Source organism: bacterium, from assembly GCA_035419245.1.
In the GTDB taxonomy this organism is placed as follows: domain Bacteria; phylum Zhuqueibacterota; class Zhuqueibacteria; order Residuimicrobiales; family Residuimicrobiaceae; genus JAKPUX01.
The window spans coordinates 467,473-698,158 of the sequence record DAOLSP010000001.1 but is presented as its reverse complement, the minus strand read 5'-3'; the positions used below and the strand labels follow the sequence as shown (position 1 = coordinate 698,158).

At 58.8% G+C, this 230,686-nt stretch carries 183 protein-coding genes, 10 tRNA genes and 1 other RNA gene (1 of these 194 cut by a window edge); 50 read left to right on the top strand and 144 right to left on the bottom strand.

Annotated features, from left to right (window positions below):
- From gnd to hypA, 8 genes are all read left to right on the top strand, one after another.
- A protein-coding gene (gnd, locus tag PLH32_02825) for a decarboxylating NADP(+)-dependent phosphogluconate dehydrogenase (protein ID HQJ63519.1) crosses the window boundary here: on the top strand, positions 1-836 show its 3' portion. It extends 577 nt beyond the left edge of the window; the window shows 836 of its 1,413 coding nt (coding positions 578-1,413); the start codon falls outside the window, past its left edge; the stop codon is at positions 834-836.
- Positions 837-882: 46 nt separating this feature from the next.
- Positions 883-1,962: a sugar kinase gene (locus tag PLH32_02820; GenBank protein HQJ63518.1), complete on the top strand. Its 1,080-nt coding sequence runs from the start codon at positions 883-885 to the stop codon at positions 1,960-1,962.
- A gap of 214 nt (positions 1,963-2,176) precedes the next feature.
- Complete coding sequence (locus tag PLH32_02815) at positions 2,177-2,377, top strand: cold-shock protein (GenBank protein ID HQJ63517.1); 201 nt, start codon at positions 2,177-2,179, stop codon at positions 2,375-2,377.
- Positions 2,378-2,689: 312 nt separating this feature from the next.
- On the top strand, positions 2,690-3,310 hold the full coding sequence (locus PLH32_02810) for a hypothetical protein (GenBank protein ID HQJ63516.1): 621 nt from the start codon (positions 2,690-2,692) through the stop codon (positions 3,308-3,310).
- 146 nt (positions 3,311-3,456) lie between these two features.
- Positions 3,457-5,457, top strand: a complete 2,001-nt coding sequence (locus PLH32_02805) for a glycoside hydrolase family 127 protein (protein HQJ63515.1) — start codon at positions 3,457-3,459, stop codon at positions 5,455-5,457.
- A gap of 37 nt (positions 5,458-5,494) precedes the next feature.
- Entirely contained in the window at positions 5,495-6,961 is a 1,467-nt protein-coding gene (locus PLH32_02800; GenBank protein ID HQJ63514.1) for a M64 family metallopeptidase, read from the top strand.
- 141 nt (positions 6,962-7,102) lie between these two features.
- Positions 7,103-7,771: an OmpA family protein gene (locus PLH32_02795; protein HQJ63513.1), complete on the top strand. Its 669-nt coding sequence runs from the start codon at positions 7,103-7,105 to the stop codon at positions 7,769-7,771.
- Between the two features lie 192 nt (positions 7,772-7,963).
- Positions 7,964-8,320, top strand: a complete 357-nt coding sequence (hypA, locus tag PLH32_02790) for a hydrogenase maturation nickel metallochaperone HypA (protein HQJ63512.1) — start codon at positions 7,964-7,966, stop codon at positions 8,318-8,320.
- On the opposite strand, the gene PLH32_02785 is transcribed toward hypA, so the two are convergent.
- Genes PLH32_02785 through PLH32_02775 form a run of 3 tightly spaced genes read right to left on the bottom strand, consistent with a single transcriptional unit; the run spans position 8,317 to position 13,964 of the window.
- The gene (locus PLH32_02785) at positions 8,317-11,397 is read right to left on the bottom strand and encodes an efflux RND transporter permease subunit (protein ID HQJ63511.1); all 3,081 of its coding nucleotides are present in this window, start codon (positions 11,395-11,397) and stop codon (positions 8,317-8,319) included. The two genes, hypA and PLH32_02785, sit on opposite strands and share 4 nt — an antisense overlap.
- On the bottom strand, positions 11,394-12,509 hold the full coding sequence (locus tag PLH32_02780) for an efflux RND transporter periplasmic adaptor subunit (GenBank protein ID HQJ63510.1): 1,116 nt from the start codon (positions 12,507-12,509) through the stop codon (positions 11,394-11,396). Before PLH32_02780 ends, PLH32_02785 begins: the two co-directional genes overlap by 4 nt.
- A 3-nt stretch (positions 12,510-12,512) precedes the next feature.
- Positions 12,513-13,964, bottom strand: coding sequence for a TolC family protein (locus PLH32_02775; GenBank protein HQJ63509.1), 1,452 nt, complete (start codon positions 13,962-13,964; stop codon positions 12,513-12,515).
- A 214-nt stretch (positions 13,965-14,178) separates the two neighbouring features.
- Here PLH32_02775 and PLH32_02770 point away from each other — a divergent pair, with 214 nt between their 5' ends.
- Positions 14,179-14,874 (top strand): NAD-dependent deacylase, encoded by a 696-nt coding sequence (locus tag PLH32_02770; GenBank protein ID HQJ63508.1) that lies wholly within the window; start codon positions 14,179-14,181, stop codon positions 14,872-14,874.
- Between the two features lie 51 nt (positions 14,875-14,925).
- Here PLH32_02770 and PLH32_02765 read toward each other — a convergent pair whose 3' ends face one another.
- The 3 genes from PLH32_02765 to PLH32_02755 all read right to left on the bottom strand — a co-directional run bounded on the left by PLH32_02765 (position 14,926) and on the right by PLH32_02755 (position 17,541).
- Positions 14,926-15,801 (bottom strand): nitroreductase family protein, encoded by an 876-nt coding sequence (locus PLH32_02765; protein HQJ63507.1) that lies wholly within the window; start codon positions 15,799-15,801, stop codon positions 14,926-14,928.
- A 98-nt stretch (positions 15,802-15,899) separates the two neighbouring features.
- Positions 15,900-16,538, bottom strand: a complete 639-nt coding sequence (locus tag PLH32_02760) for a DUF6498-containing protein (protein HQJ63506.1) — start codon at positions 16,536-16,538, stop codon at positions 15,900-15,902.
- Positions 16,539-16,551: 13 nt separating this feature from the next.
- Positions 16,552-17,541, bottom strand: coding sequence for an aldo/keto reductase (locus PLH32_02755; protein HQJ63505.1), 990 nt, complete (start codon positions 17,539-17,541; stop codon positions 16,552-16,554).
- Between the two features lie 185 nt (positions 17,542-17,726).
- Between PLH32_02755 and PLH32_02750 the strand changes: the two genes are divergently transcribed.
- Both PLH32_02750 and PLH32_02745 read left to right on the top strand, forming a co-directional pair.
- Entirely contained in the window at positions 17,727-19,979 is a 2,253-nt protein-coding gene (locus tag PLH32_02750) for a VIT and VWA domain-containing protein (protein ID HQJ63504.1), read from the top strand.
- A gap of 30 nt (positions 19,980-20,009) precedes the next feature.
- Complete coding sequence (locus PLH32_02745) at positions 20,010-21,140, top strand: VWA domain-containing protein (GenBank protein HQJ63503.1); 1,131 nt, start codon at positions 20,010-20,012, stop codon at positions 21,138-21,140.
- A gap of 46 nt (positions 21,141-21,186) precedes the next feature.
- Here the strand turns inward: PLH32_02745 and PLH32_02740 are convergent, their stop codons facing one another.
- From PLH32_02740 to bshA, 8 genes are all read right to left on the bottom strand, one after another.
- Positions 21,187-22,158 carry a superoxide dismutase gene (locus PLH32_02740; protein ID HQJ63502.1) on the bottom strand — a complete coding sequence of 324 codons (972 nt, stop codon included), beginning with the start codon at positions 22,156-22,158 and terminating at the stop codon, positions 21,187-21,189.
- Positions 22,159-23,025: 867 nt separating this feature from the next.
- Positions 23,026-23,098 (bottom strand) — tRNA-Phe (locus PLH32_02735).
- Positions 23,099-23,275: 177 nt separating this feature from the next.
- A complete protein-coding gene (locus PLH32_02730) occupies positions 23,276-24,277 on the bottom strand; it encodes a phosphatase PAP2 family protein (GenBank protein HQJ63501.1) in 1,002 nt (333 codons plus the stop codon).
- A 239-nt stretch (positions 24,278-24,516) separates the two neighbouring features.
- On the bottom strand, positions 24,517-25,578 hold the full coding sequence (locus PLH32_02725) for a hypothetical protein (GenBank protein ID HQJ63500.1): 1,062 nt from the start codon (positions 25,576-25,578) through the stop codon (positions 24,517-24,519).
- On the bottom strand, positions 25,579-26,595 hold the full coding sequence (locus PLH32_02720) for a hypothetical protein (GenBank protein HQJ63499.1): 1,017 nt from the start codon (positions 26,593-26,595) through the stop codon (positions 25,579-25,581).
- A gap of 14 nt (positions 26,596-26,609) precedes the next feature.
- Complete coding sequence (locus tag PLH32_02715) at positions 26,610-28,025, bottom strand: sigma-54 dependent transcriptional regulator (protein ID HQJ63498.1); 1,416 nt, start codon at positions 28,023-28,025, stop codon at positions 26,610-26,612.
- Positions 28,022-29,434 (bottom strand): ATP-binding protein, encoded by a 1,413-nt coding sequence (locus PLH32_02710; protein ID HQJ63497.1) that lies wholly within the window; start codon positions 29,432-29,434, stop codon positions 28,022-28,024. Before PLH32_02710 ends, PLH32_02715 begins: the two co-directional genes overlap by 4 nt.
- Positions 29,435-29,571: 137 nt before the next feature.
- A complete protein-coding gene (bshA, locus tag PLH32_02705; GenBank protein HQJ63496.1) occupies positions 29,572-30,708 on the bottom strand; it encodes an N-acetyl-alpha-D-glucosaminyl L-malate synthase BshA in 1,137 nt (378 codons plus the stop codon).
- A gap of 199 nt (positions 30,709-30,907) precedes the next feature.
- Between bshA and lepA the strand changes: the two genes are divergently transcribed.
- The 5 genes from lepA to hemW all read left to right on the top strand — a co-directional run bounded on the left by lepA (position 30,908) and on the right by hemW (position 37,074).
- The gene (gene lepA, locus PLH32_02700; protein HQJ63495.1) at positions 30,908-32,701 is read left to right on the top strand and encodes a translation elongation factor 4; all 1,794 of its coding nucleotides are present in this window, start codon (positions 30,908-30,910) and stop codon (positions 32,699-32,701) included.
- Positions 32,702-32,766: 65 nt separating this feature from the next.
- Positions 32,767-33,525, top strand: a complete 759-nt coding sequence (locus PLH32_02695) for an ABC transporter ATP-binding protein (GenBank protein HQJ63494.1) — start codon at positions 32,767-32,769, stop codon at positions 33,523-33,525.
- A 4-nt stretch (positions 33,526-33,529) separates the two neighbouring features.
- Entirely contained in the window at positions 33,530-35,140 is a 1,611-nt protein-coding gene (locus tag PLH32_02690; GenBank protein HQJ63493.1) for a hypothetical protein, read from the top strand.
- A 32-nt stretch (positions 35,141-35,172) separates the two neighbouring features.
- A complete protein-coding gene (gene lepB, locus PLH32_02685; protein ID HQJ63492.1) occupies positions 35,173-35,883 on the top strand; it encodes a signal peptidase I in 711 nt (236 codons plus the stop codon).
- Positions 35,884-35,886: 3 nt separating this feature from the next.
- Positions 35,887-37,074 carry a radical SAM family heme chaperone HemW gene (gene hemW, locus PLH32_02680; GenBank protein ID HQJ63491.1) on the top strand — a complete coding sequence of 396 codons (1,188 nt, stop codon included), beginning with the start codon at positions 35,887-35,889 and terminating at the stop codon, positions 37,072-37,074.
- Here the strand turns inward: hemW and PLH32_02675 are convergent.
- Positions 37,067-37,648: a sigma-70 family RNA polymerase sigma factor gene (locus PLH32_02675; GenBank protein ID HQJ63490.1), complete on the bottom strand. Its 582-nt coding sequence runs from the start codon at positions 37,646-37,648 to the stop codon at positions 37,067-37,069. The genes hemW and PLH32_02675 overlap by 8 nt on opposite strands.
- A 163-nt stretch (positions 37,649-37,811) precedes the next feature.
- Here PLH32_02675 and acpS point away from each other — a divergent pair, with 163 nt between their 5' ends.
- The 4 genes from acpS to PLH32_02655 all read left to right on the top strand — a co-directional run bounded on the left by acpS (position 37,812) and on the right by PLH32_02655 (position 40,498).
- On the top strand, positions 37,812-38,213 hold the full coding sequence (acpS, locus tag PLH32_02670) for a holo-ACP synthase (protein ID HQJ63489.1): 402 nt from the start codon (positions 37,812-37,814) through the stop codon (positions 38,211-38,213).
- A 40-nt stretch (positions 38,214-38,253) separates the two neighbouring features.
- Positions 38,254-39,798, top strand: a complete 1,545-nt coding sequence (locus PLH32_02665; GenBank protein HQJ63488.1) for an NAD(P)H-hydrate dehydratase — start codon at positions 38,254-38,256, stop codon at positions 39,796-39,798.
- A complete protein-coding gene (locus PLH32_02660) occupies positions 39,792-40,226 on the top strand; it encodes a VanZ family protein (GenBank protein ID HQJ63487.1) in 435 nt (144 codons plus the stop codon). The genes PLH32_02665 and PLH32_02660 overlap by 7 nt, the downstream gene beginning before the upstream one ends.
- Before the next feature lie 119 nt (positions 40,227-40,345).
- Positions 40,346-40,498: a DUF5679 domain-containing protein gene (locus PLH32_02655; GenBank protein HQJ63486.1), complete on the top strand. Its 153-nt coding sequence runs from the start codon at positions 40,346-40,348 to the stop codon at positions 40,496-40,498.
- 73 nt (positions 40,499-40,571) lie between these two features.
- Here the strand turns inward: PLH32_02655 and PLH32_02650 are convergent, their stop codons facing one another.
- On the bottom strand, positions 40,572-42,776 hold the full coding sequence (locus PLH32_02650) for a glutamine synthetase III (GenBank protein ID HQJ63485.1): 2,205 nt from the start codon (positions 42,774-42,776) through the stop codon (positions 40,572-40,574).
- A gap of 381 nt (positions 42,777-43,157) precedes the next feature.
- Between PLH32_02650 and PLH32_02645 the strand changes: the two genes are divergently transcribed.
- Positions 43,158-44,711, top strand: a complete 1,554-nt coding sequence (locus tag PLH32_02645; protein HQJ63484.1) for a sigma 54-interacting transcriptional regulator — start codon at positions 43,158-43,160, stop codon at positions 44,709-44,711.
- A 102-nt stretch (positions 44,712-44,813) separates the two neighbouring features.
- A complete protein-coding gene (locus tag PLH32_02640) occupies positions 44,814-46,016 on the top strand; it encodes a hypothetical protein (protein HQJ63483.1) in 1,203 nt (400 codons plus the stop codon).
- Positions 46,017-46,086: 70 nt separating this feature from the next.
- Here the strand turns inward: PLH32_02640 and serS are convergent, their stop codons facing one another.
- From serS to PLH32_02600, 8 genes are all read right to left on the bottom strand, one after another.
- Positions 46,087-47,352 (bottom strand): serine--tRNA ligase, encoded by a 1,266-nt coding sequence (gene serS / locus PLH32_02635; GenBank protein HQJ63482.1) that lies wholly within the window; start codon positions 47,350-47,352, stop codon positions 46,087-46,089.
- A gap of 29 nt (positions 47,353-47,381) precedes the next feature.
- Positions 47,382-48,782: a sugar transferase gene (locus PLH32_02630; protein ID HQJ63481.1), complete on the bottom strand. Its 1,401-nt coding sequence runs from the start codon at positions 48,780-48,782 to the stop codon at positions 47,382-47,384.
- 25 nt (positions 48,783-48,807) lie between these two features.
- Positions 48,808-49,812, bottom strand: a complete 1,005-nt coding sequence (locus PLH32_02625; protein HQJ63480.1) for a glycosyltransferase family 2 protein — start codon at positions 49,810-49,812, stop codon at positions 48,808-48,810.
- A 5-nt stretch (positions 49,813-49,817) separates the two neighbouring features.
- The gene (locus PLH32_02620; GenBank protein ID HQJ63479.1) at positions 49,818-51,020 is read right to left on the bottom strand and encodes a glycosyltransferase family 4 protein; all 1,203 of its coding nucleotides are present in this window, start codon (positions 51,018-51,020) and stop codon (positions 49,818-49,820) included.
- 4 nt (positions 51,021-51,024) lie between these two features.
- Entirely contained in the window at positions 51,025-52,035 is a 1,011-nt protein-coding gene (locus tag PLH32_02615) for a polysaccharide deacetylase family protein (GenBank protein HQJ63478.1), read from the bottom strand.
- A gap of 123 nt (positions 52,036-52,158) precedes the next feature.
- Complete coding sequence (locus tag PLH32_02610; protein ID HQJ63477.1) at positions 52,159-53,265, bottom strand: DegT/DnrJ/EryC1/StrS family aminotransferase; 1,107 nt, start codon at positions 53,263-53,265, stop codon at positions 52,159-52,161.
- A 101-nt stretch (positions 53,266-53,366) separates the two neighbouring features.
- Positions 53,367-54,833 carry a flippase gene (locus PLH32_02605; GenBank protein ID HQJ63476.1) on the bottom strand — a complete coding sequence of 489 codons (1,467 nt, stop codon included), beginning with the start codon at positions 54,831-54,833 and terminating at the stop codon, positions 53,367-53,369.
- Positions 54,817-55,722 carry an O-antigen ligase family protein gene (locus PLH32_02600; protein ID HQJ63475.1) on the bottom strand — a complete coding sequence of 302 codons (906 nt, stop codon included), beginning with the start codon at positions 55,720-55,722 and terminating at the stop codon, positions 54,817-54,819. The genes PLH32_02605 and PLH32_02600 overlap by 17 nt, the downstream gene beginning before the upstream one ends.
- Before the next feature lie 168 nt (positions 55,723-55,890).
- Here PLH32_02600 and PLH32_02595 point away from each other — a divergent pair, with 168 nt between their 5' ends.
- Positions 55,891-56,229 (top strand): hypothetical protein, encoded by a 339-nt coding sequence (locus PLH32_02595; GenBank protein ID HQJ63474.1) that lies wholly within the window; start codon positions 55,891-55,893, stop codon positions 56,227-56,229.
- Positions 56,230-56,247: 18 nt separating this feature from the next.
- Here the strand turns inward: PLH32_02595 and PLH32_02590 are convergent, their stop codons facing one another.
- The 3 genes from PLH32_02590 to PLH32_02580 all read right to left on the bottom strand — a co-directional run bounded on the left by PLH32_02590 (position 56,248) and on the right by PLH32_02580 (position 62,048).
- Positions 56,248-57,510 (bottom strand): GNVR domain-containing protein, encoded by a 1,263-nt coding sequence (locus PLH32_02590; GenBank protein HQJ63473.1) that lies wholly within the window; start codon positions 57,508-57,510, stop codon positions 56,248-56,250.
- A gap of 141 nt (positions 57,511-57,651) precedes the next feature.
- A complete protein-coding gene (locus tag PLH32_02585) occupies positions 57,652-59,277 on the bottom strand; it encodes a right-handed parallel beta-helix repeat-containing protein (GenBank protein HQJ63472.1) in 1,626 nt (541 codons plus the stop codon).
- Positions 59,278-59,852: 575 nt separating this feature from the next.
- Positions 59,853-62,048 (bottom strand): two-component regulator propeller domain-containing protein, encoded by a 2,196-nt coding sequence (locus tag PLH32_02580; GenBank protein HQJ63471.1) that lies wholly within the window; start codon positions 62,046-62,048, stop codon positions 59,853-59,855.
- A 211-nt stretch (positions 62,049-62,259) separates the two neighbouring features.
- Here PLH32_02580 and PLH32_02575 point away from each other — a divergent pair, with 211 nt between their 5' ends.
- Complete coding sequence (locus PLH32_02575) at positions 62,260-62,694, top strand: transposase (GenBank protein ID HQJ63470.1); 435 nt, start codon at positions 62,260-62,262, stop codon at positions 62,692-62,694.
- Between the two features lie 289 nt (positions 62,695-62,983).
- Complete coding sequence (locus tag PLH32_02570) at positions 62,984-63,253, top strand: hypothetical protein (GenBank protein HQJ63469.1); 270 nt, start codon at positions 62,984-62,986, stop codon at positions 63,251-63,253.
- A 302-nt stretch (positions 63,254-63,555) separates the two neighbouring features.
- Here PLH32_02570 and PLH32_02565 read toward each other — a convergent pair whose 3' ends face one another.
- A complete protein-coding gene (locus PLH32_02565; protein HQJ63468.1) occupies positions 63,556-63,765 on the bottom strand; it encodes a hypothetical protein in 210 nt (69 codons plus the stop codon).
- Between the two features lie 310 nt (positions 63,766-64,075).
- Here PLH32_02565 and PLH32_02560 point away from each other — a divergent pair, with 310 nt between their 5' ends.
- The 9 genes from PLH32_02560 to PLH32_02520 all read left to right on the top strand — a co-directional run bounded on the left by PLH32_02560 (position 64,076) and on the right by PLH32_02520 (position 75,251).
- On the top strand, positions 64,076-65,242 hold the full coding sequence (locus tag PLH32_02560; GenBank protein ID HQJ63467.1) for an ATP-binding protein: 1,167 nt from the start codon (positions 64,076-64,078) through the stop codon (positions 65,240-65,242).
- Between the two features lie 211 nt (positions 65,243-65,453).
- On the top strand, positions 65,454-66,134 hold the full coding sequence (locus PLH32_02555; GenBank protein HQJ63466.1) for a YggS family pyridoxal phosphate-dependent enzyme: 681 nt from the start codon (positions 65,454-65,456) through the stop codon (positions 66,132-66,134).
- Positions 66,135-66,149: 15 nt separating this feature from the next.
- Positions 66,150-67,073: a DivIVA domain-containing protein gene (locus PLH32_02550; protein ID HQJ63465.1), complete on the top strand. Its 924-nt coding sequence runs from the start codon at positions 66,150-66,152 to the stop codon at positions 67,071-67,073.
- A gap of 27 nt (positions 67,074-67,100) precedes the next feature.
- Entirely contained in the window at positions 67,101-67,919 is an 819-nt protein-coding gene (locus tag PLH32_02545; GenBank protein ID HQJ63464.1) for a purine-nucleoside phosphorylase, read from the top strand.
- A gap of 13 nt (positions 67,920-67,932) precedes the next feature.
- A complete protein-coding gene (gene mtnP, locus PLH32_02540; protein ID HQJ63463.1) occupies positions 67,933-68,796 on the top strand; it encodes an S-methyl-5'-thioadenosine phosphorylase in 864 nt (287 codons plus the stop codon).
- 50 nt (positions 68,797-68,846) lie between these two features.
- The gene (ileS, locus tag PLH32_02535) at positions 68,847-71,990 is read left to right on the top strand and encodes an isoleucine--tRNA ligase (protein ID HQJ63462.1); all 3,144 of its coding nucleotides are present in this window, start codon (positions 68,847-68,849) and stop codon (positions 71,988-71,990) included.
- A gap of 29 nt (positions 71,991-72,019) precedes the next feature.
- On the top strand, positions 72,020-72,397 hold the full coding sequence (locus tag PLH32_02530) for a TraR/DksA C4-type zinc finger protein (protein HQJ63461.1): 378 nt from the start codon (positions 72,020-72,022) through the stop codon (positions 72,395-72,397).
- 2 nt (positions 72,398-72,399) lie between these two features.
- Positions 72,400-72,960, top strand: coding sequence for a signal peptidase II (lspA, locus tag PLH32_02525; protein HQJ63460.1), 561 nt, complete (start codon positions 72,400-72,402; stop codon positions 72,958-72,960).
- Between the two features lie 26 nt (positions 72,961-72,986).
- Complete coding sequence (locus PLH32_02520) at positions 72,987-75,251, top strand: PAS domain S-box protein (protein HQJ63459.1); 2,265 nt, start codon at positions 72,987-72,989, stop codon at positions 75,249-75,251.
- Between the two features lie 25 nt (positions 75,252-75,276).
- Here PLH32_02520 and porU read toward each other — a convergent pair whose 3' ends face one another.
- From porU to pbpC, 3 genes are all read right to left on the bottom strand, one after another.
- Entirely contained in the window at positions 75,277-79,257 is a 3,981-nt protein-coding gene (porU, locus tag PLH32_02515) for a type IX secretion system sortase PorU (protein ID HQJ63458.1), read from the bottom strand.
- 7 nt (positions 79,258-79,264) lie between these two features.
- Positions 79,265-79,582, bottom strand: coding sequence for a SoxR reducing system RseC family protein (locus PLH32_02510; protein HQJ63457.1), 318 nt, complete (start codon positions 79,580-79,582; stop codon positions 79,265-79,267).
- A 65-nt stretch (positions 79,583-79,647) separates the two neighbouring features.
- Positions 79,648-82,008 (bottom strand): penicillin-binding protein 1C, encoded by a 2,361-nt coding sequence (gene pbpC, locus PLH32_02505; GenBank protein ID HQJ63456.1) that lies wholly within the window; start codon positions 82,006-82,008, stop codon positions 79,648-79,650.
- A 267-nt stretch (positions 82,009-82,275) separates the two neighbouring features.
- Between pbpC and PLH32_02500 the strand changes: the two genes are divergently transcribed.
- From PLH32_02500 to PLH32_02490, 3 genes are all read left to right on the top strand, one after another.
- Complete coding sequence (locus tag PLH32_02500) at positions 82,276-83,460, top strand: PLP-dependent aminotransferase family protein (protein HQJ63455.1); 1,185 nt, start codon at positions 82,276-82,278, stop codon at positions 83,458-83,460.
- Between the two features lie 58 nt (positions 83,461-83,518).
- Complete coding sequence (locus PLH32_02495) at positions 83,519-85,135, top strand: C69 family dipeptidase (protein HQJ63454.1); 1,617 nt, start codon at positions 83,519-83,521, stop codon at positions 85,133-85,135.
- 84 nt (positions 85,136-85,219) lie between these two features.
- Positions 85,220-85,780 (top strand): DUF5698 domain-containing protein, encoded by a 561-nt coding sequence (locus PLH32_02490; protein HQJ63453.1) that lies wholly within the window; start codon positions 85,220-85,222, stop codon positions 85,778-85,780.
- Between the two features lie 118 nt (positions 85,781-85,898).
- On the opposite strand, the gene PLH32_02485 is transcribed toward PLH32_02490, so the two are convergent.
- The 4 genes from PLH32_02485 to PLH32_02470 all read right to left on the bottom strand — a co-directional run bounded on the left by PLH32_02485 (position 85,899) and on the right by PLH32_02470 (position 92,122).
- Positions 85,899-86,690, bottom strand: coding sequence for a FlgD immunoglobulin-like domain containing protein (locus PLH32_02485; GenBank protein HQJ63452.1), 792 nt, complete (start codon positions 86,688-86,690; stop codon positions 85,899-85,901).
- A gap of 40 nt (positions 86,691-86,730) precedes the next feature.
- Positions 86,731-88,815 carry a dockerin type I domain-containing protein gene (locus PLH32_02480; GenBank protein ID HQJ63451.1) on the bottom strand — a complete coding sequence of 695 codons (2,085 nt, stop codon included), beginning with the start codon at positions 88,813-88,815 and terminating at the stop codon, positions 86,731-86,733.
- A 73-nt stretch (positions 88,816-88,888) separates the two neighbouring features.
- On the bottom strand, positions 88,889-90,667 hold the full coding sequence (locus PLH32_02475) for a hypothetical protein (GenBank protein ID HQJ63450.1): 1,779 nt from the start codon (positions 90,665-90,667) through the stop codon (positions 88,889-88,891).
- Positions 90,668-90,715: 48 nt separating this feature from the next.
- Positions 90,716-92,122, bottom strand: a complete 1,407-nt coding sequence (locus tag PLH32_02470) for a FlgD immunoglobulin-like domain containing protein (protein ID HQJ63449.1) — start codon at positions 92,120-92,122, stop codon at positions 90,716-90,718.
- 436 nt (positions 92,123-92,558) lie between these two features.
- On the opposite strand from PLH32_02470, the gene glgP reads away from it, so the two are divergent.
- Positions 92,559-95,129 carry an alpha-glucan family phosphorylase gene (gene glgP, locus PLH32_02465; GenBank protein HQJ63448.1) on the top strand — a complete coding sequence of 857 codons (2,571 nt, stop codon included), beginning with the start codon at positions 92,559-92,561 and terminating at the stop codon, positions 95,127-95,129.
- 89 nt (positions 95,130-95,218) lie between these two features.
- Here glgP and fabL read toward each other — a convergent pair whose 3' ends face one another.
- From fabL to PLH32_02425, 8 genes are all read right to left on the bottom strand, one after another.
- The gene (gene fabL / locus PLH32_02460; protein ID HQJ63447.1) at positions 95,219-95,968 is read right to left on the bottom strand and encodes an enoyl-[acyl-carrier-protein] reductase FabL; all 750 of its coding nucleotides are present in this window, start codon (positions 95,966-95,968) and stop codon (positions 95,219-95,221) included.
- Between the two features lie 46 nt (positions 95,969-96,014).
- The gene (locus PLH32_02455) at positions 96,015-96,218 is read right to left on the bottom strand and encodes a hypothetical protein (GenBank protein ID HQJ63446.1); all 204 of its coding nucleotides are present in this window, start codon (positions 96,216-96,218) and stop codon (positions 96,015-96,017) included.
- 80 nt (positions 96,219-96,298) lie between these two features.
- Entirely contained in the window at positions 96,299-96,841 is a 543-nt protein-coding gene (locus tag PLH32_02450; GenBank protein HQJ63445.1) for an RNA methyltransferase, read from the bottom strand.
- A gap of 123 nt (positions 96,842-96,964) precedes the next feature.
- Positions 96,965-97,258: a hypothetical protein gene (locus PLH32_02445; GenBank protein ID HQJ63444.1), complete on the bottom strand. Its 294-nt coding sequence runs from the start codon at positions 97,256-97,258 to the stop codon at positions 96,965-96,967.
- Between the two features lie 23 nt (positions 97,259-97,281).
- A complete protein-coding gene (locus tag PLH32_02440) occupies positions 97,282-97,758 on the bottom strand; it encodes a periplasmic heavy metal sensor (GenBank protein HQJ63443.1) in 477 nt (158 codons plus the stop codon).
- Positions 97,755-98,249 carry a zf-HC2 domain-containing protein gene (locus tag PLH32_02435; GenBank protein ID HQJ63442.1) on the bottom strand — a complete coding sequence of 165 codons (495 nt, stop codon included), beginning with the start codon at positions 98,247-98,249 and terminating at the stop codon, positions 97,755-97,757. Before PLH32_02435 ends, PLH32_02440 begins: the two co-directional genes overlap by 4 nt.
- 29 nt (positions 98,250-98,278) lie before the next feature.
- A complete protein-coding gene (locus PLH32_02430; protein ID HQJ63441.1) occupies positions 98,279-98,842 on the bottom strand; it encodes an RNA polymerase sigma factor in 564 nt (187 codons plus the stop codon).
- Between the two features lie 76 nt (positions 98,843-98,918).
- Entirely contained in the window at positions 98,919-99,434 is a 516-nt protein-coding gene (locus PLH32_02425; GenBank protein HQJ63440.1) for a hypothetical protein, read from the bottom strand.
- Positions 99,435-99,599: 165 nt separating this feature from the next.
- Here PLH32_02425 and pepT point away from each other — a divergent pair, with 165 nt between their 5' ends.
- Complete coding sequence (pepT, locus tag PLH32_02420) at positions 99,600-100,841, top strand: peptidase T (protein ID HQJ63439.1); 1,242 nt, start codon at positions 99,600-99,602, stop codon at positions 100,839-100,841.
- A gap of 106 nt (positions 100,842-100,947) precedes the next feature.
- On the opposite strand, the gene PLH32_02415 is transcribed toward pepT, so the two are convergent.
- From PLH32_02415 to PLH32_02405, 3 genes are all read right to left on the bottom strand, one after another.
- A complete protein-coding gene (locus PLH32_02415; GenBank protein HQJ63438.1) occupies positions 100,948-101,412 on the bottom strand; it encodes a PTS sugar transporter subunit IIA in 465 nt (154 codons plus the stop codon).
- 160 nt (positions 101,413-101,572) lie between these two features.
- A complete protein-coding gene (gene pyk / locus PLH32_02410; GenBank protein HQJ63437.1) occupies positions 101,573-102,991 on the bottom strand; it encodes a pyruvate kinase in 1,419 nt (472 codons plus the stop codon).
- Positions 102,988-103,620, bottom strand: a complete 633-nt coding sequence (locus PLH32_02405; GenBank protein HQJ63436.1) for a histidine phosphatase family protein — start codon at positions 103,618-103,620, stop codon at positions 102,988-102,990. The genes pyk and PLH32_02405 overlap by 4 nt, the downstream gene beginning before the upstream one ends.
- Positions 103,621-103,833: 213 nt before the next feature.
- On the opposite strand from PLH32_02405, the gene PLH32_02400 reads away from it, so the two are divergent.
- Complete coding sequence (locus PLH32_02400; protein ID HQJ63435.1) at positions 103,834-104,844, top strand: peptidylprolyl isomerase; 1,011 nt, start codon at positions 103,834-103,836, stop codon at positions 104,842-104,844.
- Between the two features lie 99 nt (positions 104,845-104,943).
- Positions 104,944-105,447: a GNAT family N-acetyltransferase gene (locus PLH32_02395; protein HQJ63434.1), complete on the top strand. Its 504-nt coding sequence runs from the start codon at positions 104,944-104,946 to the stop codon at positions 105,445-105,447.
- On the opposite strand, the gene PLH32_02390 is transcribed toward PLH32_02395, so the two are convergent.
- From PLH32_02390 to PLH32_02380, 3 genes are read right to left on the bottom strand one after another with little or no spacing between them, the layout of a single operon-like run.
- Positions 105,444-106,652 (bottom strand): aminoacetone oxidase family FAD-binding enzyme, encoded by a 1,209-nt coding sequence (locus PLH32_02390; GenBank protein ID HQJ63433.1) that lies wholly within the window; start codon positions 106,650-106,652, stop codon positions 105,444-105,446. The genes PLH32_02395 and PLH32_02390 overlap by 4 nt on opposite strands.
- 15 nt (positions 106,653-106,667) lie before the next feature.
- Complete coding sequence (locus PLH32_02385) at positions 106,668-106,865, bottom strand: Arc family DNA binding domain-containing protein (protein HQJ63432.1); 198 nt, start codon at positions 106,863-106,865, stop codon at positions 106,668-106,670.
- A gap of 11 nt (positions 106,866-106,876) precedes the next feature.
- Positions 106,877-107,752, bottom strand: a complete 876-nt coding sequence (locus PLH32_02380) for an SPFH domain-containing protein (GenBank protein ID HQJ63431.1) — start codon at positions 107,750-107,752, stop codon at positions 106,877-106,879.
- A gap of 293 nt (positions 107,753-108,045) precedes the next feature.
- Here PLH32_02380 and PLH32_02375 point away from each other — a divergent pair, with 293 nt between their 5' ends.
- Positions 108,046-108,246, top strand: a complete 201-nt coding sequence (locus PLH32_02375; protein HQJ63430.1) for a cold-shock protein — start codon at positions 108,046-108,048, stop codon at positions 108,244-108,246.
- A 54-nt stretch (positions 108,247-108,300) separates the two neighbouring features.
- Here the strand turns inward: PLH32_02375 and PLH32_02370 are convergent, their stop codons facing one another.
- The 49 genes from PLH32_02370 to PLH32_02130 form a co-directional block, all read right to left on the bottom strand.
- Positions 108,301-109,332: an inorganic phosphate transporter gene (locus PLH32_02370; protein HQJ63429.1), complete on the bottom strand. Its 1,032-nt coding sequence runs from the start codon at positions 109,330-109,332 to the stop codon at positions 108,301-108,303.
- 32 nt (positions 109,333-109,364) lie between these two features.
- The gene (locus PLH32_02365) at positions 109,365-109,988 is read right to left on the bottom strand and encodes a DUF47 family protein (GenBank protein HQJ63428.1); all 624 of its coding nucleotides are present in this window, start codon (positions 109,986-109,988) and stop codon (positions 109,365-109,367) included.
- Between the two features lie 62 nt (positions 109,989-110,050).
- Complete coding sequence (locus PLH32_02360; GenBank protein HQJ63427.1) at positions 110,051-110,773, bottom strand: lysophospholipid acyltransferase family protein; 723 nt, start codon at positions 110,771-110,773, stop codon at positions 110,051-110,053.
- Entirely contained in the window at positions 110,770-112,035 is a 1,266-nt protein-coding gene (locus PLH32_02355; GenBank protein HQJ63426.1) for a hypothetical protein, read from the bottom strand. The genes PLH32_02360 and PLH32_02355 overlap by 4 nt, the downstream gene beginning before the upstream one ends.
- Positions 112,036-115,086 (bottom strand): acyl-CoA dehydratase activase, encoded by a 3,051-nt coding sequence (locus tag PLH32_02350; protein HQJ63425.1) that lies wholly within the window; start codon positions 115,084-115,086, stop codon positions 112,036-112,038.
- A 198-nt stretch (positions 115,087-115,284) separates the two neighbouring features.
- Entirely contained in the window at positions 115,285-116,058 is a 774-nt protein-coding gene (locus tag PLH32_02345; protein ID HQJ63424.1) for a phosphate ABC transporter ATP-binding protein, read from the bottom strand.
- Positions 116,055-116,819 (bottom strand): phosphate ABC transporter ATP-binding protein, encoded by a 765-nt coding sequence (locus tag PLH32_02340; protein HQJ63423.1) that lies wholly within the window; start codon positions 116,817-116,819, stop codon positions 116,055-116,057. The genes PLH32_02345 and PLH32_02340 overlap by 4 nt, the downstream gene beginning before the upstream one ends.
- Complete coding sequence (gene pstA, locus PLH32_02335) at positions 116,813-117,646, bottom strand: phosphate ABC transporter permease PstA (protein HQJ63422.1); 834 nt, start codon at positions 117,644-117,646, stop codon at positions 116,813-116,815. The genes PLH32_02340 and pstA overlap by 7 nt, the downstream gene beginning before the upstream one ends.
- A gap of 63 nt (positions 117,647-117,709) precedes the next feature.
- Positions 117,710-118,609: a phosphate ABC transporter permease subunit PstC gene (pstC, locus tag PLH32_02330; GenBank protein HQJ63421.1), complete on the bottom strand. Its 900-nt coding sequence runs from the start codon at positions 118,607-118,609 to the stop codon at positions 117,710-117,712.
- A complete protein-coding gene (locus PLH32_02325) occupies positions 118,606-119,658 on the bottom strand; it encodes a phosphate ABC transporter substrate-binding protein (protein ID HQJ63420.1) in 1,053 nt (350 codons plus the stop codon). The genes pstC and PLH32_02325 overlap by 4 nt, the downstream gene beginning before the upstream one ends.
- Positions 119,624-120,763: a phosphate signaling complex protein PhoU gene (gene phoU / locus PLH32_02320; protein HQJ63419.1), complete on the bottom strand. Its 1,140-nt coding sequence runs from the start codon at positions 120,761-120,763 to the stop codon at positions 119,624-119,626. Before phoU ends, PLH32_02325 begins: the two co-directional genes overlap by 35 nt.
- A gap of 121 nt (positions 120,764-120,884) precedes the next feature.
- Positions 120,885-122,261 (bottom strand): S8 family serine peptidase, encoded by a 1,377-nt coding sequence (locus PLH32_02315; protein HQJ63418.1) that lies wholly within the window; start codon positions 122,259-122,261, stop codon positions 120,885-120,887.
- An 84-nt stretch (positions 122,262-122,345) separates the two neighbouring features.
- The gene (locus PLH32_02310; GenBank protein HQJ63417.1) at positions 122,346-123,059 is read right to left on the bottom strand and encodes an FAD-dependent oxidoreductase; all 714 of its coding nucleotides are present in this window, start codon (positions 123,057-123,059) and stop codon (positions 122,346-122,348) included.
- Between the two features lie 18 nt (positions 123,060-123,077).
- Positions 123,078-125,303 carry a ribonuclease R gene (rnr, locus tag PLH32_02305; GenBank protein HQJ63416.1) on the bottom strand — a complete coding sequence of 742 codons (2,226 nt, stop codon included), beginning with the start codon at positions 125,301-125,303 and terminating at the stop codon, positions 123,078-123,080.
- 90 nt (positions 125,304-125,393) lie between these two features.
- Positions 125,394-126,773: a phosphomannomutase/phosphoglucomutase gene (locus tag PLH32_02300; GenBank protein ID HQJ63415.1), complete on the bottom strand. Its 1,380-nt coding sequence runs from the start codon at positions 126,771-126,773 to the stop codon at positions 125,394-125,396.
- The gene (gene prmC, locus PLH32_02295) at positions 126,766-127,638 is read right to left on the bottom strand and encodes a peptide chain release factor N(5)-glutamine methyltransferase (protein HQJ63414.1); all 873 of its coding nucleotides are present in this window, start codon (positions 127,636-127,638) and stop codon (positions 126,766-126,768) included. The genes PLH32_02300 and prmC overlap by 8 nt, the downstream gene beginning before the upstream one ends.
- Positions 127,639-127,679: 41 nt before the next feature.
- Positions 127,680-128,747: a peptide chain release factor 1 gene (prfA, locus tag PLH32_02290; GenBank protein HQJ63413.1), complete on the bottom strand. Its 1,068-nt coding sequence runs from the start codon at positions 128,745-128,747 to the stop codon at positions 127,680-127,682.
- 14 nt (positions 128,748-128,761) lie between these two features.
- Entirely contained in the window at positions 128,762-129,688 is a 927-nt protein-coding gene (locus PLH32_02285) for a DUF1385 domain-containing protein (GenBank protein ID HQJ63412.1), read from the bottom strand.
- A gap of 93 nt (positions 129,689-129,781) precedes the next feature.
- Entirely contained in the window at positions 129,782-129,994 is a 213-nt protein-coding gene (gene rpmE / locus PLH32_02280) for a 50S ribosomal protein L31 (GenBank protein ID HQJ63411.1), read from the bottom strand.
- 87 nt (positions 129,995-130,081) lie between these two features.
- Positions 130,082-131,329 (bottom strand): transcription termination factor Rho, encoded by a 1,248-nt coding sequence (gene rho / locus PLH32_02275; protein HQJ63410.1) that lies wholly within the window; start codon positions 131,327-131,329, stop codon positions 130,082-130,084.
- A 222-nt stretch (positions 131,330-131,551) separates the two neighbouring features.
- Positions 131,552-132,652, bottom strand: coding sequence for a sn-glycerol-3-phosphate ABC transporter ATP-binding protein UgpC (gene ugpC / locus PLH32_02270; protein HQJ63409.1), 1,101 nt, complete (start codon positions 132,650-132,652; stop codon positions 131,552-131,554).
- Positions 132,653-132,799: 147 nt separating this feature from the next.
- Complete coding sequence (locus PLH32_02265) at positions 132,800-134,089, bottom strand: folylpolyglutamate synthase/dihydrofolate synthase family protein (GenBank protein ID HQJ63408.1); 1,290 nt, start codon at positions 134,087-134,089, stop codon at positions 132,800-132,802.
- A gap of 2 nt (positions 134,090-134,091) precedes the next feature.
- Complete coding sequence (locus PLH32_02260) at positions 134,092-135,777, bottom strand: hypothetical protein (GenBank protein ID HQJ63407.1); 1,686 nt, start codon at positions 135,775-135,777, stop codon at positions 134,092-134,094.
- On the bottom strand, positions 135,761-137,077 hold the full coding sequence (gene hflX / locus PLH32_02255; GenBank protein ID HQJ63406.1) for a GTPase HflX: 1,317 nt from the start codon (positions 137,075-137,077) through the stop codon (positions 135,761-135,763). Before hflX ends, PLH32_02260 begins: the two co-directional genes overlap by 17 nt.
- Positions 137,078-139,144 (bottom strand): BatA domain-containing protein, encoded by a 2,067-nt coding sequence (locus tag PLH32_02250; GenBank protein ID HQJ63405.1) that lies wholly within the window; start codon positions 139,142-139,144, stop codon positions 137,078-137,080.
- A gap of 18 nt (positions 139,145-139,162) precedes the next feature.
- The gene (gene gmhA, locus PLH32_02245; GenBank protein ID HQJ63404.1) at positions 139,163-139,747 is read right to left on the bottom strand and encodes a D-sedoheptulose 7-phosphate isomerase; all 585 of its coding nucleotides are present in this window, start codon (positions 139,745-139,747) and stop codon (positions 139,163-139,165) included.
- A 5-nt stretch (positions 139,748-139,752) separates the two neighbouring features.
- The gene (locus tag PLH32_02240) at positions 139,753-140,547 is read right to left on the bottom strand and encodes a hypothetical protein (GenBank protein HQJ63403.1); all 795 of its coding nucleotides are present in this window, start codon (positions 140,545-140,547) and stop codon (positions 139,753-139,755) included.
- Positions 140,548-140,570: 23 nt separating this feature from the next.
- Positions 140,571-141,314 carry a geranylgeranylglyceryl/heptaprenylglyceryl phosphate synthase gene (locus PLH32_02235; GenBank protein HQJ63402.1) on the bottom strand — a complete coding sequence of 248 codons (744 nt, stop codon included), beginning with the start codon at positions 141,312-141,314 and terminating at the stop codon, positions 140,571-140,573.
- A gap of 21 nt (positions 141,315-141,335) precedes the next feature.
- On the bottom strand, positions 141,336-143,987 hold the full coding sequence (gene alaS / locus PLH32_02230; GenBank protein HQJ63401.1) for an alanine--tRNA ligase: 2,652 nt from the start codon (positions 143,985-143,987) through the stop codon (positions 141,336-141,338).
- A 110-nt stretch (positions 143,988-144,097) separates the two neighbouring features.
- The gene (locus PLH32_02225; protein ID HQJ63400.1) at positions 144,098-144,736 is read right to left on the bottom strand and encodes a RecX family transcriptional regulator; all 639 of its coding nucleotides are present in this window, start codon (positions 144,734-144,736) and stop codon (positions 144,098-144,100) included.
- A gap of 26 nt (positions 144,737-144,762) precedes the next feature.
- On the bottom strand, positions 144,763-145,791 hold the full coding sequence (gene recA / locus PLH32_02220; GenBank protein ID HQJ63399.1) for a recombinase RecA: 1,029 nt from the start codon (positions 145,789-145,791) through the stop codon (positions 144,763-144,765).
- Between the two features lie 15 nt (positions 145,792-145,806).
- Positions 145,807-146,367 (bottom strand): RNA 2',3'-cyclic phosphodiesterase, encoded by a 561-nt coding sequence (gene thpR, locus PLH32_02215; protein HQJ63398.1) that lies wholly within the window; start codon positions 146,365-146,367, stop codon positions 145,807-145,809.
- Positions 146,367-147,617, bottom strand: coding sequence for a competence/damage-inducible protein A (locus PLH32_02210; protein ID HQJ63397.1), 1,251 nt, complete (start codon positions 147,615-147,617; stop codon positions 146,367-146,369). The genes thpR and PLH32_02210 overlap by 1 nt, the downstream gene beginning before the upstream one ends.
- 1 nt (position 147,618) lies before the next feature.
- A complete protein-coding gene (locus tag PLH32_02205) occupies positions 147,619-148,095 on the bottom strand; it encodes a phosphatidylglycerophosphatase A (protein HQJ63396.1) in 477 nt (158 codons plus the stop codon).
- 129 nt (positions 148,096-148,224) lie between these two features.
- Complete coding sequence (gene recR, locus PLH32_02200) at positions 148,225-148,821, bottom strand: recombination mediator RecR (GenBank protein HQJ63395.1); 597 nt, start codon at positions 148,819-148,821, stop codon at positions 148,225-148,227.
- Between the two features lie 23 nt (positions 148,822-148,844).
- The gene (locus PLH32_02195; protein ID HQJ63394.1) at positions 148,845-149,186 is read right to left on the bottom strand and encodes a YbaB/EbfC family nucleoid-associated protein; all 342 of its coding nucleotides are present in this window, start codon (positions 149,184-149,186) and stop codon (positions 148,845-148,847) included.
- Between the two features lie 15 nt (positions 149,187-149,201).
- Positions 149,202-150,908 carry a DNA polymerase III subunit gamma/tau gene (dnaX, locus tag PLH32_02190; GenBank protein HQJ63393.1) on the bottom strand — a complete coding sequence of 569 codons (1,707 nt, stop codon included), beginning with the start codon at positions 150,906-150,908 and terminating at the stop codon, positions 149,202-149,204.
- 34 nt (positions 150,909-150,942) lie between these two features.
- Positions 150,943-151,210: signal recognition particle sRNA large type (ffs, locus tag PLH32_02185), an RNA gene on the bottom strand.
- Between the two features lie 10 nt (positions 151,211-151,220).
- Positions 151,221-151,293, bottom strand: a tRNA-Ala gene (locus PLH32_02180).
- Positions 151,294-151,352: 59 nt separating this feature from the next.
- Positions 151,353-151,441, bottom strand: a tRNA-Ser gene (locus PLH32_02175).
- Between the two features lie 24 nt (positions 151,442-151,465).
- Positions 151,466-151,552 (bottom strand) — tRNA-Ser (locus PLH32_02170).
- 46 nt (positions 151,553-151,598) lie between these two features.
- On the bottom strand, positions 151,599-152,048 hold the full coding sequence (gene tadA, locus PLH32_02165; protein HQJ63392.1) for a tRNA adenosine(34) deaminase TadA: 450 nt from the start codon (positions 152,046-152,048) through the stop codon (positions 151,599-151,601).
- A 20-nt stretch (positions 152,049-152,068) separates the two neighbouring features.
- Positions 152,069-152,145, bottom strand: a tRNA-Arg gene (locus PLH32_02160).
- A gap of 39 nt (positions 152,146-152,184) precedes the next feature.
- Positions 152,185-152,257, bottom strand: a tRNA-Glu gene (locus tag PLH32_02155).
- A 52-nt stretch (positions 152,258-152,309) separates the two neighbouring features.
- A complete protein-coding gene (locus tag PLH32_02150; GenBank protein HQJ63391.1) occupies positions 152,310-153,212 on the bottom strand; it encodes a purine-nucleoside phosphorylase in 903 nt (300 codons plus the stop codon).
- Positions 153,209-153,796, bottom strand: a complete 588-nt coding sequence (locus tag PLH32_02145; GenBank protein ID HQJ63390.1) for a thymidine kinase — start codon at positions 153,794-153,796, stop codon at positions 153,209-153,211. The genes PLH32_02150 and PLH32_02145 overlap by 4 nt, the downstream gene beginning before the upstream one ends.
- Positions 153,797-153,881: 85 nt before the next feature.
- Complete coding sequence (gene udk / locus PLH32_02140) at positions 153,882-155,093, bottom strand: uridine kinase (GenBank protein HQJ63389.1); 1,212 nt, start codon at positions 155,091-155,093, stop codon at positions 153,882-153,884.
- Positions 155,086-155,499 carry a cytidine deaminase gene (gene cdd, locus PLH32_02135; GenBank protein HQJ63388.1) on the bottom strand — a complete coding sequence of 138 codons (414 nt, stop codon included), beginning with the start codon at positions 155,497-155,499 and terminating at the stop codon, positions 155,086-155,088. The genes udk and cdd overlap by 8 nt, the downstream gene beginning before the upstream one ends.
- Before the next feature lie 131 nt (positions 155,500-155,630).
- Complete coding sequence (locus tag PLH32_02130; GenBank protein HQJ63387.1) at positions 155,631-156,080, bottom strand: single-stranded DNA-binding protein; 450 nt, start codon at positions 156,078-156,080, stop codon at positions 155,631-155,633.
- 177 nt (positions 156,081-156,257) lie between these two features.
- On the opposite strand from PLH32_02130, the gene PLH32_02125 reads away from it, so the two are divergent.
- From PLH32_02125 to PLH32_02115, 3 genes are all read left to right on the top strand, one after another.
- Complete coding sequence (locus tag PLH32_02125; protein HQJ63386.1) at positions 156,258-157,241, top strand: ParB N-terminal domain-containing protein; 984 nt, start codon at positions 156,258-156,260, stop codon at positions 157,239-157,241.
- The gene (locus PLH32_02120) at positions 157,238-158,332 is read left to right on the top strand and encodes a DNA photolyase (GenBank protein HQJ63385.1); all 1,095 of its coding nucleotides are present in this window, start codon (positions 157,238-157,240) and stop codon (positions 158,330-158,332) included. Before PLH32_02125 ends, PLH32_02120 begins: the two co-directional genes overlap by 4 nt.
- 62 nt (positions 158,333-158,394) lie before the next feature.
- Positions 158,395-159,015 carry a DedA family protein gene (locus tag PLH32_02115; GenBank protein HQJ63384.1) on the top strand — a complete coding sequence of 207 codons (621 nt, stop codon included), beginning with the start codon at positions 158,395-158,397 and terminating at the stop codon, positions 159,013-159,015.
- A 52-nt stretch (positions 159,016-159,067) separates the two neighbouring features.
- Here PLH32_02115 and PLH32_02110 read toward each other — a convergent pair whose 3' ends face one another.
- Genes PLH32_02110 through PLH32_02095 form a run of 4 tightly spaced genes read right to left on the bottom strand, consistent with a single transcriptional unit; the run spans position 159,068 to position 164,379 of the window.
- Positions 159,068-160,312: a M20 family metallo-hydrolase gene (locus PLH32_02110; protein ID HQJ63383.1), complete on the bottom strand. Its 1,245-nt coding sequence runs from the start codon at positions 160,310-160,312 to the stop codon at positions 159,068-159,070.
- 31 nt (positions 160,313-160,343) lie between these two features.
- Positions 160,344-161,051, bottom strand: a complete 708-nt coding sequence (locus PLH32_02105; GenBank protein HQJ63382.1) for a WbqC family protein — start codon at positions 161,049-161,051, stop codon at positions 160,344-160,346.
- Positions 161,048-162,217, bottom strand: coding sequence for a glycosyltransferase family 4 protein (locus PLH32_02100; GenBank protein HQJ63381.1), 1,170 nt, complete (start codon positions 162,215-162,217; stop codon positions 161,048-161,050). The genes PLH32_02105 and PLH32_02100 overlap by 4 nt, the downstream gene beginning before the upstream one ends.
- Positions 162,214-164,379, bottom strand: a complete 2,166-nt coding sequence (locus tag PLH32_02095) for a Tex family protein (GenBank protein HQJ63380.1) — start codon at positions 164,377-164,379, stop codon at positions 162,214-162,216. The genes PLH32_02100 and PLH32_02095 overlap by 4 nt, the downstream gene beginning before the upstream one ends.
- 323 nt (positions 164,380-164,702) lie before the next feature.
- Here PLH32_02095 and PLH32_02090 point away from each other — a divergent pair, with 323 nt between their 5' ends.
- The 5 genes from PLH32_02090 (at position 164,703) to PLH32_02070 (ending at position 172,045) form a co-directional block, all read left to right on the top strand.
- On the top strand, positions 164,703-165,143 hold the full coding sequence (locus PLH32_02090; protein ID HQJ63379.1) for a YtxH domain-containing protein: 441 nt from the start codon (positions 164,703-164,705) through the stop codon (positions 165,141-165,143).
- A 28-nt stretch (positions 165,144-165,171) separates the two neighbouring features.
- Positions 165,172-165,570, top strand: a complete 399-nt coding sequence (locus PLH32_02085) for a DUF948 domain-containing protein (protein HQJ63378.1) — start codon at positions 165,172-165,174, stop codon at positions 165,568-165,570.
- Positions 165,571-165,687: 117 nt separating this feature from the next.
- Positions 165,688-168,951 (top strand): PDZ domain-containing protein, encoded by a 3,264-nt coding sequence (locus tag PLH32_02080; GenBank protein ID HQJ63377.1) that lies wholly within the window; start codon positions 165,688-165,690, stop codon positions 168,949-168,951.
- 170 nt (positions 168,952-169,121) lie between these two features.
- A complete protein-coding gene (fusA, locus tag PLH32_02075; GenBank protein ID HQJ63376.1) occupies positions 169,122-171,203 on the top strand; it encodes an elongation factor G in 2,082 nt (693 codons plus the stop codon).
- 131 nt (positions 171,204-171,334) lie between these two features.
- Positions 171,335-172,045, top strand: a complete 711-nt coding sequence (locus PLH32_02070; protein ID HQJ63375.1) for a hypothetical protein — start codon at positions 171,335-171,337, stop codon at positions 172,043-172,045.
- A 56-nt stretch (positions 172,046-172,101) separates the two neighbouring features.
- Here PLH32_02070 and PLH32_02065 read toward each other — a convergent pair.
- The 42 genes from PLH32_02065 to yidD all read right to left on the bottom strand — a co-directional run bounded on the left by PLH32_02065 (position 172,102) and on the right by yidD (position 230,512).
- Positions 172,102-172,175, bottom strand: a tRNA-Arg gene (locus PLH32_02065).
- Positions 172,176-172,363: 188 nt separating this feature from the next.
- The gene (locus PLH32_02060) at positions 172,364-173,536 is read right to left on the bottom strand and encodes a hypothetical protein (protein HQJ63374.1); all 1,173 of its coding nucleotides are present in this window, start codon (positions 173,534-173,536) and stop codon (positions 172,364-172,366) included.
- 254 nt (positions 173,537-173,790) lie between these two features.
- Positions 173,791-173,861: transfer RNA gene (locus PLH32_02055), tRNA-Gln, on the bottom strand.
- 120 nt (positions 173,862-173,981) lie between these two features.
- A complete protein-coding gene (locus PLH32_02050; GenBank protein ID HQJ63373.1) occupies positions 173,982-175,691 on the bottom strand; it encodes a glutamine--tRNA ligase/YqeY domain fusion protein in 1,710 nt (569 codons plus the stop codon).
- On the bottom strand, positions 175,688-177,247 hold the full coding sequence (gltX, locus tag PLH32_02045; GenBank protein HQJ63372.1) for a glutamate--tRNA ligase: 1,560 nt from the start codon (positions 177,245-177,247) through the stop codon (positions 175,688-175,690). Before gltX ends, PLH32_02050 begins: the two co-directional genes overlap by 4 nt.
- Before the next feature lie 65 nt (positions 177,248-177,312).
- Positions 177,313-177,401: transfer RNA gene (locus PLH32_02040), tRNA-Ser, on the bottom strand.
- Positions 177,402-177,437: 36 nt separating this feature from the next.
- A tRNA-Ser gene (locus PLH32_02035) sits at positions 177,438-177,521 on the bottom strand.
- Positions 177,522-177,591: 70 nt separating this feature from the next.
- Entirely contained in the window at positions 177,592-178,683 is a 1,092-nt protein-coding gene (gene dprA, locus PLH32_02030; GenBank protein ID HQJ63371.1) for a DNA-processing protein DprA, read from the bottom strand.
- A gap of 21 nt (positions 178,684-178,704) precedes the next feature.
- Positions 178,705-179,697, bottom strand: coding sequence for a GTPase ObgE (obgE, locus tag PLH32_02025; protein HQJ63370.1), 993 nt, complete (start codon positions 179,695-179,697; stop codon positions 178,705-178,707).
- A 98-nt stretch (positions 179,698-179,795) separates the two neighbouring features.
- Positions 179,796-180,455 carry an STAS domain-containing protein gene (locus tag PLH32_02020; protein ID HQJ63369.1) on the bottom strand — a complete coding sequence of 220 codons (660 nt, stop codon included), beginning with the start codon at positions 180,453-180,455 and terminating at the stop codon, positions 179,796-179,798.
- 189 nt (positions 180,456-180,644) lie between these two features.
- Entirely contained in the window at positions 180,645-184,607 is a 3,963-nt protein-coding gene (locus PLH32_02015; protein ID HQJ63368.1) for a SpoIIE family protein phosphatase, read from the bottom strand.
- A gap of 76 nt (positions 184,608-184,683) precedes the next feature.
- Positions 184,684-186,672: a PorV/PorQ family protein gene (locus PLH32_02010; GenBank protein ID HQJ63367.1), complete on the bottom strand. Its 1,989-nt coding sequence runs from the start codon at positions 186,670-186,672 to the stop codon at positions 184,684-184,686.
- Positions 186,673-186,694: 22 nt separating this feature from the next.
- A complete protein-coding gene (locus PLH32_02005) occupies positions 186,695-197,386 on the bottom strand; it encodes a hypothetical protein (GenBank protein ID HQJ63366.1) in 10,692 nt (3,563 codons plus the stop codon).
- Positions 197,387-197,417: 31 nt separating this feature from the next.
- Positions 197,418-197,867: a hypothetical protein gene (locus PLH32_02000; GenBank protein ID HQJ63365.1), complete on the bottom strand. Its 450-nt coding sequence runs from the start codon at positions 197,865-197,867 to the stop codon at positions 197,418-197,420.
- A 314-nt stretch (positions 197,868-198,181) separates the two neighbouring features.
- On the bottom strand, positions 198,182-199,318 hold the full coding sequence (locus PLH32_01995) for a tetratricopeptide repeat protein (GenBank protein HQJ63364.1): 1,137 nt from the start codon (positions 199,316-199,318) through the stop codon (positions 198,182-198,184).
- Positions 199,311-199,586, bottom strand: coding sequence for a zinc ribbon domain-containing protein (locus tag PLH32_01990; protein ID HQJ63363.1), 276 nt, complete (start codon positions 199,584-199,586; stop codon positions 199,311-199,313). The genes PLH32_01995 and PLH32_01990 overlap by 8 nt, the downstream gene beginning before the upstream one ends.
- 14 nt (positions 199,587-199,600) lie before the next feature.
- On the bottom strand, positions 199,601-200,791 hold the full coding sequence (locus PLH32_01985; GenBank protein HQJ63362.1) for a pyridoxal phosphate-dependent aminotransferase: 1,191 nt from the start codon (positions 200,789-200,791) through the stop codon (positions 199,601-199,603).
- A 12-nt stretch (positions 200,792-200,803) separates the two neighbouring features.
- Positions 200,804-201,790, bottom strand: a complete 987-nt coding sequence (gene pta, locus PLH32_01980) for a phosphate acetyltransferase (GenBank protein ID HQJ63361.1) — start codon at positions 201,788-201,790, stop codon at positions 200,804-200,806.
- A complete protein-coding gene (gene coaD, locus PLH32_01975; GenBank protein ID HQJ63360.1) occupies positions 201,787-202,275 on the bottom strand; it encodes a pantetheine-phosphate adenylyltransferase in 489 nt (162 codons plus the stop codon). Before coaD ends, pta begins: the two co-directional genes overlap by 4 nt.
- Positions 202,238-202,816 carry a 16S rRNA (guanine(966)-N(2))-methyltransferase RsmD gene (rsmD, locus tag PLH32_01970; GenBank protein ID HQJ63359.1) on the bottom strand — a complete coding sequence of 193 codons (579 nt, stop codon included), beginning with the start codon at positions 202,814-202,816 and terminating at the stop codon, positions 202,238-202,240. Before rsmD ends, coaD begins: the two co-directional genes overlap by 38 nt.
- A gap of 4 nt (positions 202,817-202,820) precedes the next feature.
- The gene (locus PLH32_01965; GenBank protein ID HQJ63358.1) at positions 202,821-203,843 is read right to left on the bottom strand and encodes a hypothetical protein; all 1,023 of its coding nucleotides are present in this window, start codon (positions 203,841-203,843) and stop codon (positions 202,821-202,823) included.
- A 43-nt stretch (positions 203,844-203,886) separates the two neighbouring features.
- On the bottom strand, positions 203,887-204,828 hold the full coding sequence (pilM, locus tag PLH32_01960) for a pilus assembly protein PilM (GenBank protein ID HQJ63357.1): 942 nt from the start codon (positions 204,826-204,828) through the stop codon (positions 203,887-203,889).
- 69 nt (positions 204,829-204,897) lie between these two features.
- Positions 204,898-205,335, bottom strand: a complete 438-nt coding sequence (locus PLH32_01955; GenBank protein HQJ63356.1) for a helix-hairpin-helix domain-containing protein — start codon at positions 205,333-205,335, stop codon at positions 204,898-204,900.
- A gap of 3 nt (positions 205,336-205,338) precedes the next feature.
- The gene (gene dnaJ / locus PLH32_01950; GenBank protein HQJ63355.1) at positions 205,339-206,460 is read right to left on the bottom strand and encodes a molecular chaperone DnaJ; all 1,122 of its coding nucleotides are present in this window, start codon (positions 206,458-206,460) and stop codon (positions 205,339-205,341) included.
- Positions 206,461-206,483: 23 nt separating this feature from the next.
- Entirely contained in the window at positions 206,484-207,065 is a 582-nt protein-coding gene (locus tag PLH32_01945) for a nucleotide exchange factor GrpE (protein HQJ63354.1), read from the bottom strand.
- Between the two features lie 13 nt (positions 207,066-207,078).
- Entirely contained in the window at positions 207,079-208,122 is a 1,044-nt protein-coding gene (gene hrcA, locus PLH32_01940) for a heat-inducible transcriptional repressor HrcA (protein ID HQJ63353.1), read from the bottom strand.
- Positions 208,123-208,235: 113 nt separating this feature from the next.
- The gene (locus tag PLH32_01935) at positions 208,236-209,084 is read right to left on the bottom strand and encodes a permease-like cell division protein FtsX (GenBank protein HQJ63352.1); all 849 of its coding nucleotides are present in this window, start codon (positions 209,082-209,084) and stop codon (positions 208,236-208,238) included.
- Between the two features lie 18 nt (positions 209,085-209,102).
- A complete protein-coding gene (gene ftsE, locus PLH32_01930; protein HQJ63351.1) occupies positions 209,103-209,753 on the bottom strand; it encodes a cell division ATP-binding protein FtsE in 651 nt (216 codons plus the stop codon).
- A complete protein-coding gene (locus tag PLH32_01925) occupies positions 209,747-210,565 on the bottom strand; it encodes a class I SAM-dependent methyltransferase (GenBank protein ID HQJ63350.1) in 819 nt (272 codons plus the stop codon). Before PLH32_01925 ends, ftsE begins: the two co-directional genes overlap by 7 nt.
- A 71-nt stretch (positions 210,566-210,636) precedes the next feature.
- Positions 210,637-211,893 carry an asparagine synthetase B gene (locus PLH32_01920; protein HQJ63349.1) on the bottom strand — a complete coding sequence of 419 codons (1,257 nt, stop codon included), beginning with the start codon at positions 211,891-211,893 and terminating at the stop codon, positions 210,637-210,639.
- Positions 211,894-211,905: 12 nt separating this feature from the next.
- Positions 211,906-213,747 carry a tetratricopeptide repeat protein gene (locus tag PLH32_01915; GenBank protein HQJ63348.1) on the bottom strand — a complete coding sequence of 614 codons (1,842 nt, stop codon included), beginning with the start codon at positions 213,745-213,747 and terminating at the stop codon, positions 211,906-211,908.
- Positions 213,731-217,087, bottom strand: coding sequence for a hypothetical protein (locus PLH32_01910; protein HQJ63347.1), 3,357 nt, complete (start codon positions 217,085-217,087; stop codon positions 213,731-213,733). The genes PLH32_01915 and PLH32_01910 overlap by 17 nt, the downstream gene beginning before the upstream one ends.
- A 21-nt stretch (positions 217,088-217,108) precedes the next feature.
- Entirely contained in the window at positions 217,109-217,786 is a 678-nt protein-coding gene (locus PLH32_01905; protein HQJ63346.1) for a DUF4159 domain-containing protein, read from the bottom strand.
- 75 nt (positions 217,787-217,861) lie between these two features.
- Entirely contained in the window at positions 217,862-219,190 is a 1,329-nt protein-coding gene (locus PLH32_01900) for a peptidylprolyl isomerase (protein HQJ63345.1), read from the bottom strand.
- Between the two features lies 1 nt (position 219,191).
- On the bottom strand, positions 219,192-220,031 hold the full coding sequence (locus tag PLH32_01895) for a peptidyl-prolyl cis-trans isomerase (GenBank protein HQJ63344.1): 840 nt from the start codon (positions 220,029-220,031) through the stop codon (positions 219,192-219,194).
- Positions 220,032-220,077: 46 nt separating this feature from the next.
- Positions 220,078-223,452 (bottom strand): transcription-repair coupling factor, encoded by a 3,375-nt coding sequence (gene mfd / locus PLH32_01890; GenBank protein ID HQJ63343.1) that lies wholly within the window; start codon positions 223,450-223,452, stop codon positions 220,078-220,080.
- Between the two features lie 65 nt (positions 223,453-223,517).
- Positions 223,518-224,438 carry an N-acetylmuramic acid 6-phosphate etherase gene (gene murQ, locus PLH32_01885; protein ID HQJ63342.1) on the bottom strand — a complete coding sequence of 307 codons (921 nt, stop codon included), beginning with the start codon at positions 224,436-224,438 and terminating at the stop codon, positions 223,518-223,520.
- Between the two features lie 17 nt (positions 224,439-224,455).
- Positions 224,456-225,109, bottom strand: a complete 654-nt coding sequence (rsmG, locus tag PLH32_01880) for a 16S rRNA (guanine(527)-N(7))-methyltransferase RsmG (protein HQJ63341.1) — start codon at positions 225,107-225,109, stop codon at positions 224,456-224,458.
- Positions 225,093-227,033, bottom strand: a complete 1,941-nt coding sequence (gene mnmG, locus PLH32_01875) for a tRNA uridine-5-carboxymethylaminomethyl(34) synthesis enzyme MnmG (GenBank protein HQJ63340.1) — start codon at positions 227,031-227,033, stop codon at positions 225,093-225,095. Before mnmG ends, rsmG begins: the two co-directional genes overlap by 17 nt.
- A 47-nt stretch (positions 227,034-227,080) precedes the next feature.
- Complete coding sequence (gene mnmE, locus PLH32_01870) at positions 227,081-228,472, bottom strand: tRNA uridine-5-carboxymethylaminomethyl(34) synthesis GTPase MnmE (GenBank protein ID HQJ63339.1); 1,392 nt, start codon at positions 228,470-228,472, stop codon at positions 227,081-227,083.
- Between the two features lie 79 nt (positions 228,473-228,551).
- Complete coding sequence (gene yidC, locus PLH32_01865; protein ID HQJ63338.1) at positions 228,552-230,288, bottom strand: membrane protein insertase YidC; 1,737 nt, start codon at positions 230,286-230,288, stop codon at positions 228,552-228,554.
- 8 nt (positions 230,289-230,296) lie between these two features.
- Positions 230,297-230,512 (bottom strand): membrane protein insertion efficiency factor YidD, encoded by a 216-nt coding sequence (yidD, locus tag PLH32_01860; GenBank protein HQJ63337.1) that lies wholly within the window; start codon positions 230,510-230,512, stop codon positions 230,297-230,299.
- Positions 230,513-230,686 lie beyond the last annotated feature (174 nt).

The window sequence follows — 230,686 nt, the reverse complement described above, 5'->3', positions numbered from 1 at the left end:
ATATGCAGATGATCTGCGAGGCCTATTTTCTCATGGAGCAGCTGCTCGGGCTGAGCGCAGCGGAGATGCATACGGTCTTTGCAGAGTGGAATCGGGGCGAGCTCAACAGCTACCTGATCGAGATCACCGCCGCCATCATGACCAAAATCGACGCACGCACCGGCCGGCCGATCATCGACGTCATCCTCGACACCGCCGGGCAGAAGGGGACCGGCAAATGGACCAGCCAGGTCGCCCTCGATCTCGGCGTTCCGGCACCGACCATTGCCGAGGCGGTCTTCGCCCGCACCCTCAGCGCTATCAAGGAAGAGCGCATCGCCGCCGCGAAAGTGCTGCCCGGACCGGAGCAGCCGTTCGCCGGTGACCGGCAAGCCTTCGTCGAGCAGATCCGCCAGGCGCTCTACGCCGCCAAAATCTGCTCCTACGCCCAGGGCTTTCAGCTCATGGCCGCCGCCTCCAAAGAGTTCCATTATGGCCTCAATTTCGGCCAGATCGCCCTGCTCTGGCGCGGCGGCTGTATCATCCGCGCCCAGTTCCTCGACAAAATCAAAGAGGCCTTCGACGAGCAACCCGACTTACCCAACCTCCTCCTCGCTCCCTATTTCCGCCAGGTGTTGGCCAGCCATCACCAGGCCTGGCGCACGGTGGTCAGCAGGGCGGTCGAAGCCGGCCTCTCCATCCCCGCGTTCTCCAGCGCCCTGGCTTACTACGACGGCTACCGCAGCAGCCGGCTGCCCGCCAATCTGCTCCAGGCGCAGCGCGACTATTTCGGCGCCCATACCTATGAGCGCAGCGACGCGCCGCGGGGCGAATTCTTCCACACGGAATGGCTTTAATCACGGCCGGATCGCCGTATCATTTTATCCGGCAAAAGGAGAACCTATGCAAAAACTCGATATCCGCCAGGACGCCTGCGGCCTCGATTTCCTTTCGGTCGGTGCGCTGGTCCACCGTCTCGATCCCGGGGTGATCCCCTTCCGCAAGGCGCACAGCTTTACCGTTCATGTTTCGGGCGGCGAATACAACGTCGCCGCCAACCTCTCCGACTGCTTCGGTCTCACCACCGGCATCGCCACCGCCATGGTCCGATACCCCATCGGCGAGATGATTCAGGCGCGAGTGCGCGAAATGGGTGTCCGTCCCTTTTACAAATGGTTCGAGCACGACGGCGTGCGCGGCCCCAATATGGCGACCGTCTATAGCGACCTCGGCATGGGGGTGCGGCCGCCGGTGGTCTTTTATAACCGCGCCAACGAGGCCGGCGCCCTGCTCAAGCCGGGCGACATCGACTGGAAGTCCATTTTCGCCGGCGGCGTCCGCTGGTTCCATTCCGGCGGCATCTTTGCGGCCCTCTCCACAACCACCTCGAAACTGATCCTCGAGGGGATGCGCGCCGCGCGCCAGGCGGGGGCGATCAACTCCTTCGACCTCAACTACCGCGCCAAGCTCTGGGCCCCCATCGGCGGACTCCAGAAAGCCCAGCAGGTGCTGCGCAGCATCGCCTCCGAGATCGATGTCCTGATCGGCAATGAGGAGGACATGCAACTCGGCCTCGGCATCGCCGGACCAGACGCGGCCCGGTCGGAGATCAAGAGCGAGTCCTTTTTCGCGATGATCGAGAAGGTGGTCAAGGAATTTCCCAACGTCAAGGCGGTGGCCACCACCCTGCGCGAGGTGCGTTCGAGCAACCGCCACGACTGGGGGGCGGTGCTCTGGCTCAAGGGGGATCAATACGTGTCGCCCGTGTGCACCCTCGACGTTCTCGATCGTATCGGCGGCGGCGACGGTTTTGCGGCCGGGCTGATCTACGGCCTTATCGCCGGCCGTGACCCCGAGGAGGCGCTGCGCCTTGGCTGGGCCCACGGCGCCCTGCTGACCACCTTCCCGGGCGACGTCACCATGGCCCGGCTCCCGGAAGTCGAGGCCTTCGCCCGGGGGGGGTCCGCCCGCGTGCAGCGCTGAAATCTCCCGTCTCCGGCGGAGGCGCCGGAGCGGAAAGCCGAACAAAAAATGCACATTTTGCTTGCTTTTTTATTTAATTTATTGTAAAATAAAAGATAAATAAAGTACGCTTTTTTAAACGCCCTTCTGTGTCAGCCCGGTAAGATGGACGGCCGGGAGCAAGCGTCAAAAGTGGTACGAGGTTTCAGTTACTTTTTTGGCAGGGGTTTCAAAGATGGAAAAAGGTACCGTCAAGTGGTTCAACGCCTCCAAGGGCTATGGCTTCATCACCAGAGAACAGGGCGGCGACGTCTTTGTGCATTTCAATGCCATCCAGGGCACCGGCTACAAGTCACTGGATGAGGGTGATCAAGTCGAGTTCGAAGTCACCCAGGGCCAGAAGGGCCTCCAAGCCAGCAACGTCACCAAACTCTAGGCTTGACAACGACGAACTTGAACCCCGCTCCCCGAGGAGCGGGGTTTTTTTATGCCGGCCCGCCCAGGCCATGAGGAAAATTTATCCTTGCATCAGAAGGTGTTTCTCATTAAGTTTTAACAAGCTGTTCTGTCTAGCCGGCGAGTGGCGGCCGGCTTCAGGTTATGGATTTAAAACAGCATGTGGCAGGGAGTTCGGATGCGGAATCTTCATTTTCGCCCCAACGGCAAGCCCCTTCACCATCCCTCCTTTTTTCTTGCTTCCTTTTTATTGCTCCTCTTGGTTTTTTGCGGTCCCGGCTGTGGGCCCTTTTTGGGAAACGAATCCCATGACGTCCTGACAAAAACACTCGTCGATCGTTACCGGCTCAAGGATGCCGATCTCACCCAGCTGCAGTTCTACCTCTCCGAGGATCTGACGCTCCAAGCCGAATATACCGAATGGGATAAAGAGATCCGCGAGGGCGAACACACCCTCCGTACCTATGAAACCAACTTTCAGGAGGTTCTGCATATCAGGAAGAACCTGCCGGGCAAGTGCATCGAGATCATCCCCGAACATAAAATCTATGCCCTGCTGCCCAAATTCCAGTCGAAAAAATTCAATCTCAACTGGGAGCCGATACGGCTGCACATCAGTTTTGATGCGGACTATCTCAATTATCTGGTTTTTACGCCCGATCCTGGCAGCGGCAAGTTCGTCCTCGAGTATGACCGGAAAAAAAATGCAGTCCAGTACGGAGGCATCGGTTACAAGTGCCTGGGCGGCTGTGGCGAACGCATGCTGCTCTTTGACGAGATCCATGAAGTCACCCCGGTCAATCAGGAGAGAACCCTCTCCGGAAATCAGTTTGGTCATGGCAATCGCTTTCCCTGGGAATTGGTGGCCGCTGCTTTGGGATTATTTCTCATCGTCAACATCACAAAACAGTGACCCGAATGTACCCGGCTGTGGCCAACCCCCGGCGCTTAAAGGACGCTCATACTGCCGCGCCAAGGCGAACGAGGCCGCCGCACGGTGGCGCACTCGCATTACAATCCTAAAAACCGTCCATCCTGCTGAACTTTCTGGAGATTCCGATGCGAAATAGTTACTTCTTGCTGTTTTTCGGTCCCCTTCTGCTGCTCACCTGTGCGCAGCGGAAGGCCCGGGATTATCCCATCCAGCCGGTGCCCTTCACCCGCGTTCATCTCGAGGACTCGTTCTGGGCGCCGCGGATCGAGATCAACCGCACGATCACCATCCCCCACGCCTTCGCCGAATCCGAAAAGACCGGACGCATCGCCAACTTCGCCTTGGCCGGCGGCTTGATCAAGGGTCAGCAGCAGGGCGCATACCCCTTCGACGACAGTGACGTCTACAAGATCATCGAAGGCGCCTCCTATACCCTGGCGGTGCAAAAGGACCCGAAACTTGAGGCCTACCTCGACAGCCTGATCACGCTGATCGCCGCCGCCCAGGAAAAGGACGGTTACCTCTATACGGCGCGCACCAACAAGGCCCCCTACCTGGAGGAGTGGAGCGGCAAAACCCGCTGGTCCCATGAGTTCATGAGTCATGAACTCTATAACGCCGGGCATCTCTTCGAGGCAGCGGCCGCGCACTATCAGGCGACCGGCAAGCGCAACCTCTTCGATGTCGCCTTGAAATATGCCGACCTTATTTGCACCACCTTCGGCCCAGGCAAGGTCGAGATCCCCCCCGGCCATCAGGTCATCGAAATAGGCCTGGTCAAACTCTACCGCATCACCCGCAATGACCGCTATCTGCAGACCGCCCGCTATTTCCTCGACATCCGCGGCAAGGCGACCGGCGGCCGCGAGCTCTATGGCCCCTACAGCCAGGACCACATCCCGATCGTTCAGCAGAGAGAAGCCGTCGGCCATGCTGTGCGCGCCGGCTATATGTATGCGGGGATCGCCGATGTCGCCGCCCTCACCGGCGATCAGGCTTACCTCCAGGCGATTGACCTCATCTGGCAGAATGTAACGAGGAAAAAAATCCATCTGACCGGCGGAATCGGCGCTACCAGCGAAGGCGAGGCCTTTGGCAAAAATTACGAGTTGCCCAACCTGACCGCCTATAATGAGACCTGCGCCTCTATAGCCAATGTCTACTGGAACTATCGTCTCTTCCTGCTGCACGGCCAGTCAATGTATCTCGACGTTCTCGAGCGCACCCTCTACAACGGATTGCTCTCCGGGGTCGCCCTCGACGGCACCCACTTTTTCTACCCCAATCCCCTCGAGTCCGCCGGCCAGCATGAGCGCAAGGAGTGGTTCGGCTGCGCCTGCTGCCCTGGCAACATCACCCGCTTCCTCGCCTCCATCCCCGGTTATCTCTATGCCCTCCGCGACGATCAGCTCTATGTCAATCTCTATGCGGAGAGCAGCGCGGAATTCGAGCTGAAAGGGCAGCCGCTGCAGATCAAGCAGGTGAGCGCCTATCCTTGGGATGGCCAGATCCAGCTTCTCATTAGTCCGCCACCGCGCGGCACCCGGTTCACCCTTCATCTGCGGATTCCCGGATGGGCCCAGGGCCGGCCTATCCCGGGGGATCTCTACCGATATGTCGATCCTGCGCCGGCTCCGCTCCACCTCGAGATCAACGGCCAATCCTTTCCACTTGAGATGCAGGAAGGCTTTGCCCGCATCGAGCGCACCTGGAAGCCCGGTGACTGGGTCGAGCTGACCCTGCCAATGCCGGTCCGCCGCGTCGTCGCCCACGACAGTGTCGCCGCCGACCGCGGCCGGGTTGCCCTGGAACGCGGTCCCCTGGTCTACTGCTTCGAATGGCCGGATGTGACCACCGGCCATGTCCGCAATTTGCTGCTCCCGGATGCTGCCCCGGTGACCAGTTTGTGGAGAGACGATCTGCTCAACGGCCTCGAGGTGCTGCAGACTACCGTCAAAAGCTACAGCCAGAAGGATACCGGCCCGGTACAGGTCAGCGATGTGCCCGCCATGGCCATTCCCTATTATGCCTGGGCGCATCGCGGACGCGGCGAAATGGCCGTGTGGCTGGCGCGTGAAGAAGACGCGGTCCATCCCTTTGGCGCGCCCGAAGCCAAACCACTCTGAGCACCATCCAACCCATTCCATCAACTGGAGATCACTGATGCATCTACGCCTGCTATTCCTCTTTACCCTCTTGGCCGCTGCAGCGGTCGCCGGGACTATACCGGATTTTGACCTCTATTTCGACGACGCAGCCCTGCGCCTCGAACTCTTCCAGACCGGCGATGCCCGCGAGGAGATCATCTCCGCCGGCCCGATCCTGCGCGAACCGCTCTGGCCTGGAAGCCGCACCAGCCTGATTGATCCCTTCAACAATGGCCGCTATCAGATCAAACTCTATGATATCGCCACCAATGCCCTGATCTATTCGAGCGGTTTTGATTGCATGTACGGCGAATACCGCACAACGAGCCCGGCTCTCGACGGGATCAAACGCACCTTCAGGCGGGCCGTGCGCTTTCCGGCGCCCAAACATCCCGTCCAGTTCGTCCTGGAGAAACGGGACGCGAACAATCTGCCCGCTCCTTTCTTCGTCCTCAGGATCGATCCGGCCGACTACCATATCAATACGGAAAGCGGCCCGGCGGCAGAAATCTATGAATCCCATATCAGTGGCGCCCCAGCGGTCAAAGTGGATCTGCTCTTCGTCGCCGAGGGCTACACCGCCGACGAGCAGGCCAAATTTCATGCGGATATCGATAAGATGCGCGACTTTCTCTTCACCGTTGAGCCCTATAAAGGGCTGCAGGACCGAATCAACATCCGCGGTCTTTTCATTGCTTCTCTCGAAAAGGGCATGGATGAGCCCCGCCAGGGTTCCTGGAAGAACACCCTGCTCAACGCCTCCTTCAATTCCTTTGATCTCGATCGCTACATGCTGATCGAGGATGGTCATCGGTTGCGTCGCGTCGCCAGCCGGGCACCTTACGATGCCATTGTGGTTCTGGTCAACAGCAGCCGCTACGGCGGCGGCGGGATCTATAACGATTACTGCTGCACCACCGTCGATCACGCTCTGAGCAGGCGGGTCTTCGTCCATGAGTTCGGCCATGCCTTCGCGGGACTCGCAGACGAATACTATACCTCGGAGGTTGCCTATAACGATTTTTATCCCAAGGGAGTCGAACCGCTCGAACCCAATATCACCGCTCTCCTCAATCGCGGCCGTATCAAATGGCAGGCCCTGCTCTCTCCGGAGATCACTCTGCCGACCGAGTATGGCAAATCCGCGCGCGATAGCCTGCAGAATCTCCTCTTAGAGAACGGCCGGGCCATGGAAAAAGCACAAAAGGAGGCGCAAGCACGCGGCGCAGGGGAGAAGGAACTCGACAAGGTGAAAAAGCCGTTCCTCGATCAGGGCAAAAAGCTGGGCGATCAGCTCGCCGCCGTGAGAAAAAAGTACGCTGCCATCGAAGACAAGGTGGGGGCATTCGAGGGAGCCGGTTACGCCTCCCATGGGCTCTACCGGCCGATGGTCGACTGCTTGATGATCAGCAATACCCGCGATCGTTTTTGCCGCGTCTGCGAAGCGGCGATCGCGCACATGGTGGATTTCTATGCCCACTGATGGGCATATTTTTCTTGCATTATTCGGAACATTCTTGTATGTTATCTCGTTATTGCAATGCGCGAACGCCATATCGTGGGGATATCTTGACACGATCCTTAGTCAATCCGTCGCGCAAATCATCTTTTCGTGGAGGTTATCATGCGTAAAATAGTGACCTATCTATTGATTGCTTTGCTCTCTTTCAGCATTATTGCCTGTTCCAGCATGAACAAGACGACCAAGGGCGCTGCAGTGGGAACCGCCGGTGGCGGCGCAGTTGGCGCGGTCATAGGCAACCAGTTCGGCAACTCCGTCCTCGGCGCTATCATCGGCGCCGCGGTGGGTGGTGCTGCCGGCGCTTACATCGGCAACAAGATGGACAAGCAGGCCGCTGAGATCGAGCAGCAGCTCGCCGATGCCAAGGTCGAACGTGTCGGTGAAGGCATCCAGGTCACCCTCAAGTCCGGCCTCCTCTTCGATTCGGGCAAGTCGGTGCTCAAACCTGCCGCCCAGACCGATCTGGCGGAGTTGGCCACGACCCTGAACAAGTACAGCGATACCGTCCTGCTCATCGAGGGCCATGCCGATTCCCAGGGCGACGAGGCCTACAATCAGAAGCTCTCCGAGGCCCGCGCCCACGCAGTCGCCTCCTTCCTGGCCAAGAATAACGTCGACATCAGCCGCTTCACCATCATCGGCTACGGCGAGAGCCAGCCGGTGGCGAGCAATGACACCCCCGAAGGCCGCGCCCAGAACCGCCGCGTCGAGATCGCCATCACCGCCGGCGAAGCCATGAAAGCGGAAGCCAGGGCTGCGACTTCTAAGTAAACTGTGATCTACAGGGCGGAATCCACTCCCGCCGGGTCCGGTTGCAGCGGCGATCCGCCTGCCAGATAATCATAAAGGGTGGCTGAGAAACTCAGCCACCCTTTTCATTTTCCCATCGAACCGCTGCAATCGCAGCCGGACGCACTGCCGCCTCCATAATACAGCGGCACTGCAAGCGCGGAAACCTGACCTATGCACGAACTCTCCATCGCCCAGGCGCTCAGCCGCGCCGTCATCCGCCAGATGCAGGAGCGCGGCATCGCGCACATCTCCCGTATCGTCATCCGCGTCGGCCCATGGAGCGGAGTTATGGCGGAAGCCCTGCGGTTCCATTACGAACTGATCCGCGCCGGCACGCTGTTGGAATCCGTCGACCTGGTCATCGAGGAGTCCCCCTTGACCGCCCTCTGCCAGGCCTGTGGCGGCCGTTACACCCTTGATCTGCTCACCACCCGCTGCCCGGATTGCGGTTCGGAGCGCCTGACGCTCCAGGGCGGCGAGGACCTCGAGATCCTCCGCCTCGAGATCGATCCGCCATCACCACCTTAAGAGGCCTTTTCTTTGCCGGCGAAGAGACTGCCCAGCCGGTTCTGCAGCTTTTCAAGATAGATGTAAAAGACCGGGGTCACGTAGAGGGTGATCAGCTGCGAGAAAAGCAGTCCGCCCACCACGCACAAGCCCAGCGGCCGGCGCGACTCCGAGCCCGCCCCGAGTCCGAGGGCGATCGGCAGGGTCGCCATCAGCGCCGCTACGGTGGTCATCATGATCGGCCGGAAACGGATGCTGCAAGCCTGCAGGATGGCATCCCTGGCGCTGAGACCCTCATTGCGCGCCGAGATGGCGAAATCAATCATCATGATCGCATTTTTCTTCACCACGCCGATCAGCATGATCAGGCCGACAAAGCTGTAGAGATTGAGATCCATCCTGAAAATCATCAATGTAATCAACGCCCCGAATCCGGCGAAGGGCAGCCCGCTGAGAATGGTAAGGGGATGAATAAAACTCTCATAGAGGATGCCCAGAATCATATAGATCACCAGAATGGCCAGCAGTAGCAGACCGAGCAGGCTGCTCTGCGAGGATTGAAAGGCCTGGGCCGTCCCGGAAAAACTGGTGGCGATCGAGGCGGGCAGGACCTCGCGCGCCGCCGCATGGACCGCGGCCACCCCCTCGCTCAGTGCGACGCCGTCATCCAGATTGAAGGAGATCGTCACCGAGGGAAGTTGGCCGGAGTGGTTGACTGTCAGCGGACCGGCCGTAGGCTTGATCCCCGCCAGGGTGGCCAGCGGCACCAGTTTGTCCGTCAAGGGCGAACGGATATAGAGATACTGAAAGGCCGAAGCATCCCGCTGATACTCAGGATTGAGTTCGAGCATGACATAGTACTGGTTATTAGGGGCCAAGATGGTGGAAACCTGCCGCGTGCCATAAGCCGAATAAAGAGCTTCCTCTATTGTCTGCGGCGAGATGCCCAGCGAGGCGGCGCGGTCGCGGTCGAGGGTGAGGGTCACCTCGGGATTGCTGATGCGCAGATCGCTGTTGACATCGCGGAACATCGGGTCGGCCTTGAGGCGCTGTTCGAGCTGCGGCGCGGCGGCATAAAGCCCCTTGATGTCCGAGGATTGCATGGTGAACTGATAGAGGCCCGAGGCAAAGCGGCCGCCGATATTGATCACCGGCGGATTGATGATGAACGCACGCACACCGGGGACCCCCGCCAGCTTGCGGCGGAGGTTATTGGTCACCTCATCGGCGGTCAGCTTGCGTTCGCCGCGCGGTTTGAGGCGGATGAACATGCGCCCGGAGTTGGAACCACCTCCGCCCCCACCGCCGATGCTGACGGTGAAGCGCTCGATATTGTCATCGGCTGCGAGAATGCTGGTCACCTGCGCGCGGCTGTCGAGCATCCCTTCAAACGATGTCCCCTCGGCGCCCTCCAGGGTCCCATTGAGCAGACCGGTATCCTCGCTCGGCAAAAAGCCCTTGGGCACGATCACGAAGAGAAAAATGGTGATGGCAAAGACTCCCAGAGAGAAGAGCAGCGTCGCCCGCCGCCGCTCCACCACCCATGCCAGTGTACGTTGATAAAATCGCAGTGCCTTGTTCCAGAAGGATTCGATCGCATTGTAGAGACGGCCGTGGCGCTTCTCCTGCTCATGGCGCAGAAAGCGGCTCCCCATCATCGGCGTCAGTGAGAGCGAAACAAATCCGGAGATCAGAATCGCCACCATGATCGTCACCGCGAATTCCCGAAAGAGACGGCCCATGATTCCACCCATGAAAAGCACCGGGATGAAGACCGCCGCCAGCGACAACGTCATCGAGACGATGGTGAAGCTCACCTCTTTGGCCCCGTCCACAGCGGCTTGGAAGGGACTCTTGCCCATCTCCATATGACGGAAGATGTTCTCGAGCATGACGATGGCATCATCGACGACAAAGCCCACCGCCAGGGTCAGCGCCATCAGTGAAAGGTTGTCGAGATTGAAGTGGAGCAGCTTCATCACCGCAAAGGTGCCGACGACCGAGAGCGGCAAAGCAAGGCTGGGGATAACTGTCGCCGAGACATTGCGCAAAAAGATGAAAATGACCAGTACGACCAGAAAGAGGGTCAAAAGCAGGGTCATCTTGACATCGTTGACGGACTCTTGGATCGGCTCGGATTTGTCGAAAAGGATGTGCACTTGCGCCGAGGCGGGCAACTGCTCCTGGATCTTGGGGAGCAAGCGGCGGACATTGCGCACCACCTCGACGGTGTTGGTGCCGGGCTGGCGCTGGATGGCCAGCAGGATGCAGCGGTCGTTGTTGAACCAGGCGGCAACACGGTTGTTCTGCACCCCGTCATAGACGCTGGCGAGATCCTGCAGCCGCACCGGCGCGCCGTTGCGGTAAGAGACCACCACCCGACGAAACATCGCGGCATTGTCGAGCTGGCCAGTCGCCTTGACGGTGAAGGCCTTCTCTGTCCCCCAGAGGATGCCGGTCGGCAGATTGACGTTGTTGGTGGTGATGGCGCTGACCACCTCATCGATGCCGATGCTGCGCGCCGCCAGCTCGCGCGGATCGACCTGTACCCGCACCGCATATTTTTGCGCTCCGAAGACCATCACCTGGGCGATGCCGCTCACCATCGAGATGCGCTGCGCCAGCTGAATGTCGGCCAGCTCATTGATGGTGTAGAGCGGCAAGGTCGGCGAAGTGAGGACGATGAAGAGGATCGGCTGGTCAGCGGGATTAACCTTCTGGTAGGAGGGCGGCGCCGGCATGTCTCGCGGCAGCTGCCGCGAGACCGCCGAGATCGCCGATTGCACATCAGCTGCAGCCGCATCGATGTCCCGGTCGAGATTGAACTGGATCGTAATATTGGTGCTGCTCAGGCTCGACGAGCTGGTCATGTTGTCGATGCCGGCGATGGTGGTGAACTGTTTCTCGAGGGGCGTCGCCACCGCGGCAGCCATGGTTTCCGGACTCGCGCCCGGCAGGCTGGCGTTGACCGAGATCGTCGGAAAATCGACCGTCGGCAAGTCGCTCACCGGCAGCTGTCGGTAACCGATGATCCCCGCGATAATGATGGCCAGCATGACCAGCGTGGTCATAACCGGACGGTCGATAAAGATCCTCATTGCGGCCTCCCCTGTTCCGCCGCTCCGCCTCGCACCGTGACCCGGGCCCCCGGCATCAGCTTGACCTGACCGTCGGTCACCACCATCTCGCCCGGTTTGATCCCGTCATCAAGAACGGCCTGTTCGCCCAGGGTGCGGTTGACCTTCACCGGCCGCTTCTCGGCCTTGCCCTCCGCGGTGATGACATAAATAAAAGTCCCATCCTGGCCGGTCACCACCGCGGCGGCCGGCACCGTAAGGGCCTCCTTTTCAATGGTCAGAACCAACTCGGCATCGACGAACTGCCCGGGCCAGAGCTTCTCCTCCGCATTGGCGAACTCGGCCTTGAGCGTCACGGTGCCGGTGGCGGCATCCACGGTGTTGTCGAGAAAGTTCAACTTGCCCTTGAGTTGATCTGCTTCGCCGCTATTGCGTGCAGGACTGACATGCACCTCGAGGCCGCCCCGGGCCGCCCAGTACTGAACCCGCGGCAGATCGGTGCCAGGGATGGTGAAACTGACGCGGATGGGATTCATCTGGTTTATCACCACCAGGCTGGAACCGTTGGCGCTGACGACGTTGCCGCGTTTGACGAGGAGGGCACCACTTCGTCCCGAGATCGGCGCCGTCACCGTGGTATAGCCGAGATTGAGCCGCGCCTGTTCAATGGCCGCCTGATCGACCCGCATCGCATACCGGAGCATTTCGGCCTGGGTTTTCGCCTGCTCGTACTGATCGCGCGTGACAAAATCCTTAGCGCTGAGATCCTCGTACCGCCGCGCCTGCATCGCCGCAAAGACCGCCTGCGAGCTGTCGCGGGCGAGCTGGGCCTGGGCGGCATGCAGGGCTGCCTGATAAGGCCGTGGATCAATAGTGAAAAGCGGCTGCCCGGCGCGAACGGACTGGCCTTCGCTGAAATGGACCCGGGTGATCACGCCGCCGGCCTGCGGTCTGACCGCTACGGATTCGATGGGCTCGACCACACCAACAGCTTTCAGGGAGAGGGGCTGCGCCTGTACGACCGCCGCCGCGGCACTCACCGTCGTCGGCGGCATCTGCCGCGCCTTTTCCTTGGCGCAGCCAGCGAGAAGGAGCAGTGCTGTCATGAGGCGGATCAAGTGTCTCGGTTTCATGGATTACCTCGATGGTGTGGATGTTGGAGTGAAGGGATTTTCGCCGCCGACGCCCAGGACGCCGACATCGCGCGCCAGCTGAGCTAGGGCAATATGCCAGGCCAAGCGGGCATTGATCTGCTGGGCGCGCGCCAGGGCAAGAGCGCGCTGGGCGGTGAGCAGATCGAGAATGCTTCCGACTCCCTCTCTGTATCGGCCCAGCGCGACCTGCTCGGACTGCCGGGCGCTGGCGAGCAAGTCCTCTGCCGTCGCGACGCGGGCCCGCGCGGTGAGAAAGTCGCTGTGGCTGGAATAGACCTGAAAGGAGATCTCCTGTTCGGCGGCGCGCACACCCTCTTTGGCGGCGTCCGCTTCGGCCTTGGCCCGCGCGAGCTGGTACTGACGCGAGAATCCGGCCCACAGAGGCACCTCGAGACGCAGACCGCCGCTGAGATGATCGGTCTTCCGATCGATGCCGTGGATCCAGCTGCGGTCGGTGGCGGCGGATCCGGAGAGGGCAGGCAACAGCGCGGCGCGGGCCTGGCGCACCGAAGCCAGAGCGGCACGGGCACGGGCGCGGCCAGCCTGCAAATCGGGACGGCTGGCCAGGGCCTTTTCGATCAGGTCATCCACCGGCTGCAAGAGCGAATCGGGCGGGACTTCGGGAATAGCCGCCTCGAATGCTCCTACGCTCTGGGCGGGATAGCCCATAGCCAGGGCCAGCCTGCCGCGGCTGACGCGCCACTCTCCTTCGACGCTCTGGAGGTCCAGCAGCGCCTGCGAATAGGCGGTCTGCGCCTGCAGGAGATCGGCGCTGGTGGCCAGGCCGACGCCGCGCTTCTCTTCGGCGGCTTTCAATGCGATGGCCGCGCTGGCCAGTGCCGCGGAGTCGGCCTGAACCATGGCCCGGGCACCGGCGCAGGTGTAATAGGCGCTCACCGTTTGCAGTACAGTATTCTGGATGACCGCATTGTGGGTCCAGTCCATGGCCAGCAGGGCCTGGCGGCTGGCGTCGATGGCCGCGGTCCGGCTGCCAAAATCGAAGAGCAGCCAGCTGAGGCTGGCGCCATAACCGTAGACTGTGAAGGGATTATAGTCATCGGGCCGGTCCGGGGCACTCTCCTGGCGCGAACGGAGGAGGGAGCCCTCGGCACTGAGGGCGGGAAGCCAGACGCTGCGCGCCGCGCCGTATGCGGCCGCGGCGGCGCGGGCGTTGGCCCAGGCCATGCGAGTGTCGGGATTGTTCTGCAAGGCGAGGGCAATCGCTTCCGCCAGGCTGAGATCCGGCCAACGGTCGCGTACCTGCGCCTCCGGTACGGTTGCCTCGGGAAGCTTGAGGGCTTGCGCAGCGCTCCGGGACGGCGTCCAGGGTACGGCCGGTCCGGGCGAGCTGCCCGCAACCTCCTGCACATGCGGTAGGCGGGAAGCACAGCCGGCAAGGAGCAGAACCGCAATCCCCGATAGGAAGGGTTTCATGGGTATACCTCTGATCGTGGCTGGATAGAATCTCTATAATATGCAAATTAATACTGGAATTCCAACTATAAATAAAATTAAGACGTATCACATACAGAAAAGTTCGGGCGTTTTCTCGTCCGCGTGCCTCTTTCCCGCCCGTCCGCGCATAATCCGCTTGCGAACGGCCCAAAAAAGGTTAGATTATACTGGATGCAAACAGGAAGGGAGAGCCATGGGAAAAATCGATCTGCAGGCCTACAGACATATCGTCTTCTTCACCGGTGCCGGCATGTCCGCCGAGAGCGGAATCGCCACCTTCCGCGGCGCAGGCGGGCGCTGGAAAGAGTACAACTGGCAGGAGGTCGCCTGTCAACGTGCCTTTGACCGCGATCCGGAGAGGGTGTTAGATTTTCATCGGCTGCGCCGCCAGGAGGCGATCCGCTGTGAGCCGCATGCGGGGCACAAGGTGATCGCCGGCCTCGAGACTGCTCGCTCTGGCGTCACCGTGGTGACGCAGAACATCGACGGTATGCATCAGCGCGCCGGCACGAAGAAGATCTTTGAGCTGCACGGCAGCCTCTGGCGCGTCCGCTGCCCGCAGCATGGGGTTTGGGAGGATCGGGATCCCGAGTTTGCCACCCGCCACTGTTCCCAATGCGGCAGCTGGCTTCGGCCCGATATCGTCTGGTTCGAGGATATGCTGGAGGACAAGGTGGTAGCCGGGGCGACCCGGGCGATCCTGGCTTGCGACCTGCTCATCAGCATCGGCACCTCGGCGGTGGTATGGCCGGCGGCCGGTTATCCCGAACTGGCGAAAAGGAATGGTGCCTATTGTGTCGAGATCAATCCGGAGCCCTCGGAGATCAGCGGCCTCTATGATCGCGTCATCCGCGGCAAGGCCGGCGAGGTCCTGCCGGAGCTGTTTTAGCCCGAATCTCGTGAGATCAGGGAGGGGCGGAAGATTCTCCCCCTTGCAGACTCAGATATTTTCGTGCCAGCTGGCAATATACTCCCGCATTTCATCCGCTGCCGGGATACTCTCCTCATGCAGCTCCCATCTCCCCTTCATCCCCACCTCTTCGGCCGTCAACTGAAAGTGGCACAGGGCGATGCCCAGGTCGACGTGTTGAAGATCGGCGATGGTAAAAGAGATCAGCGGTTTTCGGCCGGACTTGTGCCTTGCGTTACGCTGCAGAAAAAAATGACAGCAGCCTCCTTTCAGCAGGACCCGCCAGGGCTGGCCGTTGCTGGCTGAAGGCGCCAGTCGCAGCATGGCCAGAGGGACCTGGTAAGCGCCGGCCTCATCCTCACGCAGGGGCATGCTGAAATCGTCGCGGAAGAAGAGCGTCTCCCACGGCTTTCGGGTATCAGCCTTGATCTGAGTTCGCATCATCCGGCGCAGCGGGGTCTCCTCGGCCGCATAACCGATAGCGGCCACGGCGGGGACGATCTCCGCCGCTTCCGCACGGATGCGGCCGGCAAAGCGGCTTTTGGCAAAACTGCCGCCAAGCCAGCAGCTCCCAAGCCCGAGACCGGTCGCATAGAGCAGGATGGCCTCCAGACCCCAGCCGAAATCCTCAAGGTTCTTTTCGCCTGGCGAGGCGGCGCCGATGATGAATCCGGCCGGCTCCTTGATGAAGCCATAGGTACCCAGGCCCTTCAGCGCGCCCGGATCATCCCCGGCCGCAGCGGCCAGCTCAAAGCGCAGGGGAGTGCCGAAGGGGCCGCTGGTGATCGATGCGCTGAAGGCAGCCAGCCGCGCGGCCGTCTCCGCGGCGATCGCTCTTTTTTTATAGGTGCGGCAGGAACGCCGCTGTTTGATCAACTCTATTACGGGGGTGTCGAATGGAAGCATGGGTTTTCTCAGCTCTTTCGTATCGTGTCTGGTAGTGTTTTTTTTCAATTCTCACCGGCAATAACAGCCTGGCATTCGCTGTGCGGTTGTCTCATCGGTCAAACTTTGACGATCCGCGCCGCCCAGACGCCGAAGAACTCGCCCAGCGTCTTGAGGACGATGACCGCAATCAGCCCCGCCATTGGATTGGGGCTCTTGTCGGCGATGAAGGGGGCGGTCATGACCAGAAAAAAGAGCAGCAGCATCCAACCGCCGCCGCTAAAATAGAGCGTCTGGCCCTTGCCAGAGCGGAAAAGTCCTGCCTGCAGCAGCTCCTCTCCAGTGCGCAGCAAGCGCCCGGAGAGAATCCCCAGCACCGGCCAGAGGGGCAATGCCCGCGCCGAACCAAAAGCGCTGCGGGTGGTCTCGATCAGATCCATGGCCGCTTCATCACGCCCGAAGATCAGGATGGCGAAAAATCCAAAAAAGGTGATGAAAACGAATTCGAAAAAGAGGATCTTTTTCTTCTCTTTCACCTTCACCCAGGGGCGCTTGACCAGATCCATCAAAAAGACGATCGCCCCCTCGATGATGAAGAGCAGGATCAGGATGAAGCTGCTCCAGCCCAGCCGCCATACCCCATAGAGCGGGATCAGATTGGTCAGGAGGACCATGCAGGAGCGATAGATCAGCGCGGGCATGGAGAGCGGTGCTGCAAGGCGTGGCTCCTGATCCGGATGCTTTTCGGGCTTGTTCATAAAGAATCCCTCCTTATAATCCCGTGGCCCGCTCGAGTGCCTCGGGGTAGCGCGCTCCATGCACCGGGATCTGCGCCGCTGCACGGCCGATCTCGCGGAGATCGTCCGGAGTGAGTTCGAGAGCGGCTGCACCCAGGTTTTCCTCCAGGCGGCTCAGCTTTGTCGTTCCCGGGATGGGTACGATCCACGACCGCTGCGCCAGCAGCCACGCCAGAGCGATTTGTGCGGGCGTCGCCCTCAGGCGCGCGCCGAAGCGGACTAGCAGATCGACCAGCGCCTGATTGGCTTTACGATTCTCAGCCGTGAAACGGGGAATGATGGCACGAAAGTCACCGGGATCAATGACCGTCTTTTCATTAATCGTGCCGGTTAGAAAACCACGACCGAGCGGGCTGAACGGCACGAAGCCTATTCCGAGTTCCTCGAGCACGGGCAGGATCTCTTCTTCCGGCTTGCGCCACCAGAGGGAGTACTCACTCTGGAGCGCGGTGACCGGCTGCACGGCATGAGCGCGGCGGATGGTTCGGGCACCCGCCTCCGAGAGCCCGAAATGGCGCACCTTGCCCGCGCGGATCAGATCCTGGACCGCGCCGGCCACTTCCTCGATCGGCACCTCCGGATCGACGCGGTGTTGATACAACAGGTCAATCACCCCGGTCCGCAGCCGCCGCAATGAAGCTTCCACCACCTCGCGGATGTGCTCCGGCCGGCTGTCCACGCCCGTCTGCTTGCCATCCGCTGCGATCCTGAAGCCGAATTTGGTGGCGATCACCACCCGATCGCGTACCGGCGCCAGGGCTTCGCCTACCAACTCCTCATTGGTATAAGGGCCGTACACCTCTGCGGTATCGAAGAGGGTAACCCCGCGATCAACCGCTGCCCAAATCAGAGAAATCATCTCCTTGCGGTCGCGGGGAGGGCCATAGGCATGGCTCATCCCCATGCATCCGAGTCCAAGGGCAGAGACCTCCAGACCGCTGCGGCCAAGTGTGCGTTTTTCCACGGTGCCTCCCTCATTGATTTCAGTCATCCACGAACAAGAAAGTATCATTTGCCGGCCAAATTTAAAAGAAAAATCACGCGCCTGGCGATCTTTTTACCTGCGATTTATCGATTTTTCCCCGAACTTTTCGCCATTCATGTCGTTGCATACATAGAAGCTTAACCGACACGAAAGGGGAGATCACCATGCGGCGATCAGGGGCTCTGTTTTTTTTCATCCTCATTCCGGTGCTCGCGCACGCCGACGGCATGATCATCATCCCGCAGCCGCCGCACCTTCCCTTGCTGCCACATTTTCCGCCAGCCATGACTCCACTCGAGGTGCGCTACCACCATGTGGAGGTCAAAATAACCGACCAGGTTGCCGTCACCGCGGTCGATCAGCTCTTTATTAATCCTTATCCCGTTCAGCTCGAGGGCACCTACCTCTTCCCGGTCCCGCGCGGCGGCCAGCTCGACCGGTTCTCCATGGAGATCGACGGCCGCCCCGTCGAGGCCGAACTCCTCGATGCGGCCAAGGCGCGCGACCTGTACGAGGAGATCGTCCGCAAACAACGCGACCCGGCCCTGCTCGAATACTTCGGACAGGAGCTTTATCGGCTGCGCATCTTCCCCATCTTGCCGCACGGCGAGAAACACATCCGGCTGCGCTATACCCAGCTGCTGGCCAGCCAGGATGGCCTGGTCGAATATCGCTATCCGCTTAACACTGAAAAATTCTCGGCCGCGCCGCTCAAGAGCGTCGCGATCAAGGTGGAGATCGAGTGGGACGCGCCGTTGGGGCCGGTTTACTCCCCCAGCCACGAGGTGGAGATCCGCCGCAGTGACAGCCGCCACGCCGTGATCGGCTATGAAGAAAAATCCGTCAAGCCGGACACCGATTTCCAGCTCTTTTTCGCGCCCGCCGGCGGCGAGCCGGTAAACGGCCGGCTGCTCGCCTTCAACGACGGCCGCGAGCCCGGAAGTTTTCTGCTCATGCTCGCCCCGCGCGCCGACCTCGCTGCCGACCGCATTCTGCCTAAGGACCTGGTCTTCATCCTCGATACCTCCGGCTCAATGGCGGAAAAGGCCAAGCTGGCACAGGCGAAAAAAGCCCTGCACTTATGTCTCGCCCAACTCGATAGCCGCGACCACTTCGAGATTGTCCGCTTCTCCACCGAGGCGGAAGCCCTATTCAACGGATTGCGGCCGGCTACCCTTGCGGCGATCCGTCAGGCCGATGCCTTCGTCGATGGATTCATGCCCATCGGCGGCACCGCCCTCGCCGAAGCCCTCGATCTCGCCCTGCGCCCGGCGCGCGAACGGACCACCTCCGACCGCCCCTATATGGTCGTGCTGATCACCGACGGCAAACCGACTGTCGGCGAGACCGGCGAGGAGGCCATCCTCGACCAGGTTAATAAAGCCTCGGGCGATGCGACCATCCGTATCTTCAGCCTCGGCGTTGGCAGCGACCTCAACACCCATCTCCTCGACCGGCTGACCACAAAAACCCGCGCCGCCAGCGTGTATGTCCAGCCTGATGAGGAGATCGAGGTCAAAATCTCCGCCTTTTACAACAAGATCGCCCAACCCGTGCTCGCCTCACCCCGGCTGGAAACCAGCGGCCCGATTCACATCAGCAAGATGACCCCCAATTTTCTCCCCGATCTCTTCAAGGGTGAACAGCTCCTCATCCTCGGCCGCTACGAGGGCAGCGGCCCAGCCCAGATCACCCTGCACGGGACCGTCAACGGCCGGTCCGAATCATGGACCTATTTAGTCCGATTTCCGGACGATGCGCGGGAGTACGAATTCATCCCGCGCCTCTGGGCTTCACGCCGTATCGGCTACCTCCTCGACCAGATCCGTCTCAATGGCGAGGCGCAGGAGCTCAAGCAGGAGGTCATCGCCTTGGCACGCCGCTATGGCATCGTCACCCCCTATACCGCCTTTCTCATCCTCGAGGATGAAGCGCAGCGCAATGTGCCTCTGAGCCGGCGCACGCTCCAGACCGCCGCTAACCCCGAGTTCCTTGAAATCTCCGAAGGAATGCTCAATCAGGTCTATGCCGGCAAAAGCGGTGATGCGGCAGTCGGCGCCGCCCGCTCCCTCGACGCCTTGAAAAATGCCGAGGATGCCGGCGCGCTGAGCCGGGCCAATTTGCGCTTCCAGCAGGGTCAAACCGGCAGCGCTGCTCCGGCGGCCTTACGGGTGCAGCAGGCTCTGAGCAATCAGCAGATCCGGACCATCGCCAATCGCACCTTTTACCAGAACGGCCATGAATGGGTGGATGCCGAGGCGCAGGGCTACTCTGGCCGTGAGCCCATCCGCGTCCGTTTCAATTCCGACGCCTGGCTCGCCCTGCTCAAGCTGGATCCCAACGCCCCGCAGTGGCTCTCGGCCGGGACCAACCTGCGCGTGGTCCTGGCGGGAAAACTCTATGAAATCCGGGAGTAATCGCCTCACAACATGGAAAGGATAGGGAATATGAAAATAACCCGCGCGCTTTTACTACTGGCACTGATCCTCCTTGCCGTGATTGTCTTTTGCCCGCGCAAGGCGGTCTCGGCCGAAAAACCGCAAGTGCAATTGGCCCTGCTGCTGGATACCAGCAACTCGATGGATGGCCTGATCGACCAGGCCCGGACCCAGCTCTGGAAAATCGTCAACGAGTTCATTTCTGCCAGGGTTGACGGCCAGCGCCCTGAGATCGCAGTCGCGCTCTATCATTACGGCACCCCCTCGCTGGGCGAGCGCACCGGTTACATCCGCCAGCTCTCCCCGCTCACCAACGACCTGGACAAAATCTCTGAGGCCCTCTTCAGCCTTACGACCAACGGCGGCGATGAATACTGCGGAGCGGTCATCGGCCGGGCCGTCGATGAACTGGCTTGGAGCAGCGGCAAGCAGGACTATCGTGCGATCTTCATCGCCGGCAATGAGCCCTTCACCCAGGGGGACGTTGATTTCCGCACCACCTGCAAAAAAGCGATCACCAAGGGAATCCTGGTCAATACCATCTTTTGCGGCAGCCGACAGGAAGGCATTGACACGCAGTGGCAGGCCGGCGCGGATCTGGCCGACGGCAGCTACTTCAACATCGACCAGAATGCGAAGAGCTTCGAACCGCCCACTCCCTTCGATCAGGAACTGGCCGATCTCGGCACCGGGCTGAACCGGACCTACATCGCCTACGGCCGTGAGGGCGCTGTCGGGGCTGCCAATCAGGCGTGCCAGGATATTAATGCCGCGATGGCCTCTCCTGTCGCGGTGGTGCAGCGCGCGATCACCAAATCCCAGGCGATATACAGCAACGCCGGATGGGACCTGGTCGATGCGGTGCAGCAGAAGCAGGTCAGATTGGAGGAATTGGAAAAGGAGGATCTGCCCGAGGAGATGCGCAGCATGACGCCGGCCGAACGCCAGAAATATCTCGATCGGAAATTTGCGGAGCGGAAGGCCATCCAGGAAAAGATCGAGGTGCTGCGGGTTAAGCGTGCAGCCTACATCTCGGAGGAGGAAAAAAAGTCGGCGGCTGGCGGCGAGGTCAATACCCTGGACAAGGCGATGAGCAAGGTGCTGCGAAGCCAGGCACAAAAAGCCAACTTTACCTTTTGACGAAAAAAAAGCCCGGGACTTGCATCCCGGGCTTTTTGGGTTCACCCTACCTCTGCTGGGCAGCCGCAAAGCGCTGCGCCACATCATCCCAGTTGATCACGTTGAAAAAAGCGGTGACATAGTCCGCCCGCCGGTTCTGGTATTTCAGATAGTAGGCGTGCTCCCAGACATCGAGCACCAGCAGCGGCACGAGACCCGCCACGAAGAGGTTCTGGTGCTTTTCAACCTGCAGCACCAGCAGCTTCTTGCCATAGGGATCGTAGCCGAGCACGCCCCAGCCGCTCCCCTCGACCTTGGCCGATGCGGCGGAAAAGTGCGCCTTGAAGGCAGCATAGGAGCCGAAATCGCGCTCGATGGCCCTGGCCAGCTCGCCTTTGGGCTCGCCGCCGGCGTTGGGGGCCATATTCTTCCAGAAGATGGCATGCATCAGATGGCCGGAGCCGTGAAAAGAGCTCTGGGTGGAGTAGTAGGAGACCAGATCGAAATTATTGGTCTCGCGCGCCTGCGCCAGGGCCTTGAGGGCGGCATTCAGTCCGTTGACATAGGCCAAGTGATGCTTGTCGTGATGCAGCCGCATGGTCGCTTCATCAATATGCGGCTCAAGGGCGGCGTAATCGTAGGGCAGCGGTGGAAGGAGATAATTGCCGGCCTCGTCGCGGACCAGATCGGAGCTGGCGGCCGGCTGAGAGAAAGCGGCCTCGCCACTGAGGGCAGCGCCGGCGGCAGCAGCCGTACCGGCCTTGATGAATTCACGTCGTGTCGTCATATGTTCACCTGTTGTATAGTTCGTATAGTTGAAGGATTTGTATCCGTTGTAACAACGAATGTCCACCGGCAATTCCCCGGCACGACAGCAGCGCCTCCCCCTAAAAAAGGCCCGACGCAACCGCTTGCACGAGGCCCGTTTCCTGGCCGTCCCGTAAAGACGGCCGCCAGGGTAGAGATTGAGGAGCGTGGCGAAGACTGTATAGGTTCCCGAGCCTGTCAGGGTGAAGGCATACCGGGTGGTACTATTCATGGCAAGTTGGGAGAAGACAACCTCTATGTTCGCGCTGACAAGGGAAGGGCTTTAAAAAAGTACTAATCCCGAGCACAAGATCCTGGAAAGACAAGCAGGGGGCTTTTCTTCGAATGTTGGCAATGCCATTCCGTTCTTCCCTCTGCCTAAAAATATCCTTGACATCTCCCCGGGACAAGCGCCGGTTGCACTTTCTGCCCGAATTATCGATCCTCGCTTGTCTCCCATGAAACCTGTCTTCAACCACTTGTCGACAAATGAATTATCTCCCCCTAATCCTCTCTGGGTCCAGGCACTCCAGTCCGGCCTCGTCCAGATTGGCTTGACGGTTATTGCCGGCATGACCTGCATTTGGCGCAAGTCCAGGGCCGGCAAAATCAGCTTACATCTTGGCCATATCCAACTATCATGGCCTCCCATGCTGCATCCCGCTATCGGATAGGGCCGATTCCGGCCGATGGTCTATACTGTAACCGCCGGACTTGTCATTTATCTCGTTGTCAGTGAGCCCTACCTTTGGACCGTCACCCTCCTGGCGGCTCTGGCTGTCCTATCGGGAGCACCCTCGTCTTATCGTGCCATCACGGCTGGAGAGCATGGCTGAATCACGATCTGCTGTTTCTGCCCTGGAGAGAGGTTTCCGGATGGAGGCTGCAGAGCCCGATGAAGACCATCCATCCGGCCTGCGGGGAATCTCCGCACCGCATCATTTCCCTCAGTGTCCCGCTATCAAATCAGGAACCGCTTCTTCGCGTCCTGAGAACCGAGGTTCCAGCGATGGAACGATAAACCGACTCGCTTTTTTCAATTCCTTGCCGGAGAATAAAAAAAAGCCCTGAGAACTAAAGCTTTCAGGGCTTTTTCGGGTGGCGCCTCCCAGAATCGAACTGGGGACACACGGATTTTCAGTCCGTTGCTCTACCGGCTGAGCTAAAGCGCCGCCAAACATGCCTATAAAGTATTTATTTTTGTGTAAAAAGTCAAGCGAAAAGACAGAGGATATACCCCCTAAATCTGGCTCCCCTCTGACACCGCGCATCACGTATCCCAATTACTCCATTATCTTTCCAGCATGCTTGCGCCTTGAAAAGGGGGGCGCCGAGTATTGACGCGAGAATCAGGCGATGGCCTCCTTCTTATGCAGCGGCGCCCAGCTTATAAAACGCGAAAAAACCTGGGGGATCAGGATCCGGTCGGTGATCAGATAGGCGATGATCAGGTAGATCGCCCCGATGATGAGATCGATGATATAATGCTGGTTGAGATAAACCGCCGAGAACCAGACGCCAGCCGGATAGAGCGCCAGCAACAGAGGATATCGTCTGAATTTTTTATACATAAAAAGGGCAAAAGCCACAGGATAAGCGCCGTGCAGCGATGGAATCGCAGCAAAATGGTTGGGATTGAATCCGCCCCATAGCGTCTGGAAAAAATTCATGCCGATCATCCGGTCCACATTGATCAAGGCCCCGGCGCCCAGTCCCCAGTGACTGGCTGCCGCTGGCTGGCCGAATCCATAACTGTAAACATACCACGGCGGTGCCGCCGGATAGAGGAAAAATGTCGCCAAAGCTGAAAAATTAAGCAGAGTCATCGTCCAGACGAACCGGTAAAAAGACTTGCGGTCATCAGTGGTATGCCAGAAGAGCCAGCCGACGATGAGCGGCACGCCAAAATGGAGGGTGTAAAACAGCCCGCCGCTGGCATCAAGCAGACTCTTAAGGGCCGTCCCTTGCAAGGTCTGCTGCAAATCCTGCAAATAATAACAAGGAATCACTCCGTGAAAAAACCGGCCAAACAAGGCGAGTTCGGTTTTATACGGCCAGACAACATTGATGGCGCCACGCCAGTTATCCACGATGCCTCGCATCATATCATAGCATATCCAGAAAACGATCCAGGGCGCCCAATCCGTGACAAAATATTTCACGCGACCTCGGCCCAGGGTCAGGGCGAGGAGCGCCAGGGCGATGAAGACATGATCAGGACGGACCCGGATGAGCTGGTTGATCAGGATCAAATAGATCACCACACCCACGAGAACATAGCCCCGCCAGCTTTGCGAACGCAGGTGGGCGAGAAACCCCTGCATACGCTGCGATTCTTTTTCGCTGATCATCCTTGCTTTCTCATTCCATTACTGGGTAGCGGCCGTCCTGCACCATGGTTCAGCAGGTCCCATTTCCGGGAGTCAATATACATATAATTTTATTCAAGAAAAAGAAAATCTCAGACCACCACAGGAAGCGGGTAGATACGAGAGGAAGGGGTGGGTTCGAGCGGGCGCAGCCCGGGTAGGTGCGAGAGGCTGGCGCGGGAGGCGGGTGGCGGCAAGGGCAAGCACCGCGCAGGAAAGGCTCAAAACTGATATTCAAGATTCAGGCTCAACAGCCGCTTGCTGTAAAAGAGCGCTGCCCAGGGCGATTCATTTCGGTACCAGGCAGCACGAAGGATCATCTCGATCCGCGTCATCAGCGGCCGCGACAAATCGATCACCAGAACATTGCTCTCCTCCAGCTCCGCATCCGGCTGCAACGGCCAGAAGGGATAGAGATCATCCCGGTAGCGCTTCTGCTGCAGGGTGAGCAGCCCCCGGAGATACCATCCGTATAGCTGCTGCACCATCGAAACCTCAATGACATCGCGGCTGTAATCGTAGCCGGGGGAATTCGAACGGCTCTCCTCACGGCGGTAGCCGATCTGCCCTAAAAAACCGCACCAGTTGACATCCACCCGGAGGCCCCACATCGCGAGATCGTCCTCCTGATGGGCATCCTGCGAGGGATAGGCCTCGTTACGCGAGACCAGCCGGTAAAGAACCCTTCGGTAGTGCAGCGTCAGCAGGCTGGCCCGCCCGGTCACCGCAATGTGGTTGCTGATAGGACGGTGCAGTTGGCAAAATAGACCGGGAGCGGCATAATCGTAAAATCCGGCAGTGGAATAATCGAGACCCTCGCCGCTGAAGCCGCCCTTGATGGTGAAGCGGGCGGGCAAGCGGAGAGCCAGGTAGAGCTGGGCGCGGCCGAAGGCATAATCCTCGTCCCTCTGGAGAAAAAGCTTGAGACGCCCATAACCCGATCCGCCAAGAGCCAGCGCCGGGGTGAGCGCGCACTCGCCGCCCGCCTCGATCTCCTGGATCAACTTGTTTTCGCGTGCCTTGTCCGGGTAAAACTGGCCTCCGCTGCGATATCCGAACTGGTACCTTCCTGCAACGCGGCTTGCCGCCGCCTTGATTTCGTAGAGCAGGCGTAAATCCTGGCCAGCGTGAGGGTCGTTGAGGGCTTCAAAGACATTGCTGTCGCATTCCCAGCCGACCTGAAGGCGATGGTGCAGCCGCCAGGTTGTGTGCGGAGGAAAGGCATCACCGGCAGCGGCCAGGCTGGCGAAAGCGCAGAACATGTAAAAGAGCGTTCGCTGCATTCAACGCGTTTGCTTTAATTGGGTCCGCAGCCGCTCCGCCTCCGCGTCGAAATGCAGTGCCCGCACAGCGAGACTGTCCGCACGCATCAGCAGCATCCGCCGCTGGCTTTCGAGCTCGTGCAGGAGTACATCCGCGTCTTCGGTGGAGAGGCTGCGCAGGTCAAGGCGTAGCAGTTGTTCTGCCGGTGAGGCTGGCTCCATTACGGTCCCGGGTTCGCCCCGGATGCTGACATTTCCCTTGTTGGTCGCTGTGCTGATCTCGGATTCCGGGCTGCGGTTCGTCCGCTGTGTCATTTCATCGCGCTGTTCGAAGAGGCTGACATCGCTCACGAGGTCGGCCATTTTTTTGCGCAGCGCACCCTCCTGTTTGATCTGACCCGCGCGCCGCGCGAGCGATTGCGCCTGCGCGCGCAGCTGACCCTCGCGGGCCCGCAGCAGGTCGGCTTTGACGGTGATCTCTTCCGGCAGATCGTTGGGATTGATACGGACCGATCCAACCAAGTCCAAGCCGCCCGTTCCGGAAGACAAGACCCCTTGCAGAGCCGTACGGCGGCTGCGGAGATCCTCCACCTTCTGACGCTGCGAGCCCTGCAGTGGGCCGGCCGTTTTTAATAGCGAATCGATCGCTGCGGCATAGCAGCTGTCGAGAGCAGCCGCGCGATGCGCCAGCTCCATTTGCAGGCCGGACTGAAGCCGCAGGTTTTCCTCGCGCCGGCGCGCCAGCTCCTGCGCGCTGCGCAAGGCGCGTTCGAGCCTGCGCCGCGCGAAAAGATTGAGCGGCTCCCCCTCCTTCTGCCGCTGGATTTCCACGGCCAGAGAATCACTGGCTGCCGTGAGCGCTGCATTCTGCTGCTGCAGAACCCGGAGCCGCTGCTGCAGTTCATCATAGCCTTGCGCCAACTTGGATTGCCCCAAACCGGCAGCGCTTCCGTAAATAAGCACCACCAGGAGCAGGGGAAAGATCCGACGGCCCCGACGCGGACATCGGCTTGCTAGGAGAAGGTTATACAGCACCATGCAACTTATCCAGGTTATAACGTTTTGGGATCGGACCCGGCTCCCCCCGGGGGTTCCTCATCTCGCATCAATCCATATTTTTCGAGTTTGTAGTAGAGGGCGCTGGCCTTGATGCCGAGGCGGCGCGCCGCCTCCATCTTGACCCCGTTGGCCGCGGCCATTGCCCGCTCAATCGTCTGCTTTTCGATCCGATCGAGCATCTGGTCCAGGGTTTCCGGTTCGCCGCCGCCGGAAGGTCCGGGCGTTCCGGCCGCCGTCAGCGGCAGATCCCGGGCGTCCAGGGTTGCGCCGTCGGCCAGGACGACGGCGCGCTCGAGGACGTTCTCCAGTTCGCGCACGTTACCTGGCCAGGGATAGTACCGTAATGCCGCTTCGGCGGCCGGCGTCAGCGGCAGCAGCGGCCGGCCCATCTCGGTGCAGATGCGCTGGAGAAAATGACGGGCCAGAAGCAGTATATCCTCGCCACGCTCCCGCAGAGGCGGCAATTGGATCGGGATGATGTGCAGCCGGTAGTAAAGATCACGGCGGAATTTGCCTTGATCCACCAATCCGAGCAGGTCGCGGTGGGTGGCAGCGATGACACGCACATCGACGGTCAGCGTTTGCTCGCCGCCGACCCGTTCGAACTCGCGCTCCTGGAGGACACGCAGCAGCTTGATTTGTGTCCCCGGTGTGATGTCGCCGATTTCATCGAGAAACAGCGTGCCGGTATGGGCCAGCTCGAACCGCCCGCGTTTGCGCCGAACCGCTCCGGTGAAAGCGCCCTTCTCATGACCGAAAAGCTCCGACTCGAGCACCCCTTCCGCCAGGGCACCGCAGTGTACCCGGATGAAAGGGTGTTGCGCCCGCTCGCTGTTTTTGTGGATGGCATGGGCGACCAGCTCCTTACCGGTGCCGCTTTCGCCATAGAGGATGACGGTGGCATCGGTCCTGGCCACTTTGCTGATCGCACGATAGAGCTCCTGCATCTGCGGCGATTCGCCGATGAGCTGGCCGAATTTGCAGGCCTCTTCCAACTCCTGACGCAAATAGCTGTTCTCGTCATGCAGCCGACTCAGCTTTTCCTCCCGGGCGATCCGGTCGAGGATGCGGCCGATGCGCAGCCGGAACTCTTCGTGCGAAAAGGGTTTGGCGATAAAGTCGGCGGCACCCAGCTGCATCGCCCGGACGGCCAGCTCAATGCTGCCATAGGCGGTGATGAGCAGCACCTCGGTGGCGGGCGCCAGTTTCTTCACCTCCTGGAGCAACTCGAGTCCGTCCATCCCCGCCATGCGGTAATCGGTGACGACGATGGCGGCGGCATCCCGGGCGAGGAACTGCAGCGCCGTCTCGCCGTCGGGGGCTTGAACCACCTGCAGGCTCATCTTCTCCAGCACCTGCGCCATGCCTTCGCGCAGGGTTTCATTATCTTCCACAATCAGAATCTTCAAGGCTTCTCCTTCCCGGCGTCCGGTGCGGCCGGCAGGAGCAGCCGGAAACAGCTGCCCGCCGGGGAACTCTGCACCAGATCCACGCGGGCGCGGTTGGCGGCGGCGAGATTGCGGACCATGGCCAGCCCCAAACCCATGCCCTTCTCTTTGCGGCTGAAAAAGGGTTCAAAGATCGATTTCTGGTCCGCAGCGGCAATGCCCCGTCCTTGATCGCTGATCTCGAGTGCGACCACCCCATCGCGCAGCGTCACGACTCCCGTAATCCGGCCTCCCTTTTCCATACTCTGGGCGGCGTTGAGCAGAAGGTTGAGGAGCATCTGTTTGAAATGCACCGGATCGACCCAGGCATAGCCGTCGCCGTGCAGTACCAGGCTGAGAGGGCTCGTGGCGATGTCGGCGCTGATCAGCTCGCCACATTCCTGCCAGAAATCACGGATGCGGCAGCGTTGCGGCCGGGCCTGCAGGGGACGGGCGTAATCGAGGAAATCATTGATCAGCCGTTTCAGGTTTCCGGTCTCGCGCAGAATGCGCTCCGCCTGCTGGCGCAGGGTGGCCGTTGCGGCGTCATCGCGGATCAGGCCGGCGAAGAGCTCGATACCGCCGAGGGGATTGCGGATCTCGTGGGCCAGTCCGACGAGCATGGCCTTTTGCTGCTCGTTCCGGGCGATGAGCGAGCTGCGCATCTCCTCCATGGTCCGGCCGAGGAAAGCGAGCTCATCCCTGCCGGTGGCCGGAACAGCCTGAGTGAGATCGCCACGGCCGATGCGCTCGGCGGCCTGTTGCAGCCGGGCGACCGGCCGGGTCAGGCGCCGCGAAAGCACCCAGGCGAGCAGCAGCGCAGTGACCGCGGCGATCAGGCCAATCTGCAACAACACGCGCTGCGAATCACGCACCGCCTGCAGCGATTCGGCGCTGCCTTCGACGACAACCACCCCGATCCGCCTGCCTTCGCTCTGCAGCGGGGCATAGGCCGACTTGTAAAGGCGTCCGTCGCTTCCAGTGAAGAGCGTCGAACTGGCCGGCTGCCCTTGCAAGGCCTGTTCGATCACATCCCGGTCAAAATGTAGACGCACATAGGGCGAAGCGATCGGTGCTAATCCCTCACTGTCCAGCCAGACGCCCTGTTCGGGAGAGAACAACATCACCCGCCGCAGTCCCACCGCCGCGGCAAAAGCGTGCAGCCGTTCGCGCAGGGCGGAATAAAGACGGTTCGATTCATCGCCCGGCCGCAGCATCGCGATCAGACCGGAATCCATATCCTGCCCGGCCGCTAGGGCCAGCGATTCCAGCTTGCTGCCCAGCTCCCGTTCGAGCAAGTCGCGGAAATGGTACTGCAGGTAAATGCCCGCGGCGAGCAGCACACCCAGAAGCGGGGCTAATATGCTCATCAGGAGACGGCGACGGATCACGTAAGGATTCCTACAACTTGCATGCCAGAAAAGGCCCGCTGCGTCCGGCGGACCCGGCCTTTTGAAGTGAATTATGGGCTCTAAAGATGTCTTTTATCCTGCCGGGCGTCGCAGCCGCCGGTTTTTCAAGGGAAGCATCAGATTCCTGAGGATGACCGGTTCAGGATTTCCTCATAAAAGGCCTCATACTCCGGCACCAGGATCTCGATGCGGAAGCACTTTTCGGCCTTGGCTCGCGCCGCCGTCCGCATTTGCGCCATTTTCTGCGGATCGCGCAATACCGTGAGGGCCGCAGCGGCCATGGCATCGACATCGCCCACCGGGAACAGAAAGCCCTCAAGGCCGTGCTCCACCACCTCCGGAAGACCGCCGATGCGGGTGGCAATCACCGGAGTGCCGCAGCTCATCGCCTCCAGCGCCGCGAGTCCAAAGCTCTCCTCGCTGCTGGGCAGGAGAAAGAGGTCCGCGCAACCGAGCAGCCGCTCGATGGCATCCTGGGTGCCGAGGTAGAGTACATGGTCGTGCAGTCCCAGTTTATCGGCCAGGGCGTGGGATTCCTGCCGGTCCGGTCCCTCGCCGACCAGCAGAAGCTTGGCGGGCCACTGCTGCCGCACGCGCGCCAGGATTTCAATCGTATCGGTGAGGCGCTTGACCGGACGGAAATTGGAGGCGTGCATCAGGATGGCTTCCCCGTTCGGAGCAAAGCGGCTGCGAATGCAGTTCTCGACCCGGGGCGAGAAGCGCTCGGTGTCGACAAAATTATAGATCACCCGGATCTCGCGGTCGATGGCAAAGGCCGCGCGGGTCTGTTCGGCGAGGTAGTTCGAAACCGCGGTGACGCCATCCGACTCCTCGATCCCGAATTTCACCGCCGCCCGGAATGAGGCATCCTTGCCCACCAGGGTGATATCAGTGCCGTGCAGGGTGGTGACCACCTTGGGGCCCTTGCCGCGCATCATTTGCCGGGCGAGGTAGGCGCTGATCGCGTGAGGGATGGCATAGTGGGCATGAACGATATCCAGACTGTGCTCATCAGCCACCTCCATGATCTGCGCCGCCAGGCTGAGATCGTAGGGAGGATATTTGAAGAGCGGATAGGCGGAGACATCCACTTCATGATAAAAGACATTCTCCTGAAATCCGCGTAGGCGGAAGGGGGTGCTGTAACTGATGAAATGGACCTCATGGCCCCGCTGGGCTAGGCACATGCCCAGTTCGGTCGCCACAACACCGCTGCCGCCATGGGTCGGATAACAAACCATTGCAATTTTCATGCTGGCTCCATTCAGGTTTGGAAGTGCTGTAATATACCGATTCCGTCAGCCTTTGTCAACGGTCAAGGCAGACCGGCCCCCACACCGGCGACTGCACTTGCCGATCGGCCCGCGCGCCTCCGCTTTTTCAATTGATTTATTTATAGATTTTTACTAACTTTCATGTCATATTATGATGCCTCAACCTTGCAGCGGATACATGACAAAAAACCCCATTCGAAATTTTTGCATCATCGCCCATATCGATCACGGCAAGTCGACCCTCGCCGACCGCCTGCTCGAGGCCACCGGTACCCTGAGCAGCTATGAGATGAAGGACCAGGTGCTCGACAGCATGGATCTGGAGCGCGAACGCGGCATCACCATCAAGATGCATCCCGTGACCATGGAGTACACCCGGCCCAACGGCGAGGTCTACACCCTCAATCTCATCGACACGCCGGGGCATGTCGATTTTACCTACGAGGTTTCCCGCAGCCTCGCCGCCTGCGAAGGCGCCTTGCTGGTGGTCGATGCCGCCCAGGGCGTGGAGGCCCAGACGGTCAGCAATCTCTATCTCGCCATCGAGAACGATCTCGAGATCATCCCGGTGATCAACAAGATCGACCTACCCAATATCGACATCGACGCCATTAAGCACCAGATCATCGACCTGCTCGGCTGCAAGGAGTCGGAAATCATCCTTGCCAGCGCCAAGGCGGGCACCGGGATCCCCGATATCCTCGAAGCAGTGGTCGAACGCATCCCGGCGCCCACACCAGCCACGGACAAGCCGACGCGCGCCCTGATCTTCGATTCGGTCTTTAATGCCTACCGTGGAGCGATCGCCTACGTGCGCGTGGTGGAGGGATCGATCACTGCGGGACAAAAGATCAAGTTCTTCTCCACCGGCAAGGTCTTCGAGGCCCAGGAGGTCGGGATCCTGCGCATGAAGCAGATCCGCCAGGATGTGCTCCACGCCGGCGAGGTCGGCTATGTCATCGCCGGCGCCAAGGACGTCAAGGACACCAAGGTGGGCGACACCATCACCACCGAGGACCATCCCGCGCTCGAGCCGTTGCCCGGCTACCGCGAGGTCCTGCCCATGGTCTTTTCAGGGCTCTTTCCCTCGATCGCCGAGAACTATGAAGAGCTGCGCGCAGCGCTGGAGAAATTAAAGCTGAACGATTCGGCCCTCTGGTACGAGCCCGAAACCTCGCTCGCCCTCGGCTTCGGATTCCGCTGCGGTTTCCTCGGTCTCCTCCACATGGAGATCGTCCAGGAGCGTCTCGAGCGCGAATATGACCTCGACCTGGTGACCACCGTCCCGAACGTAGAGTACCACGTCTTCACCAATAAGGGCACCCAACTGGTGATGGATAATCCGGCCAACCTGCCCTCCCCAAACGATATCGACCATGTCGAGGAACCCTATATCAAGGCCAGCATCGTCACACCCGCCGAATACATCGGCGCGATCATGTCGCTGGCGATGGAGCGACGCGGCACTTATATCAATACCGAATACGTCGATAAAAGCCGCGTCAACATGCACTACGAATTTCCGTTGAGCGAGGTCATTTTCGATTTCTACGACAAACTCAAATCGGTGACGCGCGGGTATGCCTCCTTCGATTACGAGTTCACCGGCTTTCGCGAGGGCCCGGTGGTCAAGCTCGACATCCTCCTCAACGGCGAGTCGGTTGATGCGCTCTCGACCATCGTCCACCGGGACAAGGCCTACGAGTGGGGCCGCCGTGTCTGCGAAAAACTGAGCGAACTCATCCCGCGTCAGCAATTCGAGGTGGCGATCCAAGCCGCCATCGGCAGCAAGGTCATTGCCCGCGAAACCGTCCGCGCTGTGCGTAAAAACGTCACTGCCAAGTGCTACGGCGGCGATATCACCCGCAAGCGCAAGCTGCTCGAAAAACAGAAAGAGGGCAAGAAACGGATGAAACAGCTGGGCCGCGTCGAAGTGCCCCAGGAAGCCTTTCTGGCCATCCTCAAATCCTGATACCGCTTATCCACTTTCCGGGAAGTACAGCATGGAGATCAACAATACGGGGGAAGTCTCCTCTTATGCTTGAGGTCGAAAAACTGCACAAATCGTTCGGGGAGCGGGTCGCGGTTGAAGAGCTCTCATTGCGGATCGAAAATGAGCTCTTCGTCTTCCTCGGCCCTAACGGCGCCGGCAAAACCACCTCGATCAAGATGATGACCGGGCTGCTCCATCCGGACCGGGGACGCGTGCTCATTGACGGCATCGACATGGCCGCGGATCCACTTGGGGCCAAACGGCTCTTCGGCCTAGTGCAGGAATCGCCGGTCCTCTATGAAAAACTAACCGCGCGCGAGTTCGTCCACTTCATGGCCCGTCTCTATCGCGTGCCCGAACCCGACGCCGCACGGCGGGTGCAGCAGCTCTTTGATATTTTCGAGATCAACGATCGCGCCGACGAGCTGATCGAAGAGTTCTCGCACGGGATGAAGCAGAAAGTGGCCCTCGCCGGCGCCCTGGTCCATGAACCCCGCGTCCTCTTCCTTGATGAACCCACTGTCGGCCTTGATCCCAAGGCGGCGCGCAGTCTCAAGGACCTGCTGCGCGGCCTGGTTGACCACGGCGCCACGATCTTCATGTCCACCCATATACTCGAGGTAGCCGAGCGTATGTGCGACCGCGCCGGCATCATCCACGAGGGCCGGCTGATCGCCCTCGGCACCATGGAGGAGCTGCGGCAGCAAACCGCCACGGGAAAAGCCTCTCTCGAGGAGATCTTTTTGCAGCTGACCGGTTCCACTAACGGCGACGATGTCAGCCGCTTCCTGGAGGAGCAATAAACCGATGCTGGGAGTGCTGCTGAAAACCCGCCTCCGCGCCCTCCTCAACAGCATGCGCCGCGGCGGAAAAAAATCCCGCCGCCGGCTGCTGGGCTATATCGGCCTGATCATCCTGCCCCTGCTGGTCCTCGTCAATATCCACGCCATGATGACGGTGATGATGCAAAACCCGGAGCTGGGGAGTCCCGCGGTTCAGCTGCTGCTGCGCAACATCTTGCTTGGCGTCTTCATCATGCTGCTCTTCAGCGGCCTGGCCCTGGTGCTCCACATCCTCTTTCTCTCCAGGGATCTCCCCCTGCTGCTGAGTTCCCCGATCCCGCACACGACCATCCTGCAGTTCAAGTTCCTTGAGGCCACCTTCGCCAACTCCACTCTCTATTTTGGCATCGGATTGCCGGTGCTGATCTCCGCAGGCATCGTCATCGGCGCGCCGCTTCTTTTTTGGATCCTGCTGCCGCCCATGAGCCTGATATTTCTGACCATCCCCACCGGATTGGGTGCCTTCCTGGCAATGGGGCTGGTGAGCGTCATGCCAGCCCGCAAGGCCAAAAACGTCGCTGCCATGCTCCTCAGCCTAATTTCGATCGCCGTTTGGCTCGGCTTTCAGGTGATGCGTCCGGAACGCCTCCCTGCTGCGGCCTCCACCCTGCCCGGTCAGCGGTACCTCGACGCCGGGGCACGGCTGGCCGCCTGGCTGCCCTCGGATGGACTCATCCGCTGCCTCATGTCCATCCATGACCATCGCTTCGCCGCTGCAGCGGGCAGCGGCTTGTTGCTGCTGGCGACCAGCCTGCTGCTGTACGGACTCACCTCAGCGTTGCTGCGCGGGGCCCTGCGCCGCGACATCTTCAGCGGTCTGGAGATGACCACCCACCGCAGGCAGAGGACCGGGAAAACCCGTCCCTCCAGCTTCAGCCGGGATGGCAGTCTCTTCGTCCAGATCATCCGGCGCGACTTCCTGATCATCCGCCGCGACACCCAGCAGCTGATGCAGATCCTCCTCTTCACCCTGATGATGATCCTGCTACCCTTTCTCAACCAGAGCGCGGCGGAGACCGGCCGTTTCGCCGTCTATATGCCCTTCCTCTTTCTCTTCATCTTTAGCATGCTCATGGGCAGCACCCTGTCCACGCGCATGGTGCCGATGGAACGCACCGCCTTCGGCCTCTTCAAATTGGCGCCCGTCCGGCTACGTTGGGTCTGGTTGGCCAAGATGACCCTCAGCTTCCTCTTCATCCTGTGCAGCGGGATCTTCGCTGCGGGCATCATCGCTCTGATCTACCCTACCTCCGCCGCCGCCCTTGTTCGTATTCTTGCCGTACTGGCAGTACTGGATGCCGGAGCGACCCTGTGCGGTGGCCTATTCGGGGTGTACTTTTCCAATTTCGCATGGGATCATCCCAAACGGATGATCAGCGCCGGCAGCAGCTTTTTTCTCTCTCTGGTACTCTTTGGCTGCATGGGGCTCGTCGGCGGCCTGATCGCCCTCAGCCTCGTATTCCTGCACTCCCCGGATCCAGGCATCCTCATTTCCGCCCTGTTCGTCGTGGCCGCGCTTTACCAGGGAACCGTCATGGCGGAGAATAAGTTAGATAAAATGGAATGGACCTATTAAGCCAGCCCAGCCGAATGGCGAAAGGATCATGAATGAGCGGTAAAGGACGTCAGATTTTCAAGGAGTATTTCGAGGCATTGACCGTTGCGCTGATCGCCGCCCTGATCTTGCGCATACTGGTCATCCAGGCTTTTCGCATTCCCACCGGATCGATGAAGGACACCCTCCTGGTCGGTGATTTTCTCCTGGTCAACAAATTTGTCTATGGCGCCAACACCCCGGACCGCATCATCGGGACCGACATCAAACTGCCCTCCCTGCACATGCCAGCCATCCATCAGCCCAAACGTGGGGATATCATCGTCTTCAAGTACCCCCTCGATGAAAAACTTGACTATATTAAGCGCTGCATCGGTGTACCGGGCGACACCGTATCGATGCGCAAGGGTCTGGTCTATATCAACAGCAGGCCCGAGGGCGAGATCCGCTTCCTTGAACGTCGCTTCGATGACTCGGAGGGGCGCTGGATCAACTACTACCGGGTACGCATCCCCGAGGGCCGCGAGTATACCATCCGCCGCTATGAAGGATTCGCTTACGATTTTGGACCGGTGGTGGTACCGCCCCACCATCTCTTCATGATGGGCGACAACCGCGACAACAGCCAGGATAGCCGCTACTGGGGTTTCATGCCGATGGCGAATATCCGCGGCCAGGCCATGGTCATCTATTTCTCCTATGACCACGCCGAATCGCTTCTCCACCGCGTGCGGTGGTCGCGCATTTTCGGCATCATCCGCTGAGCCATGGACCCGCTGGCCCTCTATATCCATATCCCCTTTTGCCAGCACAAGTGCATCTACTGCGACTTTTACTCCACGACCCGCACCCACCTGCTGCCGCGCTACCTCGCGGCGCTGCAGCAGGAGATCGCCTTTTACCGGCGCTCCCCCCTTTTCGCGGACCGCTTCCTCGCCAGCCTCTATTGGGGCGGCGGAACCCCATCCCTGATCCCGCCTGATGTCCTCGAGCCGCTCCTCGAAACCCTTACCGTCGCCTGGCCGCCCGGGCCCGATACCGAGATCACCCTCGAAGCCAACCCCGGCGCCCTTGACATCCGCCATCTCGCCGGGTACCGCCGCGCCGGCATCAACCGCCTCTCCCTTGGCATCCAGTCTTTCGACGACCGCGAACTGCAGCTGCTGACCCGCATCCACTCGGCCGCCGCAGCGCATTCCGCTATCACAGCCGCCCGGGAGGCGGGCTTTTCCAATCTCAGCCTGGACCTCATTTTCGGACTGCCCGGCCAATCCGTCACTACGTACGCCGCGTCGGTCACCGCTGCCCTCGAGTACCACCCCGAACATCTCTCGCTCTACAGTCTGACCGTGGAACCCGTCACCCCACTGGCCGGAGCGTTCGCACGCGGCGAACTGCAGCGCTGCGATGAAGAACACGAGCGGGAGATGTTTCTCACCGGCAAGACACTGCTGGAATGCGCCGGCTACCGTCACTACGAGATCTCCAATTACAGCCGGCCGGGGTGCGAAGCCCGGCACAATCAGGGGTACTGGGGCGGTTCGGATTACCTGGGGGTGGGACCGGCCGCCCACTCTTACGCTGCGGGGAAGCGCTGGTGGAACGTCCGGGATCTTGAGGCCTACCTCGAGAGCTGGGAGAGGGGAGAACCGGCGGTGGCTGGCGAAGAAACACTCGGGATGGAGGAGAAGCGGACCGAGACCGTTTTGCTGGGCCTGCGCCGCAGCGCCGGCATCGATCTTGAGCTCTGGCAGCAGCGCTTCGGCGAAGACCTTCTCAAGCGAGGCGCCCGCGTCCTGAAACGGCTGGGCGGTGTGGCGCTGGGGTCGCCCCCCTTCGCCGCTGCGGAGGGAGAGGCGCTCCTGACCCTGAACGGCGCACGGCTGGCACTGACGCGAAACGGGGTGCTGCTCTATGATCTGGTCTGCCGGGAGTTGTGCGCCGGGATCAGCTGAAAAGGCTCTTGCGCTGGTCGCGCAGCTTTTTCTTCAACATTTCGCGCGCCCGGAAGATGCGCACCTTGACGGTGCCGATGGGGATCCCGAGCCCCAGAGCGATCTCTTCGTAGGATTTATCCTGGGCATGGCGCAAGACGATGGCCTGGCGGTATTTTTCCGGCAGCGAGGCGATGGCCTCCTCGATCGTGAGGCGGCGTTCTTTTTCCATCAATCCGGCATCGGGGCCGGCCTCCTGGTCGGGAAACTCGCGCTGCAGCTCGCCATCCTTCGCCGTGATGGGATTGTCGATCGGAAAGGTCTTGAGGCGTTTTTTACGGAAATGGTCGATGCAGTTGTTGACGGCGATCTTGTAAAGCCAGGTGCTGAAGGCATATTCGGCATTGAAACTGGCCAGGGCATTGAAGGCCTTGATAAAGGTCTCCTGGGTCAGATCCTCCGCCTCTTCGCGCCGCCGCACCATCCGCAGAATAAGGTTGTAGATCTGGTTGCGGTAACGGTGGACGATCTCGGCATAGGCCTTCTGATCCCCGGCGATGGCATCGCGTATGAGTTGAGGTGATATGGGATCCATGAGCGCTGTATGACAATCCGCAATGTACTTTTTGTCCTTATTCATAAAAGTACATGAAAAAAGATAGACAAGCAAGCAAAAGTTATTGATTTATACGGCCATATGTGTTAATTTTTAAATAGTTCCGTTGTTTCGGCCTTGCACCAGCTGGAGGTAGTGCCGGATGGTCCGCGCCATCGGTGCCGATATCGTCGATCTCAGCCGTTTCGCCGCCGCCGTCAACCGGTGGGGTGACCAATTCCTCCAACGCATCCTCACCGCCGAGGAGATCGCTTACTGCCGCCGCAAGGCTTCAGGCATCGATTCCATGGCCGCCCGCTTCGCCGCCAAGGAGGCCTTCATCAAATGCCTGAACGAAGCGGAATACCGCCACTTCCGCTGGCATGACCTCCGCGTCGAGAACGCCGCCAACGGCCGGCCCGAGATCAAGCTGCAGGGGGGGCTGGCGCAGCTCTTCCCGACGCAGCAGATCTTGCTGACCCTCAGCCACAGCCGTCTTGCCGCCATTGCGGTGGTGGTGATCCAGGAGCGGTCTGAAGAAGCACAAGTCCCGGGGGAAAACTGACGGGCAGCCGCGCGAATCGCCGGTTATTCAGGAGAAAATCATGCAGATCGTCGTCACAGCGGCAGAAATGGCCGCACTCGATCAAGCGTGCCAGGAGCAGCTCCGCATCCCTTCTTTGCTGCTCATGGAGAATGCCGGGCGCGGCGCCGCCGACATCGCCCGCTCCCTGCTCGGCGATCCGGCAGGCAAGCGGGTCCTGATCGTCTGCGGCCCGGGCAACAACGGCGGTGACGGCTTGGTCATCGCCCGCCATCTGGCCAATACCGGATCTCTTGTAACCCTTTGGGTCGTTGCGCCGCGGCACAAAATCACCGGCGACGCCCTCGTCAATCTGGTCATCTGGGAAAAGATGGGCGGCACCGTGACCTTTCTGGAGGCCCTGCCGCCCGCGCCTTGCCCGGCGCCACACTTGATCATTGACGCCATGCTCGGGACCGGCGCAACGATGCCGCTACGCGGCCTCATCGCGGCCATGGCCGATCTGCTCAACGCGCTCGAGGCACCGCTGCTCGCCGTCGATCTGCCGACCGGCATCGATGCCGACACCGGGGCGATCCAAGGCGCCGCCATCCGCGCCAGCGCCACCGCAATCATGGGCCACCTCAAGCGGGGGCTGCTGCTCTCGCCGGGACGTGAACAGGCGGGCGCGCTCCACCTCATCGATATCGGCATACCTCTGGCCCGGACACCGGAAAACGGCCCTCCGGTTCGCCGTCTCGAAGCGGCCGATATCACCGCCCGATTGCCGCAGCGCGCTCTCACCGCCCATAAAAACAGCCTCGGCAGCGTCGGCGTCATCGCCGGCTCCCTCGGTTTCACCGGCGCGGCCGTGCTCACCGCCACCGCCACTCTGCGCGCCGGCTGTGGTCTCTGTTACCTCGCAGCCGCCCACAGCCTGCTGCCGCTCGTGGCGCCAAAACTCACCGAGGTCATCACTTGGCCCTTCACCGAGGAGACGCCCGGAATCCTCAGCGAGGCCGCCTGGCCGGCGTGGTCCGCAGCGGCCGCCGCGCGCACCGCCCTGGCCGTGGGCCCGGGACTGGGGCAGCACCCCAGCACCGCCGCCCTGGTCCATCGCCTCCTCCGCGAGATGCGCCAACCCATGGTCCTTGACGCCGACGGGCTCACCCTCTGCGCCGATACCCCCGAGCTCCTGCAAACCTATGCCGGAGCGCTGATCCTGACGCCGCACCCCGGCGAACTCTCCCGGCTTACCGGCCTGGCAATCTCCGCCATTCTTGCCGATCCCCTCGCCGCCGCCGGCGCGTGGGCCAAAAAATTCGGCCACATCCTTGTCCTCAAGGGAAACCCGACGATCATCGCCGCGCCGGATGGCGCCCTCTTTCTCAATGCCACCGGCAACCCCGGTATGGCCACGGCCGGCTCCGGGGACGTGCTCACCGGCGTGATCGCCGGCCTGCTGGCCCAGGGCCTCTCGCCCCTCGACGCCGCCCTCTGTGGGGTCTGGCTCCATGGCGCCGCAGGCGACCTCGCCCGTGACCGCAAGGGCGAGATGGGGATGATCGCCGGCGACCTGCTCGAGACGCTGCCCACCGCCATCCAGATGCTGCGGCCACCATGCTGAAGAACCTCCAGGAAAAATTCTACTGGCAGCTCCCGGCATGGATCTGCGCGGGCTTCATCCTCACCCTAACCTCCCTGCCTGACCTCAAGCCGCCTTCGCTCGGCCTCAGGCTGGAAGACAAGATTTACCATCTCCTGGTCTATGGTATCCTGGGGGTGCTCATCGTGCGCGCCCGGGTGCGCGGCCGGCCCGCCTTCGAAGGCGCCGACCTCCGCGCCCTTTTCCGGATCGGCATCCCCCTCGCCTGTCTCGATGAGCTGCATCAGGCCTTCATCCCCGGCCGCTTTTGCGACGGCTTCGATGCCCTCGCGGATTTGCTCGGACTGCTGCTGGCAGCGCTCGTTTGGCGGATCTTCGGTGAGACCCTGAGCCGCGCAGATCGTTCAATTTATTGTAATTTAATCAAATGTGACGCATCGCCGCCCTGAGCGGCACCTCGCTTTTTTTTCCCTGAGGGGCAACTTTTAATTGACTTTTGCCCGCGAATGCCTTATTTTAAGTTAAAATTAGCGCTTTGTGGGGATTAACTTAACGGGAGGATACCAAGGTGGCCGATACAGCATATTGCGTCAAATGCAAAGCCAAAACCGAAGTCAAGGACGGCAAAAAGGTGACGATGAAAAACGGCCGCGCGGCCCTCAAAGGCACCTGCGCCAAATGCGGCACCGGCGTATACAAAATACTCGGCAAGGCCAAATGATCTGAACCCATGATAAAAAAGGCGATGCGGATCTCCGCATCGCCTTTTTTTTTTCCTATACGCTCGCCGCGGTTTAAACCAGAAAAAGCATCTCGGAATAGCGCGGCAGGGGCCAGACTTCATCGTCGGTGAGAAGCTCGAGCTCGTCGACCGGCTTGCGCAGTTCCTCCATGATCGGCCGCAGATGGTCGGCCATGAATTTGGCGCATTTGGACAAATCCTCCAGCCCCTCCGACTTGGCCAGGGCCACCCCCAGCTCCTTCCGCTTCATCCCGATCTGGTCGATCAGCTGGGTCACCTTTCTCAACAATTCCACCTCCGTGCTGAAGGAGAGATCACCCAGGAGCGGCTCCAGCTCCTTCATCCCCTTGACTGTCGCGATCAGGCGCTGCTGAAAGCTGATGGCAGCCGGCACGACCAAAACGCTCACCATGTTCAACAGGGTTTCGGCCTCGATCTGCAGCTGCTTGATGTATTGCTCCAGTTTGGTCTGATAGCGGGCCTCCAACTCAGGCTGCGTGAAGGCGCGCTGACGCACCAGCATCTCGATATTTTTGGAGGCCACCAGGGCATCCAGGGCATAGGCGGTGTTCTTGATATTGGGGAGATTGCGGCGCGCCGCCTCCTGCTCCCATTCCTTGCTGTAGTTGTTTCCATTGAAACGGATCAGCTCCGTCTCTTTGATATGCTTGCGCAGCACCGTCAGGGAGGCCGCCTTAAGGTCGATTCCCTTACCCAACTCCTTTTCGATTCCGGCCACGAGAATGTCAAGTGAATCGGCGACCGCAGCGTTGAGTACGGTATTGGCTAGACTGACCGAAGCGGAGGAGCCGATCGCCCTGAACTCGAACTTGTTGCCGGTGAAGGCAAAGGGCGAGGTGCGATTGCGGTCGGTATAGTCGCGCAACACCTTGGGCAGCTGCCCGATTCCAAGGTCGATGATGCTCTCGTTGGTCGCCTTGGCCGCCTTGCCCGCCTTGATCGCGTCGAGAATGGCTGTAAGCTGGTCGCCGAGGAAGACCGACATGATCGCCGGAGGGGCTTCATTGGCACCGAGCCGGTGATCGTTGCCCGCCGAGGCGATGGAGGCGCGGAGCAGGTCGCCGAAATAATAGACGGCACGCACGACGGCAACCAGAAAAACCAGAAATTGCAGGTTTGCTTCTGGGGTCTTGCCGGGCTCCAGCAGGTTATTGCCATCCGAATCGGACATGGACCAGTTGTTGTGCTTGCCGCTGCCGTTGATGCCGGCAAAGGGCTTTTCGTGTAGCAGCAGGGCCAGGCCATGACGGTTGGCGACGCGGCGCAGGATCTCCATGATCAGGTGGTTGCGATCGGCCCCGACATTGGCCTCCGCATAGATCGGCGCAATCTCAAACTGGTGCGGTGCCACCTCGTTGTGACGGGTCTTGGCAGGAACCCCCACCTTGTAAAGTTCCATCTCCGCATCCTGCATGAAACCGAGAATGCGCTCCTTGATCGCGCCGAAATAATGATCCTCGAGCTGCTGCCCCTTGGGCGGACGGGCGCCGATCAGAGTACGGCCGGTGATGCGCAGATCGGGTCGCAGGTTGAAAAAACCTTTGTCGATAAGGAAATATTCCTGCTCGGTGCCGATGGTCGTGATCACCCGCTGGACGCTGTGGTTGCCGAAGAGCTTGAGCAACCGCAGGGCGGAACGGTTGATGGACTCCATCGAGCGCAGCAGCGGAGTCTTTTTATCGAGGGCCTCGCCGGTGTAGCTGATGAACACCGAGGGGATGCAAAGAATGCCGCCGCGCGGCCCCTCCATGATGAAGGCGGGACTCGAGGGATCCCACATGGTATATCCGCGCGCCTCGAAGGTCGAACGCATGCCGCCACTGGGAAAAGAGGAGGCGTCGGGCTCGCCCTGGACGAGCTGCTCGCCACGGAAGCGTTCGATCACCGAGCCATCCTCCTCGACCTCGATGAAGGCATCGTGTTTCTCCGCCGTCGAACCGGTCTGGGGCTGGAACCAGTGGGTGAAATGGGTTACGCCCTTGCTCAGGGCCCACTCTTTCATCGCATGCGCGACGGCGTCGGCGATGGTCATGTCCAGTTTTACGCCGTTGCGGATGGTCGCGCGCAGTTTCTTGTAGACCTCTTTGGGCAGCCGCTCGCGCATCACCTTGTCGTTAAAGCTGTTGCTGCCGTAATAGTGCGCCGCCGGTTCGCCCGGCAGGTATTCGATCCGGTGGTTACTGCCCACCTGGATCAAAATTGCTTTGCGGATTGTGGAAGGGGATTCTGCCGCCATCGTGCCACTCCATGGAATAAAAATTACTGCGTTTTCGCTTCCTATGGCAAAGCGAGTGCCAAAGAAACCGTCCGGACCCGGTTTTTTGTGGCAGCACGACAAATGTGTAATTAACTGTTTATACTTGTCTTTTGCTTATCGTCCCGCGGTGCGAAATAAAAGAGTGGCGTTTTAAAGAATTATTTACTACATTTTTGTTGTATATTACTATTTTACAACTTTTTTGTGTCTTTATTGCCGAATATGGAGGGATGGCGCACGCTTTCCTCTCAAAGAGACCGGACTTGGGGCGCGCAATCCGGATGTACCTCAGGATCATTACCTGCAATTATGTTGCTATTTGTAAATTTATGACATATTTGTCGCTTTCAGGAGTCTCGTATGGAGCATCTCACCCTTCCCAGCCGCGGCGCCATCGCCGCCCCCAAACTCGCCCTGCTGCTCGAAATCAATCAGGCCTTGAGCCGTAGCCTCAGCCTCCAAGAATGCTTCAACGCGACTCTGCAGATCCTGCAGACCAGCTATCGCCTCCTCTCCGGAGCGATCCTCCTCTGCGACGCGGAAGCCAAAACCCTCCATCTCGCCGCCGCCATCGGCCTGACCGCCCATTCCGCCCGCGATGTCTACCGCTACAGCGAAGGCGTGAGTGGCCGCATCGCCGAAACCGGCAAACCCGTGGTCGTCCCCAGGGTGAGCAAGGAACCCCTTTTCCTCAACCGCCTCGGCAGTTGGGAGGGCGGTGGTCGCTCCGAGCAAAGCTTCCTTGGTGTGCCCATTTCCCTGGATTACCGCACCCTTGGCGTCCTCTTCATCAATCTGCCCTACCTCGCCAAGCGTGACTATGAGAGCATCCTCACTATCCTCCTCCTGGTTGCCTCCACTCTGGTCCAGCGCCTCCACATCCGGCAGCTTATCGAGGCCGAACAGCAAAAACTGCTGACCGAAAATGTCATCCTCAAGCAGCAACTGCGCCAGGAGAACCGCCTGCAGAACATCATCGGCAACAGCCGCGAGATGCGCGAGGTCTACGAAAAAGTGGCTCAGGTGGCCCACGCCGCGACCACCGTGCTGCTGCGCGGCGAATCGGGCACGGGAAAGGAGCTGGTGGCCCAGGCGATCCACTATAACTCGCCGCGCAGCGAGGCGCCCTTCATCCGCGTCAATTGCGCGGCCATCCCCGAAACCCTCATCGAGTCGGAGTTTTTCGGCTACGAGAAGGGCGCCTTCACCGGGGCGGTGGCGCGCAAGAAGGGGCGCTTCGAGCTCGCCGACGGCGGCACGATCTTTCTCGACGAGGTCGGCGACCTCTCGCCGATGACCCAGGTCAAGCTGCTCCGGGTTCTCCAGGAGCACGAATTCGAACGCATCGGCGGGCTCGAAACCCTCAAGGTCGATGTGCGCATCATCGCCGCCACCAATGCCGATCTCGAGGAGCTAATGGCGCGCGGGGTCTTTCGCGAAGACCTCTATTACCGTCTCAACGTCTTCGCCATCTATCTGCCGCCGCTGCGCGAGCGCAAGAGCGACATCCTCCTGCTCGCCGATCATTTCATGATCAAGTACGGACGTCAGCACGGCAAGTCGATCCAGCGAATCTCCACCCCGGCCATCGACATGCTGATGCGTTACCACTGGCCGGGAAACGTGCGCGAACTTGAGAACTGCATCGAGCGCGCGGTCTTGGTCTGTGAGGACCAGGTCATCCACAGCTACCATCTCCCGCCAACTCTGCAGACCGCCGAGAGCAGCGGTACCCCGCCCCGCTGGTCGCTGACCGAGGCCGTCGCAAGCTATGAAAAGGAGCTCATTCAGGACGCCCTCAAATCCGCGCGCGGCATCCGGGCCAAGGCGGCACGCATGCTCGGGATCACTGAGCGCATCATCTCCTACAAGATCGGCCTCTATCAGATCGATGCCCGGCGTTATCGCGCTTGAACCCCGGACGTGCTCCGGGTCAAGTTCGCCGGAAAAAGCAGTTGCTTCAGGCGCTGCAGTTTGATACATTAGACCATGCAAATTCATTCATCAGGCATCGCCATGAAAAAGTATCTTCCGTTCCTCCTCCTGCCCATCCTCCCCTTCGGCCTGCGCGCCGGCGAGGCCGACAGACTCCCGCTGCAGCAGATCCGGCCGGCCTACACCGTGCCCCAGGGCCACCTTTACCTCCAGCTCCCGGTGCGCTTTTTCTTTCAGGACCAGATCCAGGAACTCGCCCCCCATCTCCTGACGGGCGAGACCTACTGGGACATCCAGAACAGCCTCTCCCTTGTATACGGCCTGCGTGACCGCATCGATCTCTCGCTGCAGCAGGTCATTTACCAGGATAACCATAAGCCCGGCCGCGGCTATAATCTGCCCGATGATCTCTTCCTCCGCGCCCGCTTCGCCGGCTTCGGAGCGGTCGATGCGCCCCTGCGTTGGGGCGGCCAGATCGAGCTGCGCCTGCCGCTCGCCGAATATCACAATCTGCCGCTTGAACCCTACTCCGCCGGCCGGGCCTCTCTTGGGCTCACCCTTCTGCTTTCCCGCCTGGGCGACGTCGACCACCCCGGCGCCGGCCGGACCCTGAGCGCCAATCTCGGCTTCTGCTTCCATGACGATCACGGTCTCGTCCTGACCACAACGCCGGAAGATACTCTCACCTCGAGCCGTAACAGCTCCGAATTTCTCTTCGGCTGCGCGGCAACTCAGCGCTGGGGCCGCTTCGATCTCCTCGCCGAAATCCAGGGCCGCGCCTTTATGCGCCGGCCGGCCGCCACCGCCTATACCCGCGAAAATTTTATCTATCTCTCCCCCGGTTTCAGCTACACCCTGCCCTCGACTGTCCAGGTTCATTTCGCCGCCGACCTGCGGCTCACCGGCGATGTCGATAAAACCCGCTATCTCGGCGGCAGCGCCCAGCCCTGGCAGACATTGCCCAACGTGCCACAGTGGCGCGTCACCGCCGGACTCACCATTCCCCTGATCCCTTTCCCCGACCTCCATCCCGGCCGGGCCAAGAGCGCGCCAGGCGATGTTTCACAAGAGGAACTCGCGCAGGAGCTTTACCGGCAGCTGGCCGCGGAACGCCAGAAAGCAGAACAATCCGAACAGAACCTCGAGCGCATCCGGTCCGAACGGGAGCGAATCAGCAAACTGCTCGAGAACCTGCGCGGGACGCTGGAAAACCGCCGGCCCCTGCCTGCAGACAGCACCGCCGCCCCAGTGGCGTCACCACCGCCGTCAACGCCCCGTCCCTGACCGTCTCCGGCAACAATAAAAAAAAGCCGCTGCTGTTCAACAGCAGCGGCTTTTTTGGAGATTTCCATGCCTAACGGATCAGATCAACCCCCATATAAGGGCGCAGAACCTTGGGCACAACGACCGTGCCTTCGTCGGTCTGATAATTCTCGAGGATGGCGATGACCGTACGCGGCAGGGCCAGTCCCGAACCGTTGAGGGTATGGACAAATTCGGGTTTGGCACCCTTGAAAGGCCGGAAGCGGATGTTGGCGCGGCGGGCCTGAAAATCGGCAAAGTTGCTACAGCTCGAAACCTCGAGCCATTTTTCCATCCCCTGAGCCCAGACCTCGATGTCGTAACATTTGGCTGCGGCAAAGCTGAGATCGCCGGTCGCCAGGGCGAGAACCCGATAGGGCAGCTCAAGCAGCTGCAGCACCTCCTCGGCATCGGCCAGCAGCGTCTCCAGCTCATCGTATGAACTGTCCGGGGTCGTGAACTTGACCATCTCCACCTTGTCGAACTGGTGGATGCGCACCATGCCGCGAGTCTCCTTGCCATAGGTTCCCGCTTCGCGGCGGAAACAGGGCGTGTAGGCGGTGTAGCGCAACGGCAGGTCGCTGCCCTCGAGGATCTCCTCGCGATGCAGGTTGGTCACCGGCACCTCGGCGGTGGGGATCAGGAAAAGATCATCACCGGGGATATGGTACATGTCCTCCTCCAGTTTGGGCAGCTGGCCGGTACCGAACATCGCCTCGCGTTTGGTCACGAAGGGTGGCGAAACCTCGGTATAGCCGTGTTTCTCGATGTGGAGATCGAGCATAAAATTGATCAGGGCGCGTTCGAGTTTGGCCCCCAGGCCGCGATAGCTGACGAAAGAGGAGCCACTCAAGCGCGAAGCGCGTGCGAAATCGACCAGACCGAGCCTTTCGCCGATTTCGAAGTGCGGCTGGGGTTTGAAATCCATTTTGGGGGGCTCGCCCCATTGTTTCACGACCTGGTTGTGGCTGGCGTCGCCGACGGGGACGCTGGCGTGGGGTACATTGGGGATGCAGATCTGAATCTGATAGATCGCTTCCTCGGCCGTTTTCAGCTCTTCTTCAAATGCCTTGATCCGGTCGCCCAGAGCGCGCATCTCGTTGATCATGGCCGTCGTGTCCGCCCCGGCCTTTTTCATCTCGGCGATTTGCTGCGTGGCGCGGTTCTGCCCGGCGCGCGCGGACTCGACCGCGCCGATGATCTCCCGCCGCTTGACATCCAGCGCCAGCAGCCGGTCCAGGTCCGCCTTGTCCCCCTTGTCGTTGATCGCCTTGCGGACGATCTCCGGATGTTCCCGGATGAACTTAAGGTCGAGCATAACAGTTCCCTCATGGTTGTTGAAGTCGTTCACTGTCCCTTGAAACGCAGCATCACGGCGACGGTATAGAGCAGGATGCGTAGGTCCATGCGCAACGACATGTTCTCTATATAGTACAGATCGTAGGCCAGTTTTTCCCGGGCCTCCTCGATGCTGGTATCGTACTCGCCTTTCACCTGGGCCCAGCCGGTGATGCCCGGCTTGACCTTGAGGCGGCGCAGATAATAGGGATATTCGCGTTTGAGTTTTTCGACGAAATAGGGGCGCTCGGGACGGGGCCCGACCAAGCTCATCTCACCCGAGAGCACATTGATGAACTGGGGCAGTTCGTCGAGGCGCAGTTTGCGCATAATCCGGCCCAGGCGGGTGATGCGCGGATCCCTTTTTCCCGCCCAAACCGGCCCGGTATACCGTTCCGCATCCTTGATCATGGTGCGAAATTTCAGGATGGTAAAAGCAGCGCCGTTTTTGCCGACGCGTTTTTGTTTGAAAAAAACCGGACCGGGGGATTCCAGTTTGATGAGCAGCGCCAGCAGCAGGAAAAGGGGCGTGGCCAGGATCAGAAAACCGAGCGAGAAAAAGACATCCATCAGCCGCTTGACGGTCTTCTCCCAGGGCTGCATGATCTGCGGATTGATTTCAATCAGCGGAAAACCGTAGATCTGCTGCGTCCGTGCCTGCCCCATCACCAGCCCGTAAAGATCCGGCTCGATCTTGATGCTGACCGGCAATTGCTCGAGCAGGCCGATGACATGCATGACCCGCTTTTGCGGAAGATGGCCCAGGGAGAGGATCACCTCCTCCACCTTTCGCCGCAGCACCACCGCGCGCAATTTGCCAAGTCCACCCCAGACCGGTATTCGGCCGTATTTTTGGCCCTCCTCGTCACTCTTGAGGCTGAGAAAACCGATGACCCGATAACCGAGGGCAGGAAACTGCTGAATCTTGTCGGCCAGTTTCTGCGCCTGAGGATTGTAGCCGATGATCAGAGTCTTGCGCTGTCCCAAACCCGAACGCATCAGACGGCGCTGCACTGTATGCAAAATGAAACGGCCGCCTCCGACACAAATCAACATCAGCAATGAATAGCTGACAATCATGAAACGGCCGAAGGTCGGCGGATTGGCCAGATCGCGTTCGGGCTCTGAAGTCAGGACAAAGATAATAAAGGTGCCCAGCAAAATGGCCTTGAGCACCGAGATCAGCTCATCAAACCGGGATTTGGCATACCAGGACTGGTAAAGCCCGAGAAAGACAAAGAGGACCAGCCAGTACAGATAGACCAGAAAAAAAATCTGCACCTTGAGCATCAGCCCCTGCTCGACAAACAGGTCGAACGAGCTGCGCAGCTGCAACAGCCCCCAGAAGGCGAGATTGATGGTGATGAAATCGACCAGCAGGAGCACTATTTTTTCAAACGTCCGGGACATCAGAGATCCTCGCCGCAGTGCGGGCTCACTTGTAGGTCTTGAACAGGCCGGCCCAGAATCCCAAACCCCAGCCGATCTGCATGGTCATGAATACCGGTGGCAGCGCCGGCAGAGCGGCAAAGTGGTGTTCTTCCCGGCACGTGGTGATGGCGGCCACGAGCAGGTAAACCAGATAAAGGCCCCAGAGCAGCGCCAGCGCCCACGCTGCCGCTGGACGGAAAACCGCCAGCACGCCAAAGAGCAGGGTGGCGAGGACGAAGGCCGGCGGCACCAGATGGACCGCCTTGACGGCATCGGGGTGTTTCTTGATCACGTTGACGCGGAGGATCCCGTAATTGAAAAACTGCCGCCACAATCGGCGCAGCGTCGCCCGCGGGTAATAATAGGAGATGATCTCTGGGGTGAAATAGATCTGATGTCCGGCCTTGCGGATCCGCCAGTTCAGTTCCGCATCCTCGGAAATATGCAGCTCCTCGTCAAAATAGCCGACCTCGTCAAAGAGCTCCCGTGCATAGGCGGCATAGACCACGGTATCGACAAAACGCTTTCGCTTGTCATAGCGGTAGGGTGCGCTGGGGATCCCGAAACGGGAGCCCATGCCCAGGCCGATGGCCCGCTGCCAGTAGGTGTCGCCGGTGTTGATCTGCGTGCCGCCGGTGCACTTAACCCTCATCTCGCGCATATAGCGGATATTCAGGGCGACAAATTCCGGATCGATGCGCGTGTGCGCTCCGAGAATGATCACCACCTTGCCGCGGCTGTTGCGGACCCCGATATTGAGGCTGCGCGGTGTGCGCTTTTGCGGATTGTCCAATAGCCGGATATTGGCGTGCGCCGCCGCCAGGGCCTGGACCTCCTCGCGCGAGCCGTCCGTCGAGAGCCCGTCGACGACGAGGACCTCGATGCGGTCGCCGGGATAGCTTTGCGCTAAAATCGAATGGATGCAGCGCCCGATCGCCCCGGCCTCGTTGAGCATGGGTATGATGATCGAGACCAGCGGCAGTTCAGTTTGAGAGGATTCAGTCGGCAATAAAATCAATCCTTGTTCGTTTCTTCACCATCAAGACGGTCGTAGAGCGCGATCAGGGCCTGGGCCGAATGCGACCAGTTGTATTTCTCTTCCACTGCGTGCCGACCGTTGCGGCCGTAAGGAAAATCCGAATGGTAGATTTTGAGCACGGCTCGGGCAAAACCCTCCGCCGAGCGCGAGGGAAAAACCTCACCGCAGCGGCTGCCGGAGATAATCCGCACCAGCGCCTTGGCATCCGAACAGACGACCGGCTTTTCCAGCGCCATGTACTGGAAAATCTTGTGCGGAATGGTATTGTCGATGAAGGGATTGGAGGGCTGCGGCACAATGCAAATCTGGCAGGCCTCTATGTACGAGGCCGTCTGTGCGAACGGCACCCAGCCGGTGATCTCGACCAGCTCCGCCACCCCCTCTTCCCGGGCGCATTGCCGCAGCTCAGCGGTGTTCGGTCCATCCCCCACCAGCAGCAGGCGGATGTTGGGGATCTCCGCCCGGATGAACTTCAGGCCGCGAATGGCGGTCTCGAGATCGCGCTCGGGACCAAACTTGCCAAGATACTCCAGCACATACCAAGGACGATACCGCTCGACGATTTCCGGATCAATCGCCATCTGCAGGTAGGATTCATAGTCGACGGTGTTGCCGACAAAATGGAGCTTGTCTGCCGGCACCCCTTGCTGCAAAAAGAGCTCGAGGTGTTCCTCCGAAACGGTGATCACCGCATCAGCCGCGCGCAAACAGTGGCGCTCCAGTTTCTCCGAGAGCCAGGGATTGCGCAGGAGCCACCAGAACATGCCCTTGTGGCCCCAGATGCGCATCGCCTCGGGATAGTTCTCGTGCACATCAAAGACCACCGGTAGGCCAAACCATCGCCCCGCCCAGATGGCCGCCAAAGCCAGCGGCAGATCATGAACATGGATCGATTGAATGGCGTTTTTCCTGATCGCCTGCCGGATTCCCCACAACCAGACAGGATTAAAAAAGAGCGGGATATTTACAAGCGGGGTCCAGCGCGCACCCCAATGGCGCAGCCGCAGCACGGTGGCGCCATCCACCGCGGCGACGCGCGGGCTGCCTGCCTTGTTATTGCAAAGCAGAAATACCTGATACCCCTGCCCGGTCAGGGCGGCGATCTCCTTGGTCAGGCGGATATCCGGGGGGTAGTCCGCCTGCAGGATCATCAGGATGTGCTTGCGTCCCTCCGCCATCGGCTTACTGGTCTCTCTTGGCCATCAGCCGGATGATACCGCTCCGCGGGAGGTTGATCAGCACCACCTCGTCGGATATCCGTCGGACCGTTTGGGCGCTGCCATCCTCATTGACGGCAAACACCTTCTGCGCGCGCCAGTTTTGCGGCAATGTCAGCTTCACGGTCAGTGGCTCCGCAGTGGAGTAATAGCCTTGCAAACCTTCCAGTGCGAGTTCGACCACCGTGCTGTCAATTTGTTTGATTTGTAAGGTGGCATCGCGGCGCAGGCGCAGGTAAGCGGTGACTTCCCCCATGGTCGCAATCCACAGGCTGTCCTGGCGCCCCTGAACATAATCGAGATGCTGCAAGTAGCGGGCTATTGGTATGATCTCATTGGCCGAATCGCCCTTGGCGCTGACCGAATGAAAATAGACCATGATCCAGCCTCGCTCGGCGATCACCTTATCAACTGAACCAGCGATCACAGAGACGTCAAATGGCGGATATACACCCACCCCGTGCACCAGCGTCAGGTCTTCGTCGCTGAGATTGGCGCTGTTCACTCCCCAATAGCCGCGGGCAGAGGAGTGATAGTCGCGTACGACGCGGCGGATGCGATCGTCATAAAGCCCGTAGGGATAGGAAAAACTGGGGATGGTGGTGAGGCCGGTGATATGGGCACGGAGATCCGCGATCGCCCGTTCCAGCTCTTCGCGCTGCTGCGTCTCGGTCAATTCGGTCAATTTGGCATGTGAAAAGGTATGCGAGGCGATCTCATGGCCATGATCAAACAGGGTCTGATATCCACTCCAGTCGCTGATATTCCGGGTGTTCAGGAAAAAGGTGCCCTTCATTTGGCGTGCATCGAGCGCTGGCCCCGCAACCTGATAATGGCTGACCCGGGCATCGTCAAAAGAGATGGTATAGGCCGCTGCTTTGTCGTCGAGCCAGAGGCATTTTTCCGCTTTCGGAACATAGCCCGTCTCAATGGTGATAAATTCACTCTCCGGGACAGGGTCATCCGGTTTTATCACATCCGGGTCTCGTGAACATCCGATGAACAGAACCAAAGTAATCAGAGGCCAGGCATTTGTGATCCAATCCCGCATCAATCTCTCCATTCAATGACACCCAGGGCTTTGGCCCACACACAGCTCTCAGGCTGCAAAGAATTCTTTGATCGTTGCACTGACGAAGACGATTTGTTCTTCCGTCAACATCTCCGACATCGGCAAAGACAGCAACTGCCCGGCATATTGCTCGCTAACCGGAAAATCACCGCTCTTGTAGCCCAAGGACGCATAGGCTTTTTGCATATGGCAGGGAATGGGGTAGTGAATGCCGGTATAAATCTGTCTTTCGGCCAGATACTTGATCAATTCATCGCGACGCGGCACGCGCACGCAGAAAATATGATAGACATGCCGGGCGCCTGGCATTTCTTGCGGAACCGCCACCTCAGGAATGGCCGCGAGATATTTGCGATAGAGCCCGGCATTCTGGCGCCGGGTTTCGGTCCATTGAGGCAGGTGCTTCAGTTTGACATCGAGAATAGCGCCCTGAATCCCCTCAAGGCGGTAATTATGGCCGATCAGATCATGATGGTATTTCTGGGCAGAACCATGATCGCGCAGCATCATGATCTTTTTATAAAGCCCCTCATCATTCGTGATCACCGCGCCGCCTTCCCCATAGGCACCGAGGTTTTTGCCCGGGTAAAAACTGAAGCAGCCGCAGATGCCAAAGGTGCCAGTGGATCGGCCATTCAGAGATGCCAAATGCGACTGCGCACAATCCTCGATCAGCAGGAGGTGATGCTTTTCAGCCAGCGCCTTGATCTTGTCAAGCTGGGCTGGCTGGCCGTAGAGGTTAACGGCAATGATCGCCCGGGTCCGGGGCGTAATGGCTTTTTCAATTTTATGGGGATCGATATTAAAGTATTCCGGCTCATGATCGACAAACACGGGAGTTGCCCCTGCGAGGCTTACGGCCTCAGGCGTGGCAAAAAAGGTATTGGCCGGAACGATCACTTCATCTCCGCGCCCGATTTCAAGCGCCATCAACGCGATATGCAGGGCAGCGGTGCCAGAGTTCACGCCGGCGCAATAACGGGCCTGGTGGGCGATAGCGAAATGTTCTTCGAAGGATTTTACATAGGGTCCGGCGGCAAATGCGCATTTTTCCAGAACTTCCTGAATGGCACTGTCGATCTCGCTTTTGATGGAATGGTACTGGCCCTGCAAATCCAGAAAATTAACTTTCATAAAAGATTCTCCTGATTCCTGAAATAATGAGCTCATGCGCCAAGTGCATCGCAAGAGTGGCAAACCCGTATGCCGGGATACTGGTCATGCCGGGCTGCCGCCTAGTTCCTCCATCCTCTCCGCCATTTTGGCCTGTTACGTAACAAGTTAACAAAATATTCTTTTTCTTCACAAGTAAAAATTCCCAGAACCCACAATAACGCCATAAAGATAAGAAAAGAAAAGCATAAATAAAATATCAAGTTTAGCCCCTGCATCAGCCATAGTGACATCACCAGAGTAGCGGTCAGAAGGGCAAGACGGGGAAAATCCAGAAGATGGCGAATTTTAAGCTGAAAATGGAGTGCCGCAAGAAGTGCGAACGTAGCCACTCCTGCGCTCGCCAGCTTGGCGTATCCGGCGCCTAGAATGCCCATTTGCGGGATCAACCAGAGATTAAGCAGCACATTGACCAAAAACGAAAGCGCCATAACCGCAGTGACCATTTTCTGCCGGTGGGCCGAAATCAGAATGTCGATAAAATAGAAATTCAGAAAACTGAATCCCAGGGAGAGCAGCAAAACCCGGAAGGCGGGAATACAGGCGGCATAGGACGGCACATAGAGCGTGCGGATGATCTTTCCAGCAGCAAAAGCCATGACACCACTCACCAGAAGGGCGATAATACATACATAGCGGGTGCCCCGCCGCGCAATTTCAGCAAACTTGTCCGTGTTGTGCTCATAATATTTTGATAGCAGCGGAAAAAGTGATATAGTCAGCGAGGTCGATAGAAAGGAAAGGGGATAGACCAGACGGGTAGCAGCGGCATACTGACCCACCTCAGCCTCTGCCCGCATCCATGAAAGCATCAACACGTCGATTTTGGTCGTAAGAATGGAAAAGAAAAGATAGGCCGCCAGGGGGAGTGCTTCACGAAGCAGTTCTTTAATCAGCGGCCAATCGGGGCGCCACTCCACCTCGTTCATTTTCAAAAAACGCCTGATCAGCCAGAGCGTGCCGGGAATATTACAGACCGTATAAATGATCGCCATCCCGGTCAGACCGATCTGGAAAAAATGCGCACATAACAGTACCAGGGCGGCAAAAATCAGATTGTCGAGCATGTTGCACAGAATTGGAAAGGCCATGCGCAGCTGTGCTTGAAAAATGCTCTCAAAAACCGTGCGCGTCGAAGAAAGCTTGGAGGAGATGAGAAGGTTGATCGCAATGATCCAGACGATGGACATGGTTTCGGCAGGATAACCCATTAAAGGGAGCACCGCCAGAGCGGCCAGAACCGCCAGCAGGGTGATGATTACTTTTACGAACAAACCACTGCCCAGCAGCCGGCTGCGCAGCGACCGCTCCCCCGCAAGCTCCCGCACCAGGATCTGATTCAGGCCGAAATTGGCGATGATGTCAAAAGTGCCAACATAGGCGATGGCGATGGACAAACGGCCGAAGGCGTTTTCACCCAGGTAGTTAGCCAGAAAAACAAAGATAAAAAAATTGCAGGCCAGATTGACAACGCGTCCGGCATAAATAAAAAGCGAATTGCTGATGACGCGGTTACGCGTTGCTTCCATTATCCTTCACCGGAATCCTGTCCTTAATCACCTGCATCAGAGCCACAACCATACCGAGAAAGAACCATAAGCGCCGGTTATCATTAAGATCGCCGCTGAACTGCGCGTTGACAAAATTAAAAAAAGCCGCCATACAGAACGCATAAAAGAGCGTTCGGCTGCGATCAGTAAGGTTTTTGCGCAGGAAGCGCCGGATATCCCCCCAGATCGAACTTAAATGCCATACCAGCAGCCCCAGACCAGCCAATCCCAATTCGCAAAATACCTCCAGGAAAATATTATGCGGATACCAGCGAATATCCTGGCGGTAGATGACCTGGCTGAATCCGCCGTTGCCCACGCCAAAAAACACTGAATAAATATGGGCGGTCGCCATCTCAAGGGCTGCTTTCCAGCCGAACAGCCGGGTATTGATCGTGAAATAGGCATAATTCTGGCTTCCTTCCTCCTGGCTGATCAGATCCGTATACCGGCTGGTCAGCTGCTCCGGAAGGATGATGAGGGCTATGACGACAAAGAGGAGAACCACAAGAGCCAGTTGCACCAGTTTGCGTTTGGAGGTTTTGCGAAATCGAATTGCCCCGTACAAGACGAGGCTCAAGATAAAACTGATCATGGGGCCGCGGGAGTTGGCGGCAAAGAGGGCCAGGATCAGCAATCCCAATGCTGCAAAAGCGCCATAGCGATGCCAGCGCTTGCCGATGTTGGGAAGATAGGCGAACAGCAGGATGGCTATGGCCCCGATCCAATTCGCAAAACTGATCGGATTGACCCCCAGAAAAGAGGCCCGGTAAGAGTAGATAATGGAGCCGCTGAAGAGACTCTGCAGCAGGGTAACCAGGGTATAGGCAGTAGTAACCGTAGCCAACAGGACGAGAATGGTGATCATACGGCTGGCACTGCGCTCATTGCGGATTAATAATAGGGGAGAAAGAAAAAGCGCCCAATTGAAAAGGAAAAAACTGAAAGCTTTCGCACTGCCATATTTAAATGACGGCGTATAGGTGATCGAAAAAATCATCAGTGCTGTAAAAAGAATGAGCGGCAGCATGCTGGAATGCAGCTTGAACTCAAAGAGGTATCCCTTGCGCACGAGAAAGAAGAAGAGGGCGGTAGCGTTAAGCAGGAAAATCAGGAGAGTAAAATCAAACTGGGCAAAAAACGGGATATTAAGGAGAAGCCACTCCTTGATCAAAGCAGAAGAAAAAAAGAGCGCCAGGGTCCAATCGGGATTCGCGAAGAGAAAAGCAACTCCGGCCAGCGCGATCAGCAGATATACCATCTTGGCCAAAGAGAGCTGAAAAGCCGCCACGGCCAGCAAAATTCCCGTTCCGGCGATCACAACCACAACCGGAAGGGACTTTTTTTCAACCGGTATCCTTATTTCACTCCGTAATTTCACGTTACGGCCGGGCTAACGCTTCCAGAAACGCCAATCACTGCGCAGGCCTTTCCAGAAAGATTGCAGCTCACGATACCGCGGTGCATCGGCGGTTTGCAGGGCTTCCAGGCGGTCGGCGGTCAGGGCATAGACCGCGCTCAGAGCCAGGGCAAAAAAGGCGGCCAGCAGTACGATAAAGGCCCGCTTCGGGCGGGATTTTCTTTCCGGCAGCACCGCGCGGTCGAGAACCTGGACCGTCGGCGTATCCTTGGCCTCCTGAATCCGGGCCTGTTCATATTGCGGCAAAAGAAATTCCATGATTTTTTCTTGCAGGGTTACTTCACGATAGAGCCTGACATACCGCAGCCCCAGATCGGGAACCCGATCAACGGGGATGAAGAGATCCGTCTCTTTCTCATCGCCGGCGCCCGCCGCCAGGCTTTTTGTGCCGGCGCCGAACTTGAGCTCGCGATATTTACCGCGCAGAATCCGCAGTTCGTTTTCGATGCGGACATAATCCATATGGCCTTTGCCGAGATATTTGGCCATCAGTTCCGCCTCGATCTCTTTGGCGGTAATCTGTGCCTTGAGCTCCGCGGCTGCAGTTATGGTCGCCCGAGTCTGGTCAGGTATCGAGATCGCCTGATTGTCTTTTTGAAAGGCCTTGAGGGCTTCCTCGGCGGATTTGAGATCGCTCGAATTCTGGAGATAACGCTTTTCAATGAAAACACGGGTATTGCGGGCCTGTTCGGTTTTGATCTGCTTGTTGATGGCATCCAGTTCATCGACGATGGCATTGGTCATATCCCGGGCCATCCTTTTGGTTTCCATCACCTTGCCGCTATCGGGCCAAACGGGAGTCCTGGCTCTGGCGCTGATGGAGAGCGTGCCATCTTCGTTGACCATGATGGTTATGTTGTCCTGAAGCGCCTTTAGCGTCTCCTCCATGGTCCGGGTCTTGTAGCGTTTCTGCAGATCAAATTTTTCAACGATGGTGGATAACAAGGAACGGCTGTTCAAAATGGCCAGAAAAAGGTTGGTCTCCTGAGAGAGCGCACTCAGGCCGCCCATCCCAAATCCGCTCACGGGGAGATTGCTCAGAAGGGCTGAGATGCCCATGGCACTGGTGTCACCGGTGGGCGGCAAAATGGTCGCTTTGCCGGAATACCAACGCGGCAAGATCAGACTGACCAGCAAGGCGACCACACCGGTGATAAACACTGTACGGAGGATGAACTTTTTCCACCTGGAAAGGATCACTAACACGTCTACAAACTTGAGCTCATTCTGCGGCATGCCCGACCCTAATAAGACGAATGATGTATCCGGTTTAAATTATTAATTCTAATTTTACTACTTTTAGAGCAATATCGCAAATCAAATTTTAGTCTGCACCCCTTCGTCACCTCTGCCCGCTGCCGGTCACCTGAATGGAACTCAGGGTTTGGCCGACCACTGACAACTCCCCTGCACGTTGGGCTTGCGGCTGATGACAAGTGTGTACTCCTTGCCTTCTTCGAGCTTGGCTGTAATTTTTTCATCACTCTTCCCGCTGTTGCGGCTGACCGCCCTTTTTTGCAGCAGGCGGCTGCTCACCAAGGCATGATCTGCAAAAAACTGGAGTCCACCATCCTCATCCTCGAAATGGGCTTTTAATTTATCCAAACTCAAGGATTTGCTCGCCGGCAAGAGGCAAAGATCATAATCCGCCTGCAGGGCGCTCAGGGTGCAGGTGATAGATTGATCAGCACCTTTCAGGGGGACCAGCAGCGGACTAACTGCAACTCCCGTGAGCTGCCGTACGGGCACAAGCTCGCCGATGATATCCCCTTCCAGGGTCCGCACCCGCAGCGTGGTGGTGTAGCGACGCGGACGATTGGAGGTATCGTGAATGCGAACCTCCCGCAAATAGCTCTCCTTTCCACCCCAACGATTGGTGGTATCCGAGCTGATCAGCTCCAGCCTGGCGCCCTCGATCGAACCTTCGGGCTCGATCTGGGCCTGATAGATCGCGGCTTGGGTGAATCGCAGATATCCCGGCGTAGCATCGATTTCCTTTTTGCTCTCCACGCCCAGATCAGCGGCAACGGTGACAAGCCGGTTCTTGCTGACATCAGGCATATAATAAGCCCGAGTGGTGTCGCTCCAATCCTGGTTATGGTTGGGCCATTTATAGGTGGACCAATTCAGGGCCCTGACTTTGCGGATATATCCCGGTTTGGCATATCCGGCCGAGCGGACAGAGGGCCCCGTCCCCCTGGCCCCGGTTATGCGGTTGCCATGCGAGGGCAGTTCTGCGGGCTTGACATCGGTATTATACCACTCGCCATAGTAGGCCACTCCGCCGCAGCGAACAATGGTGTTATCATCAAAACTGTTATTATTGGAGTTGTTGCGGACCATGAAGGCTTCACCGCTGCAAAAGGTGATTGTATTTTCGCGGATTATATTGTGAGCACAGTTTTTATTCAAATAAATGGCATGCATATAAAGATCATCGCCAAGGGAATCAAACTGGCATTTTTCAATGAGGTTCGCCGAGGAGTTGTTGTAGAGCGAGATGGCTGCCTCGCTCTTGGGCCCAAAGAATTTGCTGAAGCGGCAGTTGCGGATGGTATTCTTCCCCTTGCCGCTTATTTCCAGGGCTACACGGCTCTCCGTGCGTGCCGGAAAATTACGGAATCCGATATTTTCCAAGGTGATGTAGCTGACCCAGGAGAGAACCAGCACAGGCTTGCCGTAGGTGTCACTCTTGATACGCTCGCCGCTCAAAAAAATCCGGCCCACGCCCTGAATGGTGATCGGCGCATCCTCCCGACCGGATTGAGTCCAAATCAGGGTCTTTTCGGGGTACTCAGAGCTGTAAAGCCGGATTGTGAGCGGACCCGCAAAGCTGCCAGACTTGCTTTGCAGCCAGTCGTGCACCGCCTGCAGTGAGTAGAAATCATATTGTGGCAGACCTGACCGGCCCACTGTGACGATTCTTGGCGTTCCCCCGACGGCAAGCCCTGCAGAAATCAGCACCAGAACCAAAACGGTCATGTTCAAAACTGAATATCTCATGATCAACCTCCCCTTTGCTGCTTAACTTAAAGAATCCGGGCTCTTTTAGCAAGGACTTTAGCGGGAGGAGGCCGGAAGCCCCGGCGACTTCATGATATCCACATCAATGCGGTCACATTCGGGAGCATTTTAGCAAAACGGCTAGACGATTGGCATGGGGGGGAGGGGGCCGGCATACAATTTGAGGTGGTGGTACACGTTTATGTGAAATGCCGGCAACTCGTTCAGCTTCTACCATCCTCTCTGGCAGTGGCTGGCTAAATAATCGAAATAGGTATACCGTGCTACCAATCGCTGATTGTAAATTTGAATACTACTATGGCATTAGCTTTCAAGGTATTTGAGAAACTGTAAGGCACAATCAGCTGTCACTTTTGATACAGAAATCCGGGGCATTTTTCGATGTGTTGCTCGCACTACAAATTGCAGAAATAGGTGCATTGTATCGCGATAAGCTTAGCGCCGCATGAGCCATTAATGGCACATTGAGCAAAATAAATGAAAAAGTTTTCACCAAACGCAATCCCGACTTTGGCATTGACCCATATTTATTCGAAGAAACAGGGCAATAATGCTCATTTCACCAAACTCATCTTCCTCATCAACACCATAGTCTCGCCCAACGCGTCGGTGAATTCGGTTTGATAGAGATAAACGCCCGCAGCAACTCGTTGTCCATTTTCATCCGTGGCGTTCCATTGTACCGAATGCCGTCCCGCGACTTTCTGCTCCTGCATCAGCGTGCACACCAGGCGGCCGGCGAGGTTGTAGATTTTTATGCTGACAAAACCGTCTTGGGGAATTTCAAAGGTGATGGTGGTGGACGGGTTGAAGGGATTAGGATAAGCCGCTCCCAATTGAAATGCCTCTGGAGTAGTCGATGGTTGTTGCGCGACGGAGGCAGCATTCTGGGCAAGTGTAAGGCAAGAGATGCCGCCGAGGGTTGAAATCCAGATTTTTCCATTCTGATCGATGGCAAGCCCCGTAGCATAATTGTTAACAAGACCCGAATTGCTGGTTTTATACTGCCGCCATTGCACACCATCATACATTCCAAGTCCGCCGCCATATGAGCCGCTTGAGTTAAAGCCGTACATCGTAAACCAGATTCTGCCTAGATCATCTATCTCCAAATCGCTGATATAAGATGCTGCGAGCCCCCATTTATCAATCGGCGCTCTCGTCCATTCATCATCTCGAAAATAATATAATCCACCTTGATTCTCCGTACCAAACGCAGCCCAAATTGTCCCATCGGCATGTCTTCGGAAAGCTTTCACATCAGATGGCGGTATGATGGTATGATCACGATCCCAATACGCTGTCGAAGAGTCCGATAAATTCAGCCTGATAATCCCACCACTTTCATCGAGTTTCATCCAAACAACGTTTTTAGTCTCATCTTCCAAAATCGCTGTGATTGATCGCGTCGGATATATGCTGATTTTATCGCCAAAATCTTGTCGTGCCTGAAAATCAGCACTTACCCGACAGAGCACGTGATTGTTTCCGCCAAACCACAAATAGCCGTCACTGTTTTCGCTCATGCTGCTGATATTATCGTTTCCGCTTGTAAAGCGCATCCAGGCGCTGCCCTTATTGTAATATGCCGAACCGTTGAGGATGGCCCAGATTCTGTTCTGCAAATCGACATGCAAACTATTAGGCATGCCCGTGACTGGCATTACATCAGAGTACGACCATGTGCCCGATCCAAAACGCCCCACATAAGACCAGTTTCCATCGACAAAGGTAAAGTATAAAGCTCCGTCCTGCCCAGCCTCAATATTCCTGATCCGGTTGCTTTTCAAGCCGCTGGCAAAGGAGTAGCTTTTAAGATTTTCGCCGGTCTTTTTATACAGTCCATTTTCAGTGCCGATCCACAGGGTTTTATCTGCATCTATTAAAAGATCATGCACGCTGCCTTGAATACTCAAAGGTGACACAATCCCCTTTTCGTATTTTATTAAACGGTTTGTGCTCTCTCGTTGAATAAGCCACAACTTATCGGTGCTTTCAAAGGCGATTTTTGCGATAGAATACCCGTCGCCCAATTTCCTTTCTATTTTACCATCACAAATTTGATAAAGTCCCGCGTCCGAACCGACCCAGTATGAATTACTTTGATCATCATAGGCGAGATCCATAATTTTTGGAGAGATGTCTGTTTTTAACCAGGAATCCGGCAAAATATAGTAAAGACCTTGAGTCGTACCGCAATAAAAGCCAATAGGAGGAGTCATTTCCAGGCAAAGGCCAATGGGATTATCATGCGTGCTGAATTCGTCAAATTGTGCAGCCAGCCAATTACCATTCCGATAACTGGCGTAAGTTGGGCCGGCGTAGAATGGATCAAGAATGCCGACGACCTGGCCGCCGGTGATCCAGACGTCTCCATCCCCGGCACCTTTTATATCACGAATACTCCTTATTGGCGCCGCGTTTATGCCAATAGATTCCCAATTTGTTCCATCGAATACAGCCAATCCCTGTTCTGTTCCTACCCACAACTGGTTTTTCGTAAAATCTTTGTACAGGCATTGCACGTTATGACTCGACAAGTCGCCAAAGCGTGTAAATTGTGTGGTGGTTTCATTGACCTTGTTAAAACGAAGCAGGCCGCCTGAGCTTCCGATCCAAAGATAATTATTATCATCCAGGAGAACACGGGCTTCCTGTTGACTGGTAAAGTTTTCCCAGGTCATATCCTGGGCGTTCAAGGCGGCATAGCAACCCATCACAACAAGAGTTTTCATTAACGGTGTTTTCATATCGATATTCCTTATTGACACAACCTGCCAATAGAAAATTTGCTGATAGGAATAATAAAAATGTCGTGGATCTAGGATAAAAAAGCCTAACCTTTGGCTTGAATTCAAACGGCTAAATTCGAGACAAGCCAGGGAGGATGCGCTCATGAAAAAAAGTAATCACCAAGAAGATACTAATCAAGAAAAAAGTCAAAGTAGTCATGCATCCTAACTGGAGGATTTTGTTCGTCAATGCGCGCAGAAGATGCTTCAATATGCCGTTGAAACTGAAGTAGAAAATTTCATCCAAAGCTGTCAAGACCGGAAAGACGAAAACGGTCATCGACTTGTGGTCAAGAACGGGCATTATGATGCCAGAGATATCCTGACCAGCATCGGCAAGATCCCCATCCAGCTACCCAGAGTGGATGATCACAAACAGCGACAGATCACCGGCGTGGAAGGTTTTCGCAGTGCCATCTTGCCCAAGTATATCCGCCATAGTCCAAGCCTGGATAATATGATTGCATTACTTTACCTCATGGGAATTTCAACAAAGGATTTCCCAACCGCGCTCTCTTCGATCCTGGGTGATCAAGCGCTGAACTTGTCATCGGCCACGGTTGTGCGCCTGAAAGAACAATGGATTAAAGAGTATGAAACCTAGAACCAACGCGACTTGTCTGCAAACAGTATATCTACATTTGTGGGGTTCCGATTGTATTAATGTGGCAAAAAACCATCGCCGAGGAAACGGTGCGGGATAAAGCTAAAGCCGCCATCGATACGGCGCACACGGTCGGCCATAGCAGGATGTTTCTGGACTTTCATGAAGCGATCTCCAATATGTTTAAAATCCTTCTTGCTATAATCTAGTCAGCGGCTCCAGAAATTGCAATCAAATCCATTTATGCAATTCGGAGGAGCGAGCTCAGTATCGTCTGTTTGCGGTTGCGGTGGAATTGCTGCTGACGGTTTTTCTTCACATAGGCTGGGTGGGCCAGACGGTATTATTTTTGGTAGCCATGCAAAGGCTTTTACTTGCGCCAGCGGCGCGGACAATCCTGCTGCTGTTGGCGATACAAATCAGCCCAGGCCATCTTCTGTTGTTGCCCGGCCTTCTTGCGAGCGCGTTGGCAGGCAATGGCGCTGCAGTATTCCTGCCCGGATTTAAAACGGATATTCCCCGTTTTTTCTTGATGGCAATTTTTACATACGAAAGTTGAGGCCAGATACCACTCTCGATTGGTACAACTCAGCCATTCTCTTTACCATTAAAACACCAGATCGTGGAAAAAATGGAAAGAAAAAGCGGGAATGAAACGAAGAAAATGGCAATCAAGAGGGAATCAGTAGGAATTGGCAAAAGAGGATAGTAAAAAATCAAACCGGTGAAAATGGTACAGAATTAGAACGGTGTTAATAGGTGGGTCAATGAGGGAGGAATATTTCGCTAGACGAGGTTACGACATCTGTTTAGCTATGCTTGAAAACTGTCCGAATCTTTAGTGAAACACTGTCTGAATTATTAGTGAAATCGTGTCCGAAAATTTATAAATTTACCATTCATCCGCGCCAACGAAAAGGGACACCGCGAAATAAACGAAACCAGCCGCATGCCCTCCTTCTCGTCGGCCTCGATCTGCACCGAGGCGTAGATACCGAATCCCGAGTGCAGCCAGCCCTGCATCGAGCGCACGACCTCCTCAGCCAGACGCATGCCCAGAAACAGTGCCACTTCTGATCGCACGAAGGACTACAGCAGCGTTGCCAGCAGGAAAACGCCACAAAAAATTCCTTGCCGCAATCCGGGCGCGGCGCCCGTGCGAATCCCTCCCGCAGGTCTCCGCACTTGGAATTTCTCTATGGCCGTGCGTATGACCGGCCGCCAGTAGCCATATCTCGGCGCAAAGCGCTCGGCGTACACGCTCTAGAACCCATTAGGATCGTACTAATTGGGAATTGTATTCCCAATTAGTACGATTATCTTGACTTTTTCTGTACTTTACACTACCTTTCAAAAGAATTCAATATAAAGGAGAATATTCATGATCGATAGAGAACTTGCCCCCATAATTTTATCGCTCTCCAGGCAGTTACCCGTCACGGTTATTACGGGTCCTCGCCAGTCTGGAAAAACCACCTTAGTAAAGGCTCTCTTTAATAGCTACGATTATGCCAACATGGAATTTCCAGACACGAGAGCGCGAGCCGTAGAGGATCCCAGACTCTTTCTAACCTCCCATCCACATGGACTGATTATCGATGAAGCCCAGCGAGTTCCCGAGTTATTCTCCTATATTCAGGGTTTGGTCGACGAAAGCCGTAAGCTGGGCTGTTATACCCTTACAGGCTCACAGAATTTTCAGCTAATCGAAAAGATATCTCAAAGCCTTGCCGGCCGTGCTGCAGTTTTTCACTTACTACCCTTTTCAATTGGGGAGATCGCCTCTGGATTCGCTATTTCGAAAAGTTTTACTTCCCTGGCGTTCAGAGGAACGTATCCCAGAATCTATGATCAAGAGTTACAGCCGGTGGATTGGTATCCTTCCTACATCAGTTCTTATATCGAAAGGGATGTCCGGCAAATCGAAAATATCAAAGATTTACATAAATTTCAAATTTTTTTAAAATTGTGTGCAGGGCGAGTCGGCCAAATATTTAATGCCACAGCGATGGGGAATGAGGTCGGTGTGGATCACAAAACCATTCAGGCATGGATGTCGGTATTGGAGGCTAGTTTCATTCTTTTCTTTGTGCCCCCCTATCATCACAGTTTTAACAAAAGATTGATAAAATCACCCAAAATCTATTTTTATGATCCTGGATTGATCTGCTCATTGCTCGGCATTCGGTCGGCAGATGAACTGGAGACCCATCCTCTCAGAGGCGAGATATTTGAATCTTTGATCATTTCAGAGTTAAGAAAACACATTAACAATACTGGCAACCATGGCGCTCTCTATTTTTGGCGTGATCTCACCGGGCATGAAATCGACTGCATCATTGAATCAGGATCAAAAACAATCGCCATAGAGATCAAGTCCAGCACTTCCATCAATCCTTCATTTTTCAAAGGCTTGCGCTATTTTCAAAACCTCAGTGGCCTCCCACCGAAATACTCCACTCTAATTTATGGCGGTTTTGAGTCTCAGGATTGGCCTTCAGCCCGGGTTCTTGGCTGGCAAAAGACCGGCAGCGTTTTTCTGGACTAGCTTGCTCCTCATCTTTTTAACACCACATACGAGTGATGCTTATCATGATCACTTTTACAGTACTGGCTATATAGCCAATTTACGTAAATTAACGACAGGATTCTTGTGACCTAAAACGGTGCGACTTGTTTTTCCGGTGGCTTTGAGTAATCTATTTTATTGCATTTCATGTAAAATAAATCTATATTTAACGTTAATAAAATTCGACCAGATGGCCATTTCTGACAACCTGAAATATGTGACCGAACGGATTCACTCCGCTTGCCTGCGCAGCGGCCAGCAGACCGGGCAGGTCTCCCTGCTCGCGGTGACCAAAACCGTATCCGCGGAACACATTCGTGCGGCGGCCGCTCTCGGCCTCACGCTCATTGGGGAAAACCGCGTCCAGGAAGCCTGGGCAAAAGTTCAGCTCCTCCCGGATCTGCCGCTCTCCTGGCACATGATCGGCCATCTCCAGAGCAATAAAGTCAAACGCGCGCTGCAGTTCGCCACCGTCATCGAATCGGTCGACTCCCCGCACATCGCCCGCGAGCTGGACCACGCGGCCGCAGCGCAAGATTCCATCATAGAGTGTTTCCTGGAGGTCAATACTTCCGGAGAAAGCCGGAAATTCGGCGTCGCACCGGATGCAACGGAGGCTCTGGCCAGCGAAATCGCCCGCCTGCCCCATCTGCACCTGACCGGCCTGATGACCATCGGCGCGCTTTCTCCCGACTCCCGGCGGATCCGTTCCTGCTTCCAGAGCCTCAAGACGCTGCAGGAGCGCCTGAATACTTCCGGATATGGCATCCGCCATCTCTCCATGGGCATGAGTGACGATTTTGAGATCGCCATCGAAGAAGGCGCCACCCTCATCCGCCTCGGCCGGGCACTGTTTGGAGAAAGAATCTAAACCTCGGAGACCACTGTGAAACTGACCCCATTGGACATCCGCAAGCAGGAATTCAAGAAAAGCATGCGCGGTTATGATCCGGAGGAAGTGGAAGCCTTTCTGATCATGGTCGCCGACGAACTCGAGCTCCTCCTGCGCGACAAGAACCTGCAGAGCGACGAGTTGATCAAACTGCGCACCCAGCTACGCGATTATCAGCAGGTCGAACATACCTTGCGCGAAACCCTGATGAAAGCCACCACCACCGTCGAGGAGTCGCGCTTCAACTCGCTCCGCGAAGCGGAACTGCGCATCCATGAGGCGGAGCTGCAGGCCGAAAAGATCATCGAACAGGCCAAGGAGGAACTGCAGGAGCTCCATTCGGAGATCAACCTGCTCCGCGCTCAGAAGGAGTCCTTCTCCCGCCGGCTGCGGCACCTGCTCGAATCCCAGATCGAACTGCTCGACGTGCTCGGCATCGACGACGCGATGATCAAACAGGGCGGCGAACAGACCGGCGCCGGACCCGCCCTGCGCGGACGGCTGCCGCGCCCGGTCCTGCCGGCCGAGCCGGAAGCGCCGGCGCCGCACACGGCGGCCCAGACGCCACCGCCGGCCCCGCCGCAGAGCGGCCCGCAAATTCCGCATCCGGCAGCCCCGACCGCAACATCGTACGCCGCCGCAGCGCCTGCTCCGGCTTTTGCGCCAGATCCGGCACAAGCTCCCCAGTCAGCCCCCCCGCTTGCGGCTCCGCTGCGCTGGCCGGCCGTTGAATCCCCGGCGGAACCCTTTCCGTTGCGCCCGGAAGGCCCGCGCATCGTCCGGGGGGAGCGCCGTTTCGACACCCCCACCGGGATGCGGATGGTCGAAGAGGACGGTGAAGATGAAAACCGCGACCGGGAGCAGAATCGCGAGCCGCGCGGCGGTGAGAATACCCTTTCGGACCAGATCGTGATCTAGGATTCCGGTGTTTTTTGGGAGTATCGTGTGGAACTGTTGGAACAGGTACGGACAGCAGCGGAGTGGATCCGCAAAGAGGATTCCAGACCTTTCGACCTGGGCATCATCCTGGGCACGGGACTGGGCGCCCTGGCCGATGAGATCAGCGCCGCCCGAATCATCCCTTACGGCGAGATTCCGCACTTTCCCGAGTCGACGGTGAAATTCCACGCCGGACGGCTCGTGCTGGGCGAACTCGAGGGCAAAATGGTGATGGCCATGCAGGGCCGGTTTCATGGCTATGAAGGCTACCCGCTGCGCCAGGTCACCCTGCCGGTCCGCGTTATGCATGCGCTTGGCATCCGCCGCCTCATCTTGACCAACGCAGCCGGCGGCATCCAGCCGCAACTGGTCCCGGGCAGCATTGCCCTGATCAAGGATCATATCAATTTGATGGGTGCCAGTCCGCTCATCGGCCCGTACGATCCCGCCCTTGGCGTGCGATTCCCGGACATGAGCGAACCCTACAGCGCCGCCCTGCGCCGGCTCGCCCGGCAGGCCGCAGCGGAACTCAAGATCGAGCTGCACGAGACCACCTTTGGCGCGGTCATGGGCCCCGCCTTCGAAACCGAGGCGGAGATCCGCATGCTGCAGATCCTCGGCATCGACACCGTTGGCATGTCGGTGGTACCGGAGGTCCTGGTCGCCCGCCAGCTCGAAATGGAACTCCTGGCGGTCACCGCCGTGACCGATCAATCTCTGCCAGGAGCGATGAACAGTGTGAGTCACGAGCAGGTCAACCACGTCGCCGCAGAACTGGGACCGCGCATGCGCGCCCTGTTGCGCGCGATCATCCGTGCCCTGTAAAAGGAGCTTGTCCATGCCGCGCATCGGCATTATCGGCGGGTCGGGTCTTTATCAGATCGAGGGACTGGAGCAGGTCCGGGAGATCCGCGTCGATACGCCCTTTGGCGATCCCTCCGACGTCCTGACCCTCGGCCGCCTCGATGGCCGCGAGGTGCTTTTCCTGCCGCGCCACGGCCGCGGGCACCGCATCCTGCCGGCGGAGGTCAACAACCGCGCCAACATCTGGGCGATGAAATCGCTCGATGTCGCCTGGATCATCTCGGTTTCTGCGGTGGGCTCGCTCCGGCCCGAACTCAAACCGCTCGATCTGGTGCTCATCGACCAGTTCGTCGACCGCACCAATCAAGCCCGGCCCAATACCTTTTTCGGGAGCGGCATCGTCGCTCACATCGCCTTCGCCCACCCGCTGTGCACCACCGTCGGCGAAATCCTGACCCGGGCCGCCTCCGGGCTGGGAATGAGCGTGCAACAGGGCGGGACCTATGTCAATATCGAAGGCCCGGCCTTCTCGACCCTGGCCGAATCCCGGCTCTATCGCTCCTGGGGCATGGATGTGGTCGGCATGACCCAGATGAACGAAGCGCGCCTGGCCCGCGAAGCGGAGATCTGCTATGCCACGCTGGCCATGGTCACCGATTTCGACTGCTGGTGGGAAGCCGAAACCGGCCACACCGTATCAGTGGAGCTGGTCGTGGAGAACCTGCGCCAGAGCAGCGTCGCCGCCAGGGAGGTGATCCGCCACAGCATCGCCGCTTTTCCGGAAACAGCAGCGTGCAGCTGCCAGAAGGCCCTGGCCGGAGCGATCATTACCGAACGCAGCGCCTGGCCGGAGGAGACCATCTCCCGCCTTGAGCCGCTGCTGCAAAAATATCTTTAAAACAGAAAGCATCATTCGCTACAATCGCCGAAGTAACGGAACTGGAATCCATGTACAAGCCTTTACCTGAAAAACTCAATTTTCCCGGGATCGAAAAAGCAATTCTGGCCTGGTGGGACGAGAACCATATTTTCGAGCGCAGCGTCTCCGAACGCGATGAAAACAAACCCTTCGTCTTTTTCGAAGGCCCCCCGACCGCCAATGGACGGCCCGGCATCCACCATGTCATCTCCCGCACCGTCAAGGACGCCGTCTGCCGCCTGCGCACCATGCAGGGCTACCGCGTCGAACGCAAGGCCGGTTGGGATACCCACGGTCTGCCGGTCGAGATCGAGGTCGAAAAACAGCTTGGCTTCGAGCGCAAGGATCAGGTCATCGCCTACGGCATCGACAAATTCAATGCCAAATGCCGTGAGAGCGTCTGGTCCTATCTGCAGGAATGGGATGAGATCACCCGCCGCATCGGCTTCTGGGTCGATCTCAAGAATCCCTATATCACCTATACCAACGAGTATATCGAATCGGTCTGGTGGATCCTCAAGGAGTTCTGGAAAAAGAATCTGATCTACCAGGGCCACAAGATTCAGCCCTATTGCCCGCATTGCGAAACCCCGCTATCGAGCCACGAGGTATCGCAAGGGTACGAAGAAGTGCGCGACCCCTCGGTTTATGTCCGCGCCCGGGTCAAGGGGGAAAAGGATACCTATTTCCTCGTCTGGACGACCACGCCCTGGACCCTGCTTTCCAACGTCGCCCTCGCGCTGCACCCCGAGATCGAATACGTCAAGGTGGCGCACCTGGGGCAGTTCCTGATTCTGGCCAAGGCCCGCCTCGAGGTGCTGGAGGGCACATACGACATCGTTGAAACCCGCACCGGCGCGGAACTGGCCGGACTGGAATATGAGCCAATCTATGACTTTGTCCGGCCCGACAAGCGCAGCCATTATACCGTGCTCGGCGATTTCGTCACCACCACCGACGGTACCGGCATCGTCCATATTGCCCCCGCCTTTGGCGAGGATGATTATCAGCTCGGGCTGAAATACGATCTGCCCGTCTTGCAGCCGGTCGACAAAAGCGGCCGTTTCACTCCTGAGGTCACGCCCTGGGCGGGCCTCTTCGTCAAGGAGGCGGACAAGTCCATCATCCAGGAGCTCAAGAGCCGCGGCGTCCTCTACCGCTCCGAGCCGATCACCCACAGCTATCCGCACTGCTGGCGCTGCCATTCACCGCTGCTCTACTATGCGCGCAAATCCTGGTATATCAGGACAACCGCCTTCAAGGAGCAGCTGATCGCCAACAACAACAAGATCGCCTGGTATCCGCGCGAGGTGGGCGAGGGACGCTTCGGCGAGTGGCTGGAGAACAACATCGACTGGGCCCTCTCCCGCGACCGGTTCTGGGGCACGCCGTTGCCGATCTGGCGCTGCGGCCAGTGCAAGGCCCAGGAGTGCATCGGCAGCATCGCCGAGCTGCGCGAAAAAGCCGCCAGCGCGGTGCCGCAGAATCTCGATCTGCACAAGCCGATGATGGATCAGATCGCCATCAACTGCCCCTCCTGCGGCGGTACCATGGAACGCGTCCCGGAGGTGATCGACTGCTGGTTCGATTCCGGCAGTATGCCCTATGCCCAGTGGCATTATCCCTTCGAGAACAAGGACAAGTTCGAAAAAAGCTTTCCCGCCGATTTCATCTCCGAGGGCGTGGATCAAACCCGCGGCTGGTTCTACTCCCTGCTGGTCATCGGCGCCTTTCTCTTCGACCAGCCGGCCTACAAGAGCTGCGTCTCGCTGGAACTGATTCTCGACAAGGATGGGCAAAAGATGTCCAAGACGCGCGGCAATGCTGTGGCGCCTCTCGATTTTCTCGATGCCCAGGGCGCGGATGCCTTGCGCTGGTATCTCCTGACCGCCAGCCCGCCCTGGCTGCCGACCCGTTTTGACCCGGAAGGGGTGCGCGACGTTACCCGCAAGTTTCTCGGCACGCTCGCCAACACCTACTCCTTTTTCGTGCTCTACGCCAACATCGACGGCTATCGCTATGATGCGGCGCAGCGCATCCCGGCCGCTGAACGCTCCGAGCTCGACCGCTGGCTCTGCTCATCAATGACCTCCCTGACCCGGCGCGTCAACGAGAACCTGGCCCGCTACGACCTGACCAAGGCCGCGCGCGCCATCGCCGATTTTGTTGTCGATGATCTCTCCAACTGGTATGTGCGGCGCTCACGCCGCCGCTTCTGGAAAGCAGAAATGGGCGCCGACAAGCAGGCCGCTTTCCAGACGCTGCATGAGTCCCTGGTCACGGTCAGCCGGCTGATGGCACCGATGGCCCCCTTCTTCGCCGAAGAGATCTATCGTAATCTCCGCGACGGCACCGACGGTCTGCCGGAGAGCGTTCACCTCGCCACTTACCCGCAGGCGGGCGAAGAACCCGTTGCCTATCGGGATGAACAGCTGGAGGCGCGGATGGATCTGGTCCGCCGCATCGTCTTCCTCGGCCGCTCCCTGCGCAACGAAGCCGGCGCCAAAGTACGTCAGCCCCTCGCCGCGATCACCATCGTCGCCCGCGACGAGAAGCACCGCCAAATGATCACCGGCATGTCCGGCCTCATCCTCGACGAGCTCAATGTCAAGTCCCTGCATTTTGCCGCCGACCCGACCGAGCTGGTGCAGCGTCACGCCGAGCCCCTTTTCAAGAATCTGGGACCCAAGTTCGGCAAGCACGTCAACCGCGCCGCCGAGGCCATCCGGGCCTTCAGCGAAGCTGATATCGATGCCTTGGTGAAAAATGGCAGCAAACAGATGGTGATCGAGGGGCATGAGGCCCGCATCACCACGGCGGATATCACCATCCAGACCGAGAACCGGCCCGGTCTGGTCGCCGCCAGCGAAGGCGACCTCACCGTCGCTCTCGATACCACCCTCACCGAGGCCCTCCGCTTCGAGGGCCTGGCGCGCGAGCTCGTCAATCGCCTGCAAAACATGCGCAAGGAGGCTGGATTCCAGGTCACCGACCGCATACAGATCTGGCTGCAGGCCTCCGACCCGGTGCAGCAGGCGATCGCAAGCCAATCCGAGTACATCCGCAATGAGACCCTGTGCGAAACCCTGAATCTAGGCGCCGCAGGCGGCGATGTTCAGAAAGAGTTAACGATCGAAGAGCAGATTCTGCGAGCAGGAATTTCGAAAAAATAGGCACGTTTATTCATATCAGGGAGGATGAGATGACCAAGGAACAACTGGCGTACCTCAAGAAGATCATAATGGAAAAACGCGACCGGCTGCTTTCGGAGCTGGAGCATATGAAATCGAGCGGCCTGAATACCTCCATGAAAGAGACCTCAGGCGACCATTCCGCCTACTCTTTCCATATGGCCGACCAGGGAACCGATACCATGGACCGCGAGCAGCAGTACTTTTTCGCAGCGCGCGACGGGAATCTGCTCTACCACCTCAATCTGGCGCTCGAACGCATCGACAAGGGCGAGTATGGCGCCTGCGTGCAGTGCGGCAAGGATATCAGCATGGAGCGTCTCGAGGCGGTCCCCCATGCCCGCCTTTGCATCGAATGCAAGTCCAAAGAGGAGCTGCTGAAACGGTAACCATGAAATCCTATCGCATCCTGTGGATATCCGCCCTGATCTTCGTGCTCGACCAGGCGGTCAAGTGGGTCGTCAAAACGAACATGCGGCTATACGAGTCGATTCCGGTATTCGGCGATTGGTTTCGTCTGACCTATGTCGAGAACCCGGGGATGGCTTTCGGGGTCCGCATCAGCGATAACGTGTTCTTCACCGTTTTTGCCGTCATCGCCAGCCTGATTCTGCTGCTCTATCTCTTCAAGCTGCAGGAGCGTCAGGAGTGGGCCCGGATCTCCATGACCATCATCCTCGGCGGCGCGCTCGGCAATCTTACTGATCGCATCCTGCGCGGCCAGGTGGTCGATTTTCTCGATTTTGATTTCCTCGACATCCATATCCCGGCCTTCCGGCTGGCCTCCTTCCAGTTCTCCGGGTACAGTTTGGATCGCTGGCCGGTATTCAATATCGCCGACATCGCCATCAGCGTCGGCATGGTCTTGCTCCTCATCTACATCCTCTTTTTCGACGAGGAGGCGCCCCAACCCGAGGCCGACGCGAACGATACCTCGGAAATGATCCGTTAACCGTATCAAGGGTGGATGAAACCGCTATGGAAACCGGCTTGCGCCTGCTCATCATTGAGGAAGATGCTCAACAGGCGGAGGTGATCGCCCGGGAGTTCAAGAACAGCGGCCTCGCCGGCGAGTTGATACGCGTTAACACGGCCAAGGGCTTCTCCCAGGCCCTGACACGGAAACCCGATCTCATCATCGCCAATTATTTTCTTCCCGCCTTCGATGCCCTGCGCGCCCTCGCACATCTCCAGGAAAACCACAGTGACATCCCCCTGATTGTTGTCTCGGCAAGCATCGACAGTGAAATCGCTGTGGCTTGCATGAAAGCCGGGGCGGCCGATGTCATCCAGACCGACCATCTATTTCGTCTGGCCGAGTCCGCACGCGAAGCGATCCAGAAACGGGAACTGGAACGGCGCACGCGCCGCATCAACAAAGCCCTACATTTCACCAAATTCGCCGTAGACCATGCGGCCATCGCCATCTACTGGCTCAGCCCGGCAGGACGCTTTTCCCTGGCCAACGCCGCGGGCCTCAAGCTGCTCGGCTGCACCATGTCGGAGCTTGGCGACCTGACGATTGCTGCGGTCGAGCCCAACATGGTCCCCGAAAAATGGCAGGCTTTGCTCAAAAAACTCGACGGCCAGGAAGCCGTTACCTATGAATGCCGCCTCAGTACCAAGGCGGGCCGCATCATCCCCGCTGAGCTCACCCTCAACCAGATCCAGATGGAGGAGCAGAAATATATCCTCTGCTTCGCACGCGATATCAGTGACCACCAGCGCTCCGAAGCGGAATACTCCCGCCTGGTGATCGCCATCGAGCAGGCGGCTGAAAGCATCATGATCACCGACGTCGAGAACCGCATCCTCTATGTCAACCCCGCCTTCGAGCGGGTGACCGGCTATACCAAGGAGGAGGTCCTCGGCCAAAATCCCCGTCTCCTCAGCAGCGGCAAACATGACGCCGCATTTTACCACGAAATCTGGACCGCCCTGATGAGCGGTAAAAGCTGGCATGGCCATTTCATCAACCAGCGCAAGGATGGCTCACTCTTTGAAGAGGAGGCGACCATCTCCCCGATCAAGGAGCGCAGCGGCCAGATCATCAGCTACGTCGCGGTCAAACGCGATGTCACCCATGAGATCGATCTGCAGAAGCAGGTCTACCATGCGGAAAAAATGGACGCCATCGGCCGCCTCGCCGGCGGCGTGGCGCACGACTTCAACAATCTGCTCACCATCATCAACGGTTACTCCGAACTGATGATCAAATCCATCCTGCCAAGCGATCCCCTTTACAGCCACGTTCAGCAGATCATCAAGGCCTGTTCCCGCGCCTCAACCCATACCAAACAGCTACTTGCGTTCAGCCGGCGCACCCCGATGGAACAAAAGGTAATCGACCTCAATGCCACCCTCATCGATATGGTTAGCGTGCTGAAACGCCTGATCAATGAGAATATCGAACTGGTCACCCGCTTCAAGGAGGGCGCCGGCAATATCAAGGCCGATCCGGCGGAAGTGGAACAGATCATCGTCAATCTGGTGGTCAACGCCCGCGACGCCATGCCCAAGGGCGGCAAGCTGGTGATCGAAACCGACCGCGTCACCCTGGACGAACAGTATTGCCGCGACCATATCGACGCTTCGCCTGGACGCTTTATGCTGCTCTCGGTGGAGGACAACGGGGAGGGTATGAGCGAGGAGACCCGGGCGCGCATCTTCGAGCCCTTCTTCACTACCAAGGAACAGGGCACCGGACTGGGGCTGCCAACAGTCTTCGGCATCGTCCGCCAGAACAAGGGACATATCGAGTGCTACAGTGAGAAGGGCAAGGGAACACTGTTCCGGCTCTTTTTGCCGCAAGTGGAGGAGGCCGCTGCCGAGACCGATCTGCGGAATGCCTATGACACGCTGCCGAGGGGAAAGGAGACCATTCTGCTGGTGGAGGACGAGGAGGATGTGCGCATACTGACTGCGCGGATGCTGCAACTGCAAGGATACAAGGTGATCGAGGCGGCCTTGGCCGGCGAAGCCGTGATCGCCAGCGAGCGTCATGGCGGCGCCATTGACCTGCTCCTCACCGATGTGGTGATGCCGCAAATGGGAGGCGCACAGTTGGCGGAGCGGTTGCGCACAACCCATCCCAATCTCAAGGTGCTCTATATGTCAGGCTACGCCAGTGATGTCCTGATGGCCTACGAAAATGTCGACCGCGAGAATGTCGCCTTCATTGCCAAACCCTTCACGCTCGAAAGCATCACCCGCAAGGTGCGCGACGTCCTCGATCAAAAGTAGCGTGCCGCCTCCATGAGATGAGCGCTCATCGTGCTACAATAACCTTACCGATGGCGTCCGTCTCCGCCGAATCCCCGCCTTTGCCATTCCGCGCCTGGACCCGATAGAGATAGACCCCGTTGGCAACCGGATCCCCTTCCGCATCCGTGCCATCCCAGAGTTCCGGATAGATATTGAAGCCCACCACCGCCTGCATCGCCGGAAATTTGCGCACCAGCCGACCCGAGACTGTATAGAGCTGGATGGTGACCTCCGCTTCCTGGCTCGCCTCGAACGTGAATTGCGTCCGGCTCGACATCGGATTCGGATAATTGAGCAGATTGTTCAAAGTCAATCCCGTCTCCGCCACGACGATGAACTCGACCTCCGCGGAAGTCGAATTATTGGAGTTGTCCCAGGCCTTGACCGACAGGGTATGACGCCCAGGAGTCAGCTGAACCAGCGGATAGGTGAGCTCGCCGGCGGTGTAACTGCCGGTATTATACTGGAACCTCTCGGTGATGTTTTTACCCTCTTCCTCATCCAGATGCATAATGATCTGATGACCGATATCGCCGGCGATGTTGACGCCGCTGAGGGTATCCTGAATCAGCACATGGAGGATCGGATTGGGCGTAGTATAGTCCCCTGAGGCGAACGAGGGGTTGCCGAAATGGATTTTGATCGCCGGCCCCTCACGATCGACCAAACCCAGGGCCGAGCCGTCTACCGTGAGATTGTTCAGATAGCCCGTGCCCTCACCTTCCTTGCTCCAGAGATAAAGACTGATCCGGCCGTCGCTGCCACCGTAGGAGATGTCCTTGGGTACGATGAACTGCGCAGCGAACCGGCCAGCAGCGCTGCCCGCAGTCCCGCGAAAAATGGTGTTGCCCGGCAGGATATAATCAACCGTTGTGCCGCCTTCGGTGACATGCGTCCGCGGCTTGCGCGCATCGAAGACCCGCAGCAACAGAGTCCCGCTGAAATCATTCCACAAGACGCCGCCTCTATCCATGCTTCCCGCGATCGTAAAATGCGTCAGCGCTTGCAGGCTCTTGCCGGGCGCCAGGGAGTCCACCGTGGCCCGGTAGCGCGGCGCCTCCAAGCGCATCGCCGGGTCGCCGAGCAGGACGAATTTTTCGTTGTTGAGTTGGCTGGCCGATGAGGTGCGTTTGGCGAACATGAAGGCATCGCCGATGCGGGCAACCTTGCCGGTCGATTCGTAGGAGCCAAAAAGCTGATTGAAAAGATTGTAATTGAGCGACGCATTCTCGCTGGAATAGACCAGCCGGCTCGAAGAGATCATGCCCACCGCGCCGCGCCCCGCCGCATTGACCAGATACTCGGCAAAACTCTGCTTCTGCGGCTGGTCCCAATAGGCAAATTCGCAGGTCGAGGCGACCCAGAGGGCATAGCGCTGGGCGTTTTGAACCTTTTCAAAATCGGTCGAGAGATTGAAAATATTCTCATGGGTCAGCAGCTCGTCGGCGCCATGGCCGATGAAGTTGATCAGCAGGCTCCCCTGGTTGATGCGGTTGATAAAAGCCTCGCTGGCCTGGGGTTTGGTCACCCCAGAAATGCTGGCCGTGCGCACCGCCGGATATTCCATCAAATAGATCTTTTCGACATTAAGGGCGGGCGGGACATAATGCTCGGCCAGCCATTCCGACTGGCGGGTATGCTCAACCTCTTCCCCCTTGCCGCCAGAGACCAGCTCGTCATCGCCGACAATCGTCACCGTCTTGCGCCACTCCTCGGCCGCAGATTTGGTCTCGTAGTCAATGAGCTTGGTAATCACTCCCTGCGCCTCGTCGACGGTCCGGACCGGCAGCCGGCCGATGGCCATCTGCGCACCGTTGCCGGATCCCTTCAGGTAGGTGAACCAGTCATCGCAGGTGCGCGACGAGATTTCCGAGGTCTCGGGGCTCTCATAGGGTGGGATCAGGTTGGGGGTGTTGTATTTATAAAGGTTGCGGTAATCGTAGTGACCATCACCGAGCAGAAGCACATACCCCGGATGTCCCCAGGCATTATAGACATAGGCGAGAAAATCCCGGATGGCGACGGGATCGGTCAGACCCCAGCTAAACTCATCATAGATGTCCGAGATCTTGACCACCTCTGTCTCGAGGCGGTCGCCGGAATTCCAGTCTTCACGCAGGCTTTCAAGCTGCATCGCCTGCTGGTAAAAATGGTCATGGGTGATGATGATATAATCGATATCGCGCGCCTGGCGCAGGTTCGAGCTGGCGTCGTGCTGAATGTCACTGACCGCCAGATAGGCGGCGGGAGTCACGGCCAGATAGCGGCGTGGCATGGTGCTGTTCACGGTATCGGCAAACCGTACCGTCGCCCCCTCAATCTGCGTCGCCTCAATCACGCTGACATCGGAAAACGATGTGACATCGTAAACCGCGATCTCGGAACGGTTGAAATTGCCCACCGCCCAAGCGGCCGTCCCGTCGCGCAGCGGCGCATTGAAAAGCAGCTGATCGCCCACCGCTTGAAAACGGCGCGGATACTCGACCTCGATCCAGTCCACATAGGCCTGACTGATATCCGATGTAGCGACATAGTCGATGCCCAAGGTATTGTTGCCATCGAGGAGGACCCCCGCGGCGTTGAACTCGGAGAGACGCACGGAATAGGCACTTAACTGTCCGGTGAGGCTGACCTGCCCGAGGGTGTTGCCGTTTACATTCATCTTGAAGAGATGCGAGCCCGAGGTGGTCGCCGCCACCTGAAAGCGGAAGGCGGCCAAGGCCTGGGGCACCGCACCCGGCAGAGCGAACACCTGGGAATAAGTCGCCTTGTCGCGGGCCAGTTCGAATCCAAGCCAGTCCGACCCGGATTTGTAGATGTTGGATTTCTCATCCTCGATGAAGGCGAGATCTTTGAAGGAGCTTTCAAGCTCACCGATAACCGGCAGAGAGGTGCGTCTTTGCATCCGTTTTCCCCGGGCCAAGCCGAAGGTGAGCCAGTAGACATTGTCGTAGCCGTAATGATTGATATAATGGAGATATTTGCCATCCGAGCGGCTGAAGTATTTGCCCTCCAGGGAGCGGCCATAAAAGAGGATATAATCCCCGCTGTCGAATTTGCCGTCGGATTCGCCGCTGACCAGGATCGCATTCTCGATAAGAGAGTCGGGCCTCGGAGTGGCAATGTTCTCCGCCAGCTCCCGGCCGCCATTGTTGAAGAGCTGCAGGGTGGTCGGGTCGATGCTGGCCAGGGGGACGCCGGCCTGGCTTAACGCGGCAGCGGTGATTTTGTAAAGACCTTCTTTGTTCCCCTTGCCGTCACCGTGGATGATGATCTTGTACCAGTTGTCTCCCGGGAAATTCGTCCGCGCCGGCTTGGCCAAGCGGGGCGGAACGGCGCTGCGCCAGGAGCGCGCCTGCTGGTAGTTGACCAGCAACTCCTTGTAGAGCCCCTCTTCCGCACCGGCGGCTGCTGCAACCGCCATCGTGGTGCCGGCACCGGAAAAGGTGAGTTCAACAACCACACGGCGATAGAGACGCAGCTGGTCCAATCCCGGTGCCGCCTGAACGGGATGGAAGGTGACGCGGACAGTCCGCTGGCCGCGGAATTCCTGCGGCTCGGAGAGCACTGCGACCTCGGGACCGAAGGTTTGACTCGAGGCCGCGGACCCGACGGCGTCATAGACCGTGCGGGAGAGGGTTCCATCCGGCACCAGCCGCCCCATCGGCATCACCGCGCCGCGGCGCATCTCGTACTCCGCCGTGACGACCCGCAGGGAGACACCGCCCTGTGGAGGAATGCCCGCGACTACTGTCCGGGCGGGAAGCATCGGCGCGCCGGGCGCACCGGTCATCTCGGCGCCCGCAAACTGAAAGGTCAGACGGGCGCGGCCGTCGACACGAACCGAATCGATCCGCCAGTTTTGCGGGATGAACTCGAGCACAAGCCCCGAGCTGGAGCTCGAGAGCGTCCGCACGCCCATTGTTCCTGCCGCGGCAGCTGCGGCCCAAAATCCGAGATACAACAAGACTGAATATCGACGCATGAGGTTCCTATCTGGTAGTTCCATGGATTGCTGCGGAGGAGGGACAACCCGAGAGCTTCGCACCGCCATCCCGCGGGTCCCGGCCGGCGAAGAACAGGGGCAGGAGAAAAGCGAGGGAAGAATGGCTGAGAAGCTGCTGCGCGGGAATTTCATATTCCACCCACTCGCCCATCGCCGCGCCAAAGTTATTCTCCGCCTCGATCAGACACTTGGAGGGGCCGGCCAGCTCGATGCAGCAGGAGCAGCCCGCACACCTCGCCGGACGCTCAACCCGCACCGGGGTCACCTTCCCCAGAATTTGAACGAAGATTCCGGCTTCCCGCATCGGTTTCATCCCGTCAAAAGAATGTATAGGTGTAACATCCACGGCAAGGGCTTTGTTCCGGTCCTTCACAACACCCGGATCGTCACGGGCGCGCTTTCAAGCCATCCCGCCCGGCCTTGCGCCCGGAGCCTGAAAGCGTGGAGCCCGGGCGATAGCGGCCAACGCCATTGAAACGGCGCCCGCACCCGGGCTAGGGTGCTGTCGCCGTGCAGCCACTCGACCTTCCGGACGCCTTCCGGCACGACCGCCTCGAGCAGTAGAGTTTGATATTCGCGGCGTAGGTCCGGATCGATCTTGAGGATATCCCCGTCCGCCGGTGCGACGATGGCCAGATGCGCCGCATTGGCCTCGGGGAGCGGGGAATAGGCCTCCGGCGGCAGCGGCAAATGTTGGGCGGCCATCCAGCCGCGAAACTCCGGCGGCCAGACCTCATAGAGACGTCTCTGGACTTCCGCGGGCGGCGTGGCCGCAGAGGCCAGCAAGCCATTGCGGCGGTCCACCGCAACCCGACAGTGCACCCGACATGCCCGCGCGGGTGCGGTCCCGGCGATGAACCACTCCTCAAGGCTGCCGGGGCACTCCGCCCCGGGAGCCTGGCCCGAAACTGGACAGATCGGGGCGTGCATCACCCCGGAAGGCTGCAGCAGCGTGGCCGGATCGTGATCGGCATGCAGCTCCAGCATGATGTCGCGAAAGAGCGGGGCAGCGCCGGTGATGCCGCTGATCTTCTCCATGGGCTGGCCATCAAAATTCCCGACCCATACCCCAACGGTATACTCGGTGGTAAACCCCACCGTCCAGTTATCGCGAAAATCCTTGGTAGTCCCGGTTTTGGCTGCACACCAGAAGGGCAGATGAAGCGGGGCACCGAGGCCGAAAGCGGGAGCGCGGGCGCGATGGTCGGCGAGAATGTCCGCGACGATGAAGGCCGCTTGCGGTGAAAAAACGAGCTCCCCGGTTGCAGCCAGCGTCTCCTGGCCCGGCGCTGCGGCACGGGCGGAATCGTCACGCAAAAAATGTACAGGCCGCATCACGCCGCCATTGGCTAAGGCCCGGTAGGCGTTGGTCAGCTCCAGCAGCGTCACCTCGCCGTTGCCCAGAGTCAACCCCGGCCCGTAATGAGAGGCCGGCTTCCGCAAACTGGTGAACCCGGCGCGCTGCAGTCGCTCGAGAAGCAAATCGACCCCGAGGGCATCTAGCAGCCGCACGGTGGCGACGTTGTAGGAACAGGCCAGTGCCGTGCGTAAACGCACCGGGCCATGGTACTTTTCATCATAGTTGTGAACGACTGGACGCCCTTCCCCTTCGTCGGCAAAGCTCTCAATGTCGGCCAGAATGGAGGCGGGTGTAAAGCCGTTCTCGAGCGCCAGCGCATAGGTGAAGGGCTTGATCGCCGAACCGGGCTGGCGCAGGCTGCGCACGCCATCCACCTGACCCTGATGCTGATCGTCAAAAAAATCTCGGGATCCCACCCAGGCCTTGACCGCTCCGCTGCGATTCTCGAGGACCAGCACCGCCGCATTGGTAACATGGTTCCTGGCAAGCTGCTCGAGGTGCCCATTGGCCAGTTGCTCCAGCCGCATCTGCAAGCGGCTGTCTAGCGTGGTCCGGATCTCGGGACCAACAGCCGCCCTGCTACGGCATAGCTCCAGCACCCTTTGGCAGAAATGCGGGGCTGCGAAAGTAACCTGCCGCGGCGCGATAATCAACGGCTGCTCGAGGGCGCTGCGCAGCCGCTCCCGGTTAATGCTCCCTTGCCGCAGCAGCGCGGCAAGAACGACAGCCTGGCGCCGGCGCGCCCGTTCCAGATGGGTATAGGGATTGAATCGGGCCGGCGATTGCGGCAGTCCCGCCAGGAAGGCCGCCTCGGCCAGGGAGAGCAGCCGAGCCGGCCGCTGAAAATAGGTGCGGCTGGCCGCCTCCACACCGAAAAGCTGGTTGCCGAAGGGCGCCCGGTTGAGATACTGCTCCAGAATCTCCGCCTTGCTCAGCCAGATCTCGAGGCGCAAAGCGAAGAGGGCTTCAAGGGGTTTGGCATACCACTGCCTCGGTAGGTGATAGATCTGACGCGCCAGCTGCATCGTCAGCGTCGATCCCCCCGAAAGCACCTCCCGCCGGCGCGTATTCAGCCAGGCGGCTCGCAGAATGGCCAGAGGATCGATCCCGGGATGGTGATAAAACCGTTTGTCCTCCACCGCAATAACCGCCGCGGGGAGATCCGGCCCCATTTGCTGCAGCGGGATCCAGGTGCTTCGTCCCTCTTCATCGGATAGCACCTCCCGCAGCAGGCCGCCCTGGTCATCATAGAGTTTCCACGAATGCATGGCGCGATGATCGAGGCGCAATGCGGCGGGCGGCGTCAGCAAAACAATCGCCAGCAAGAGCACCCCGCCTGCGGCAGCCCAATGTATGGTTCGAGAGTTCATGGCCCTTCATCGGATCGAATCAGAGTAATGTAGTAAAAATTGAGCAGCAAACAAAGAACTAATCCGCGCGCCCCGAATCGCCGCCGTTTTTGCTTGATAATCAGCGATTTTTTCCCTATGTTCAAAGGCCAAAATAAGGACCCGCGTCATGCCGCGCTTTTTTCTTGAGTCTATCCCGTGCCACCTGGTCTCCTTCCTCTCTGCACTGCAATCCAATCCCGCTGCTGGTATCCCAAGATGTTCATTATCGGATGAGGAGATGCTGTCATGAACTTTGAAACGCTGTTTGCTGATAGAACCCGGAACATGGGTGCCAATATCATTCGCGAAATCCTCAAAGTCGTCAGCCAACCCGGCATGATCTCGCTCGCCGGCGGCTATCCGGCGCCGGAGAGTTATCCCTTCGAGGTTATCCGCATCCTGGCCAACCGAGTTTTGGAAAAATATGGCACCCGCGCCCTGCAGTATGACATGACCGAAGGTTTCATCCCCCTGCGCGAAGCCCTGGTCCCCTACCTGGCCAAGAAGGGTATCCAGACTACTGCCGGCGGCATTTGCATCACCAGCGGCTCGCAGGGGCTCCTCGACGCCCTCGGCAAGGTGCTGATCACCCCGGGCGATATCGTCGCCGTCGAGGCCCCCACCTATCTGGGCGCCCTCTCCGCCTTCAATCCCTATGGCCCCCGCTACCAGTGCGCTGAAATGGATGACGAGGGGATCCTCCCCGAGGCCCTGGAAAAAATCCTTGCTTCGGGAACGGTCAAATTGGTCTACCTGGTGCCGACCTTTCAGAACCCTACGGGCCGCTGTCTCGGTCTAGCCCGGCGTCACCAGATCGCCGAGCTGATAACCCGCTATGACGTCCTGCTCTGCGAGGATGATCCCTACAGCGATCTCCGCTATCGCGGCGAAGCCTTGCCGACCCTCCATTCCCTCATCCCCGAGCGAACCATCTATACGACTACCCTCTCCAAGGTCTTCGCACCGGGGCTCCGCCTTGGCGTGTGCGTCGCGCCCGAACCGGTACGGCGCTGGCTGGTGCTCGCCAAACAGGGTGTCGATCTCAACACCAGCACCCTCAATCAAGCTATGGCGGCCGAGTACCTGCTCGGGGGCTACCTCGATCAACAGATCCCCAAGATCATCAGCCTCTATAAACCCAAGCAGGAGGCGATGCTCGCCGCCCTCGACCGCTTCTTCCCCGAGACCTGGCACTACTCCCGGCCAGAAGGCGGCATGTTCATCTGGGCGGAAGGCCCCCAGGGCACCGATACCGAAAAACTCTACTGGAAGTGCATCGACCGTAAGGCCGCCTTTGTGCCCGGCAAATTCTTCTTCCCCTGTGACGGAGACGGCCTGGAGACCATGCGCCTCAACTATACTATGTCCACGGAAGCGGAGATCCAGCACGGAATCCAGATCATCGGTGAAACCATCAAAGAAGGCTTTTAATCGTTCGTCTTGCCATACCCATCCCCTTGCATACCCCTTTACCCGGACCGGAGGTTAAATGAAACGTTTCCTGCTCCTGATCGGCACTGCCCTGGCGCTTCACATCGCAACCGCAGCGGCCTGCACCAATTTCCTCATCACCCGCGGCGCTGCTGTGGACAGCTCTACGATGATTACCTATTCGGCGGATTCCCACACCCTTTATGGCGAGCTGCTCTATCTTCCCGCCGGCAAACATATCGCAGGCACACTGATCCCCGTCTACGACTGGGACAGCGGCACCTATCTCGGCCAGATCAAACAGGTAGCCGAAACCTATGCCGTCGTGGGCAATATGAACGAGCACCAGCTCGCCCTCGGCGAGACCACCTTTGGGGGCCGCGCCGAGCTGCACGATCCCAAGGGCCGTGTCGATTATGGCAGTCTGATGTACCTCGCCTTGCAGCGCGCCAAAACCGCCCGCGAAGCGATCAAGGTGATGACCAGCCTCGCCGAAGAATACGGTTACTGCAGCGAGGGCGAGTCCTTCTCCATCTCCGACCCCCGCGAGGCCTGGATCATGGAGATGATCGGCAAGGGCGAAGGCCATACCGGGGCCCTCTGGGTCGCGCGGCGTGTGCCCGACGGCTATATCTGCGGCCACGCCAACCAAGCACGCATCCGCCAGTTTCCCCTCAATGATCCCCAGAATTGCCTCTATGCCCGGGATCTCATCCCGTTCGCCCGCCAGAAGGGCTATTTCTCCGGGCCCGACCGCGAGTTCAGCTTCGCCGATGCCTACGCTCCCCTCGATTTTAGCGCCCAGCGTTTTTGCGAAGCCCGTGTCTGGAGCGGCTTCCGCCGCGCCGCCCCCTCTCTCAACCTCCCGAGCGACTATGCCTGCGGCGTACCGGGCAGCGAACCCCTACCGCTCTGGATCAAGCCGGACCATAAACTGAGCGTCCGCGATGTGATGGAACTGATGCGCGACCATTACGAGGGGACGCCCCTCGACATGACCCTCGACGTCGGGGCCGGGCCCTACAAACTCCCTTACCGCTGGCGGCCGATGGAATGGCAGGTCGACAGCACCAATTACTTCCATGAACGCGCCATCTCGACCCAGCAGACCGGCTTTTCATTTGTCGCTCAGTCTCGCGCCAACTTGCCCGATCCCATCGGCGGCATCCTCTGGTTCGGCGTCGATGATACCTATTGCACGGTCTATGTGCCGATGTACTGCGGTATCAATCGCGTGCCGGCCAACTATGGCACCGGCGCCGGCTCCTTCGCCGCCTTTTCCTGGAACTCGGCCTTCTGGGTCTTCAATTTTGTCGCCAATTATACCTACTCTCGCTACAGCGATATGATCGTTGAGGTTCAGAAGGTTCAGCGTGAACTCGAGGGCCAGTTTTCGGCTGCGGTCCCACAAATCGATGCAGCGGCCCTGGCCCTTTATAAAAGCTCCGCGCAGCAAGCGCGGGACTATCTGACCGACTTTTCATGCCGCTCCGGGGATGAGACCGTAGCCCGTTGGAAAAAACTCGGAGAATTCCTGATCTGGAAGTTTCTCGATGGCAACCTGCGGGATGAACATGGCGGCGTGCAGCATCCCCTATATCCGGAGGCCTGGTATCGCACCATTGTCAACGCCACCGGCGACCGCTATAAAGAGATCCCCTGGCCGAAAAAATAGCGATTCACCCTCCTTCCGGCGCAGAACCGGCGCGGCGGCCCTCCGCCCGATCTGCGGCTGAGGACAACTAAAGGATGACTGCACGTGGACCTGACCACTTTTGTCACCGGCCTGATCGTCTTTTTCGCCCGCGTTACCGATGTTACCCTGGGTACCGTCCGTACCATCAGCATCGTCCACGGCCGCACGCGGATCGCCTTCGCCCTGGGCTTTGTGGAAGTCAGTGTCTGGCTGCTGGTAGTAGCCAAGGTGCTGCAGGAGGTCGCCCGGGAACCAGCCCTGATCATTTTTTATGCCCTCGGTTTTTCCACCGGCAACGTCGTCGGCATTCTGCTGGAGCGGCGCATCGCCTTTGGCAACACGGTACTGCGGGTGATCAGCGCGGAGCGCGGCGCCCAGATCGCGGAAATCCTGCGCGCAGCTGGCTATGCTGTGACCACTTTCCTCGGCGAAGGACTCAATGGCGTCGTCAGCATGCTGGTTGTGGTCTTCCCGCGCAAGGAGTTGGAAGATGTGCTCACTCTGGTGAAAAAGGTCTCTCCCGAGGCCTTTTATGTCACGGAACAGGCCAGCCAGGTCAGCCGGCTCTATCGTCCCAACCTGGGGAGCAGCAACGGCTGGAATACCATCCTTAAAAAGAAATGAGCAACCCCATCGCAAAAAAAAAGGCCGCGGGAGACTTCCCGCGGCTCACAGTAGCGGCGCGTTCCCTCACGCCGTCAACCCGTGAAGAAACCCGTGAACGCGCCTTGATTCGATCCGCTCAGCGCATCAAGACCATCCGTTTGCAGTCATGATAGGGACCGGCCTGAAGGCGGTAGAGATAGATCCCGCCGGCAGCCGGTTCACCCTGCTCCGTCAACCCATCCCATGTTGCCGCATGCCCGCCTGCCGCTAGTTCGCCCTCGACCAGCGTCCGGATCCGCTGTCCCAGGAGATTGTAAATCTCAAGCCTGGCTTGCTGCCGTTCCGGCAACTGAAAAGCAACCCGGGTCTCTGGATTGAAGGGATTGGGGAAATTTTGCGCCAGGAGGAAACGCCCTGGTTGCTGGCCGCTATGCTCGCCGACCGCGGTGTTGCCGACCATGAATTTCCCAGACAGCCCCACAGCCGGGATCTTTACCGAGCCTGGGGCCACCACTTTGGGCGTGGTAAAAAATACCAGATCGAGATCCTTGAATTGGTCCGCACCCGGCTGAACCGTATAGCTGATGTTGAGCACTGCACCGCTCCCCCGGGCAATGGAGGAAGTGGCATCCATGCTGAGTAGCAGAATGTGCAGGATGCTCAGCGAATCCTCTTTCCAAGCCACCGTGAATCCGCTGGTGCGCTCGGTCGTCCAGACCGAGTCCGGTCGGATGAAATCAGGCACATCGGCGACCTCCAGCTGCAGCGCAATCACAGTGGTGTCATTGGCCATAGTGACCTGGACCACGTTGTGCTGCGTTCCGACTTTGCCGCTGCCCGTGCCCAGCTGCAGCACCACCTCCGCGCCAAACGTGAGCGGGGTGAGACAGAGCAGCAATCCCACCCCCAGTCTCATTTCTGCTTTCATTCCTATTCCTTTACCTCCCAAATCCGATCGGCCCGGGCCATCAATAAATCACTTCCCAGATGGTTAGAAAATCGAGCAGATCGAAATCCCCATCGGCATCCATGTCGCCGCTGAGCAATTCACCGGGGGTCATCGGATCGCCGGTTTTGAGCAGAAGCTGAACAGCGCGATCGAGATCCAGTCCGGTGACGCTCCCGTCCTGATTGATATCACCCTTGACCACAAAGTAGAACTTGCCGTCGAGCAGCGCCGGTTCAACGGGCAGGCTGTTGGCATCGGCGACGGTCACCTCCGAAAGGATCAGATCGGCGTGGTCGCCCACCGGGGCGCTGCCGGAGACGTCATAACTGATGGTGACGATCGGACCGCTGCCGACCGTGATCAGGCTGCCGGCCATCGAGACCAGATAGATGATGACATTGGTGCCATTATCCACCTTGGTGACCGAGAAATTGAGGGCGCGGCCAGCTGGCGTGACATTCATGGCCGTGAGCATATTCGGTGAATCATTCACGCGGAAGGAAAGACCGCGGATATTGGTCTGATTGTTCAGGTGAATCGCAACCTTGTTGCCTGTCGACCCCGGCTGGCCGCTGCTATCCTTTACCTGCAGCAGCACCAGTGAGGTGATGGTGAATACGGCGTTGCTCTGGTCCTGCTTGGTTATGTCGGAGGCATCCTCGACCCGGATCAGCGCTTGGGTCGTCAACCTGTTCGGTACCGTCCAGATATAGGCGCCGTCATTTTTGGTGCCGGCGACGATGCTCTCCCAGTTGGTTCCATTATCGATCGAGTAATAGAGGTTGACAAACGGCATGGTGGTGGAATCCGGGCCCGTCCACTGGATCTCCTGAGCAGCTCCGAAAAGCCAGGTATCCCCGCCGTTCGGGCGGATGATCGCCAGGTCGGGTGGGGTGATGTGCAGCGTGAAATTGGCATTGCTCATATCGGTCGGCACACCCGTGGTGACCTCTGAAATGCGGACACGGCAGGTGGCCGAGTTCACCGCCGGCACACTCCAGTTGTAGGTACCGGAGTTGGGGGTCGAAGCAATGATCGTCGTGAAGGTACTGCCGCCGTTGGTAGAGTATTCAATCCTGACATTACCGCCGCTCAGGGTTGAGGTCCAACGGATGGCATAGATCGTTCCGGAGTAGAGGTCCTCGCCGCCATTGGGTGCGGTCACGGTCAGGGTATCCGGCGGTGTGGCGATGGTGAAATTGGCATCGCTGATATCGAGCGGCGCACTGTCGGTGGCATCAGAAACGCGGATGCGGCAGGTGGTCGAGGTCGTTCCGGGGAGCGTCCAGGTGTAGGTTCCGGTGTTGGCCACTGTCGCCAGGAGGCTGTACGAGGTGCCGCCGTTGGTCGAAAGCTCGATCTTGACGTTGTTGGTGAGGTTAGCCGAGTTCCAGGTGATCGCATGGCTGGAGCCGGTGTACCAGATTTCACCGCCGTTGGGTGAGGTTACCGCGATGGTCTCGATCGGGGTGAGCGGCGCCGTCCCCTTGACGGTAAAGTCGTCGATGTTGTTGTTGCGCTGGCCGTAGAGGGCAATGCCGCCGTAGAGTGTGGTGCCGTTGCCATAGAGCTTGGCGGCATCGGTCAAGGTGCCATCAAGCTTGTTGTTGATGTAGAGCTTGAAGTGGTGGCCGCCAGCATCGGTGGTAGCCACAATCTTCATCACATCCCCCGCCTTGGGATAGGCTTGCGCGGGGGAAACGCTGGCGATGGTGGTGGCGTTGCGCTGGATGATCCCGTTGACAATGGGATGAAGCGTCAGGTCGCCATATCGGCGCAGGATGAAATAGCCGCTTTTTGAGGCCAGGTCATAGCGGATAATCGCGCCCCCTGAGTTGGCGCCCTCCAGGTCACTGCCGGGCGCCCACGTCCAGGAGATCTCGGTCGGATTATAGAGGGCCAGATAGATGGCGTAATAGTCCCAGCTCGCGACCGTAAGCGTGTTATCGAGGGTGCCCGAGACGATCTGGTACCAGCTCGCATCAACAAGCCAGTCGGATCCCAGGTTGGCACGGTTGAAATTGTCGGTGTAGGTGGTCTGAGCCATAATCCGTGGAACCGTACACAACAGGGTTGTCACCAGTAAAAGATGCCATCTTTTCATATGCAATTCCCACGTTCGAATAGATGCGCAACCGGCGGAGGCAGGCAATGCGCGTCATCGCCCACCCCAGTGCTTAGTAAACGAGTTCCCAAAGGGTCATGAAGTCATAGAGATCGACATCACCGTCGTGATCCAGATCGCCGCCCATCATCTCGTTCTCGGTGATGGCCGGAGGTCTGCCGAGTACGAGATCGGCCGCGCGGTTGAGGTCGAGAAGATCGACTGCGCCGCTGTTATCGAGATCGCCCATCTTCACGAACCAGAATTTGCCCGGCAGCAGGTCCGGCAGAACGGCGCGGCTGCTGTCATCACTCACCACAACGCTGGAAAAATCAAGGCTCGAGAATTCACCGAGGGGGGCCGAACCCGAGACATCGTAGGAGATCTGGCAGATGGGGCCGCTGCCCGTCGGAATCGAGTTGGCGGCAATGCTCACCATCATGATCGTCACCGAAGCGCCGTTATCCGCTTTGGTGACGGTAAAATCGGCCGCACGCCCCATCGGCAGGACATTCATCGCCGTCAGAAAAGCCGGAGAATCGATCAGCTTGAACGAAAGCCCGCGGATGGGGGTGATATTGTCCAGACAGACCGAGACCAGATTCCCGGTCGAACCCGGCTGTCCGCTGGTGTCCCGGACATACAGCGTCGCCAGAGTCAGGATGGAAAACGTAGCATTGCTCTCGTCGACCGGCAGGCCATCCGTGGCATCGGTGATCCGGATGAGGCCACGAGTCGTGGTCACGCCCGGTGTGGTCCAGGTATAGGAGCCGTCATTGGGCGTGCTCGCCACGATCATGCTCCAGTTGGCGCCATTGTCTGCCGAATAAAAGAGTCGCACATTGGCGATCGCGCCGGTGGAGCTCCAGGTGATCGTCCGCGGCGCATTGACTTCCCAGTTCTCCCCACCGTTGGGCACGAGCACGGTCAGCGTTTCGGTCTGCGGCGTGATCGTAAAATTGGCATCGCTGGCATCCAGCGGATTGCTGTCGGTGGCATCGCGAACGCGCACCCTGGCCGCAGTCGAAGCGGTTCCGGGCAGGGTCCAGGTGTAGGAACCGGTGTTGGCCGCTGAAGCGCTGATCACCGTCCAGGTCGCGCCGCCATCCAGGGAGTAATCGATGGCGACATTGCTGCTGAAACCGCTCGCGGTCCAGGTGATCGCGTGCGAAGAGCCGGCTAGCCAGGATTCGCCGCCGTTGGGGGAGGTAACCGTGAGGCTCTGACCCCAGACGGTGAAATCATCAATATTGTTGTTCATATTGCCGTAGAGGCAGACCCCCGCATAATAGGTGGCGGGAATGGCCGCGTAACTGGCGCGCAAATAGCTCAGGGTGCCATCGAGCGTGCCATTGATATAATAATCGAAATAAGCCTTGGTCGCATCCGTGCGCAGAACGATCTTGACCACACTGCCCTTGGTGGGAGCCGGCTGGGTCGCCGCAGTCGACGCCACCACAACGGTGCGGTCGACATTGCCATTGACGATGGGATTGATCTCCAGGTTGGCATCACGGCGGAAGATCATCATGCCGTTGGCGGTGGTCGATGCGGCACTCAAAAGCATCGCAAAGCCTCCGGCGTTGATGCCGCTGGCATCCGCGCTCGAGGCCCAGGTGTATTGCACCTGATAGGGATTGGTCACCGCATTGTAGACCGCCAGATACGTCCAACCGGTCGTCGTTGCGGTGTTGTCCAAGGTATTGTTAACGATCTTGTATTCGGTGTCGGCAGTCCAATTCGTTCCCAGGCTGGTGCGGTTGAAATCATCTACAACCTGCGCCAGCCCTGGCGAAACCATCGTTGCCATGATCATCAAAGCCCAGAGGGCCGTCGCCCGGCAAGATTTCATCTCAAAATCCTCTCAATTAGCGTGATTCCCCGTAAAGGAGGTCTCCATTTACTTGGTGACGGCCAACTTTTTGGTGATGACGACGTTGTCGGCGGTCATTTTGTAAAAATAGACTCCGGAAGAGACGTAATTGCCGGCATTGTCCCGGCCATCCCAATCCACCGTGTATCTTCCAGCACTCCTTCTTTCATTTACCAGGGTTCTCACTTCCTGACCTTGGGCATTGTAGACCATCAGCTTGATGGGCGCCGATCCCTGTCGCAACGTGGGAACTTCATAGGTGATCCGGGTCGACATGTTGAAGGGATTGGGCGTGTTCTGCATCAGGGCGAAGGATTCCGGTGCGGCGCTGACGGCCTGGCTGAGACTGCCATACTCCATCTGCAACTCACCGCCTCCCACCGTTCCGGCCAGCGCCGAGGTGATCTCGAGATCCTCATTGTGCGCCAGCGGTTCGGCGATGGTCACCGGTATTTGTAGCACAGTGCCCTCGTTGAGCGGCAGGAGATCGCCCGTAAGGCTGTAGAGCATCACCGCCACTTCATCGCCACGCGGCTGAATTGCCACGCTCATGTTCCGGCTGAGCTCGGTCACCCTCGGCTGAGCGACCAGAAACCGCCGCGAATCGAGTTTGAACGAAAACTGCAATCCGCTCACCGGGGCGGAGGACTTGAGCTGCACCGGCACCGAGACCGGACCGGAAATATCCTTTGGCAGGGCGGAAATCGAGAGCTCGGCATGGCCCGAATAATCAGCAGGTAGATCGTTCGCAACCCGGGGTGTTGCGGCGACGGCAAGATCGATCAAAGAGGTGATGTCCGCCACATCGATGACCCCGTCTTTGTTGAGATCACTCGACCACTTTTCGTACTCATTCGCGGAGGGTGTGCGGCCCAGGACAATGTCGATCAGCCGCAGCACATCAAAAAGATTGATCAGCCCGTCGGCCTTGATATCGCCCTTGATGCCGTACCAGAAATAGCCGCTCTTGACGTAAACAGTCACCGCCTGTTGCGTAGCATTGGCGGCCTTGAGGCTGTCCGGAATGACAGTCGCCTTGGTTCCGCGCACCGCTGCCGGATTGACAGAAACCGTCAGATTCGCGATGGTACCGTTCCCGGCCGTGAGCAGCGGCGTGGTGCCATTGGTCGGGTACATCAAGATCTTGACTGTTCCGCCCACCGGCGTCCAGGCGACCTGGAAACCCGAGGCCCGTCCGGTCGATACGACATTGGTGACCACCAGGGAGTCGGGGAGATCCTTGATCTTGAAGAGCAGCCCTTTCAGCGTCGTGACATTACGCAGATTGACCGGGATGGTATAGCCGCTCATTCCAGGCAGCCCGGCACTGTTGCCCACCGAAAGGGTGTCGCCCGTCGCAGCCAGCAGGGTGGACGTCAGGACGAAGAAGGCCAGGACTACCAGCAGGATGGGATGCTGAGATGACGAATTCATCACTTCCTCCGTACATTGAAAGGTGCAACCTTATAGAGTCATACTCTTGAGAGCGGAAACCCGGGTGCCGAACAGGGATGCGGTATCCAAGCAGGGATCGCTGATTGTCTCTCTCTGATACGCTAACTCAGGGCAATACATCACCGGCGTTTCAAAATCTGGGTTCTGCAACCGATTCACCCCATCCACCCGACGACCCGTATCCTACTAATCTTTGTTTTTATATGACTAACCCTTACTTCTTGCCGACTGTTCCCGGGGCAGTACCCCGGTGGCTACGGGCTGGCCACTGTTCTGCCTTCTCTTTTGCAACAGTCGTGCCAGCCTCCACCCGCTCGGCCTTCGAAGCTCGCTCGCATTGGTGCATTTTTTCTTGATTGGAAGCGCTTTTTTCACTATCTTGAATGAAATGTTTTTCAACTTTTCGTTTTAAGGAATGCTCATGGCCATATCCATTCAAAAGTATAAAGTGGTGCCCTCCCTGCCTGTCGAGCTCTCCGCCCTGCGCGACCTCGCTTATAATCTTTACTGGACCTGGGACCACGATCTCCGTAACCTTTTTCGCCGTCTCGATCGTGATCTCTGGGAGAGCTCCGGTCACAATCCGGTGCGGCTGCTCGGCCGCATCGACCAGGCCCTCCTCGAAGCGCGTGCAAAGGACGACGGCTACCTCTCCCACCTGCAGCGAACCCGCGCCGCCCTCCAGAATTATCTTTCGCAAAAATCCTGGTTCCAGAAGAATTATCCGCAGCAGAAAAACTTCCGCATCGCCTATTTTTCGATGGAATACGGCCTCAACGAAGGGCTGCCCCTCTACTCCGGCGGCCTCGGCGTCCTCTCCGCCGATCACCTGAAATCGGCCAGCGATCTGGGCATTCCGCTGATCGGCGTCGGCCTGCTCTACCAAAAGGGCTATTTCCATCAATACCTCTCCAAGGATGGCTGGCAGCAGGAGAACTATCCGGAAAACGATTTTTACAATATGCCCATCAAGCTGGAGTGCGACGCCGAAGGCAAACCCATTACCATCACCGTTGAAATCCTGCAGCGTACCGTCCATGTCCGCATCTGGCGCGCCCAGGTCGGTCGTGTGCCCCTCTACCTCCTCGATACCAATGTGCCGGAGAATATCCAGGAGGATCAGGACATCACCGATGTGCTCTATGGCGGTGAAGAAGAGATGCGCATTAAACAGGAGATCGTCCTCGGCATTGGCGGCATCCGCGCCCTTGAAATCCTCGGCCTCCGCCCGGATATCTGCCATATGAACGAAGGCCATTCGGCTTTCATGGCCCTCGAACGCGTCCGACTGCTGATGCAGGAGTCCAACCTCTCGTTTCCTGAGGCGCAGGAAGCCAATCGCAACAGCACCATCTTCACCAGCCATACCCCGGTGCCCGCCGGCATCGATGAGTTCGATCTTGGTCTGATTGACCGCTACATCGGCAGCTATTACAGCGCCCTGCAAATCTCCGCGGAGCAATTGTATCGCCTCGGCGGCATCGGCCTGCCCGAGAGCAACGGCAAGTTCAACATGGCCATTTTCGCGATCTCCATGTCCGGTGCTTGCAATGGTGTCAGCAAATTGCATGGCGAGGTGGCGCGCAAAATGTGGCATTATCTCTGGCCGGAACTACCCGAGAATGAAGTCCCCATCGGCCATGTCACCAACGGCGTTCATCTGCCGACCTGGATCTCCGAGGATATGGCCGAACTCTTTCATCGCTACCTCGGACCGCGCTGGAGCAGCATCGCCGCCGAAGATTCCGTCTGGGACCGCATCCAGCAGATCCCTGATGAAGAGCTCTGGCGCACCCATGAACGCCGCCGCGAACGGCTCGTCGCCTTCACCCGCAAGCGGCTGCGCACCCAGCTGGAAAAGGCCGATGCCCGGCCCGAGGATATCGCTAAGGCCGACGAGGTGCTCGATCCCCAGGCTCTGACCATCGGCTTCGCCCGCCGTTTCGCCTCCTACAAACGCGCCAAGCTGATCTTCCAGGACCTCGAGCGTCTCAAGGCCATCCTCAACAACAAGGAACGGCCGGTGCAATTCATCTTCGCCGGCAAGGCCCACCCCCGCGACAATATCGGCAAGGGGATTATCCGCGACATCGTCAACATCATCCGCAACCAGGAGTTTCGCAGCCGGATCGTCTTCATCGAGGACTATGACATGGAGGTCGCTGCCAGCATGGTCCGCGGCGTCGATATCTGGCTTAATACCCCGATCCGGCCGCGCGAAGCCAGCGGCACCAGCGGCATGAAGGCCAGCCTCAATGGCGCCCTCAATGTCAGCATCCTCGATGGCTGGTGGGATGAAGCCTATACCAAATCTGTCGGCTGGGCTATCGGCCGCGGCGAAGAGTTCGAAAACGCCGAGGAACAAGACCTCTATGAAGTGGAATCCCTCTATTCGTTGCTGGAACAGGAGGTCGTTCCGCTCTTTTACCAGCGCAGCAGCAATAAGCTGCCACGCGAATGGATCGCCATGATGAAGAGCAGCATCCAGGTGCTCAGCCCCTTCTTCAACACCAACCGCATGGTCCGCGACTATTTCGAACGCTATTACCTGCCCGCCGAACTGCGCTGGCAAAAACTAAGCCGCAACAATATGGAACTGGCCAAGGAACTTGCCGCCTGGAAGGCGCGGGTGCAGAATCAATGGCCCAAGGTGCATGTCACCGGAGTCGTATCGGAGGAGGGCGACGAGGTCAGCGTCGGCGGCAAAATGCGCATCAGCGCCACCATCGACAGCGACGGCCTCAAACCCGAGGAACTACGCGTCGAGGTCTATTACGGCTTGCTCGATTCCGACGATGACATCATCGACGGCCAGAGTGTGGTGATGCAGCAGGTCGAACAGCTCAAGAAGAACATCAGCCGCTTTGAGGCGGTCATCCCTTGCGAAAAGACCGGACAGCACGGCTTCTCGGTACGGGTCATGCCTTATCATGCAGAACTCGCCACTCCCTTCGACACCGGCCTGATCTCCTGGTATCAGGAGTAATCCCGGCCCCCTCTGCAGACCCGTTCGCGGCAAAAAAAAGCGCGCCCCTTTCTACCACAGGGGCGCGCTTTTTTTAATAGATGGATCGATCAGCCCGTGATCGCGTAGCCGCCGTCGACGACGATGGTCTGACCATGAATCTGCTGGGCCAGCGGTGAACAAAGCAGCAGCACCACATCGGCGACATCCTCGGGGGTGGTCAGACGTCCGGAGGGCGTTTTTTGCCGGCTGGTCTCGAGCAGTTGGTCGCGATTCGGAAAGTGCTTCAGGGCATCGGTGTCCACGACTCCGGCGGAGACGGCGTTGACATGGATGTTGCGTACAGCGAGTTCCACGGCAAGGTGACGGATGAGCGACTCGAGAGCCGCCTTTGAGGCCCCCACGGCAGCGTAATTGGGAATGGCGCGCACCGAACCCAGGCTTGAGACGGCGATGATATGCCCTCCGCCTTGCTCCTCCATCAGCGGCAAACTGTACTGGGTCAGCGGCAGCAGGGTCCCGGCGTTGATATCCATGGTCCAGTGCCAGTGATGCTCATTCAACTCCAGCGCCGGCTTGAGCACTCCCGAGGCAGCATTGCTGACGAGGATATCCAGCCGGCCAAAATGCTGCTTGATCTCGCCGACCATCCTGGGGATGTTCTCAACCTCGCCCACATTGGCGCGGATCGCCAGAGCGCGCCGCCCCAGTTTCTCGGCCAGCGCAACCGTCTCGTCGGCGGCCGTGCGCTGCCGCAAATAGTTGATCGCCACATCTGCGCCGGCTTCCGCCAGACGCAAGGCGATGGCCCGGCCTATACCGCGCGATCCCCCGGTCACCAGCGCCACTTTGCCCCGCAAATCTATGCTAAAATTGCCCATCGTTTCTCCTTTTTCCAGGGATCGATCAGGAGCGGCGGCCAGCCAGAAAAAAAAGAAAATAAAGACCAATGCCAATGATCAAAATCCAGATTACCACTCCAAAGGGCTGCTGCCAGCCTACCCGAATCAGATACGCCGTCAGTCCGGCTACACCCGCCAGGGTGTAGAGAAGACCCCTCTTGCCGAGTCGCCCCAGCGCGTTGTACCATTCTTTCAGCGCGTTGATCATCGCTGCCTTTCCTTTAGGCCATGTCACTCCACTTCGCCTCTTACGGAGGCCTGTCTCCAGTCACGGCAATTAAAACATCTTCAACTCCGGATATCATCCCGGCGGCGCGAAATTTCATAGGCGGCGATGCCGAAAGCGACCGATACATTGAGCGAATGTTTACTGCCGGCCATCGGGATCTCCACCGCCAGATCCGCCAGTTCCACTAACTCGTCGCGCACGCCAGAATACTCGTGACCGATGATCAGGCAGAGAGGAAAGCGGTATGGCGCAGCGGCCACGTCGACGCCGGCGTCGGTCTGCTCCAGGACGACCATTTGAAAACCCTCCGCCTTGAGGTGTGCGGCCAGCGATAACGGATCCGGATGATAGCTCCAGGCCACGCTCTCCTCCGCGCCCAGGCTGGTCTTGCGGATCTCGTTGCGCGGCGGCGTACCAGTGATGCCGCAGAGATAGAGATGGGCGAATCCGGCGCCATCTGCGGTCCGGAAAATCGCCCCGACATTATGAAGGCTGCGGATATCATCCAGAAGCACGACAGCCGTGGAAGCGGGTGCCGGCGGCGTACTTGCCCGCAACCGCCGCCGCGCTTCCAGTTCGGGAAAACTCAGTTTTCTGGTCATCGCCTCTCCTTTGCGATCGCCTCGAGCCGGGATAATCTATCAAGAAAGGGTCGCCGATGCAACCTTTTTTGCATAAAAAAAGGGAAGACTGGATCGCCTTCCCTTCGTCGCAGGATCTCGGGATTACTTGCGTTCGCATTCAGCCTTGGCGGGGCAGCTGCCAGGGCAGGAACCGCTTTTAGGAGCACAAGCGGCTTGATCTTTCTGGGCCGGGCAGCAGCCCTCTTTCTTCTCTTTGCAGCATTCCTTGGTACACGCGGCTTTATCTTTGCATTCGGCCGCGCCTTTTTTGCAGCATTCCTCTTTCTGAATGGTGGTCGATTTAGCCTTGTCGTCGGTGATAACCACGGCATGAAGAGCGCCGGCGGTCAGGGCGATGACAAAAAGAAGAGCAACAAAAAGGACCAGCTTTTTCATGGAGGGTTCTCCTTGGTTAGAGTTTAATGGGTTGGTTGTTGTATACATGCAGATGGATTCATTGCACATCGGTTAAGCACCATGCCGAACAATTTTTTCTGTTGTTCCGGCGTGAGCCTCTTTTTTTGCGCCAGGAGATGATCGACGGTCGCACGCGAAAGTTCATGGTGGCGCTCACTGATTCGATGTAAAACGGCCGTAATGACCGCGCTATCCGGCTGGTCCTTCATCAACTCCTGGGTCAACTGGATCTGCTCCTGCTTCATTTCAGCCGCCACAACTTGAGCCGCAGCGGTGAAACAGGTATGGAGACTGTCCATCGCAATGGATTGTTCCGGTGTCAGATCGAGCTGCTTGCCGAGCACAGCCGCCGGAGCCTCCTGGCAGCAGACCGGCTTGCTGCAGTGTGCACACCAACGCCGCCAGGCGAGCGAAGAAAAGGCCGCCAGATTGAGCACCGTCAGCAGCAAGAGCGCAGCCAAAAACCAGTGTTTTTTCATTGCCCCTCCGCGGTGGAGGGTTGATAAAGCTGTTCCACCGCCTGATAATAGGAGTGAATATTAGCGACATCGAAAAGATCCGTGTAAAAGACCTCTTTCAGCTGCGTCCCCTGATCTGCAACAGGCGGAGCGGGTTCGGGAAGCGCACCGAGGAAAAGGCCGGCACCGATGGCCGCCAGCAGCAGCAAGGCAGCGGCCAGAGAACGTCGCAGTGGCAGCCTCCAGGGCGAACGCCGGAATGACCGGACCGGCGCCGGATGGGTGCCCGCCTGTGACGCCTGCCAGCGTGCTCGAACTTTTACATAAAGACCGCCGGGCACAGCAACGGGCGCATCGGTAGCCGGCGCGCCATAGACCCGGCTCAATCGAGCCAACAGCTGACGGCACGACTCGCATTGCTCAAGATGAGCGGAAACCACCGCGCGAAGAGGCGCGTCCAGCCCGCCCTCCTGATAGAGCAGCAGCCTCTTTTCAATTTCTGTGTGCCTCATCAATTCCTCTATAGGATTAGACACTCCTTTTAATCAAAACTTGTATCCTTGATGCGGCGCACCAGCATTTTTCCGAGGTTTTTTTTTGCCTGGAAGATGCGGCTCTCCACCGCTGCCACCGAACATCCGAGTATCTCGGCGATCTCTTGATAGCTCTTTTCCTCAAAACGGCAGAGGATCAAGGCGACCCGCTGCTTTTCAGGCAGGCGGTCGATGGCCGCAGTCAGCAAGGCCTCCTCCTCCTGGCGCTCCACACGGCGCTGGGCGCCCTCCTCCGCTGCAGCGGCTTCGGGCTGCGCTTCGAGCCATTCGAGCGAGAGCCAGCGCTTGACTTTTCTTTGACGCCGCAGATTCAGGCAGGTGTTCAGGGTGATCCGGAAGATCCATGAGGAGAGCCGCGCCTCTGCGCGAAATGTGGGGAGGGAGGCGATGATCTTGAGAAAAACCTCCTGGGCTGCATCCTCGGCCTCCTGCCGGTTTTGCAGCAAACGCAGACAGAGACGGTAGATTCCATCCGCATGGGTTTGATAGAGTTCACGAAAGGCCGCTTCATCCCCTGCTGCCAGCCGCTCCGCCCATTTCTTGTCTTGCACCTTGTATCCTGAATTAGTCTGCACCCTTCCGGCCGACGATCGCCCTACGCACCTTGCCGGAGCCGCTGAATCCGCCCTAGACGTTCAGACGCATCACCGCCTTGAATTCACCGCGGATTTCATAGAACTTGCCGTTCTCCTCATTGACCAGCTCTCCGCGAAACTGGCCCTCGACATACGAATCGTCGACGCGGGTGATGCGCGCCTCCCCTTTGGTGGTCAGTGGTGGGGTCAGAGCGGAAACCGTGAACGCAAGGAGCTCCACCGGCAGGTTCTTCCCGGTCCAGTTGCGGAGATCGCTCTCCCGGTTGTTAATACTGATCAGCAGACGCGGATATTTATCGGACTGGATATCATAATTGTAAATTTGCAGATTATCATCAGTAAAGAGGTCCCCGCGCGGCGTGAACTGGGCGACAACGAAGCGGTCGTGCATCGTCTTGCCCTCCACCGTGAAACGCAGTATCCCGCCGTTATCCGAACGGTCTCCCACCGCTGCAAGCGGCGCCTGCTTGCGCGGCTGCTCCTGCTTTCTCTCGCACCCAAGAACCAGCGCCAGCACGAGCAGGAGGAGGAAAATTTGTCTTGTCATCTCGATTCCTTTTAGTATATTGTAAGCTGGAAAATTAATTTACGGGATTGGGCGCGAAGTATCAAGGATTGTTTTCCCTAAAGCCGGATAGCCGCCGCATTTGCGGAACACCTTTATCAACCCCTCCCGGCCGGACACTTAACTTTTGCATGGAGTCTTGATCCTATGAACGCTAAAGAGGAGAGCTGCGCGGAACGGTTCCTGCGCTATACCACCTTCGATACCCAGTCTTCCGAGGAATCCACAAGCTACCCGAGCACAGAAAAACAAAAGCTGCTCGGCCAGCAGCTGGTCCGGGAGCTTCAGGAAATGGGGCTGGCAGATGCCACTATCGATGCGTGGGGCTATGTCACGGCCACGCTCCCAGCAAACGTCACCTATCCCGTGCCGGCCATTGGTTTGATCGCCCACATGGACACCTCGCCTGAAGTGAGCGGTGCCGGCGTCAAGGCGATGATCCATCATAATTATCAGGGCGGAGATATCCCGCTGCCCGCCGGCGTGGTCATCCGCGCCGCCGAAACCCCGGAACTCGCCCGCCAAATCGGTCACGACATCATCACCTCGGACGGCAGCACCCTGCTCGGCGCCGACAACAAGGCCGGTATCGCCGAAATCTTTTCCGCCGTCGACTACCTGCTCCGCCATCCGGAGGTCCCGCACGGCACCCTGCGCATCGCGGTCACCCCGGACGAGGAGGTGGGCCGGGGGACGGAGCACTTTGACGTCGCCGCCTTCGGCGCTGACTTTGCCTATACCATCGACGGAGAGACCCTTGGTGAGGTGGAGGATGAAACCTTCTGTGCCGACAGCGTAACCATCACCATCGCTGGGGTCAACCTCCACCCCGGCTACGCCAAAGGCAAGCTCATCAACGCTATCAAAATCGCCGCCCGCATCATCGAGCAGCTGCCCGTAGAGGCGCTCTCCCCGGAAACTACCTCCGGCCGCGAAGGATACCTCCATCCGCACCATATCAGCGGCGGCGTCGAAGAGGCCACGATCAAATTCCTCATCCGCGATTTCACCGTCGAAGGGCTGCAGCGCATCGAAGCCCTGCTGCAGCGGCAAGCGGAAAAGGTAATGGAGGACTATCCCAAGGCGCGGATGACCTTCAAGGTGGATGAGTCCTACCGCAACATGAAATACCAGATCGAAAAAGCACCGCACGTGGTTGATTACGCTCTCGAAGCGGTCCGCCGGGCGGGGATCCCCCCGCTCCGCAGCATCATCCGCGGCGGCACCGACGGCTCGCGCCTCTCCTATCAGGGCCTTCTGACGCCCAACATCTTCACCGGCGGCCACAATTTTCATTCCCGCCAGGAATGGATCTCCATTCAGGACATGGAGAAGGCCGTACAGGTGATCGTCAATCTGGCCCGGATCTGGGCGGAAAAGAGCCGCTGATCACACGCCCGATCCGGGGCGGCGACATTATGCAAAAAGCCGCAGCATTTTTCCTGCTGCGGCTTTAACTTTTTCCGCTGATCCGGCAAGTTGAACCCCAGCCGCCTCAGCTGGTCAGACCTTCGGCCTCTTGCAGCAGCTCCAGCACCTCTTCACCGGAATGCGCCTTGAGAAGTTTCTTGCGCAGGGCATCTTCTTTCAAGAGCCGCGAGAGTTTGGCGAGGATCTTGAGATAATCGCCCACAGTATCGACCGGGGTGCCCAACAAAAAGATCAGCCGCACCGGATCGTCATCCTCCGCGCCGAAATCCACTCCGCGCTTAAGCCGTGCAAAGGCGATGATCAGACGATTGACCGCGCGGGTGCGGGCGTGCGGGATGGCGATTCCTTTACCGATTCCGGTGCTTCCCAAACGCTCCCGTTCATAGACTTCTTTCTTGAACTCCTCCGCATTCTGAATCAAATGGGCCGCGGCCATATGATCCACGATCTCGGATATCACTTCCGTCTTGTCCTTGGCCTCTATGTCAAGAAAAATCGATTTGTTGCTCATGTATTCCAGTAATCGCAACGCACGCCTCCTCATTGCCCGCTACAGGTTTTGCCTTGAGCCGTTATACAGTGGCATAAAAAAGGCAGCTTGAAAATCAAGCTGCTAATAAATAACATTTTATGGCATTAATTTATCGCTTTAATTTGTAAAAGTCAAGCCTTTCCCGATGCCGGTCCTATCACAGGCTCTGAATTTTAAGAAGATTGGTGCTGGAGCCGGCCCCAAAGGGATGGCCGCCTACTACAATGACCTGTCCTGGACGGCCCTCGAGGTGACGCTGCAGGAAGGGCTGCGCCCGCTGCCAGAGTGTCTCCATGTCGGCCGCAAAGTCGATCATCTGCGGTCTGACGCCCCATAACAGATTCAATCGCCTCCAGGTGCGCGGGTCCGGTGTGAAGGCGAAGATAGAGGTGCGGGGCCGTTGCTGCGAGATCAGACGCGCGCTGTTGCCTGTCAGGGTAAAGACGCAGATGGCGGCGATGGGAAGCTGCCGGACGATCGTCGCCGCGGCAGCCGCGATCGCCTGGGGCGCACTCTGCGGCTGTGCTATGGTCCAGCGCCGCACAGCCCCGAGATCGCCATGGCGTTCACTCGCCTCCGCTACCTCCGCAATCCGGGACATCATCGCCACGGTCTCGACCGGATACTGGCCCACAGCCGTCTCGCCGCTGAGCATGACCGCATCGCTGCCGTCAATGATGGCGTTGGCCACATCCGTGGCCTCGGCGCGTGTCGGACGGGGATTGTTGATCATCGATTCCAGCATCTGGGTTGCGGTTATGACCGGCCGGCCCGCCGCATTGGCCGCTTCGATCAGCTGTTTCTGCAAAATGGGAACCTGCTCCGGCGGCATCTCGACTCCTAGATCCCCGCGTGCAACCATCACACAGTCGACAACGGCGAGGATCTCCGGCAACTCGTCGAGAGCTTCCGCGCGCTCAATTTTGGCCACCACCGGGGTCTCCTTGCCCGCGGCCGCGATCGTTGTCTTGATCTCGCGGATATCCGCGGCCCGCCGCACAAACGAGAGGGTCACCAGATCGACATCCAGTTCCAGACCGAAGGCGAGGTCCTCGCGGTCCTTGGGCGTCAGGGCCGGCGCACTCAGGGGTACACCCGGCAGATTGATACCCTGATGGGCACGCAGCATGCCGCCGGTCACCACCTCGGTCATCACCTCCCGGCCGGACACCTTGACGACCCGCACCTCCATCAGCCCGTCCGAAAGCAACACCCGGTCGCCTGGCCGCACGTCATCCGGCAGGGCTTCATAGCTGGTGCTGACCCGCCGGGCATCGCCGCTGCAGGCTTCGGTGGTGATGACCAGAGGGGCTCCCGGTTTCAGTTCGACGGCGTCCACTCCAGCCAGTGCCCCGGTGCGGATCTTGGGCCCTTGCAAGTCCTGCAAAATGGCTACCGGCCGTTCCATTTTCGCCGCCGCCTGGCGCACATCCGCGATCAGCGCCGCATGCTCGGCGTAGGTGCCATGGCTGAAGTTGATCCGAGCGACATCCATCCCAGCCTCGATCAAGCGTTCCAGCACCGCCGGCTCCCGTGACGCGGGCCCCAGGGTGGCAACGATTTTGGTGCTTCTCATCGATCTTCCTTTGCCGTCGCTAGATGATCCACCTCGCCCCAGGAGACCAGATACCAGGTCTCCTTGCTATAAAGAAACCGCTGGATGCCTCCATTATCGATGCTCACCCGGAAATGATGGCTCGGGCTGATGTGTAAGACATGACGCAGCATGGCAATCAGAATGCCGCCATGGGTGACGATCACCAGCCGCCGGCCGGGGTTGTCACGCACGACCTCCTCCATGAATTCCGCAATTTCGATCTGCTTCTGGGAACGACTCTGCCCGCCCGGCAGGGCGAATTCAGCATCGTGGATAAAAAACCGCTCCCAGGCTTCGGTGTGCTTTTCCCGAGCTTCTCCCTGGGTCATCCCCTGAAAGCTGCCCATGTGAATCTCGCGCAGCCGCACGTCGGTGAATAACGCGATCCCGCGGCGGCCACGGATCGTCTCCGCCGTCTCGAGCGCACGCTGCAGATCGCTGCTGTAGATCCGGTCAATGGATTCCGCCGCCAGATGCGCGGCTACCGCTCGGGCCTGCCGCCGCCCGGTTTCGTTCAAGGGTACATCCTCATGACCCTGCATGCGCCGGTCCATATTCCACGGGGTCTCCCCGTGCCGCACGACGATCAGTTCCGTCCTAGATTCCATCCTGCTCCTAGGTCTTTTAATTAAAAATATAAAGTAATATTTTTTTTCATGATTTGCAAACTCTGTTTCGCGCCCCATCCACCGCCGTAATTCGCGGGCCCAAACCGGCAGCCCGCGTGCAGCCGAAATAAATCACTATGATTTGCGAAAATAATTTTGTATACTGACTTCGATAACTATCCTATACATCCAAAAATCCGGAAGGAGTACCTCATGCGCCAAGTGTTTATTTCGAGCCTGCTGGCGGTTGCCCTGCTGATCAGCAGCTGCGGCGGTCAAAAAGGGATGAAGCTGGAAAAGGGAACACCCATCTATGACGTCGCCAAGGAGCTCGCGAAATCCTATCCTGCCGTCGATCCTGATGCCAATAAAACCCTGGTAAAATGCAAATATTTCACCATCACCCCCGGTAGTTTTTTCACCGAGATGCAAATGGCCATGGGCAAGAATATCGATCAGATCAAGACCTTGGATCCCAAACGCTTGCCCGATTTCCTTAAGGTGAACATCGAACGCATGGGTGAACGCAACCTGTTGCTGGAAGGCGCCAAAAGAGCCGGAATCCTCGTCGCCCCGACCGAAATCGACAGCACTCTGAAATTCATCTACGCCCAGAACGGCGGAGAAGAAGCCTTCCTCAAACGCCTCGGCGGCGAGGGAATCAGCATCGAGACCGTTAAAAAGGACGTCGAGCGCGAGATGGTGATGCGCAAGTACTTCGACAAGCTCTACGCCGAGGTCAAGGTGACCGATGCCGACCTCAAGGAGGCCTATGGCCAAGACAAGACCGCCTCGGTTCGTCACATCCTGCTTATGACTCAGGGCAAGGATGAAGCCGGGAAAGCCGAAGCCCGCAAAAAGATAGAAGGCCTGCTCAACCGCGCCAAGGCCGGTGAGGATTTTGCCACACTAGCCAAGGAGAATACCGAGGACCCGGGCTCCAAAGCCAACGGCGGTCTCTATGAGAATTTCCCGCACGGCCACATGGTCAAACCCTTCGAGGATGCTGCCTTCAGCGTTCCGGTTGGTGGGCTTTCCGATGTCATCGAGACCCAGTATGGCTATCATATCCTCCAGGTCATCGACCGTAAAAAAGAGACCCGCCCCTTCGAAGAAGTCAAGGGCGAACTCGAACAGCAGCTGCAGCGCAGCAAACGCCGCGAGCTGAACAGCTCGATCGTCGAAAAGCTGAAAAAAGAATCCGACTACGAAATCTTCGTCTAGGTCCGCCGGCACCATCCCTTCGCGACAGAGCCCAAGGCTCCGGTCAGATTCTCGACCGGAGCCTTCTTTTTGCCACCCTAACCCCGTGGAGAAAAGAACATGCCGAACGCCACCTCGCATATCATCCGCCCCGCAACCGCCGCTGACGCCACCGCCTTGCTGGAATTGATCCGCGGCATCGCCGAATATGAGCGGCTGACACACGCCGTGATCAACACCGAAGCGGCAATCCTTAAAAATGGATTCGGACCGGATCCCTATTTCCACGCGCTCCTGTGCGAAGCTCCCGGCCGGGAACGACCGGTCGGTTTCGCGCTTTACTTCTTCACCTACTCCACTTTCACCGGCAAACCGAGCCTCTATCTTGAGGATCTCTTCGTCCGTCCCGAGGAACGTGGCAGCGGCTTCGGGAAGGCGCTCTTTCTGGAATTGGTCCGGATTGCGCGGGAAAAGGAATGCGGTAGGATGGAGTGGTCGGTGCTGAACTGGAACCGCCCGGCCATCGACTTTTATCTGCGGATGGGTGCAAAACCCCTGGATGATTGGACGGTCTACCGTCTGGACGAAGCGGCCTTGGCCGCACTGGCAAAACCTCCAGCCTAAGAGGCGGCGGCCCGGCCAGCCAAAGCGCCGGTACTGAAGGCTAACTGCAGATTGTATCCCCCGCAAGGGCCGACTACATCAAGGACCTCGCCGGCCAGGAAAAGAGCCCGCGCCTTGCACGAGGCCATCGTCTCCGGAGAGACCTCGGCCGCCGGCACCCCCCCGGCGGAAACCTGGGCAAATTCCAGACCGCGTGTCCCGAGAACCTTCAGCCGGGTCCGCGTCAGCTGCTGCCAAAGCACCTCATGTTCCGCCTTCGCGAGATCCTTCACCCGGATCCCGGGATCCAGCCCTGCACTATGGACGATGAACCGGGCTACCTTGGGCGGCAGCAGCCCGGCAAGGAGCACCTTCAACGGCCATGCCGTGCCCGTGAAGCGCCGCAGCTGCAGACTCAGTTCGGCTTCGGCTCCCGCAACAAAATTGACCACCAGATCGAGCGCCTCCCCCGGTCGTGCGCTGATGAGATGGCTGAGATCCATCGCCGCGGGGCCGTTGAGCCCCCATTGCGTAAAGATGACATTGCCCGTCTCCTCCGCCAGGATGCTCTCCCCGCGGCAGAGCTGCAGGCCGACGTCCATCCGCACCCCCTGCAATTTGTGGAGGCGACGCATTTCAGCGGTGACCGGAGCCAGCGCCGGCCGCGACGGCCGCAGCGTATGCCCAAGCCGGGCAAGAATCGGGAAAAGCTCACCCCGGGATCCTAGATTCGGCTGAGCCGCACCGCCGGCGGCGACGATCAGCCGGCCGACAGGGTATTCTCGCCGGCCGCTTAGAATCCATCCCTCGCCGGCCGGCGTAAAATCATGCACCTTCTCGCCGGTGTGCACTTCGACACCGGCCAACTCCAGGGCAGCCGCAAAGGCCTCCACGACGGCAGTGGCCGAACCGGAGCGCGGGTAACACCAGCCGTCCGCCATGGCATACACGGGAACCGCGATGCCCTCCAGAAACTCAACCAGATGGGGTTGTCCAAAGCGCTCCAGAACCCGCGCCGCAAAAGCGCTGTCATCACACGCGTACCGATGCGGCTCGATATGGCTATTGGTGATATTGCAGCGGCCGCTGCCGGTCACCGCCAGCTTGCGCCCGACCACCGGGTTGGCGTCGAACAGCAGGACCCGCCCTCCAGCCCGCGCCGCTTGCAGCGCGGCCATCATCCCGGCCGGGCCTGCACCCACGATGCCAATAGTCGCTTTCTCCACCCTGTTCTGGTTCCTCTATTCGGCTCTATTCCCCGCACCGCCGTGCTGCACTTGCGGCACCTCCAGATCCTTGCGCCGGTGCCGGCGCACAGCCTCCCGCAGAATCCATTCCATCTGCCCGTTCAGACTGCGCAACTCGTCATCCGCCCAACGCTGCAACTCCTCCCATAATCGGGGATCGATACGCAGCAATATCGATTTCTTCTCGGCCATTCCCCGCAACCTTAATACAAGCTGCCGGTATTCAATACCGGCGTGGCCGCCCGCTCCGCACAGAGCACCACCATGAGATTGCTCACCATGTTGGCCTTGCGCTCCTCATCCAGAGCGAGTACGCCATCCTCTTTCAGCCGCGCCAAGGCCATCTGCACCATCCCCACCGCGCCATCCACGATCTTTTGCCGCGCCGCAATGATGGCTTCGGCCTGCTGGCGCTGCAGCATCGCGGAGGCGATCTCCGGGGCGTAAGCGAGATGGTTGATCCGCGCCTCCTCGATAATCACACCGGCCTTCTCCACCCGCGCCTGGATCTCCTTGCCGAGTGCATCCGAAATCTCATCCAGGGAAGCCCGCAGGCTCACTTCACCCGGCTCATGACTGTCGTAGGGATACTGTGTCGCCAGATGCCGTAACGCCGATTCCGACTGCATGCGCACATACTCATCATAGTGCTGCACCTCAAAGAGGGCCTGCGCGGTATCCCCAACCCGCCAGACTACAATCGCCGAAATCTCGATGGGATTGCCGCGGTTATCATTAACCTTGAGAATCTCACCGTCAAAGTTGCGCACCCGCAGCGAGAGATACTTGCGCGAGTAGAGGGGATTGGCATAGCGGAAACCACTGTTTTTCTCTGTGCCCACATACTTGCCCAGTAGCAGCAGGACCGCCGCTTCGTTCGGCTCGAGGGTGAAAAAACCATGGATCAGAAAACCCTCGAGACCGAGCAGGAGGGCACAAAGGATGATACGGACGGGAAAACCGTCGTCCTGCGCCTGCACGGCGGAAACGAAAAGCCAGCAGGTGAGAAAGATGGCGGCAACAACGAAGATCAGGACGATCCAGCCATTATACTGGGTTGACTTTCGTTCACGTATCATTGAACACTCCTTTATAGTTTAATGATATCATTTTGATATCTAATAAAAGATAATGAATAGCCGATGAAAAAGCAAGCAAAATCGCATTTCCCCCGCGCTCCCGGCCGGCCTTTTCCGGGAAAAATGTTTAAAATACTTGCATTTTGTGAACATTTGCTATAAATTTCAGCTAAGCTATGTACACCGTGGGATTCCCTTGACCATCTGCTGCACGGACCCTATCCGCACCAGCGACAAGTCAGCGCAAAAGGTGTACGTTACATGTACACATTTTTTCAGAAAGGGCGTTAGTTATGGAACGTGGAACGGTGAAGTGGTTCAATACCTCGAAGGGCTATGGCTTCATCACGCGTGAATCAGGTGGTGATATCTTTGTCCACTTTTCGGGCATTGTGGGTGACGGCTTCCGCTCCCTGAACGGAGGCGATGTGGTGGAATTTGAAGTGGAAGAGACGCAGAAGGGTCCCCAGGCAATTCAAGTCAAAAAGCTCTGATTGATCCCATAGAGGCTTCGAAGCCCTGGCAAGCAAACTTGCCAGGGCTTTTTTTTAAAAGGCGCCGTGGAAGGCCTGGATCACCCAAAAGCAGAGGGCTGCCGAAAGACCCGCAAAGGGGATAGTAATCAGCCAGGAAATGACGATCCGCATGGCGACACTCCACTTGATCCGCGAAGCATGGGTGGTCGAGCCGACGCCGACGATAGCCCCTGCAATCGTATGGGTGGTGGAGACCGGGATGCCCATGTGGGTTGCCAGAAATATCGTGAGCGCCCCAGAGGTCTCCGCACAAAATCCATGCACCGGTTTGAGTTGGGTCAGTTTCATACCCATAGTTTTAACAATGCGCCAACCTCCCAACGCGGTGCCGAGCGCCATCGCCGTCTGGCAGCTGAGGATGATCCAGGCGGTTTGTGAATTGAAAAGAGAGAGCCGGGTATCGGCATGGACGATGCCGGCCGCCACCAGCAGCGCCACGATAAGGCCCATGGTCTTTTGCGCGTCGTTGCCACCGTGCCCCAGTGAGTAGAGCGCTGCGGAAAAGAGTTGACCTTTACGAAAAATCTTGTCGACGTCATACGGACGCTGCCTGCGGAAGATCCAGTAGACCGCGATCATGATGACAAAACCCAGAAGCAGCCCGAGCAGCGGCGACAGCGGAATGAACTGCACCGTGGTCCAGATCTTTTCCCAGCGGATCACCTTTGTTCCGCGGAAGGCAAGGCCAGCCCCGGCAAATCCCCCTATCAGAGCATGCGAGGAACTGGTTGGCAGCCCCAGCCACCAGGTAAGCAGGTCCCACAGGATGGCACCGACCAAGCCCGAGAGCACGACATAGATGAAAGCTGGATCGCCAGGCTGAATGTAGATGATTTTGGAGACGGTCTCGGCTACGCGCGGCTGGAAGAGAAACATGGCAATAAAATTGAAAAAAGCCGCCCAAAGCACCGCGAAGCGGGGAGAAAGCACGCGGGTGGAGACCACCGTGGCGATGGAGTTTGCTGAATCATGAAATCCGTTGATCAGATCAAAGAACAGCGCCATGGCCACGGTGATCACAACAACAATCCAGGTTACATTCATTTCAATTCTTCCGCTAGGATCAGCGTGTCGGCTCAGCTCGCTGATATGACAATGCCCTCAATGATATTGGCCACATCATCCGCCCGGTCTATAGACTTTTCCAGCCGTTCAAAGACATCCTTCCACTTGATAATGGTGACAGGATCGCTCTCCTGGAAAAGCCGGCGCAACGCGGCCCGTTGGATCTCATCACCTCGCGTTTCAAGCTCATGAATGGTGCGGCATTGGGTACTGATCATCTCGCGATTCTTGAGATCACGCAGCGCCTTGACCGCCTCCTGGATTTCCACTGAACAGGAGATGAGAATCTCGGCCATGACGATGGACTCTTCACGCATCGTCTGGATATCATAAAGCCCCATACGGATCACCGCCGCATCGATGCAGTCAAGGACATCATCCATGGTTCGAATCAGGCGATGGATATCCGGCCGGTCAACCGGGGTGATGAAGGTGCGGTGCAGGGCATCAATGCATTCATGCGTCACCGCATCCGCCTGGTGTTCGATATTCTTGATCGTTTGAATGCCGGCGGAGATCTCCACTTCGCCGCGTGTGAGCCGCAGCAGGGCCTGGCATGCCGTATTCATCAGGGCGGCGTGCCTGGCAAAATTATCGAAGAAGGCATACTCCTTGGGCAGCAGATTTTTAAACATGGTCCTTTCTCCCTTGGTTGTTCACCTGTATTCTAAAGCAGGCGTGGCGCCCGGCCGACCAGTCAGGGAAACTCGATTAAACTCTCGATGCGCTCGCGCACCAGCGCGCTCAGTTCGACCAGGCTGAGATCCTTGAATTCTGTGTAGGAGATGGGTGTACCCACTTTGATCTTGAGGGGACCCGGCCGGATCATCCAGCCCCGCCGCGGCTTGAAACGGTAGAGGCCGGAGAGCCCGATGGGGACAATATCCACTCCGGCAACCTGAGCGAGGCGGAAGGGCAGCTTTTTAAAGGCGCTCAGCCGGCCGGTGATCGTGCGGGTTCCCTCCGGCATGATGATGATCGATTTGCCGCCGCGCATCTGTTCCGCGGCCTTCTCCAGACTACTCCAGGACGCATGGATGTTCGCGCGTTCGATGGGAATGTTGCCGATGCTACGCACGAACCAGCCGATGAGGGGCCAGCTGAAATGCTCCGCCGCTTCCACCCCGCGGGCATAATTGGGGATGTATCCACCCACCAGCGGGATATCGAAAAGGCTGACGTGATTAGGCATGAAAAGATAGGTTTTTCCCGGATCGAGCTGCTCCACCCCTTCCGCCGTAACCCGGCCGCCAAAAATCCAGACGATCAACCGGAGCAGGGCTCTCCCGGGCCGGTTATAAATTCGCACAGGCAGGGTGACCGCCATGAGAATAATCAGCATCAGAGCCGGCACCGCAACCGCGAGGCCGACTACCCAAATGACCATGGATCGGAGAACCGTCAGGATATGCCCCATCATTTCGCCTCACCCTCAGCCTGCTGTTTTTTCCTATAATTGTGCGCCAACTCCATAAAGATCTCCACATCGCTTTCGAAGCTGCTCTGCAATCCGTCAAAATAGAGCACCCGAACTGGGAATTGCTCAAAATCCTGGCTCAAACGGGGATAAACCGATTCACAGATGATGCCATTCATGCAGGTGAAGGGAGAGATATCGATGACTCCATGCGCTCCCTGTCGATGATACCAGACTGTGCGGGCCGTGCTGATCACCATTTCGCCGTGGGCGCCCTCCCGCGGCAGATAGCGTCGGCTGAGGGCCAGGAGTTGATCGGTACTGTGCGGCTCGGGATAATCCCAAAAATCCTGCCGGAACGGCCTGAGCATTCGGGCCTCATCACCATGCATCACCCGCTGACGGATCCTGCACTGCAGCATGGCGCGGGAGTACCGCTTGCCCTGCTTCAGTAAACGTTTCTCCTCCTCGTCATTGGTATACCAGACCCATTCCGCCACATCCGACATCCAGACCTCGCCGCCGAATTGTTCAATAAGCCGGACGAGATGGCGGTTGGAGTAGTCGTTGAGCCGGCAAAATATCTCGCCGACGACACCGATCAACGCCCGTGATCCCCGCGGATGCAGCGGGATGGTGCGAAAGGCGTCCCGAGCTGCGGTCAAGGCGATGAGGAGCTCGTACATTCTTTTCTTATGGGAAAGGCCCGGCAGGGAAAGGGCTTGACAAACCCGGTCGAGTGCCGCGGCGAAAATGCGGTCGCTCAGACCCTTTTCCTTCTCGTAGGGCCGGGTCTTGTAGAGCATCTTGCGCAGGATATCCGAGGCGATTACGGCACGCCAGGCGGTGCGGATAAAGCTTTGCGCACCCGCGCCGATACTTTTATACCCATCGTCACTCGTGGGGGAGAAAATCAGGACCTCCTCCTGACCGCGCTCCGCGAAGATTTTAGCGGCCAGGGGCGCATAGTGGCCGAAGCGGCAAGGACCATTCGAGGTCGGCATTAAAAAAGCGGCCTTCGCCGGATCGAAATCCGGCGCTTCCGCTACCTTGAGAAAGCTGCCGAGGGTGATCGCCTCGGGCAAACACTCGTCGCCCGACAGATACTTGCGGGCAAGGTCGTTGGTATGGGCGTCGCTCTCCGGCGCAGGTCGGGCATCGATACCAATCGATTGAAAAGCCGCAGCCATGCAGCGCGCTCCCTCAACCGACATCAGCGGAATGTATAACGTCCGTCCCTGCAGCATCTTTTTACTTTCGGTCATTCAGATCAACTCCTCGACAACGGCCCGCATGGGAACGCCCGCGTGCAAAAATCCCTTGCTTTGCAGATAGGCTTCGCAGCGTGTCATCATGCCGGCGTCGTTGCCGTGTTCATCAAACTGCAGGGTGAGATAGGGTGCACCCAGGGCGGTGTGGATCCAGTGTTTGATATAGGAATCGGGGCCGCATTTGAAATTGGTGATGTAGATCGCGTGCAGATGCCCCTGAAGGCCGGCCCACACGGCCGCCTGGAGGATACGGCGGCCGTAATTCCAGAACATATTGTCATGAACCGGCGAAATATCGATCGTCTCGAAAGAGAGAAAATCCATCGGGATGACATCGATACCGTAGGTATCGCGGAGCCTACCGGCCACATTGAGATTGAGTCCCGCGTCCATAACATTGTAGGGGCGGCCGAGCAGGAGCACCGCTTCACGTTGCGCTACCGAGAGAACCCGCAGCGCTTCAATTCCGGCGGCTTTGATATTCTGGATATAGTCCGCTTGCACAGCGAAGGCGGTGGCGACGGCGCGGCGGTTGCTTGCGGCATCGGCCCCGAGTCGCCTCGCCATCTCCTCGAGTTCCAGCGCCAGCTGCGGTGCCCCCTCACGGAAATGGAGCACCGGGGAAAGGATCCGCTCCGCCCAGGGTGAGTTATGAAGGGTATTCCGGATCACCAGCGGCAGCGTCTGACCCCAGGGGCAATACCAGGAGTAGGTGGCGGGGTAGGGCGTTTCGGCATTGATGGCATTGGGCAGAAAAATATAATCCACTCCGCGCGCCATTAAATCGGCGACATGGCCATGCGCCGCAAGGATGGGAAAACAGGGTTCGGCGATGCAGTACTCACGCCCCAGAGCGACGGTCTGGCGATTGGTCGGGTCGGAGAGCACCACCTCCGCGCCCAGAGCGGCAAAGTAAGCGCGCCAGAAGGGAAAGCGGTCAAAAAAGTACATCGCGCGCGGAATGCCGATCTTGACGCCCCGGCCGTCCGGTCCGGGAACCCCGCGTAGCAGCAGATCGCGATGACATTCGAAGAGGTCTGGAATCACCGCTTTGCGGGCGGTGCGGACGCGTTTGCGATAGCGTTCGGAGCACTTGTCGCCCCAATAGCTCTTTTCGCCGTCAACCGCGACCTCCTGCATGTCACATTGATTGGAGCAGGCTTTGCATGTGAAATGACGAACGGAGAACTGAATGGCATCGGGGTCGAAGCCATGAAAGCGGCTCGCCGACGACGATCCTGCCATCCGGTCGCGCGCCAGAAGCGCTGCGCCAATCGCCCCCATAACGCCGCAGTGGGGCGGAACGATGATGGTCTTGTCGAGGGTAGCGGCGAACGCCGCGGCAACGGCCTGGTTGTAAGCGGTGCCGCCCTGGAAAAAGATCACCTCGCCGATCTTGCGGCCGCGGACAACACGGTTGAGATAGTTCTGCACGACCGAGAAAGCCAGGCCGGCGGCGATCTCCTCTTTCGCCATCCCCTGCTGCAGCAGGGCCGAAACATCTTTCTCCATGAAGACCGTGCATCGTTCGCCCATGGCAGCAGACCGGCTGGCCTGCAGCGCGAGGTCGGCAAATTCATCCACAATCGAGATGCCCAGCTTGCCCGCCTGCTCTTCGAGAAAGGAACCGGTGCCGGCCGCGCAAGCTTCATTCATGGCAAAATCAACAACTACCCCCGATTCAAGCGAAATAAATTTGGAATCCTGTCCGCCGATCTCAAAGATCGTATCGACTGGGGCCATCCCCAGCTCTGTCGCAATAAAGGCCGCGCCGGTCTTGTGGGCGGTGATCTCGTCGTTGACGGTATCGGCCCCCACCAGCTCGGCGGTGATCTCGCGGCCTGATCCGGTCGTGCCTACGCCCATCACCTCCACGCGGCTCGCCCACTTTTCCCGCCATCGCTGCAGCTCGCGTCGCACCACCTGCACCGGCTTGCCTTCGGTCCGGGTATAGACCACATCGAGGACCCGGCCGCCGCGATCCAGCAGAGCCAGGTTGGTGCTGACCGACCCGACATCGATGCCGAGATAGGCCTCAATCCTTCCCTCGTTGCCTGGAGCACTCTGCTGCTTCTCCCCGACCCTGTAAACGTTTTGCAAAGTGAGCCGTCCGCTGCGGCTCTCGCCCGCAGGGCGCTGTTCCTGCAGCCGGGAGAGCACGCCGAGATGCTCGCGCGTCAGGATTACCCCCCCATCGAACCGGGCGCACCCCAACGCAGCAGCAAAAGCGTGCAAGCCAGGCACCGAAATCTCGATCCCCAGTGCCTCTCGCAATGCTCTGACAACGCCCGGGTTGGCGGCGACGCCGCCGAGGAATATCACCGGTGTCAGCAGGGTTTTACCGCGCAAAACCGTACCCTTGTAATTGCGGACCACCGCCTCACATAAGCCCTTCAGGATCGCCGCCGGAGAATAGCCCCGCTGCTGGGCATGCACCATATCGGATTTGGCAAAAACCGAACAACGGCCGGCAATGTTCGCCGGCTTTTCTGCCGTTGCCACCAACGCTCCCACCTCGGAGACGTCAAAGCCCATGCGCGCCACCTGCTGGTCGATGAAGGAGCCCGTCCCGGCGGCGCACTCCCCGTTACGTGCATAATCGAGCAGTGCAAGGTAGCCGGTTTCCGAATCAAAGTGGACCTGCAGGTAACGCGAAGCATCCCCGCCGATTTCCAGAATAGTACGCACGTTGGGATCGCAGGCCACCGCTCCGTTGGCGATGGCTTTGAACTCATTGATCAGGGGAAGCTGCAAATTTTCGGCGAGATGCCGGGCATGAATACCGGTCAGCTGAATCCGCACCGGCCGTCCAGAAAAACCGTCTTCCAGCAGTCGGATGAAGAGTTCCCGGGCGAGTGCAAGCGGCGCACCGCAGAGCGGCTGCTGCAGTCCTAAAAGCTCCTGGCCGGCGCAGAGGCCCAGCGGCTGCAGTTCCGGCCACGATGCAAGGATCCGGGCTGCGCTCCCGGGGGGAAAGGCAAGTACCAGCTTGGCGGAGACCGATCCCAGATCCAGCCCGGCCTGTATTTCGTTTGCTGCTGACAAGGGCAATTCCCGGAGGACAGGTTAAATTTGACTTTTAAATTACTTATTTCATAGAACTGTTTCAAGTGGAATTATCACAGCGGCAGCTGGATTGACGGGGACGGAGGTGAGGATCGGAGCCGCCAGAGCGGCGCCGGGATGGGGGGGGGAAAAAACCCAATACAATATCCTGCCGGAGGTGAGCCGGCGGCACCGGCATCAGCCGAAACGGCCTTCGATATAGTCCGCTGTGCGGCTGTCAAGAGGCCGGATGAAGAGATCCTCGGTGCGGCTGTGTTCGATCAGCTCGCCGAGGAGCATGAAGGCGCATTCATGGCTGACACGCTTCGCTTGGGCCATGTTATGGGTAACGATGACGATGGTGTAGCGCCCGGCCAGCTCCAGCATCAGTTCCTCGATCTGGCGGGTGGCCTCCACATCAAGAGCGGAACAGGGCTCATCCATGAGGATGATCTCTGGTTTAAGCGGCAACAGCCTCGCGATGCAGAGCTTTTGCTGTCGATCCAGCGAGAGGCCCGTGGCGCGTATCTTCAATTTGTCTTTGAGTTCGGTCCATAAATTGACATCCATGAGAGCCTGTTCCACCGCCGCATCGAGCCGGTCGCGCTTGAGCTCACCAGGTGGTGTATGGAGGCGCAGCCCGAAGACAATGTTATCATAGATGGAGATGGGCAAAGGGTTGGGGCGTTGAAATACCATCCCGACGCTCTTGCGCAGTTCGATGAGCGAGATATCGGGATCGTAAATATTTTTGCCCAGCAGCCGGATCTCACCGGTGGTGCGGACATTGCCATACCGTTCATTGACGCGGTTGAAACAGCGCAACAGGGTGGTTTTGCCACAGCCGGAAGGTCCGATCAGGGCGGTGATCAGACCATCACGCACCTGCAAGTCGACGTTGCGCAGCGCATGAAAGCCGGCGTACCAGAGATTGAGGTTCCGGGTGGTGATGCTGAAGGCGGACTCGATCATCCAAAAATCCCGTTGACGTAATCGTAGGTCTTTTGCTGCGCCGGATTTTGTGAAAAGATAACTTCGGAGCGGTCGAGCTCGACAATCCGGCCCTCGAAGAGAAACATGGTACGATCGGAGAGCCGGCGGGCCTGTTGGGTCAGGTTGGTGACCAGGATGATGGTCATCTGCGCGCAGAGCTGCCGCAGCACCTCCTCGATGCGCATGGTGGTGACCGGATCAATGGCGATAGAGAACTCGTCGAGACAGAGGATCTCCGGCTGGTGCGAAAGGGCCCGGGCGATCGTCAGGCGTTGCTGTTGCCCGCCGGAGAGCTTGGTGCCGAGCGTATCGAGACGGTCCTTCACCTCATCCCAAAGCGCTGCCTGACGCAGACAGCGCTCGACCAGGGCATCGATTTCACTCTTGCGACGCAGGCCGCTCATACGCGGGGCGAATGCGACATTGTCATAGATGGTCATGGGCAAGCCGACTGGCAGCGGGGCGACCATGCCGATCTTGCGCCGCAGCCCGTAAAGGTTTTTTACCTCGCCCACCTCCTGCCCGTCGACTTGAACCGAACCGGTGCGGCGCACCCCCGGCGTGAGTTCGAGGGTGCGGTTGATCGTCCGCAATAGCGTCGTTTTCCCCGACTGCGCCGGGCCGATGATGGCGAAAATCTCGTTCTTGCGGATATCAAAGGAGATGCCTTTGAGGGCCTGCACCGCGCCATAGGAGACGCTCAGGTTGGAAACCGAAATTTTGAATTCTGAGCTCACCATTTCTTCCGGCTCCGCAACTTGATGCGGATCAGAATAGCCAGGGCATTGAAGAGCAGCACCACGCCGAGCAGCACCACCGCCGTTCCATAGGTCAGGGGCTCGGGGACATCGGGAACCTGGGTGGAGACGGTGAAGAGATGCATCGAGAGGGCCATGCACTGGTCGAGCAATCCGTAGGCGAAGGGATCGCCCGGGGTGATCGCCTTGAAAAAAACCACCCCTGTGAACATCACTGGTGCCGTTTCGCCGGCCGCGCGCGAAACCTGGAGAATGATGCCGGTAAGAATGCCGCTGATGGAATTGGGCAGAACGACATGACGGATGGTCTGCCACCGCGTCGCACCAACATTCCAGCACGCCTCACGGAAGGAGAGGGGGACCGCCGCGAGCGCCTCCTTGGTGCTGGCGATGATGACCGGCAGAGTCATGATCGCCAGGGTCAGGGATGCAGCGAGGATCGAGCGGCCGATGCCGGCAAACAGCACAAAGGCGCCGAGGCCAAACAGGGCATGGACGATGCTGGGTACGCCGGCGAGATTGACGACGGCTAGATTGACGGCTCGAGTCATCCAGCTGTTGCCGGCATATTCATTGAGATAGACCGCAGCAAAGACCCCCACCGGCATGGCAATCAGCAGCGACAGCAGAACCAGGTAAATAGTGCCGAGCAAGGGGGCCCAGATGCCGCCGGCGCGCATGCCGTGGATCGGATTCTCGAGGAGAAAATCGAGGGAGAGGACCGGCGCCGCTTTGTAAAAAAGGTAGAACACGATCAAGATGAGGGGCAGAACGATGAGAAGGGTCATCGTCAGCAGCAGGTACTTCATCGCCGCCTCCTGCCTCGCTTTTTTGCGGGTATAATCCGTTGCTTCGAACATGGCTTTTTTCGGTTACGGCTCTTTCCGGATGCCGCGCACGATCAGATCCGCGGTGATATTGATGACAAAGGTGATGGTGAAAAGCAGGATGCCAATAATGAAAAGCACCTGGTAGTGATCGGAATGGACCGGGGCCTCGCCCAGTTCCGCGGCGATGGTTGCGGTCAGGGTCCTGACCGGTTCGAGAACGCTGTGGGGAATGCGGATGGAGTGGCCCGTGGCCATCAGGACCGCCATCGTTTCGCCGACTGCACGGCCGACCCCCAGCAGCACCGCCGCCAGCAGCCCATTGCGTGCCGCCGGCAGCAGCACCCGGAAAATCATCTGCCAGCGGGTGCAGCCGAGAGCCAGCGAGGCCTCGCGATACGAGTCGGGCACCGCCTTGAGCGCATCCTCGCCGATCGAAACGATGATCGGCACGCTCATCAGCGCCAGGATGATCGCCCCATTGAGCATATTCAGCCCCAGCGGCGCATTAAAAAGGCGAACCAGCATGGAGTTCATGATGGTAAGACCGATAAATCCCCATACCACCGAAGGAATCGCGGCGAGCAGCTCGATGACGATTTTGAGGGTCTCCTTAAGGCGCGGCGGGCAGAATTCAGAAAGAAAGATGGCTGCGCCTATGCCGAAGGGAACCGCAATGACCATCGCCAACAGGGAGACGCTGAAGGTGCCGACGATCAGCGCAAGGGCACCATAACGCACATGGGTGCGCGAGGTGGGGTACCACTCGATGCTGGTGAAAAATTCCCCTGCCTTGAAACCGCGAAAGAGATAGTCAGCCCCCTCACGGAAGACAAAAATAAAGATACCAAAAACAAAAAGCACCGCGCTGACGCCGCACAACCAGATGAAGCGTTCAATCACCCATTCCTTCAGGGATTCAAGCGCCTGACGTTGCGGTTTCATGGCTTCGGCGGCTCCTTCGTCTCCGCGGCCGGCCGTGCTGAAAGCGAAACATAGCCCGATTGCACGACCAAGCTCTGCCCTTCGGGCGAGTGGATCCAGTCCAAATAGGCCTTGACCGCCCCCTGCGGTACTCCCAGGGTATACATGAAGAGAGGACGCGCGATGGGGTAGACCCCCTTCTGTGTATTCTGGACGGTCGGAGCATAGGCTGTCATGCCGTTTTTCCTGGCAATCTGCAGCATGCGCACTTTATCATTCGCATACCCCATGCCGCTGTAGCCGATGGCCCCGGGCGTTCTGGCGACCAACTCCACGACATCCTTGGATCCGTGCATATCGATCGTCCCGAGCCTGAAATCGCGGGTTTTACCGAGCACCGCCTCGCGGAAATACTCATAGGTCCCCGAATTGGATTGGCGGCTGACGACGATGATCTCGTCACGGCCCTTGTCGGGCATCACCACGCCGAGATCGCTCCAGCGCGTGAAGCGGCCCTTTTCGCCATAGATCTCGGCCAGTTGCTCAAGGCTGATTTCACGCAGTGGATTCTCCAGGTTTACAAAGATGGCAAGAGCATCAAAGCCGACCAGATTTTCAACCGGATCCTTGCCCGTATTCTGCACGGCTTCCTGCTTCTCGGTCGCGGTCATTTGGCGGCTGCAATTGGCGATATCAGCTGTGCCGTTGATGAGGGAGGCGATGCCGGTACCCGAACCACCGCCGGAAACCTCCACCGAGACTCCCGGGTCGATCGCGCCATAGGACTCTGCCCAGGCCTGGGCAAGGTTGACCATGGTATCGGACCCTGTATTCTGAATGACCATCCTATCGCTCTTGCCGGCCGTGCCGGGCTGGCGGCCTCGCAGACAACCGGAGAGCATCGGGGCCAGCAGGAGCCCAGCCAGGAGGAGTCGCAGGGGGGTCGTGGAGGTAATGGCGCGCCGCCACGCGCCCCTGCAAGCATACCAGCGCGGCCGACGCGGTGCAACCTGCTGCCCACTTTTTCGACTGAGGTCACGCACGCGCAGGTTGGCCTGGATGGAATTCATCGTGTCCGATAATCGCCTGAACCAGATCGTGCACCTGCCGGCTGATCCGGCCAAACGCCTCCTCATAGCGGGCTAGCAGGTCCGCATCGGACCCGGCGGCGGGATCCAGTTCAGGAATCGACCACTCAAAGACAACGCAATTGGCAAGGTAGGAGGGAATCCGCCGGTGCACATCGGGGTTCAAGGCTACAATGACGTCCACCGGCAGGGTGTCGAGAAATTGCGCTAGATCCTTGGGCTGGTATCCTTCCATAGAGATATTTTTGCCGGCCATGAAAGCGCGGAGTTGCGGCCGGATTTCACGGGCAGGAGTCAATCCAGCGCTCGAAAAGGCCAAATGCTGCTCCGCTTGCGCCCTACCGACGGCCTCAGCCATCTGGCTCAACAGGTCATTCGCTTCATCGACGAAAAGAATGCGAAAGATTTCGGCGGGCCGGTGTTTGATCGATTCGCCGGTGGACATGTAAATGATCTCTTCGCAAATATTCTTGGCCTGATCGGTGGTCCGTTCGAGGCGCCGGGCGACCGTCATTAGCGGCGCCAGGGCTTCTATAGCCAGCTCGCCCTGCTCCTCGGCCTCAATGAGCTGCGTGTTGATCCGGTTGCGCATCTCATCGGCGATATCCTCCTGGATCATCAGCTGCCGCGCCCATTCGACATCATGGGTCAGGAAGGCCTGAACGCCATCGTGGAACATGGCAATGGCGATATCGGACAAGGCAATAAAATCGTCCAAGGGAGGTAGCGGCTTGATGTTCATGATCGTCAAGACCTGGCGGGCAATGCTCTCTGCATAATCGCCGATCCTTTCCAACTCGCGGATGATCTTGATCGTGGCAAAGACGAAACGCAGATGGCTGGCGACCGGTTGCTGCCGCACGATGAACTCAAGGCAAAGGCGGTCCAGCTCGGTCTCAAGACTGTCGACGAAACGGTCGCGCAGAATGACCGTATAAGCCAGCTGCTGGTCCCGGGTTTGCAGGGCGGTTATAGCATTGCGCAAACCACCCTCTGCAAGGATCGCCATCTCCAGGGTTTTCTTCTGCAGAAGCTCCATATCCTGCCGCAGGGATTTTTCGTAATGCGATTCGTTGTACAGGGTCACTGTGCGATCCTTTGATGAGGGCAATACCGCTGCCGGTATATCCCGGCACTGGCATACGGCTTTGCGGTTTATAAATTAGCCTTAGTTGATTAGAATTTCAAGTTAAGTTTTTATTAAGTTCTTATGGCAAGCCCGCCAAGGCCTTCTGCAGGTTCAGCCGTCCCGCCGTAACCGTCAGTCCGCTGAACGCGCTGAGGGGATCGACGCTGCTCAACAGCCGTTGCTTGAGCTGCAGATCGGTGAGGGAGAAATTCCGGGCGAGCAGCAAGGCGGCTGCGCCCGAAACAAAGGGCGCGGCCATGGAAGTCCCCGAAAAGACGGCATACCCTCCGGGGACTGTGGAATAAATATCCTTGCCGGGCGCGGCCAGGTCCACAGAGGCCGGACCGTAATTGGAGCCGGGGACGGCCGCCACAGCATTGGAGCAGGCGAAGCCGCAGTCATTGGTATTGTCGTCGTTATCATCGCCCCACAGCGCCCGCTGGTCGCCCTGGTCGCTCGCCGCTACCGAAACCACATTGTCGATCTGCAGGCAGGCCGGATATTCGGGTGTTGTATCGGTGTTGACGCCATCATTGCCCGCCGCGGCGACAAAGAGCGCGTTATGATCATGGGCGAGTTGGACAGCCTCCTCGAGAAAGGTGGATTTGTCGGCGCCCCCCCAGCTGTTGTTAAAGACCCGCACGCCCATGCGCACGCCGTATTCGATCGCTTCAATGGCATCGCCCACATTGCCATTGCCGGACGCATCGAGAAAACGGAGGGGCAGCAGCCGGACCTGCCAGCAGACGCCGGAGACGCCGACACCGTTGTTGCCGGCGGCGCCAACGATCCCCGCCACATGTGTGCCGTGGCCATTCTCATCATAAGGGTCATTGGTATCGGTATAAAAATTATAGCCTTTCCAGTCATCAATATAACCGTTGCCGTCATCATCGATCTTGTTTCCGGTGGTGGGATCATCTGGATTGCTCCAGGGGTCTTCGCCCGGATTGGTATACAGGTTTGCACGCAGGTCTGGGTGGCGATAATCGATGCCGCTGTCGACGATCCCGACGATAATCGATGTCGATCCGGTTGCGGTTTCCCAGGCATCGGGCGCATCGATATCGGCATCCGCCAGGCCCCCGCTCTGGCCGGTATTGTGCAGACCCCATTGTTTGCTGAACGAGGGATCATTCGGCGTGCCAAAGGCACTAACCCGGTAGTTGGGTTCAGCCAGCTCGACCTGATCCAGCGCCCGCAGGCGGCCAAGCGCCTCCTCAACGCTGATGGTGCCGATCAAGCGCAGCCGGTACATGCGCAGTACTGGTACAACCGCGACCGCGCGCGCCTGCACCGTTGCCGCCAGGCTGGAGACCGCCTGGGTAGTGACTGCTGGTTTGAAACGCACCAATAGTTCATCGGTTAGATAGCCGGGATCCTGGGGGGAACGTAGGGCGGCGCTGAGAGCCATAAAGAAAATGAACAAAGCAATCAAATAGAGGAGACGCCTCATGGGGACCTCCCGAAGTGGATTAGGATATGGTTTTAATAGAGGCTGAAAAGCGGTCAGCAGGAGGAGTGGCGGCGCCGTGGTCGCTTAATAGCCATAGAGCGATTCGGAACGGATCTGCCCGGCATCGAGACCCCGTGCGGTCAATTGCCCGGTGAGCGCGCCCACGAAGGCTGGCGGGCCGCAGAGAAAAAAGACCGTCTCTGCGAATTGCGGCAGAGCGTCGGCAATCCAATCCGCGCGGATGAAGCCCCGTTCGCCCGGCCAGGGATCGTCCGGAGTCAGATTGGTCATGGTGGGCAGATAGGTAAAATTCTCCTCGCGCACGGCCAGGGTGGTGAAAAGATCGTGATAGGCGGTGTTTTCGGGCGCGGCATTGCTGTAAAAAAGGGTGATCGGGTTGATCATCCCCGTGTGCACAGCGTGAAGGAGCATGCTGCGGAACGGAGTGATACCGATGCCGCCGGCCAGATAGGCGGTTGATGGAATCGACGCGTCGTAGAGGAACTGGCCGTTCGGCCCCAGAAATTCGAAGAGCGCCCCCGGTTCCAGTTCCAGCAGCGTCCGTTTGTAGCCGCTCTCGCTGACGCGGGTGGCGAAGAGCAGCCGGGGCTCGTGCGGCGCCGACGCGATGGTGAAAGTCCGCCGCGGTCCCTTCGGGTCCGGATAATGCAATTCCGGCACCTTTAGGTTCATATTCTGTCCGGCGAGGTGAACCAGACCTCCGGGACGTTTGAAACTCAACTCGATGGTGCCACGGGCGATTTCCCGCACGCCGTCCAGTTCCAGGGTTCTGCTCATATCACCTCGCCCGGCAGTTTATTTCTTGTGTGTTTTCCGCTGTTTTTTTTGCGGACGGATAAAGGTCTGCTTTTTTTCCCTCTGCTTTTTTCCCCCCAACTTTCCGACTTCCCTGGCAACTAAAACAAAGTCAACCAACCTTTCATTCCGGCCCACGCGCGAGATCCGGACGCGCACTTTGTCGCCAAGGGCATAGACCTTTCCGGCGTGTTGTCCGATCAGACGGTATCCCGAGGGCTCGCGCAGGTAATAGTCATCGGCGAGATCGGCAATATGAACCAGACCATCGATGAGCATCTCCGGCAGGGTGACAAAGAGGCCGAAGGGCACAATGCGGCTGATAAAACCCTCATGTTCTTCGCCGAGGTGGCCTTCCATATACTCGATCTGCTTGAGTTTGATCGAAGCGCGCTCAGCCTCGGCCGCCCGTACCTCGTTCTCACTCGCTGCCCGGCATTGTTCGTCGAGCCGGCTGGTCAGCGGCGCGATATCGCCAGGGTTTGCACCGGCGGTATAAGCCTTGAGCAGACGATGCACCAGGAGGTCCGGATAGCGGCGGATTGGCGAGGTGAAGTGAGTATAATGACTGTAGGCCAGGCCGAAATGGCCGAGGTTTTCCGTGCTGTAACGGGCTTTCATCATGGTGCGCAACATCGCATCCTGAAGCACCACCGCAGCCGGATGGCGGCGGATGACGCCGCCCAGTTTTTGAAAAAAATGGGGAGTGATACGCTTGGGGGCGGACTGGATGATGCCGAAATTGGCAAGGAGCTGTAAAAGATCCGCAACATCGTCGCGGTCCGGCTTTTCATGGATGCGATAGACAAAAGGCGGCGCTTCGTCCCCCTCCGCTGCCGTCTCGAGTCCAACATGCCGCGCGACGGTTTCATTGGCCAGCAGCATGAACTCTTCGATGAGGCGGTGGCTTTGGAGGCGCTCGCGGCGCCGCAGCTCGACCGGACGGCCGCGCTCATCCAAAACGACCTGCACCTCCTGGCTCTCGAAATCGATGCTGCCGCGCCTTTCGCGGTGGCGAATCAGGGCTGTGGCCAATTCCCACATCCGGCGCAGCTGCAGCGAAATCGCGTCCGTCCCCGCTCCATCGATCAGCCCTTGTGCCTCTTCATAGGTAAGCCGCCGGCTGCTGCGGATAACGCTTTCATGGAAGGAGTGGCCGACCAGGCTGCCCGTCGGCGAGAGTTCCATCAGTACCGTGTAGCAAAGCTTGTCTTCACCCTGGACGAGGCTGCAGAGGTTGTTGGAGAGATGTTCCGGCAACATCGGAATCACCCGATCCACCAGATAGACCGAAGTTCCGCGGCTCTCCGCCTCCCAATCGATGGCCCCTTCAGGAGCGACATAGTGGCTGACGTCCGCGATGTGGACGCCCAGCTCCAGGTGGCCATTCGCGAGCGTGCGCAGCGACACGGCATCATCAAAATCCTTGGCATCAGCCGGATCAATGGTAAAGATCAGCCACTCACGGCAGTCGAGCCGGCGGCGATACTCCGTGGGCGGGATCCCCTTGCCGAGTCCTTGCGCCTCACGCTCCACGGCTTCGGGAAAATTGGGATCGAGGCTGAAGCCGTGCACGATGGAGAGGATATCCACGCCTGGGTCGTCTGGATAGCCGAGCACCCGGGTGATATGCCCTTCCGGATTCTGCTGGGGCGAAGGCCAGCGGTCGATGACCACCACCACCTTCTGTCCCTCCTCGGCCCCGGACTCCTCCGGCTCAGGCAGGATGATATCGGTCTGGATCTTGATATCGTCAGGGACCACATAGGCATACTTGCGCCCCCAGCGGAAGGTGCCCACAATGCGGTCGCGGCCGCGGTCGAGGATTTCGACCACCTCTCCTTCGGGGCGCTCCCCCTTTCGAGTCGCGAACAGCCGGACGCGCACCTGGTCGCGGTGCAGGGCGGAGGCCATCTTCTTTGCCCCGATAAAGACATCCTCGCCGCCGTCATCGCGGGTCACAAAACCGTAGCCCTGCGAGTTGACCCGTAAAAGCCCGGTGACCATCGGCGAAAGGGTGGCTGAGGCATAACGATTCTTCTGCAGCTTGACCAAAGCCCCTTCTTGCACCAACCGGCGTAGGGTCTTGCGCAGTTCGAGATACCCCTCCCGGGACAGATCCAGTTCCCGCGCCAGTTCGGCGGCCTTGAATCTTTTCTTCGGGGCACGCTCCAGCAACGCCAGAACCTCGACGCCTAAATCCCGCTCTTTTGCTGATTTTGCCATGTTCAGCCTCTCTTCCCGGCCTTGCAAATGATGTTGGCCCAAAACAGGACGGCCCGAATCTCCTTCGGGCCGTTCCAGAGTGGCATCCTTTCAAACCGCCAACTCTGCGGGATCGTAAACGATGGCAGGAAACTTGTCCATTTCCCTGCGAAAAATTGCGATGATCTCGGCCAAGCGTTCCCTGGTCCTGGCCTCAAAGCGCAATACCAGTACCGGCTGGGTGTTGGAGGCGCGAATCAGACCCCAACCGTCGCCGAAGAGCACCCTGGCGCCATCGATGGTGATGGTTTCGTGCTGCGCGCTGAATGTCTTGACCATCTCGTCAATGACGGTGAATTTTTCACTATCCGCACACTCGACGCGGATTTCCGGAGTGGAGACGAAGGCCGGGAGCTGATCGGCAAGGGCCGAAAAGGGGAGCGTGCTTTCAGCCAAAAGGCGCATAATCCGCCCTGAAGCATAGAGGCCGTCATCGAAACCGAAAAACTCGTCCGCAAAAAAGAGGTGTCCGGACATCTCGCCGGCAAAAGGCGCGTGCAGCTCTTTCATCTTGGCCTTGAGCAGGGAGTGTCCGGTCTTGTACATCAGCGGCAAACCTCCGAGACGGGTGATCTCTTCGGGAAGCATTTGCGAACATTTGACGTCGAAAAGGATCGTACTGTCCGGATGGTTGGCCAGCACTTCGCGGCTGAGCAGAGCCATGAGGGCATCCGCGTAGATTAGCCGACCGCGGTCATCGACAATCCCCACCCGGTCGGCATCGCCGTCATAACCGATCCCGAGATCCGCCTTTTCGGCGAGGACCAGCTGGCGCAAATCCTGCATGAACTTGGGCACAGTGGGATCGGGCAGATGGTTGGGAAAGTGGCCGTCCGGATCGCAATACAGGGGGATAACCTCTACCCCGAGACTGCTCCATAATTCCGGAGCGATAGGTCCGGCCGCGCCATTGCCCGCATCGATGACGACCTTGAGCTTGCGCGCGAAATGGAGTTTGCTGCGCATCATTTCCCGGTAGGCGGGGTAAATCTCATGGTTAGCGACATGGCCGCTGCTGGTGCGGATAAAAGCATTCTTGCGGATAATCTGTCTCAGTTCCTGGATCTGCAGGCCATAGATGGGGGCGAGGCCTTCGCACATCTTGAAGCCGTTATACTCGATGGGATTGTGGCTGCCGGTGATCATTACGCCGCCATCGGCCTTGAGATGGAGAATCGCAAAATAAAGGACCGGCGTCATCACCTCGCCGACCATCGAGACATCCAGCCCGGTGGTTAAAACCCCGTCGATGAAGAGCTTGGCAAGATGCGGTGAGGTGAGCCGCACATCGTGTCCGACGGCGATCCGTTTATGCCCCCGTTTGCTCATCCAGGTGCCGTAGGCCCGTCCGATGTTGTAGGCCACATCATTGGTCAGGTCCGTTCTGACGACGCCGCGAATATCGTATTCGCGGAAAATACCTTCATTCATGGTTTCCTCCTGGAGAGAAGAGGTGCACGAGTCGTTCCTTTCCGGCCAGATCATGAAACAATTCCACGTTCTGAAAACCTGGCTTGAAGAGTTCCCCAACCACTGCGGCCATGCCATCGCCGATCTCAACAAAGGCCTCACCGCCGTTGCGCAGCAGGGGGGGCAGTTGCTGCGCTAGGCTGCGATATGCGTCCAGGCCATCCTCGCCGCCGAAGAGGGCTTCGTGCGGCTCATGATCGCGGATCTCGGGATCCAGCCCCTGCCAATCGGCACTACGGATATAGGGCGGATTGGCGACAGCCAGATCGAAAGAACCCCGCCATTCCGGTGGCAGGGGCGCCTTTAGGTCCTGCTGTAACAGCGTGACGCGGCCGGCAAGGCCATGCAATTCACAGTTCTTCCGAGCCCATTTCAGCGCCGCCGTTGAGCTGTCCAAGGCGGTTACGGCGGCTTGTGGCAGCGCTTCGGCCAGGGCGATGGCGATGCAACCCGTGCCGGTGCCCAGATCGATGATCCGCAGGGCATCCTGTTCCTGGAGCATCACCCTGGCCCGCGCCAGGGCTTTCTCGACCAGAAGTTCGGTCTCCGGACGGGGAATGAGGGCGCCCGGTCCCACCAGGAAACGCAGCGACATGAACTCGGTTTCTCCGAGGAGGTACTGCAACGGCTCATGCGCAACCAGCCGTAAAAATAGCGCTTTGTACCGCGCCAATTCGCCCGCCTCGAGGGGCCGGTCGAATTGTACATAGAGATCCACCCGGCGCAGCTGCAGGAGATGGGCCAGAAGCCGCTCCGAGAGCAGCCGGCCGTTGGTGAACCCCTTCCCGGTCAGATACTCGCTGCTCCACTGGATCAGCTGGAGCACGGTCCAGACTCTTGCGCTCGCATTCTCCGCCATCGCCGGCCTTAATTCATGACCTTGAGCATCTCGCTGCGATCGGCGATCTGCAACTGCTCGATGAACTCATCGATATGGCCGGCGAGGACCGATTCCAGCTGGTAGAGCGTCAGTCCGATGCGGTGGTCCGTCACCCGGTTCTGCGGAAAATTGTAGGTGCGGATCTTGGCGCTGCGGTCGCCGGTGCTGACCATCGACCGCCGTGTCGCAGTCAGTTTGGCCTGCTCCTCTTCGAGGGCCAGATCATAAAGGCGCGCCCGGAGCACCTTGAGAGCTTTGGCCTTGTTTTTATGCTGTGATTTTTCATCCTGGCAACTCACCACCAGTCCGGTCGGGAGATGGGTCACACGCACCGCCGAATCGGTCGTGTTGACGCTCTGGCCGCCGGGGCCGGAGGAGCGGAAGACATCGATGCGCAGGTCATTGGGGTTGATCTCCACATCGATCTCCTCGGCTTCGGGAAGGACTGCGACCGAAGCGGCCGAGGTATGAATGCGGCCGCTCGCCTCCGTTTGGGGTACCCGCTGCACCCGGTGTACGCCGCCTTCGTATTTCATTTTGCCGTAGACATCCTTGCCGGTGAGCGAAAAGATCACCTCGCGGAAGCCGCCGATGCCCTGGGGGTTGGCACTCATGATCTCCAATTTCCAACCCTGGCGTTCGGCATAATACTGGTACATGCGGAACAAATCGCCAGCGAAAAGGCCCGCCTCGTCCCCGCCGGTGCCGGCGCGGATCTCGATGATCGCATTGCGCGCATCCTGGGGATCCTTGGGGATCAGCAGCCATTTAAGTTTTTCCTCGAGGGTGGCGAGTTCGCTGCGCAGCTCATCCAACTCGGCGCGGGCCATCTCGACCAGCTCGGCTTCTTCGTTCTCATGGATGACCTTTTCATCGCCCGCCATATCCTTTTCGACCTTGAGATAGCGTTGATAGGTCATGACGATTTCCGAGAGTTCCGCTTCCTCCTTGGCTAGATCGCGCAGCAATTGGGGCTTGGCGAGCACTTCCGGATCACTGAGCTGCCTCTGCACCTGCTCATGTCGGGCGACCATCGCCTCCAGCTTTTCTTTCACAGTCTGATCCTTTATCAAACCAACTCGATGGCCGAGGACCCTGCCTGAAGCTCTTTGCCGATGGCACAGCGCAGGGCGACCATGGCCACCTCGAGCTGCTTTTCATCCGGCTCGTTGGTGGTGATCTTTTGCAGCCAGAGGCCGGGCAGGATGAAGATGCGAAAAAAGGGATTGCGTGCGGCCTTAGCCGAAAGCTTGATCAATTCGTAACTGATCCCGCCGATCACCGGCACGAAGGCGAGGCGAGCAAGGCGGTCGGCCAGTGACTCCGGTTTGCCAAGAAACATGAAGACCAGTATACTGACGACCATGACGATGAGGAGAAAGCTCGTTCCGCAACGTGGATGCAAGGTCGTGAAGGGTTGGGCACCAGCCGGCGTCAAGGGTTGGTTGTTTTCGTGGGCAAAGATGGATTTGTGCTCGGCGCCGTGGTATTCAAAGACCCGCCGGATCTCCTTCCATTTGGAGATCAGATAAATATAGGCGAGGAACAGGATCAGCCGTAAAGCGCCATCGACCAGATTGAAGGCCCAGCCGCTTTGCAGCCCCAGCAGATCGGTGAGAATCAGTGGCAAATAAAAGAAAAAGGCGATGCCCAGAGCGAGCGAAAAGAGGAGGGTGAGCCCCATCCAGAGATCATTCCACCGGCTTTTTTCCGGCTTTCGCACATCCGCTTGCGTCTCATCGGCCATGGCGATATCCCCGGAAAAATTGAGGGCTTTGACGCCCAGCAGCAGGGATTCGATCAAAAGGATGCCACCGCGCAAGATGGGGAGATTGAGCACCTTGCAGCGCTTGACGATGGAGGTGAAGGGCGTGCACTTGAGTGCGATATTTCCATCCGGTTTACGTACGGCCATGGCGATACGATCATTGCCGCGCATCATCACCCCTTCGATAATCGCCTGACCGCCAACAGCCAATGACTCCGGTTCATTCATAAAAGCATTTCCTGCCTGGGTTAAAAAATAAAAAAACGGAAGTCCCTCCGCAGCGGCGGGATATCTTCCGTTTTATGTCGTCTCAACGTGATGCTAGGACTGCTTGTTAGGCAGATTGTAGCGCCGGCGGAACTGCTCGACGCGGCCCGCCGTATCCAGGAGTTTCTGCTTGCCCGTGAAGAAAGGATGGCAATTGGAGCAGATATCTAGCTTCTGGTCACCCACCGTGGTGCGCACTTTGAAGGTATGGCCACAGGCGCAGGAGACGGTGCTCACTTCATATTTGGGATGAATGCCCTTTTTCAATGTATATCCTCCGGTTCGTGAATTCAAAGAAATTTGCAAACAAAAATATACAAAAACAGAACGGCAATAGCAAGAAAAACATTCGGCTTACATATTCATCGAATCCAAAAACTGCTTGTTGGATTTGGTTCCCTGCATCTTGGAGAGCAGGAATTCCATGGCCTCCACTGGCGCCAGTTCGGCTAGCAGTTTTCGTAAAATCCAGACACGGTTCAGCTCGAGGTCGCCAAGCAAAAGTTCTTCTTTGCGCGTGCCGGAGCGGTTGACATCGATGGAGGGGAAGATACGGCGGTCGGAGATGCGGCGGTCCAGCACCAATTCCATATTGCCCGTTCCCTTGAACTCTTCAAAGATGACCTCGTCCATGCGGCTGCCGGTGTCGATGAGGGCGGTGGCGATGATGGTTAAGCTGCCCCCCTCTTCGATATTGCGGGCAGCACCAAAAAAGCGTTTTGGGCGATGCAGGGCGTTGGCGTCGACGCCACCGGAGAGGATCTTGCCGCTGTGGGGCACCACGGCGTTGTGAGCGCGGGCGAGACGGGTGATGCTGTCGAGGAGGATGCAGACATCCTGGCCGTACTCGACCAGACGTTTGGCCTTCTCCAGGACCATATCGGAGACCTGAACGTGGCGCTCGGCCGGCTCATCGAAGGTCGAACTGATCACCTCCGCCTTGACTGACCGTTCCATATCGGTCACTTCTTCGGGACGCTCGTCGATGAGAAGTACAATGAGCTTCATTTCAGGATGATTGGTGGTGATGGCATTGGCGATCTTTTGCAGCAGGGTGGTTTTTCCAGTTTTGGGCTGGGCGACGATCAGACCGCGCTGACCCTTGCCGATGGGGGTGAGCATATTCATGATGCGCATTGACATCTCACCCGCAGTGGTCTCCAGCTCTATGCGGCTGTGTGGATAGAGCGGCGTCAGGTTGTCGAAGAGGATGATGTTCTTGGCCTCTTCCGGATTCTCAAAGTTGACCGCCTCGACCTTGAGCAGGGCGAAAAAGCGCTCATTTTCCTTGGGTGGCCTGATCTGGCCGGAGACGGTGTCGCCGGTTCGCAGGCCGAAGCGCTTGATCTGCGAGGGGGAGACATAGATGTCGTCCGGTCCGGGCAGATAATTGAAATCGGGGGAGCGCAGAAAGCCATAGCCGTCGGGCAGCACCTCGAGGACCCCTTCAGCGAAGATGAGTCCCTCTTTCTTGGTCTGTTCTTCCAGGATTTTGAAGATCAGTTCCGATTTGCGCAGGCCGGTGCAGCCGGTGACGCCCATGTCCTGGGCCAGCTTGTTCAGCTCGGCGATTTTCCGCGCCTTGAGTTCAGCAATATCCATTGAAACCTCATATTAAATAGTAGTACGTTGGGTCTTTGCTTGCGATGTTCATAACAGGGAATTCAGCGGTACACAGCGTGCAAGGGTAGCAAATCATGAAGTGAAGCCTTGGAATTTGGCAACCCCGGGGAATCACCACCCCACCACCAGATAAACAGCATAACGTCAGAAGATAGAACCGGACATGAAGATTGCGGTGAGGATGAACGGTTCAGGGAAGGATCAGAGGATGGCCGCTTCACTCTCCGCCAGAAAAAAATGCGCTTTGTCCATATCAAACAGAACTCGGTATTCTGCGTTGACACTCGGACGCGATTGCACATTCATCCGCGCCACCAGGGTATTGGCACCGTTGGCCAGATAGACGAAAATCTCGTTGCCCATGGGCTCGACCACTTCCACCCGGCAAGCGGCATGCCATTCCGGGAGGGCCTTGGCCGCTGAGTCATACTCGCTCAGGTCCTCAGGCCGGATGCCCAGGATTAGTTTCTCCCTGATATGCGGGGTCAGGCGCTCGCTCCGGGCATCGGGAATGCGCAGCTGCATCCCGTCCGCCTTGAACCAGAGCCCCTCTTCACGAATGATCTCACCCGGGATAAAATTCATCGCTGGGCTGCCGATGAAACCGGCGACGAATTTGTTCACCGGCGCATCGTACAGATTCATCGGGGTATCGATTTGCTGTACCCGGCCATCTTTCATCACGACGATACGGTCGCCCATGGTCATCGCCTCGACTTGGTCATGGGTGACATAGATCATGGTGGTTTCGAGCCGGGTATGCAGCTTGGAAATCTCGGTGCGCATCTGCACCCGCAGTTTGGCGTCGAGATTCGAGAGGGGTTCATCAAAGAGAAAGACCTGGGGTTTGCGCACGATCGCACGGCCGACGGCAACCCGCTGCCGCTGCCCGCCAGAGAGCTGCTTGGGTTTGCGCTCGAGGAGATCCTCAATGCTCAGAATATCCGCAGCTTCCTTAACGCGCCGGGTGATCTCCTCCTTCGGATATTTCCGCAGCTTCAACCCGAAGGCCATGTTTTCAAAAACTGTCATGTGCGGGTAGAGCGCGTAGTTCTGAAAGACCATGGCGATGTCGCGGTCTTTGGGTGGCACCTCATTCACTACGCGGTCTCCAATGCGGATTTCGCCCGAGCTGATCTCCTCCAGCCCGGCAATCATACGCAGGGTGGTTGATTTGCCACACCCTGAAGGTCCAACCAGAACGATAAACTCTTTATCCTTGATGTCGATATCGACCGCATCAACCGCTTTGACTTGATGCTCAAAGATCTTGCTCACTTTGTCCAGCTGGACCTTCGCCAAGACTGTGCTCCCGGAGTTGTGTATTCGCTTGTGGGTAATTCTCGCTTTAAGAGATACGGATGTGCTCTATGTATGAGGCAATTTGAAGATCAGGGTGTGTTATTATGGGGCAAAGCAGGATTGAATCCTTATTAATTTATTAAAATTTCACCATTTTGTCAAGCCCTTTATTCCGTCGAGGGCGGCGCCGACCACATAATGGGAGCCGGTGATGCATACCACCCGCTGAGAGTCCTCCGCCGCCCAAGCCAGAGCCGCTTCGACCCCGGCACGCACCGAGGGGCAGGGCGTGGCTGGCCGCTGCGCCAGCCGAAGCGTCTGGATCAGCGCCTCGACGGGCAGGCCGCGCTGGGTCGGGGCCGGCACGGCAAAAATCATGGCCGCATCCGCAGGCAGCTCGCGGATCACCCCGTCCAGGTCTTTATCCTTGACCAAACCGAGCACCAGGGCTTTGGGCCTCCCGGGATAAAAATGGTGCCACATCCACTTTTGCCGGGCAAAGCCGCCTGGATTATGCGCAACATCGATCAGCACCAGCGGGGAGGGGCAGAGGGGCTCGAAGCGCCCAGGCCAATGCGTCTTTGCGAGGCCCCGCTGCAGGGGCGGCGGCGCGGGTATCATGCCCTGATGGACGAGATGCTCCGCCGCGCAGACGGCTATCTCGGCATTGCCCACCTGATGCGGCCCGGGCAGGGGTATGAAGAGCTCCTCATAGGTGGCACCGGCCGTCGCGGCTGTGAATCTAGAACCCTCCGCTAAAAGTCGCAGATCCTGCACCTTCACCTCCTGCGAAGCCTTGAAAATCGGGCAGCCGAGCTCCACCGCGCGGCTGAGAATGACCCGCTCCGCCTCCGGCGGCAGCACTCCGGTCACGCAAGGGACACCAGGCTTGATGATCCCCGCCTTCTCTGCAGCAATGGCGGCAAGGCTGTCACCCAGATGCTCCATATGATCAAAACTGATATTCGTGATGATCGAGAGAAAGGGGGTGATGACGTTGGTCGCATCGAGACGGCCCCCCAGCCCCACCTCGATGACCGCTGCCTCAACCCCGGCATCCGCGAAGTGGCGGAAGGCCAGACCGGTCATGGTCTCGAAAAAGGTGCATTGCAGCGACTCGATCAAAGGGCGCCAGCGCTCCACCAGCCGGACGATCTCGGCCTCGCCGATCCAACTCCCCTCGACGCGGATTCTCTCTCTCAGGGTTTGCAGATGCGGCGAGGTGTACATGCCGCAGACCAACCCGCTCTCGCGCAGGATGCTCGCCAACATCGCCGTGACCGATCCTTTACCGTTGGTCCCGGCGACGTGTACAGCGGCAAATTGTTCGTGCGGCTGTCCCAGCTCGGCAAGAAAGGTGTTCATCCGTTCCAGTCCCAGCTTCCAGCCGAAAAGCTCCCGCTGCAGAAGAAAGGATTCCGCTTCGTGATAGTTCATGATCAGTCGATCCGATAGGGCGCGTTCCAGTAAAACAGGGTCAAGCCGCGGGGGGTGCCAAACCAGATATAATCCCCATTGAGCATCAGGGTCAGGACCTCCAGCGTCGGCAGCCCGTCGGTCATAGCATAGCGGATCCATCGCCGGCCCCTGCGTTCATAGCGCCGAACGCCTTGGTCGCTGGCGACCCAAACCGAAGCCGCATCAGCCGCCATCCAGTGGATTTTGCCAACGGATTCGAGGCGTTGCTCCGGGGGTGCAAACCATTCCTTCGTCCGGGCATTGAAGCCGCCAATGCCCGCCGCCGTGCCGAACCAGACCTCATCATTCCAGCAGGCCACCGCCTCGATCTCCTCCTGGACCGGGTAAAAACCCTCGTTATAGAAAAAGCCACTGTCGGTGCGAGTATTGAAGAGATAGAGGCCGAGCTCCGTCGCGACCCAAAGGGTGTCGCCCTGAGGTGCAAGAAAGGAGATGCGCAGCGTGCCCAGATGGCGGAGATCAACAGAATTAATGACCAGCGAATCCGTCTTGCCGAACGAGGATTTGAGCAAGCGTGCCAGCCCGGATTCCGTCGCCACCCAAAGATAGTTGCGGTCCATGTACAGATGGGTGATACGCGGGTCCGGGAGATGCTCGGCCTGGCTCAGGGTACGCCAGTTTGCCCGCTTGACGTCATACCGGGTAAGCCCGTTGCGGGTTCCGAACCAGAGAAACGCATCATCGAAGGCCATCGCTGTGATGCGGTCATCACTGAAACCGGTCAGAAAACGCGGTTCGATAAAATCGGGATCACGCCGATCCACTTCCCAGCGGGTCATGCCGCCATAACCCTGCAGGGCTTGGTCGCCGCCCAGCCAGAGGGCCTCCTGGTCGTAGGCCATGGCCGCCACGGCATCGTCCCACAGGCCGTAAGGGAGCGGCTGGTAGCGCCCGGTGAGCAGGTCGACACGCGCGGCCCCCAATCCCCAGCTGCCCAGCCACAGGGAATTCCAGGAATCACGTTTCCAGCAGGTGAGCGGGAAGGAGCGGTTGTGAAGATCGGTGATCCGGCGCGTTTGATCCTCGTAAAAATAGCCTGGAGGCAGGAAGAGATGCGGGGGCGGCGGTTCCGCCGGAGCGGCCTGGCCGAACCAGACGATCTGAATTTCGGCGGCCGGACTTTTGTCCCATTCCACCACGCCGCTATTGGCCCACAAGGCAAAGGTGCGGCCGGAGCTGGTCATCCCGTATAGAAAATGATCGCTGCCGAATCCGAGGGAGACGGCACGCTCCCCCGGGCGGAATCCAGTCTCATCGTAAAACAGGTTGGTCCAGACATGGCTGGCCGGCCCGAGACAGCTGAGGCCTTCGCGCTGCGCGCACCAGAGGGAGCCGCTGTTCTCGTCGAAAGCCACCAGATCGATATCAGCGCTGGCCAGGCCGTTGCTGACTGTCTGTGGTCTTTCCCAACTTTGGCTGAGCGGATTGTAGCAGCCGATTCCGCCGGTGGTGGCGAAGTAGACGCGGTCCGGAGCGACGCAGAGATTGCGGATGTGCCGCAGGGAGGACCAGGTCGTCCAGTCACCCTCGCGGTAATGACGGTTGGTGCCGCGGATGCGTTCACCCGGGTCCCCGGAAGCCAGCGCCGCTGTGAGGATCCAAATAGCAGCAAGGAGGGCTGCCGATGCTTTAGTCTTTCCGGACATCTTCGCCCTCCCCGGCAAGTATTCTGCTGATTTGGCCGCGTACACGTTGCGCCTGGTTACGGGGAAAGCGGATTTGCACCGAAACCCCCTTTTCGTCGTAAAGAGTATCAAGCACCTCCGCCACCTCATACAGCCGGGCGATACACCCCGCTTGTCGAAGCGGCAGTTCCAGGGTTTCGCTGATAAAGGCGGCTTCTGCGAACTCGCTGAGCCGGGCAACCAGCTGTGTCAGACCGATCCCCCGTTGCGCAGAAATAAAGACACAGGGCTGCTCCGACTCGCGCAGCCGGGCGATCACACCCGGCTGATCAAAGCGATCGATCTTGTTGAAGACCTTGAGAACCGGCTTGCCCGTCAGATGAAGCTCTTGGAGCACCTTCTCCACGGCGATCATCTGCTCGGCATATCCGGGATGGGTAATATCAATGACATGGAGGAGCAGATCGGCGTCGGCGGACTCTTCCAGCGTGCTTTTAAAAGAAGCGATGAGGTGATGCGGCAGTTTGCGGATGAATCCGACTGTATCGATCAGGAGAATCTGGCGGCGAGCCTCGAGCTGCAGGCTGCGCACGGTGGCATCGAGCGTGGCGAAAAGGCGGTCCTCGACCAGAACGCCGGCGTTGGTCAGGGCGTTGAGCAGGGTGGATTTCCCGGCGTTGGTATAGCCGACCAGTGCGGCCTTGAAAAAGTCGTGGCGGTTTTTGCGTCGAATCTCTCGTTGTCCCGCAATGCGCTCAAGCTCCTTTTCGAGCAGTCCGACGCGTTTACGGATCAGGCGCCGGTCGACCTCAAGCTGGGTCTCGCCGGGGCCGCGCACGCCGATGCCGCCGACCTGGCGCTCGAGGTGGCGCCACTGACCGGCCAGGCGCGGCGCGAGATACTTGAGCTGTGCCAGCTCCACCTGAGTACGCGCTTCACGGGTGCGGGCGTGCTTGGCGAAGATATCCAGGATCAGGCCGCTGCGGTCGAGGATCTTGACACCGCAGAGCTTTTCTATATTCTTGGTCTGGGTTGGAGTGAGGTCATCATCAAAAATGACCAGGTCGGCATCCTGGTAGCGCGCCAGCTGCGCCAGTTCCTCCACCTTGCCCCGCCCGATCATGAAAGCCGGATCGCGGCGATCGCGCTCCTGCACCACCCTTTCGATCACATCGGCCCCGGCGGTATCGGCAAGCAGCTCCAACTCATCGAGATAATCCTCAACCCGCCAGGAAGGAGTTTCCCGTGTGATCAGGCCCACCAGGACGGCGCGTTCCCGCGGCGCCGCTGCCGATGAAAGGCTATTCGAATAGTTTTCCACCTATGCCTCCGGCGTTTTCCCGGTTTTTTCGCGGTAAAGGGCCATCTCAACCAGCAGTAAAATCAGGGCGGCGATCATAAATTCACGCCAGTATTCCCGGCCGACCCGCTCTTCGCGGATGGTACGGGCGATTGCGGCCGGATCATCGATCCAGACCAGGTGATGCGATGCGGCGACCTGCGATCGCTGCGCCGCTGTGAGATCCAATTCCGCGTCGGGAGTATTGACCGCCCAGATCATCCGGGTTTTACCTTCGGCTTGCAGACGATAGATGCCGGGCTGCCGCGTCTCGGCGTACACGATCCAGGGACCCGAAGCCGTGACCAGCGGGCGAACATTATCCAGGCGTTCCTCGGGCCCCGCGATCTCAAGCCGGCTCTGCAGCAGGGAAGCCGGCACCCTCCAGCGTAAAAGATCGCCTACCGCGCTCTCACCGCCCTGGTTCAGAGCACCCGATGCGAGATAACTCATGCTGCGGTGCAACAAGGGCGCAAAAAGGGTCCGGTAGGCCATATCGCTCTCCTCCGGCTCGAAACTGGCCGTAAAAAGCAGCACCGTGCCGTGATCGCCGCGCGCCTCAAGCAGATAGGGATCGCCGCTGCTATAGGCCATTAAAACATTTTGCTCGGCGGGTGGAGCCAGGCGCAGCGCATAGGTGAATTGCGGCCGGGTAAAATGACGGGCTTCCCCTTCAAAGATACCCGTAAACAAAGGATGGCTGGCATCGATACGGCCGAGCGAGAAACTGCCGCCTCGCCCCAACTCCCCAAGTACTGGCGCCAGATGAAGCACCGGCGCAAGCCGCTGATTGTACCAGGTGACATCCGTCCGCCGTCCCAAAACGACCAGCAGGCCGCCACCCTCGCTGTGCCATGCCGCCAGATGATCAATGGCTGGCTCGGGCAACGTGTTCAGATTGTAGAGCACGGCGAGCTGCAGCGAGTCCAGTGCCAGGGCGCTCGCGCGTTCAGGGACGACTGGGACCACCTGGATCAGCCCCGAAGAGTCGGCGGAAGAACGGAGCGCCAGCTGCAACAGATCCCCGCCCCGGGATGGCTGCGCCAAGACGCCGACCGTGAGACGCTCCGGCACATAAAATGCGAAATAGCGCTGATTGTCTTGCAGTAGCGCATCATCTTCAAGCAGGACACGGCCGTCGAGCCAGCCGCTGCGATCGAGGATGAAATGGAAGGTCTCCAGAGCCTTAGTGCCTGGTTCGAGCGATACGCTCCGCTGTGCGACCCGCCGGCCATTCAGAAAGAGTTGCGCCAGCTTGTTCCGGCCCGGACCCTGGCCGGTATTCGCGAGCGCCACCTCGATCTCGACGCTCTTGCCGATCTCGAGGATGGTGGAGCGCAGCTTGACACCGGTTATCGCCAGGTTATTGGGATGATCGGCCTGAATGGGAATGGCAAACCGGTGCATCGTGAAGGGGGGAAGCGGCAGCGAATCCGCCGTAAACCCATGGGCTTGCATGTCGGAGACCAGATAGATCTCGCGATTGGCGTTGTTCGAGCGCTGGAGCAGATTCTGGGCAAAACGCAGTCCCGCCGAAATTCGAGTTTCAGAATAATCAAGCCCCATGGTCTCCAGCTCGTGCCTTAGGGCCGCTGGGTCGTGAAAGGCACGCCGGTATTCCTGCCGGGTGGTGTCGGTGACCGGGCAGAGATAGAGCTCATCCCCTGGCTGCATCTGGTCGAGAATGCTCCCGGCGGCTTTTTTCGCCGCATCGAACAGCGTCCGGCCCTTATCTTCGACCGCCATACTCACCGAATTGTCCAGAAGGATTATAGCGCTGGTCCGAGCCCGGGCATTGGCGCCGGTGCGGCTCCGGCAGGTCGGGCGGGCGAAGGCGAGCACCAGCAAGAGCACCGCCAACGTGCGCAGGAGCAGCAGCAGGATCTGGCGGATCCTGACCCGCCGGATTTGCTGGTTCTGCAGTTGTTTGAGAAATCGCAGGGAGCTGAAGCGGACGGGTTTTGCTCGGGCCCGGGTGAAGAGATGGATAAGGATAGGCAGGGCGACGGCGCCAAGCCCCATCAATATGGCGGAATTAAGGAAATTCAATCGCTATACGACTCACGATTAGGACGCGGGTGGAAACAGGGTATCTTCGACGAGCGCGCACCAGATGTGGATGATGCCAATATGCCCCTCCTGGATATGCTGGGAGGTGCGGGCCGGCACGACCAGGGCGAGGTCTGCACAGGCGGACATAGCGCCGCCATCCCGGCCTGCGAGGGTGAGCACCTGGAGTCCGAGCTGCCGTGCGGCCGCGATTGCCTCGAGGATATTCGGCGAGTTGCCGCTGGTGCTGATAGCCAGCAGCAGGTCGCCTGCCTCGCCCCAAGCCTCGACCTGGCGGCGGAATATTTTATCAAACCCGTAGTCATTTCCCACTGCGGTGAGAATGGAGGTGTCGGTCGTCAGGGCGATCGCCGGCAGCGGCGTGCGATCCCGCTGCAGCCGTCCCACCAGTTCAGCGGCGAAGTGCTGGGCATCGGCAGCGCTGCCGCCGTTGCCACAGATCAAGATTTTTTTACCGCGTCGCAGAGCGTCAATTATCATCCCGGCGCCCTGCTGAATGGCGGCGCCCAGCTCATTACGCAGGGTGGCAAAGAGGGCCTCACTCTCCTGGAGCTGCTTTTCGATAAAGTCTAGTTCGTTCATGACATTCACTTGCTTTTGTTGGGCATCAGACGCTGCCAGAGACTGTGTTTTGCAGGGCCAGCCACTGGCTGCGGCGGATCGGTTAAAACCGCCTCGCCACGGAGCAAGCGGGCGGGATTTTCCGCACAAAGACGCAGGGCGAGTTTTTCCCCGTTGCGCTCGGCGATGGCTTTATAAGCCGGTCCCAGGCGCAGGGGCCGCATCTTCAGATCATGAGCATCCGAGGCGATCAGGTGGACTAAATTGGCATCCAGCAGCTGCAGCGCCACCTCCTTCACGGCGCCGCCGAAGACGCCCAAAAGGCTTCCGGCGTTGAGCTGCAGCAAAGCGCCCTTCTCCACCAGGGTAAAGGCTTCCTGAGGGTTCTGCAGAATACGCGCATAACGTTCCGGGTGAGCGATGACCGGTGTATAGGCCTCGTTGATCTGGGCGAAAAAGCCTTTCATGACGAAGTCGGGCATCGAGCCCATCGGAAATTCGACCAAAAAATAGCGGCCATTTTGGGCGGCTGTGGCGATTCTGCGCGTCAAATCGAGTCCGGGATGGGCGAACAGTTCACAGCCCATATGAATCTTGATGTTCAAGCCGGCGTCTGCTGCGCGCGCGATCAGCTCGCTATAGCGCGTCCAAAGCGCTTCCTCGTGGTCGAGATCCTTCGGCGAGAGAATATGGGGCGTGCAGACGACGGCCTCGATACCGTCCTCCGCCGCCATGCGCAGCATCCCCAGCGCCGTCTCCCATGAATCGGCGCCGTCATCCCAAAACGGCAACAAGTGGGCGTGTGTGTCCACCAATCCCATAATCCTCCCAGCCACCCTCAGGATCACTTGACATGTATGGCCTCAGCGAAGGTCTGAATCAAGGCCTGGTCGCGGTTCTTTTCAATGATATTTCCGGTCACAATAAAGCTGGCGCCTGCCGCTACTTTGCGCGCCGCATCTTCAGGAGTGCGGATGCCGCCGCCGACAATGATCGGCAACGCTACATGTCGGGCGAGCGCGCCGATGTGTTCCTCCGGCACCGAAAGTCGTGCGCCGCTGCCCGCCTCCAGATAGATCATGCGCATCCCCAGAAGCTCCGCCGCCATACCGTGCGCGACGGTGATATCCGGCTTCTCGCGCGGAATCGGACGGGTATCACTCAGAAATTGCGCGGAGGTGATATTCCCCGATTCAATCAGCATATAGGCGGTCGAGACCGCCTCCAGCTGCATGGAGCGGATGATCGGCGCGGCCAGGACCTGATCGCCGATGATATAGTAGGCATTGCGCCCGCTGACCAGTGAAAGATAGAGAATGGCATCTGCGTAAGGGGAAAGCTGCCGGGTGCTCCCGGGAAAGATGATCAACGGCAGGGAACAGGTCGCCTTGATGCCCTTGATCAAATCGTCAAATAGATGCGTAAACATCAGGCTCCCACCCAGGAGTAGCGCATCCACCCCGGTTGCTTCGCAGATTCTGGCCAAATCGATCGCCTCCTGCATGCTCTGCTTGTCTGGATCGATCAATACCAGATATCCTGCGCCCCGCCTTTCCTTGATCTGCAGAAGCCGCTCATAAACCTTCACGGACTACCTCATCTTCGTTGGTCACAATCGATCATCCTGGTTTTTTCCGGATTCCAGCCGGTCGATGATCCCAGCCAGAATCCTCTCCGCCTGGTTCAAGGCATCGGCGATTCGCCCGGGATCCCGGGCGCCCGCCAGGGCCATATGAGGACTGCCGCCGCCACTGCCGCCTGCTACAGCGGCGACTTCGCGGACGAGATCTCCGGCCTTGAGCTTGCGCGTTTCGACCAGATCCCGGGTGACAACGCAGATAAACTGTACCTTGTCGCCCATGGCCGTCGCCAGTATACCCACGCCGCTCTGCAGTCCTTCCCGCAGCAGATCGGCCGCCTCTTTCAGTTCGTCAACATTGGCCGCTTCAATTTGCGCGGCCACCATCCGGATGCCGGCAACCTCTTTAGCACCCTGTACCAGCTCACCGATGAGATCCCTGGAGGAGGATTGGCGCAACTTACGCAGCTCGCCTTCAAGGTTCTTGCGTTCTTGTAGCAGCCGCTCGAGGCGATCCGCCACCTCTTCCTCGCGGCAACCCAGCAAGGCGCTACTGCGGGCGACGACGGCCGCGCGCACCAGGAGATAGTCCCGGGCGCTCTGGCCGGTGAGACCCTCCAGCCGCCTCACGCCGGCCGCAATCGCCGACTCGGCGCGCAGGATAAAGAGTCCAATCTCACCGGTGGCGCGCACATGCGTGCCACCGCATAATTCGCGCGAAAAATCCTGCACCTCGACCATACGAACCTGGTCGCTATATTTCTCCCCGAAAAGGGCCATAGCACCGAGCGCTTTGGCTTGCTCGATCGGCATCACCTGCCAGTGGACCGGGCGGTTTCTGAGAATCTCCTGATTGACGATCGTCTCAATAGTCCGAAGCTGCTCTTCGCCGACCTTTTCAAAATGGGTGAAATCGAAGCGCACATAATCCGGGGCCACCAGGGATCCAGCCTGGTGGACGTGCTCACCCAGGACGGTTCGCAAGGCGTGGTGGAGCAAATGGGTGACGGTATGATTACGCTCGGTCGCCCGCCGTTTCTCGACGTTGATCTTCGCCTCGACCCGGTCGCCGGGCACCGGAGCAGTTCCCGCGGTCAACTGACCGAAGTGAACAATATGTGCGCCGACGCTCTTGGTGGTTTCAACGGCAAAATGAAAATGGGCATTGCGGATCTCGCCCGAGTCGCCGACCTGTCCGCCCGATTCGGCATAAAACGGGCTCTCCTTCAAGACAATGCGCCCCGGTTCGTAATGGACCAGTTCAGTCTCGAGTTGATCATGGGTGTAGCCCATGAATCGGGAGTCTTCGCCCATGCCGCTATCGACCTCGATGGTCGCATAACTGCCGTCGCGGCTGCGAGTCGAACGCTGGCGCTGTTTTTCCATCTCCTGGTCAAAGCCCTGGATATCGACGGTCAGGCCTCTCTCCTCGGCCATCAGCTGAGTGAGGTCGAGGGGAAAGCCATAGGTATCGTGCAGCAAAAAGGCGTCGCTCCCGGAGAGCATCCCGTTCCGGCTCGTTGCCACCTTTTCCTCAAAGATCTCGATGCCCCGGTCGAGGTTCCGCCCGAAGCTCTCCTCCTCGGCGCGGATGACGCGCTCGATGTGCGGCTGGCGTTCACGCAGTTCCGGATAGGCATCGCCCATCGAGGTGACGAGCGGCTGCACCAGCTTGTGGATAAAGGGTTCATGCATGCCGAGGGTGCGGCCGAACCGCGCGGCACGGCGCAGGATACGACGCAGGACATAGCCCCGTCCCTCGTTACCTGGGATCGCGCCATCGGCAATGGCGAAAGAGAGGGCGCGGACGTGGTCGCTAAGAACCCGGAAGGCCACGCCCTCCTCCCCATCAGAGTAGGACTTGCCGGTGATGCGGGAGATCGACGCGATGATCGGCGCGAAGAGGTCGGTATCGTAGTTGGATCGGACGTTTTGCAGCACCGAGACAACACGCTCAAATCCGGCGCCGGTGTCGACATGCTTTGCCGGCAGCGGGTGCAGGGCACCCTGATCATCACGATTGTATTGAATGAAGACCAGATTCCAGAGTTCGATGAAACGCGCACAACCGCTGTTGACCCCACAAACATGGTTGGGGTCGATGGAATCGCAGAATCCCTCGCCGCGATCGATATGGATCTCCGAGCAGGGACCGCAGGGGCCGGCGTCGCCCATCTCCCAGAAATTATCCTTCTTGCTGAAGCGTAAAATATGGGAAGGATCGATGCTGGTGCGGCTGGCCCAGAATTCCGCTGCCTCCTCATCGCCCGGCACTTGGTCCATCTCATCGCCGGCGAATATGGTGGCATAGAGCCGGTCGGCAGGTAGGTGCCAGACATCGGTCAGCAATTCCCAAGCCCATTCGATCGCCTCGGCCTTGAAATAGTCGCCGAAGGACCAGTTTCCGAGCATTTCGAAAAAGGTGTGATGATAGGTGTCGCGGCCAACCTCTTCCAGATCGTTGTGCTTGCCCGAGACCCGGATACATTTTTGAGAATCGGCAACGCGGGGCCACTGCCGCGGCCGCAAGCCCAGGAAAATATCCTTGAACTGATTCATACCCGCATTGGTAAAGAGCAGGGTGGGATCATCCTGAGGCACCACGGGAGCGCTGTTAACAATGTGATGATTCTTGTTCTTGAAAAAATCGAGAAAGCTTTGCCGTATTTGCTGTGAAGTCATAAAATGAACCGGTTCCTTGTCTTGCTTTGCTCCGACCCCCGGATTCCGGAATCGGCCTTTTTCATCCGGGAATACTATTAAAACGGGAGAGTGCGCAAGAAAATTTCGGATTACAGACTCTCCCACTCATCGATCAGCGCACTTACCACTTCCCAGCCAAATCCGCGGCGCAAGAGAAAATCCTGGAGCCGCTTCTTGGCCTTTTCCGGGGGGATCGCACCAAGGTTTTTCTTGCGGCGGACGGCTAGTGCACGAGCCACCTCCGCTTCGCTTTGGTCCTGGAAAGCCGCCTGCAAACCTTGCTCGATCTCTGCATCGTTCAGTCCCTTCTGGCGCAGTTCCTGGCGCAACATGAAAGCGCCAGTGGGGCGTGTCGCGGTGCGATTACGCCCCCACATCCGGGCGAAATCGGCGTCGTCGAGGAATCCGAGACGTTCCATCTCTGCAAGAGCCGATTCGACCGCGGCCGGGCTGAACAGGGCCTGTTTCAGCCGGTCGGTCAATTCCTTGCGGCTGCGGCTGCGCACCGCCAGCAGCCGCAACGCTTTCTCCTTGGCGCGCCGGCGCTCCTCGAGGGCGAGGATCGCTTCCACCCGCTCGGCCGTCAGCTGGTCCCCTTTGGCGATGCCGCATTCCAGAAGGACATCTTGATGCAAGCCGAAGGCGAACTCCCCATCGAGAAAAACCGAGATGCGGCTGGCATCCTTTTTCTGCATCTCGATGGCCGTGACCGTGTGCGTTTCAGCCATGAATCTCGCTCCCGCCGGAAGGGGCTTTAGGCTTCAGCGCTCGCAGCTTCCTTGCCCCCAACCAGGCCAATGGACTCGCGCACACGCTTTTCGATAGCTTGCAAGAGTTCAGGATTCTGGTCGAGGTAGCGGCGCACATTCTCGCGGCCTTGGCCCAAGCGCTCCTCCTTGTAAGAGAACCAGGTGCCGCTTTTTTCAATGATGTTCATGTTCACCGCCAGGTCGAGCAGATCGCCGATTTTGGAGATTCCCTGACCGTAGATGATATCAAATTCGGCCTCCTTGAAGGGAGGCGCGACCTTGTTCTTGACGACCTTCACCTTGGTACGGTTGCCGATGACATTCTCCCCCTCCTTGATCGAGGCCGTCCGGCGGATATCGAGGCGGACCGAGGAATAGAACTTGAGAGCGCGGCCGCCGGTAGTGGTCTCCGGACTGCCGAACATTACGCCGATCTTTTCGCGGATCTGGTTGATAAAGACTACGCAGGTCCTGGATTTGCTGATCGCCGCGGTCAGTTTGCGCATCGCCTGCGACATCAGGCGGGCCTGCAGGCCCATCTGGGCATCGCCCATCTCTCCCTCGATCTCCGCCCGCGGTACCAGGGCGGCTACGGAATCGATCACGATGACATCCAGCGCGCCGCTGCGCACCAGTGTCTCGGTGATCTCGAGGGCTTGCTCGCCGGTATCCGGTTGCGAGATCAGCAGATTCTCGGTATCGACGCCGAGGAGATTGGCATAATGGGCATCCAGTGCGTGTTCGGCATCGACAAAGGCCGCCAGGCCGCCGGCCTTTTGCGCCTCGGCGATGACATGCAAGGCGAGGGTCGTCTTGCCTGAAGATTCCGGGCCAAAAATCTCGATGATCCGGCCACGCGGCACCCCACCCACCCCCAGAGCGGCATCCAGTGAAATCGATCCTGTGGAAATCACATCAATGGCCACCTTCTTGTCCTCGCCGAGCCACATGATCGACCCCTTGCCATACTGCCGGTCAATCTGGGTCATGGCCAGCTCGAGCGCTTTACGCTTCTCTTCTCTCTCTTCTGGCATAAAGGTACCTGCTATTTATAATTCGATTCTTTTTAGCGGCGTATACAGAGCGCCATCCGGTTTCAACTCACTGCGCATGATGACAATACTGCCCGCGGCGAAGGGCATGGGTGCAAAACCCCGTTTCTGCATTTCCGCGCAGAGCGGCTGCAAGGTGTCTGGCGATTTCACCCGCCCCAGGGTCAGATGGGGCGAAAAACGGCGTTGCTCACGTGGATACCCCAATGCGGACAGTTCTGTTTCGATCTGTGCCTGTATCGTTTTAAGCCGGCCCGTACTTTCCTCGATGCCAACCCAGAGCACCCGCGGCCGCGTCAGATTGGGAAAGCCGCCCACACCGGCAACAGTCATGCCGAAAGCAGCCGTGCCATGACACGCCCGTTCTACAGCCTGTGCAATGGCCTCGATCCGACCGGACTCGACATCGCCGAGGAATTTAAGCGTTAGATGGATCCCTTCCGGACGGGTCCAGCTGACGCCCCTCCCCAGCGGCCGGAGCTGCTGCTGCAAGTCGGACAGTGCCGTGCGAATCACCGCGGGAAGCTCGATTGCAATAAAGATGCGCAGCGTTGACATCAAACCTGAATGTTGAATAAATTTTTCCGCAGCAAATTGAGAGCCAGGGCGGCAAAGCGTTCCTTGTTGACCAGGCGGTCGCCGGAGATCACCCGGTGCTCCTCAACTGCCGTGCCCCGGCCGCCAGAATAGCCGACAAAAACCAGACCGACCGGTTTTTCCAAAGTCCCTCCGTCCGGTCCGGCGATGCCAGTGACGGCGAGCCCATGCTCGGTCCCGCTGATCCGGCGCACTCCCGCGGCCATGGCTTCCGCCACGGCCGCGCTGACAGCGCCGTGCTGCACGATCAGGGTTTCGGGAACCCCCAGGAGCGCTATCTTCGCGGCATTGCTGTACGAGACGATTCCGCGCTCAAAAAATCGGGAGCTTCCTGGAATATTGGTTATCCGGTTGGCGATCAGTCCGCCGGTGCAGGATTCGGCCACCGCCAGCCGTTCCCTGCGCGATACCAGTTCTTCGCCCAGCGCCGCCTCGAGGGTGATATTGCGTTCGGCGTAAATAAAGGGCTGGATATTCCGGCGCACCAGCCGGGCCGCCTCTTCCAGTTTTTGTTGAGCTTGTGCTTCATCCTCAGCCATCGCGTTAAGGCGGATGCGCACCCCAAAGGGACTGGGCAGAAAGGCGATGCGGACCAGGGCGGAGATCGCGGCGATATCCCCGATCCGTTCATAGAGCGCGCTCTCGGCAATACCGATGGTGGCGATATGATGGGTGAGCAGGATCGCCCCAGTACGCCCGGCGCGCAGTTCAGGCAGAACGCTCTCCCGCATCATCGCCTGCATTTCATAAGGCACGCCCGGCATAAAGTAAAAGCGCTTTCCCGGCGGCGTAAAAAGATAGCCCGGCGCGGTGCCTCGATCGTTTTGAATCAACTGCGCCGTTTCCGGCACCAGGGCCTGATCCTCGTTGACCCGTGCCATGGGAAGATTGCGGCGTTGAAACAGGGACCGGATGTGGGTGAGCAAGGCCTCGTTGCGGATCAGTCCCACTCCGAAATAGTCGCAGACCGCCTTGCGCGTAATGTCGTCGTTGGTCGGTCCCAACCCGCCAGTGACGAGGATGCAATCGGCTCTCGCTTCGGCCTCCGCCAAAGCGGCCGTGATCTGCTCGAGATCATCCCCCACCGTAGTCACGCGGTTCACATTCATGCCGGCCTCGAGCAGTTCCTGGCCAATCCAGGCGGCATTGGTGTTGATGGTCTGGCCGATGAGCAGTTCATCGCCGATGGAAATCAGCTCGATCCGTGCCATGTTATCCTTTCATGGGCCAGAAGCGGACCACGACCTGCACGAGGAGATTGGCATAAATTCCCGCCATCATATCATCGGCCATGATGCCCCAGCCATGCGGCAAACGTTCGGCGGTGCTGACCGGAACGGGCTTGAGGATATCAAAAAACCGGAAAGCCAGAAAAGCCAGGATGAAAACACTCAGCGTGCGGGGCAGGAAGAGCAGGGAGAGCATCATGCCGACCACCTCATCCCAATTCACCCGTCCAGGGTCCTCGCCCCAGCGTATCTCCGCCCGTTTGGCGGCCCAGACGCCGGCCAGCCCGCACAGCAGCGTGCCGGCCAGCAGCGGCACGCCCTGGTCCATCTTAAGAAACCAGAGGCCGAGCGCAGCCAGGGCCGCACCTACGGTTCCCGGCGCGATCGGGAAATATCCGCTATAGCATGTCGTTGCCAAAGCGCAGGCCGCGTGATCCGGCCAGGATAATTTATCAGTCACAAGTGACCACCTGATAGTGTGTGCAGTAGGCTTCCGTCGTCCAGCTAGCAAGAGGGTATTTTAAGGTACTAAAAAATTGTCAATAAAGGCAAGTGATAAATTGCTCCGGCAGGGAGGGAAGGGAGGGGGTCACACTGGGACGCGGCCCGCCATGGCGCGCGCGAGCGTCATCTCATCGGCGTATTCAATGTCGGCGCCGACCGGTATGCCGCGGGCGATGCGCGACAGCTTGATCTGCATGGGTTTCAACAGCCGGGCCAGATAGAGGGCTGTCGCTTCCCCCTCGGTGTTGGGATTGGTTGCAAGAATGACCTCCTCAACCCCCTCGGGCAATCGCACCAGCAATTCCCGAATCTTCAGATCGTCGGGGCCGACGCCATCCAGCGGCGAAAGCGCCCCGCCCAGCACGTGGTACAATCCCCTGAACTCGCCGGTTTTTTCGAGGGCTACCACATCGTTGGCCTCCTCGACGACGCAGATCAGGCGACGATCGCGTCGCTCGTCGCTGCAGATCGGGCAAGGGTCCTGCTCGGTGATATTAAAGCAGTGCGAACAATAGCGTACCTTTTCATGCAGCTCATTCAGAGCTTGCGCCAGGCCAGCAATCTCCTCCGCCGGGCGCTTGAGCAGGAAAAAGACCAGGCGCTGGGCTGATTTCCGGCCGATGCCGGGCATTTTGCTGAGCTCATGGATGGCGCGCTCGACTGCTTCAGATGAATAGTTCATGACAGCGCTTCGCCGGCTGGGAGTCAAAAACCGGGCAGTTTGAGTCCGCCAAGCATGCCGGGATCCATGCCGCCGGTTATCTTAGCCATCTCCTCCTCCGCTCGGGCGCGGCCGTTCTGCAGCGCTTGGTTGACTGCGGCGAGAACAAGGTCTTCCAGCATCTCAACATCCTCCGGATCGACCACCTCTGGATTGATTTGAATCTGCAGGAGTTCCTGCGCGGCGTTGGCAGTCACGATCACCATATTGCCGCCGGCGCTGCCCTCAACCTTGAGATTGGCCAGATTGGCTTGCGCCTTTTGCAACTCTTCTTGCATCCGCTGCGCTTGGCGCAGCAATCCACCCATATTGCCCTTGTTGAACATTGTCACCTCGGTCTTTTACTTCAGGAACTCGGCATCGAAGAGCTGGACGACGGTTTGAATCCAGCGGTCTTCCTGGAGCAGTTTTTCGAACTCTTTCTTGTTGTCGGTTAAGGGTGCAATTTTGCGCACACGGGGCAAAAGGCCCTCTTCATCCTTGACGCAGACAATGTTCAGGGAGGTGCCCAGGATTGCCGCGATGATTTCCTGCAGCAGCGCGCGGCTGTTGAGGATGGCGTCCATCTGAAAACTGCTTTCGCGGGGGAACATGATTTCCAGCTGGCCGTTGCCCACCCGGGTCGGCCATCCATCACAGAGAAAGGTCCCCAGGGCGACCTTCTGAGCCCGTATGGCATCGAGAATGGATTGCCAGCGCTCCTCGATGAATGCCAGCGTCAATCCCGAGGAACTGGCGGCCGCGGCCGGTACCGGGGCGGGGGCGGACGGAGCGGGCAGAGGCGGTGCAGCGCCCGGCGGCGATGCGGGGACCGGAGACGCCGTGGATGGTGGCGGTGCGGCATGGAAGGCGGCGTGCAGGCTGACATCAGGAAGGTTCGTAACACCGCTCAACCCGGACGGGCTAGAGTTTTTTTTTACCTCGTCGTTGAGATGCGCCATCAAGGCCGCCAGTTGCACACTGCCGCTCATCCGGACCATCTTGACCAAGGCCACCTCGAAGTGCAGACGGGCATTGCTGCTACGGCGCACCAAATTCTCCGTATCGGCCGCTATCTTGATCAGACGCAGTAGGTCCTCCACGGAGAAAGCCTCTTTCTCCTGCTGATACCGCGCGATGTGCTCCTCGGAACAGTCGATGAGATGGGCCGCGCCGCTGCTCTTGATCACCAGAAAATTGCGTAAATGCTGCTCAAGGCCCAGCAGAAACTCGTCAAAATCAAAGCCCTCGTTGAAGATATATTCGGCGAGCTTGACCGCACCCTCGGTATCCTTGTTGCGGATCAGATCGGTCACCCTAAAAAAGAGCTCCTGATCGATGATCCCGAGCAGGGAGGCGACATCGCGGGCCTGGATGTTCTTACCAGCAAAAGCGATGATCTGGTCGAGGATGCTCTGCGAATCTCGCATGCTGCCATCGGCCTTGGTCGCGATGATGCGCAGGGACTCGGCATCGATGGTGATTTCCTCCTGCCGGCACATGGTCTGCAGCTGCTCGACAATAGTATGGTGGGGCATACGCTTGAAATCGAAACGCTGGCAGCGGGAGAGGATTGTCGCCGGCACCTTGTGGACCTCGGTGGTGGCGAAGATGAAGAGCACCCGGACAGGGGGCTCCTCCAGGGTCTTCAGTAGCGCATTGAAGGCCTCATTGGTGAGCATGTGCACTTCATCGATAATATAAATACGGTATTTGCCGGGATTGGGGGTGTAACGCAGCCCCTCGCGCAAGTTGCGCACTTCATCAATGCCGCGGTTTGAGGCACCGTCGATTTCAAAAACATCAAGGCTGCGGCTTTCATTGATTTCGATGCAGGAGGAGCAGGTATTGCAGGGATGAATGGTGGGGCCCTGGTCGCAGTTCAGCGCTTTGGCCAACAAACGCGCGACGGTGGTCTTGCCGATGCCGCGCGGACCGCAAAAGAGATAAGCATTGGCGATCCGGTTCTGCTGGATGGCGTTTTGCAGAGTCTGGGTCACATGTTGCTGCCCCATCACATCGGTGAAGAACATGGGGCGGTATTTTCGAGCAAGCACCAAGTAGGACATGCGGGGATCCGGCTTCGGTGACAAAATAAAAAGGCTGTGCACCCACCCTCGACCTCTCGGCGTTCAAGCCGGCACAGCCCACAACTCCAGCCAAGTACTCCCGCGGCACATAGAGCATGTGCTTGCCGCTGCTATCTTCCGATCCTGACGGGGTTGGGCACGACTCCATTGCGTGGGGCTTGAACTTTCAGCGTTGCGCACTGTGGAGAGACAAGAACGTGAGCAGGCCTCAGAATGGGACTTCGACCCTGCTGGAGCGGGTTGCAGGTTACAGGGCACCGCTAGCTCCCCGTCTAGCACAGCCTTTTCTTGTGGAGCTGATGGGATTCGAACCCACGACCTATACGTTGCGAACGTACCGCTCTCCCAGCTGAGCTACAGCCCCGAAAAAAAGATGAAACCGCCTGTTGATGCCGGATCCCGGCATCCAGACGCAGGGACCACTGGCGGAGAGGGCGGGATTCGAACCCGCGGTAGGGGTCGCCTACACACGCTTTCCAAGCGTGCTCCTTAAGCCTCTCGGACACCTCTCCAATCGATCAGACTGCAAAACTATGCGGAGAGGCAGGGATTCGAACCCTGGGTACCCGCAAGGGCACAACGGTTTTCGAGACCGCCCCGATCAGCCGCTCCGGCACCTCTCCAATAGAAACGCATGCATCCCGCCAGCGACCAACGGGCGCACTGGATCTAACGCAGCTTGCGAAAGAACCGCTTGAGTAGATCGCTGCATTCCTCATGCAGCACCCCGCTGATCAGACGCGCCTGAACATCCAGCTGTCGACCATCGGTCAGCTGCAACGCGCTGCCGCATGCGCCATAGCGCGGATCGGCGGCGCCATAGACAATCAACGGGATACGCGAGAGCAGTGCAGCGCCCGTGCACATCATACAGGGTTCAAGGGTAACATACAGGATGGATTGATCCAGCCGCCAGGAGGCGAGGGCATTGGCTGCAGCAGTGACAGCCAGCATTTCGGCGTGCGCGGTGGGATCTTGCAGGGACTCTATGAGATTGTGCCCCCTGCCAACGACCCGGTCCTCATGCACCACGATCGCGCCGACCGGAACCTCATTTTTGTCCAAGGCCTTCTGGGCTTCGGCCAGCGCAAGCCGCATCCAGGCCACATGATCCTGCATGAGGAAAGCCTTCCCAAAATTGGCGCGCCCGGAGGAGCTCGAATCCCCAACCTTCTGGTCCGTAGCCAGATGCTCTATCCAGTTGAGCTACGGGCGCGTTATGTCCAGAGAACAGCGAAGAGTCACTTGGACGATGTAGCGTGTACGGGATTCGAACCCGTGTTACCGGCGTGAGAGGCCAGCGTCCTAGACCCCTAGACGAACACGCCATAATCCCAAGCTCATAAATATACTATATTTTTATGATTTTGTCAATATTTTTCAACCAATCCGCCGCTCACCCGTCGATCCGGCCCCAGTCTCTGTTCCCAGGCCGGGCCGATCCTCTGCCAGATCAGCGACAACCGCCTCCAGCAAGTTTCCCAGTCGCGTTCCCGCCTGATCCGCCGTCGTGGTCACTTCCTCGTGGGTGAGTTTTACCTTCGACAGGCCGGTGCCGGGATTGGTGATGAGCGAGATGCCGAGCACGCGCAGGTGCCGCTGCCGAGCGGCGATGACCTCGGGAGCGGTGGACATCGATACCGCATCCCCGCCGAGCAGCCGCAGCATGCGCACCTCCGCAGCGGTTTCATAGGCCGGGCCAGTCACCCAGCAAAAGATCCCCTCCCGCAGCGGGATGGCCAGCCGCTGGGCCGCCGCGCGCGCCACCTCGAGCAATCCGGGATCGTAACAGTGCATCATGTCGGGGAATCTGGGCCCGAGCTGATCCTCCGGCCGGCCGGTCAGCGGACTGGTAAAAGTGAAATTGAGCTGATCGGTGATGAGCATCAGATCGCCGGCAGCGAATTGCGGATTCAGGCCGCCGCTGGCAGTGGTCACGATCAGGATCTCGATCCCCAGACTGGCAAGGAGGTGGACGGGAAAGATCACTTGCTTGAGGTCATAGCCCTCGTAATAGTGGACCCGTCCCTGAACCGCGATCACCGGTGTCGCGCCGAGCCGGCCGGCAAACCAGCGGCCGGCATGCCCCGGCACGGTTGAATGCGGATAGTAAGGAATCTCCGCGGTATCGATCTGTTCCGCCTGGCAGATCCGCTCGGAAAACCGGCCCAATCCCGAACCGAGGATGATCGCAACCCGCGGCGGTTCCGCAAGCCGGGGACGGACAAAAGCCACCGCCTCCTGGACCTGATCCCGCAGACGCAGCGTTTGCATCGATGTCATTTCGCTTTCTCCGCATCTTCCGGGCTGGAAAAGACCTCATGGCAGAAGCGGCAGCGCGCCTCGTAGATATTCTGTGCGCCTACCACCACCCGCGCCGAATCGTGGCTGAGGCGCTGGGTACGGTTGGCTGGGTTGCCACACTTGACACAAATCGCCAGGGTCTTGGTGATGTACTCGGCCACCGCCAGCAGCTGCGGAATGGGCTCAAAAGGCTTGCCGGTATAATCTTGGTCGAGCCCGGCGACGATGACCCGCTTGCCCCCGTCGGCCAGCTTTTGACAGACCTCGACCAACTCCGGCCCAAAAAACTGCGCTTCATCAATCCCGATCACGGTGGAGTCGCCCGCCTGTTCCAGGATCTCCTGGGCCGAGGTCACTGTTTTCGAGGGGAGCCGCCCCTCATTATGCGAGACGATGTGCTCGGTGGAGTAGCGGTTATCGATGGCTGGTTTGAAAATCGCTACCTTCTGGCGGGCGATCTGTGCTCGCCGCAACCGGCGGATCAGCTCCTCGGTCTTGCCGCTGAACATGCTGCCGCAAATCACCTCGATCCATCCGGTATCTTTTGGAACAATACTTAACATGATCCGCTCCTGCCCGTTACGATACGTGTCTATTTTTTTCGCCCGGCGCGGTCGCAGCCGGGAGGGCGGATGGTGTAGGCCCGCCTCAATCCCGCTCCAGCTGACGCAGCAGATTGGCGAAGTGCCGCCCCGCATTGGGATAGAGCGAGCGTTCCTCCACCTTGGCGAAATCGGCCACAATCCGTTCCACATCCGCCGTGGTGATCACCTCCGCCGCCCGGGGATAGAGCGCCTCGTTCTCCTGGCGGATATGGGCGCGGCGCCTGAAAAGATAACCTTCGAGCTGCGCAGCCAGTCCGCTCTGCTCCGCCCCGGTCAGCACCGCCGCCCTGCCGATCCTCGCGAGGATACCGGCGATCAATTCCCGTTCCGCCTCATGATCCAGAAGCATCTCTTTGATGAGGCCCTCCTGTGGCATGCCGTTTTCCACCAGGAGAGGAAAGAGATGATTCTCCTCCTTGACGTTGTGAATCCGGTCGCCGAAGGCGAGGAAAAAATGGAGCAGCTTGGCGATGCGCCCGGTTTCGATGGTGCCCTCCCGTTTGGCCGCAACCGCAGCCTCCAGCAGGAAGAGGCCGCGCAAGAGCAGGGCATGCTCGGCCATCAGCATTTCCTGCCAGGTGCGCAGGGGCGTCGCACGCTCCGGCCGCTGGGCATGAAGGGAGGGATTGAGAGCCCGCACACGCTGCAGCACTTGCGGCAGCACTTCCTCCACCGGCACCTCGCCGGAGAGAACCAGATCGGCCCGTTCCCGGCTGGCGAGCACATGTTCGATGAACATCGGCCGCACCGTCGTACAATACTGCTGGATCACCGACTCCATGGTGCGGCCGCGTTCGAGGACATCGCGTTGCAGGCGACGGATGAAACAGATATCCAGCGGTGTATCCACATAGAGCCGCAGATCGAAGAGGGGCAGCATCGCCGGCACCGTATAGAGCAGCAGTCCATCGACGATGACTAGATCCGCCGGCCCGGCACGCCGCCGCTCCGGCCTCCGGTTGTGCACTGAAAAGTCGTAGAGGGGATGTTCAATGCTCGAACCGGCGCGCAACGCCTCGAGATGGCGGATGAGGAGGGAGAACTCCACTGCATCCGGATGGTCGTAGTTGATGTGCTGACGCTTTTCCAGAGTCAAATCAGAACGGTCTCGATAATAATCGTCCTGGCTGAGCAGGAGACCCCGCAGGTCGGGCAGCGCCGCGAGGATATGCTCGGCGATAAAGCTCTTCCCAGATCCGGAGGGGCCGGCGATGCCGATGATCAGACAAGAGAAGCGGTTCGAGGGGTCAATCATGCATCAGGTATCCTTCATCAAAGGCATGCGGCAGCAGATCGCTCAACGACAGGATGCGATACTCGGTTTCGCTACGCGCCAGAATTACCTGCAGATCCCGGGCCCACTCCCAGAGTACTTGGCGGCAGGCGCCGCAGGGCGGGCACCAATTCCGCTTGCCGGCGACGACAGCGATGGCGGTGAAGGCGGTTTTGCCCTCCGCCAGAGCCCGGAAGAGGGCCACCCGTTCCGCGCAAAGGGTCAATCCATATGAGCTGCTTTCGATATTGAATCCCGTGATCAGGGTGCCGTCCGCGCAGAGCAGGGCGGCGCCGACCCGGAATCCGGAAAACCGGGCCTTCGCAGCATTGCTGGCCTGAAAGGCCGCGCGAATTAGGGGCACTGGATCATAGGGTGGTTGTGCCATTGTTCTCCTCAAACCATCAGACCGCCGCAATGGAAACAAAAAATCCAAAGCCGCTCAGGACCTTGGATTTTGGAACCGTCAGAACCGTTCCGGAACGGACCAAGTGATTTCAGCCCGCCCTGGAGCCCCTCTTAAAAGGGCAGATCGTCTTCGCTATTGGAGCCCTGGCTCTGGCCATTGAAATCGGCCTCGGTCGGCAGGGGCGTTTCTATCATCTCGGCCCCCTCCCGCTCTCCCCGGCCTTCCAGCAGCTGGATCGATTCCGCCTGAATTTCCGTTGTATAGCGCTTGGTCCCATCCTTGTCCGTCCAGGAGCGGGTCACCACCTTGCCCTCCACGTACAGCCGGCTGCCTTTTTTGGCGTATTGGCCAATGACCTCCGCGAGCTTGCGCCAGGCCACCACTCGGTGCCATTCGGTCTTTTCCTGCGCCTTGCCCTCCTGATCCTTCCATGAGGTATTGGTCGCCAGACTGAGGGTGAGGACGGCGGCGCCTGCGGGCGTGTACTTCAATTCGGGATCCGCGCCCAGTCTTCCGATGAGCATGACTTTGTTCAAGGTGCCTTTACAATCGAAAGCCATCTGACGCCTCCTTGTTTTGAATGATGAAGGTCTATTGCAGCCCGCCTGATTTTATCTTACTAATAAATTCCAACTTTGTCAAGGGAATTTATCGCCACCAAAAGAGCAAACCGTATGAAAAGACTTGAAATAAAAGCCCTAAAATAGTTACATTAAAGTCTTGACCCGGAGAGCCTTATGGATTTTACTTTTTATACCCTGGCCCTGAGTGAGATCGACGGCGAGGACCGGCTTTTCCAGCTTTGGCCTGCACCACAGAGCAACGCCCTTGTCCGCTCGGTCGCCGCCCTCGGCCTTCTCACTCCCCTGACGCTGCAGCCGCGCCGTGACGCGGCTGCAGCTGGTCTCCGCTTCCGGCTGGTGCGCGGGTTCCGCCGCTACCAGGCTGCACTTGCAGCCGGACTCACAGCGGTTCCCGCGCGCCTGTTGCCCGAGGAATGGGATGACCGGACCGTCTATCAGCGCATGCTGGTGGAGCGCAGCGCCTCTGCACCCCTGTCTCCGCTCGAGGCCGCCTACGCCCTCACCACCCTGCGGCGCACCTTTGCCTGCGAGACCGCGGAGATCATCCGCACCTGGCTGCCGCGCATGGGCCTCGCACCCAACCCCAAACTCGTGACCCTTTATGAACCATTGGTACAGCTCGAGCCGGAATTGCAAGCCGCCCTTGCCGCCGATGATCTGGGCGTTGAGAGCGCCAGCCTGCTTGCCGCTGCTCCGGCCGCTGAGCGCCGCAGCTTCTGGCTGCTCTGCCAGCAACTGCGCCTCGGCAAAAACCGCCAGCGTGAATTCTGGACGCTCCTTGCCGATATCGCCGCCATAAAAAACAGCAGCATCGCTGAGCTTCTGGCCGAACCCGACCTGATGGTGCTGCTGGCCGACCTGCACCTGACCCCCTCGCAAAAAAGTGACCGGGTCAGGAATCGGCTGCTGCAGCTGCGCTATCCTCAGTACGGCGAGGTGCAGGCGCGGTTTGAAGCGCTGCTCCGCAGCGCCAAATTGCCACCGCAGATCCATTTGCGTTCTACCCCCTGGTTTTCGGGCGAGGAGTACCGGATCGAACTCTCGTTCACCTCAACCGAGGAATACGCCCGTCATCTGCAAGTGCTGCAAACCATGCAGGAGCGGGGTCTGATCGCCCAACTGGTACAGCTGGCATGAACCACTCTGTGTGCCAGCCCTTCATGCCCGAACACCTCTATATCGAGGAGGCGGTTCGCGAGAGCCCCTGGACCCGGCGCATCCTCGACCGCCTGCCCGGGGCAGATTGCATCGTCGTAGAGGATGAGAAAGCCTTGCCGCTCAATCCGCCGCCGAAAAGCATCCTCTTAGCGCGGCAGCGCGGTCCCTTCCTGCGTCTCTGTCCCGGCACCTCCCGCCATATCTGCTGCCTTTATCACAACCTCGACATCGCCGCCGGATGCGATCTGGGCTGCTCTTATTGCATTCTTCAGGGTTACCTCAATGTGCCCATGACCACCCTCTACTGCAATCTCGAGACCATGTTCGCTGAGCTGGACGATACCCTCAAACGGCACCCACGCCAGTTCTTCCGCATCGGCACCGGCGAGCTATCCGACAGCCTGACGTTCGACCATTTCACCGCCTGGAGCGGCGATCTGGTCGACTATTTCAGCCGCCAAAGCAATGCCATAATCGAGCTGAAAAGCAAAAACACCCACACCGCCCATTTTCTCCACCAGCCCCATAACCGCCGCACGGTCGTCTCCTGGTCGGTCAACGCCGCGGCGATGGTAGCCAGTGAGGAACCGAACACACCGCCGCTGGCAGCGCGTCTTGCCGCTGCGGCGGCAGCCCAGGAGGCCGGCTTCTGGATTGGATTTCATTTCGATCCTATGATCCGTCACGAGGGCTGGGAGGAGGGGTACCGCGCCGTCGTTGAGGCGATCTTTGCACGGATCAAGCCCACGAACATCGCCTGGATCAGCTTGGGCGCCCTGCGCTATCCCCCCTTCCTCGATGAGATCATCCGCGAAAACCACCCCGAGTCGCGGATCCCGCTGGGCGAGCTGCTGCCTGGAGCGGACCTGAAGTTCCGCTACTTCAAGCCGCAGCGCATCGAAATGTTCCATAAAATGTACCGATGGATCAAATCGCACGGCCAGGAGACGCCGGTCTATCTCTGCATGGAGAGCGATGAGGTCTGGCGCAAGGCCTTTGGCTGGTCCCCGGGAAATTCCGCAGGATTGAAACGGATGCTCGACCGGCGCGTCGGAGGCTCCATCCGATAATTGCGCAGATCGTTCCGTTTGATGGTATACCTATATAATTATCCCACCATCGGAGAAAAATAATGATCACCCAGTATATCTCTGAACTGGCTATCAGGTTGCTTGATGCCGGGGGCTATTGGAGTGCCGCCCTGCTAATGATGCTCGAGAGCATGGTGGCCCCCGTACCGAGCGAAGCCGTCATGCCCTTCGTCGGATTTCTGGTCGCCGACGGCAAATGGAATTTTGTCGTCTCCGCAGCAGCGACCACTGCCGGTTCGATGCTCGGCTCGATTCTCTCATACTATATGGGCTATTTTGGCGGCAAACCCCTCGTGCTCAAGGTCGGCAAGTACCTTCTGCTCGACCGTCATGATCTCGAGCTCACTGAAAAATTCTTCGCCCGGCGCAGCGGCACCATCACACTCTTTTTCAGCCGGTTCATACCGGTGATCCGCCATTTCATCTCCATCCCGGCCGGCATGGGCAAAATGCGTCTCTTTCCCTTCCTCGCCGCGACGCTGGCCGGCGCCACCCTCTGGAACACCTTTCTGCTCTATCTTGGTCTCAAGCTGAGAGAAAACTGGGGGGTTGTACAGCAATACTCCCATCAGGTCGATATCGTCGTGGTGCTCCTGCTCGCGGTCCTGGTGGGCTGGTTCATCCACTCCCGGCTCAAACGTCGCAGGGAAGTAGTCCGTTGACCGGTGCTGACGAAAAGGCCCGCTGAAGAATTTCAGCGGGCCTTTTGGCATTCTAGGCGTGAAGCATGAGGTAGGCCATCACCGTGGCGTCGCTGAGCGTGTGGGAGATCCGGGAGGTTTCTCCCGGCTGATGGGCGGTATCCTCTAGAGTAGACCAGACTGCGGCCGGAATGCCGGCACGGCGGAAGATCGCCGCCACAGTGCCGCCCCCAATGCCGACGCAACGCGGCTCGACCTTCTTGACGGCCCGGATGGCCCGTTTGAGTCCGTTGACAACCGCAGCACTCTCCGGGGTGGGCGGCGCCGCCTCCGACCGTTGTTGCGGCTCCAGGCGCACACTGACGCCGAACTGTGCCTCTACCTCGTCGGCCAACGCTCGGATCTTCTCCTCCACGATCGCCAGGGGATAGCGCGGCAGGACCCGGCAATCGAAATAAAAGACCTCCTTGCCTGGGATGGTGTTGACATTGGGCACATTGGCTTCATGCTTGGTCGGCTCGAAGGTGCTGTTCGGCGGGTCGAACAGAACATCCTGTGCATTAAATGTTGCTTCAAGTGCATCCATCCGGACCACCAGGTGGGCGGCGGCGCGCGCGGCGTTGTTGCCCTCTTTCGGCGTGGAGGCGTGACATTGCGCTCCGGTCACCGTCACCTTGAGCCAGAGGATGCTCTTCTCCGCAATTTCGATGATCTTGCCCTCGGGATCGCCGGCGTCTGGGACGAGGACCAGGTCATTTATGCCAAACTGGTTGCGATGGTGCTGCATGAGATATTCCAGCCCGTAGCGGCTGGAGGTCTCTTCGTCAGAAACCACCGCCAGCCCGAGGTTGCACGGCGGCCGGATTCCCGCCTCCTTGAAGGCGGCGACCGCGAGCAAGCCCGAGATCAACCCCTGATGGTTGTCTTCGGTGCCGCGGCCTTGGAGTACATCCCCGTCCACTCTTAAACGGTAGGGATCCTCCGGCGCCCAGCTCTCCAAATCGCCCGGAGGCACGACATCGAGGTGAGCGAGCACCCATACCGTCCGGCTGCGGTCCTCGCCATGGAGCCGTACCAGCAGATTGGGGCGGTGCCCGCAGGAGACCCGTGGATCTGGAGCATTGAGTTCTTCGAGCTCATCGAGGCCGAGCTGCTCCAGGTAGCTGCGCATGTAATCCGCCTTGAGCCTCTCACCATCGCCATCGTTTTCCGGCGCCAGCGCCGGGATGGCCACAAGATGGCGCTGCAGAGTGATGACTTTTTCCTGCCAGCCGGCAATCAGGCCGGACAAACGGCTCATTTTTTGTGTATCCGTCATAAAACCTCCTGTGATCTCATCGCAAGCCGCTTCAAGTGTCCACCACCCGGTACTCCACGCTTTTTCGGATATGGTCCGCCGCTGCCGGCCCCTCGTTGAAAAGAAGATCAAGAATGGAGAGGCCGGGCTGGAAATCCGGCATCTGCTGATGATAGGGCGCCGCCCCAAATTCGAGCTGCAGTAGGGTTATCCCCGCGTCGCGCAACCGCGCTCGGTCGAGCAATGCCACTTCAAAGGGCCATACCAGGTAACAGTTGCATCCACAAGCCGCCGCCCAGGCCAGAACCCTCCCGGTGCGATCCGCCACCGCGGGGAGTTCCGTGCTGGAAAAGCAGGTGGCAGTGGCTTGCAGGCTCCGCACGGCAAAACGGCCGGTCGCCCGGAGCAACGTGGCCAGGGAGCTGCCGGCCCCGCGTATGATCCCGGACACCGCATCGGAATAAAAGTAGTACCAGGCGGCATTGTGATAGGTGTATTCAAGGGTGCGTAGGTGCAGATCCCCCCACGGCTGGCGCGGATCGATCTCCAACTCGTCGATGCGGGCGCCCGGTTTGCCCCGGCTGAGCACTGGGACTGAGAGCCAGTGCACTCCTGTCCGGGTGCGGATAGCCGCCCGATGGATGGACTCCTTGCGGCTGAAACGAAAGCTCTCCGCCTCCACCACGACCTCAGCGGTCAGCAACTTGGCACACTCTTTGACAGAGGCAAAATAGGCGGGAGGCTGCACAGCCATAATCATACGTTCCGCTCCAGTCCGGCATAAAGCTGCAAAAGCGGCTGGCGCTCGCTCTCCCAGCTGTAATGCGCCCGGGCATAAGCCGCCCCGGCGATACCCATCGCCTCGGCCTCGTCTGGATGGTCCAGCAGGTGCCGGATGGCCGCAACATGCGCCTCCACCTCCGCCGGAGCAACCAAAAGGCCGCACCCCGCCGGCAGGATCAGCTCGCGCAGGCCGGGCAGATCGCTCGCGACAATCGGTAGGCCGCAGGCCATATACTCGAAGACCTTGTTGGGATAACAGAGCTTGATGAGCTGGGGATGCGGCTGCCAGGGGACCAGCCCGATGCGGGCGCGGTAGAGGTAAGCGGCCACCTCTTCGTGGGGCACCAGTGGAATATGGGTGATGACCCCCTCGAGATCCCTCGCGCGGATCAGCGCCTGCACCTCCTCACCTACATGAGGTTCATTGAAGGGTCCGAGGCAGGTGAGACGCAATTGCGGATAAGCGGGATGCAGCAGGGTCATGATCTCGACCAGCACGCGCGCGCCGCGGGCGTAGCTCAGCCCGCCAAGGTAGAGCAGCTCTGCGGATCGAGCGCCTCGCTGCGGCACGGAAAAGATCTCCAGCCGGGGAAAGTTCCGCACCATAACCGTGCGGCAGCCGCGCCGCCGCAGCCGCTCTTCCTGGTCGGGGACCACGCAGATGACCGCATCCAGATGGCGCGCCAGGGCGGGTTCACACCAGGCGACCAGCCGGGAGAGCAGCGGCTTTAGCCCGCCTGGCAGCCAGGCCCGCTCGCGGACCGCTTCGGGATAGTTCTCATGACAGTCATAGATAACCGCCGCGCGCGTCCACCGTTTCAGAAGCCACCCCGCGGGCAGCAGCTCAAGATCATGAAAATGATAGACTTGGGCCTTTTGGCGCAACGCGGCCCAAAAAAAACGCCAGAGAGAGGAGAGACGCTGGCGGCGGTTCGCCGGTGGGGTCATTCCGATGAGGCGCACACCGTCCCGTTCCGCGGTGGTGAAGGGGGCATGCACCAGGAGGGTGACCTCGTAGCCCGCCTCGGCTAGCGTCTGCGCCTCCCGGTGGAAGATCCGGACGTCATAGGGCCGGTGCACGCTGGTAAAAATGCATACCCGCAACGGCTGGACCTCGTCGCCCGGCATCGCGTCCCCGCTCAATCCAGCACCATACTCAATCCGATGCGGTGCCGTTCGCGGTCGATGGAGATGACCTTAACTTCGATGACATCGCCCACTTTGACGACATCCAAAGGATGCTTGATGAACTTTTTTGCCATGCGGCTGAGATGAACCAGGCCATCCTCCTTGACCCCGATATCGACGAAGGCCCCGAAATCGACCACATTGCGCACCGTGCCCTTGAGCACCATCCCTTCGCTCAGATCCTCCATGCTGAGTACATCGCTGCGCAGAATCGGCTTGGGCATCTCATCACGCGGATCGCGGTTTGGCTTTTCCAAGCTGGCGATGATGTCCAGCAGCGTCTCCTGACCGCAGCCGCAGCGTTGCGCGAGCTCCGCCAGCGGCCGGCGGCTCTTCTTGAGCTGCCGGCTCACCAGTTTGCCGTTCTCCTGGACCTGAGCGATGGTGAGGCCCAGCTCCTGTAGGAGCTTTTCGGCGGCGCCATAAGACTCGGGATGGACCGCGGTGCGGTCGAAAAAGTGCTCACTTTCGGGCAGACGCAGAAAACCGGCCGCCTGGATAAATGCATTCTCGCCCACGCCTTTGACTGCCTTGAGTTCGTCGCGGCTGTCGAACCGGCCCTTCTCTTCGCGGTATTTGACGATGTTCTCCGCAACCCGACTGTTGATCCCGGAGACGTATTGCAGTAGCGAAGCCGAGGCGGTGTTGAGGTCGACGCCCACATTATTGACGCAGGATTCAACCACCTGGTCCAGGGATTCAGCCAGGCGTATCTGGTCGACGTCGTGCTGGTATAGTCCAACGCCGATCGATTTGGGATCAATCTTGACTAGTTCGGAGAGGGGATCGAGCAAGCGGCGGGCGATCGAAATGTTGCCGCGGAGGGAGGCCTCGAGTTCCGGAAACTCCTTTTTGGCCACCGGGGAGGCGGAGTAGACCGAGGCGCCGGCCTCGTTGACGATGACATACTGGACCGGTCGGCTGCACGCCGCGATCACCTCGGCGGCCAACTTTTCGGTCTCGCGGCTGGCCGTGCCATTGCCGATGGCGATGATATCGATCCTGTAATCCTCGATAAATTCAAAGATTGTCTCCTTGGCCTCCTCCCAGCGCCGCTGCGGCTCGTGCGGATAGATGGTAGTGCCTTCGAGATATTTGCCGGTCTGATCGATGGCGGCAATTTTGCAGCCGGTGCGGAAGCCAGGGTCAATACCGAGGATGATGCGACCACGCAGCGGCGGCTGCATCAGCAAAGCGCGCAGGTTCTGTGCGAAGATGTTGATGGCATGATCGTCGGCCTTATCGGAGAGCTGGGCGCGGATTTCGCGTTCGATCGCCGGAGCGAGGAGACGGTGGTAGGCGTCGGCGATGGCCTGGCGCAGCTCGCCGGTGAAGATGCTGCGAGGCTGGGTAATGCAGGCCGCTTCGATTGCAAGCACCAACTCCGCTTCCGGGGCCTCAACCTCCACCCGAAGAAAGTTTTCGCGCTCGCCGCGGTTGATGGCGAGGATGCGGTGTGGCGGGATGGTTCGAACCGGCTCGGAGAACTGCTTGTAGATCTCATACTCCTGGCAGTTCTCCGGGTCGCGGGCCGCGGAGGTGAGAAATCCCCGGGCCAGGGTCAACTCGCGGATGGTCTGGCGAATCCGGGCCTCCTCGGCGACCGTCTCCGCGCAGATATCGCGCGCACCCGCCAGGGCCTCCTCCGGGCTCTCCACCCCTTTTTCGGCATCGACATAAGCCTGGGCATAGACCAGTGGATCGCCACTAAGGATCTCCTGGGCAAGGATGAGCTGCGCCAGCGGTTCCAGCCCCTTCTCCCGTGCCATCGTCGCCCGAGTGCGTCGTTTCGGTTTGTAGGGCAGATAGAGGTCTTCCAACTCCTGCAGCCTGGCCGCGGCATGGATGCGTTCTTCCAGCTCGGGCGTCAGTTTGCCCTGTTCCTCAATGCTCTTGAGAATGGCTTGCCGGCGCTCCTCGAGGTTGCGGAGATAGCGGATGCGCTCCTGTATAGCGCGGATTTGCTCCTCGTCGAGGCTGCCGGTGACCTCCTTACGGTAGCGTGCTATAAAGGGGACGGTATTTTCCGCATCCAGCAGATCCACCGTGTTCTTGACCTGGCTCCAGCGCAGGCTCAATTCCTCGGCGATGAGGGTAAAAAAATGCTGCTCGTCCACGACGTCTTTCCTGAAAAGAGATTCCTGCCAGGTAAAAGGGCCAACAGCCTGTAATATATCAGCCAAAAGGGAGAAAAGCAAGGATTTTGCCGTAACCTTCGAGTCTCGTCATCGTAATGGAAATTATACGCGCTGCCGCCGGCTGGGTGGCCATACCGGCAAAAAGGGCCTTGACTTTTTGATATTATTTCACTAATTGTATAAAAGGGGGAGGATGCAATTCCCCGATTTTATCACGCCCGGGGGAACAATTAACCAGCCATATTGTTATATAAAGAGATCCCATCAAACGATTATCATCATCTTATCAGGAGGAAATGACCATGTCTGAGAATGGATTCGATCGCGACAGTTTCTTCAAGGGATTGCTGATCGGCGGCACTCTGGGTGCGATCGCCGCGCTGCTGTTCGCCCCCAAGTCGGGCAAAGAGCTGCGTGGAGATATCCGCCGCAAGAGCGAGGAAGCGGTTGAGGGCTCCAAACGCCTGTATAACGATGCCCGCGCCCGCGCCTCTGCGATCATCACCGAAGCGGTCGACAAGGCTCAGGCTCTCCGTGAAGAAGCCACCGAGCAACTCGCTAGCGCCCGGAGCAAAGCCGAGGAACTCCTCACCAGTGCCGGCCATAAAGTGGATGAGCTGAGCGAAAGCGCCAAGGAATACTTTTACGACACCAAGGAAGAAGTCGCAAAAAAAAAAGTAAAGGCTGAAAAGGCCGTGACGGCAGGCGTCCAGGCCGCGCGCAAGGAGTTCGAAAAAAAGTAAGCCCTAACGCGTAAGGAGAGCCCCTGTGATGCTGGAATACAGTGTGGTCGTCATCGCCGCTGTTATGGTGCTGACCTGGGTGGCCCTGATCGTGACCTTGTTCTACGTCATCCGCCTGATCAAATCCATCCAGCGGTTGACCGAGACTATCCGGCCGCATATCGCGCCCATCAGTCACGATCTAACAATCATCACCCAAAAGACAGCGCGCGTCCTTGAATCCGTGCAGCGCCAGACCCTCATGATCGAGGAGAGTGTGGACAATGTCCGTCAACTCTCGCGCAACGTCAAGGATTTCGAGCAACATCTGCTGCAAAAACTGGCCCTGCCCGCCGTCAAGATATCTCAGGTGGGCCAGGGCATCAAACGTGGTTTCGATGCCGTCTTCGGCCTGCTGTCGCATCGCAGCCGCAAACGAATAGAATAGCCGGGAGTACGATAACCCTGCCGCCACAACCTGCTGCAGGGTTTTTATTTGCCTAATCCTCAACACCGCTCCCGATCCCCGCCGCTTAAGCTTCATTCCGAAACTGAAAGGATCCTTATGAAACGACACACCCTGCCGTTCCTGCTCCTCGTTCTACTGCTCAAAGCCGCGACGGGCATGGCCTCCACCCTGCTGCTCCGTTTTCCCGCCATCCATGGAGAACAAGTCGTCTTCAGCTATGCCGGCAACCTCTACACCGTATCGGCTCAGGGGGGTATCGCCCGCCCCTTGACCAGCGACATGGGCTACGAAATGTTCGCTCGCTTTTCCCCCGATGGCCGGCAGATCGCCTTCACCGGACAATACGATGGCAACACCGAGGTCTACCTGATGCCCGCCGAGGGCGGGGTGCCGCAGCGCCTCACCTATACCGCGACCCTCGATCGCGACGATGTTTCCGACCGCATGGGCCCCAACTCCATCGTAATGGGCTGGAGCGCGGACGGCCGGCAGATCCTGTTCCGCTCACGCATGTATGAATTCAACGACTTCAAGGGAAAGCTCTTCCTCGTTCCCCGAGAGGGCGGCATGCCCGAACAACTCCCTTTGCCGCGTGGAGGCTTTGGTTCCTTTTCCCCGGACGGCAGTCAGTTTGCCTACAACCGCATCTTCCGTGAATTCCGCACCTGGAAGCGCTACCGCGGCGGCATGACCGACGATATCTGGATCTATAACCGCACTAGCAAAAGGACCCGCAACCTCACCCAAAATCCCGCTTCGGACCTCTTTCCCATGTGGTGGCGCGACCGGATCTTTTTTCTCTCCGACCGCGATGAGAACAAACGGATGAACCTCTATGTTTGTAGGCCGGACGGCAGCGGACTGCGCCAGCTCACCCGCTTCACCGATTATGACATCAAATTCCCCTCTCTCGGCGACCAAGCGATCGTTTTCGAAAAGGGCGGCGCCCTCTTCCGTTTCGATCTCGCCAATGAGAGCCTGCACGAGATCCCGGTGACCATCGCCGAGGATCTGGCCGCTAGCCGCTCCGGGATCGCCGATGTCAGCACCGCAATTGCCAACTACGAGATCGCACCCGATGGCCAACGCGCCCTTTTTGGCGCCCGCGGCGATCTCTTCACCGTTCCCGCCAAGTACGGCGAAATCCGCAACCTCTCCCGGACTCCCGGTATTCACGAACGCAACAGCATCTGGTCGCCCGACGGCCAATGGATCGCCGCGATCTCCGACCGCACTGGGGAGGACGAAATCTGGCTCTTCCCCCAGGACGGGAAGGGGGAACCCCGGCAGATCACCCGCAACGGCGACGTCTATAAATATCGGCTGAGCTGGTCGCCCGACAGCCGCAAACTGCTCTGGGCGGACAAAAGACTGCGCCTGCAATACGTCGATATCGAATCGCTGACGGTCACTCCGATCGATACGGCCCGCACCTTCGAGTTCACCGACTATGTCTGGTCGCCCAGCAGCAAGTGGATCGCCTATGTGAAGGACGAAGAGCAAATGATGTCGCGGCTCTACCTCTACTCCCTGGATACCAGGAGCACCACCGCTGTCACCGATGGCTGGTTCGACTGCTCCAGTCCGGCTTTCAGTAGCGACGGGCTATTTCTCTATTTCGTTTCAAACCGCGACTTCAATCCGCTCTACAGCCAGACCGAGTGGAATCATATCTATCGCGACCTCTCCCGCATCTACCTTTTAACCCTGAACAAGGAGACCCCCTCCCCGTTCAAGCCCAAAAGTGATGAAGTTCAGGTCAAGAAGCCGTCGGGGGCCGCAACCAAGGCCCCGGAGAGCGGCAAAAAGGAATCGGCCGTCGTCGTCACACCGCTCAAGATCGATCTCGACGGTTTGGCGCAACGGATCGTCGGCCTGCCCGTCACACCGGCGCAGTACGGCCATCTCTCCGCTGTCGAACAAAAACTCTATTACATCCGCCGTAGCAGCAAGGACGAAAAGCCCTTGCTCTTGATGTATGATCTGAAGGAACAGAAAGAGACTGAACTGGGTCAAATCGACGGGTATGAAATCTCGGCTAATCAGAAAAAGATGCTCGTCAAACAGGGTTCCGCCTATGCCCTGATCGACCTGCCGACGGCGAAGATCGAAATCAAAGACAAGCTCGACCTCACCGGCATGGAGGTGGCCCTGGACCGAAAGGCGGAGTGGCGGCAGATCTTTACCGAGAGTTGGCGCCAGATGCGCGATTTTTTCTACGCACCCAATATGCACGGAGTGGATTGGGACGGTGTTAAAGAAAAATACGGCGCGTTGGTTGACTATGTCGAACACCGCGCCGACCTGACCTATCTGATCGGCGAGATGATCGGCGAGCTCAACGCCGGCCACACCTATGTCGGCGGCGGCGATCTGCCCAAGACGAAACGGATCAAGCTGGGACTGCTCGGGGCTCAGATCAGCAAGGAGGTCGCCAGCGGGTATTTCCGAATCGACCGGATCCTCAAAGGCGAAAACTGGCAGACCAAGGATCGCTCCCCACTCGCCGAAATCGGGGTCAATGCGGCCCCCGGCGATTATATCCTAGCCATCGACGGCCAGCCGACCGCCGCGATGCCCAACCTCTATGCGGCTCTGGTCAACAAAGCCGGCAAACAAGTGGTGCTGAGACTCAACAAAACTCCCACTGCTACCGGCAGCCGCGAGGTAACCGTCGTCCCCATCGACAGCGAGGCCGAGCTCTACTATTACGACTGGGTGCAGAACAACATCGCCAAAGTCGACAAGGCCACGGGCGGCACAGTGGGTTATATCCATATACCCGATATGGGCACCCATGGGCTTAACGAATTTGTCAAATACTATTACCCTCAGCTGCAGAAAAAAGCCCTGATCATCGACGATCGCGGCAATGGTGGCGGCAATGTCTCTCCCATGATCATCGAGCGGCTGCGCCGCGAAATCACCATGTTCACCTTTGCCCGCAACACCATAGCGACGCCTGCTCCGGGTGGCATGCAGTGGGGACCCAAGATCTGCCTGATTGACGAGTTCTCGGCTTCCGATGGCGACCTTTTCCCCTACCAGTTCAAACAGCTCAAGATCGGCAAGCTGGTGGGCAAACGCACCTGGGGTGGCGTGGTCGGTATTCGCGGCTCGCTGCCCTTCCTCGATGGCGGTTCACTGAACAAACCCGAATTTTCCCGCTTCGGTCTGGATGGCAGCAGCTGGATCATCGAGGGAACCGGGGTGGAACCGGATGTCGAGGTGGATAATGATCCCGCCCTTGAATACGAGGGCATCGACCAGCAGCTTGACAAAGCCATCGAATTGATCCAGGAAGAACTGAAAACCTGGAAAAATACCGTACCGCCGGTGCCCCCCTTCCCCGAGCGCTGAGACTGCCGCCTGCCCCGCCGTTGCCGACATACCGGTGGGGCAGGATTTCCCATCAGACACCCTGCAGCATTTTTAGGCAAATGGCTATTTTTTTATTGGGAAATTGGCAAAGAATTCGTAACTTTATATCTTTATTTTTCACGAATTGCCTCATTAACTCCGAGTTCACTATGGCTATTGATCTGCAAAAAATGCGCAACATCGGCATCAGCGCCCACATCGACTCCGGCAAGACGACCCTGACCGAACGAATCCTCTATTACACCCAAAAAATCCATGCCATCCACGAGGTCCGCGGCAAGGATGGCGTCGGCGCCACTATGGATTCGATGGAGCTGGAACGCGAGCGCGGCATCACCATCTCCTCCGCCTCGACCAACGTAACCTGGGGCAAGCATGCGATCAACATTATCGACACCCCCGGACATGTCGATTTCACCATCGAGGTGGAACGCTCCCTGCGCGTCCTCGACGGCGCCGTGCTGGTCCTATGCGCCGTCGGCGGCGTCCAATCCCAGACCCTGACCGTCGATCGGCAGATGACCCGTTACAAGGTCCCGCGTCTGGCTTTCATCAACAAATGCGACCGCATGGGCGCTGACCCGGAACGGGTGACCGAACAACTCCGCGACAAACTCGGCCACAATGCCGTCATGCTCCAGTACCCGATCGGCCTCGAGGCCAATTTTGAGGGCATCATTGATCTGATCCGCTTCAAGGCGATTTACTTTGATGGCAACAATGGCGAGATCCTCCGTGAAGAGGAGATCCCCGCGGCCCTGCGCGACAAGGCCCTGGAAAAACGCGATCTCCTCATCGACCGCGTCTCGCTATATAGCGACGAACTAGCGGAGGCCTACCTCGCGGACCAAGTCACCGAGGAATTGATCTATCAGGCGGTCCGCCAGGGCACCCTCGCCCTCGAACTTACCCCCGTCTTCATCGGTTCGGCTTTCAAGAACAAGGGCATTCAACTGCTGCTCGACGGCATCGTCAATTTTCTACCCGCCCCGACCGAGGTCGAAAACCGCGCCCTCGATCTCGATGCCGGGGAGACCGAGATCGTCCTCCAGCCTGACAGCAAGCTGCCCGCAGTGCTCCTGGCCTTCAAGCTCGATGATACACGCTTCGGGCAGCTCACCTACGTTCGCATTTACCAGGGGAGCATCCATAAAGGGGATGAACTGCGCAACACCCGCTCACAGAAAAAGGTTCGCATCGGCCGTCTCATCCGCATGCATGCCGACGAGATGGAGGATATCACCGAGGCGCAAGCCGGCGATATTGTCGCCCTCTTCGGCATCGATTGCGCCTCTGGCGACACCTTTTGCTCCACCGATATCAACTATTCGATGACCTCGATGTATGTGCCCAATCCAGTAATCTCGCTGTCGATCAAGCCCCTGGACAACAAGTCCGGTGAAAACATGGCCAAGGCCCTGAACCGCTTCAGCAAGGAGGATCCGACCTTCAAGACCTTTGTCGATCCGGAGACCGGAGACACCATTATCCGCGGCATGGGCGAGCTACATCTCGATGTCTATGTGGAGCGGATGCGCCGCGAGTATGCGGTCTCCCTCGAGACCGGCGCGCCGCAAGTGGCCTATCGCGAGAGCATCTCGCAGAAAGCCGACTTCGATTACATCCATAAAAAGCAGACCGGCGGTGCCGGCCAGTATGCACGGGTTTGCGGGATCATTGAGCCCTACCACGATGGTAATTTTGAGTTCATCGATGACATCAAGGGCGGAGTCATCCCGACCGAGTATATCCCCTCCTGCAAAAAGGGCTTCGAGTCCGCCCTGGAGAAGGGCCCCCTGGTGGGCTTTCCCATTGTCGGGGTCCGGGTCACCCTCAATGACGGCAACTTTCACCCTGTCGATTCCTCCGATATGGCCTTCCAGACCGCGGCGTCGAGCGCTTTCCGCGAAACCTACAGCCGTTGCAAGCCGGTCATTCTCGAACCGATCATGCGCGTAGCCGTAGAGACTCCACCGGAGTTTCAGGGAGCGGTTCTCGGCACCATTAACCAGCGCCGCGGCATGATCCTCAGCGCCACCGAGGATAAAACCTTCACCGCCGTTGAAGCGGAAGTACCCCTGGGCGAGATGTTCGGCTACTCCACGGTGCTGCGCTCGGCCACGCAGGGCAAGGCGGAGTTCACGATGGAATTCAAGCGCTACGCCAAGGTGCCCGAATCGATTGCCGAAGAGTTGAAAAAGGCCTATCAGGAAAAACAGAAACAAAAGTAACTGTGCGTTGCTCGTCGCACTGACTTTTGTCCGCAAATCCGATATTACGATGTTGCATCTTTGGTCTAGTCTGTCGTATATTACAATGGCTTGGCCATTTGAAGCAGCGCACCTTACTTCAGAGGTCTGTCATGCTCAAAGCAGAAATCATCAAGCGCAGTCCGATCCGGATCCTGGAAAAATCGATCCGCGGCGGGCTGGGTAAGGGCAATCTGGGCGTCTTCGTGGCCCGCAAGGGGGTCGGCAAAACCGCCTGCCTGGTTCACTTCGCAACGGATAATCTGTTGCGCGGCCACAAAGCCCTCCATATCTCCTTTTCCGACGATCCCCAGCATATCGAACATTGGTACACCCAGGTCTATCATGAAATCGCCCGCGCCTACAAGCTGGCCGATGCAATGGATATCTATGAAGAAATCATCCGCAACCGCCTGATCCTCCACTTCAAACGCAGCGGGCTGAACCTTGATGCGGTCAAAAGCAGCGTCGCCCGGCTGATCAGGGATTCCTCCTTCCAGCCGCAAATCATCATCGTCGATGGTTTTTCTTTCGAAAAGGCCAGCGAAAGCGATCTGCTCTTCTGGAAGCAATTGGCCTCCGACCATGAGGCGGAAATCTGGTTTTCGGCCACCCTTCCCCCCGACGTTCAGATCACGGACCCAAAAGCCATTCCGGCGCCGATCAGCGCCTTTCAAAATCTCCTCTCGGTGATCATCCTGCTGGTTGCACACCGCGACTATATTGAACTCAAGCTGCTGAAGGATCATGAGGAAAAAGGGAGCGACCGGCTGCAGCTACGCCTCGATCCCGGAACCCTGCTCATCGCCAACCGCCGGGTATGAGCGAAGCCTCCCCCCCCTAAAAAAAAGAGCTCAGCACTGTTGAGCTCTTTTTTTTGCGCGCCCGAAGGGACTCGAACCCCCAGCCATCTGATCCGAAGTCAGAAGCTCTATCCAGTTGAGCTACGGGCGCATCCTCGCCGGCCATCGCGAAGTCGCGGCATTTTTTACTCGATTACTCTATAGGTAGATCCCGCATTTTTCAAATAAAAAAAAGGCGGCCGCCCTTATTGGGGAATGCCTTAGGGGGGTCGGCATTCGATGGAGGGATAGGGGCAGGCCGCCTAGAAGAATAACGTAAAAAATCGCAGAATGTTCCCGCTATTTTTGAGACGCGGCATTGACCGCCAGGCCGTTTGCAGTGGGCCGGGTGATGGTTCGCGGCCCGCTCAGGGAAAGGGTGATTCCAGCCATGAAAGACCAGGAAGCCTTCCCTGAACTCTCCGGTTTGAGCCCGGCAGCCCGCTTTTGCAGCCGTTCATAGTCCACCAGGAGCTGTGCGCCGGCGCGGCGGGTGAGGGGGCACTCAATTCCGGCGCCGAGATGTGCAACGGGAGCGCTTTTTTTACCGAGCGCCGCAGCATCACCAGTCGTCGCGGCCCTCCCTGTCAGATATTGCCCATAGCCTATGCCCGCTTGAGCGAAGGGCGTGAGCCTGGCCCGGGGATGGAAGAAAAGCCGCGCCTGCACGCTGGCCTGTAGTAACGAAAAATCCGCTCGACCGTCCCGGCTGTGCATCCGGTCCAATCCGATGCTGCCGCCGAGCGCTATGCCAGAGGTAATCCTGAAATCCAGAAAGCCATCCAGGCTGTATCCCGCGGTTTTCATCCCCGGTACGGCGCCGAAAACGCGGACCGGACCCGCCGCCAAGACCGCCCTCCAGCGATCCCCGGTACTCTGCTCTGCTACCAGGCTCGGTTCAGGAAGGGCTAGCCGGTCGGCGCTGGCGAGGTGCATCGGCTCAACCGCCGACACTTCTCTAGAGGCATGCCCGGCGATATAGTTCTTGATGAGCAGGACAACATCGCGATGGATGCGCTCGTTCAGACGATTATCATCGCGTACGGCGCGGGGGCGTTCGTTGGCGGAGAGAGAAGAGGGCCGGGCATCCGCGATCGCTTTTTCCGCGTCGGCAGGAGCATCCGCGGCAATCGCTGGCGTGGCTTCGGGACCCGCTTCACTCTTTTGCCCAGCAGCACTCGAAGAGACAACCGCCGTTGCTTTTGCCGCCTTCATGGGCGGCGACGTCGGTAAAATTGGGCTGGCGGTCGATGATGAAACCGGCGTGCGGGGTTGCAGTGCGGCGCGCCGGACCGTCGGCGGGGGCAGGAACTCACTGATGGAGATTGGGGCGAGCGGCCCCACGTCGATCCGGGAAAGCGGGACCATCTCCGCTTGGCGGGACATCCCTTTCGGCACAGGCGACTGCTGCGCCAGGATCAGTATGGCCGCGGTGAGCGCTACCAGCCCATGTAACCACTTTCCCGAGTTCATAACTCCCGATTCTTGTTACAAATTGGAACATGAAAACGACATTTGTGTAACAGGAGGCCCTTATGGTCGCGCTTTGCGTCCATTTCGTTATTTGATTTTATTGGAATTGGCAAGATTACGTCCCTGTCAGCGTCTGCTGACCCTGGAAATGTACAATAAATATGCCAGAATGAGGGGGTTGTCGCGGAAGGAGCGGTGGGATGATCAGGGTGCAATAAAAAACGGAGGGTTATTGTCTAACCCTCCGCCTCGGGCTGGGGAACAGGGATTCGAACCCCGATACCATGATCCAGAGTCATGTGTCCTGCCATTGGACGATTCCCCAGTAGGTTGTCCCAACTTTAATTGATTAATATACGCATATTTTGCCAGATTTCAAATATATTTTTTACGATACGGATACAGCTTGGCGCTGCGATGCGAGGCGGTGTCTGGCGCCGGGCACTCAGCCGCCCATTTTTTTCTCGATTTTGGCCCAACTATCCCGCAACGAAACAGTCCGGTTGAAAACCGGCGCTCCGGGTTTGGAGTCCATGGTGTCGGCGATAAAATATCCGCTGCGTTCGAATTGCACCCTCTCGCCCGGCTGTGCACCCGCAAGCACTGGTTCCAGCTTGCAGTGCTCAATCACCTGGAGGGACTGGGGGTTAAGATAATCGAGAAAACTCTCGTCTTCGGCCACCTCCTGCGGATCCGGTTTGGTGAAGAGGTGGTCGTACAACCGCACCGTCGCATCCAAGGCGTGCGCCGCGGAAACCCAGTGAAGGGTCCCCTTCACCTTGCGCCCATCCGGCGTGCCGCCTCCCCGCGAAGCCGGATCATAACTGCAATGCAGCAGGGTGACCATTCCCTGGGCATCTTTTTCCACTCCGGTGCAGGTGATAAAATAGGCATAACGAAGCCGGACCTCAACGCCGGGTGAGAGCCGGTGAAACTGCTTCGGGGGATCCTCACGGAAGTCATCCCGCTCAATATAGATCTCGCGGCTGAAAGGGACCTTGCGGGTGCCCATGGAGGCATCCTCTGGATTATTGATGGCCTCCAGCTCTTCGACCATCCCATCGGGATAATTGTCGATGATGACCTTGACGGGATTCAGCACCGCCATGCGGCGGGGAGCGCGGAGATTCAGATCCTCGCGAATGCAATGTTCCAGGAGCTGGATATCGACGACGCTGTCGCGTTTGGCCACTCCGATGATTTCGGCAAAATTGCGCAGGGCTTCCGGGGTGTAGCCCCGGCGGCGCATACCGGCGATCGTCGGCATGCGCGGATCATCCCAGCCGCTGACATGTTTTTCGCTCACCAGTTGCAGCAATTTGCGCTTGCTGAGCACCGTATAGGAGAGATTCAAACGCGCAAATTCGATCTGCTGTGGATGGTAGATACCGAGTTGGTCGAGGAACCAGTCATAAAGTGGACGGTGGTCCTCGAACTCGAGGGTGCAAATGGAGTGGGTGATCCCTTCGATCGAATCGGAGATGCAGTGTGCATAATCGTACATCGGGTAGATGCACCAGGTCTTGCCAGTGCGGTGGTGCTCAATATTTTTAATCCTATAGATCGCCGGATCGCGCATGTTGAGATTGGGTGAGGCCATGTCGATTTTGGCGCGCAAGACGCGGCTGCCTTCTGCGAACTCACCATTGCGCATGCGCTGGAAGAGATCGAGATTTTCTGCGACGCTGCGGTCGCGAAAGGGGCTGTTCTTTCCCGGTTCGGTCAAGGTGCCGCGATAGGCCCGAATCTCGTCTGGACTCAGATCGCAGACATACGCTTTGCCGAGCTTGATCAATTGCACGGCATAGTCATAGAGCGGCTCGAAATAATCGGAGGCATAGTATTTCCGTCCCTCCCAGTCAAAACCCAACCAGCGGACGTCCTCTTCGATCGACTCGACGTATTCGACATCCTCTTTAGCGGGATTGGTATCGTCATACCGCAGGTTGGTCTTGCCGCCGAATTCCCGGGCCAAGCCGAAATTAAGGCAGATCGACTTGGCGTGGCCAATGTGGAGATAGCCATTGGGCTCGGGCGGGAAACGAGTGTGCACCCGCCCCTGATATTTTCCGGTCTTGAGATCTTCCCGTATGATGGCACGGATAAAATTGGGCGGCGCGGTCGCGACCGGCGTCTCACCCCTTTCTTTGTTCATGGACATTTCGCTCGTTCCGTTTTGGTTAGAGATGAAACCGTTTCCAGCAATCCGGGGATGACGGCCACAGCCCGGTTAAGCCGGCGCAGTACGGTACTCGGCCCCAGGATTGCTAGCAGTTCGAAGAGCCCCGGCCCTACGCTGACGCCGGTGACGGCCAGCCGGACCGGATGGATCAAAGCGCTGCCGCTCAGTCCGTGACGCTCCGCCACCATGCGCAGCGCCTGCTCATAGGCCGCTGCATCCATGATGGAGGCCTCTGCAAAGGTGCTGCCGAATTCGGTGAGCAGCGCGGCCGTGTCGCTGTTCCAGCGCTTTTTCAGGGCTTCGGGTTCATAGGTCTCTGGATCACGGAAGAAATAACCCGAGAGCTTCCAGAAATCCCCAATAAAATGGAGGCGGTCGCGCATCAGTCCGACGACCTGCAACAGGTAGGCCGGATCGACGGGACGGTACTCCTCTGCCGCCTCGAGCGCAGCAACTTCCGCCGCGATCGCGGCCGGCGTGCGCCGCATGATATGCTCCTTGTTGATCCAGTTGAGCTTTTTCAAATCAAAGATCGCCGCGGCCTTGTTGATCCGCTCGAGCGAGAACTCGTGCACCAGCTCGTCGAGACTGAAGACCTGGCGCTCGTCCCCTTCGCCGGGATTCCATCCCAACAGGGCGATATAATTAAGCAGCGCCGCTTTCTCATACCCTTTTTGGATGTAGGAGGCCACATCAGGATCGACCTTGCCTGCAGGCAGGGCATCGAGCGATTGGATATCCCGCTTGCTCATCTTGCTGCCGTCCGGATTGGAGATGAGCGGCAGGTGGGCCATTCTCGGGGGCTGCCAGCCGAAATACTCATAGAGGAGCAAATGCTTGGGCACCGAGCTAAGCCACTCCTCCCCGCGAATCACGTGGGTGATCGCCATCAAGTGATCATCGACCACGTTGGCGAGATGATAGGTCGGATAGCCGTCGGATTTGAGCAGCACCTGGTCGTCGACCTCCTTGCTATCGAAAACCACATGGCCGCGGATCGCGTCATCCACCGCGAACTTGCGCTCTGCAGGGACCAGCAGGCGGATGGTATAGGGGGTGCCGGCGCGAAGGGCTTCCGCCACCTCAGCCGCGGACAGGCTCAGGCTGTTCCGCATCTGCAAACGCGTGAGCGCATTATATCGGGCGAAGGGATTGCCCTGCACTTTGGCACGCTGGCGCATGGCCTCAATGTCCGCGGCCGAATCGAACGCATAGTAGGCTTGCCCCTTTTCGAGGAGCTCAAAGGCATAGTGGCGGTAGATTTCCGTCCGCTCGGACTGGAAATAAGGACCAAAAGCCCCACCACATTTCGGGCCCTCATCGGGGATCAGGCCGGCCCATTCGAGCACGCTGATCAGATTCTCCGTCGCCCCCTCGACAAACCGTTCGCGGTCGGTATCCTCAATGCGCAGAATAAAGGCGCCACCCTGCTGACGCGCGAAGAGATAGTTATAGAGTGCGGTACGCAAGCCGCCGATGTGCACAAAGCCGGTGGGACTGGGAGCGAATCGAACTCGAACCTGAGACACCGCGTTGCCTCTTCGATTTAGGGTACACTACTATAAAAAAATGGCGGGATTCGCCATTTTAACTGCGGAGAGGCAGGGATTCGAACCCTGGGTAGGGGTTACCCCCTACAACGGCTTAGCAGGCCGCCCCGTTCAGCCACTCCGGCACCTCTCCGGAAATATGTGTCCGCCGGGACCGGACCAACGCAAGCGGAGGGAGGGGGATTCGAACCCCCAAGGGCTTGCGCCCGGCGGTTTTCAAGACCGCTGCCTTGCCTGTTAGGTCTATCCCTCCCGGCAGTTGAAAATTTACGAAAAAATATAGAGATAGTCAAATAATATTTGTGCCGGAGCGCCGCCGGATTTCAAACGCGCACAAATATTTTCCCAGGCAGCTGCGTCACCATGTTCTGCAGTTCAAGCTCAAGCAGCTGCGCCAAAACGACGAAAACCGGCTTGCCGAGCTGATGGGCGATCGCATCGATATGTTGCGGTTCCGCCGTCAGTACCTTGAGGAGCGCTTCCGCCTCCGCAGTGAGCCCCACCCCTGGCAAATTCAGCTGCCGTTCTTGCGGCGGCATATCCGCCATGCCGATCTCAACCAGGATGTCCTCCACCTCCTGCACCAGCTTGGCGCCCTGTTGAATGAGATGGTTGCATCCCCAGCTTTTGGGATTGGTGACATTGCCCGGCACGGCCAGCACTTCGCGGTTGTACTCGAGGGCGTTATCGGCGGTAATCAAGGCGCCGCTGTTTTCCCCGGCCTCGACGACCAGTGTCGCCACCGCAAGGCCAGCAATGATACGGTTGCGTCGAGGAAAATGCGGGGCATCCGGCTGCGTGCCGAGCGGGTATTCTGATACCAGCGCGCCGTTCGCTCCGACTGCCGCCGCAAGACGGCGGTTCTCGGAGGGGTAGATCTGATCCACTCCCGAACCCAGGACGGCGATGGTTTTACCGCCCGATGCGATCGCTTCATGATGGGCCAGGGTGTCGATACCGCGCGCCAATCCGCTGACGATCACCAGCCCGCGCTGCACCAGATCCCGCGTCAACTTTTGTGCAAGTATTTGCCCATATTCGCTCGGCGCCCGGGTGCCGACCACCGCTATCGACTTGGCCGCCAGCACCTCCACCTCCCCCTGAACGAAGAGGACCATCGGGGAGTCGTAAAGGGAGCGCAGCATTTCGGGATAGCGCTCATCCCAGAAGGTCAGCACCATCACCCCCGTGCGTTGCGCCTGTTTTAGCTGGTGTTCAGCCCAGGTGAGGTCGGCGTGCGACTTGATCTTGGCCGCGGTAGCCTGATCCACACCCTCCACTTCGCAGAGCTGTCGAACGGAGGCGCCGTAAATGGCGCGCCCGCTGCCAAACCGCTCCATAAGGCTGTGCAGCCGTTGCGGTCCGATCCCTGGCGTATTCCAAAGAGAGAGGATTTCGGGTGTTGCTGTTGCCATATCGTCCCCCGCAGGATGAGATCATAGCTCCTCTTCCATCCGCTGTAATTCATCCCAGATCAGCCGGATCAGCTGCTCCAGGCCATCCCCGCGTACGGCTGAGATGACAGCCACCGGCACCTTGCCGGTAAGCCGGCTTTTTAATGGCTTCAATATGTGCTGCAGCAGATCCGCTTTGGTGTAAACCAGCAGCCGCCGCTTTGTCAGGAGATCAGGACTGTAAGACTTGAGCTCATGTATCAGGGTCTTGTAGTCGGTCTCCATCGTCACGGAGCTGCTGTCGATGAGAATGGCGAGAATACGGGTCCGTTCGATGTGGCGAAGGAACTGGATGCCCAGCCCCTTGCCTTCATGGGCCCCGGCGATCAATCCGGGAATATCGGCGACCACATAGCTGCGGGCCTCGTCGACCCGCACGATACCGAGGTTCGGGGTCAGGGTTGTGAAGGGATAATCAGCGATCTTGGGTCGGGCCGCGGAGATGCGCGAAAGCAGGGTCGATTTGCCAGCATTGGGCAGGCCGACCAGGCCGACATCCGCGATCAATTTGAGTTCGAGGGTGAGCTCGAGCTCCTGTCCTGGAAATCCTGGTTCCCACTCGCGCGGGGTGCGATTGGAGGGGGTAGAAAAGCGGGCATTGCCCCTGCCGCCGCGCCCGCCCTGGGCAATGATGACCTCCTGGCCCGCCTGCGTCAGATCGGCCACCAGGGCTCCGGTTTCCGCGTTATAGATCATGGTGCCGATCGGCATATGGATGCGCAGGGATTCTCCGCTCTTGCCCGTCTTATTCGCGCCCAGGCCATGTTGACCGCGGTCAGCTTTGAACAGGGTCTGATACTTGAAATCGAGCAAGGTATGAATGTGGCGGTCGGCCACCGCGATGACATCGCCACCGTTACCGCCGTCGCCGCCGTTGGGTCCCCCCTTCGGTACATATTTTTCACGGCGAAATGCGACGCAGCCGGCCCCGCCGGAGCCGGCTTGCACTCGAATTTTAGCGCGGTCGATAAACATAAGATGAGGTCGGGAAAGGTGAGGCTGCGGGAAGAGGGCTGCAGTACGACCGGAACCAGATCCGCCCCCCAGGAATGTACTCAGATGTTCCGGATGGCTCAGCGACCGGCGCTGAGCTGTGCCCGGCCGCGCTTGCTGTCGAGGCCTGCCTTTTTCAGCAACTTGCGCATCGCAAACCAGCCAAGGCGGACATTACCGTATTCAGGGGTATTCAGGGTGCGTATGAGCTGAACCGTGCCGATCTCCGGCTCCTGGGCGATGATTTTGCGGATCTTGTCTTCGATATTGTCGGTCTTGACGCCATCGCTTTTGGCGTGTCCTTCACGGCGTTCACCACCAGGGCTATGCGTCTCCTGCATCTCCACCTCGGATATTTTGGCCCCCTCCGTGACCGGGCCCAGGGTGCGTTCGAAATCCTTGATGGCATCCTCAATCGTGTCGCAAGCCTTCAGGATATAATGAAACTCGAGCAACTCGAATACTTCATAGACTTCGGGAATCATGCGGACGAGCTTGAGGTCGCCGCCTTTTTCCCGTATGCCCTTGATCTCGCTGATAAATATGCCCCATCCGGCGCTGCTCACGTAATCCACATTACCGAGGTCGATGATGATATTGTTGGATCCCGCTTTCAAGAGCGTGCTCAATGCATGCTCAAGCTCAGAGGAGGTTGTTGTATCAATGTAGCCGCCAACCTTGATAATCGAGATGCTGTTTTTAGTACCCGTCTTCTCCACCGACAATTGGATGCCTTCCATGTTGAATCTCCATCAAGATGGTTCCGCAATTACAGCCCCTGCGCCTCGCACAGTTTCCGCAATTCTGATTTGGAGGCATGTCGCGCCACCACAAATCCCCTCAGGACGAGCCCTTCAATTCATAAATATAGCCTTTATGTCTCTAATAGTCAACAAAAATATCCCCCGTCATGGGGCAAAGGAAGGAGATCAAGAGGATTCGCTCTGATTGATAAATTGCCGGGCACGCTGAATGCTGTCGTAGATATCGCGCCGTTCGGGCGCCAGCTGCAGCAGATATTCCCAGTGCGCGATGGCGCGCGGAAACGACCCCTGGTTGGCATAGATCACGCCCAGCTTCTCATGAGCTTCCTTGTTTTTAGGATCGTTCTTTAAAACCCGCTGAAACTCGCGTGCAGCGTTGCGGAAGTCATGCGTGCGGAAGAGCGCCTGCCCCAAAAGGGCGCGTACCTGATAATCTTCTGCATGGAGGCCGAGAAGCGCTGTGCAGATTTCAATGGTTTGTCGGTATTCCTCGCTAAGGTAATGGCTGAGCGCGGCGGCATAGGCACGATCCCGTCCCGGATCATCGCCCGGTATTTGTGTGCTTTCCGCCGGCATTTCATCGGAATTCTGCAGGATGTTGCCCGCCTCCAGTGCGGCAGGCCACGGTTTCTCTTCCGCCCGCTCGGCACTGAGCAAATCGATCAATTCATCGAACGAAAGGCGATGCCGTTCTTCGCCGGACTCTTTCTGACCGGCTGCCCCGGGCAGGCCCTCCTGTCCACTCTGCGAGAGGCCCGGTGCCCTTTCAGGCTCTGCAAGGCCAAGCTCCCAGTTCATGCGCGAGGCGATCTCGTTCTGCAGGATCTGCTCGACAATGTCGTTTTCCAGCTCGCCGGTATCGCTGATGAGTCCGGCCTCCTCCTCCAGATTGAGAAACTCCTCAAAAATATCCTCAAGCGCCGGACCCGCTTCCTCTTCCTGAAAGAGAGCGTCCGCTTTGCGCTCGTCGGCTTCCGTAACGATGACGGCCTCCTCCACTGGTGCCGGCGGGAAACTTGCGCTATCCTCCTTGTGCACGAAGGGATCCTCGATGCCCGCTCCCGATTCAAGGATCTCGGCAAAATCAAGGTCGTCGGCCGGGAGGCTCGAGGCCAGCGCCGCTGTGCTTGCGGCTACGTCTTCAGGGGGTTCACTGGTACCTGGCGGTTCAGGCATACGGGGATCATCCGGCTGCGTCGCGGCGAACGCTCCTTCTTCGACCACCATGGCTTCGGCGGGACTCGCCTCCTCCGTGCTAGCGGATCCCTCGGCAGGCGGACTCCCGGCGTATTCAAATCTCAGCTCTTCGAGCGATAAGTCGGCTTCCACAGGCGCTTTCACGGCCGCCTCAGAGACTGGCTCCGGTGGCAGGGCCTCCTCTATCCCGGGTTCTTCCTCCTCGGACATCATCCCCAGCCGTTTGTCGAAGAGATCCTCGAGGGGGCTGTTGAGCAGCTCTTCAATCTGGTAGGAGAGCACATCCCGGCCCGCAAACCGCCCTATCCCCGAGCGAACGGGGAGCGGCACTTTCTGGCTCTTCGCCGATCCGACCGCCGCTTCGGGCTTTGCCGACGGCTCCTTGCCCGGCCGCGCCTTTTTGGCAGGCTGCCCCGATACGCGCGGCTCAAAATCAGCCTCCTCCGCTGTATCTGCCAGACCGCCATTCTGAATGATCACCCGGCCATCGAGCGTGAGCATGGGCGTGCCTGGGGGTTTCGGCCGGCGCTTCCTGCCACCGCGGTGGACGAAGGCCTCGCGGAGCTCCCGCGTATTAAGTTTGGCCCGCACCAGCTCCTCGTAGACCTTGGCGGGGTGGATCTCCATAAAACCGTAGCGCTCGCTGTTGAGTTCTTCGCTGATCTTTTTGGCGCCGAATTCGGGAAATCGCATGATCACATCGTAGAGTTTGGTCTTCTCCTCGATGCTCAGGTGTTTGGCTTCGATCGATTCGCTCTCGACGCTCACCAGCTCTTCGATCTTGCCTTGCTCGAAAATCTCTTTATACTTGCTGTAGTAGGAGTAGGACGAGAGGCCCTCGGCCTCACAGGCCTCGCGGATGCCCGCACCCGCTTGGAGACGCCGGTAGACTCGCTTGGCGCGATCAAGCTCAATCTTCTCCGCCGAAGATTTTTCCTTGATGGCCACCAGGGTGATGTCATCGCTCTGCGCAGTGCCCTCCGTAAAGGAGAGCAGATCCTCGTGCAGCTTGCTGACAAAATCCTCCGCAGCCAAATGACCATTTTCGCGGATCACATTGAGAAAGCGCTCCTCACCATACAGGTGACGCCGACTGTTCATCGCCTCGGTCACGCCGTCGGTATAGATCAGGAGGATATCGCCCTCATTCAACGATAATGTGTCGGATTCGATGGTGTTGCGGAACAGGTTCTTATCGGGCAGCGAGATGCCGATGGGAAAGCCGTGGGGATTGAGATAATAGGTCTTGTTGCGGCTGGCGCGGTAGAGGATCATCGGGTTATGACCGGCGCTGGCGTAATTGAGGCGCCGTTTTTTGGAATCGATGATCACATAGAACAGGGTGACGAACATCCCCTTCTTCATGTCATTGACGACGAAATCATTGACGCGCGCCAGCACCTCGGCGGCATCCTTGATGCCGCGCGCCTCGGTGCGCAAGGCGGTGCGGATCATGGTCATCACCAGTGAGCCGGGCACACCCTTTCCTGAAACATCCGCTACGACGATCCCCAGGGTGTCCTTGTCGACTTCGACGAAATCGTAATAATCACCGCCCACCTCCTTGGCCGCGGCATAGTAGCTACTGAGCCCATAGCCCTCAATATCCGGGAAACTGCTGGGCAGAAGAGTCTGCTGGATCTCCTGGGCGACCTGCATCTCCTTTTGCAGACGCTCCTGCTCGGCCAGATTGACCTGAGATTCGCGCAGTTTGAGGGTGATATCACTGAATGCTTGGGCGATCTCGCCGATCTCGGTGGTGGTGTCAATATCCATCTCGTCGGCAACGCCGGGCTGGCCCAGCTGTTTGACCCACTCCGAGAGGCGGCGGAAAGGATTCATCACTAGGATAATGAGGAGGAAAAGGCCCGCAGCGCCGATCAACCAGATAATCGCGGCGGAGCGGGCTTCAAGCCAGCGCGCGCTTCGCACGGCCTTGCGGACCGACGAATAATCGATAAAAAAGTGGGCGGTACAGAGGGTTTTACCGGCGCTATCCAGCACGGGCGCATTAATCTCGAGCGCTTCGATCCCGCCAGCCAGATCATACCGCAGCACATCCTTCTCTAGCTCGGTCACCCTTTGCGGCCGGGTGAATTTTTCAAAAATCTGCTGCCCTTCGGTGCTGGCGAGGATGAACTGGTTGTTATCGACGATGATCGCTCGGTAGAGGATGTCATGATATTCTGAATTCTGCAGCGTATTCAAAGGCGGCAACGTATGGGCGAGGATATCGATATCGTCAGGCAGGTTGGTTCCAGCGAGCATGCTGAGGCGTGTTGCTTCGGGAAGTTGTTGCTGAAGATTTATGGAAATGTCACTGGTCATCACCGACAGCGCGGTCCGGCCCCGGGCGAGAAAGTCATCCGTAATGCTTTTCTGCAAGCGGAAAAAATTAAAGCTGTAAACGCCGAGCAAAAAAAGGGTGAAAACGGAGGTCGAGATCAGCCAGTAACGCGCTTTCAAGGTCATCGAAAGCGCGGGGACGCTCAGGCGGTGCTTGCGCGCCACATCCCGGTATTTGACCATCCACAGTTCGTTGCCCTCTTCGGTCTTGCGATAGTCGATCTCGTCGAGGAGGCGGCGCATGATGAAGATGCCCAGCCCCCCCTTTTTGCCGATATCAACATACCGCTGCAAATCCGGATCGCTGACCTGGCGCGGATCAAAGTATTTACCCTGGTCGATGAGGACCATGGTGAGGCTATTTTTCTTGACGATGGCGCGGATGGTGATGCTGCCTTCCCAGTCGCGGTAGGCATGTTTGATGATATTGGTAGCCGCTTCGTCGATGGAGAGTTTGAAGGCATTGATCACCCGCTCGGAGAATCCGTGTCGGCGCCCGACCTTGGTGACAAAGTCGCGCAGCTCGCCGAGATATTCAACGCTGGCGGGTACCTTGAGCTGCTCTTTTAGGATATTCTGGAACAATCGTCCTCTTCAGGTTGGGCGTCAGCCGGGTGCTGCAGCCAACGCAACCACCCTCGGTGGGTTAGTTTAATTGTTTTTATTTGGGTTGGGCCCCCTGAGTGGCGCTCTGCCGTTGTAGATTCTCCTTGGCCGAATCCAGGGCCTTGAGGATCTTTTTATTCAACGGCTGCAGCTTGCGCGCCTCCTCAAAATGGCGCACCGCCTCTTCGTACTTGTGCTGCGCATAGGCCTGTGCACCCAGGCGGTAGAGTTCGCGCACATTTTCGGGCATCTCCATGTCCCGTGCCTCGGCGCGCGCCTTGGCCTCCTTATAGCGATCCTGCAAGGAGCGGTTGCCCGGGTCGTAGCGCAAGGCTTCCTGGTAGAGGGAAGCGGCTTCAGCCCAGTTCTGACTCAGCTCCTGGGCGGCGGCGCGCCGCATTAGATCCTCACGGCTCAGGCGGCTCTCGATGGAGGAGATCTGTCCGGAAAGAAAGGTCTCGATATCGGGAATGCCCTTAGCCATCTGCCGGGCCTGATTGTAAAGGGTGATGGCATCGTAGCCGCGATCCTGAGCCTGCAGCTGCCGCGCGCGTTCGGCCAGCTGCATGATCTTGCGGCGTAATTGCTCATCGGATTTGCGTCGCAGGTCGGTAGCCCGCTCGCTGTTGGGATCGATGGCGAGGGCCTGATCGCATTCCCGGATAGCCGTCGGATAATCCTCCAAACTGTAGGCGTTCAAAGCCCTTTGGTAATGCTGTTCGATCGCCAGATTATTACGTTTAATGCGCATCTCTTCTTCATTTTTAGCGAGGATGGCCGCCTCCTCGCGCTTCCGCTCTTCCTCAAGGGCGGTGTTGATCTGCTTGAGCAGCTCGCGCGCCTCTTCGAGATCGGGGTCGCTCCCGGTCACATCATAAAAGAGCACCCGGCTGATGACGCTGTAGGCGCCGGGATAATCACCCTTGCCCACAAGAACGCGCGCCCGGCTCATTCCGGAGACGATGGCCTCGGTCCGTTCAGCCTGGCGTTTGGCTGTCAGCTCCTGTTCGATCCGGCGCGCCTCTCGCTCCTGATATTCCGCCAACCGCGCTTCCCGGCTCCGGCCGATATTGAGAATCAGCGAAATCCGGTGGCTGCTGCCGAGCCAGGCATCATCCCCGTTCCAGTAGGAATAATCGAACTGTACGCCCGCTAGCTTGAGGCCGCCGCCGTAGGTCAGATGATTGCGATTAAAACCGGTCCGCAGTGAAAAGAGATCCTGAAAGGTGTACTCCAGCCCGAGATGGGATTGGCCTGGCATGGTGCTCGCCTTGTCATATTCCAGGGCGAGGGTCATGGTACTGCCATCCTCCCCTAGGGCGACCCCCTTGGCCAAACCGAGACGCATCGTTCGCGGTGTGGTATCTTTCGCCTCCACCGCCCGCATGGAGCGCTGGATGGCATTCTGCAGACTGAACGCCAGCGAAAGCTGATTCAAAAAAGGCGATTCGGAGTGCGGCGCCAGCAGCAAGCCGAGGTCCGCCCCGAGCGCGGATTCGGTAAGACTTCCAGCCGATCCGGTGACCGCATCGGGATAGGCCGGCAGTGATGCCCGTTCAACCTTCATCGTCGCCCCCAGCGAGAGCCAGTTGATGGGACGATAGCCGTAACCCAGCATCAGCAGGGTGCGGCTATAGGCCACCGAACCCAACTTGATCGGCTCCTGGTCGTCATAGAGATCGATATCCGGGGTTGAAAGGGTGAGCACACCGATACTGAAGGTGCCGATGAAGAGGGTGGGATGGGCATAGCCCAGATAGCTGTACTGTGTCCCCGCCGTCAGATTGGAGTAATAGAGGCCAAGCCCCATGTTCTTGACCTTTTCGAGCGCAGCTGGATTCCAGTAGAGGGCGAAGGGATCGTCCGCTGCCGCGGTATAAGCGCCGCCCATCGCTAGAGCACGGGCGCCAACCGGCTGATCAAAGATATCGTTCGCCCCGCCCCAGGCTTTGTCCTGAAGGATCGTCTGGGCGGAGACCACCACGGCGCCCGAAGACAAGAACGCGAGCAGGCAGAACAAATAGGTGCGATAAAATTGCTTCACAGTGACAGCGTGCCCATTTCAGTTATTTGACGACGGCTATTTTCGATAAGGCCAGTTCACCCTTCTCGGTCTTCAGGTAGGCAAGATAAATGCCATTCATGACTTTCTCGCCACGGCCGTTGCGGCCATCCCAAACCACGTCATCCTGATGGACTCCTGCGCTGGTCTGGGCGGGATGTGCTGCTTTGGTATATTCCCAAGCCTGCACCAGATCGCCGGTGAGGGTGAAGATCTTGATCTGAATATCGCTCGACTCCTCAAGATAATAGACGAACTTGGTCACCGGCCGCGCGGCGGTGCCGAAAGGATTGGGATAATTGCAGAACGATTTCGCCAGATCACTCTGCATCACCACCAGGGTGCCGGAGCTGAAGCCAAGATAATGCACCCGGTTGAGGGTCGAATCGGCCATGCTCAGCCGGTTGTGATAAATGGCGTCGCGGGCCACGATCGCATTGGCGGAATCTATGGCCACGACAAAATCGGCGAGATCGGCCGCCGCGGCGATGTCCACCACAATATCGATCACAAAGAGATCGCTACTGCGGATGGTATCGGGGAGCGCTTTAACAAAATTGAGATAGACCTCGCTGCTACTGCCCGGAACGCGGTTTTCGGCTAGCACCTCGCCGCTGCTGCCATGGCGGACGGCCGCAATACGGCTGACGACCGAGCGGGCCGCGACCGCACTGCCCTTGCGGTTGCGGAACGAAACCTTGATCGAATCGAGCAACGAGCGGCTGCCAATCGAATGGTCCTTGTTCTGTAGACTGAGCCCGAGCATCGGCACGTCGGTCCCGCCGCGCAGGCCGACCGAGTTGGAGCGCACCGGAAAGCTCCGGGCGACCATGAAACCCGCCTCCGGCGATATGAAAATCAGGGCAGAATCGCGCACGATCTCGGCCGCCTTTTTGGAGAAATAATCCCGGGGCGCGCTGAGCAGCCGGACCACCAGGGTATCCGGCACCTCACTGACCTTGTCCGGCGCCTTGATCCGCCAGCGAACGGTATCTTGCGTCGTGCTGACGGTGAGCGCATCCCGGCTGTTGTAGCCCACTGGCAGTTCGAGCCGCACCTGATAGCTGCCATAATAATCAGCAGAACCCAGGTTGTGGAGCAGCGCGGTCAAATCGAACTCGTTGCCGATGCGAACCGCGACCGGGCTGATCCCCGATTGCCCAGGCACCTGCGCCAGGATCTCAAGACGGGCCTTGCGCACCACCCAGATCGGATAATAGACACTGGACAAATCCGTGATCGACGGCAGCCCTGAATTGGCATCCCGGGGCAGGTCGGTAACGGTGAAACTGACGTCGAAAAGGGTATCCTGGCCGACCGCCGGGGCGACCAGATTCCACGCCAGACTGTCAAGACCGGTTTTGAGCAGCGGCTCGGTCCCGTCGAGAAATCTGGCAGGGACGTTGAGACGAATCGTCGCCGCATCGGCAGCCACGGAAGGAGCCGTCCCGGCTTGATGCTGGATGTAGAAGGCCAGCCTGAAGGGAGATTCGCTGGAGACCTTGTTGGTCAATCCGGACGGGAAGATGATCTTGGGCGTCAGGATATAACGGCTCACCGGCTCTGTGGTCACCGCTAGGGTGCGGAGCTGGTTGGTCAGGACGGTGCTCGAACGGTAGTCCTTGCCGCTGACGGTCACGGTCAGGGTGTTATTTCCTGCCTCTGCAGGCGCCTTGATGGTCCAGTTGACCACCTGCCGAGAGCCCAGGGCGACGGCGACTGAAGGGGTATTGGTCGAGAAGGCCCCGGTGTAGCTGAGCTCGGCTTGAAGATCTCGGACCTTGGTGGACGTGATCTCCGCGGTGGCGACAAAGCTTTGTTCGGCTGATACCGAGTTGTCCCTGGCGCCCGATGGGCCGCTGATATAGAAATTCTCTATTTTTATGGTGCCGCGCGCCTCGGTCATGACATTAAGGGTAGCGGTGCCGTTGGCAATGGTCGCCGGAGCGTTGGTGTTTTCATCATTAGGGGCGGTACTAATATCGACGCGGATATCACGAATCTCACGGATCTCCGTGTCCGAAGCCTGGACATTCCAGGTCACGTAAGAGCCCGCGGTAAAGGATTTGGTCGAATCGGTGCCCATCAGCTTCAGGCCGCTCCTCTGCAGCGAGAGGGTGAGCTTGCCAGTCGTGCCGACCCGGGCCGTTCCGAGGTTGCGTACCCGAGTTCGCAACGTGGCCTGCTGTCGCACCGAGAAATTGGCCTGGCCGCTTTCCATCACTCCCTCGGCCGGCGAGCTGACCTCCAGGTTGTCGATCCAAAGGTTGGCGCGTCCGACGATCTGATTGATCGTCACCCGCTGCTGCACGGTCTGCCAGCCATCGGCCGAGCGGCCGCGCGCCTCGGCCTGGAAGGTATGCGCCATCACCGTCTCCTCGCCAGGGACCTGAAGCCGCCAGTAAAGGGTATCGCGGCTGGCGGTGACATCCTGTTCAGCGGCGCTGAGGAGAACATAGGGGACTGTCGTCGGCAACTGCAGGGTGACGCTCTTCTGCTGAATATTGTCGGTGGCCTGCACAATGGCGCGCAACACGATCTGCTGGGCCGTAGAAAGAATACCGTCCTGGGCGCCAGCCGGCGCGTTAATGGACAGGGAGAGCAGCAGTCCCGACTTGAGGGTGGTGACCACACTGCTGGCGATCGTGGTTTCAGTCGCAGCAGGCCGAGCGATGTTGACGTCCTGCGGGGCCTGCGTAAGCTGCACCCGGATGGTATCGGAAAAAGAATCGGCCACTGGCGAGATCAGCGACAGGGTGTCGACCCGAACACTCATCCCCAGGGGAACGGAGAAGGAGCGCTCCGCCGGGCCCGCGGCGAGCTGGTATTTTTTCCCGGCTGGCAGGAGAACCGTATATTTGCCATTTTCCATGGCCGCGGTGCCCAGATTGCGCAGGGAGACCAGCAGTTTGAACGCCTGCCCCGCCGTCAGGATCGAATCCTGACCGCTTTCGCGAAAAAGCCCTATTGCAATCCGCGCCGGGTTCTGCACCCGCACCGCCGTGAACGCATCCGCGGGGCGTTCCGGCTGGCGGATTTGGGCATAGAGGGCTGATCCGACTGTCCTGGCCGAGAGGATCTGCGCCGTGAAGGTCTCCCGTTTTTCTCCAAGCGCCGCTTCCCAGCTATCGTCGGCGACCACGGTGAAGATCGCCCGGCCGCGGCTGCCTTTGCCGATTGCGGGAATGACCACCCGGGGCTGAAGAATGCTGGAACCGCCGTCGCTGCTGAGCTGGATCCAGACCGAATCGACTCCCGTCAGTTCGCTGGTCTCCGCTTCTACCGCAATCTTGAAAAGTTGGCCGCGGTTGATCAAGGCCAGATTCTGGTTATCATAGCGCTTGGCTGAATCGACAGTGGTTTGATTGAGGCGCACCCAGGAGGTGCTGCTCACCTCGAGGGTTGTTGTTCCCGTGGCACTCATAAGGTTTTCAGCAGTAGCCGCGCGGTTCAGATCCATTGCGTTAAGTTGCACGCGCACCTCACAGGTGCCGGCAATGTCGCCATTCCGGGTGACGATATAGAGCAGTGAATCCTGACTTTGGCCGCGAAGCACCAGGCTGTCCGCCCCCATCAGTTTGGCGGGCGCATTGACCCGGTAGTCCGGATCCTGGACGCCATTGGTATAAAAGGAAAGGTTAGCCGGGGAGATGCCGATAAAGCGCAGATCCGCATCACCCTCGTTTTTAACCTTGACGTAAATGCGCCAGTCATTCTGGGCGTCCCCGGCGGTGATTGCCACTGGGGCGCGCACCGAAAGCACCTTGAGTCGGGCATTGGACTCGATGGTCACTAGGGTCGATGAGTCCTGATCCGCTCGATCCAGAGGCGCGGAGAGGCGGGTGTTTTGTCCCACCGAAGCCGTAATGGCCGATCGGATCAAAACCTGGCCGCTTTTACTTCCGGCGGTGACCATGAAGCGCGCACGCGCGGTATCCCCTGCCGTGATCGTCTTCTCCAAAACCAGGGGCGTGCCGGCGATGGTCACCCGTTCGGCGACCTCTGCGCCGGCTGTCACGGTCACACCGCTGACCGGCTCGGATCCCTGATTGCGTATTACCACCTCCACCGGAAAGGTCTGTCCGTAACTAACGATCCTCTCAGGATTTGGAGTCAGCGCTGATGTGCTGAGAAGCTTGAGGACTGCCGGCCGATAGATGCGGATCATCGCGGTGGCATCGGTCGCCGGGGAGATAAAAGCGGCCGCGCCATCCTCACCGGTTGCCTGGGTGATCTCGGCCGTGAAGGTTTCACCCGCCAGGTTTTCCACACTATCGGCGATGACGGCAAAGCGCACGCGGCGCGGTCCCTCAAAGGAACTCAGGTTTTCCATGAGCTGCAAACCGGGGGTGACGACGGATCGCTGACCAGTGAGGCGCACGTAGACGCTCCGTAGGGCCTGTCCCCCGTTGTTTTCCACATCTACTTCCAGTTGGAAGGGCTGCCGGGTGTTGAGGTGGCCGATGCCGGCGCTATCCACGTAGTAGCTCTCCGCATTCACTGAGGTCCGGGCGATACGCACCCGCGCACTGGTCGAGATATAGATCGAAGTGGTCGCGCTGGTCGAGACGACCCGCAGGGTATCGTTGATATCCCGGGCGCTCAACTGGGCGTTGATGGGCAGGCGACCGCTGCCCGAACTCGAGGCAATGACCTCATACACGAGATGGAGGGTATCGCCCCGGGCGATCCGGCGCTGGGCAGCGGCCAGCGCCGGCGCCCGGACCACAAAACCTTGCTTGATGGTGATATCGCTCGCCCTGGGCGGATCGAGCATTAGGGCCCCCTCGTTCGGATTGGTCACATCCACCTGGATCGTCCAGTCCAAACCGTAGCCGGAGGGAATGGAGTCTTGCGAGGTAACCATACGGGTGATGGTCAGCGCTCCGGGCTTCTGGATGCGGAGGGTTTTCGAGGAGTCCTTCTCGGCCAGGGCCGGATGAATCAGCGTCTTCTGGCGGGTGTTGGCCGCTGTGGCCGTGAAGAGGTGCGCGAAAAGGGTCGGATTGACGCCGGAGGTGGTGTCGGCGCGGACTATAATGCCTGGCACGGTCCAGAGGCTGTCACCGGCTGCAATAGGGCCCACGCTGGTCTCGCGGCCGGAGGGAAAAGTCAGGTAGCCGTTGGCTGCAAAGCGGACCTGAGCGCCGAGCAAGCCGTCGCGACCAGGCAGGCTCTTGATGCAAGCCTGGACATAAAAAGTCTGCCCGCCATCGACCAGGGAGTCCTGCGGCACGACCAAGCGCAGGCCAGCGAGGCGCGCCACCGCAGAATCCTGAACCGCAAGGTCGAATCCAGCGGAAGCGGTGGCGGTATTCAGAAGGAGGGTGCGGCCGCTGTTGAGTTCACTCAGACGAATCGATCCGTCCACCCGCACTGTACCGGGCACCGGCAAGCGGGCAGAAACGCTCTCGACACTCCAGCGCACGCTGTCTTCCTTACCGGGCAGGAGGAGCGAATCACCGCGGCTAAGAAACGCACCTGGCGCACGCACCGTGAACAAGGTATCGCCGGCGCTGAAATGGAGCGCCACGCTGGAGGTATCGAGTGCGAGGGTGCTTCCGCCCCGGTTGCGCAGGACCGCCGAAATAGTCCAGGACACAGTCTGACCGCGGGTGATGCTGGATTGTGAGGATTTGAAGGTGACTAGTACGGGATCAGCCGGCGCCTGAACCATGACATAACCCGAGTTGCCCTGGTCGGTTTGCTCGTCGAAGCGCCGGAACGCCTGGGCATCATCGGTCATCCAGATGCGGCCGCTGATGATCACCTGGCCCGGATCGAGGGTGGCATCAACTGCATCAACGCGGTAACGCAGGATGGCATCTGTTTCCGCCGTGACCTTCGCCTCGCCTGTCAAGAACGTATCCGGCTTGACCAGGGCAAAGGCATTCGAGATATCCACGCTGTTGCGGTAAAAGACGATGCGCGTCGAATCCAGACGCAGGGTGCTGCTGCCGTTATTCCGGATTTGCAGATCAATGTACCATGGTCTGGATTGACCCGCCGTAACGGTCTCCACAGCACTGCCCAGGGAGGTGATCATCACCTCGCGGGGGGAAGCTACGGTGATCTTGTTCGCAGAGAGGTCGAGGGTATCACTGAAACTGTTACCGTTCTCCATGCCCGCCAGCTCAAGTCGGGGCTGGTAGGTTCCCGGCTTGATGGAGGCCAGAAGATCCTTGAAACGGAAATAAAGGGTGCGAGTGCTGCCTCCGGGGAGGGTCGCGCCGAAAGAGTCATCGAGCAAGGCCGAATACGTCGTGATGCCATCGCCGAAGGAGAAGTGCGTCCGTGCCGGATCGAGCATCACCGACGCCCCTCCGGTGTTCATCACATTGATCTGGAAGCGGTAGACGGTCCCGCCCGAGACATATGCGGGCTGGATCGACTTCGTCATGGCCATCAAGTTGGGCGGATTTTGCACCTCCAGCGTTGGCGTTTGCGGAGGGGTCGCCTGGACCGGCAGGTTGCTGTTGAGATCGCGGCCGGCGACGCGCGCCGTGACCGGGAAAAGGCCGCTGTCGGTGATCGGGACCACGCCGGTGAAGATGAGGCTGTCGGTGCTGCCCGATTTCAGGATCTTGGTGCCGTTGCCCGCCAGGCGGGTGGGCAGCGGCAGGGCGTAAGTCGAAAAGCGGACGAAGGTGCTGTCGCTGTTCGTCAAATTGAGTTCGACATCCCCCTGGTCCGGCTGATTCGTCAGCGTGAGGATGACGCGCCAAGGTGCCGCCTTGTCCTCTGTTAACACGGCCGGCTCGAGGCGGATGCCGGTGATATAGTTTTCCGCGCGTTTTTGCAGGGTGACGCTGCCGCGCAAGGCAGAAGCGGGGACAGCGCGCTGCGCTCCATAGTTCTGCACATAGTAATAAACCGTAGCGCTGATGGAGACCGCTCCGGCGGCACTGCCGTTGCGCCGCACGGGGAAACGTAACAGATCCGACTGGTTCCCGCGCAGGATCGTTTGGTTCTGCACCAGTTTGGGAACGCCGACGACGAATCCCGCCACGGAGAAATTCAAGGTGCTGTTGACCGTATCGATCTCGACCGTGCTGCCTCCCTGATTGGTCAAGCCGACGTCGATGTACCAGGGCCAGCTGGCATCATTGACCGTTGCGTAGCTCTGGGAGGCGATAATCTTGGAGATGTAGAGATCGGCTTCGGACTGGACTTCGATGCTGCCAAAAGCATCGCTGGTCTTGATGCCATCCGTTGTCTCGATCCGGCTGACGATCGAATAGGTTCCCGGCGGCGCGTTGACGTTGTTGATGATATAGACGATCCCGCTGCTGTCTCCAGTCGCGCCCTTCTTCGCCAGGATATAGGCGTTATTGGAGAGGATGACCGGAGGATTTAAAATCGTGAAATAGGCGGAGTAGTCCGTCCCGCCGCGGCGGAATTCGAGATGGGTCTTGGCGGTATTAAAGTCGATCTCCAGCGGGAAGGAGGCGGTGTTCTGGACCCCGACGGTGATGCTCCAGCTGCGAGGCTGTTCCCGGGTGACCGCCGGCTGCGAAGGTGTGATCTCGGTGATCTGCAGCGCCCCGGCCTCCTGACTAAAGAAGAGATCGCTTGCCGACTCGCCGGTCGATCCTGCCGCCTGGGAATTCTGGTCATTATACTGAATCGAGGGATAGAGATAAATCCGTCCGATCGGAGCGGTGATGCTCGACTGCATGTAGTAGCGCAGCGTCTTGCTCTGCCCGGCGGGTACGATGCTTTCGTTGTTCGTCGCGGCCGTGACAGGAAAAGAGGGGGAGACGTCATTGACATTTTCCAGCCGGAAGCTGAAGAGCGCTCCGGTGACGGCGGCATCGGCCAGCCCCGAGGAGGAACCATTCTGCACCACGCATTCGATCAGGATGCCGCTCTGGCCCTGGTTGACGGTATCCGCCACAACCCGGACGCTCTTGAGGGTTAGTGCCGCCTTCTGCTGGACCAACCAGGTGTCAACAACGGTGGTATCATCGACAGACACCGCTGCGCCATTGTAGAGACCGCTGGCGAAGCCGGTAATCCGGGTTGATCCGGTGCCGGCGGTGGCGGAAACCGCCACCGGGATTGTGACGGTAAGCTTGCCCGGGGTGCTGCCGTTCATCGGGGGGACCTGGTTCGCTCCGGAGGGCCAGGTCCAGGTATAGTCAGAGTCGGCGTCCCGGTCGGTGCGAAAATGCAATCCGCCACCCAGCGAGGTGACCGCGCTTGCACCATAGTTCTCCAGACCCATTGCGACCAGGATACCGCTCTGGCCCTGGCTCACTTTGGTGGGCGTGGCGGAGAGGGCGGTGATGAGCAGAGCACTGACATCGATGGGATTGCTGGTGGTGGCGACCACCGGCGAAGCAGACAGATCGCGGACGGTGATGGTTTGCAGACCGGGGGTCGAGATACTGAAGGCACCAACAAACGAAAATTGCGCTGTATTCGTAAAAACCTTATCCGGCGGCAGGCTCGCCACAGCAGCGCTGCTGCTGAAATGAACCGTGCCCGAATAATCGGTCTTCAGATTGCCGAAACGATCGAATGCCGTGACGGTCACAGCACCCGGGAAGGTCGTCTTGACGGGGATCGAGGCCGGCAAACCGCTCAACTCCAGGGAGCCAAGGGCGCCCGGTTTTACCGTGATGGCCGGCAGATCGTAGCGAGCCAGTTCCGTGCTACCATCCAGGGCCCGTCCACGCAGAAGGACCGTTTCGGTCTTGACCAGGATTTGTGCGGCCAGACCACTGCCGTTGCTTACCGGAATGGCCGTCAATGTCGCAAGCTGCCCATTCGGCGCAGCGCCGCCTCCGGCTGTGGCGCTGATTTCGACCAGTCCGGACGCAGCATTATTGTATTTATCACGGGCATTACTGACGGTCACATTGAAGGCGCCACCGGCCGTCTGCGTGGTTCCTGCCGAAAGCGTGAAACTGCGGATCAGGTCGCTGGTGACCAGGATGGGATCGAGTTTTTGGGTATAGCCCCCCGCCTGGGCAGTGAAGGTCTGGTTGCCGGCGGTCTTGAGTCTGAAGAGATCCCGGGGAAAGCGCTTACTGCCGAGATCCCCCGCGGTGAAGGAATAGGCCGCCGGATAGACCGCTTGAACATCCGAACTGGAGAAGGAGAGGGTGCCGGTAAAATCGGTTTTCACGTTGCCATAACTATCCTGGAGCGTCACCAGCAAATAGTCCGCAGCCGCGCCTAGGGAATCGCCGGCTGTCAGGGTCACCGGCAGTGGGGTGAGCGTGCTGGGATCGGCGATGAAAACCAGCCGGCCCAAAGGGCCGGGCACCACCTGAAAAGTGTTCGAAGTGACCGCCACAGAACCGGCCAGTCCCTGAACACTGACCGGCCCCTCCGACCTGTAAAAGGTGGCTGTGCCGCTGCCGGTGCCGTTGCTGACGGCGATGCTCGAAAAGACCGGGGTGTTTCCGCCGATGGCATGGTTGGCATTACCATCGGCAAAGGCGACCGTGACCGTCCCACTAGCGGCATTGCCATACGCATCGACCGCGCCGCTGACGTTCAGGGTGGCCGGCTGGCCAGCCATCGGCGTTCCGGAAACGGTTAAAGTATAACTTTCAATTCCACCGCCGGTTACATTGATCACGCCGGTGGTGTCGCTCAAGGTGCCATCGGAAACCCAGATCTTGCGCGCTCCGGCCGTGCGCAATCTGAAATTGCTGCCGGCGGAAGTGAGCTGACCGGCCGTCAAGGCGCTAGAACCGGGCAGGTCGCCCGGCAAGTAACCCGGATCGTTGTTGTTAAAGGTTACAGTGCCACTGTAGGTCGTGGCCAGGTTGTCGTGTTTATCCAGGGCCTGGACGATAATTGCATTAGGCAGGGTCGCGCCAGCGGTGAGGGTCAGGGGCTCGCCGCTGAGGAGAAGGCGGCCGGCCGCCCCAGGTGTGACCGTAAAGGCGTTGGTCGTTTTGGTTGTCAGGGTCGAAGCCGCTTGCAAGACCACCCCCGATTCGGCCTTGAAAAGCACCTGGCTGGATTGTCCGGCGCCGTTATTCAGCAGGATGGGATTGAGGCTCGGCAGCGTGCCATCCGGGGCGGCGCCGCCGCCGCTCGTTGCAGAGACAGCCAGCGTCCCCCCCGCACCGTGGCCGTAGACGTCCTTGGCGTTATAGACCTGCAGCATGAACGGCACGCCCGAAGCCTGCGCGCCGACGGAGGCCAAAGAGAACGATGCAGCCGGGCCGTCGATGTGAAAGGGGCTGGAGAGACCGCTATCGAAAGGATTTGCCGGGCTGCCCCCGTCCCAATGCCGGACCGTCACGGTCACATTCAAGCGGGGTCGCAGGGGATTGCGGATCAATGCCAGAAGCAAAGTCACCGTGGAACCGGTTGAAATGTCCGTTCCGGTGCCGTCGCGGATGCAGCGCACACTGTCACCGGCGACCGTATAGGAGCTGAAACCGCCGCAGGAGGTAGCCGGCGAGACGCTGCCAAAACCGGCGATGACCTGCCCGCTGACCATGCGAAACCGGGAATCAGCAGTCGACGTCGAATCGGGAAACCGAATGGTGATGCTCCCCGTGCGCGAAATCGGAATAACATTAGTAAACTTGATGATGTGCACGGCCATGGCGCCTGAGGCATAGGTGGAGAGGCTATCACGGACGTTGGTCAGCGTGCCGGCAGCGGAACGGGAGGCTGCAGCCAGAATGCAGAACAGCAAAGCCGTATGGAAAAATCGTTTGGACAAGAATTTGCCTGACATAATATGCTGCGTGTCCCTATGGACGAGAAAGGGTCATCGTGGCAGAGAAAGATACCCGCCGGCTGCTGTCTTGAAGGATGAAAACAAAGGGCCAGGGGCGCTCCGGCACTTGCGGCAGGCCGATGCTGGCGATCGCGAGATCCAGCGTCTGCTTCGCGGCAACCCGGTCCCCGGCGCCGCTGCGCTCAACCCATAGGGTATCGCCGTTGTTAGCGAGCCGGAAGCCGCCATTGATGCGCGTCGAGGCGGCGAGTAGAAGCTGGGCGCGGTCAAACTCGCGCGGCAGCAGCAGCCCCATCCGCGCCTGCGGCGTGAGGGGTGTTTCATTATCCCATTCGAAACGAAGCACCGCCGGAGAGCCCGACTCCAGGGGAGTTGCGACGACGCGGCGCAGCGTCTGTGCCTGGAGGAAGGTACCACTGCCTGCAAGTATGAACCCAACGAGGAAAAAACGCAATACTCTCATGTTGATGTCCTGAAACGGCTGCCAAACCATGCTGAGAAAAAGGCAAAGTGTCTCACCGGAAGGCCCCTGTCCTGCTTCGAAACACAACAGGGCGAAATCCGGGCACTTTACCAGAGCTTTCGGGTTGCTGGCAGAGAGTTGCAAACATTATACCAGCAAAGGGTTACGGGACTCCCAAGTTCACAAAAGAGCGGCGGGAAGGACGCCTTCACCCGGTCCGTGCCGCTGCCGAGCGTATGGAAAACGAAGCCTGTTCCTTGCATGATCCTGATGCTGACGTACGGTGATGCGGAGATAAGCGGAAAACCAGTGAGTTATTTGAGAATGGCACGCAACAGGATTAAAAATCCCCGCCCGTCATTTTCCAGCAGTTTGAGGTTATTCTTTGCTTTTTGATAGTCCGGGTTGATATGCACCGCCTGACGATAGGCCTCCACCGCGCGGGCAAAACTGTGCCAACCCCGGAGCAGATAGGCCGTGCCGATGCTTTGATGGAGATCGGCATACTCGGGATGCTGGGCAATCGCCTTTTCCAGGGTTTTGATGTAGCTATCCAGGGTACGGTTGTCCCGCTCGAGATCCGCGAACATGAATTTCAGATAAAACTCGCTGTCGGCAATAACACTGCGATGATTCAGGTCAGGCGGTTCGATCGCCTTTTCGATCTCGCCGAGTCCCTCCTCCAGATGGTCGCGGAGGTCGAGGCACTCCAGTCCTCTGGAGAGGTGCTGCCGTTGGCCGGGGCTGACCAGATCCATGGCATAGAGTAGATGCTGTTTGCTCTCCTTGATGCGCTCGATCGGGGGCGGTAGCTCCGGATGACTCGGCATCTGGAGTGTCGATTCCGCCAGAATCAGCCCCAGCAGCAAATGCGCACTCACATAATCGGGATTGAGCGCCAGGGCCTGCTGGCAGCTCGCCACCGCCTCCTGATGCTCGCCCAGCTTGCGCCGTACCGCGGCCAGAAGATAATGGACATCAGGGTAGTTCGGCTGTTTTTCCACCGCGAGGCGCAGCTCATCCAACGCCTTGCTGTTGTCGCCCTTGCGGTACCAGACGCGCCCGAGGCTGTAATGGATATGCTCGTATTCCGGATCCAGCTCGAGCAGGGCAGAAAAGGTCTCGACGGCTTCATCGTAAAATCCCTTTTCCAGAAAGAGCGTCCCCAGCCGTGCCAGCGAGGCGGGATTTTTGCCTTCGCGAACCTTGTCGTTCACACAGAAGAGCAGGTCAAGATCCGAGAGAGTGAGATCATGAAACTGACGCACTTCCACCTCGATCGCTTCCGGTGCCGTCGTTTCATCGATGGCGGCTTCCCGCGTATCCACGACTGTCTCCCCATCCTGGACCGTGGCCAGCGCTTTTGCCCCCTCAGGATCAAAGCGGGTATGGATCGCAAGCTTGTATCGTCCCGCACGCAGGGTGCTGCTGAAGGCGATCTCATCACTCATTGCTTTTGGTCTCGCTTTTGGTCTCGCTTTTGGTCTCGCTTTTGCTTCCGCTCTTATCACTGGAGTTGTTGGTTGTCGCATGGCTGTGCTTGTAATCGGTCTGATAAAAACCCGAACCCTTGAAGATCAAACCCGCACCGCCGCTAAGAATCCGGCGGACTTCGGGTTCATCGCAGTTTGGGCAAATCACCAGGGGTTCAGCCACGATGCTTTGAAAGGCTTCAAAGATAAATCCACACTTTTTACATTGATAATCATACGTTGGCATTACTGTTTTCCTGCTTATAAGAGAGAGTGCAAACCGCTTTCAATCCGATCGAGTGCCTTCTCCAGCACCTCCATGGAGGTTGCATAGGAGAGCCGGACATGGGTGTCCATCCCGAAGGCCACCCCGGGCACGATCGCTACGCCGAATTCCTGGAGTAGATACTGGCAGAGGCTCACCGAGTCGTCCACTGTATACCCCTTCTTCTCGTGGCCGTAATAGGCGGAGACATCGGGAAACAGATAAAAGGCGCCCTGCGGTAGCAGGCAGCGCACCCGCGGAATCGCTTGCAGCCGACGGAAGAGGTAATCGCGCCGCGTGCGAAAGGCGGCGTTCATCTCCTCGATGAAGGCTTTGGATCCCCTGTACCCTGCAAGCGCGGCCTTTTGCGAGATCGAGGTTGGATTGGAGACCGTGTGGCCTTGATATTTGACCACCGCTGCCGCGACCCTGGTCGGCGCCGCGAGGAAACCGATGCGCCATCCAGTCATTGCGCAACTCTTGGAGACCCCGTTGACCAGCAGCAGCTTGTCACGAATCTCCGGAAACTGGCTCAGGCTGGTATAGCCTTTTTCATCAAAGACGATCTGATCATAGATCTCGTCGGAAAGCAGCCAGACGCCTGCGGCGCGGATGACCTCGACCAGGGCCGCGAGTTCTTGGCGGCTGTACACCGCCCCGGAGGGATTGCTCGGGCTGTTGAGGATGACCAGCCTGGTTTTGTCGGTGATCGCTGCCCGCAGTTCTGCGGGGGTGATCTTGAGGTGGTCGCGGTCGGCTGGATCGATGCAGCGCATGGTCGCATCGGCCAGTTGGATCATCTCGGGGTAACTCACCCAGTAGGGAGAGGGAAGAACCACTTCGCTGCCGGGGTCGCACACTGCGAGAATAGCCTCAAAAACAGCATATTTAGCGCCGGGGGTGACGACGATCTCTTTGGGGGAATAGCGGACCTGATAGGTCTCCTCGAGCCAGTTGCCGATCGCCTCGCGCAGCTCAAGGCTGCCCTCCGCCGCCGTGTATTTGGTGTAGCCCTGGTTGATCGCGGCAATCGCGGCGGCGTTGATATGCGCCGGGGTGTCAAAATCGGGCTCCCCGGCCCCAAGGGCGACGACATCCTTCCCCTCGCGCTTGAGGCGCGCAAGGGTGCTGTTGAGTGCCACGGTCGGCGATTCGGTCATACGTTCGAGGCGTTTGGCGAGTTCCATCCGGTCTCCTTATTAGACCTGGTTTCCGGCTTTGAGGCTGCAGATGCAGGCCACATTGACGATATCCTCGGCCTTGCAGCCACGGGAAAGATCGTTGGCCGGCTGCGCCAGGCCCTGGATGATTGGACCGATCGCCTGCGCACCGGCGAGACGTTCAACTAGTTTGTAACCGATGTTGCCGGCCTGGAGATCGGGAAAAATCAGGACATTGGCCCGACCGGCCACCGTGCTGCCCGGGGCTTTGCGTTCGCCGACCGCAGCGACCAACGCGGCATCCGCCTGCAGTTCGCCGTCGATCCTGAGATCCGGCTTTTTCTGCTTTGCGATCGCCACCGCCTGCTGCACCTTATCCACCAGCGGATGCGAAGCGCTGCCCTTGGTCGAGAAGGAGAGCATCGCCACCAGGGGTTCCTCCCCCGTCAGGCTGCGATGAGTCTCGGCGGAGGCCAGAGCAATATCCGCCAACTGTTCAGCAGTCGGATCCGGGATAACCGCGCAATCGCCGAAAGTGAGGTTCCGGCCATCGGCCAGCACCATCAGAAAACAGCTCGAGACAACGGAGTACCCCGGGGCTACACCGATGACCTGCAGGGCGGCACGGAGCACATCCCCGGTCGTATGAGTCGCGCCGGCGACACTGGCTGCGGCGCGTTTCTGACGCACCATCATGGCGCCGAAATAGAGGGGTTGGGCCATATTCTTACGCGCCGTCTCAAGATCAAGACCCTTGTGCTGGCGCATCTCGAAAAAGGTCTGGGCGTACGCCTCAAACTGGGGATCTTTTTCCGGTATCACCATTTCGACACCCGCCAGATCGGCTCCCAGCGCCGTCGCCCGGGCCGTGATTTTAGCCGGATCACCGAGGAGGACCGGCGTGACTAGATGTTCCCTGCGGCAGGTGGCTGCCGCCTGTATGGTCCGGTCATCCTCCCCCTCGGGGAAGACGATCACCTGGATCTTCTTTTTGGCTTTGGCCTGAATCTGTTCGAGAATGGTCATGGTTTCCTCATCTTTTGCAGCAGGTTTTCTTCGACGTGGGGCGGGACAAAACTGCTCACATCCCCGTTGAATCGCACCAGTTCCTTGACGATGCTGGAGTTCAAATAAGAATATTTTTCATGCGGCATCAGAAAGACCGTGATCATGTGCTCATCCAGTTTGCGGTTGACCAGGGCCATTTGCAGCTCATATTCGAAATCGGATACTGCGCGCAGCCCACGGATGACGGCTTGCGCGCCCATACTGCGGGCATAATCGACCAAAAGGCCCTGGAAACTATCCACCGAAACCGTGGGCAGCTCACGGATAGCTTCGCGAATCATAGCGACGCGCTCTGCTTCGCTGAAGAGCGGCGTCTTGCCGAGGTTGCGCGCCACGGCGACCACCACTTCATCGAAGAGCATACTGGCGCGCTTGATTATATCGATATGCCCGTATGTGATCGGGTCAAACGATCCGGGATAAATCGCTATTTTCTTCGGCATGCTCCAGTTCCATAAAAAGAATCCGGGTGTCGCCCATCACTTTCTCCTTGCGCAGCCGCCAGGGTTCCGGGCAAGCGAGCATTTCCCGCGAGCTGGCTTCATAGATCAGGAGTCCCTCCGCTTGCAGCACCGCACCCTCCTGGATCTGCTGCAGCAGCTCCGCATACTCCGGATAGAAGTAGGGGGGGTCGCAAAAGATTAGATCATAGCGCCAGTGCATCCGGGCTGCGCGTTTTAAATAGGAGAGGGCCTCCTGGCGGAAGACGGCCGCGGGGATATCCAGGGCAGCGGTGTTGCGCTGGATCAGGGTGTACGCAGCAGCCGCACTGTCGACAAAGGTCGCCTCCACAGCACCCCGGCTGACCGCTTCAATGCCAAGGCTACCGGTGCCGGCAAAAAGATCGAGCACCCGTGCCTCTGGCACCAGGTTTCCGAGCCAGGAAAAAATGAACTCGCGCGTCCGGTCGGTCGTCGGCCGCAGCCATGCGGCCTTGAGCGATTGAATGGAGCGGTTCCTGAACCGCCCCGCGATAACCCGCATGTGGCTATCGCGTCTGCGCTTCGAAACGGATGACGGCGGCAACTTCCTGCCCCCGGGCCTGCAGGATGATCTTTTCCAGGCGCATCAGCGGCAATTCGGCCGCCAGCCGGGTGCAGTAGGATTCGAACTGCTCTTCACGGCCGGTGACCTTGACGAAGATCGGAGTCCAGGCGGCGCCATCGCGCACCATCTCTCGAGCTTGCGAGATCTCGATCACCTTCAGGCCTTCGGCGTTGGCCGCGGTCCGGAGCCCTTGTCGAATCTGGACCAGGCCCTGGCTATCGATCACCGGCGTGGTCGCTGTGTTCAGTTCCGGAAAGGACCCGGTTACCAGGGCCCGCGCGCCGGAATAATAACCGCTGGAGGGCGAAGCGTTCAAACCACCCCGAACGTTGTTTTTCAGCGCAGTCGTATAATTTTCGATGACGCTGCGGCTGCCAGCCGAGACCTCGGCCGAGAAGGAGTTCGGATCCAGGATCAACGTGCTCACTTGCAAGTCGGCAGGCCGGGCGGCCAGGATCCCGCCCAGGAGCGCGGCGGCACTCGCCAGGGGCGAGCCCGAGGTCGATTCCGCTGGCGGCGTTACGGCCGTTTCGCGAGGCTTTGTAGTCGGGACAGAAGTGGACGGCGATTCTTGCACGGCCGCATTCCCCGCCGGGGTCACCACAGCGGGGGCGGATTCGACCGGCACTGGCGTCGAGACGGCAGGCGCCGTTTCGTTCGTTGCCGGCGAGGTGGTTTGCGCCGCCTTGTGGAAGTCCCCAAGCTCCTGCGGCCTGTAAAAGAAGCCATAATACGCAGCAGCACCGATGGCCGCTAGTAGGAGCAGGATGATCAAAATCGGACCCAGAATCCCCCGTTTGTGGCCCTCCGGCTCTTCAAAGTTATAATAATCCAAAGGCGTCTCGGGGCTTCTGGTCATCGTGGGTTCCTCGAGAATGGGCGCGGCGGGAGGCTCCTCCGGCTGGGGCGTCCAGTCGGGTTCCTGCAGATCGGATGGTTCGCGCTGGTCAATCAGTAAATTCATAGTAACCCCGCTGATAGGTCGAACACTCGGTTCAGTCAACTGGTCAGGCCTGTAGCATTCCGATCAGCGGCAGGATATAGCGCGTATGCTCGCGCACTATCTGTTCCGCTTCAAGGCTGAGGGAATGCTCAATCTGATGCAAGGGATCGAGAACCTGAAGCTGGGCAGCGCGCTGTAGTCGCTGCAGAGCTATCAATGCCGCTTGCGGCAGGATAGCCTTAGTGAAATAGATCTCCTCGATGCTCTTCAAGAGCAGTTCATCGCCAAGGGACTCCATCAGGCGCAGGATCTCATCATTGATCCGGGTGGCCTGCTCTTCATTGTTCTCCTCGGCCGGCGCCGCCGCATTGAAGGCAAGTTCACCAAAAGCGGCATAATTCTGATGCTTGATCAACGTGATGCCCAAGGCATCCTCTTGCTGATCGACCAGCGCCGCAAGGCCGCGGCTTTGCGGCTGCAGGATCATCAGGCCGCGAATGCTGGCAAGCAAATCGACATCCACCTGCGCCAGTTTTACCGGCGTGGCATTAAAGATCTCATGCAAGGCGGCGATGATCGCCTTGCGGACCACCGCAATGATCACATAATCGAAATGATCCCGGTCGCTGTGGATCCGCTCATAATTGGCATGGTACTCGTTGCGGGGCGAGACCAGCATCTGCTCCAGTTCCCATTCCACCTGCTGCCGGACCTCGGAATCGGTAAATTCACGATCCATCTTGATCCGCCGCAATTGCACCATGCGCCGGTCCAGGCAGAATGAGAGCGACTTGGCTGAGATCGCAAAGCGATCCATCATTTCCGAGATCGCCCGTGAAAATCGGCCGAGAAGCTGCCGGTCGACGACGGCATTAAAATCGAAGGGCACCTCCAGATCCAGCGCCCCGGCTGAAACCAGCCGGAGGGGCCGGCCCAGGCCGGCTTCCAAGAAATAGAAGCGGTTCTTCGCCATAACCAGACCCAGCTGCGTTGTTGTACTATCCATGATGGTTTGCCCCTCCAGAACAGCAGTCTTTTTGAGTTTGCTTTGGCGCCTGAAGCCGCTTGGCGATTTCTACTCCACGCCGATTTGATCCCGAATGCGGGCGAAGGTTTTCGGCCCGATCCCCTTAACCTGCTGCACCTGTTCGATAGCCTGGAAAGGCCCATGCTCTTCGCGGTAGCGCACGATTCGCGCTGCCATGGCGGGTCCAATCCGTTCGAGGGAGGCCAACTCCTCGGCCGTGGCGGTATTGATATTGAGTCTGGCGATCAACCGATGTTTCTGGCTGAGCAAGGGCTGAGCAAGCGGCTCCGCGGATCGGGCCGCGCTCTTCTGCCGTGGCATACCGGCAGCCGAATCCGTCTGTGCATTGCGTCGCACTTGCTCTCGCCAGACGGCCAGGGCGGGATCGCCGTGGGATTGGCGGTACCAGAGGACCGCACATCCGGCTAGAAAAGTGGTCAATAAAAAAAGGATGAACCGCTTTTCCTGGAGCGAAAACTCGAGCATAATTCAGCGTTTGGTCCCGCGTGTTTTTTCAAACAGCCCCTTATCCGAAGGCTCCGGATATAGGGATTCGAACTCGGCGAGCTTTTTCAGCAGCTCCCGTTCGGCATGGCTGAGCTTGGTCGGTGTAAACGCGGTGATCCGGATGAGCTGGTCGCCCGCTCCACCGCCATTTAGGTTGGGAATGCCCTTGCCACGCATGCGTAGGATCTTGCCGCTCTGCGTGCCCGGCGCAATGGTAATACGCGCCTGACCGCCCAGCGTCGGGACTTCCACCTCATCCCCCAGAGCGAGTTGCGGGAAACTGATCGTCAGATCATAGAGCAGATCGTTCCCGTGTCGCTGAAAATGGGGGTGGGGATTCTCCTCGATGATCACCAGGACATCGCCGTTCGGGCCGCCGCGGACGCCGATATTGCCGGCGCCGCGGATGGTCAGATACTGGCCTTCAGCGACTCCGGCCGGAATTTCGACATCCAGGGTGGCCTCACCGCGCACCCGGCCCTCACCATCGCAAGCAGGGCAGGGGTGCTCGATGATCTTGCCCTCTCCAAAACAACGGCCGCAGGTACGGCTGATGGAGAAAAATCCCTGGCGATAGGCGACCTCACCGCGTCCCTGGCACTGCGGGCAGGTGGTCATCCCAGTGCCGCTCCTGGTACCGCTGCCGCTGCACTTTTCACAACGCACCAACTTTTTGATCTTGATCTTTTTGGAAGCACCACGGCCGATCTCCTCGAGATCGAGCTTGAGGCGAACCTGCAGATCGGTGCCGCGCTGCGCACTGGAACGGCGGCCGCCGCCACCCATGCCGAAGATATCGCCAAATCCGCCGCCGAACACCTCGCGGAAGATATCGAAGGGATCACCGAAACCCCGGGGATCAAAACCACCCGCGCCCCCGCGCATCCCCTCGGCGCCGAATTGATCGTACTGGCGGCGTTTTTGCGGATCCGAGAGCACCGCGTAGGCCTCCGCAATCGCCTTGAACCGTTCTTCGGCACTTTTATCGCCGGGATTCTTGTCGGGATGATTTTCCATAGCCAGTTTGCGATAGGCCTTCTTGATAGTGTCTGCATCCGCATCCCGGCTCACACCCAATATTGCATAAAAATCTTTAGTTGCCATCGTCTATCCGATATCCGCATCCATTATTTGCTGACGACCACCTGGGCATGGCGCAGGACCTTGCCCTTGAAGAAGTAGCCCTTTTTATGTTCCTCCACAATCCGATTGGCTGCCGTATTGGGGACCTCGATATGCAGCAGGGCATCATGAAGCTGGGGATCAAACTCCTCGCCGAGGGTAGGCATGGGCTCTAATCCGCTCTCCTGAAAGGTTTTTAGTATATTTTTTTGCAGCAGGAGGATGCCTTCCACGAGCGCTGCAGGGTCGGTCCCGCTTTGAGCCGCAGCAACGATACGGTCCAGATCATCCAGTGCGGGCAGCAGCCTGGCCATCAATTCAAAATTGGCATTGCTAATATAGTGTTGCATCTCGCGATCGCTGCGCTTGCGGTAATTGTCAAATTCGGCCGCCAGCCGCAGATAACGGTCGTTCAGCGCCTTGTTCTCCGCTGTCAGAGCCGAGATCACCGCGGTGTCTTCATCCATCGCGGCAACATCTGCTACCGTTTCCCCGCCACCATTCTTCCCCTCTACCATTTCTGGGGGTTCCAGCTCTTGCTGCTCGGCGACGGGGTTTTCTCCCTCTTCTTCCCGTTCGTGCTTCATCAAATAAAACCCGCTACCTTTCCACTTTTTGCTTGGTTAAGATATAGCCCAAGGTCTCGGCCATGAACTGCACCAAACCGATGATCTTGGCGTATTGCATGCGCGTCGGGCCGATCACGCCGATCGTACCGGTGGCGCCATCGACCGAATAGGTTGTGGTGATAACGCTGCAATGCCGCATCACCTCCTCCTTATTCTCTACGCCGATGACGATGGAGACGCCGCTGCTCTCCTGCTCCTCGAGCACCCGCAGCAGTAGATCCCGGTGGTCGATCAGGTTGAGAATGATCCCCACCTTCTCCTGTGAGGCGAACTCGGGCTGCTGGATGATTTTGCCGGCGCCGGCCACATGGAAGGAACCCGGTGTGTCGTAGCCGACCAGCTTCTCAGCCCGGATGCGGATTTTGCGCAGAACGCGTTTGCTGTTCTCGTCGAGGTCCGAAAACCGCTCCTCAAACGAGGCCTGAAATTCGGCAATCGTCAAACCGTGCAGCCGTTCGTTGAGGATCTGCCGGGCGGCATCCAGCAAATGCGGCGGCACCTTCTCATCCATTTCAACGATGATGGTTTTGACCAGTCCCGAGGTGATGCTCAGGATGACCAGAATCTTCTCTTCGGAGACCGATACCAGCTCGATCTTTTCAAGACGGCCCTGGTTGAAGCGCGGCGCCAGAACCACCCCCATCTGGCTCGAAATGTTGCTCAGCACCTGGGAGGCCTGGTCGACTATGAGATCGACATCTTCGGCGAAATGACTGAGCTGTTCGACGATCGAGCGCCGCGCTGAGGGACTCAGGCGGATACCGCCGATCATGCCATCGACATAGACCCGGTAGCCGCCATCCGTGGGCACCCGGCCCGCCGAGGCGTGCGGCTGCCGAATCAATCCCTTCTCCTCGAGATCGACCATCACGTTGCGGATGGTGGCCGGGCTGAGCTGCAGGTCGGCGGATTTGGACAAAAAACGAGAGCCGACCGGTTCGGCCGTTTCGATAAAACTCTGCACGATCGAAAAAAAGACCTGCCGCTCGCGCTCTGTCAAATCATCAATGGTCATGTTGGAATAAGCAATAATCCAAACGATAAATTGCGACTTATAAGTTACTCATTAATAAACGCCCAATCAAGGAAAATTTCTTCAGGCGTCGGCGCGGACCGGGGGCAGGCGCCTTATAGATAGCGCTTGATTGCCAGCAGGCTGCCCAGAAAGCCAAGGAGGCTGCCGATCGCCACCAGAAAAACCAACGCCCCTGGCGGCAGCGCCAGCAGCCCGGGGACCAGGCCGGACAACACCCGGTTGACCACGTAGAGCCCCAGCGCAGCCAGCAGGGCACCGATCATCCCCTGGAGCGTCCCCTCCAGGATCAGAGGAGTGCGGATGAACGATGGCGTCGCGCCAACCAGCTGCATCGTCGTAATGATTTGTTTCCGCGCAGCAATCACCAGACGGATGTTGTTGGATACTACAAATAGCGAACCGAACGTGACAAAAAGGACCAGAATCCAGCTGACCGTCGCCGCGAGGCGGGCATAACGCTGCAGTCTGAAGAGGGTTTGAAAATGATAGACCACCTCATCCACCCCCTCCTCCTGCTCGATCCGGCCGACCAGCTGCCGGATACGGCCCTCATCCTCCCCGTCCAGGCCGAGCTGCACGACAAATGAGGAGGGCAGCGGATTCTCCTCGAGAACGGCAAAGAGTTCGCGGCCGAACTCCTTTTGAAACTCCTCTGCGGCCATCTGCTTGGAGATGAAAGAGACCTTGCGCACGCCCGGGATTCGGCTGATACGCTGCGAAAGATCAGCGATCGCCTGGTCATCGAGAACACTGGAGATGAAGACCTGTAGCTGTAGACGATCGTTGAGCGTGCGCTTGAAGTAGTCGATATTCAACGAGACCAGCGCCAAAAAACCCAGCAGTGCAAGGAAAAAAGCGATCGTGAGAATCGAAAGCAGGCAGGAACCCCAAGCGCGCTTGAAGCCATCGGCCGTCTCTTTGAGCATGTAGCGAAAGTTCATGCTGTCGGTCCGTCGATTTTAGGAGAGCAATCTGCCGTTATTGATCTGGATGATACGTCCCTGATAACGCCGTACCATGTCATAATTGTGGGTGGCCATCAGGACCGAGGTGCCGCGGGTGTTGATACGCAGCAACACCTCCATGATGCCCGCCGCGGTCTCGGGATCGAGGTTGCCAGTCGGTTCATCCGCCAGCAGCAGAAGCGGCTCGTTGACGATGGCGCGGGCGATGGCGACACGCTGCTGCTCGCCTCCAGAGATTTCATCCGGCATTTTCCGTGCCTTGTGGCTCAGGCCCACGTCAGCGAGCGCCCGCAGGACGCGCCGTTTGATCTCTTTCTGCCGGGCGCCGATCACCTCGAGCGTGAAGGCCACATTCTCAAAGACATCACGGTCGGCGAAAAGGCGAAAGTCCTGAAAGACGATGCCGATCTTGCGCCGGAGAAAGGGAATCTCGCCCTTTTTGATGAAGAGGGAGTTATAATCGCCGACGATCACATGCCCTTCGGCAGGCAGCTGATCCATATAGACCGTCTTCAATACCGTCGATTTTCCGGCGCCGCTCGGCCCGACGAGGAAAACCAACTCCCCCGGGGCGACGGCAAAGGAGATCTGATCGATTCCTTCACCATTGGCATAGGTGACGCGTACGTCATGCAATTCTACCATATGCGCTGCTCCTGCGTTTCGCCTGCCGCCGGCCGTTTCACGAGCACATAATGAACCCGGTCGGCCCGATCGCTTCCCGGCCGCAGTGAAAAGTTGGCATACCGGCCCAGACAGATGAATGGAGACGCCGCAATGAATCGGTCGATTTCAGCCAGAGAACGGATTTTCTGGACATGCACCTCTTTATATAAACAGCCTGGTGCCGCAGATAATTCTATTTCGAAAAAATTGTATTGCAAATGGGTCTCCAGCGCGAAGCGGCTCTCCCGCCGGTAACAGCCCTCTGCAAACTGTTCCTCGTGGACATAATCGGCAAAGAGCTCGATCGAGTTGTGCAGCGTGCTGACGTCGAAAATGAAAAGCCCGCCGGGGTGGAGAATCCTGTGGGCTTGCTGCAGGGTGGCCTGCCACTGGGCCGGTGTGTGCAGATAGTTCATGCTATCGTAGGAGGAGATCACCAGGTCGACCGGATTTTTCGTAGCCATTCGGTCCATGGAGGCGCACCAGAACCGGATCGGCGGCGCCTGGGCTGCATTCTGAATGGCCACCTTGAGCATCGGCAGAGAGGCGTCGCAGGCTAGGAGCTCATATCCCCGTGCAGCCAGTTCGCGGCACAGCCGCCCGGTGCCACAGGAGAGATCGAGGATCCGCCGCGGCGAGACACCATGCAACCTGGCGAGCCGCAAGAGATGCCGGGCCCAATGATCATAATCAACATGATTCATCACCTGATCATAGATCGAGGCCAGCACCGCATAAGGCTCGGTATCTATGACTTGCAGCGGTACGTCATTGTTGCGTCGGTGGAACATCTCCCCTCTACTGGTCGATATGCAAGCGGAACCTTGGGTGGTTGCGCGCTCTTCAGAAACTGGGTGACACCTCAGGTCTTGAGTTCTTTTTTACGCGCCGCCGGGAAGAGAATATTGTTGAGGATCAAGCGGTATCCGGGCGAATTTTTGTGTAAGGCCAGCTGTGTCGGAGGATCATTGACGAAATGCTGAAAATCTTCCGGATCATGACCCGCCAGAAAGCAGAAGGTCCCCTGGCCGTAATTGCCACGCAGATATTTGACCTGGTCCGTACCCTCGGCCTCGCCCATGATAGTTACACTCTTTTTAATCAGCCGTTTCTGGAAGCCAGTGGTCTGCCCCATATAGCCCTTGATCGCGGCCACATGATTCTGCGTGAGCATGGTGGGCACCGGATCGTATTTGGCGGAAAACTCGAACAATGTGAAATAATCTCCCTCGGCACCGCGCGATACCGGCGCGTAGGAGGGAGGGATATCGATATCGGAATATTCATAGATCATTGGATTGGTTTCAATTTTGAAATTTTCAAAGGCGAAGCATTGCGAATAGTCGAGTTTTTGCTGGGCCTGGGGATCAACCGGATCTCCGTCGAAGGGAGTGTCGACGATGTCGACATGGCTGGCTGCGAGTGCGATATCGAACGAATCGGTTGCAGAACACATGGCGAAGAGAAAACCCCCAGCAGCGACAAAATCGCGAATGGCAAAGACCACCGCACGCTTCAATTCTGAAACTTTGGCGAATCCCAGCTTTTTGGCCATGGCTTCGTTCTTGCGGACCTCCTCCTTGTACCAGTCGGCATTGCGGTAATTCGCATAGAACTTGCCATATTGGCCAGTAAAATCCTCGTGGTGCAAATGGAGCCAATCGTATTTTTGTAGCTCGCCACGCAGCACCTCTTCGTCCCAAAGCACAGTATAGGGTATTTCGGCGTAATCGAGTGCCAGCATCACAGCATCATCCCACGCCTGCTTGTTGGGCGGGGCATAGATGGCCACCGCCGGTGCTTTTTCCAGCTGCACCACGTCCATATTTTCGCGCTCGATCTCGGCATAGACGGCGCTCACCTCCGCTCCCGAAAGAAGGGTGGAGGAAACCCCACGTACCCGGAGTTCCCGTTCGATCGCCGGCGAATCTTCCATTAAAAAGGAACCGCCGCGATAATTCAGGAGCCACTCCACATGCACCCCATGATCCAGAACCCAATAAGCCAGGCCATAAGCCTTGAGGTGGTTCTCCTGCTTGAGGTCCATATAGACCAGCAGACGCTGCCCCAGGGCGGGAACCGCTGCCAGCAGCGTCAGCAAAAGGATTTTGCGTATCATGATTTCAGTCCCCTACCTCAACATCACGGGCTTGATCCGCTCCAACAAGCGGATGCGCCCTCTCACTTGTTCAATATAAATACTTTCGGGATACTTTTCCAGAAAAGATTCCAAAAGCTGCCGGGCTTTTTGCGCCTCACCCCGCTGCTCGTGAATCCTGGCCATGACCAATAGAGCGAGATCGGGCTCGAGGCTGGTGCTATCCTGAGAGAGGGCAGTGCAAACCGCAAGCGCTTCGTCGTCGCGCCGCAGGCGGCGAAGGAGATCGATACGGAGAAACTGGGCGCGTTCCTCGAGACTTTTGTTGTAACCAGGGCCTTGAAGCCGCATCAGGGTATCGAGGGCAGCCGTGTAGTGGCGTTGTTGTTGCAGCCAGAGTGATTTTCCATAGTGCGCGCAGCCCAGGGAGTCGTGGCGGCTTTCCCGCAACAGCAGCAGCAAATCGAGGATATCGTTCTGCACCGTGTCCGCCGCTACGCCCTGCATTTTCGGCCCATTGACTATGGTTTCGAGCTTTTGTAGAGCCCGTCCAGGCCGCCCCTCATAGAGATCGATGCGGGCCAGCATCAGGTCCGCCTGCCGCTGTGGCCCGGAAAGCAGGGGGGCGTCTCGTTTCATCATCTGGAGAAAATCGCGGGCGGCACCGAGATCCCCGCGCGCCACCGCGCACTCGGCGCGTTTTTGCAGTGCTAGTAGGCGAATCGCAGACGGCGGCTGGCGCTGCAGCAACACGGCATAGACGGAATCGGCGGCTTTGACCTTGAAAAAGTGCTCAAAATACAGGTTGCCCAGGCGCAGGTAGAGGGCGGGCAGCTCGGGGTGATCGGGATAAGCGCGGATGAAGTCGGCATAGCCGGCGGCCGCCTTGTCGTAAGCACCCTCTTTTTCCAGTAGTTGCGCGAGCGCGAAGGCCGCCTTGGGGCGGTAGGGATTCTTCTCGTCGGTCCGCGTCAGCAATTTTTCCAGAGCGGAGCGCGCCTCGACCAAGGCGCTGTCGTTAAGGGCGACCATGGCCAGGGTGTAATAATGACCGCCGGCTTCGCCCGATTTGCGGCTGCCCATGCGCTCTTCGAGATAATCATAGCAGTCCAGCGCCTTACCATAAGCCCGCTGCTGGGTATAAAGGGCGGCCAGAAGGGCGTATCCCTCCTCCTTGAGATTTTCATCATCACGAAGGGCGCGTTCGATCGCCGTGATGATCTGCACGGAAGCCTCGGGCTCCTCGGCCGCCGAGAGCAGCTGCGACTGCACATAGCCGGTCTGGCCAGGATTTTTTTGCAGGAAATGGAGGTATTCTCCCGTCATGCGGTCGAAGGCGCCTAGCCCGGCGTAGACACGCACCAGTTCAACAAAAAATTTTTCCGGATCCCTGAAGACTTTGCGGCCGCGTTCATAAAGCTCCTGAGCCTCGCCATAGAGGGTATATTTCATCAGTACGTTGCCCACCAGGGCATAGGCTTGTTCATTGAGGGGATTCTCATCCATGATTTGCCGCCAGCGTTGGAGCGCCTCCGGGTGCTCGCCGCGTAACCAGGCGATCTCCCCCAGATCAACCTCGAAGAGCAGGGTGCGGTAACTCTTCTGCAGGGCGAGAATCAGGGTTTCCCATTCCTGGAAGGCCTGGACGCGCTCGTAGCAATGGCGGGCGCTGGAATAGGCGTTGAGATCCCGCAGCGGGGCCAATCCCAGAGCAGCGCGGCCGTAGAGTTCACCGGCCTCGTCGAAGCGGCCCAAAGCTTCCAGCTGCTGCGCCCGCAGCTGCATCCGGCGGAACTCCTGGAGATTCTGCGCCGCGACGGGGAGAACTACCGCCAGAATCGCCAGCACAAGGGCATATTTATTTCTTTTCTTCATTTATCCGGACCGCTTCAAAGTACTTTCTGATCAGTTCCAGATAATCCCGGGAGTATCCCTCCTCCTTGGCCCGCAGCAGGTCCTGCTGCAGCCGATCCCGGTCCTGGCCAAGAGGTAGGGACAAAGCAGGCGGACTGATGCGCGGGTAAGTTTTTCCGCTCTCGGACTTGCGCTCCCGGCTGTGATCGCGTTCGCGCATCGATTTCTGATAATCGAGCATGCGCGACAGGATGCGGTTCTGCCGGTCGATCGTTTCCCGGTCAACGTGCCGGTTGGAGAGCTTCTTTTCCACATCCTTCATTTCGTCGCCAAGATGTTCGAGATCGCCCGGCAGATCGGGGAGACCGGCCGCTTCGGCGGCCAGTTCCTCGAGCGACTTGCGCAGCTGGCCCTGCTGCTGCGCCAGGCGATTCATGGCCGCCTGTTGTGCGAGAGAGAGGGATTCTCCCATGCCGCTGAGACCGAGAGTCTCGGCGTTGATACCTTGCTGGCCATCCGCCAGATTCTGCATCTGCTGTATAAATTCGTTCATGCTCATGCCGGAACCACTGCCCTGCATCATCGACTGCATGGCAGCATCCAGCTGCAGCACCGCATCGTTGAGCCCTGCCATGGACTGCCCCTGCTTGGCGGCCGCCTGGCCGAGGTCGCGGCTCTCGAGCCCCTGCAGGGCCTGGCGCATGGCCTGCTGCGCCTGTCCCAGGGCACTACCGATGTGCGGGGTTATATCCATGCTTTCCTTCGATGCGGCATAGAGGTCATTGATCAGCCGATCGAGGCTGGACGCGAGTTGCTGTTGGCGTTCGGCCGCCTCGGGAATGCGGGCACTCGTCTGAGGGAGGCCGGTGGAAGTGCGCATCAGCTCCTCCTGCATCTGCGACAGCGTCAACAGGCTGCGCATGCTTCGCTGCATCGCCTGCATGGCGCGGCGGGCGGCGGCGCCGGTCAGGGCGTCCTTGGCCTGCTGCAGCTGCGCTTGCGCTTTCTGCAGTCCGCTCTCGATCTGTCCGGCGTTGGCCTGCATCAAGGCCGAATTCCCTTCCTGCAGCGCTTGCTGCATCGCTTGCATCTGGCGTTTCACACCGGCCTGGTCAAGCTCTGCGCGCGCCGCTGCGATCTGCTCTTGCGGCAGACCCGGCTGATCGGCTATCTCGCGCTGCATCGCCTCCAGCCGCTTTTCCAGCTTGCCGAAATCTTCCTGAAGCGCCTTTTGCGCGGCCTCCGCCGCACTCTTTTGCTCCTGCGCCGGCTGCTGCCCCTGCTTCGAGATCTCTTGCTGCCGGCTACGCAGATCCTCCGTCATGCGGATGGTTTGGTCCAGCTGCTGCTCCATCTTGAGGCGTTTCAGCAGCGCAAGGGTGCGGTCGAGATTCTTGTTGAGAGACTCTTCGGAAAGCTTGTGCGTTTCAAGCGCCTTGCGCAGGTCTTCGGGATTGATCTTTTGCATGGCTTCCGCGATCTGGTCCATGCTTTTCTGCAGTTCGGGCGTCATGATGTCCCGGTAGAGCTGCTGCAACTCTTGGTATTTTTCCAGGGTCTCATTGGAGAGGAGCTGGTTCTCATCCATGGTTCGAACCATCTCTTCGAGGCGGTCGGCTACCTTCTGCAGTTCCTGCTGCAGCAGTTGCTGTTCCTTGAGGGCCTCGCCGACCTCCTGTTTCTTCTGCCAGGAAAGCTCTTCGGTCCGCTGCAGCTGCAACGCCATGGCGTCGAGCCGTGTTTTTAATTCGAGACTCTTCTGGTAGTTCTCTTCCATATCGGCGATCGCCGCATCCTGGCTTTTATTGACCTCTTCATACAGCTCATAGATAGAGGGGAAACGCGCCCGGTAGAGGGCGGTACGCGCCGATTTCGGTCCGCTTACCGTGTCATTATCGCGGACCTCGACATAATAGAGGAGCGCCTCACTGGGGAGAAGCGGGGATGCGGCGAGATCCCAGGTGTAGGCCACAGTGTAATTGGCGCGGAGCGGCAAAGGCAGCGGCAGCGGAAGACGGCGGAACCGGGTGGAGTCAACCTTCACCTCTGCTTCGCCAGTCACCTGATAGACGATCGACATAGCCGAGAGGCCGTAGTCATCCTGAGCCTGAATCAGCAGCGGTAGTCGCATATCTTCGTGCAGATCGATCTCGCCTTGCGGCGAGATCAGTCTTACAAAGGGATATTGATCGGCCAAGGGCCGCAGATGGTAGAGAATCGGATTATCGCTGCGGAGTCCGCCGGCACTGGTGAGTTCGGCATAATAGTTCTCCTCAGCCAGCAGCGGGAAAGTGGCAGAGAGGCGGCGCACGGCAACCGCGAGGGGGAGGGCGCCTCTTTCAGAAAAGCGGAGACGGGCCTGGAGCACCGGAATATTGGTTTCCGCGCGCCACTCGATGCGCGAACCCCGGATGGCGGTGACGTCACCGATATTTTCTTCGAGGTCAAAGGCTGCGACGCCGCTGTATGCCGGCGGCGTGATCCGCAGCTGCAGGGAGCGGATCATCGGCAGATCGGCGATGCGCAAACGGTAGCTCCGGCTGGCGGACTTTTGGAAGCGAATCCGGTATTGCATCGAGTCGCGCAAAGCCGGAAGGACATAGGTAAAGGTATCACCACGTCCGCGCACCATGGGCAGCTGTTCGTGTCGGTCATAGCGATCAATTTCCAACTCCAAGGTTCCTGCCAGGAGGCCACCGGTCCAGGCGCGAATGGTCACCGGCGCGCCGCGCAAAATCGTGGCATCTCCAGGAGATACCGCCACTTCCAGAGCCTGCTGCAGGGTATGCTCGCGGAAAGGGAAGAGGATACGATTGATACCGAGGCTCAGACCGCGCGGAAACAAGGTCCCTGCGGCGGTGACCAGTAAAACCACAACGGCCAGCTGGCGGCAGCTCTTGCGGACCTGCATCCGCTCCAGATGACGCGAAAGGTCGATACCGGTAAACAGCGGTTCAATGCTCGCTTCCACCGCCCGGAGCAAATCGGCGGAATAAGGCGCTTGTTCATCCGGGGGCCAGGCCGCTATCTGCAAGGCATTGGCCAGGCGATCCTGGAGCTGCGGATAGTGGCGGCCGATACGGAGAGCAATACTGTTGAGCGCGGGATGATCTGGCTGAAAAAAGCGCGCCATCAGCGGCGGGCGCACCTGTTGCCACCATGACCAAAAGAGCGCTAGCAGAAGCGCGCCCAACAGCAGCAAGCGGGCCCACGGCGGCAGGAAAAACAGGGCATTGCAGAAGATCAGCATCATGCCCGCCAGCAGAAGATGAACCCCCCAGCGCGCCAACGCCGCTCGTAGCGCGAGGTTTTTCTCAGCGACTCTGAAATGGGCAAGGCTCTTCAATCCGTCCTGTTGCATGGCTTCTCCACAACCGGCGTTTTAATGGGTTAATGCGTAGACAATGATATTCATACCCATTTCAAGCGCCTTTTCGCGCACCTCGGGGGGATCGTGATGGACGTTTTCATCAGCCCAGCCGTCGGATATATTGCTGTTAAAGCAGTAAAAGAGGACCATGCGCCCCTCATGAAACAGGGCGAAGGCCTGAGGCGGTCCGCCATCATGTTCGTGGGTTTTGGGCATGCCTTGTGGAAAGGAAAAAGGGGCCTGAAAGATAGGGTGGGAAAAGGGCAATTCCACCAGTTCATGATCCGGAAAGACCTTGCGGATTTCGCGGCGGAAATGCTCGTCCATTCCATAATCATCATCGGCGAGCAAGAAGCCGCCACCGGTCAGGTAGGCTCGAAGCCGGTCGGCTTCGGTGGCGGTGAAGGTGATGCGGCCATGGCCGGTCATGAATAGAATCGGATGGGCAAAAAGCTCTTCATCCATCAGCGAAAGGCGCCCTTCATCCCGTGCGACGCTCAGACTGGAGTGCGCGCCGATGAAACTCAGCAGGTTGGGGATGATCGAAGGATCGTTGTACCAGTCGCCGCCGCCGCTGTATTTGAGCCGAACGATCGTCAGATCCGCTGCGCCGCACCAGGCGCGCAGTGCGGGAAAAAGTTGCAAACCACAATACAACAGGATCGTTGCGGTATGTTTGATGAACCTCATCCCGTCCCTCCGGTAAGAAAAAAAATCGGCCCAATTCGAGCCGATCGCAGACATCAGAACGCTGCAGGGTGCCGGTTACCTGTCGAATTGGTCCTTGATCTCGACATGGATATCCTCTTTAAGCTGAGCGATCCAGGCATTGAAGGTCTGCTGCATTTTATGATCGAGGGCGAGCTGATGGACGCGGTCGTAATCCTTGGTGAAATCCAGCTCGCGCGCCGCCTCCCGGTGATCCACTCTCAGGATATGAAAGCCATACTGCGTGCGCACCGGATCCGAATAGTCGCCCTCCTTCAAGCCAGTGACGGCGAAAACAAATTCCTTTGCGCGTTCACGCAGCTGATCGATCTCAAAGATGCCCAAATGACCCTTGTCCGCTTTGGAGGATTCATCCTGGGAGTAACGCTGGACCAGCTCCGTGAAATTGGCGCCCTCTTTGAGTTTTTTGGCAATGGCTTTGATGGTATCCGCTGCAGCGATTTCATCCTCACGGGAGGGCTTGGGAACAATCAGGATGTGGCGGGTGTCTATTTTTTCACCCCGTCGCTCGATCATCTGGATGATATGATAGCCAAACTGCGAGGTAATTACCGGACTGATCTCACCCGGGGCGAGTTTGAACGCCGCCTCTTCGAATTCCCGGACAAATTCCCCGCGCGACATGAAGCCCAGATCGCCGCCGCGGCTGGCACTGCCAGGATCCTCCGAGTTTTCCCGCGCCAGCGTAGCAAAATCCTCACCTGCTAGGATGCGGGCGCGCAGTGCCTCGGCCTTGTCGAATGCAGCCTTGCGCGCGGCTTCCCCCGGAGCAGCCTTGATCAGAATATGACTGAGATCAATGGTCTCTTTGATCGGCCCGATGGAGTCCTTGTTGGCCTTGTAGTACTGCTCCACCTCCCGCCGGCTGATCTTGATGCCCTGCATCTTGGCGGACTGAACCGTGCGGATGCGCAAATTGCGTTCGATCTCTTCGCGGTAATTGCGGCGGACTTTGGCGAGCGGCGCGCCAAAATACTCTTCCACTTTGTCCTCGCCGCCCAGTTGCTGGATGACATTGGCCATCTGTTGTTGCAGATACCGCTCCACTTGCTGCTCATCTGCCTTGACGGTATCCTTGTCGGCCTGCACCAGCAGGATCTTTTGATTGATTAGGTTGTTCAGGGTCTCGCTTTTGAGACGGGCGAACTCGCGGGGGGATTTGGCGGGATCAATATGGTATTGCATCGCAGTCAGATAAGCCCCCTGGGCCACTTCCGATTCTAGGATGATGTCGTCGTCCACGACCGCCAGAATGCGGTCCAGCACCTGCTGTGCCTGCGAGGGTGAGAAGGGGAGGAGCGTCACGCCTAACATCAGGGCGCCGCATTGCGCCAAGATATTCAAAGTTGATGGTTTTAACTTCATCTCATTCTTTCTCTTTGAGCCTATCCAGCCAGGTCAAGTCGGTGTACAATGTCGTTTCCCCGCTCAACCGGGAGATCAACTGTTTATACATTTCCTCTTTTTTACGCGCCAGAATCCGCTGCACAAGCTGCGAACGAACCTCGGTGAGCGGGCGGATGCTCCCCTTTTTCTGGACCGCCTCCAGACGGATCAGGTTGTAACCCACCTCCGATTTCAACGGCGCCGAAAGTTCACCCGGCCGCATCGCCGACACGGCGCGGCCCAGCAGCGGGGAAAGTTCGCGCAGCGGCACATACCCGAGGTCGCCACCCTGGAAGCGGCTGCCGTCGATCGAGTAACGTTTGGCAACGTCGGCAAAAGCCTCGCCCGCCATCAGCTCGCGCCGCACCTCCACTGCTTCGGCCTGGGTGCGCACCAGGATCAACAGGGGATGGTAGAGATCTTCCTCGGCCTGGTACTCCTCCGGCTGATCCTGGTAGTAGCGTTCAACCTCCGTATCGCTGACCGTCAAAGCATCTGCGAGGTTATCCACCAGTGCGGTGGTGACATAGTCGCGAGTCATCTCCTTGATTGCGAGACGGACGGGCGGTTCTTTGTCCACGCCGCGCCGCAGGGCCTCCTGATAGAGGAGTTCCGACTCCACCCAGTGCTGGATGTACCGCTCCGCCTGGCTCCGGGCCGAGGGGGAGTCCGATCCCAGAGTGCGGTCGCGCACCTCCTGGAGGGTCAACTCCGACTTGCCGACGCGCGCAACCACATTCTTCTCCTCGCTGCCGCGACAGGCGAGCAAAACCAGGAAGGAAAGCAAGAGTGCCACCGCTGCACGGGCGCCCTGTCTCATGGAACATTCCGCATAATTGTAGGCTAAATTTAGATAAATATAGCGATTAAATAATACTTTCCAAAAACTTTTTCATCTGTTCTATGGCTGTCGCCTTGTGATCTGCGGCGATTTCAAAGAAAAGGGTGTTCTGACTCTGACGCAGCTCAAATGGGTAACAGGCTTTTTCGACCATTTTACCCAGCCAGGGGCGGAATTGTTCCCCCTTGGGGAGGGCCGCCGCGAAGAATTTCCCGCTGATCCGCCCGTTCTTGAAACCAATCTCCTCGATCCGGGCCTGATGCGCCAGCATCTTCACCAGCACATAATCGATCAGATTGCGCGCGGCATCGGGCAGAGCGCCGAAACGGTCGCGCAGTTCATCTTCAAGATCCTGAATCGCCTGGACCGTCTTCGCCTCGATCAGGCGTTTATAAATGTCCACCCGATCGGCTGCCGCCTCGACATAGGTGTTCGGGAGAAAGGCATCCCCCGTCATTTCAATACGCGATTCCATGGCAAATTGCGGCTCCTCCGCCGACCGGGGCCGCTGCGGCAGATTGAGTTCGTCGCGCAGCTCCTGGATCGCCTCTTCGATGATCTTCGCATAGAGCTCGTAGCCGAGGGCGTCGACAAAGCCGCTCTGTTCCGACCCGAAAATATTGCCGGCACCACGGATTTCGAGGTCCCGCATCGCGATCTTGTATCCGGATCCCAGGTGTGAACACTCCTGAATAGTCTGGAGACGCTTGATAGCCGTGCGCGTCAGCTTGCGCAAGGGAGGGATGAGAAAGTAGGCGTAGGCTTGATGGTCCGAGCGTCCAACCCGGCCGCGCAGCTGATAGAGCTGTGCCAGGCCGAAGCGGTCCGCCCGGTTGACGATCAACGTATTGGCATTGGGCACATCAATGCCCGACTCGATGATCATGCTGCAGATAAGGCAGTGAACCTGGCCTTCCGCAAAGGCACTCATCACCTTTTCGAGCTCACGCGCTTCCATCTGCCCGTGGGCAACGGCAAAATGGATTTCAGGTACCAGTTCGGCCAGGAGGTGGTGGATCCCCGCGATCGTCGCAACCCGGTTATGGATAAAAAAGATCTGCCCCTTACGCTCCACCTCGCGGAGCATCACCTCGCGGATGTGATCCCGCTCGAAACGGCAGACCTCCGTGACGATGGGCAGGCGGTTGCCTGGCGGGGTGTTGATCAGTGACATGTCGCGCGCGCCCATCAGCGCCATATGCAGGGTACGCGGGATGGGAGTGGCCGATAGGGTGAGGGTGTCGACATTGACCTTCAGCAGTTTGAGACGTTCCTTGTGAAGCACCCCGAACTTTTGTTCCTCGTCAATGATCAGGAGGCCGAGATTCCTGAACTGTACATCCTTCGAGAGCAGGCGATGTGTGCCGATGACCAGATCCACCTCGCCGCGGCCGACCTGCTGGATGATCTCCGAAAGTTGACGGGCATTCTTGAAACGCGATAGCACGGCGATGCGCACAGGATAACGGGCCAATCGCTCGCTGAAGGTGGCAAAGTGCTGCTGCGCCAGCACCGTCGTCGGCACCAGAACCGCCACCTGCTTGCCGTCCATTAGTGCTTTAAAAGCCGCCCGGACCGCCACCTCGGTTTTGCCGAATCCGACATCCCCGCAGACAAGACGGTCCATGGGCGTACCCTTTTCCATGTCCGCCTTGATCTCATTGACGGCATTGAGCTGGTCCAGAGTCTCGTCATATTTGAAGGATGCTTCCAACTCCTTCTGCCAGATCGTGTCGGATGGGAAGGCGTGTCCCGGCCGCAGCTTGCGCACCGCGTAGAGTTTGATAAGCTGACTGGCCACCTCCTTGACCCGCGACTTGGTGCGGGATTTCAGCTTCTCCCATTCCCGGCCCCCCAGTTTGTTGAGCACCGGGACGTAACCGTCACGGGAGGAGTATTTTTGCACTTGGTCCATTTTTTCCAGCGGCACGTAAAGCATGTCACCGCCGGCATATTCGATTTGCATACACTCCCGCACACGGCCGTAGGCATCGATCGGTTTGAGTCCGCGGAAGATCCCCACCCCGAACTCCACATGGACGACGAAATCCCCCTCCTGCAGCTTGAGCATCTCGGCGAAGGAGACGGCTCGGCGGGAGGCTTTGTCCGCCTTGCCGAGGCGCACACGCCCGTAGAGTTCGCGGTCGGTATAGAGATAAAGGTGCTGTTCCGGCCACTGGAACCCTTCAGAGAGGTTCAGGGTCTCGACGTGGATATCGTGCATCGCCTCGCGTGTGAGCAGATCGCGCAGGCGCAGCGTCTGGGTCTCCGAATCACAGAGGATGGCAAATTGTGAATCCATACCAGCTTGCGCATCCACCCGCCGGCGGGCTTCCACCTCCTGATAAAAAAGCTTGAGATTGCCGGCAAAATGGTTGTTGCGCTGTGTTGAAAACTCAATCAGCGGCAAGCTTGAATTTGAATTAAATGTATTTAATTCAATTGTTTGGAATGTGTTAATAGCCTCAATAATTTCATCCCGGCTGCCGAAGTAATCCGCGAAGGCGATGCCTTCCGTCTGATGCTCCTGCAGCTGCGTCTCGAAGCGGACCGAAGACTCCTTTTCATAGTCTTCTAACTCATTTGATATTAATATATTATCAAAAAGAATGATCGTTGTTTGCTTGGGCATATAAGACGTCAACAGGGCGCTGAGGGGCAACTGATCGAAGGGCGGATCGAAGAAGGGAGCGTAGATCCCGGCGGCACTGAGCGGGAGTAGGGAGAGGTGCGTGACCGGCTCAAGGGAGCGCTGGGTTTGCAGGTCGAACTGTCGGATCGATTCGATGCGATCCCCCCAGAATTCGATGCGCAGCGGGTTGTTCTCCTCGAAGAGAAAAAGATCGATGAGGCCGCCGCGGACGGCCATCTCGCCTGGCCGTTCCACTTGATGCTCGCGCACATAGCCGGCATGGACCAGCGATTCGATCAGGCCGGAGAAGGGGTATTCCTGCCCCGGAAGCAGGGAGAGGGTGGCCCGGGCGACGCGGGCGGGATCGGCAACTTTTTCAAGCAGGGCGGGTGCAGAGGTCACGACGACGGCCGGGCCGCCGCGCATCAATGTGCCGAGGGCATTGAGACGCTGTCCGACGACCGAGCCGAGGGGGCCCACCTCGTTCCAGAGTTGCCGTTCGTGGGGGGAGAACAGCCCCAGGGCCGATGCAGGCAGCAGTTCAGCGAGGTCATCGTAAAACTGGCGCGCCTCTTCCGGCCGCGGAAAGAGGCAGAGCAGCGGTTGCTGACGGTTTTGCTGCAGGACTTGAACGAGAAAAGCGCGTGCAGCGCCCTGGCAGCTGTTGAGGACGAGAGGGCGGCCGCGATCGATCTCCGCGAGCAGCCGGGTAACCGGTGCGCTGTGGCGAAAGGTTTGCGTCAGGGTTGTGATGAAGGATGATGTCATGGAATCTCGGGTTTTACCGGCATGGTTCCGCCGCCTTGTCCGGAAGACGCGGGCGGGGATCCGGGTCAGCTGTGCAAGGCAATAGCGCGATGGACAAAGCCCTCGCCGCGGGAGAGCAGCTCGCGCGCCTCTGCGGCGGAAACCCCGGCGGCGATCATCACCAAAGCGGTTTTGACATGGCCGCCAGCCTGTTTCAGGGTGGCCTCGGCGGTCTCATAGTCCACCTGGGCGGCCTGCATGACGATCTTTTTGGAGCGTTCTTCGAGCTTTTTGGAGGTCATCTGCAGATCGACCATCATATTTTCCCAGACCTTGCCCAGCTGGATCATCGCGGTGGTGGTGATCATATTGAGAATGAGCTTGGTAGCGGTTCCGGCCTTCATCCGGGTGGAGCCCATGACCACCTCGGGGCCAACGACCGGGCAAATGGCCACATCGACCTGGATGTTCATCTCCTGGCGGGGATTGCAGGTGATATAGAGTGTTTTGCAGCCGAGAGCGCGCGCCTTGTCGATGGCCCCGATGACGTAGGGGGTGCGCCGGCTGGCGGCTATGCCGCAGACGACATCGCGCGGAGTTGGATTCCTGGCCAGGAGATCCTGGGCGCCCATCTCAAGACGGTCTTCAGCCCCCTCCTGGGCGCTCATCAGGGCCTTGTAGCCGCCGGCGATGATCCCTTGGACCATATCCGGGCTCACGCCGAAGGTCGGTGGGCATTCGGAGGCATCCAGTACCCCGAGGCGGCCGCTGGTACCGGCGCCCACATATAACAGCCGTCCCCCCTCCTTGAAGGCCTGAACGACCAGCTGAACCGCCTGTTCGATATAGGGTATTTCAGTGCGTACGACTGCGGCGACCTTGAGGTCCTCGTCGTTGATGAGATGGAGAATATCGCCAATGGACTGCTGGTCGATATGACGCGTGGCAGGATTGCGTGCTTCGGTGGTGAGGTTTTTGATCTCTTCGAAGATCGTCTTGGACACGATAGCCTCCTATGCATGCTTCAGAACTTGTGAATCAGAATCATGGTGCGGTCCGCAGTCGGATCGTCGGTCAGTTGCGGCATGGCGTGCCATTGCACCTCCAGGGCCGGGCGTTTCATTTTGAGCCGGTTCACCTCCGGCGCCAGATTGCCGCCTTTGAGTGCTGCCAGGCGCCCACCGGGCTGCAGCAGCGGTTCTGCCCATCGCCACAGCTCCGTAAGGCAGGAGACGGCACGGCAAACGACTAGTTCAAAACGCATGCCCGGCGCGCGGACGGGGAGGTTCTCGGCGCGATCACAGCAAACCTCGACATCGCGCCACCCCATACTACGTACGACCTCGGCGAGAAAGAGGGCCTTCCGCTGCCGCGAATCGAGGAGGGTGAGGCGCAATGCTCCCTGGAGGATCTTCATCGGCACGCCGGGAAAGCCGGCGCCGCTGCCGAGATCGAGCACCCGCGTGGCCTCACCGAGAACCTGTGGCAGGCAGAACCAAAACGACTCGCGCAGATGCCGCGAAACCAAGCGGCCTATGTCCTGACGAGAAACCAGATTGGTGTGGCGATTCCACGTCTCGATCAGCTCAACATAGTGTGCCGCCATCTCCTGCTGCGGCGCCTGCAAATTTACATCATTTGCAAGCTGCAACAAAGCAATTTTATTCTCCGGCAGCATTTTCCTCTCCGCTGATCTGGGTTCCACGTGGAACCTCTGCGCGCCGGGGTCGGCGGGCGAGGTAGAGCATCAGGACCGAAAGATCCTCCGGCCCCACCCCTAAAATGCGCGAGGCCTGCCCCAGGGTGCGCGGCCGGATGCGCTGCAGCTTCTCGCGGCTCTCCTTGGAGAGCGCCGTCATGCCGCTGTAATCGGTCGACTCCGGGATCAGAGTCGTTTCAAGATCGGCCATGCGTCGGATTTGCTCCTGCTGCCGCTGCAAGAAGCCGGCATATTTAATCTCGATCTCCACCTCCTCGCGGACGCGGCGCCAGAAGGGCGAATCGGCTGCATAGAGGGGGTCGCCCTCGAGCCCTGCAAAATCGGCGAGGCGCACTTGCGGACGCTTGAGCAGCTGCGCCAGGCTCTCACGTTGGGTCAGCGGGGCCGTGCCCGCCCGCTCCAGCAGTGGATTGATCGCTGCGGGATCCGGCTTGAGGGTTTCGAGACGCCGCCGGGCGGCGGCGATCTCGGCGCGCAGCCGTTCGGTTCGCTGCAGCGCCGCGGCATCAATCAGACCCAGGGCATGGCCGTACGCCATCAGACGCAGATCGGCATTGTCCTGGCGCAGCTGCAGTCGGTTCTCGGCGAGCGAGGTGAACATGCGGTAGGGTTCGGAGAGTTCCTTGGTGACCAAATCATCGATGAGGACCCCGATATACGCCTCCTGACGGGAGAGGATGAAGGGGGCTTCGCCGCGGATGGAGAGTACGGCGTTGATGCCCGCCATCAATCCCTGAGCGGCGGCCTCTTCATATCCGGAGGTCCCGTTGATCTGGCCAGCGAGATAGAGCCCCGCGATCGGCTTGGTCTCCAGGGTCGGCCAGAGTTGGCTGGGGTAAAAATAATCATATTCGATGGCATAACCCAGCCGGGTCAGGTGCGCCTTCTCGAGTCCGGGAATCGAGCGGACCGCGGCGAGTTGGATCTCTTCGGGCAGACTGGTGGAAAAACCGTTGAGGTAGTACTCCTGGGTCGTGCGGCCCTCGGGCTCAAGAAAGAGCTGGTGACTCTCCTTATCTGCGAAGCGGTGGATTTTATCCTCGATGGAGGGGCAATAACGCGGGCCGACGCCCTGGATCACCCCCTGATAGAGGGGAGAGCGCCCCAATCCCGAGCGCAGGATAGCGTGCGTCTCCGCACGGGTTCGCGTGAGGTAGAAGGCGCATTGGGGATAGTCGAGGTGCTCATGACGATGCGAGAAGGGTACGATCTTGATGTCTCCGCGCTGTTCGGCCATCGCTGCAAAATCGATACTGCGCCCATCTATACGCGGCGGCGTGCCGGTCTTGAGGCGGCCTGCTCGGAGGCCGCAGGCCGCAAGCTGCTCGGTGAGGCCGGCGGCGTTGGGTTCGCCATTGCGGCCGCCGGGAAAATGGCTCATCCCGACATGTATCAGGCCGTTAAGGAAGGTGCCGGCGCAGAGAATAACCCGGTCGGCATACAATGGGGTATCCACCTCGGTGATCAGGCCGCGCACGCGCCCCGCATCCACCAACAGCGCCTTGACCGTCTGCTGACGCAACGCCAGCCCTTTCTGCTCCTCTAGCAGCTGGCGCATGCGCTGGGCATAGAGGAGACGATCATTCTGGGTGCGCGGCGACCAGACCGCAGGTCCCTTGGAGCCGTTGAGCATGCGGAACTGGATCGCCGTCTCGTCCGCGATCAGACCCATCGCACCGCCGAGGGCATCGATCTCCTTGACCAGATGCCCCTTGGCCAGGCCGCCGATGGCCGGATTGCAGGACATCTGTCCGATGGCGAAAAGGTTTTGGCTGATCAACAGAGTGGCCGCGCCCATACGGGCCGCCGCTAGGGCTGCCTCGCAGCCGGCATGGCCGCCGCCGATGACCACCACATCGAAATCGTGCGCGTTACGATCCACTGCTAGGATTTCCTTTACTGCCGCGATACGGTTCCACGTGGAACATCCTATTTTCCGATACAAAAGGCTGAAAAAATATCGTTCAGAATATCGGCACTGCTGACGGCCCCAGTCACCCCACCCAACTCATTCAATGCGGCGCGCAGATCGAGTGCGATGAACTCGCCATGCTGCTGTTCCGCCAGGCTTTGCTGCGCTAGTCGTAGATGCTCCTGTGCCCGCTTCAGGGCTTCAAAATGACGCAACCGGGTGATCACCACCCCTTCCTCATCGGGGCGCCAATGGCGGATACAACCACTCAACGCCTGCTGGAGGGGCTCAATCCCCGCCCCGGTGCGGCACGAAATTTCCAGCGCTCCCGCCAGAGCCGGTTCTGCCGCGGTCGCTTCACAGCGCTCGAGATCGCACTTGTTCAGCACCCGCAGCACCATCCGTTCCCGACTTTCTGCACCCCATTCAAGGAGCCGCCGGTCGCAGTCGTCGAGAGGCGAATGGACATCAAAGAGAAGAAGGAGAATATCGGCCGTTTCGATGGCCGCAAGAGTCCTCGCGATGCCCTCCTGCTCCACCGTTTCGGCATGGTCGCGCAGCCCCGCGGTATCGATGAGTCTGAAAAACTGTCCGTCCAGGTTGACGCCCTCCTCGAGGGTGTCGCGTGTGGTTCCCGGAATGGGGGAGACAATGGCTCGGTCCTGCCTCAGCAACCGGTTCATCAGCGTCGATTTTCCGACATTGACCTTGCCAGCGAGGACGACACGAGCCCCCTCGCGAAGCACCCGGCCATAGCGCCAGGTATCGAGGATCCTGCTGATCTCTCCATGTGCCTCTTCGACCTTGCTTTCCAGCAAGGTGCGGTCAGCGAAGACCTCCTCTTCGCTGAAGTCGAGTTCGAGCTCCAGCAGCGCACAGCTCTGCCGCAGGTTCTGCGCCAGCTCCCGGATCCGCTCCGATAGTGTGCCGTGGAGCTGTTGCAGGGAGAGATCGGCCCCGAGACGTCCGCGCGCCGCGATGAGATCGGCAATCGCCTCCGCCTGGAGCAGATCGAGACGCCCCTGCATGAAGGCGCGCCGGCTGAATTCTCCCGGTTGCGCCAGCCTTGCTCCCTGTCGCAGCAGGACCTCCAGAATGCGCTGCACCACGACCATGCCACCATGGCAGTTGATCTCCACCATATCCTCACCGGTGAAGGAATGCGGCGCCTTGTAAGTGTGGATGATGACCTCATCCATCTCCCGGCATGGTGCACCTTCCGGCCCCAGCGGATCGATGAGCCGCCCGTAGAACCGCCCAGGCTTCGCTCCGGCCACACGCGTCCGTCCAGAAAAAAGCGGGTCAAACCAGGTACGGCAATCTGGACCGCTGACGCGGATGATGGCCAATGCACCAGATCCCGGCGGCGTCGCCAACGCGACAATGATATCGCTATCGTCCGTTTTCACAAGCGTCCCGCTCCAAACAAGAATGCCCCGCCTTGTTCTGCGGGGCATATCCAGCTGTAAATCCAATCCATTGCGTGTTTCAAACCTTACGTTTGGCCGGTGCCACCGCCACCTCATCCAATCCCATGAAATATTTTTGGTGGATGATGGCGATAATGTTGAACAGGGTATAGTAGAGATTGAGGCCCGAAGGGAAGTTATTGAACAGCAGGGTCATAAAGATCGGCATAAAATAGACCATAGCCTTCTGCTTCGGATCACTGATCGACATCTTTTGCTGGATGATCATCGTCACGCCCATCAGGATGGGGAGGATATTGACCCCGTTACCATACCAGGGAATGGTGAAGGGAAGGGTGTAAACGGTATCCGGCCCGGAGAGATCCTTGATCCACCAGAAAAATCCCTGCTGCCGCAGCGAGATGGTGGTGCGGAAGACGATGAAGAGCGCCCAAAGCAACGGCATCTGCAGCAGGATGGGCAGACACCCCCCCATCGGGTTGACGCCCTCTTCTTTGTAAAGCTTCATCGTCTCCTGATTGAGCTTCTGTGGATCCTTGGCATATTTTTCTTTCAGCTCTTCCATGCGCGGCTGCAGCGCCTGCATCCGCTTCATCGAGACAGTACTCTTGTGGGTCAAGGGAGCGGTGATCAGTTTGATGATCAGCGCAAAAAGGATCAACACCAGCCCGTAATTTGGTATCACTGCATAGAGCTTTTTAAAGGTCCAGAGGATGGCGATGCTGAAGGGCTGGATGATTTTCATGCCCATATCCATGAACTTTTCCAGGCCGATCTTATAGGATTTGAGGAGATCATCGTGCATCGGACCAATGAAGATCGTGAAGCGGTCGCGGCTGTTGTCGCGGACTAGCGGCATTCCCAGACCGATTGCGAATTTTTTCCACTTTAGTTTGTCATCGCCACTCCAGGCATACTCTTTCCCGAGGATGGTGGCAAAGGTTCCCTTGGCGGTCCTGGGGATGATCGCATAGGCGAAGTACTTGGTGCGCACCGCTACCCATTCGATGCTGCCGCTCTCCTTCTCCAGCACGCCCGCTGTCTTTGTGATTTTGTTGACGCGTCCGGCTGCTGCGATGGCGGCCTTGGCGTAATACATATCCTCCGACATGCGCACTTCTGAAGATTCGAGACCGTTGGGTGCTATGAGTTCATAGGATTTGTCGGCGACGAGCGAACCCATTCCCACCAAGGAAACCTCGAGATCGAAATCGTAGCGTCCGTTATGGAAGGTATAACTTTTACTGATGGTTCGCCCCTTATCCAGCTGCCGTGTAAAAGTGATGGTGGTGCCGGCAGGGTCCGCCACCAGCTTATCCGGTGCTTCGCAAGAAAAGTTGTACAATCCGGTTCTGAGGGTATCTTCTTCCCGGGTGACGAAATCGAGACCGAGGTTTTCCCGGCTGTTCACCGGAAGCAGGGAGACCGGTTCCTTGGGGGCTTTCTGGTACTTTTTGAGCGTCCAGCCCTGCAGCGTGCCGCCCCGGGTCGAGAGGACTGCTGTATAGAGGTCGGTCTCAACCGTGATCTCGCGGGCAGGGATTTGCTGCTCGGTCAGCATGGTTTGGCGCACCGAGTCGATCGGCGCGCTTGCGAGGGTCTCCGCGGGAAGCACCTCGTTCTTGGCGGCGACGGTGCCGAGCGAATCGTCTGCAGCCGCTTTCGCCTCCTTGGCAGCCATTTGTTTCTGATAATTTTGCGCAAAGAAAAGCTTCTGATAGATCGGGCTCTGGACAAAGAGAAACACCAGTCCGATGAGCAGAAAGGCGAGGATAGTCTTTTTATCGAGATTCATGGCGCGTCCTATACGGGGTCATATCCGCCGGGGAAAAGCGGATTGCAGCGGAGAATGCGAAAGAAAGCCTTGATGCAGCCCTTTATAACTCCATATTTTTCAATTGCTTGATAAGCATATTCGGAACAGGTGGGCTGATAGCGGCAACTGGGAGGGAGTGCCGGAGAGATCACATGTCGATAAAAACGTAAAAGCGAAAAAAGGAGATGTTTTACAGGGTTGATTTTCACAATAGTGAAGGTTTCCTCGTTGACCGCAGTGCCGGGTGAGCCCGTTCAGGGTTGCGGTTTTCCCGTTGTCTTTTATCAATTCGTGCGATCAGGGCGAGCATGTCATCTTCAAGAAGAGCAAAGGGCGCATTTAGAGCCTGCTCCCGCCCGATGATGATGAAATCTCCG

Bases quoted from the DNA above. Each gene is read 5' to 3' on its own strand.
- PLH32_02820 (HQJ63518.1), top strand. From the start codon at position 883: ATGCAAAAACTCGATATCCGCCAGGACGCCTGCGGCCTCGATTTCCTT.
- PLH32_02815 (HQJ63517.1), top strand. From the start codon at position 2,177: ATGGAAAAAGGTACCGTCAAGTGGTTCAACGCCTCCAAGGGCTATGGC.
- PLH32_02805 (HQJ63515.1), top strand. From the start codon at position 3,457: ATGCGAAATAGTTACTTCTTGCTGTTTTTCGGTCCCCTTCTGCTGCTC.
- PLH32_02800 (HQJ63514.1), top strand. From the start codon at position 5,495: ATGCATCTACGCCTGCTATTCCTCTTTACCCTCTTGGCCGCTGCAGCG.
- PLH32_02795 (HQJ63513.1), top strand. From the start codon at position 7,103: ATGCGTAAAATAGTGACCTATCTATTGATTGCTTTGCTCTCTTTCAGC.
- hypA (HQJ63512.1), top strand. From the start codon at position 7,964: ATGCACGAACTCTCCATCGCCCAGGCGCTCAGCCGCGCCGTCATCCGC.
- PLH32_02785 (HQJ63511.1), bottom strand. From the start codon at position 11,397: ATGAGGATCTTTATCGACCGTCCGGTTATGACCACGCTGGTCATGCTG.
- PLH32_02780 (HQJ63510.1), bottom strand. From the start codon at position 12,509: ATGAAACCGAGACACTTGATCCGCCTCATGACAGCACTGCTCCTTCTC.
- PLH32_02775 (HQJ63509.1), bottom strand. From the start codon at position 13,964: ATGAAACCCTTCCTATCGGGGATTGCGGTTCTGCTCCTTGCCGGCTGT.
- PLH32_02770 (HQJ63508.1), top strand. From the start codon at position 14,179: ATGGGAAAAATCGATCTGCAGGCCTACAGACATATCGTCTTCTTCACC.
- PLH32_02765 (HQJ63507.1), bottom strand. From the start codon at position 15,801: ATGCTTCCATTCGACACCCCCGTAATAGAGTTGATCAAACAGCGGCGT.
- PLH32_02760 (HQJ63506.1), bottom strand. From the start codon at position 16,538: ATGAACAAGCCCGAAAAGCATCCGGATCAGGAGCCACGCCTTGCAGCA.
- PLH32_02750 (HQJ63504.1), top strand. From the start codon at position 17,727: ATGCGGCGATCAGGGGCTCTGTTTTTTTTCATCCTCATTCCGGTGCTC.
- PLH32_02745 (HQJ63503.1), top strand. From the start codon at position 20,010: ATGAAAATAACCCGCGCGCTTTTACTACTGGCACTGATCCTCCTTGCC.
- PLH32_02740 (HQJ63502.1), bottom strand. From the start codon at position 22,158: ATGAATAGTACCACCCGGTATGCCTTCACCCTGACAGGCTCGGGAACC.
- PLH32_02730 (HQJ63501.1), bottom strand. From the start codon at position 24,277: ATGATCAGCGAAAAAGAATCGCAGCGTATGCAGGGGTTTCTCGCCCAC.
- PLH32_02725 (HQJ63500.1), bottom strand. From the start codon at position 25,578: ATGCAGCGAACGCTCTTTTACATGTTCTGCGCTTTCGCCAGCCTGGCC.
- PLH32_02720 (HQJ63499.1), bottom strand. From the start codon at position 26,595: ATGGTGCTGTATAACCTTCTCCTAGCAAGCCGATGTCCGCGTCGGGGC.
- bshA (HQJ63496.1), bottom strand. From the start codon at position 30,708: ATGAAAATTGCAATGGTTTGTTATCCGACCCATGGCGGCAGCGGTGTT.
- lepA (HQJ63495.1), top strand. From the start codon at position 30,908: ATGACAAAAAACCCCATTCGAAATTTTTGCATCATCGCCCATATCGAT.
- PLH32_02695 (HQJ63494.1), top strand. From the start codon at position 32,767: ATGCTTGAGGTCGAAAAACTGCACAAATCGTTCGGGGAGCGGGTCGCG.
- PLH32_02690 (HQJ63493.1), top strand. From the start codon at position 33,530: ATGCTGGGAGTGCTGCTGAAAACCCGCCTCCGCGCCCTCCTCAACAGC.
- lepB (HQJ63492.1), top strand. From the start codon at position 35,173: ATGAGCGGTAAAGGACGTCAGATTTTCAAGGAGTATTTCGAGGCATTG.
- hemW (HQJ63491.1), top strand. From the start codon at position 35,887: ATGGACCCGCTGGCCCTCTATATCCATATCCCCTTTTGCCAGCACAAG.
- PLH32_02675 (HQJ63490.1), bottom strand. From the start codon at position 37,648: ATGGATCCCATATCACCTCAACTCATACGCGATGCCATCGCCGGGGAT.
- acpS (HQJ63489.1), top strand. From the start codon at position 37,812: ATGGTCCGCGCCATCGGTGCCGATATCGTCGATCTCAGCCGTTTCGCC.
- PLH32_02665 (HQJ63488.1), top strand. From the start codon at position 38,254: ATGCAGATCGTCGTCACAGCGGCAGAAATGGCCGCACTCGATCAAGCG.
- PLH32_02660 (HQJ63487.1), top strand. From the start codon at position 39,792: ATGCTGAAGAACCTCCAGGAAAAATTCTACTGGCAGCTCCCGGCATGG.
- PLH32_02650 (HQJ63485.1), bottom strand. From the start codon at position 42,776: ATGGCGGCAGAATCCCCTTCCACAATCCGCAAAGCAATTTTGATCCAG.
- PLH32_02645 (HQJ63484.1), top strand. From the start codon at position 43,158: ATGGAGCATCTCACCCTTCCCAGCCGCGGCGCCATCGCCGCCCCCAAA.
- PLH32_02640 (HQJ63483.1), top strand. From the start codon at position 44,814: ATGAAAAAGTATCTTCCGTTCCTCCTCCTGCCCATCCTCCCCTTCGGC.
- serS (HQJ63482.1), bottom strand. From the start codon at position 47,352: ATGCTCGACCTTAAGTTCATCCGGGAACATCCGGAGATCGTCCGCAAG.
- PLH32_02630 (HQJ63481.1), bottom strand. From the start codon at position 48,782: ATGTCCCGGACGTTTGAAAAAATAGTGCTCCTGCTGGTCGATTTCATC.
- PLH32_02620 (HQJ63479.1), bottom strand. From the start codon at position 51,020: ATGGCGGAGGGACGCAAGCACATCCTGATGATCCTGCAGGCGGACTAC.
- PLH32_02610 (HQJ63477.1), bottom strand. From the start codon at position 53,265: ATGAAAGTTAATTTTCTGGATTTGCAGGGCCAGTACCATTCCATCAAA.
- PLH32_02605 (HQJ63476.1), bottom strand. From the start codon at position 54,833: ATGGAAGCAACGCGTAACCGCGTCATCAGCAATTCGCTTTTTATTTAT.
- PLH32_02600 (HQJ63475.1), bottom strand. From the start codon at position 55,722: ATGATCACCATTCTCGTCCTGTTGGCTACGGTTACTACTGCCTATACC.
- PLH32_02595 (HQJ63474.1), top strand. From the start codon at position 55,891: ATGCAGCTTGAACTCAAAGAGGTATCCCTTGCGCACGAGAAAGAAGAA.
- PLH32_02590 (HQJ63473.1), bottom strand. From the start codon at position 57,510: ATGCCGCAGAATGAGCTCAAGTTTGTAGACGTGTTAGTGATCCTTTCC.
- PLH32_02585 (HQJ63472.1), bottom strand. From the start codon at position 59,277: ATGAGATATTCAGTTTTGAACATGACCGTTTTGGTTCTGGTGCTGATT.
- PLH32_02580 (HQJ63471.1), bottom strand. From the start codon at position 62,048: ATGAAAACACCGTTAATGAAAACTCTTGTTGTGATGGGTTGCTATGCC.
- PLH32_02560 (HQJ63467.1), top strand. From the start codon at position 64,076: ATGATCGATAGAGAACTTGCCCCCATAATTTTATCGCTCTCCAGGCAG.
- PLH32_02555 (HQJ63466.1), top strand. From the start codon at position 65,454: ATGGCCATTTCTGACAACCTGAAATATGTGACCGAACGGATTCACTCC.
- mtnP (HQJ63463.1), top strand. From the start codon at position 67,933: ATGCCGCGCATCGGCATTATCGGCGGGTCGGGTCTTTATCAGATCGAG.
- ileS (HQJ63462.1), top strand. From the start codon at position 68,847: ATGTACAAGCCTTTACCTGAAAAACTCAATTTTCCCGGGATCGAAAAA.
- PLH32_02530 (HQJ63461.1), top strand. From the start codon at position 72,020: ATGACCAAGGAACAACTGGCGTACCTCAAGAAGATCATAATGGAAAAA.
- lspA (HQJ63460.1), top strand. From the start codon at position 72,400: ATGAAATCCTATCGCATCCTGTGGATATCCGCCCTGATCTTCGTGCTC.
- PLH32_02520 (HQJ63459.1), top strand. From the start codon at position 72,987: ATGGAAACCGGCTTGCGCCTGCTCATCATTGAGGAAGATGCTCAACAG.
- porU (HQJ63458.1), bottom strand. From the start codon at position 79,257: ATGCGTCGATATTCAGTCTTGTTGTATCTCGGATTTTGGGCCGCAGCT.
- PLH32_02510 (HQJ63457.1), bottom strand. From the start codon at position 79,582: ATGCGGGAAGCCGGAATCTTCGTTCAAATTCTGGGGAAGGTGACCCCG.
- pbpC (HQJ63456.1), bottom strand. From the start codon at position 82,008: ATGAACTCTCGAACCATACATTGGGCTGCCGCAGGCGGGGTGCTCTTG.
- PLH32_02500 (HQJ63455.1), top strand. From the start codon at position 82,276: ATGAACTTTGAAACGCTGTTTGCTGATAGAACCCGGAACATGGGTGCC.
- PLH32_02495 (HQJ63454.1), top strand. From the start codon at position 83,519: ATGAAACGTTTCCTGCTCCTGATCGGCACTGCCCTGGCGCTTCACATC.
- PLH32_02485 (HQJ63452.1), bottom strand. From the start codon at position 86,690: ATGAAAGCAGAAATGAGACTGGGGGTGGGATTGCTGCTCTGTCTCACC.
- PLH32_02480 (HQJ63451.1), bottom strand. From the start codon at position 88,815: ATGAAAAGATGGCATCTTTTACTGGTGACAACCCTGTTGTGTACGGTT.
- PLH32_02475 (HQJ63450.1), bottom strand. From the start codon at position 90,667: ATGAAATCTTGCCGGGCGACGGCCCTCTGGGCTTTGATGATCATGGCA.
- PLH32_02470 (HQJ63449.1), bottom strand. From the start codon at position 92,122: ATGAATTCGTCATCTCAGCATCCCATCCTGCTGGTAGTCCTGGCCTTC.
- glgP (HQJ63448.1), top strand. From the start codon at position 92,559: ATGCTCATGGCCATATCCATTCAAAAGTATAAAGTGGTGCCCTCCCTG.
- PLH32_02455 (HQJ63446.1), bottom strand. From the start codon at position 96,218: ATGATCAACGCGCTGAAAGAATGGTACAACGCGCTGGGGCGACTCGGC.
- PLH32_02450 (HQJ63445.1), bottom strand. From the start codon at position 96,841: ATGACCAGAAAACTGAGTTTTCCCGAACTGGAAGCGCGGCGGCGGTTG.
- PLH32_02445 (HQJ63444.1), bottom strand. From the start codon at position 97,258: ATGAAAAAGCTGGTCCTTTTTGTTGCTCTTCTTTTTGTCATCGCCCTG.
- PLH32_02440 (HQJ63443.1), bottom strand. From the start codon at position 97,758: ATGAAAAAACACTGGTTTTTGGCTGCGCTCTTGCTGCTGACGGTGCTC.
- PLH32_02435 (HQJ63442.1), bottom strand. From the start codon at position 98,249: ATGAGGCACACAGAAATTGAAAAGAGGCTGCTGCTCTATCAGGAGGGC.
- PLH32_02425 (HQJ63440.1), bottom strand. From the start codon at position 99,434: ATGACAAGACAAATTTTCCTCCTCCTGCTCGTGCTGGCGCTGGTTCTT.
- pepT (HQJ63439.1), top strand. From the start codon at position 99,600: ATGAACGCTAAAGAGGAGAGCTGCGCGGAACGGTTCCTGCGCTATACC.
- pyk (HQJ63437.1), bottom strand. From the start codon at position 102,991: ATGAGAAGCACCAAAATCGTTGCCACCCTGGGGCCCGCGTCACGGGAG.
- PLH32_02405 (HQJ63436.1), bottom strand. From the start codon at position 103,620: ATGGAATCTAGGACGGAACTGATCGTCGTGCGGCACGGGGAGACCCCG.
- PLH32_02400 (HQJ63435.1), top strand. From the start codon at position 103,834: ATGCGCCAAGTGTTTATTTCGAGCCTGCTGGCGGTTGCCCTGCTGATC.
- PLH32_02395 (HQJ63434.1), top strand. From the start codon at position 104,944: ATGCCGAACGCCACCTCGCATATCATCCGCCCCGCAACCGCCGCTGAC.
- PLH32_02385 (HQJ63432.1), bottom strand. From the start codon at position 106,865: ATGGCCGAGAAGAAATCGATATTGCTGCGTATCGATCCCCGATTATGG.
- PLH32_02380 (HQJ63431.1), bottom strand. From the start codon at position 107,752: ATGATACGTGAACGAAAGTCAACCCAGTATAATGGCTGGATCGTCCTG.
- PLH32_02375 (HQJ63430.1), top strand. From the start codon at position 108,046: ATGGAACGTGGAACGGTGAAGTGGTTCAATACCTCGAAGGGCTATGGC.
- PLH32_02370 (HQJ63429.1), bottom strand. From the start codon at position 109,332: ATGAATGTAACCTGGATTGTTGTTGTGATCACCGTGGCCATGGCGCTG.
- PLH32_02365 (HQJ63428.1), bottom strand. From the start codon at position 109,988: ATGTTTAAAAATCTGCTGCCCAAGGAGTATGCCTTCTTCGATAATTTT.
- PLH32_02360 (HQJ63427.1), bottom strand. From the start codon at position 110,773: ATGATGGGGCATATCCTGACGGTTCTCCGATCCATGGTCATTTGGGTA.
- PLH32_02355 (HQJ63426.1), bottom strand. From the start codon at position 112,035: ATGACCGAAAGTAAAAAGATGCTGCAGGGACGGACGTTATACATTCCG.
- PLH32_02345 (HQJ63424.1), bottom strand. From the start codon at position 116,058: ATGATCGAGTCCGCCTTCAGCATCACCACCCGGAACCTCAATCTCTGG.
- PLH32_02340 (HQJ63423.1), bottom strand. From the start codon at position 116,819: ATGGTGAGCTCAGAATTCAAAATTTCGGTTTCCAACCTGAGCGTCTCC.
- pstA (HQJ63422.1), bottom strand. From the start codon at position 117,646: ATGAAGTACCTGCTGCTGACGATGACCCTTCTCATCGTTCTGCCCCTC.
- pstC (HQJ63421.1), bottom strand. From the start codon at position 118,609: ATGAAACCGCAACGTCAGGCGCTTGAATCCCTGAAGGAATGGGTGATT.
- PLH32_02325 (HQJ63420.1), bottom strand. From the start codon at position 119,658: ATGAATTCCATCCAGGCCAACCTGCGCGTGCGTGACCTCAGTCGAAAA.
- PLH32_02315 (HQJ63418.1), bottom strand. From the start codon at position 122,261: ATGAGGCGTCTCCTCTATTTGATTGCTTTGTTCATTTTCTTTATGGCT.
- PLH32_02310 (HQJ63417.1), bottom strand. From the start codon at position 123,059: ATGAGCAGAACCCTGGAACTGGACGGCGTGCGGGAAATCGCCCGTGGC.
- rnr (HQJ63416.1), bottom strand. From the start codon at position 125,303: ATGGCAAAATCAGCAAAAGAGCGGGATTTAGGCGTCGAGGTTCTGGCG.
- PLH32_02300 (HQJ63415.1), bottom strand. From the start codon at position 126,773: ATGAATGAAGGTATTTTCCGCGAATACGATATTCGCGGCGTCGTCAGA.
- PLH32_02285 (HQJ63412.1), bottom strand. From the start codon at position 129,688: ATGAATGAACCGGAGTCATTGGCTGTTGGCGGTCAGGCGATTATCGAA.
- rho (HQJ63410.1), bottom strand. From the start codon at position 131,329: ATGGATATTGCTGAACTCAAGGCGCGGAAAATCGCCGAGCTGAACAAG.
- PLH32_02265 (HQJ63408.1), bottom strand. From the start codon at position 134,089: ATGAACTATCACGAAGCGGAATCCTTTCTTCTGCAGCGGGAGCTTTTC.
- PLH32_02260 (HQJ63407.1), bottom strand. From the start codon at position 135,777: ATGTCCGGAAAGACTAAAGCATCGGCAGCCCTCCTTGCTGCTATTTGG.
- gmhA (HQJ63404.1), bottom strand. From the start codon at position 139,747: ATGAACGAACTAGACTTTATCGAAAAGCAGCTCCAGGAGAGTGAGGCC.
- PLH32_02240 (HQJ63403.1), bottom strand. From the start codon at position 140,547: ATGGGATTGGTGGACACACACGCCCACTTGTTGCCGTTTTGGGATGAC.
- alaS (HQJ63401.1), bottom strand. From the start codon at position 143,987: ATGACTTCACAGCAAATACGGCAAAGCTTTCTCGATTTTTTCAAGAAC.
- PLH32_02225 (HQJ63400.1), bottom strand. From the start codon at position 144,736: ATGGCTGAAACGCACACGGTCACGGCCATCGAGATGCAGAAAAAGGAT.
- recA (HQJ63399.1), bottom strand. From the start codon at position 145,791: ATGCCAGAAGAGAGAGAAGAGAAGCGTAAAGCGCTCGAGCTGGCCATG.
- thpR (HQJ63398.1), bottom strand. From the start codon at position 146,367: ATGTCAACGCTGCGCATCTTTATTGCAATCGAGCTTCCCGCGGTGATT.
- PLH32_02210 (HQJ63397.1), bottom strand. From the start codon at position 147,617: ATGGCACGGATCGAGCTGATTTCCATCGGCGATGAACTGCTCATCGGC.
- recR (HQJ63395.1), bottom strand. From the start codon at position 148,821: ATGAACTATTCATCTGAAGCAGTCGAGCGCGCCATCCATGAGCTCAGC.
- PLH32_02195 (HQJ63394.1), bottom strand. From the start codon at position 149,186: ATGTTCAACAAGGGCAATATGGGTGGATTGCTGCGCCAAGCGCAGCGG.
- dnaX (HQJ63393.1), bottom strand. From the start codon at position 150,908: ATGTCCTACTTGGTGCTTGCTCGAAAATACCGCCCCATGTTCTTCACC.
- tadA (HQJ63392.1), bottom strand. From the start codon at position 152,048: ATGCAGGATCATGTGGCCTGGATGCGGCTTGCGCTGGCCGAAGCCCAG.
- PLH32_02150 (HQJ63391.1), bottom strand. From the start codon at position 153,212: ATGACATCGATGCAAACGCTGCGTCTGCGGGATCAGGTCCAGGAGGCG.
- PLH32_02145 (HQJ63390.1), bottom strand. From the start codon at position 153,796: ATGTTAAGTATTGTTCCAAAAGATACCGGATGGATCGAGGTGATTTGC.
- udk (HQJ63389.1), bottom strand. From the start codon at position 155,093: ATGATTGACCCCTCGAACCGCTTCTCTTGTCTGATCATCGGCATCGCC.
- cdd (HQJ63388.1), bottom strand. From the start codon at position 155,499: ATGGCACAACCACCCTATGATCCAGTGCCCCTAATTCGCGCGGCCTTT.
- PLH32_02130 (HQJ63387.1), bottom strand. From the start codon at position 156,080: ATGGCTTTCGATTGTAAAGGCACCTTGAACAAAGTCATGCTCATCGGA.
- PLH32_02125 (HQJ63386.1), top strand. From the start codon at position 156,258: ATGGATTTTACTTTTTATACCCTGGCCCTGAGTGAGATCGACGGCGAG.
- PLH32_02120 (HQJ63385.1), top strand. From the start codon at position 157,238: ATGAACCACTCTGTGTGCCAGCCCTTCATGCCCGAACACCTCTATATC.
- PLH32_02115 (HQJ63384.1), top strand. From the start codon at position 158,395: ATGATCACCCAGTATATCTCTGAACTGGCTATCAGGTTGCTTGATGCC.
- PLH32_02110 (HQJ63383.1), bottom strand. From the start codon at position 160,312: ATGACGGATACACAAAAAATGAGCCGTTTGTCCGGCCTGATTGCCGGC.
- PLH32_02105 (HQJ63382.1), bottom strand. From the start codon at position 161,051: ATGATTATGGCTGTGCAGCCTCCCGCCTATTTTGCCTCTGTCAAAGAG.
- PLH32_02090 (HQJ63379.1), top strand. From the start codon at position 164,703: ATGTCTGAGAATGGATTCGATCGCGACAGTTTCTTCAAGGGATTGCTG.
- PLH32_02085 (HQJ63378.1), top strand. From the start codon at position 165,172: ATGCTGGAATACAGTGTGGTCGTCATCGCCGCTGTTATGGTGCTGACC.
- PLH32_02080 (HQJ63377.1), top strand. From the start codon at position 165,688: ATGAAACGACACACCCTGCCGTTCCTGCTCCTCGTTCTACTGCTCAAA.
- fusA (HQJ63376.1), top strand. From the start codon at position 169,122: ATGGCTATTGATCTGCAAAAAATGCGCAACATCGGCATCAGCGCCCAC.
- PLH32_02070 (HQJ63375.1), top strand. From the start codon at position 171,335: ATGCTCAAAGCAGAAATCATCAAGCGCAGTCCGATCCGGATCCTGGAA.
- PLH32_02060 (HQJ63374.1), bottom strand. From the start codon at position 173,536: ATGAACTCGGGAAAGTGGTTACATGGGCTGGTAGCGCTCACCGCGGCC.
- PLH32_02050 (HQJ63373.1), bottom strand. From the start codon at position 175,691: ATGAACAAAGAAAGGGGTGAGACGCCGGTCGCGACCGCGCCGCCCAAT.
- dprA (HQJ63371.1), bottom strand. From the start codon at position 178,683: ATGGCAACAGCAACACCCGAAATCCTCTCTCTTTGGAATACGCCAGGG.
- obgE (HQJ63370.1), bottom strand. From the start codon at position 179,697: ATGTTTATCGACCGCGCTAAAATTCGAGTGCAAGCCGGCTCCGGCGGG.
- PLH32_02020 (HQJ63369.1), bottom strand. From the start codon at position 180,455: ATGGAAGGCATCCAATTGTCGGTGGAGAAGACGGGTACTAAAAACAGC.
- PLH32_02000 (HQJ63365.1), bottom strand. From the start codon at position 197,867: ATGAGAGTATTGCGTTTTTTCCTCGTTGGGTTCATACTTGCAGGCAGT.
- PLH32_01995 (HQJ63364.1), bottom strand. From the start codon at position 199,318: ATGAGTGATGAGATCGCCTTCAGCAGCACCCTGCGTGCGGGACGATAC.
- PLH32_01990 (HQJ63363.1), bottom strand. From the start codon at position 199,586: ATGCCAACGTATGATTATCAATGTAAAAAGTGTGGATTTATCTTTGAA.
- PLH32_01985 (HQJ63362.1), bottom strand. From the start codon at position 200,791: ATGGAACTCGCCAAACGCCTCGAACGTATGACCGAATCGCCGACCGTG.
- pta (HQJ63361.1), bottom strand. From the start codon at position 201,790: ATGACCATTCTCGAACAGATTCAGGCCAAAGCCAAAAAGAAGATCCAG.
- coaD (HQJ63360.1), bottom strand. From the start codon at position 202,275: ATGCCGAAGAAAATAGCGATTTATCCCGGATCGTTTGACCCGATCACA.
- rsmD (HQJ63359.1), bottom strand. From the start codon at position 202,816: ATGCGGGTTATCGCGGGGCGGTTCAGGAACCGCTCCATTCAATCGCTC.
- PLH32_01965 (HQJ63358.1), bottom strand. From the start codon at position 203,843: ATGAATTTACTGATTGACCAGCGCGAACCATCCGATCTGCAGGAACCC.
- pilM (HQJ63357.1), bottom strand. From the start codon at position 204,828: ATGGATAGTACAACAACGCAGCTGGGTCTGGTTATGGCGAAGAACCGC.
- PLH32_01955 (HQJ63356.1), bottom strand. From the start codon at position 205,335: ATGCTCGAGTTTTCGCTCCAGGAAAAGCGGTTCATCCTTTTTTTATTG.
- dnaJ (HQJ63355.1), bottom strand. From the start codon at position 206,460: ATGGCAACTAAAGATTTTTATGCAATATTGGGTGTGAGCCGGGATGCG.
- PLH32_01945 (HQJ63354.1), bottom strand. From the start codon at position 207,065: ATGAAGCACGAACGGGAAGAAGAGGGAGAAAACCCCGTCGCCGAGCAG.
- hrcA (HQJ63353.1), bottom strand. From the start codon at position 208,122: ATGACCATTGATGATTTGACAGAGCGCGAGCGGCAGGTCTTTTTTTCG.
- PLH32_01935 (HQJ63352.1), bottom strand. From the start codon at position 209,084: ATGAACTTTCGCTACATGCTCAAAGAGACGGCCGATGGCTTCAAGCGC.
- ftsE (HQJ63351.1), bottom strand. From the start codon at position 209,753: ATGGTAGAATTGCATGACGTACGCGTCACCTATGCCAATGGTGAAGGA.
- PLH32_01925 (HQJ63350.1), bottom strand. From the start codon at position 210,565: ATGTTCCACCGACGCAACAATGACGTACCGCTGCAAGTCATAGATACC.
- PLH32_01920 (HQJ63349.1), bottom strand. From the start codon at position 211,893: ATGATACGCAAAATCCTTTTGCTGACGCTGCTGGCAGCGGTTCCCGCC.
- PLH32_01915 (HQJ63348.1), bottom strand. From the start codon at position 213,747: ATGAAGAAAAGAAATAAATATGCCCTTGTGCTGGCGATTCTGGCGGTA.
- PLH32_01910 (HQJ63347.1), bottom strand. From the start codon at position 217,087: ATGCAACAGGACGGATTGAAGAGCCTTGCCCATTTCAGAGTCGCTGAG.
- PLH32_01905 (HQJ63346.1), bottom strand. From the start codon at position 217,786: ATGAGGTTCATCAAACATACCGCAACGATCCTGTTGTATTGTGGTTTG.
- PLH32_01900 (HQJ63345.1), bottom strand. From the start codon at position 219,190: ATGAAGTTAAAACCATCAACTTTGAATATCTTGGCGCAATGCGGCGCC.
- PLH32_01895 (HQJ63344.1), bottom strand. From the start codon at position 220,031: ATGAGACAGGGCGCCCGTGCAGCGGTGGCACTCTTGCTTTCCTTCCTG.
- mfd (HQJ63343.1), bottom strand. From the start codon at position 223,452: ATGACATCATCCTTCATCACAACCCTGACGCAAACCTTTCGCCACAGC.
- rsmG (HQJ63341.1), bottom strand. From the start codon at position 225,109: ATGCTGCCGGAGAATAAAATTGCTTTGTTGCAGCTTGCAAATGATGTA.
- yidC (HQJ63338.1), bottom strand. From the start codon at position 230,288: ATGAATCTCGATAAAAAGACTATCCTCGCCTTTCTGCTCATCGGACTG.